Genomic DNA, 227,013 nt, shown 5'->3' with positions numbered 1-227,013 from the left:
TCCAGCAGCGCCACAGCGCCCTCCGGCAGGGCCTGCACGGCGGCCAGGGTCTCGTCACTGTCGGCCGTGCCCGCAATGAACGTCACGGGCTGCCCCAGCACGCCTTCCAGCACGGGCGCGACGGGTTTCAGGGAGTACTTCTCCTCGGGGCCGTTCTTCGGGCGGCCGAAGTGGCTCATCAGGATCACGTTGCGTGCGCCCGCTTCCAGCAGCGCGCGGATGGTCGGCAGGCTGGCCGTGACGCGCGTATCGTCCTGCACCACGCCGCCGCTGACCGGCACGTTGTAATCCACGCGCACCAGCACGCGCTTTCCACTCACATTCAATGATTTCAGGTTCTGCATGGTTCCTCCGAAGGCAGGTAAAAAAGGCAGGCAAAAGGTGATGGTTGATGGTCGACAGTCGGGAAACCATCAACCATCAACCATCACCGGGCGGTGTTCAGCCCTTGGCTTGCACGAGCTGGGTCAGGTCCGCGATGCGGTTGCTGTAGCCCCACTCGTTGTCGTACCAGCTGAAGAACTTCACGAGGCTGCCCATGGCCATGGTCAGGCCGCCGTCGATGATCGCGCTGTGCGGGTCGCCGACGATGTCCTGCAGCACGATGGGATCCTCGGTGTAGCTGATGATGCCCTTGTGGCTGCCTTCGGCGGCCTTGCGGAACACGTCGTTGACTTCCTCGACCGTGACTTCACGGCCCAGGATGACGACCACGTCGCTGATGCTGCCGACCGGGGTGGGCACGCGCAGGCTGGTTCCGTCGAACTTGCCTTTCAGGGCGGGGTACACCTGCGAGACGGCCTTGGCGGCGCCGGTGCTGGTGGGGATGATGTTCACGGCGGCGGCGCGGGCGCGGCGCAGGTCGCTGTGCGGCAGGTCCAGAACGCGCTGGTCGTTCGTGTAGCTGTGCACGGTGGTCATGATGGCCTTCTCGATGCCGAAGGCCTCGTCCAGGAGTTTCATGGGCGCGCCGAGGCTGTTGGTGGTGCAGCTGGCGTTGCTGATGATGTTGTGCTTGGCGGGGTCGTAGTCCTGCTCGTTGACGCCCAGCACGATGCTGATGTCCTCGTTCTTGGCGGGGGCGGTGATGATGACTTTCTTCGCGCCGCCTTCGATGTGCTTGCCTGCGCCTTCACGGGTGGTGAAGATGCCGGTGGATTCGATGACGATGTCCACGCCCATCTCGCCCCATTTGATGGCGGCGGGGTCGCGTTCGGCCAGCGCGTGGATCTTCTTGCCGTTCACGGTGAGGCTGGCGTCGTCGAATTCGACGGTGCCGTCGAAGCGTCCGGCGGTGCTGTCGTACTTCAGGAGGGTGGCGAGCGTCTTGTTGTCGGTGAGGTCGTTGATGGCGACCACTTCAACGCCGCGAGCTTCCAGAACACGGAACACCAGACGACCGATGCGGCCGAAGCCGTTAATCCCTACTTTCATGCTGTGCCTCCAGTCTTGAGGGCCACCCCCCACGTTTGGGGGCAGTCACCTCGCATGTCGCAGTGTAACCCGTCCTGTCAACACCTGACTTCGTGTCCTCTGCACACCAACGGATTGGTGAACCGGGTTCAAAAAGAAGCGGGGCGGAAAGAGGCCGTTCCAGCGCCCGCTTCCGCCCCGTGGCCCCACCGGGCCGCCTGCGCTCAGTTCGCGGCCAGCACGAATGCAACGTCCACGGTGACACTGTCCGTGCCGCCCGGATAACGCACCCCGAACTCCAGCGGATTGAACTTGAACTGCGTGCTCACGTTCACCTTCCCGCCGGTCAGGGTCGCCTTGATGGGCGCCGTGATGGTCTTCGTGGTGCCCTTGACGGTCAGTTTGCCGGTGGCGGTGGTCGCCACGGTCTGCCCCTCGGTCAGTTTCCCGCCGGTCAGCGAGGTCAGTTCGAAGGTGGCGTTCGGGAACTTCGCGGTTCCCAGCGCGTCCGGGCCCTTGGCGTGCGAGTCGCGCAGCGGGATCCCGGTCTTCAGCGTCGAGACTGGTACCGTGACCGTGCCCCTGGTGCCCGCGAGGTTCTGCGGGTCGAGCGTGACGTTGGCCGTGACGCCGGTCATGCTGCCGTTCACCGGCACCAGGGCCACCCGGTAACTGAAGGAGGCGGTGCCGTCCGGGGTGCGGTACGTGGCGGCATCCGCCGCTCCGGACAGGGTGGTGGCGAGCGCAAGCGCGCAGAGCGGGGACAGGTACTTGTTCACACGACTATTCTGACCTGCTGCCGTGAAGAACCGGTGAACGTTTCCTGCGGATTCCCTGATACGGACTCCGATTGAATGGGCTGCAAAGCCCGTTCGATCCGAGCGAAGCGAGTGGGAGCAAAGCGGGTTCCGGACGTGGAGCCGGCAATCCGGTGAAGTTCCGGATTGTTGGCGAAACAAACGGAATCCGTATGACGCTTGCCCACCAGCCCCTCTGCCTCCGGCGCCTCCTGCTCAGACGCCTGTGGGCGCCGTGCGGAGCGGCACGTCATACTCTCAGGCATGAACGAGTCGCTTCTGGTCATGAAATACGGCGGGACCAACATGCAGGATGCCCGCGCCGTCCGCCACAGCGCGTCCCTGGCCGCCCGCTCCATCCGCGAGGGCGTGAAGGTCGTGGTGGTCGTATCCGCCATGGCCGGCGTCACCAACCAGCTGCTGAAACTCGCGGACGCCGCGCAGTCCGGCGACATCGCCAGCGCGAACGACGAGATCGCTGCCATGCGCACCCGGCACTTCACGGCCGCGCAGGAACTCGGCGCCGCGCCCGACAGCGACACCGTCCGCGAGATCCGCGAGATGCACGAGACACTCCGGCAGGCCGTGTACGGCGTGTACCTGCTGCGCGAACTGACGCCCCGCAGCCGCGACCTGATCGTCGCGTTCGGCGAGCGCCTCTCCGCGCCCCTGATGAAACTTGCCCTCGAACAGGACGGCCTGCGCGCCCATCACCTGTCCGGCGGCGAGGCGGGCATCGTGACCGACACGCACTTCGGGAACGCACGCCCGCTGCCCGGCACGTACGAACGCATCAAGGACCGCCTCAGCGGCCTGCTGAGCGCCGGGGTCACGCCGGTCGTGGCGGGCTTCATGGGCGAGACCGAGAAGGGCGCCATCACGACCCTCGGGCGCGGCGGCACCGACTTCAGCGCCACCATCATCGGCAAGGCCCTGAGTGCCACGGAAGTCTGGGGCTGGAAGGACGTGGACGGCGTCATGAGCGCCGACCCGCGCGTCGTCGCGGACGCCCGCAACGTGGACGTCCTGAGTTACGGCGAGGTCATGGAACTCGCGTACTTCGGCGCGAAGGTCCTGCACCCGCTGGCCGTCACGCCCCTCCAGGACAGCGGCATTCCGCTGCGCCTGAAGAACTCCGCCGACCCGGACTTCGCCGGGACGCTGGTACAGGCAGAGCCGCGCGACGAGGCCGGGCACCCCGTCAAGGCCGTGACCGCCATCCGCAACGTCAGCATCATCAACGTGAGCGGCGCGGGCGTGCTGGGCATCCCGGAAGTGATTGCCAGCGTGTTCGACGCCATTGCCCGCGAGAACGTCACGCTGCTGATGGTGTCGCAGTCGTCCAGCATGAGCAACGTGTCGCTGGCCGTGCAGACCGTGGACGCCGAACGGACCCTGAACGCCCTGCGCGCCGGGGTGAGCCTGGAACTGAAGGTCGAGCAGCAGGACCACGTGGCAGTGCTGGCGATCGTGGGGAGCGGCATGCGCGGCCAGAAGGGCGTGTCGGCGCGCCTGTTCACGGCGCTGGCCGCCGCCGACGTGAACATCCTGATGATCTCGCAGGGCAGCAGCGAGTTGAACGTCAGCGTGGCCGTGGAAGCCGAGCATGTGGACGAGGCGACCCGCGCCGTGCACGCCGCGTTCAACCTGGGTAAGTCCGTTATTGCCTGAACCGCACCACCAGGAGGCCTGGAGCAGCCGTAGGGTGCTGTTCCGGGCCTCTTGCTGTGCAGGAAGTGATGACCAGAGAGCAAACAAACTATTCACGAGTGGCTATAATCGTGAATAGTTTCACTTACTACTTCCAACGCCGTCACTTCAGGCCCACACTCTGCCTTACCGAGTGTCGCGCGGGCCAGCCGGAGAGCCCCGCAACTGAGGCCAGCGCCGGGCCATGACCACGTACAGGCCCGCCACCCACGCGACACTGGCCGTGAAGCCCGCCAGCACGTCCGACGGGTAGTGCACCCCGAGGTAATTGCGGCTGGCTCCCACGGCCAGCGCCCACAGCAGACCGAGCACCGCGACCGGCCACCCCGCCCGCGAACGCCAGAACACCAGCGTGAGCGCAAAACCAAACGCGGCATTCGCCATGGCGTGCCCGCTGGGAAAACTGAACCCTGGTTCGTTCAGCACGGCCAGCAACTCATCGGGGCGGGGGCGCTGGAACACCACTTTTGCCGCGACATTCAGCAGGGTCGCGCCCGCCACGCCCGACACGAGAAACCAGCCGTGCGCCCGGCCGCCTGCGCGGGCCAGCAGCCACGCCAGCAGGGCAGTCACGAACGGCAGGACCATCACGCCGCCCAGCGTGGCGAGCGTCTCGGCCGCCCAGGTCAGGGCGGGGGTGCGACGCTGCGCGTACCAGTCGAGCACCCCCTGATCCCACCAGAACCCACCTTCACGGAACACCTCGTACGTCAGGTGCGTGAACAGCCCGAAGGGAATCAGCACGCCCAGCAGCACCAGCAGCAGGGACCGCCAGTGCTGGCGCAGGAACGGCAGGAATTCACGCCGGGAATGAGGAAACATCCTGTCATTACAGGGGTTGCGTGCCCTGCGCGTCAGGCTGCGCACTTGCCCGTTACTTAACGCTCTGGACTTAACGCTCTGGTGTCCGGCAGGGGGGGGCGCTAGGCGCAATGGCGCACCCCACGCTGCGCCAGTCGCCGCATGTGCCCCGGGGGGTGCTGGGCGCACCATGAGGGCGTCAGGGAACGCGCCAGTACGGGCTGCCAGCGGGGCGGCGGCGCACCTGCCCGGAGACACTCATGCAACACGTTCCCACCCATCCCGGCGCAGTCCGCGCCCAGGCCCTCCTGAACGAGGCGGCGCAGGCCCGGCAGGTCCGGCTCGCGCAGGCGGCCGCACGCGCCCAGGCTGACCGGCATCCCGCCCGCCCGCACGGCCTGACCTTCTTCCTGACGGCCCTGCGCCGCCGCCTGCACCTCGCGTGAGCCCAGGCCGCTCGCCCGCCGCATCACACAGCGCCGCCCCCTGAACCGGGAGCGGCGCTTGCGTTGGGTCGCTTCAGCTGGTGATGGGCTGGCTGTTCGCCTCGCGCTGCGCGAGGAAGTCCTTGACGCTCTGCGCGGCGCGAATGGTCATGCCGGGCACGGCGGCGATCTGCTCGATGGGCGCGCTGCCCAGGTCCTCAAGGCTGGTGAAGTGCTCCAGCAGCGCGTCCCGGCGCTTCTGCCCGATGCCCGGCAGGTCGTCGAACACGCTGCGGAGCATGTCCTGGCCGCGCAGTTTGCGGTGGTACGTGACGGCGTAGTTGTGCACCTCGTCGCGCACGCCGATCAGCATCCGCAGGGCCGGGTGCGTGTGCGGCAGCAGCAGTTCGCGGTCCACGCCGACCTCGGTGCCGGTGTCCAGCCACCACTGCGCGCCGTACCGGCCGGGCAGGATCAGGCGTTCCTCGCGCTTGGCGAGGCCCACGACCGGCACGCGCACGTCCGCCTCCTTCAGGGCGTCCAGGGCGGCGTTCACCTGCCCGCGCCCCCCGTCGATCAGCAGCAGGTCCGGCAGCGGCAACTTGTCCGAGAGGCTGCCCGTGAAGCGGCGCACGATGGTCTGTTTCATGCTGGTGTAGTCGTCCGGGTGGTCCAGGCCCCTGACCTTGAACCGGCGGTGTTCGCCCCGGCGGGCGCGGCCGCCCTCGAACACGACCATGCCGGACACGATGTTCGTGCCGAACAGGTTGCTGTTGTCGTACCCCTCGATGCGCCACGGGCGGTCCCCGAGGGCCAGCACTTCCCGCAGGGCGTCCAGGCCCGGGTGGTCGCCGCGCCGTTCCAGCAGCGCCATCTCGGAGTCCAGGCCGTTCTGCGCGTTGCGCTGCGCCATGTCGATCAGGTCGACCTTGTCGCCGCGTTTGGGGGTGCGCATCTCGGTTCGGCGTCCGGCTTTCTCCGACAGGAATTCACTCCAGACCGGCGCGTCGTCGAAGTCGGCGGGCAGCAGGATCAGCGGGGGGACGTGCGTGGCCTGCGTGTAGTAGTCCTGCACGAACGCGGCGACGATCTCGCCGAGCGGGGCGTCCTCGGTGCCGGTCAGGAAGCGTTTGTCGCGGCCCACGACGCGCCCGCCGCGCATGCGGAACAGTTGCACCATGGCGTACTCGCCGGCCTGCGCGGCGCCCAGGAAGTCCAGGTCGGTCTCGTCGCTGACGAAGGCGTGCTGTTCGGTGCCGAACAGTTTCTCGACGGCCTGCACGCGGTCGCGCACGCGGGCGGCCTGCTCGAAGTCCTGGCCCTGCGCGGCGACTTTCATGTCGCCCTTGAGCCGGGCGATGACGGGCGCGGCGCGGCCCTCCAGCAGGCTGGTCACGTCCTCGACGGTGCGGGCGTACTCGCCGGGGTCGGCGCGGTCCACACACGGGCCCAGGCAGCGGCCCATGTGGAAGTTCAGGCAGGGCCGCGCCTTCTTCTGCATGGGCAGACCGCTGTTCTTGCGCAGCGGGAACATGGTGTCGATCAGGTTCTTCACGCGCCGCACCGCCGACGAGTCCGGGTACGGCCCGTAGTACCGGCCGCCGTCCTTGATGACGCGCCGCGTGACGACCAGCATCGGGAACGCCTCGTTGGTGAGTTTCAGGAACGGGTAGTGCTTGTCGTCTTTCAGGGTGACGTTGTAGTGCGGGCGGTGCTGCTTGATGAGGTTCGCCTCGAGGACCAGCGCCTCGACCTCGTTGCGGGCCGTGATGAATTCCAGCGTGTCGGCCAGCGCGGTGAACTTGCCGCTCTTGCCGCCGGCCTTGAAGTGCTGTCCGACCCGGCTGCGCAGGTTCTTGGCCTTCCCGATGTAGATGGGCGTGCCGCCCCTGCGGAAGATGTACACGCCGGGGGTGGTGGGCAGCACGGGCAGGTCGTCTGGATGCACCTGCCCAGCATAGGGGAGAGGCGCGCCGGGTTCCGTGACGGGAGGCGCTGTCTGCCCGTCTGCCGTGGCACGGACGGGCACTTGACACCCGTCACGGCCTGTCAATAGAATCCTTACATGTCGAGAGAAGGGAGGATCGCGTGAACAGCCAGTACGCCGTGGCCGTGCATGTGCTGTCCCTGATCGGTCAGTTCCCGGAGCACAGCAGTTCCGCCGACATGGCCGCCAGCGTCGGAACGAACCCGGTCGTGATCCGCACCGTGGCGGGGCAGTTGCGCCGCGCCGGGCTGATCTGCACGCGGCAGGGCGTGGCGGGCGCGAGCCTGACCCGCCCCGCCGTTCAGATCACCCTGCTGGACGTGTACCGCGCCGTGAACGGTGAGGACAGCGTGTTCCGCCTGCACGAGCGTCCGCACCCGAACTGCCCGGTCGGCGCGAACATCCAGGCGACCCTGGAAGCCCGCTTCGGCCGCGCCCAGGCCGCCATGGAGGCCGAACTGGCCCGCACGACCCTGGCCGACGTGATGTCGGACCTCGTCTCGCGCGCCGGGTAGGGACCGACTGATTTTTTTTCTCCGACATGTCACCAGAACGCCTACAGGTTGCCCGCCCCATTCCCCCCGCTGTTCCACACAGGAGACCCACCATGATCGGAATCACCGCCGCCACCGGCCAGCTCGGCCAGCTCGTCATCCAGGCACTCCTCGACCGGGGCGTGCCCGCCACGCAGATCGCCGCGCTGGTCCGCACCCCCGGGAAGGCCGCCGCACTTGCCGCGCAGGGCGTGCAGGTCCGCCACGCCGACTACCATCAGCCCGACACCCTGAACGCGGCATTACAGGGCATCGAGAAGCTCCTGCTGATCTCCAGCAGCGACTTCAACGACCGGGTCGGCCAGCACCGCAACGTCATCGACGCCGCCCGCACCGCAGGCGTGAAACTGGTCGCGTACACCAGCATCCTGAACGCCGACACCGCCACCTTCGGACTGGCCGCCGACCACCAGGCGACCGAGCAGATCCTGCGTGAATCCGGCCTGCCGTTCATCTTCCTGCGCAACGGCTGGTACACCGAGAACTACACCGGCAGCGCCGCGCAGGCCATCCAGAGCGGCGCGCTGCTCGGCGCGGCCGGAACCGGAACCCTGAACCTCGCCGCGCGCCGCGACTACGCCGAGGCGGCCGCCGCCGTCCTCGCCACCGACGGGCACATCCCGCAGGGGCAGACCGGCCGCGCCTATGAACTCGCCGGGGATGAGAGCGTGACCATGCGGGACCTCGCCGCCCAGTATGCCCGCCAGAGCGGCAAACCCGTCGAGTACCGCGACCTGCCGCAGGCCGAGTACTCCGCGACCCTTCAGAGCTTCGGACTGCCGGAAGGCTTCGCGCATACCCTGGCCGACGTGGACGCCGGGATCGCGCGGGGCGAGCTGTTCAGCGCCAGCCGCGACCTGACCACCCTGATCGGCCGCCCGACCACGCCGGTGGACACCTCGGTCGCCGAGGCCCTGAGCAGCTGAACCCACCCGGAACAGGCCCACGGCAGATCTAGCGGTGGGCCTGTTCTGTGCCCGGTACACTGCCGGACATGACAGGTACGGCGGCAGGCACGCGGGTATGGATCATCCGGCACGGCGAGACCGCCGGGAACGAGGCGGGCATCCTGCGTGGCCCGGTCAGCGCGAACGACGAACTGAACGACACCGGGCACGCCCAGGCCCGCGCGCTGGCCACGCACCTGCTGCGCCAGCTGCCGCGCCCGCAGGCGGTGTATGCCAGCCGTTACCGGCGTGCCCAGCAGACGGCCGCCCCCCTGGCCGGGGCGCTGGGTGTGCCGGTGCAGGTCCTGAACGGCATTCACGAGGTGGACTGCGGCGACTGGGCCGGGCAGCCGTACTCGGCCCTGAACGCCCACCCGGAGAAATTGCGCCTGCCTGACGGCACTCTGGGCTTCGCCGGAGGGGAGACCTTCGGCGAGATCGCTGCCCGCTTCATCTCGGACGTGAACGCCCTGCCGGACGGCACGGACGCCGCGCTGGTCTCGCACGGAGGCATCATCCGGATCGGGCTGGCGGCACTGCTGGGCCTGGACATCGAGGATGTGTGGGCGGGCAGGCAACTGGTGCACGGGAACACCGATTACACGGTGCTAATGCGCGTGGCTGGCGGCTGGCAGGCAGAGCAGGTGGGGCAGAGCGTTCCGGGCTGAGAAACCATCAGAAAGGCACCTCAGGGATAAAGGGCGCCTTTTTTCACGACCCAGATCAATCGTGAATCATTTCACTAACTCACAACTGCTGTGCTCTGCTCACTCCGCTGACGCTGAGTCTCACACCTCCACTGTCCGCCCCGTCAGCCGGGATTCCTCGGCGGCGAAGGCCATGCGGTGCGAGTCGAGCGATTCGGCGAGTGGGGTGGGTGGGGGAGACTGGCCGCGCAGGAACGCCAGCCAGCCCTGAACGAGGCCCTGGTCGCCGCCGCCGTGGTTGCCGGTGGTGTTGACGGTCCAGCGTTCGCTGTGGCCGGTGCGGAAGTCGTGGAGTTCGAGTTCGCCGCGTTCCATGTGGGCGCGGAGTTCGCCGTGCGTACCGAGGAGTTTGAGGGTGCGGGTGTTGTTGTGCGTGAAGGCGCTGACGGTGAGTTGCGCGGTCACGCCGCCCTGGAAGGTGACGGTGGCGGTCTGGTGGTCGGTGACGTTGTTGCGGCCCAGGTACACGCACTCGCCGTACGGGCCGTCTTGCAGTGCTTCTTCGAGGGTCTGGCCGCCGGCGGTGAGGACCGTGACGGGCCACGCGTGCGGGTCGCGGGTGAGGTAGATGCGCCGCGCGTCGGACGGGCAGTCCTGGACGGGGCAGGTGACGCAGCGGTCGGTCGCGCCGGGTGGGGCGTGTTCGGGCCGGAAGTGATGCAGGGCGCCCTCGCTGCTGATGCGCTTCGGGGGGTTGGCGGCCAGGGTGCGGAGCAGGTCGAGGTCGTGGCAGGCCTTGGCGAGCAGGAACGGCGCGGCGGGCGGACTGGCGCGCCAGTTGCCGCGCACGTACGAGTGCGCGTAATGCCAGTGGGCGACATTCTCGGCGTGCTGAACGCCGACCAGTTGCCCGAGGCGGCCGGACGCGGCGACCTGTTGGACGGCCATGAAGAAGGCGGTGGTCCGCAGGACGTGGCAGACGGTGACGGTGCCGGTCGAGGCGGCCTCGGCGGTCAGGAGCAGGTCGAGTTCGTGCGGGTGCAGGCAGACGGGTTTCTCCAGCAGCACGTCGTACCCGATTTGCAGGGCGCGCAGGCAGGGTTGCACGTGGTCATGGTCGGGCGTGGCGATCACGACGGCGTCGGTCACGCGGCCCTGCGCGAGGAAGGCGTCCCAGTGCGTGAACTGCGCCTGCGGAGGGATGCCGTGGCGCGCGGCGACCTCCGCGAGGCGGGCGGGGCGCGGTTCGACCACATGCGTGATCACCGCCCCCTGCGCGGCCAGATACCGGGCGTACACGTCCGCGCCCCGGTTTCCGCAGCCGATGATCGCCACGCGCACGGGATTCATGCGCGCCGCACGCCCCAGCCGCTCTCCTGCGGGCGGGTCAGGTGCCCGGCCTGCCACTCCAGGCCCGTGAACGGATCGTCGGCCAGCAGGAGCGCGCCGTCCAGGTCGGCCCAGTCGCACGCTCCGGCGAGGTGCGCGGCGGCGGCGATGCCGAGGCTGCTCTCGATCATGCAGCCCATCATGACCTGAAGGCCGTGCGCGCGCGCCAGTCTCATGGCCGCGAGCGCCTGGAGGGGGCCGCCCAGCTTGGCGAGTTTCAGGTTCACGCCGTCGAAGGCGCGGGCCAGCGAGGTCACGTCCGAGACGTGGTGCAGGCTCTCGTCCGCGACGATGGGCACGGTGGACACAGCCCGCAGCGCCGCGTGTCCGTCGAGGTCGCCGGCCGCCAGGGGTTGCTCGACGAATTCCACGCGGGCGGCGTCCAGCACGCCCAGCATCCGGCGGGCCTGCGTGCGCGTCCAGGCGGCGTTCGCGTCCACGCGCAGCGCGACGTGCGGCGCCTCCTCGCGCAGCGCCTCAAGGATCGCCTCGTCGCGGTCCGTGCCGAGCTTGACCTTCAGGACACCGTGCCCACGGGCGACCGCGTCCCGCGCCTGTTCCCGCATGGCGGCGGTATCGGCGATGCTGACCGTGTAACTGCTCTCGGGTAGCGGCGCGGGGCTCAGGCCCAGCAACCGCCAGACCGGGACGCCCGCCGCCTGCGCGCACCAATCGACAGCCGCCATCTCCAGCGCGCACTTCACGCTGGGATGGTCGTGCGGCATGCGGGCCGTGAGGCGGGCGTGCAGACCGTCCCAGTCCCACGGGTCGGTCAGGGCGTCTGCGAGGAGCGGCAGGATGGCCTCGACGGTGCCGCGCGTCTCGCCGTAGAAGGCGTTCGGGGCGGCCTCGCCCTGCCCGGTCAGGCCCGCGTGCGTCAGCGTGACGAAGGTTCGCGGGTACGTGCTGTGCGTCCAGCGGGCAATCCCGAACGGTTGCGCCGTGTGCAGGTCCAGCGTCTCCCAGGTCAGTGCGGGGGAGGTCGCGGAAGTCACTGCGCCCACCGTCCGAAACCGCTGACCGTTGCCGCAAGCCGCGTGCCGTACTCGCCCTCGCCGAGCGTCTCGACACTCACACGCATGTGCGTGGCGTTCGCGTGCACCAGTCGCCGGTCATCCAGCATCACGCCCACGTGACCGGGGAAGAACACCAGATCCCCACGCCGCGCCGTCTGCACGGGAGTCAGGGCCGCCTGCTGCTGGTCCGCGTCACGCGGCAACGCACGCCCGAACGCGCCGTACACCACCTGCGTCAGGCCCGAGCAGTCCAGCCCCCACGCGCTACGCCCGCCCCACAGGTACGGCGTCTCCAGGAACCGCAGGGCCAGGGCCGCCGCATCCTCGTCGCGCAGGATGGCCAGCGTGACCTCCTGCACCCACGCGTCCTGCCCGTCCGGCAGGATGACCGGCACCCAGCGGCGGTGCTCCTCCTCGACAACCTCACCGAACGCCCGCGTGAGACGCGCCCCCAGCGCCAGTTCCGCCAGGACCGGCCGACTGATGCGCGGCCCCGCGAAGGCATGCGCCCGCAGCGCCGTCACCATCAACTCGCCGTTTCCGGACGGCCCGCGCGGCAGCAACCCGTCCGCCCGCGCCCAACCCAGGTAGCCGTCATGCACGGTCCGCACGCGCGCCCAGCCGGTCCCGTCCTCCCACAGCAACTCCAGCGGCTCGCCCGGCAGGGCCTCGCTCACCTGCGCCGAATCGGCGTCCGGGGCCGCGCGCAGGCTCAGGCGCGAGCGGCCCGTCACGGCCGCCACCGGCTGCACGAACCGCCACCCGGCCCCCACCAGCTGGCCCCGCAGGGCCTCCTCGGCCACGCGCATGGCCGGATCGAACGCGTGCACACGCGCATCCAGAACGACATCAGTGGAACTCACGCCCCACAGCCTACGGCCCCACCGGACAGAACGGGGCGCAGGTGGTGCAGGCCAGTGGGTGCAGGACTGCACGTCATGTGCGGCCCGCCGCGCCTGAAACGGGTGTTAGGCTCGGCGCATGACGCATTCCCGTGCCCTGTTGACCCTGGCCGCCCTGACCCTCAGTGTTCCGGCGGCCTCCAGCCAGAGTGTCTCGCCGCTGAATGCGACCGAAGTGTCGGCGCTGCTGGGCAACTTTGGGGCCATCACGGTCACCGCACCGGCCGGCACGAAACAGGCGATCATCCGGGTGGTCAGTCAGCTCGGCACAGCAGAAGAGAAAGACGCCGCCAGCTACCAGGGCATGCATTCGCTGTATGTGTACGACTTCCGCAAGCCTGTCCGGTTGATGGTGGGCCTGGCCGGCGATCCGATCGGACGGGGCAAGGGAGCCGCCCCCCTCAGCTTGCCCGGCATTCACCCCTGCGCGCCTGATCAGCAGCTGGCGATTTTCGGGGCCAGCACTGCTTCGGAGACCAACCTGGCCAAGCAGTGCATAGGCCTGGGTGACCGGGCTGATGCGACCGGGGGCAGCCCCGAAGTCATTCAGATGACACCCCCGAAACTGAACGTGTGGACGCCGGTGTACAGCTGGTACTTCATCAAAGGCACTGATGCCTCGGCCGCGGCGTTCGACGCTGCGCGTAAAGATCCTTCGGCCCGGATCGTATGGTGGGTCTATTTCAGCAGCACCACCGACGGAGCCGTGCCCGCCGCGCCGCTCTACACGCCCGAGCCCTGAATCCGCCTGCCCCTGACCATCCTCACTGCCGTTCAGTTCAATACTCAGTTCGTCACCATGTCCCCAGGCAGGTGATCGTGCCGGTTCAGGAACAGCAGCCGGGTGCCGCGCGCACCGAGTTCCAGCTCGCAGGTGGCGGTGTTGTCCAGCACCAGTTTGGCAGGCAGCCGGCTCAGGGGACTGCCCAGCAGCGCGGCCAGCAGGAACTGCGCGAAGTTCTGGTGCGTGATCAGACCCACGCGATCCGTCACGGCGTGGCGGGCCCGCAGGTCGCGCAGGACCGTCAGGGCGCGGTCTGCGTACACCTGCTCGTCGTTCTCCTCGAAGCCACCGTCCCAGGCAGCCCGGCTGTCCAGATGGGCGGGCCAGCGTAACTCAGGGCAGATCCGTTGCAACGTCTGCCGGGTCTGCCCGGCGGTGGGCGTGCGCGGGCCGGTCAGCTGACCCAGGTACAGCCCGCCGATCTCGTGCAGGGCGTCCGTTCCCTGAACAGGCAGCGAGAGGGCCGTCGCCAGTGGGGCCACCGTCTGAACGGCGCGCGTGGTGAGGCTGCTGTAAAGGTGCGTCAGCGACCCGAGGTGCGGAATGCGGTTGGCGGCCTCGCCGAGCAGTCGCGCCTGCTCCAAGCCCAGGTCGCTCAGAGGCGGGTCCGGATGCCGGCCTTCCTTACCGCCCGTCTGTGCGTACAGCCGGTTGTTGAGGGACTGGGCGTGACGGATCAGCACAAGATGCACGCGGCCGAGTGTAGAGCAGGGGCGTCCGTATCGGAGTCCGTCTTACAGGTGCGTGGTGAGCCAGCGTGCCCAGTTCCCCCACGCCACGCTCTGACGGACCCCGGCGGGCAGTTCGTCCAGCACCCGGGGCACGTGCGCGTAGCGGTCGATACCGGCGGGCGTCTTCTCGGCACCGAAGCCTCCGTCGAGGTCGGTGCCGAGGGCCACGCGGTCCCAGCCGATCAGGTCGGCGTAGTGGCGGGCGTGGTCAGCCAGCGCGGCCAGGGGCACGCGGTCCAGGCTACCTTCCGGGAGTGGGCGGATGAAGCGGTTCAGGAGGACCAGTCCGATCACGCCGTCCGCTGCGGCGATGGCACGGGCCATGTCGTCGGTCAGGTGGCGGTTTCCGGGCACCAGGGCGCGGCTGTTGGCGTGCGTGGCGATCAGTCGCGGCCCGATCTGCGCGGCATCCCAGAAGGCGTGATCGTCGAGGTGCGAGGCCTCCAGCGTGACGTTCAGGTCCCGCATGGCGGTTACGAGGTCCACCCCGGCGGGCGTGAGAGGTCCGGGCGCGTCGGTGCCTCCGGCGTAACGGGTGCGGCCCCAGGCCGGGCCGATGACGCGCACGCCCCGCTCGACCCAGAAGGGCAGGTCGGCGGCGTCGCGGATGGGGTCGGCGCCTTCCATCAGCAGGACCACGCCCAGCGGCGCTTCCGGGGAGTCGAGGTGTGCCGTCACTCCGGCGGCCGAGGTGAGCAGGGTCAGGTGCCCGGCGTCCTGCAGGCGGTGGTACTCGTCCAGTTGCGCCAGTGCCTGCGCGCGGGCGCCCGCGTGGTCGGTGTACCCGCCGGGAGTGTCGGGGCTGGCGGGCAGGGCGAACAGCGTCCCGAAGCACACGCGCACGCCCGACAGGCGCAGCTCCGGCAGCGTCACGGTGGCCGTCTGGCCCGGCACGGGGTCAGCGGCGCGCAGGGCGTCCAGGGGGAGGGTCAGGTCCCGGCCGTCCAGGGCGTTCATGGCGAGGTCCAGGTGCCCGTCAATCAGGTGGGTGCCGGGCAGGTGCGTGTCGGTCATCGGGTGTCGGCGGTGGGGGAGGCGACGCCGAGGCGGTCCACCAGTCTGGACACCCCGCCGAGGTCGTGCAGGGCGCCCGGGGTTTCGCCGCTCAGGTCGATCAGCGCGGCGTGCATGCCCAGGGCGAGGGCGGCGTCCACGTTCTCCTGCTTGTCGTCGATGAACAGGACCTCGGGGGCGTCCAGGCCCAGGGCGTTCAGGGCGTGCCGGTACGCGCCGGGTTCGGGTTTGTGAATGCCGACGGTGCAGGTGGCGACGGCCACGTCGATCAGGTCGTTCAGGCCCAGGAATTCCAGGGTGCGGTCGATGCTGGGCAGCGTGTTGCTCAGCACGCCCAGGCGCAGGCCACGGGCGCGCAGTTCGGTCAGGACCGCGCGGGCGTCCGGGACGGGTTTCATGAACGCCTCGTACGGGTAGCGTGCCGACAGTTGCTGCGCCTGGGTGTCCGTGAGGTTCAGGCGGGCGGCCAGTTCGGCGCTGTACTCGTTCCAGAAGGTGTCCTCGTCGGCCTGGGTACGCAGGTGCCACCACGTGAACGCCCGTTCCTGCCACTGGGCCTGCATGCCCGCGCCGACCTCGCGCGGGTCGAGTCCGAAGGTCTGCGCGGCCCACAGGGCGGCCTCGCGGTACACGCCGGGGTCGGTGTAGGCGATGGTGTCGTCCCGGTCGAACAGGACGGCGCGGAGCGGAGGCTGGGTGGTCATGACGGTCATGCTAGACGCTGACCGGTGGCAGAACGTGACGGCTTGCCGCCAGTCCGTGGCCTGCGGTCTTGCCGGACGTGACCGGCCGCCTGAACGGAAATCAAGACTTCCGCCCGCATCGCGCAACAGGAGTGCCTTATCTGGTTATATGAGCAATAATTGACCTGTATAACTTCCCTGAAGGCTGATGAGCGCAACAGGATTGCTAAACTCACACGGCTGCGCTAGGCTGGCCGCATGTTCGAGGACCCCTACACCGAGCACGTCCTGCTGACGCCCGGCCCCACCCCCATCCATCCCCGCGCCCAGCAGGCCCTCATGCGACCCATGCTCGGCCACATGGACCCCGAAATCTTCGCGCTGAACACCGAAATCCAGGCGGACCTGCGCGCCATGTACGGCACGACCGACACCACCTTCACCGCGCTGCTCGCCGGAACCGGCAGCCTCGGCATGGAAGCCGGATTCGCCAACCTAGTCGAGAACGGCGACGAGGTCCTCGTGTGCGCCAACGGCTCGTTCGGGCAGCGCATGGCCGACATGGCCGCCCGCTACGGCGCGAACGTCCGCCTCGTCACCGCCCCACTCGGCGAGGCCATCAACCCCGAGGACGTGGCCGCGCAGATGAACGGCGTGCAGATGGTCGCCGTCGTGCACGGCGAGACCAGCACCGGCGTCCTGAACCCCGTCCCGCAGATCGCGCAGATCGCCCGGCAGCACGGCGCACTCCTGACCGTGGACGCCGTCACGACCGCCGGGATGGAACCCTTCCACATGGCCGAGTGGGGCGTGGACTACGCCTACACCGGCGCGCAGAAATGCCTCAGCGCCCCACCCGGCCTGGCCCCCGTCGCCATCAGCGACCGCGCCATGGCCCGCTACCACGCCCGCCGCACGCCCACCCCGCTGTGGTACTGCGATTTCGAGGGCCTGCGCGACTACTGGGAGCGCCACACCTACCACCACACGGTGCCCGTGAACCTGCACTACGCCCTGCACGCCGCCCTGCGCGCCGCACTGGACGAGGGCATGCTGAACCGCAAGGCCCGCGTGCAGCACGTCGGGCAGGCCATTCAGGCGGCGCTGGCCCCGCTGGGCTTCACGCCCTACGTGCTGCGCCCCGAAGACCGCCTGCCCACCGTCCTCGCGCTGCGCCTCCCGGACGGCTTCGACGACGCAGGCGTCCGCCGCGCGCTGCGCCAGCGGGAGATCAGCGTCACGGGCGGCCTGGGCGCCACCGCCGGCCTGATCTGGCGACTGGGTCTGATGGGTGAAACGGCCCGCCCCGCCCCGTACCGCGCCCTGATGGACGCCCTGGAAGACCTGCTGGGCGTGCAGGGCCTCACCGAACGGTTCAACGACGCGCTGGAACCCGTTCCCGCCTGAACGCACCGGCACATGAAAGGCGGGGAACCCCATGTGAGGTTCCCCGCCTTCCCTTTGTCTGCTTCAGCCCATGCGGCCGGTGCGGATCACGTCCGCGATCACGGGCGGCAGGTTCCACGCCATGATGTCGAACGCACTCGACGCGAAATCGTACGTGACCTTGTGCAGCGACACCTTCGGTTTGCGGCCCACGCAATCCACGATCGCAACGTCCGCGCCCGGCTCGTGGTTCAGGGTCAGGCCCACGCTGCCGGGATCCACGAACGTCGTCTCACCGATCACCCGCACGAACGGCACGTGCGACCCGCCCACCACGACCACCCGCGCGCCCAGCGTCTCGGCCAGCGCCTCCAGCTCACGCTCCTGCGCCATCAGGTCCAGACGCGCCTCCGGGTCGTGCGGACTGCCGTGAAAGTACCGGACCCGCCCGATCGGCGTGGTGATCCGCCCGCCCGGCGGCAGGCGACGCAGGAAATCCACCTGCTCGGGCGCCAGCATCTTCTTCGTCCAGTTCAGCACCTGATCCGCCACGCCCTTGCGGTCCGCGCGGTCCCCGAGTTCCATCGCCACGCGCATGTCACTGGACCCCAGGCCCGTCACCCACCCCTCGCGTTTCACGAAATCGATGACCGGACCCGGACTCGCGCCGTACCCGACAAGGTCGCCCACCACAATCACCTGATTGACGATATGTTCCGACAGAAAACGCTTGACCGCAGTCAAGGCGTGAATGTTCCCATGAAGATCGCTGATGAAGGCCAGTCGCAAGGTCCACCCATCCTAGAGCAAAACGCCACGAGTTTCCTCGCAACCCCCCTATCATAGGTGCGATGCCCGCCCCCGCCATAGCCGCCCTGCTCGGACTGACCCTCGCCGCGTGCGGCCTGCCCCTCCCGTGGAGTTTCCTGAGTGCCCTGCCCCTGGCCGCCCTGCTCGGGTACGCCGCCGCCGCACCGACCCGCCGGGCTGTGACGGCCCGCGTGTTCTGGGGCGGCTTCGGGTACTTCGCGCTGCACCTGTGGTGGCTGGGCGCGTTCCTGCAACAACTCCTCGGGGCCGCGCCGCTGGTGGTCATCCTGTTCGCACTGGAAGCCGCGTTCCTGGCTGTCATGGCCGCCATCGCGGTGACGCTGACCCGCACGCCCACCGGCCGTATCTGGGCCCTCGCGGGCGGGTGGGTGATCCTGGAATGGCTGCGTTTCCTGGGGCCGCTCGCGTTCCCGTGGCCCACCCTGGGGTACACGCTGCTGCCCACGCCCGCCATTCAGATCGCGGACCTGGGCGGCGTGCTGCTCGGCAGTGTGCTGGTCGCGTTCACCGCCGCCAGCCTCGCCCACGCCTGGACAAACAGACACTCACCGAACCGGCAGCAGCAGGGGAGACGCCCCCTCGCCCCGGCCGTCCTGGCGGCCGTCGCCTGGGCCGCCGCGCTCGGGTACGGCGCCACCCGCACGCCCGGCGACGGCCCCGAACAACCCATGCGGGTCCTGCGCGTCACCTTCGACGCGTTCGGCCGCGCCAGCGGACAGCTCACCCCGGAAGAACAGTTTGCCGCGCAGACCGCCGCCAGCGTGAACCGCCCACCCGGCAGCGTCATCGTCTGGAGCGAGGGCGCCATCAGCTCACCCGGCACCCGCCCCGCCCCCGGCCAGACCATCCCCGCGTTCCCCGGCCCCGGCATCAGCGGCGTCGGCGGGTACGAAGCACTCACCCCGTCCGGCCCGGACCCCATCCGGCAACCCGGCACCTCCCGGGAATTCAACACCGTCGCCAGCCTGAGCGCAGGCGGCACCATCCAGAGCATGAGCGCCAAGGCCCGCCTCGTCCCGTTCGGCGAGGAATTCCCGTTCCGTCCCATCCTCGGCCCCGTGTACCGCGTCATCGAAACCTCACTGGGCTTCACGCTGGCCAGCATGACTCCCAACCCCAACCCCACACCACTCACGCTCGGTGGCGTCCTGTACGGCGCGTACATCTGCTACGACAGCGTGTTCCCCTGGGTCGCCCGTGCGCTGGCCAACGGGGGCGCGCAGGTGCTCGTGAACCCCAGCAACGACGGCTGGTACCAGGGTTGGGGCGTGCAGCAGCACTTTGGCATGGGCCGTGTCCGCGCCATCGAAACCCGCCGCTGGGTCGTGCGCAGCGTCAACAACGGCGTCGCCGGAACCGTGAACGATCTCGGGCAACCCGTGCAGACCGTGGACAACGGCCAGGAACTCCAGGCACTCGACGTCCGCCCGAAACTCCTGACCGGCACCACCGTCTACATGCGCCTCGGCGACTGGCCCGCGCTGATGCTGGCGGCGCTGATGGTCGCGTACGGCGTCCGGCAGGACCGCCGCCGGAACGACCGCCTGAATTGAGTACCTGGCTGGAGTGGCTACCGCTGCGACTTTAGAGCTGCGACTTCGGCCCTCCCATCGGCATCCGTTGATAATGCATGTTATCATCGGCGCACATGACCCAGAGTATCCAGGCGTACACCGGCGACCGCCTCGCCCAGGCCCGCGCCCTCGCCGGGCTGACCGACGAAGCCCTGCGCGTCCGCGCCATCACCGCCGCGCGCGACAAGGCCTTCGAGGACCTGTGGGCACTCACGCTCGCGTACCTCAGCAGCGACACCAGCGCGGGCGTGAAACTCAGTCCGCATACGCTGCGCGCCTACCGCAAGGGCGTGGAGGTGCTGGTCGAGCACGCGGGCGCGAACGCCTGGAATCTGCTGCACCCGGGGCGGCGCGAACCGTCGCTGTTCGTGGCGTCCCTGACCGCGTCGGGCCTGAAACCGGCGACGGTGCAGGCGCGGGTGGCGGCGGCGGGCGCGTTGTACCGGGCGTTGCGCTGGGCGGGCGCGACGGACGCCGATCCGTTCGCGGACGTGAAGCGCCCGAAGGACCGGACGAAGGGCGTGGTGAAGAACCCGCCGTACCGGGCGGATTTCGTGCAGGCGATGCTGGCCGAGGCGGACGTGCAGGAGCAGGTACTGCTGCTGCTGCTGACGCACGCGGGGCTGCGGATCGCGGAGGCGCTGGCGGTCGAGTGGGAGCACGTGGACCTGGGGCGGCGGAGGCTACTGGTGGCGCACGGCAAGGGCGACAAGGCGCGGATCGTGCCGCTCAGTGCGCGGCTGCGCGAGGCGCTGGGGGCGTTGCAGGCCGGGCGGGTGGCCGCGCCGGGCTCAGGTGGGCGGGTCCTGTCGTTCCGGGCGTACTCGACGGCGTACGAGCGGTTGCAGCGGCTGGCGCTGCGTTGCGGGATGGTGCAGGAGTTCCGGGGGTTCCATGCGGGGCGCAAGTACGCGGGCACGCAGCTGTACGCGGCCGTCAAGGATTTCACGCGGGTGGCGGGGTTCCTGGGGCATGAGCAGGTGGACACGACCCGCCGGTACGTGGAGTTGCCGGAGGATGACCTGGATGATGTGGTCGAGGGGTTCCGCTAGGCGTTCCGGAGCAGGGGGTTGAACCCCTCGGCGCGCGTTGCTGGCCCCTTCCTGGCCCTCCTGTGGGCTTGGGTGATTTTATGCGTGCTGGACATTGTTTTTCCGACCGTACCAAATGACCGCCAGAGCATCTGCCCTGGCGGTCGTGCGGTGTGCGGGGCGTTCAGGTTTCGACGTCGTCTGCTTTCGCGGCGGTGATGAACCGCACGGCTCCGGGAAGGATGCGGGCGTTGAAGGGGGTGGTTTCGACGTGCAGTTCGCCGTCGTACTGCAGGGGGAACGGGTCGGCGGCGTCCACGGTGATGGTGCGGGCCTCCACGGTTTCGAGGTTGCCGCTGAAGATGGGGTCCCCGAGGTTCAGTTTGGCGCGGACGGAGTCGATCAGGTTGGGGATGAGTCGGACGAGATTCCCGGCTTTCATCAGGATGACCGTGAAGCGGCCGTCGCTGGGGCTGATGTCGCTGGTGATCGGCAGGCGGTAGTTGGCCATGCCGAAGTTGGCGACCATCACGCCGATCCCTTCGAACTCGCGTTTCTCGCCGTCGATGGTCAGGTGGAAGGTGGTTTTCTTCGGGTTGAGTTGTTTCATGGCGCTCATGACGTACGCCATGACGCCGAAGCGTTCCTTGAGTTCCTCGCTGTCCTTGATCATGGTGGCGTCTGCGCCGGCGCCGGCGAGCATGCAGAAGCCGCTGCGTTCTCCCTGCACTTCGATCTCGCCGAGGTCCACGCGCAGGCTGTGGCCGGCCTGCATGATGCGGGCCAGTGCGGGGGCGTCGGTGGGCAGGTCGAGGTTCTGCGCGATCAGGTTCGCGGTTCCGGCCGGGAATGCCAGCAGCGGCACGTTCTTGTACCGGGCGGCGTACGCGACGCTGCTGACCGTGCCGTCTCCCCCGGCGGCGACGAGCGCGTCGAAGCTGCCCAGGTCGCTCAGGTACTCCTCGATGGGCGTGTCTTTTTCCAGCTGCCGTTCCGTGACGTGCGCGCCGCCTTCGCGCAGAAGTTTCAGGAAGGCCGGGAGTTCGCTGTCGCCGCTGCCGCTTTTCGGGTTGAAGATCACCAGGACGCGGCCGGGTGTGGTGTGGGAGGTGGGGGGGGTGTCGCTGGTGGTGCGGGGGTCGGCGGTCATCGAATGCATTAGACTGCCGGGACGGAGGCTTTGGCTATGCTGCGTTTCTTGGTGACTTCTTTACTGTTAACGGGTGTTCTGGCTTCATGCGCTCCGGCCCAGCAGGGTTCGCGCATGGTGACGGTCACTCCCATGTTGATCAAGGTGTCCGGAGCGGCCGTGCGCGGCGGGACCGTGACCATTCAGGGCCGTTACCTGGGCGGCCCGTCGACCGGCCAGGTTCGCCTGGGGGCCAGCGAGGACGGCCAGGGCGGGTACCTGTTCCCCGCGTCGGCGGTGCAGTCCTGGACGGACAGCGAGATCGTGCTGACTGTTCCGGCCGACGCGCCGGTCGGGGCGAGCTGGCTGTTCGTGGAGGTAGCCGGGAAGCAGTCGACCGGGCTGCCGTACAGCGTTCAGCAGTAATCGTGTCTCAGTCATCACGCGTCCGGCACCGGCCGAAAGCGTGAGGGCGTGAAAGTGGGGGGGCGGTCCGTTCCGGCGGGCCGCCCTCTCCCCTGTTGCTGTGCACTCAGGATGGCCCGGCACTCCGCTCTGATCGGTGATTTCTGCTGTGCGGCGCGGCGTTGGGGTGAGGGGTGAATGCTGTAAACTCCTTTGGTTATGGCGATTAGGCGCCCCAAGGGCACAGAAGACCACCTGCCGGCCGGCAGTCCGAAACTCACGCTGGACGTTTCGGCTGCCGCGCACGGGTGGGTCGTGGAGACGGCGCGGCGCGTGCTGGAACGCGCGGGCGCGCAGCGGATCGATACGCCGCTGTTCGAGGAGGCGGACCTCGTCAAGCGTGGCGTGGGCGGCAGTACCGACATTGTCCGTAAGGAGATGTTCACGGTGTATTACTTCGGGGATCACGGCGGGTACATCCTGCGGCCCGAGGGAACCGCGAGTATCGTGCGGGCGTTCCTGCAGAACGGCCTCAAGCAATTGCCGTCCCCGCTGAAACTGTGGACGCACGGCCCGATGTTCCGCGCCGAGCGGCAGCAGCGCGGGCGGCTGCGGCAGTTCCATCAGGTGGATTACGAGGTGCTGGGCGGCTCGGACGCGCTGGTGGACGCCGAGGCGATCGCCCTGATGGTGGGCGTGGTCCGGGAACTGGGCCTGACGGGCGTGCGCGTGAAACTGGGCAGTATCGGCGACCCGGAGGACCGCGAGGCGTACAACGCGTACCTTCGTGAGCTGTTCACGCCGCACCTGGAGCGCCTGAGTGACGATTCCCGCGACCGCCTGACCCGCAACCCCATGCGGATCCTGGACAGCAAGAGCGAGGACGACCAGACCCTGATCGCAGAGCTGAACGTAAAACCCATGCTGGACTTCCTGGGCGAGGACGCCCGCGCGAACTTTGATGCGGTGCAGGGCTACCTGCGCGACTGGGGCGTGGAGTTCGACGTGGACCCCAGCATCGTGCGCGGCCTGGACTACTACCGCCGCACTGCCTGGGAACTGCACCACGAGGGTGTCGGCGCGAAATCCGCGCTGGGCGGCGGGGGCCGCTATGACGGACTGGCCGAGCAGATCGGCGCGCAGGCCGTGCCGGGCATCGGCTGGGCGTTCGGTGTGGAACGCCTGCTGATCGCGCTGGAAGCCGAGGGGCACCCGCTGCCCGCGCTGGCGGGACCAGCCGTGTACGTCGCGGCGCTCGAGGACAGCCTTGTGCCCGCTGCGGCGGCGGCCGCCCTGGCCGCGCGCACGTCGGTGCGGGCCGAGTTCGCGTACCGCGCCCTGAAACCCGGCAACGCCTTCCGTGACGCCGAGCGGCGCGGCGCGCTGTTCGCGGGCCTGATCGGGTCCGAGGAAGCCGCCGCCGGAACCGTGCAACTCAAGAACCTGCGCAGCGCCGAGCAGTTCACGGTCCTTCTCGCCGACCTGCCTTCCTTCCTGGCCGCGCAGGAACAGGCTCTCACCGCCACCCCCACGATTCTGGAGAACGAATGAAACGCACCGCCCTGATCGGCCAACTGAACGACACGCACGCCCACCAGACCGTCACATTGCAGGGCTGGGTGAACCGCCGCCGCGATCTGGGCGGCCTGATCTTCCTGGAACTGCGGGACCGCAGCGGGCTGGTGCAGGTGCAGGTGGAACCCGACTCGGCTGCCTTCGCGGACGCTGACCGCCTGCGCGCCGAGTACGTCGCGGAGATCGAGGGCACGTACCAGCCCCGCCCGGAAGGGCAGCGCAAGGGTGGCGCGGCCGACTACGAGGTCATCGCCACGCGCGTGCGCGTCCTGAACACCGCCAAGACCCCACCGTTCGAGCTGGAGAAGGGTGAGAGCGTCTCCGAGGACATCCGCCTGAAGTTCCGGTACCTGGACCTGCGCCGCCCCGAGATGCAGCGCAACCTGATGCTCCGCAGCCGCGCCGTGGCGGCCGTCACGGCCTTCCTGGACCGCGAGGGGTTCGTGCAGGTCGAGACGCCCATGCTCACCAAGTCCACCCCGGAGGGCGCCCGCGACTTCCTTGTGCCCAGCCGCCAGAACCCCGGCGAGTTCTACGCGCTGCCGCAGAGTCCGCAGCTGTTCAAGCAGATGCTGATGATCGCCGGATACGACCGTTACTACCAGCTGGCCCGCTGCTTCCGCGACGAGGACCTGCGCGCCGACCGCCAGCCGGACTTCACGCAGCTGGACATGGAAATGAGTTTCGTGGAGCAGGACGACATCCTCGAAACGCAGGAGCAGCTGATGGCGCACGTGTTCCGCGAGACGCTGGGCGTGGAGCTGCCGGTGCCCTTCCCGCGCCTCCCGTACTTCGACGCCATGAACGACTACGGCAGCGACAAACCCGACCTGCGCTTCGATCACAAGTTCGTGGACGTGACGGACCTGTTCCAGGGCGGCGAGTTCAAGGCTTTCGCAGACGCGCAGACGGTCAAGGTCATCGCCGCGCCGGAACTGACCCGCAAGCAGATCGACGAACTCGAACGGGTCGCCAAGCAGAACGGCGCGCGCGGCCTCGCGTGGCTCAAACGAGACGGTGACGGCTTCACGGGCGGCGTCAGCAAGTTCGTGACCGCCGTGGCAGCCGAACTGCTGTCCCGCACCGGCGTCGGCCAGGGCGGCACGCTGCTGTTCGCCGCCGGAGACTGGAAGAAAGCCGTGTCCGCGCTGGGTGCCGTGCGCCTCGCGCTGCGCGACCTGTTCGACCTGACCAGTGGCGGCCCGCAGTTCCACGTGTCCTGGGTCACGGACTTCCCGCAACTGGAATTCGACGAGGACAGCGGCACCTGGACGTACATGCACCACCCCTTCACCGCCCCCCACCCGGACGACGTGGCCCTGTTCGGCACGGACCGTCAGGGCGAAATCCGCGCCCAGGCCTACGACCTCGTCCTGAACGGCTTCGAGGTCGGCGGCGGCAGCGTCCGAATTCACGACCCGGCCGTGCAGGCCCGGATGTTCCAGGCGATCGGCTTCACCGAGGCGCAGGCCCGCGAGAAGTTCGGATTCTTCATGGACGCCCTCGAGTACGGCACGCCCCCGCACGGCGGGATCGCCTGGGGCTTCGACCGCCTGATCATGGTCATGAGCGGCGCGAGCAGCATCCGCGAAGTCATCGCCTTCCCGAAGAACAACCGTGGCGCGGACCTGTTGGCGCTTGCCCCCTCCCCCGTCGACGCCGCGCAACTCGCGGAAGTCGGCCTGGAAGTCACGCCGCCCGCCGCAGCGGAGGAGCCAGCGCTCAGCTGACCGCCCCTGTGGGAGGCTGAGGGGGAGTCGCACATGCAGGCGACTCCCCCTCAGGTGTGCTGGATGGGTGACGAGCAGCAACAACAGCGACTAAGCTAGTGAAAGTATTCACGATTTGTCTGGATCGTGAAAATCATGTTCTCCCTCTGAACTCTGAGGATGTGACCTCCCGGTTACATGTTCAGTTCGCGCAGAAACTCCAGCGCAAATGCCGCAACCGCCCTCGGGTGCGTGTCCGTCAGGCCGTGCGGCGCACCCGGAATCTGCCGGATGACCGCACCGGGAATGTCCGCCTGGATGCGCCGGACCGTCCACGAGCGGATCACCGGGTCCGACAGGCCGTCCAGCAGCAGGGTTGGCACCCTCACCTGCCCCAGCAGCGGGCCGGTCATGTGGTCCTCCTGATCGCGGGCCAGGAGGATCATGCGTCGCGCCCCGCAGTGCGCGTACGCTTTCAGGCCCGGCAGCAGCAGGCCCGGACGTTCGCGTGGCAGGTCCCGCAGCAGCCGCAGCAGTTGCATGCGCACGCTGGGGTTCTCGGGAATGCCGGTGGGCGCGCAGGCGATCAGCGGGCCGCTCAGGTGCGGGTAGCGCCCCGCAAGATCGATGATCACCTCCCCTCCCAGCGAGTGCCCCAGCAAGGGCGCGCTGCGCAGGTTCACGCGGGTCATCCAGGCGGCCAGATGATCTGTCAGGTGCGAGATGCACACCGGGTAACCGGCGCGGCCCTCGCTGTACCCGTGGCCCGGCGGGTCGTACACGAACACCTGCCGTTCGCGGGCCAGTTCGCGTGCCAGCCGCGCGTACATCCACGAGGCGCAACCGAGGCCCGGCACGATCACGACCGGTTTCCCGCGCCCGCGCACCCAGGCGTGCGTGCTCAGGCCGTTCACGGGAACGATCAGCGGGTGACCGTCAGTCATGGGGTTCCGGCCGGTTCCCCGCCGGCGTCCATGAAGTCCAGCAGCAGCCGGTTGAAGCGCTGCGGGGCGTCCACCATCACGATGTGCCCGGCCCGTTCGATCACTTCCAGGCGGGAGCCGGGCAGCGCCTCGTGCAGCAGTTGCCCCAGCGCCAGCGGGACCAGCACGTCCCGTTCCCCCCACACGATCAGGGTGCGCGCGCGGATCAGCGGGAGGCTGTCCTGCACCGAGTCGCTCAGCAGGTCCACGGCGTTCCGCCACAGGTTGACCGGCCCGGCCCGCACGGCGTCGGTCAGGACGCGCGCCAGGAACCGCTTGCGGCCGATCAGGGCGGCGCGCGGCAGGTGCAGCGCCGTCAGGTACGCCTGCGAACGCAGCAGGCCACTGGCGCACACCAGCACCAGGTTCCGCACGCGCTGCGGGGCCAGGGCCGCCACGTGCATGCTGATGTGCCCGCCCATGGAGTGCCCGACGAGCGTCACGTCCCGCAGGTTCTCGTCGTCCATCCACGCGGCGACGAGCGCGGCCATGTCCCGCACGGTCAGGGACCGCTGGCGGCGGGCGTGCCCGTACCCGCTGAGTTCCAGCGAGTACACCCGCGAGCGGCCTCGCAGGGCGGGAATGTTGTACCGCCACCAGCCGCGCGAGCCGCTCAGGCCGTGGATCAGGACGACGGGCGGCCCTTCCCCGCTGGCGGTGACGTGCAGGGACCGGCCGTCCTGGTGGAAGGTGCGAGAGCTCACCAGCGCAGCATAGGTGAGGTGGAGGAGGGTGACGTTGCGAGGATCTTACGGTTCATGGTGTAATGGGCTCCATGGTGCGTAAGTGAAAGTATTCACGATTTACCTGGTTCGTGAAAATACTCTTTCCTGTTTGCATGAACCACCCAACTGGAGAGGGGCGGCGCCCACGCAGGACGCCGCCCCTCTGATCGCAACCCGGATCAGGCCGTGGCGACCGGCGCGGCGCACTGCCGGGCGAACAGCGCGTGCAGGCGGGCGTCAGGGGTCAACTCCGGGTGGAAGGCGCTGGCGGTCACGCGGCCCGAACGGACCATCACAGCCCGGTCCCCGTACGACGCCAGGACCTCCACGCCGTCACCCATGCGCGTGAAGGCAGGGGCGCGGATGAACACCGCCGCGAACTCCCCTTCCAGGCCGCGCACGGGCAGGTCCGTGGTGAACGAGTCGATCTGCCGTCCGAAGGCGTTGCGCTGCACGGTCACGTCCAGCAGGTTCAGGCTGTCCTGCCGCCCGAACTGCGGGGGCGCGCCCTGCACCTCACGGGACAGCAGAATCGCGCCCGCGCAGGTGCCCCACAGGTGCCCGCCCGCCGCGTGGAAGGCCCGGACGGGCTCCCACAGGGCGTACTCGGTCATCAGGCGGGCCATGGTGGTGCTCTCCCCTCCCGGCAGGATCAGGCCGGACAGGCCGCGCAGGTCGCTGCTCAGGCGGACTTCCGTGACGGCGGCGCCCAGGCTCTCCAGGCGTTGACGGTGCTCACGGAACGCGCCCTGCAGGGCCAGGACACCGATGCGGGGCGCAGTCACGGCTTACCAGCCCCGGCTGGCCAGGCGCTCGGCCGGGATCAGGTCGTCGATGTTGATGCCGGTCATGGGGGCGCCCAGGTCCTCGCTGATCTCGGCCAGGATGTCGGCGTTCTGGTAGTGCGTGACGGCCTTCACGATGGCCTGCGCGCGGCGTTCCGGGTTGTCGCTCTTGAAGATGCCGCTGCCGACGAACACGCCGTCGAGGCCCAGGTGCATCATCAGGGCGGCGTCGGCGGGCGTGGCCACACCGCCGGCGGCGAAGTTCACGACCGGCAGTTTGCCGTGCTCGTGCACGTACCGGACCAGTTCGTAGGGCGCCTGGAGGTCGCGGGCGACGGTCATGAGTTCCTCGGCGGGGCGGGACTGGATGGCGCGGATCTCGCCCAGGACGGTGCGGGCGTGACGGACGGCCTCGACGACGTTACCGGTGCCGGCCTCGCCCTTGGTGCGGATCATGCTGGCGCCCTCGCCGACGCGGCGCAGGGCCTCGCCGAGGTTCTTGGCGCCGCACACGAACGGGACCTTGAAGTCGTGCTTGAGGATGTGGAACTGGTCGTCGGCGGGGGTCAGGACTTCGGACTCGTCGATGAAGTCCACACCGAGCGCCTGAAGGATCTGCGCTTCAACGATGTGCCCGATGCGGACCTTGGCCATGACGGGGATGGTCACAGCACCGATGATCTCCTTGATCATCTTGGGGTCGCTCATGCGGGCCACGCCGCCGTCCTGGCGGATGTCGGCCGGGACGCGTTCAAGGGCCATCACGGCGGTCGCGCCGGCGGCCTCGGCGATGCGGGCCTGCTCGGCGGTCACGACGTCCATGATGACGCCGCCCTTGAACATTTCTGCGAAGCCCTGCTTCAGGGCGGGAGTGCCGGTGTTCGCTTCGGTCATGCCCAGACCATAGGACGAATCTGACCCCAGGGGAAGGGTCAGATTCAGGGAGTGAATGGGGTCAGTCGGGAGTGGGGGGTGCCGGGTACTCCGCCCGGGGTCCGGGTCAGCCGTACAGTTGCTCCCAGCGCAGCCGCACCCGCTCGATCACCTCGACCAGCTGCGACGGACGGAAAGGCTTGACCAGGTACTCGGACAGCACGCCGTCCCCCAGTTCCGGCATCACGGACGGGCGGGCCAGCCCGGACAGGAACACCACGGGCGGCAACGGCGCGGCCGCCGTGGGGTCCGCCGCGTTGTCCGCCTGACGCTGATCGGCCATGCGGCGCACCGTGTCGAACCCGTCCCAGGGGGTCATCAGGACGTCCATGACGATCACCTCGACCGGCGCGGTCCGCAGCAACCGCAGCGCGGCCGGGCCGCTCGGGGCGGGCGTCACGTGAAAGCCCTGCATGGACAGCGTCAGGTCCAGCAGTTCCAGGATCTGCTCCTCGTCGTCCACGACCAGCAGGTGCAGACGCGGCCCGGAGAGGGTCACGGCAGCATGCCCAGCGGGTCCACGGTACGCCCGCCGATCCGCACCTCGAAGTGCAGGTGCGGGCCGGTGCACACGCCGGTGCAGCCCACGTACCCCAGCAGTTGCCCCTGCGCGACGCGCTGACCGGCCGAGACGGCCGTGCGGCTCATGTGCCCGTAGATCAGGGTGCTGTCCCCGCTCGTGGTGTACACGTTCAGACCGAACGCGCCGTAGCGGCTCTCGGTGACCGTCCCGGCGGACGCCGCGTAGATGGGCGTGCCGTAGGGTGCCGCGAGGTCCACGCCACCGTGGAACACCTGCTGGTGGAAGGCGATGTCACGTTCCGCGTACCGGCTGGTGATGCGGTACGACCGCATCGGCCACGCCAGCCCGGAGCGGGAACCGCTGCTGGCCGCCGCCACGGACCCCTGCCGGGTGGCCTGGGCACTGGCCTGGGCGGCCTGCGCGGCGGCCGTCTCGCGGGCCTTCCTGGCCGCCTGGGCCGCCTCGTACTGCGCCTGCCGTTCGTACGCCTCGATCCTGGCCTGCCGTTCGGGGCTGGATTTCCAGGCGAGGTACTCCTCGTACTTCTTCTGCGCGGCGTACTTGGCTTCCAGACGCTCGCGTTCCTTCTGCTTCTTCTGCGCGAGGTACGCGTCGTAGCGGCGCTGCCGTTCGGCGGCCAGGGCAGCCTGGCGTTCGGCCTCGCGTTTCCTGGCGAGGGTCTGCGCGAAACTCTCGGCGCGGATGCCCGGCAGCAGCAGCAGGTCACCGACCTGCAACTCGGTGGGCAGCACGTCGTTCGCGCGGGCGGTCGCCACGATGTCCGCGCCGTACCCGGCGATCAGGGACAGCGCCGACTGACCGGGCTTGATGCGCACCAGCAGACCCGTCTCGCGGGTGGGGACGTTCAGGACGGCCCCGGCGTTCAGGCGGTCGAGGCTCTTGCGGCTCAGGTTCACGCTCAGCAGGTCCACCAGCGTGATCCCGAACCGGTTCGCCACGCGGGCCATGGTGTCGCCGGGCCGCACGACGTACCGCACGACCGTGGCGGGCCGCTGCGGCTGCCGCGCCGAATCACGGTCCGCGAGGGTCACGCGCACGAAGCGCAGCCCGGCGCGTTTGTCCGTGACGGTCACGGCTCCGGCCGTGACGCCGTAGCGGCGCGCGACCTCGGCCTCGGTCGTCTGACCGTCGGTCACGATGTCCAGGCTGCGGGGCGCGCGGTCCAGGGTCAGGTCGGCCGGGGCCTGCAGGTTCGGTTGCAGCGGCGAGAGCAGCTGCTCGAGGGGCGTGGCCTGCTGGGCGTGGGCGGTCGTGGCGGCCAGTAGCAGCGCGCCGGTCACGGCGGCCCGGAAGGTCAGGCCGCGGGGAAAGGGAAAAGGCAAGTGTGAACTCCAGAGTCGAGAATAGACAACGTCAACCGCCGGCGAGGCCCTGCAGGAATTCGACGTTGTTCCGGGTTTTACCCATGCGGGACAGCAGCATTTCCATGGCGTCCGCCGGGTCCATATCGCTGATGACCTTGCGCAGCAGCCACATCTTCTTCAGTACCTCGGGTTGCAGCAGCAGTTCCTCGCGGCGCGTGCCGGACTTCAGGATGTCCAGCGCCGGGAAGATGCGGCGTTCCTCGAGGCGGCGCGACAGCACGAGTTCCGCGTTGCCGGTGCCCTTGAATTCCTCGAAGATCACGTCGTCCATGCGGCTGCCCGTCTCGACGAGCGCGGTGGCCAGGATGGTCAGGCTGCCGCCCTCGCGGATGTTGCGGGCCGCGCCCAGGAAGCGTTTGGGCCAGTGCAGCGCGTTGCTGTCCAGACCGCCGGACAGGGTGCGGCCGGTGGGCGGGGTGACGAGGTTGTTCGCGCGGGCCAGTCGGGTGATGGAGTCCAGCAGGATCACCACGTGCCCGCCTTCCTCGACGATGCGGCGGGCGCGTTCGTGCACGAACTCCGCGACGCGCACGTGATGCTGCGGCGGCTCGTCGAAGGTACTGGCGATCACCTGCGCACCCTGCACGCTCTCGCGGAAGTCCGTGACTTCCTCCGGGCGTTCGTCGACCAGCAGGACCATCACGGTCACGTCCGGGTAGTTCTTGACGATGGAGTTCGCGATCTTCTTCAGCAGGGTCGTCTTCCCGGCCTTGGGCGGCGCGACGATCAGGGCGCGCTGCCCCCGCCCGATCGGCACCAGCAGGTCCACGACGCGCAGGCTCAGGCCATCGTCCATGCTGGGGTCTTCCATGACCAGTTGCACCTCGGGGAAGGTAGGGGTCAGGTCATCGAAGCGCGGGCGGCGGCGGGCCGTCTCGGGGTCCAGGCCGTTGACGGCCTCCACCTGCACGAGAGAGCCGAAGCGTTCGTTCTCGCGGGGTTTGCGGGCCCGGCCGATGATCTCGTCACCGGTCCGCAGGTGGAACTGCTTGATCAGTCCGGCCGTGATGATCACGGTGCGGCTGTTCGGGTCCAGCAGGTCGGCCTGCAGGAAGCCGTACCCGTCGGCGCTGATTTCCAGGAACCCGCGGGCCAGCAGTTGCCCCTCGGCGTCCGCCTGGTGCTCCATGATGGCGAGCGCCAGGGTGTCTTTCTTCAGTTTGCGGTAGTTCTCGATGCCGTACCCGGCGGCAATCAGGTGCAGTTCGGGCAGGATCTTCTGTTGAAGTTCGTGAAAGGGCAGGCCAGTGCGGGTTGGGTCGGTCACTGCTTGACCTCACCCCCGGCGGCCAGACCCGTGCGGGCGGCGCGTTCGGCGCGGCCCGGTGCGGTGACAGCAGTATTGATAAAGAAATCCATAAACGTTCTCCCTGGCAATGATTGTAAACACCTGCGGCCGCCGGAGGGCCACGCGCAGACCGGATGAAGGAGACAGCGACACGAAACGGCTTTCAGCATACCCTGCCCGGCGCGCGGTTGCGGCGCACGTTGACCGGACCAGCCTGCCGCCCTACCATGAGCGCAGCCCCACACTGGGGTGAGACAATCACGAAGCGACCGTGAGGACAGTAGGGCGCGCAGGGCAGCACGAGCGAGTCAGGGACGGTGAGAGCCTGACGCCAGCCGCGAGCCGCGAAGATCACCTCCCGCGCAGACGGAAGAACCCCCCACTCCGGGGATCAGTAGAACCGTCCGGACGCCCCCCGACAGAGGGACCTGCAACGAGGCTGCCCGGACGGGCAGTGAAGTTGGGTGGTACCACGCACCGCACTCCCCAGGGGGGCGGCGCGTCCCAGCACGAAGTGCGTCCCCGTTCACGGGACACACCGACCGCCGAGACGCGCCGCCCCCCTTCCCAGTGCCCCGGAGGCCACCCGTATGCACCTGACCGACATTCCCTTCGGGGTGACCACCTGGGCCGACGTGCCCGTGACCGAACATCCGGGCGAGCGCGGCGTGGCCCTGTGGCGCACCCGGCAGTTCGGGGCCGGGCCGGGCGGACCCGTGCGCGTGCGGATGGTCGAGTACTCCGCCGGGTATCTGGCAGACCACTGGTGCGAGAAGGGCCATGTCCTGCTCGTGCTGGCCGGGCAGCTGGACACCGAACTGGCCGACGGGCGGACCTTCACCCTGCGCCCCGGCGAGTCTTATCAGGTGGCCGACCACGCCGAACCGCACCGGTCGAGCACGCAGCAGGGGGCCACGCTGTTCATCGTCGACTAGCCCTGACCCCGATGACCCCGCCTTCTCCTCTGCCCCGTCCTGCCCGGCCCGCCGATCCGGGCGCGGGTGACCCCCGCCTCCGGCCCGCACCCGCAGCCCACACCCCCCTTCTGGAGATCACATGACCACCGACAAGAAGACCCTCTTCACGCCCGTGCAGGGCAACCCGAACTTCCCCGCGCTGGAACAGGACACCCTGGCGTGGTGGCAGGACCGCCGCATCTTCGAACGCTCGCTGGAACAGACCAGAGGCGGCTCTGTCTTCACGTTCTTCGAGGGGCCGCCCACCGCGAACGGCCAGCCCGGCGTGCACCACGTGCAGGCCCGCTCGTTCAAGGACCTGTTCCCGCGTTTCCGGACCATGCAGGGCTATCACGTGCCGCGCAAGGCCGGCTGGGACACGCACGGCCTGCCGGTCGAGCTGGGTGTCGAGAAGAAACTCGGCCTGAACAGCAAACGTGAGGTCGAGGCGTACGGCATCGACCGGTTCAACGCGGAGTGCCGCGCCAGCGTGTTCGAGTATGAGGCCGAGTGGCGCCGGTTCACCGAGCGCATGGGCTACTGGGTGGACCTGGACGACGCGTACATGACGCTGCACAGGGACTACATCGAGAGCATCTGGTGGAGCGTCAAGAACCTGAACGACAAGGGGCTGCTGTACAAGGGCTTCCGCGTGGCGCCGTACTGCCCCAAGGACGGCACGACCCTGAGCAACGCCGAGGTCAGCGAGGGCTACAAGGACATCCAGGACCCCAGCGTGTACGTGCCGTTCCGCCTGACCGACCCGGCCAGCCTGGGCCTGGAGGACGGCGCGGCGTTCCTGGTGTGGACGACCACCCCCTGGACGCTGCCCTACAACGTGGGCGTCGCCATCCACCCGGACTTCGAGTACGTGGCCGCGCGCGACAAGGACGGCAACGTGCTGATCCTGGCCGCCAGCCTGAAGAACGAGGTGCTGGGCGAGGACGCCGAGGTCGTCAGGACCTTCAAGGGCAGCGAGCTGGAGCGCGTGGCGTACCAGCCGCTGTTCACCGAGGCCTACGAGGCCGAGGGGGAAGGCAAGCCCGTGTGGATGTCGGGCCTGGACACCTACGTGTCCGACAGCGACGGCACGGGCATCGTGCACACCGCGCCGGCCTTCGGTGAGGACGACATGCGGCTGGCCCGCAACTACGGCTTCCCGGTAATCGTGGGTGTGGACGAGACGGGCAAGCACCGCTTCGGGCCGTGGGCGGGCGTGTTCTTCCGGGACGCGAACAACGAGATCGTCCGCGACCTGCGCGCGCGCGGCCTGATGTGGAAGGAAAAGAACTTCCTGCACGCCTACCCGCACTGCTGGCGCTGCGGCACGCCGCTGATGTACTACGCGACCGAGAGCTGGTACCTGAACAACACCCGCCTGAAAGAACGCCTGATCGAACTGAACGGGACGATCGACTGGCACCCCGCGCACATCCGCAACGGCCGTTACGGCGGGTGGCTGGAGAACCTGATCGACTGGAACCTGTCCCGCAACCGTTACTGGGGCACACCGATGCCCGTGTGGGAGGCCGAGGACGGCGAGTACCGCGTGGTCGGCAGTTACGCCGAACTGGCCGAACTGAGCGGCCGCCCCGAACTGACGGGACCCGACTTCGACCCGCACCGGCCGTTCGTGGACGACATCACCTTCGAGGCAGATGGCAAGACCTTCCGGCGCGTGCCGTACGTGATGGACGTCTGGTACGACAGCGGCAGCATGCCCTTCGCGCAGCACCACTACCCCTTCGAGAACAAAGAAAAGTTCGAGAACGGCGGCTTCCCGGCCGACTTCATCGCGGAGGCCATCGACCAGACGCGCGGCTGGTTCAACAGCCTGCACCAGATCGGCACGATGGTGTTCGACTCCGTGGCGTACAAGAGCGTCATCTGCTCCGGGCACATCCTGGACGAGAAGGGCGCGAAGATGAGCAAGAGCAAGGGGAACGTCGTGAACCCCTGGGACGTGTTCGAACAGTACGGCGCGGACGCCGCCCGCTGGTACATGTACGTCAGCGCGCCGCCCGAACTGAGCCGCCGCTTCGGCATGAACCTCGTCGGCGAGGCGTTCCGCTCGTACTTCCTGACGCTGTGGAACACGTACTCGTTCTTCGTGCTGTACGCGAACCTCGACCGGCCCGACCTGAGTGCCGCGCCCGCCCCCGCCGACCGGCCCGAGGTGGACCGCTGGCTGCTGGCGAAGGTGCAGGCGCTGGTGGAGACCGTGACGGCCGCCCTGGAGAACTACGATCCGACCGGCGCGAGCCGCGCGCTTCAGGACTTCGTGACCGAGGACCTGAGCAACTGGTACGTGCGGCGCAATCGCCGCCGCTTCTGGGCGGGTGACGGCGCGGTGGACACTGCCGCGTACGCCACGCTGCACCACGCGCTGAAGACCGTGACGCTGCTGACCGCGCCGTTCACGCCGTTCCTGGCCGAGACGCTGTACCAGAACCTCGTGCGCAGCGTGGACGACAGCGCGCCCGAGAGCGTGCACCTCGCCGCGTGGCCCGTGGTGGACGGGGCGCTGGCTGCGCCCGTGCTGGTGGGCGAGATGGACGCCGTGCTGCGCGTCGTGAGCCTGGGCCGCGCCGTGCGCGGGAAGACCAGCCTGCGCCAGCGTCAGCCGCTGCCGAAAGTCATGCTGCGCGCCCGCAGCGCCGAGCAGACACAGGCCCTGGGGCGGTTCGCGGAGCAGATCAAGGAGGAACTGAACGTCAAGGAGGTCGAACTGATCGACCAGTACGCCGAACTGGTCAGTTACGTGCTGCGCCCCAACCTGCCACTGCTGGGCAAGAAGTTCGGGAAGGCCGTCCCGCAGGTCCGCGCCGCGCTGGCCGCCGCCGACGCCAGCGAGATCGCCCGGTTCGTCCGGGACGGCAAGCAGTTCGAGGTCGTGGCACCCACCGGCGAACGCTTCGAACTCGGGCCGGACGAGGTCCTCGTGGACGCCCAGTCCCCCGAAGGTTTCGCGGCGCAGGAGGAAGCCGGGTACCTCGTCGCGTTCGACACGACCCTGACGCGCGAACTGGAACTCGAGGGCCTCGCCCGCGACCTGGTGCGCGGCGTGCAGGACGCCCGCAAGAAGGCCGGGTTCGAGGTGCAGGACCGCATCAGCCTGCACCTGGACCTTCAGGGCGACGCCCGCGAGGCCGCCGAAGTCTGGCAGGAGTACCTGATGAGCGAGACGCTCGCCGAGACGCTGGTGTTCGGCGCGGGCGGCGGGTTCGAGGCGGAACTCGAAGGCGGAACGGCCTACCTGGAACGCCTGGAGACGACCAGCCACAACTGATACGGACTCGGATCGAATGGGCTGCAAAGCCCGTTCAATCCGAGCGGATGCGAGCAGGAGTCGAAGCGGGCTGTCGGACATGGAGTTAACAGATCGGTGGTGTTCCGATCTGTTAACGAAACAAACGGCAGTCCGTATGAGCATGGCAGTGCAGAGGGGCCGCGTCCAGTCGTGACGCGGCCCCCCTGCCTGTTCTTCCGGGCGGTTCAGCTTTCGATGGGGATGGCGGTGAATCCGTACGTGCCGGGGCCGACGTGCGCGCCGATGACGGGACCCATGAGTTGCACGCGGCCCTTGTGGACGTTCAGGCCGCTGGTGGTCATGGCGTCGCGCAGGGCGTTGATGCGGGCGGTGTCGCGTCCGGCGTGCATGATGGTGACGCTCAGGGGTTGCGTGCCGAAGCGTTCGCGCAGGGTGGTCAGCATCTCGCCGGTCGCCTGGTCGACCTTGGCGCGGCGCACGGCTTTCAGTTCGCCGTGCTCGAAGTTCAGGATGGGCCGCACGGACATCATGTTGCCCAGGAACGCCTGCGCGCGCCCGATACGGCCGCTGCGGCGCAGGTACTCGAGGCTGGCGACGCTCAGTTCGGAGTGCATGCGGGTGCGGGCGGTGTGGACGGCCTGCGCGGCGGCCTGAAGGTCCGCTCCGGCCCAGATGGCGTCGCGGGCGGCCAGGACGGCCTCGGCGAGGGGACCGCTGGCGAGTTCGCTGTCGACGATCAGGATGCGGTCGGTCATGCCGAGCGTCTCGGCGGCCTGCCGGGCGTGCCGCACCGTTTCCGAGAGTTTGCCTGAGATGTGAATGCTCAGGATGCTGTCGTGCGTCTGTAGCAGGTCGCGGTAGCGGGCGGCGAAGGTGTCGGCGCTGATGGGTGAGGTGGTGGCGTTCCCTCCGGCGCGCATGTGGTCGTACACGGCGTCCGGGTCGACTTCCTGCCAGTCGAGGAGGGTGCGGTCGTTCATCCGCACCTGAAGTGGGATGACCTGAATGCCGAGTTGCCGGGCACTGTCGGGGTGCAGGTCGCAGGTGGAGTCGGTGACGACGGCAATCATATACCTGTGTTGTAGTCGTTACGGGGGCCGGTCACTGTGAGATTTTCGGCTTGCTGCCCGGCGGGTGGTCTTCATACACGGAACTGTCAGGGTTCTGTCTGGCGGGCGGCGCGGCGCGGTGTGGGCTGGATGGCGTTCAGGGCGACGTTTGCGTGGGCTGGGGCCGTCTATACTCCGCAGTCATGAAGCATGAGAAACGCAGTCAGATTCACGGGCGGACGCGGTGAAGGTCGCGGTGTTGTGCCACGCCAGCGCGGGCGGGTCCGGGGTCGTGGCGACCGAACTGGGGTTGCAGGTGGCGCGTGCCGGGCACGAGGTGCACTTCGTGGGGTCGGCGCAACCGTTCCGGCTGGGCGGGCACGGCGGGATGCGCGGCCCGTACTTTCATCAGGTGAGCGGGTACGCGTACGCGCTGTTCGATCAGCCGTACCCGGAACTGGCCGCCGCGAACACCCTGACCGAGGTGATCCTGGAGCACGACCTGGAGTTGTCTCACGCGCACTACGCCATTCCGCATGCCACGGCCGCCATTCACGCGCGGGCCATCTCGGGCCGCACGCGGGTGATGACCACGCTGCACGGCACGGACGTGACGCTGGTGGGCCTGGAACCCGCGTTCCGGCACACGACCCGGCACGCCATTCAGAAGAGTGATCACGTGACGGCCGTGTCGCGTTACCTGGCACAGCACACGCAGGAGGTGTTCGGCCTGGACCGCGAGATCGAGGTGATTCACAACTTCGTGGACAGTGACCGCTTCGTGCGGGTGACGGACCCGGCGGTGCGGGCGCGGTTCGCGCATCCGGACGAGGCGCTGCTGGTGCACGTCAGTAACTTCAGGCCGATCAAGCGGGCCGAGGATGTGGTGCAGGTGTTCGCTCGGGTGGCGAGCGAGATTCCGGCGCGGCTGCTGATGATCGGGGACGGCCCCGAGCGGCCCCGCGTGTTCGAACTGGCGCGGCAGCTGGGCGTGATCGGCCGCACGCATTTCCTGGGGTCATTCCCGGATGTGGAGACGGTGCTGGGCATCAGTGACCTGTTCGTGCTGCCCAGCAGTCAGGAGAGTTTCGGGCTGGCAGCGCTGGAAGCCATGAGTTGCGAGGTGCCGGTGGTCGCGTCGAACGCGGGCGGCATTCCGGAGGTCGTGGAGCAGGGCGTGACCGGGTTCATGGCGGACGTGGGTGACGTGGACACCATGGCGGACGCGGCGCTGAAGATCCTGCGCAACCGCGACCTGTACCTGCAGATGGGCGCGGCGGGCCGTCAGGCTGCGCTGACGAAGTTTCATCAGAGTCAGATCGTGCCGCAGTACATCCGGGCGTACGAGCGGACCATCGCGGGCGCGCTGGCCTGAGTCGGGTGGGGGTGGGGTCTTCCCTGCTCCCGGGCAACTGCACAGAAGCAAGTGAATAGTTTCACGATTAATCCAGTTCGTGAAATATTTGTTGCCTCTATTCAGGATGCCTGCCGGGCTGCCGTCCTCCCTACAACAGCAGTCCGTTTGACCGCTGTCATACGGATTCCGTTTGTTTCGCCAACAATCCGGAACTTCACCGGATTGCCGGCTCCACGTCCGGAACCCGTTTTTCTCCTGCTCGCATCCGCTCGGATTGAACGGGCTTTGCAGCCCATTCAATCGGAGTCCGTATCAGAGGACACAGAAGGCAGGGAGAGGCGATTCACCCCTCCCTCACGCTCTGGCGCTCGCCTGCACTGGCGGCGCGGCGCTTCAGCGGGTCAGACGCACGGTGACGACCGTGGAATCACTGAACGGCTGCACGGCCACCGCCCGGCCCACGTCCACGATCAGGGCGTTCCAGCCGCGTTTCAGGGTCGCGGCGTAGCCCTTGCTGGCCTTCACGGTCACGTCAGTGTTCACCCATGCCACGAACAGGGTGGCGCGGCCCACGCTGGGCAGCACGTCCCGCAGGGGTTCGTTGTCGTCGCGGCGACCGTTGTTGTTCACGTCGCGGTACACGAAGAACTTCAGCTCGGCCACGCGGGCCTGCCCGGACACCTGCACCGGGTCGATCACGCCGGGCCACGTGACGTTCTGCGGCGTCAGGTCCACCTGCGCGCGCGCCGTGGGGGCCGTGGTCGGGATTTCCAGCACGAACCGGCCATTCTCCAGGGGCACGCTGGTCACTTCCTCGACCGCCTGCCCGAACGGCGATACCACGAACCCCGCCACGCGCGTGTCGTCCGGACCGCTGCCCTCCACGCTTCCGCGGATGGTCAGCCCCAGGGCCTGCCCGGCAGACAGGAGAGAAATCGTGATCAGGAGGGATCGCAGGTTCATACCCACAGTCTACGCGCGAGTCTGACCGGCGTGTGACGGCAGGTGGACGCACCGTTCATCCCCGTCACATGAACAGGCCCGGCCCACCACTGGGGTGAGCCGGGCCTGCGTGTCCTCTGGTTTACTTGCTCAGAGCGGCCTTGACCATGTCGATGATCTCGGGCATGGTGTCGGCGACCGGGACGTTCGCAGCGGCGAACGCGGCCAGTTTGCTTTCCGGGGTGCCCACGTCGCCCATGATGATCGCGCCGGCGTGACCCATGCGCTTGCCCTTGGGCGCGCTGCGGCCGCTGATGAAGGCCACGACGGGCTTCTTCATGTGCTGGGCGATGTACTCGGCGGCGGCTTCCTCGTCCGCGCCGCCGATCTCGCCGATCACGACGATGGCGTCGGTGTCGGGGTCGGCCTCGAACAGGGGCAGCACGTCCGCGAAGGTCGTGCCGATCACGGGGTCACCGCCGATGCCGACGGTGGTGCTGGTGCCCATGCCCGCGTCGTTCAGCAGCTTGGCGGCCTCGTAGGTCAGGGTGCCGCTGCGGCTGATCAGGCCGATGCGGCCGGGGTTGGTGTAGATCTTGTTGGGCATGATGCCGACTTTCGCCTGGCCGTTGGTGACCAGACCGGGGCAGTTGCCGCCGATCAGTCGGATGCCCTGGCCGCCCTCGGCGCGGCTCTGCGCGTCGAGCGTCTTGACTTCCTGCACGGCCTTCATCATGTCGACGGTGGGCACGCCCTCGGTGATCAGGACGATCAGGGGCATGCCGGCGTGCGCGGCTTCCAGCACGGCGTCGGCGGCGCCGGCGGGCGGCACGAAGATGATGCTGACGTTGGCGTCGTGCGCGGCTTTCGCCTCGGCGACGCTGTTGTACACGGGCCAGCCTTCGAAGTCGGTGCCGCCCTTGCCGGGCGTGACGCCCGCGACGACCTGCGTGCCGAAGTCTTTCATGGCGCGGCTGTGGCTCGCACCTTCGCGTCCGGTCATGCCCTGCACGATGACGCGGCTGTTGTTGTCAACGAGAATGCCCATTACTTGCCCTCCGCGGCGTTGGCGTCCTTGGCGGCCTCGTCGGCGGCCTCGAACATGGTGGCGTACATCTGGATCAGGGGGCTGCCCACCTCGGCGAGCAGCGCCTTGGCCTCGTCCTCGGCCGTGCCCGCGATGCGCATGCGCACGGGCTTGGTCAGGATGCCGTCGTTCAGGGCCTGGATGACGCCCTTGGCGACCTCGTCGGCGCGGGTGATGCCGCCGAAGATGTTGATGAAGATGGCCTTGACGTCGGTGTCCTTGCTGACCAGTTTGACCGCGTTGTACACGATCTCGGCCTTGGCGCCGCCGCCGATGTCGAGGAAGTTGGCGGGTTTGGCGCCGGCGCGGTTGACCACGTCGAGGCTGGTCATCACGATGCCCGCGCCGTTGCCCAGCACGCCGACGTTGCCGTCGTCGAGTTTCACGTAGGCGAACCCGTACTTGCTGGCCTCGATTTCGAGGGGGTGCTCGGCTTCCAGTTCGCGCCAGTCGGCGAGGTCGGCGTGGCGGTACATGGCGTTGTCGTCGATCTCGAACTTGGTGTCGAGCGCGAGCGGGATGCCGTCGGGGCCGACGAACAGCGGGTTGATCTCGACGAGCACGGCGTCACGCTTCAGCGCGGCCTCGCTCATCTTGACCATCATGTCGGCGATCTTGTTCAGGTTGCCCTTGAAGCCGGCCTTGATGGCCACCTCGCGCGCCTCGTAGGGGCGCAGGCCCGTGACGGGGTCGACGCGGTGCTTGATGATCTTCTCGGGGGTGGCGGCGGCCACTTCCTCGATTTCCATGCCACCCTCGGCGCTGGCCATCAGGGTGAAGCTCTGCACGTTGCGGTCGACGATCATGCCGACGTAGTACTCGACGCCCGCGTCGATGTCGACAGCCTTGGTGACCAGAACCTTGTTGACGGTCAGGCCCTTGATGTCCATGCCGAGGATCTTCTCGCCGTTCTCGAAGGCCTTGTCTTCGGTGGGGCTGAATTTCACGCCGCCGGCCTTGCCGCGTCCGCCCACGTGCACCTGGGCCTTGACAACGACGGGCTGTCCGTACTCGCGGGCGATGGCGCGCACCTCGTCGGGGGTGCGGGCGACCTTGCCGTCCTGAACGTTGACGCCGAACTGGCGCAGAATTTCCTTACCCTGATACTCGTGAAGTTTCACGGTGATCCCTCCTTGGGGGTGTTGTCGGACCTGATGAAAGGCCGTGTCGATTGTCCCGATAAACGAGTATAAGCGCATGGCAGGTGATCCCGCTCACGCTGTCTCCAGTGCGGGGACAGTCGGGGCGGGCCTGAAGGCGGGATTGCCCGTACTGTACAGCATTCCGGCGGCCCGGCCTGACCGGCGCGGGGGCCGGGGGCAGCCGCCGGGCGGGCAGACGGGCCGGGGTGACGCGTGTTACTTTGCCGCTTATGAGTCAACTGGAGCAGTTGCGCGCCGTCATGGGCCGCGCCGGAGTGGACGCCCTGTGGATCAGCGACGCGGCGAACGTGCGGTACCTGAGCGGATTCACGAGCGGCAAGGACGGCAAGGTGCTGGTCACGCCGCAGGGCGAGACGCTGTACACCGACGCGCGGTACACGGTGCAGGCAGGGCAGGAGTCGCGCGTGCCGACGTTCATTGCGCGGCCGCCCGCCACGCTGGAGCACGCCGCGCCGGGCCTCGCGGGCCTGCGCGTGGGCTTCGAGGCCGAGAGCCTGACCGTGGCCGAGCTGGAGCAGTTGCGGGCGTACTGGCCGCAGGCGACGCTGGTGGGCACGGCCGGGCTGCTGTCGGAACTGCGGATGGTCAAGACGCCAGGCGAGGTGCAGGCCGTGCGGGACGCGCAGGCGCTGGCCGACCGGGTGTTCGCGCAGGTGCGGCCCATGATCCGCGCGGGCGTGCGCGAGCTGGACGTGGCGCTGGAGATCGAGTCGCTGCTGCGCCGCGCGGGGGCCGAGAGTGCCTTCGAGATCATCGTGGCGAGCGGGCCGCGCGGGGCGATGCCGCACGGCGTGGCGTCGGACCGCGTGATCGGGGACGGTGAGCTGGTCACGGTGGACATGGGCGCGCGCCTGAACGGGTACAACAGCGACATGACCCGCACGGTCGCGGTGGGCACCCCCAGTCCCGAGATGGCCCGCGTGTACCGCGCGGTGCTGGAGGCCGAGGAGGCGGCGGTGCGGGCGGTGCGGCCCGGCGTGAGCGGCGCGGACCTGGACGCCCTGGCGCGCGGCATCCTGACCGGGCACGGGCTGGGCGAGGCGTTCGCGCACTCGCTGGGGCACGGGGTGGGCCTGATGGTCCATGAGGGACCCAGCCTGCGCGGCAGCAGCGAGGACGTGCTGCGGCCCGGCATGATCGTGACCGTCGAGCCCGGCGCGTACCTGCCGGACGTGGGCGGCGTGCGCATCGAGGATCTGGTGCTGGTCACCGATGACGGCTTCGAGGTCCTGAGCCGCAGCGAGAAGGAGACCGTGTGACCAGCCCCGCCGTGCGGGGGGTGCGGGCGGCGGCGCTGACGGCCGGAATGCTGGCCGCCGTGCTGGGGTCGGCGCAGGCCGGGTCGTACCGCGTGAAGTCCGGCGATACGCTGTGGGGGATCGCGCGGGCGCACGGGGTGAGCGTGCAGGCGCTGCTGGACCTGAACGGCGGGCGCACGCAGCTTCTGCGGCCGGGCGACGTGCTGACCGTGCCGGGAGGCGGCGCGGCGGCGCAGGCGACCGTGCGCGTGGCGGCCATGGCGGCGCCGCAGCAGGGAACGGCGGCGCAGGGGGCCGGGCAGCGGGGACAGGCCGTGTACTACGGGGGCCGCCGGGACGCGCGGACGGTCATGACGGCCGCGCATCTGACCCTGCCGTTCGGGACGTGGGTGCGGGTCACGCATGAACGCACGGGCCGCAGCGTGGACGTGCTGATCAACGACCGTGGGCCGTTCGGGGTGCCGTCCCGGATTATCGACCTGTCCCGCGAGGCGGCGTCGGTGCTGGGCATTCTCGGTGAGGGCGTTGCGCCCGTGCGGGTGGACGTGCTGCGCTAGGCGGCTCTTTCCGGCGGGCCGGGGCGGACCGGCGCGGCCGGAACGCCATCTGCGCGGGGGCGGGCTCGGCAGAGGTGTTAGAATCGTTCGGGTTTCAACCACAGACAGACACTTTCGACTGATGTGCTTCACCCCCGAGGAGGATGGTTTCAATGACGATGGAAACGGCTCTACTGACCCTGGATACCCTTGCGAAGTACCTCAAGGAAAAAGAAGTTCAGCTGGACATGGAAGAGAACAACGGCCAGCGGTTCATCCGCATGGGCTGGCGTTTCGAGATGGGTGACGCGGCCGTGCTGGTCAGCGTCAACGACGGCCCGAACAACACCAGCCGCCTGGAAGTCACCTGCGTGACCCAGAAGCAGTACAACGACCGCCGCAACGAGGTCGTGAACATGCTCAACGACCGCAACCGCGAGCGTGCCTTCGCGCGTTCCATCGACGCGGACGGCAACGTGTGGCTGGAGTACGTGGGCTTCTACCCCACCCTGGCCGAGATGCCCCAGGAGACCTTCGACACGCTGTTCGGCGGCGTGCTGATGCACTTCCAGGATGATTACGCCACCCTGGAAGGCTACGTGGCCCAGAACGGCCCGCAGCTGCAGCAGCCCCAGGCCTGATCGCCTGACGGATGGGGGAAGTGGGGCGACCTGCTTCCCCTTTCCCGGGATACGCTAAGTGAATAGTTTCACGATTAATCCATATTGTGAAACTATTGCCCGATGCGGACTTCACACTGCCTGTGATCAGTCCCGAACAGCGCACCAGCTCACCATCCGGGGGGCGCCGGCGGGGGTGGGGGGTTGACAGTTCCCGAAAGGAACAGTACGGGCGTGACGGTTCTGTCAGAACGCGGCACGTACCCTGAGTTCCATGAGCCGCGCCTCAACCCCCACCCCCTCCCGCCCGTACTGGCGCGGGCCGCAGGGACGTGGGCCACTGGGACGTGGCACGATGCGCGCGCAGTTCACGCTGGTCATCTTCATGCTGGCCTTCCTGCCGAACGTGGTCCTGACCATCACCGCGCAGCCCAGCGTGCCCGCCTCCACCCTGACCATCTGGATGCTGGTCGTCGGTTTCCTGTGCGCGCTGGTCGGGTACGTGCTCAGCGGGACGCTGCTGCGCGCCGTCAGCCGCCTGCAGACCGAGGTCGAACACGGTGACTTCGCGCAGCCGCACCCGGACGACCCCAGCGAGATCCTCGCGCTGCGCGGCGCGTTCACGGGCCTGCTCAGCCGCCTGGGAACCGAACAGGCCCGCCGCAACGCCTTCATGGCCACGCTGGTCCACGACCTGAAGACCCCGCTGATCGCCACCGGGCACCTGACCCACGCCCTGACCACCCTGCCACTGCCCGACGAGGAACGCCGCGCAGTCGGCCAGCAGATCCAGGCGGAAACCACACGCCTGCTGTCCCTGGTGCAGCAGATGGCCGACGCGCACCGCTTCGAGCAGGAGGACGTGCAGGTGCACACCGTCCCCACCGACCTGCGCGCCCTGATCGATCAGGTGGCCGCCCGGCTGGACGCGCAGACCGCCCCGCACCTGACCCTGCACGTGGACGGCCACGGTCACGCCGACGTGGACCCCGGCCTGCTGGACCGCGCCGTGACCAACCTGACCGTGAACGCCCTGCGTTACGCCGCCCGCACCGTGACCCTGAGCGTCACCCCGCAGGGCATCCAGGTGACCGACGACGGTCCGGGCCTGTCCGGCCCGCTGGACGAACTGGCGCAACCGTTCAACTCGCAACCCACCACCATCGCCGGCAAGCAGTACACCGCCGGAACCGCCGGACTGGGCCTGTTCATCGTGCGCCGCATCGCCGAGGCGCACGGCGGGAACCTGCACTACGACCGCGCCCACTCCGGCCGCGCCACCCACACGCACCAGCCCGCCGCGCCACCCGACCCTGACCTTCCCGCGAACGCCCGCCCGACCGACCTGACCCGCTTCACTCTCGCACTGCCGGAGGTAACACCATGAGACTAGTCATCGCCGACGACCACCCGCTGTTCCGCATGGGCCTGAAATACGCGCTGATCCACCAGGGATTCGACGTGGTCGCCGAGGCCAGCGACGGCCTGAGCGCCCTGGAAGCCTGCCGCGCCCTGCAACCCGACGCCGCGCTGCTGGACGTCAAGATGCCCGGCATGACCGGCATCGAGGTCTGCGAGCGCCTGCGGCAGAGCAACCCCCGGCTGGTCAGCGTGCTGATCACCACCTTCGCCGAACCCGCCATCGTGCAGGCCGCGCGGGCCGCCGGGGCGCGCGGGTACGTCAGCAAGGAAACCGACCCGGAAAGCCTGGCGCGGCAACTGCGTGACATCGTGGCGAACCCCGACGTGGACCGCCTGCCGCACGTGGACGTGCCCCGCCTGACCCCCCGCGAATCCGAGGTGCTGCCCCTGCTCGCCCAGGGCTACAGCAACAAGGAAATCGCCAAGAACCTCGGCGTGAGCCCGGATACCGTCAAGGACCACCTGGCGCGCCTGTACGCGAAACTGGACGCCGGGGACCGCACCGAGGCCGTCAGCCGCGCCCGTTCCATCGGCCTGCTGCACTGAACGCCCACCCGGGCGCGGCGGGGGTCACGGCAGCGTGGCTCCCGCCGCCTCATGTGTTGCGCTAGCCGTCCGGGAACGCTGCTAGAGTGGCCGGAGTATGAGAAACCTGAAGATGTCTTTACTGAAAGCCACTCTGGCGACCCTGCTGCCGCTGACCGGCAGCCTCGCGGCGGCGCAGACTGCCCCCACCGACACCCGCGAGCGCCCGGCCGTCTGGACCGGCCTGGGCCTGGAAACCATCCTGCCGGTCGTGCAGGTGTCGGTCTCCGCGCCGGTCGGACAGGCGGGCGGGCTGACCATCGTGCCGCGCGTGGGCGTGGACGCCGGCGTGATCACCATCCTGAGTGCCGACCTGCTGCTCAGCCGCGCGGACACCGGCTGGTATGGCGGGCCGTCCGCCGGGCTGATCGTTACGGGCGACGGTGGCTGGCGGGCCGGAGCGGTCGCCGGGTACCGCAGCCGCACGCGCCCCGATCTGGGCTTCTTCGTCGAGGGAGGCGTGCGCTACACAGTGGTGCGCGGGGTGCTCACCAGCCATGAACCGGTTCCGGCAGGGCAGCCCGCGCGGCCAGCCGAGGACCTCGCGCTGCCCTCCCCCACCCTGCGTCTGGGCCTGACGTACCGCTTCTAAACCTCTCGCCCCTGTCCGTGCGGGCCGCCTGTACCCTGCGGGGCATGAGTGGCCCCTTTCTGCTGTCTGACCGTGCCCTGAGCCTCAAGCCGTCCTCGACGGTCGCCGTGACCAGCCGCGCGCTGGAACTGCGGCGTCAGGGTGTGGACGTGATCAGCATGAGCGTGGGAGAACCGGATTTCGACACGCCGGATCACGTGAAGGCGGCGGCGATTGCCGCCATCGAGAGCGGCAAGACGAAGTACACGGCGGTCAACGGGATTCCGGAACTGCGCGAGGCGATCAGCGCGAAGTTCGCCCGCGAGAACGGCCTGAGCTACGCGCCGGACTGCGTGACGGTCACAAGTGGCGGGAAGCAGGCGCTGTTCAACGCTTTTCTGGCGCTGCTGAATCCGGGGGACGAGGTGCTGATCCCGGCGCCGTACTGGGTGAGTTACCCGGAGATGGTGGCCCTGACGGGCGCGGTCCCGGTGGCGGTGCCGACCACGCCAGAGTCCGGCTTCCTGCTCGACCCGGAGGAACTGGAGGCGCGCGTGACGCCCCGGACCCGCATGATCGTGCTGAACAGCCCGGGCAACCCCACAGGCGCCGTGTTCCCGCCCGAGGTGCTGGAAGCCGTGGCGGGCGTGGCGCAGCGGCACAACCTCGTGATCGTCACGGACGAGATGTACGAGCACCTGGTGTACGACGCCCAGCAGGTCAGCATCGGCCTGTACGCGCCCGAGCACACGCTGACCATCAACGGGGCCAGCAAGGCGTACGCCATGACCGGCTGGCGCATCGGGTACGCGGGCGGCCCGAAGGGCGTGATCGCCGCGATGAACGCCCTGCAATCGCAGAGCACGAGCAACGCGAGCAGCGTGTCGCAGTACGCGACGCTGGCGGCCCTGTCGGATCAGGCGCACACGGCGGCGTTCGTGGACATGGCCCGCGCGGCGTACCGCGAGCGGCGCGACCGGATCGTTTCGGGCCTGAACGCCCTGGGCCTGAGCACCCCCACCCCGCAGGGCGCGTTCTACGTGATGGCCGACACGACGCCCATCCACCCGGACGAGCTGGAGGCCGCGCGGCGCATCCTGGACGCGCGGGTGGCGGTCGTGCCGGGCACGGACTTCGCGGCGCCGGGGCAGGTGCGCCTGAGTTACGCGACGAGCATGGAGAACATCGAGGAGGTGCTGCGCCGCATCGGCCGACTGTTGATCTGACGGGCTGAATCTCCTTCTTCACCCCTTTCGTGAAGCTTCCATGAAGCTCTCCCGTGGGGGTTTTCACATGATGCTCAGAGACGCTGGAGGGGCACAGGGAGGCACACACATGACAGACCGGGCATTCATCGAGGTGCGGGGCGCGCGGGAACACAACCTGAAGAACGTCTCGCTGGACATTCCCAAACGGCAACTGACGGTCTTTACCGGCGTGTCGGGGTCCGGTAAGTCGTCTCTGGTGTTCGACACGCTGGCCGCCGAGGCGCAGCGGCAGCTGAACGAGACCTTCACGGCGTTCGTGCAGGGGTTCCTGCCGCATTACGGACAGCCGGACGTGGACAGCGTGAGTCACCTGAACGCCCCGGTCGTCATCAACCAGAAACGGGTAGGCGGCGGGGCGCGCTCGACGGTGGGTACGTACACCGACATCGCCGCGCCGTTGCGGGTGCTGTTCTCCCGCGCGGGGCAACCGTCGGCGGGCGCGGCGTTCGCGTATTCGTTCAACACGCCGCAGGGCATGTGCCCGGAGTGCGAGGGCATCGGGCGCACCACGCAACTGGACCTGGGGCGCCTGCTCGACCGGAGCCTGTCTCTGAACGGCGGGGCCATTCAGCATCCGGATTTCAAACCCGGCAAGTGGCTGTGGAAAACCTACGCGCTGAGCGGCCTGTTCGACCTGGACCGGCCCGTGCAGGAATACAGCGAACACGACCTGCACCTGCTGCTGCACGGCCGGGACCTGAAGGTGTCGCTGGGCGAGATCAACATGACCTACGAGGGACTGGTGGACCGCTTCGAGCGGTCCCCCGGCCGGACTGCGCGGGGTGGAGCGGTCCGTCACGGCGCGCTACCTCTGATGGATTCCATCTGTTCCTACTCTGTGGGGCAGCTGTAAGAGTCGCATCCGCCGGGATTGAACGGCTCTGCAAGCCATCCAACCGGAATCCGTATGAGCACCCGGAACCCGGGGGCGCGCCGCGTCGTACTGTGGGTTCGTATGACTGACATGCATCCCGGCAGTGACGGCACGTACAGCCTCCGCGACTTCCTGGCGCAGACCGCCGAGCGGGACAATCCCGGCGACGTGTTCGAGCTGGAAAGCAGCAAGATGCTGGAGGTGACGGTGAACGGCCGCATCTGGAGCAAGCTGGGCGCGATGGTCGCGTACAAGGGCAACCTGACCTTCAAGCGCGAGGGCATGCTCGAGGGCGGCCTGATGAAGGCCCTGAAGCGCGCCGTGTCGCAGGAGATGAGTCCGCTGGCGAAGATCGAGGGGCGCGGCGTGGCGTACCTGGCGGATCAGGGCAAGGAAGTGCAGGTGCTGCGGCTGGCGGGCGACAGCCTGAACGTGAACGGGAACGACCTGCTGGCCTTCGAGGACAGCGTGCAGTACGACATCACCATGCAGCGCCGGATTGCGGGCATGGCGGCCGGGGGGCTGTTCAGCGTGAAGGTGCAGGGGCATGGTCTGGTCGCCATCCTGAGTCACGGCAAGCCGCTGACGTTGCGGGTCACGCCGAACGAGCCGATCTTCACGGACCCGAACGCCACCATCGCCTGGAGTGGGAACCTGCAACCGCAGCTGCGGATGGATTCCAGCCTGCGGTCTATGATCGGCCGGGGCGGCGGCGAGACGTACCAGATGGTCTTCCAGGGTGACGGGTTCGTGGTCGTGCAGCCGTACGAGGAGTTCGAGCACGGCATGGGCGGCGACAGCAGCAGCGGCGGCAAGAGCCTGGGCGACCTGTTCGACTGAGCGGGCGGGTGGCCGGGAGCAGGTGGCAGGAACGGATTCAGGGCGGGGGCGGCGGCTCCCGCCCCATGCTGTTACTCTTCCTGCTCTCCACTGCCTGCATCCCACACGCCTCACGGGCTAGACTCGCCCGCAATGAGTCTGGTTGTGATGGCGACAGGTGGCACGGGTGGGCATATCTATCCGGCGGTGGCGACGGCGCGTGAGTTGATGGCGCGGGGGCATGAGACGCTGCTGCTGGGGCAGCGGGGCGGCATGGAGGAGCGCGTGGCGGCCGAGCAGGGCCTCGCGTTTCACGGGGTGGATGCCGGAAAACTGGCGCGCAGCGGGCAGGGCCGCCCGGACCCGCGTGAGCTGCTGCGGGCCGGGCAGGGCGTGGCGCAGGCGCGGTCGTTCCTGGCGCGCACGCGGCCCGGCGCGGTCGTCGGGTACGGGGGGTTCGCGAGTCTGCCGGGCGTGCTGGCCGCGCAGAGCCTGGGCCTGCCGACGGTGCTGCACGAGCAGAATGCGCGGCTGGGCCTGACGCAGCGGCTGGCGGTGCGGGGCGCGCGGGCGGTCGGGACGGCGTACGAGCGGGTGATCGGACTGGACCCGAGGCGGGCGTCGCTGGTGGGCATGCCGGTGCGCGAGACGCGGATGCCGCGTGCCGAGGCGCTGGCGCGGCTGGGGTTGCAGGACGGCCCGCTGACGATTTTCGTGATGGGCGGGTCGCAGGGGTCGCTGTTCCTGAACAATGCCGTGCCGGACACGCTGCGTCACCTGTTCGGCGGGGAGGGCCTGCTGGCCCCGCAGGCGAACGCAGGCCTGAGCGTGGACCTGGATTTCACGGGATCGCGGACCGGGGAGGGCGTGCAGGTGCTGCACTCGACCGGGCCGCGCTGGCTGGCGGACGTGGCGCGCAGCGTGAAGGACCTCGAGTGGTACGAGGCGGCTGGGTTCGTGGACGCGGTCGCGGCGTGGTCGGTGGCGGACCTGGCGATCACGCGGGCCGGGACGAGCACCCTGGCAGAGGCGGCGTTCCACGGAGTACCGCTGATCATGGTGCCGCTGCCCGAATCGGCCGAGAATCACCAGTTCCACAATGCGGTGGCGGTGCAGCAGGCCGGGGCGGGCGTCGTGGTGGAGCAGAAACACGTGTCCGGGGCGCTGGGCCGGGCGGTGTTAGAGTGTGCGGCAGCGGGTCCGCGCGCCTCGATGCGTGAGGCGGCGCTCGGGCGTTCCCAGGTGGGCGCGGCGGGGCGGTTCGCGGACCTGATCGAACGGCACCTGCGTTAGTGGGCCACCCCTGATCCCCCATGACTGACCTATCCCCCCAGCTGACAGCGCCCGGCGAGTCCGTGGCGTCCCAATCCGTTTCTTCCTCCGCGCCGGGTAGCGCGGGGGCCACCCAGCAGTCCGCGCCGCTGCACTATCACCTGATGGGCGTGGGCGGCATCGGCATGAGTGCCTTCGCGCGGCTGCTGGCAGCGGCCGGGCACCGCGTGAGCGGCTGCGACGAGTCCGTGACCGAGTTGACGGCGCAGCTTCAGGCCGAGGGCATTCCGGTCGCGGCCGGGCACGCGGCGGCGCACGTGCTGGACGCGCCGTTCGGGCCGGTGGACGTGCTGGTCGCGTCGGAAGCGGTTCCCAAATCGCACCCGGAACTCGTGGCGGCGCACGCCTCAGGCACGCTGGTACGGCCGCGCATGGCGCTGCTGGGCGACCTGCTGCGCGCCGGCCCCAGCGTGGGCGTGATCGGCACGCACGGCAAGACCACCACGACCAGCATGATCGCCGTGGCGATGCAGGGCGCGGGGCTGGACCCGTCCGCGTTCGTGGGCGGAATCGTGCCCGAGTTCGGCAGTAACGCCCGCGTGGGCACCGGGCCGTTCGTGGCCGAGGTGGACGAATCCGACCGGGCCTTCGCGGACCTGGGCTGCGGGACGGCCGTGTTCACGAACGCCGAGGACGATCACGTGGGCGGCAATCAGGCGACGTACTGGGAGACGGTCGAGGAGCAGCACGCGGGCTTCGCGCGGTTCGTGGCGCAGTCCGGGCGGGTGCTGCTGTGCGCCGACTGGCCGGGCCTGGATGAACTGGTGACGGGCGCCCCCGAACGCCTAAGTTACGGGCAGGCCGAGGGCGCCGATTACCGCGCGGTGAACCTGCGCCCGGACGAGGACGGCACGTCGTTCACGGTGTCGTTCCGGGGCGAGGTGCTGGGCGAGGCGCGCGTGGGGCTGCCCGGCACGCACAACGTGCTGAACGCCCTGGCGGCGCTGGCGGTCACGCACCTGCACGGCGGGGATTTTGCGCGGGCGGCCTCTGCGCTGGGGGCGTTCCGGGGGCCGGGGCGGCGCTGGCAGCGGATCGGGGAACTGAACGGCGCGTTGATCGTGGACGATTACGCGCACAACGCCACGAAGGTCGCGGCGGCCGTGCAGGCGGCCCGGCAGACCGGGCGGCGCGTGCGGATCGTGTTCCAGCCGCACCGCTTCCTGCGGACGCAGCAGTCCTGGCCCCGGCTGGCCGACGCGCTGATGGACGCCGACGAGGTGCTGCTGATGGACATCGCGGCGGCCAGCGAGGCGCCCATCGAGGGCATTCACGCGACCCTGATCTCGGGGCGCATGGTGGCTGGCGGGCACGCGGGCGTCACGTACATGCCGGACCGTCAGGAGATTCTGCGGGTGCTGCGTGCCTCGGCCGCGCCGGGCGACATCATCGTGACGATGGGTGCCGGGGACGTGTGGAAACTGTCGCGCGAACTGGCCGGAGGTCAGGCGTGATCGCCGCGCCGGTCAGCCGTACGGGCGCGCGGGTGGAGCGGTTGCCGCTGGCGCGCTTCACGACGCTGGGTGTGGGCGGCGAATCCGAGGTGTGGTTCGTGTCGGACCACGCGCAACTGGCCGAGGCGATGGAGCAGCCGTACCGCATCCTGGGCGGCGGCAGCAACCTCGTGATCGCCGACGAGGGCGTGCCGGAGCGCGTGATTCGCCTGAGCGGCCCGCTGGCCGAACGGGACCTGGAACCGGACCCGCACCTGAGTACCGCTGACGAGATCGTGACCGGCTGGGTGGGGGGCGGCGTGCCGCTGCCCGGCCTGATCCGTCAGCTTCAGAAGCTGGGCCTGAGTGGCCTGGAAGGCACGGTCGGGATTCCCGCGCAGGTAGGCGGCGCGGTCTGGATGAACGCCGGTACGCGCTACGGCGAGATGTTCGACGGTCTGCACACCATCGAGATCGTGACGCCGCAGGAGACGCGGCAGGTCACGCCGGACGACCTGAACTGGGGCTACCGGGACAGCGGCATTCCGCGGAACCACGTGGTGTCGCGCGTGCGGCTGCGGCTGCGGCGCAGTACCCCGGAAGCGGTGCTGGAGAAGATGGACTTCGCGGACAACGCCCGCAAGGGGCAGCCGAAGATGAAGACGCCGGGCTGCGCGTTCAAGAATCCGGGTGGCGTGAGCGCCGGGCGGCTGATCGACGAGGCGGGCCTGAAGGGCACGCGGGTCGGGAACGCGCTGATCGCGCCGGAGCACGCGAACTTCATCGTGAACCTGGGCGGCGCGACGGCCGCCGACGTGCACGCGCTGCTGAACGTGATCCGCGAGCGGGTGCCGGTGCCGATGGAACTGGAGTACGAACTGTGGCCCGAGGCGCTGCCTGCCGGCACGGCGCGGGACGTCACGGAGCGGGACGGCACGGTCTCGTGAGCGCCGATCCGGACGGGCCACCCCGTAACCGCCGCCTCTCGCCGCAGGAGTACGGCGGGGCTGTTGATCTGTCGTTCGGCCCGCAGGAGTCTGCGGAGGCCCGGGAGGCACCGGCGGAATCTCCGCCGGAGGTCCGGCCTCGCCGGGTCCTGTCGCGCCGTCAGTGGGCGCTGCGGGGCGTGCTGAGCGCCGCGCTGGTCGCCGGGGCGGGCGTGGGCCTGTGGTATGCGCTGCCGGTCAAGACCGTGACGGTCGAGGGCAACCGGCGGCTGCCGGAGGGCCGGGTGGTGGAACTGGCCGGGTTACAGGGGTCGTTCGGCTGGCTGTACTACGGCGCGTGGCGTGCGCGGGGGCTGCTGGACAGTCCGTGGGTGGCGTCGGCGTCGGTCACGCGGGTGTTTCCGGATACGGTGCAGATTCGCGTGACCGAGCGGGTCGCGCGGGTGCGCCTGCAACGTCCGGACGGGTCGGTGGTGGCGGTGTCGGTGGACGGCACGCCGCTGCCGGGGGCCGTGAACACCCAGAAGCTCCCGCTGGTCAGCGGGTGGGGGCCGGACCGGCTGGATGAAGTTCTGCAGGTGCTGGCGGCTCTGTCCCGCTACAATGTGCAGTCGGTCGTGTTCACGCCGACCGGCCTGACGGTGAAATTGCCTTCCGGGTCGGTCTGGAGTGGCGATCCACAGGCGCTCCTGAAGTATGCTGGGAGCATCAGCATGTATCCAGATAAAGACATTTCCATCTACCCCTGGGGGGTGAGCGTCCAGGAATGAAAGACAACACCATCATTGTGGGCCTGGACATCGGCACCACCAAAATCACGACCGTCATCGGCGAGGTCGGCCCGCACGGCACCGTCGACATCATCGGCTCGGGCACCGTCAACAGCGAGGGCATGAAACGCGGCAGCGTCGTGAACCTCGAACGGGCCACGCAGGCCATCAAACAATCCGTCCAGTCCGCCGAACGCGTCAGCGGCGTCAAGGTCGAGAGCGTGTTCGTCAGCGTCGCAGGCAACCACGCCAAGGCCATCACCAGCCACGGACTGGCCGCCATCCGCCGCAACCAGGAAATCGGGCAGAGCGACGTGGACCGCGCCATCGAGAACGCCCGCGCCGTCCCGCTCGACCCGAACCTCGAAATCATTCACACCCTCCCGCAGGAATACGTCGTGGACGGCCAGGAAGGCATCAAGAGCCCGGTCGGCATGCACGGCGTTCGCCTGGAAGTCGACGTACACATCGTCGCCGGAACCGCCGGACCGCTGCTGAACCTGCGCCGCTGCGTGCAGGAAGCGGGCCTGCACGTCGACGGCTTCGCACTGCACGCCCTGGCCAGCGGCCTCGCCACCCTGGAAGCCGCCGAGCAGGGCCAGACCGTGATCGTCGTCGACATGGGCGGCGGCACGACCGACGTGGCCGTATTCAAACGCGGCAACCTGGTGCACTCTGCCTGCATTCCCATCGGCGGCGAGCACGTCACGGCCGACCTCGCGCAGATCCTCAAGATTCCCGGCGAGGAAGCCGAGAACGTCAAACGCCGCTACGGCGCCGCCCTGCCGGACCTGGCCGACAAGGACCTGACGCTGGAGATCACCACCTCCTCGGGCAGCACGCACGCCCTGAGCGCCTTCGAACTGTCCCGCATCATCAAGCCGCGCATGGCCGAGATCTTCGGCCTGATCCGCGACGAGATCGACCAGTCACTCGGACCGGTGGAACTCGTCGCGCAGGGCGTGATCCTGACCGGCGGGGCGTCCATGCTGCGCGGCACGCCCGAACTGGCCCGCGACCGTTTCCGCCTGCCGGTGCGCGTGGGCAGACCGCGCGGGATCGGCGGCCTGACCGACATCGTCGCCGGACCCGGAGACGCCGCCAGCGTCGGACTGGTCCTGTACGGCATCGGCGAGGACGGCCGCGTGCCCGCCGTGGTGTTCACGGGCGCCGACACTGCGGGCGGCCACCGCGAGACGCGCACCGACCACCGCCCGGACACCCGAACCGACCACCGGCCCGCGCCGGATGCCAGCGTCACGGCCCACACCGCCGACGCGGGCGCCGCGCACGTGCCCGCACCGGCCCCCACCGCGCCCACCCAGCCGCCCGCGAAACCCGGCGTGAGCTTCATGGACCGCGTGCGGAACTGGTTCAAGGACTGGATGTAACCCGGCCGGGAACCGCGCCGCGCGCAGGCCAAACAGCGGGGGGAGGGAACGGTGCCGCAGCACCCGGCCCTCCCCCACTCGCTTGAACCGGCACGCGCGGCGCGCCCCTGCGTCAGTCCTGCCGCCGCGCGCCTGATATCGTGCGCTAAACTACACCGCAGAAGAACGGACCGCACGCACGTCGGAGCGGACCGTCACGTAAGGAGAGCATTGATGCAAGCGGCCAGAATTCGCGTGATTGGCTTGGGCGGTGCCGGCAACAACGCCGTCAACCGCATGATTGAATCCGGACTCGAGGGTGTCGAGTTCATCGCCGGAAACACGGACGCTCAGGTGCTGGCCAAAAGCCACGCCGAGATCCGCATTCAACTGGGGGACCGCCTCACCAGAGGGCTGGGCGCCGGAGCGAACCCCGAAGTGGGCGAGAAAGCCGCGCTGGAAGACCGTGAACGCATCAAGGAGTACCTCGAGGGCACCGACATGCTGTTCATCACCGCCGGGATGGGCGGTGGAACCGGTACCGGCAGCGCCCCCGTGGTCGCCGAGATCGCCAACGAGATGGGCATCCTGACGGTCGCCATCGTCACGCGGCCCTTCCGGTTCGAGGGACCCAAACGCCTGCGGGTGGCCGAGGAAGGCATCAGCAAACTCGCGGCCCGCGTGGACGGCATGATCGTCGTGAACAACGAGAAACTGCTGACCGCCGTCGACAAGAAAGTCTCGTTCCGCGAGGCGTTCCTGATCGCCGACCGCGTCCTGTACTACGGCGTGAAAGGCATCAGTGACGTCATCAACGTCGAGGGCATGATCAACCTGGACTTCGCGGACGTCCGCAACCTGCTGGCCGGGAGCGGCACGGTCCTGATGGGCATCGGCGCGGGCCGCGGCGAGAACGTGGCCGAGGAAGCCGCCATGAGCGCCATTCACAGCCCGCTGCTCGAACGCGGCATCGAGGGCGCGCAACGCATCCTGGTGAACGTGACCGGCAGCTTCGACCTGAGCATGACCGACGCCAACGAGATCGTCGAGAAGATCCGCGAGGCGACCGGCTTCGACGAACCCGACATCCTGTTCGGCATCACGCCCGACGAGGCCGCCGGGGACGAGGTACGCGTGACCGTGATCGCCACCGGCTTCAACGAGGTGCCCACCACCATCGCCGGAGGCGGCGGCGTGAGCATCCTCGACACCAGCAGCCACAGCAAGGTCCGCGCCACCTACGACCCCAAGGACTACGACATCCCCGCCTTCCTGCGGAACGTGGAACGCGACTGACACCGACTCCGGTTGAATGGCCTTTACAGCCCATTCAATCCGAGCAGATGCGAGGAGGAGCGAAACGGATTCCGGACGTGGAATTAGCAACCCGGTGCTGTTCCGGGTTGTTAACGAAACAATCGGAGTCCGTATCAGTTCAGTTGGGCGGCGGTCACCTGTTCGCCTCCGTACGCGGCGGTCACGTCCCGCAGCAGGGTGCGGGCCAGGGCCAGCAGTTCGTCCTCGCCGGTCCGTTCCAGCCGGAAGGCGCAGCCCGGCCCGTACTCGCCCTGAAAAGCCCCGTCGGCGCGGCGCACCCGCACCAGCACCTCGCACAGGCCCAGGCGCAGCCACGCGGCATGGTAACTCCCGGCCGGAGCGGGCCGCAGCCGCACGACAGGGTCGGCCGTGAATTCCAGCGTGACGTTGTTCAGCGGCAGGCCAGGGCCGCTGGCCGTGCGTAGCGCGTGGTACAGGGCGTTCAGGAACGCCTCGCAGGCGCGCTGCTCGGCCTGCCGGGCGTCGGCGTGGCGGCGGATCACGGCCTGAAGTTCATCGAATTCGCTCATGCGGACCGGTCACCGTGGCGGGGCGTGGCGTGGCGGGTGAAGGCGGTCATCGCTTCATTCGTACCATACGCGCCGCCACCGGTATTCTGCCCTGCGTGACGATTGCGCAGACCGACTGACGGATCTATGCGAACTCCGACTGAACAGCTTGCAAAGCCATTCAATCGGAGTCCGCATGAGTGGATCAGCGGGGCCTGCGGGTGGAGTTCAGCTCGCGTCGCCCATGTTGCTGCTGGGCGGGTCGCTGGCGTCCATGCTCTGGGCAGATTCGACGTCGTGTTTGTCCATGCCGCGTTCGCGGTACGCGCCGGCCTCGCGGCTTTCGGCGTTGACTTCGGCGTCGATTTCCTCGGCGGTGTCTTCCTTGCCCATGAACTGCAGGTCCACGTTGCGGATGGTCTTCTCGTCGTGGGGGGTGTTGGTGTCGTCGTTGGTCATGGTCTTACGCTACTGCGCTGGCCCGGAAGGCGCCTGAAACGGTCCTTCATGTGCAGCCCACCGTTCGTTGAGGGTGGGGGCGTTCAGTGGGCGAGGGTCAGGACGCTCTGGTTGCCGCGCAGGATCACGACCTGAATGCCCGCTCCGGCCAGCGCGGCGGCGCGGCGTTCGAGGTCGCGGGCGGCGTCGGGCAGGCCACTCCACTGGCGGCGGGGTTGCTCGCCGGGTTCCAGGTAGTAGCCTTCGGGCAGCGTGACGATGGTGACGCGGGCGGCGGTGGCGCGCGCCCTCAGGGCCTGGGTCAGCAGGTCCGGGCCGGGGCTGGCGGTCAGGATGATCAGGTTCCCGCCGCTGCGGGTGGGGGGCAGGTAGGGCGGGGCGGGATCCGGGGCGAGGCGGGCCAGCAGGCGAAGGGCGGCCTGCATGGACAGCGGGTCGCGGCCGCTGGGGCTCAGGGCGGCGCTGGTGGCGGCCGCGACGGGCAGGCCCAGGCTGGCGGCCTCGCGGACGAGGCTGGCGGCGAGGCGGGCGGCGCTGTCCACGAAGACCTCACCGCCACTGCTGGTGTCCACGAAGACCGTGAGGCTGCTCGCGGCGGTGCGTTCGGGTTCGCGGACGGTCAGGGTGCCGGTGCGGGCACTCAGGCGCCAGTGAACCCGGCCGGGCGGGTCTCCGGGCACGTAGTCGCGCACGCCGCGCAGGCTCAGCGGGTCGTCCAGGCCGACGCGGCGGGTCAGGGTGCCTTCCGAGAGCAGGGGGCGCAGCAGGTCCGGCAGGATCAGTCCGTGCGTGCCGGGAAACACGTCCAGGGTGGTGGGCGGTCCGGGCAGCGGCGCGGAGTGCCAGAACAGCCCGAGCGGGTCGGCCCAGCGCAGGGTGCCGCCGGGCCAGTCGTGCGCGCCGCGCCGGTTGAGGGTCAGGGTGGTGGTCAGGTCGTGCTCCGCGTGGCCCAGCAGGCGCACGCTGAGTTCGGGCGTCACGGCCGGGACGACGCCGCGCGGCGTGGGGTCGTCCAGCAGGACGCGCAGGGGGCGGCGGCTGCGCAGCGTGACGCGCACGGTCAGCGGGACGCGGGTGCCCTCGAATCCCGTGGCAGGCAGGAGGCGTTCCACGCTGACACCGGGCGGGCGGCGTGAGCCCCACCACAGGGCGGCCAGGACCGCGCCGACCAGCAGCAGCCAGGGCAGGGCGGTGATCAGGGCAACGGACAGCGTGTTCACCGGGCGGGCGGCGCGCTGAGTTCAGCAGGGACGGGTTCGGCCTTCAGCAGCTCGGTGACGATGGCGTGGTCGGGCACACCCTGGAGCCGCGCCTCGATGCGCAGGCTCAGGCGGTGGGCGAGGACGCCGGGCGCGGCCGCCTGCACGTCGTCCGGGGTGACGAAGGACCGCCCGGCCAGCCACGCGAGGGCCTGCGCGACCCCCTGGAGGGCGAGGCTGGCGCGCGGCCCGGCGCCCAGGGTGACGCTGGGGTGCGTGCGGGTGCGGGCGCTCAGGCGCGCGAGGTACGCCTGCACCTCGGGCGCGACGAACACGGCGCGGACCTGCGCCTGGGCGTCCAGCAGCGCGGCGGGCGTGGTGACGGCCCCCAGCGTGGCAATCGGGTGCTGCGTCTGGAGGCGGGCGAGCATCCGCACCTCCTCCTCGTGGGTGGGGTACCCGACGGACAGGCGCAGCAGGAAACGGTCCAGTTGCGCTTCGGGCAGGCGGTAGGTGCCTTCGTTCTCGATGGGGTTCTGCGTGGCGATCACCACGAACGGCGTGGGCAGCGGGCGGGTCACGCCGGATTCCGTGACCTGCCCCTCCCCCATCGCCTCAAGGAGCGCGGACTGCGTGCGGGGCGTGGCGCGGTTGATCTCGTCGGCCAGCAGCACCCCGGTGAAGACCGGGCCGGGCACGAACTCGAAGGTGCCGGACTGCGGGCGGAACACGCTGACGCCGGTCACGTCGCCCGGCAGCAGGTCCGGCGTGAACTGCACCCGCTGAAAGTCCAGGCCCAGACTGACGGCCAGGGCGCGGGCCAGCATGGTCTTGCCGGTGCCCGGCGCGTCCTCCAGCAGCACGTGCCCGCCGGCCAGGATGCCTGCCAGCGCGAGGCGGGTCACGGCTTCCTTGCCGACCAGGACGCGGGCGACATTCTCCAGGACCGCGCGGGCGAAGTCCGGTGTGGGGGTGGGGGCGGAAGTGATGGGGGTCAGGGTCTGGGTCATGGGGTGTCCTCGGTGGGTGCGGGGGGCAGGGTGGGGAGCGTGCGGGTCAGGAGGTCGGCGGCCTGTTCGGCCTGCGCGGCGTCCTCGTCGGTCAGGCGGCCGCCGTAGCGGACGGGTTCGTACGCGGCGGTCAGGGTGGCGAGCGGCGCGGCCAGTGGAGCGTGCAGCGCGCCCAGGCGGGCAGCGTACGCGGCGGGTGTCTCGGCAGCCACGCGCGGCCACCCGGCGGCGCTCAGGGCGGTCTGCGCGGCGCGGTACGCCTCGCGGACACGGTGCGTGGCGGCGGCCTGGGTGGCGGGCGCGTCAGGAGGCAGATCCGGCGGGTCGCCGGGCAGGGCCGGGTCCGGGGTGCCCTGGCGCCGCAGCCACAGCAACGCCCCGGCCAGCGCGAGCACCAGCGCCAGAGTGACCCAGGTCAGCGTGGGCATCAGCCACGACAGGTCGATCACGCGCGCCGCGTCCACGCTGGCAGGGCCACCCCCGGCTCCCGGCTGGCCCTCCGGTTCCGGCAAGGCTGGCGGGAGCGTGGCCGGGCTGCCCGACCCGCCCATGTACAGCATGACGGCCGCCACCACCCACAGCAGGCCCGTCAGCAACAGGCCCGCCACCATCAGCCACTCGGCCGGGTGGGGAGGCCGCCCACGGGCGCGCCGCAGGGCGGGCACGCTCAGACCCGCGCCCAGCAGCATCAGACCTGCCATCAGCATGAATTCCAGCTGATGGCTCACCTCGCCCAGGTTCAGGCTCTGTGGGGGCCGGAAAGGCTGGAGCAGTGGCGCACCCGTCGCCCCACTGGCCGGGGTGGACCTGCTGTCGGGCGTGGGCACCGGGGCCGGGACAGTCGCCGACGACGACGCCACTGCCGTTTCCCGGCCAACCGGTCCGGCCGGGGTGGCGGGCAGCAGCAGCGCCAGCAGCAGGAGCGGCGCGGCTCCCAGCGCCAGCAAGCCCCACCAGCGGCGGGCCGGTTCCGGGGCGGTCAGCGGGGCGCGGCGGGCGTCCGGTCCGGGACGGGCCAGCGCGCCGCCCAGCAGGGCCAGGGGCACGCCCACCTGCGGGGCCAGCAGCCCCAGGGCCAGCGGGACCAGCAGGGCGCGGCGGCGGCCGTCCTCCAGGGCGTGCGCGGCGGCACTCAGGGCAAAGCCGCCAAGGCTGGCCAGCAGGTACAGCCCGGCCAGACGCAACAGCGCCGCCCCGTCACCCAGACTGCCGGGCAGGCCGGACAGCATCCCCAGCCCGATCAGCAGTTGCGTGCCCAGCACACGCGCCTGCACCCAGGCAGGCCAGCGCACGCCCAGCGCGAACAGAGCGCACAGCGCCGCCACTGACCAGAGCGGCAGCAACCCCGCCAGGCACAGCGGCAGCAGCGCCAGTCCGTACGCCGTCCAGGGAGGCCCGCCCGTGACCCCCAGGGGCGCGGCGTTCAACACGCGGCGCACCACGTGCGGCGACACCAGCAACAGGCGGGCCACCGGCCCGGCACAGAAACAGGAAAGGTCATGACTGACCGAGGATACGCGCCCACCCGCGCCCCGGTTCCCGCAGGTGCGCGCGTCCGTCCGGCATGCGTGGCGGTCACGGGCTGGCCGCAGCAGCAGACCGCCCCGGCCTGGGCAGGCGCGGGGCGATCCGGGTGGGGTGGTCTGGGCGGCTGGTCTTCAGTCCAGGAAGTCGCGGAGTTTGCGGGTGCGGCTCTCGTGGTACTTCAGTTTGCGCAGCGCCTTGTTCTCGATCTGGCGGATGCGTTCGCGGGTCACGCTGAAGCGCTGCCCGACCTCTTCCAGGGTGTGCTCGCGGCCGTCCACGAGGCCCTTGCGGAACTTCAGGACCATCGCCTCGCGCTCGGTGAGTTTCGAGAGCGCCTTTTCCAGTTCCTCGCTCAGGAGGGTCTTGGCGGCGTTCTCGACCGGGCTGTCGAGGTTCTCGTCGGGAATGAAGTCGCCGTAGAAGGAGTCCTTCTCGTCACCGATGGGGGTTTCCAGGGACACGGGTTCCTGGCTGACCTTCTGCACTTCCTCGACCTTGGTGGCGTCCCAGCCAGGGCCCATCGCCTCGGCGATCTCCTCGTACGTCGCCTCGCGTGACAGTTCCTGCTGGAGCTGCCGGGCGGTGCGGGTCAGTTTGTTGATCGTCTCGACCATGTGCACCGGGATGCGGATGGTGCGCGCCTGATCGGCGATGGCGCGGTTGATGGCCTGACGGATCCACCACGTGGCGTACGTTGAAAACTTGTAGCGGCGGCGGTACTCGAACTTCTCGACCGCGCGGATCAGGCCCTGGTTGCCCTCCTGAATCAGGTCCAGGAAGCCCAGGCCGCGCCCGGTGTACTTCTTGGCGATGGACACCACGAGGCGCAGGTTGGCCTCGATCAGGCCCTGGCGGGCGGCGGCGCCGTCTTCCATCTGGCGCATCAGGCGGCGGCGGCCACGGTCGTCGAGTTCCAGGTCCTCGTCGAGAATCTTGCGGGCTTCCTCGCCTTCCTCGATGCGGCGGGCCAGCGCGATCTCCTCTTCGAGGGTCAGCAGGGGCACGCGGCCGATCTCGTGCAGGTACTGCCGCACGGGGTCGTTGCTGACCGCGCGGGGCATGTCGTCGAAGTACTTCTCCTCGTCGTCTTCCTGCTGGCGCGAGGCGGTGGCGGCCGCGACGGGGCTGTCGTCCGTGTCGGCGTCCGCGTCGTCCTCGTCCTCGTCGAGGTCCTGCACCTCGATGTTGATGGACGCCAGGTACAGCTGCATGTCCTCGAAGGCGTCGGGGCTTTCGGGGTCCAGGCCGTTGGCTTCGAGGGCAGAGGCCAGCGCCGTGGCGATGTCCTCACTGGCGAGCACGCCGGCCGCGCGGCCACCTTTCAGGAGTTCCTGAATGCTGGCGTGCGAGTAGTACGGTTTCTCGGCCACGCCGCCCGTGGCAGGCGCGGCGCTCTTCGCGGCGGGTTTCGCGGCGCGCGACGTGACCTTGCCCGGCGTGCGGGCCGGAGAGGCGGGGGCCGCCGCGTCGGTCTTCTTGGGTTTGGCGGCGCGCGGTTTGGCCGGCGCCTTCGCTTTCGGTTCGGCGGCTTTCGGTTCGGCCGGAGCGGCGTCGGCAGCCGGGGTCTTGGCTTTGGCGGTGGCGCGGGCCGGTTTGGCCGGTTTGGCGGCGTCCCCGGAGGCAGCCTCGGGCGCAGTCCTGGCGGCCTTCGCGGCCGGTTTGACCGGCGTTTCCTTGACGGGTTTGGCGGCCTTCACGGGCGCGGCCTGGGCGGGCGCGGTAACGGCCGCGGTTTCAGGGGCGCTGTCCCTGGGGACCGCTCCGGCAGCCACGCGGGCGCGCGGACGCACCGGCTTGGGAGCGGGCGCGGCGCCGTCGGTGGGCGCTTCGACTTTCTTACGGGTGCGGACGGTGGGGGAATCTGCCATGCGGCCTCCTGCGGGCTGGGCACTTATCAGTGTAATCAGTGAAAAGGAACGGGTGAAACGGGACCGGTACGGCGGCTGCGCGGCGGGAAGCAGGGGTGAACACGGAACGGTCGGCGGTGAACCAGACAGGGAGCAACCGGTGGGTGGGGGCCTGTTCCGGCAGCCTGCCGGAAATCTGAACGCGTCAGTCTAGCAAACGCGCCCGGCGCCGCTCCGTGCGGCCTGTGGGCGGGTCCCAGGGCCGAGCGGTTCCGGGGTGAGCGGGGCTGGGCGAACGCAGTTCCGGTCCATCAGGCAGAGTACGCGGACCGCGCCGGAAAAGTTCCCGGTCCGGCGGCCAGTGCCCGATTCCCTGACGCGGAGCCTTTCAGATTTCAGGCGCGCGTGACCGAGAGGACCTTGAATCCGCCCTCGCGCAGCGTCTCGCGGACCGGGCCGATCACGCCCAGGTCCGCCTCGTACGGCAGCGGTTCGTTCGCGACGAGGTGCACGGTGCCGCCCGGACGCAGGCGGCGCGCGGCGGCCGCGATGAACTCGCGGGCCACGTCCAGCACCACGCCCCGACCCACGTGGAAGGGCGGGTTGGTGAGGATCACGTCGAAGGTGCGGTCGCCCAGCGCGGCGTCCACGTCCGAGTGGATGGCCTCGCCGGTCAGGCCGGACGCCGCCAGGGTCGCCTGCGCGCTGCGGACACTCTGCAGATCGCCGTCGACCAGCGTGACGTTCGCGCCGCGCCGCGCCGCCCACGCGCCGATGATGCCGGTCCCGCAACCCAGGTCCAGCACGTCCAGGCTGTCCAGGTTCAGGCTGTCCAGCGCGCCCAGCATCAGGGTGGTGGCCTTGTCGGGCTTGGCGGCGCTGAACACGCCGGGCAGCCCCACGACGCTCACGCCGAACGCCTCGAAGGTCTCGGGATCGGGCTGCGGGGGCGTGGGGCCGGGGCGGCGCACCAGTTTCGCCACGCGCATCCCTCCGTCACGGGCGATGGTCTCGCCAGACCCGAAGGCCTTCCCGGCGGCACGCACGTAGCGGTCGAAGCCCTTGTCGCGGTCCCCGGCGATGTACAGCGTCCCGCCGGGCGGCGTGCAGGCGTGCGCCCAGGCGACCTGCGCCTCGGCGTAGGCGTTGCCACGGTCACCGGCCAGCACGACACACACGGTCCGGGCGCGTTCCGGCCAGCGCCCGGTCAGGGGGTCGCCGGGAATGGCGGGGTGCGCGTCCAGTCCGGCGGCGTGCAGGACCTTCAGGGCGGCGGCGCTGCCCTCCACGGCGCGCAGCTTCACGCTGTCGAGCGCGCCGATCAGGCCGCCCATGGCGCTCAGGTCGAGTACGTCGCCGCGCACCCGGTCGCGGCGCATGGTCTGGGCCAGCAGCGCCTGCGCGGCGTCCACGTCGGGGAAACCGCGCACGCCGGGTTTGGTCAGGACGGTCAGCCGGTCGAGTTTCTCGGGCAGCCGGGCGGGCCGCACGTCCGTGTACGGCGCGGTCTGGGCGGGCGCGGCACCCCTGGCTGCGGCGCTGGAACCCGACGGTGAAGGGGCGGCCCCGGTGGGTCGGTTGAATCTGATCTTCTGCTTGGGCCTGCTCGTCACGCCCTCCAGAGTCGCACATTCCGCGCCGGGCAACTGTTCACGGCGTTCCGGGATGCGCTAGCGTTCCGGGCATGGCAGCCCCCCCGAGCGTGACTCCCGACTGGTCTTTCGAGCGTGAACACTGGCGGCGCGGGCATTTCCGCGTGGCGGGCGTGGACGAGGCCGGGCGGGGCGCGTGGGCCGGGCCGGTCACGGTGGCGGCCGTGATCCTGCCCGGCGCGGCCGCCGAGTACCCGTTCCGGGACAGCAAGCAACTGAGCGCCGCGCAACGCGAGCAGTACGCGCAGGTCGTGCGTGAGGTCGCGCTCGCCTGGGCGGTCGAGCACGCCTGGCCGGACGAGATCGACCGCCTGAACATCCTGGGCGCCACGCACGCCGCCGCGCTGCGCGCCCTTGCGCGGCTGGACCCGGCCCCGCAGGCACTCGTCACGGACTACCTGAAGTTACGTGTGGACGTGCCGCTGTCCGCGCCGCCCAGGGCGGACGCCCTGAGTTACTCGGTCGCGGCGGCCAGCCTGCTCGCCAAGACCGAACGGGACCGCGTGATGCTGGAACTCGACGCCCAGCACCCCGGCTACGGCTTCGCCGGGCACAAGGGGTACGGCGCGCCCGCCCACCGCGCCGCGCTGCACGAACACGGCGTGACCGGCGCGCACCGCCGGAGTTTCGCGCCCATCCGCGCGCTCCTGAGTGAACCGGCGTCCCTGTTCGGCGACCTGCCCTGAGTGCCTTCATACGGACTCCGTTTATTTCGTTGGCAGATCGGAACACCACCGATCTGCCAACTCCACGTCCGGAGGGGCGTTTCTCTCCTACTCGCATCCGCTCGGACCCAGCGGCTTTATAAGCCATTCAATCCGAGTCGGTATCAGGCGTCCGGGGGGCGTTTCTGGAAGGACAGTTGCGTTTCGGTGGGGCGAAACCCCAGGCGTTCATACAGTGCCTGCGCGTGGTAGTCGGGGTCGGCCACGATGACCAGCGTGCGCGTGCCCAGCAGCGCGCGCGCCCACTCGGCCGCCGCGTGGACCAGCATGCCGGCCAGTCCGCGCGCGCGGTACCCGGGGTGCGTCTCGACGCTCTGGTAGCGGGCGACGGCCTCTCCGGCGTCGAAGATACCCAGGGCGCTCAGCGCGGCCCCACCCCGGTCGAAAGCGGCGAGCAGCGCGCCGCGCCCACCTTCCTGCACGGCGCGGTAGGCGGCCAGTTTGCGCCGGACGAACACCTCGTACCCGGCGGCCTCGTGAGGGTGAGGGTCGGCGGCATTCACGGCCAGCCGCAGTTGCGCGGCCGCTTCCCAGTCGGCGTCCGAGAAGGCCGGGCGGATCTGCACGTCGCGCGGCGCGGCCCGGCCCGGTGCGGACGGGACGGTGTGCGCGGCAGTCAGGACGGTGTCGCGCAGCACCTCGTACCCGGCGGCCTGCCACTCGCTGAGGTCCAGCGCGTCGCTGTGCGGGGTGTCGATACCGAACGTGCGGTGCGCGGCGTCCGGGAAGGCGCGGCTGAACGCCTCTTCCCAGCGCGGCAGGTCGCCGGGGCGCGGCGCCCCAGGCATCAGCAGGAAATTACCCCACCAGAACGTGGGATTGTCGGGCGAACAGATCACGGTGTGATGGTCGCCGCGCCGGATCAGACTGCCTTCGTTGCGGCGCAATGCGAGGTCCGTGTGGAACGCGAGCGATCGGTGCACGCCTCCCAGAATACGCGCCGTGAGGAGGCGGGGCGTTATGCGCCGAAGTGATCCGGACTCCGACTGAACGGGCTGCAAAGACCGCTGGGTCCGGGCGGATGCGCGTGGGAGCCGGGCGGGTTCCGGATGGTCAGCGAAACAGACGGAGTCCGTGTCAGTTCGTGCTGGGCAGGTACAGCCAGTCGACCGGCGTGAGCGGGTCGGCCGCGCCGATACTCACGCTGACGCTGCCGCCCTGCACGCGGACGGTGGTTTCCAGGACGTTCCAGCCGGGGCGCAGGGTCTCGTTCGCGTCCAGGGTGCCCTGGAGCGTGCGGTCGCCCTGCCGGAAGGTGCAGGTCTGCGCGGCGGCAATGGTCAGGGCGCGGTCACTGAGCACCAGTTGCCGCGCGCGGATGGACGCGTCCTGCGGGGACAGCGGCGCCTGAAGTCCGATCGCCTGCAACGCCGGGGTCAGGGTCGCCGTGACGCTGCCGCCGATCAGGAACCGGCCGCCGCCGACGGTGACGGTGCGGGCGGCGGCCGGTTGCGTGGTCAGGGGTCCCTGGCAGGTCACGCTCTGGAAGGTGCCGCGCACGCTGTCGCCCAGCAGGTCCGGCGTGGCCTGGGCGGTCAGGGTCAGGTCGGCGGGCAGCGTCAACTGGTACGTGCCGCCCGCCGTGACGCTGGCCTGCGCGACCTCGCGGTCCTGGCCGTTCACGCGGGCGGTGAACACGGCCACCCCGGCGGCCGGGGGGAAGATCACGGTGCCGCTCACCTGCGCCGCCACCGGGGTGGGCTGACCGGCGCAGGCACTCAGGCAGGCACTCAGGAACGCGGCCAGCGTGGCACTCATACGGATTCCGTTTATTTCGTTAACAGATCGGAACACCACCGATCTGTTAACTCCACGTCCGGAACCCGTTTCTCTCCTACTCGCTCCGCTCGGATTGAACGGCTTTATAAGCCATTCAATCGGAGTCCGTATCAGCAGGCAGGAAACGGCGGCCGGTTTCATTGAGAAGAATCTAACAGTTTTTTCACCAGGCGCGCCGGGACGCCCCCCCCATCACGGACACCGCCACGGGCACTGCGACCGGCGCTGTGACGGGTGGCGGGTCTACTGGCAGTCGCGGCCCGTGATGCCGCAGGACTGACGTGGCGTCCAGGGGGCGTCCAGGGCAGCCCGCGCGATCTGCACGCCCAGCGTGGCGGCGTCTGCGGCCAGGGCGGGGTTCAGGGTTGTGTCGGTGGGGCGGTGATAGTGCGGGTCCTCGCCCCGGTGCAGGAAGGCGGTGCGCACGCCCACCAGCTTGAACGGCAGGTAATCGCTGCGGCCCGTGACCGGCGAGGACCGCCCGAACGTCTCGCGGGTGGTGGCCGGTGCGTCCCGGAAGGTCCGCAGGTCCGGCCGGACCCGGCGGGCCAGGGTCAGCAGTTCCGGGTGCGCGTCGATGCTCAGGGATTCGGCGTTCACGCCGACCATGTCGAAGTTCAGCATGGCCCGCGTGTCCCGCAGCGGGTAAGAGTGGGTGTGCACGAAGGCGCGGCTGCCCAGCAGGCCCTGTTCCTCGGCGCCGAACAGCACGAACCACGCGCGGCCCGCCAGGGGAGTACCGGCCGCCTGCCGGGCCGCGTGCAGCACGGCCAGGATGCCGCTGGCGTTGTCGTTCGCGCCGGGGCTGCCGGGTACGCTGTCCAGGTGCGCGCCGAACAGCACGTCCGGCGTGGCCTCCACACGGGCCGCGATCAGGTTCCAGGCGGGGGCGTCCTCGGTGCGGACGGTGGTGGTGAACGTGACCTCGCGGCCCACCCCGGCCAGCAGGGTCCGTCCTGCTTCCGGGGTGACGCTCAGGACCGGCAGGGCCACGTTCCCCAGTGGGCTGTACGCGGGCGGGTGCGGGCAGTCGTTCACGATGACCAGCCCCAGAATTCCCGCGTTCAGGGCGCGGTCGGTCAGGTCCCGCCACGGGCCGTCCGGGCAGGTCGTGACGGCCAGTCTGCCCAGCAGGCCCTCCAGTTGCGCGTCGGTCACGCCGGGTGGCAGGCGTACCAGCGTGCCGGTCTGCCCGGCCGTCTGCGTGCCGATCAGGGCCTCGCCGGTCAGGGTCTGCGGGTCGCCGGGGCCGCCCAGGTGCACGGTTCCCTCCCGCTGCGCGGGCATGGGCACGCGGTCCGGGAGGGCCTGACGGGTCACGCGGTACCCGAGCGCCTCGAACTGCGCCTGCGCCCAGTCCAGCGTGCGGGCGTTCCCGGCACTGCCGGTCTCACGCGGGCCGAGGGTGCGCAGGGTCTCCCAGTCCTGCGCGGCGCTGACGCTCTGCGCTCCGGGCTGCGCGGGCGGGTTGGCCGGGCGGGTCGCGGCGTGCCACGCGCCCCAGCCCACGCCCCCGGCGATCAGGGCGGGCAGCAGCACCTTCCAGGCGGGAACGGGTGGGCGAGTCGGCAGTGGGCGCAGCGGTCTGGGCATCGGTACGGTCACCATACGCAGCGGCCCGGCCGAAGGTTGCCGCAGGTGCGCGCCGGGGTGCGGTTTTCCGTTTCATGGCGCGGGATTTCGGGGACCGTCTGCTGGCCCGAAATGCACTAGACTGTTCTGTGTGAACGTCAGGAACTTCTCCATTATCGCCCATGTGGACCACGGGAAATCGACCCTCGCGGACCGCATCATGGAGCGTCTGGGCGCGATGACCGAACGCGACAAGCGCGACCAGACCCTCGATACGCTCGAACTCGAACGCGAGCGCGGCATCACCATCAAATCCACTCCCGTCCGCCTCCAGTACACCCGTCCCGCGCAGGAGGACGGCTCGGGCGGCGAGACGTACACCTTCAACCTGATCGACACGCCCGGCCACGTGGACTTCAACTACGAGGTCTCCCGGTCCCTGGCGGCGTGCGAGGGCGTGCTGCTGCTCGTGGACGCCTCGCAGGGCGTCGAGGCGCAGACCATCGTGAACGCGTACCTGGCCATCGACAACAACCTGGAGATCGTGCCGGTCATCAACAAGATCGACCTGCCGGCCGCCGACCCGGAAGGCGCGGCGCAGGAACTGGAGGAAGTGATCGGCATTCCCGCCGAGGACGCCGTGTTCGCGTCCGGCAAGTCGGGGATCGGCATCACCGAGATCCTGGAAGCCATCGTGGACCGCATCCCGGCGCCCAGCGGCGACCCCGAGGCGCCGCTGAAGGCGCTGATCTTCGACTCGTTCTTCGACGCGTACCAGGGCGTGATCCTGTTCGTGCGCGTGCTGGAAGGCACCCTGACACCCAAGGATCAGATCCGCCTGATGAACGCCGGGAAGAACTTCGAGGTGGACAAGGTCGGCACCTTCAGCCCCGGACTGGTCGTCGGGGAGTCCCTCCCGGCCGGTTCGGTCGGCTGGGTCGCCGCCGGGATCAAGGACATCCAGGACGCGCAGGTGGGCGACACCCTGACCGGCCGCGAGGTGCAGACGCCCGAGGCGTTCCCCGGCTTCAAGCCCGCGCAACCCGTGGTGTTCTCCGGCCTGTACCCCACCGACACCGAGGACTACCGCAAACTGCGGGACGCGCTGGAGAAACTGAAACTGAACGACGCGGCGTTCTCCTTCGAACCCGAGACCAGTGAAGCGCTGGGCTTCGGCTTCCGCTGCGGGTTCCTGGGCCTGCTGCACGCCGAGATCATCCAGGAACGCCTGGAACGCGAGTACGACCTGGACCTGATCGCCACCGCGCCCGCCGTCGTGTACCGCGTGACCCTCACGAACGGCAGCATCTTCGAGACGCAGAACCCGGCCGAGTTCCCCACCCGCGACCGCATCGAACTGGTCGAGGAACCGTACATCAAGCTCAGCATCATGCTGCCCGAGGAGCACGTCGGGCCGGTCATGCAGCTGCTCCAGGAACGCCGTGGGTCCATGATCACCATGAACTACGTCGGCAAGCGCGTGGAACTGCTGTACGAGGTGCCGTTCGCGGAGATCCTGTACGACTTCCACGACCGCCTCAAGAGCATCAGCCGCGGCTACGCCAGCATGGACTACGAGCAACTCGGGTACCGCGAGGGCGACCTGCGCAAGGTCGACATCATGGTGAACAACGAGGTCATCGACGCGCTCGCCGTGATCGTCCACGAAACCAAGACGTACAGCCTGGGCCGCAAGATCGTGGACAAGATGGCCGAAGTCATCCCCCGCCAGATGTTCCCGGTGCCGGTGCAGGCCGTGATCGGCGCGAAGATCATCGCGCGCGCCACCGTGAAGGCCTTCCGCAAGGACGTGCTCGCCAAGTGCTACGGCGGCGACATCAGCCGCAAGAAGAAACTGCTGAACAAGCAGAAGAAGGGCCGCGCCCGCATGAAGCAGTTCGGGACGGTCGAGGTACCGCAGGAGGCGTTCCTGGCGGTCCTCAGCACCGACGAGTAACCCAGAGAGCCGCACCCACCCCGCCCTGCGTCCAGACGGACGTGCGGCGGGGTGTTCACATGCCCGTATCCTGGTGGTTATGACGGATCCGCATGTCCTGCCCGCCCACCTGCCCGCTCCCGTGGACGACGGCGGCGCGGCCCACCTGACCGGGCAGCCCTGGCCCGCGCTGGCGCTGCCCGCCACGGACGGCACGCAGGTCCGCGTGTCGGGGCTGCCGGGCCGGTCGGTGGTGTACGGCTACCCCATGACGGCCCGCCCGGACCATCCCCTCCCGGACGGCTGGGACGTGATGCCGGGCGCGCGGGGTTGCACACCGCAGGCCTGCGCGTTCCGTGACCATCACGCCCAGCTGGCCGCACTGGGCGCACGGGTGTTCGGGCTGAGTACCCAGAGCACGGCCTACCAGCAGGAGGCGGCCGGGCGGCTGCACCTCCCCTACCCGCTGCTGAGCGACGCCGCGCTGGAGCTGACCGGGGCGCTGCGCCTCCCGACGTTCGACGTGCCCGGCGTGCCAGCCGGTGAACGGCCGACGCTGCTGCGGCGCATCACGCTGATCGTCCGGGACGGGGTGACCGAGCAGGTGTTCTACCCGGTCTTCCCGCCGGACCGGAGTGCCGAGCAGGTGCTGGAGTGGCTGGAGCGACACCCAACCTGATAGGAACGGGAGGGCGCCCCGTTGCCTCCCGGCTCCGTCACTGGCTCTTGAGTTCCGTCCAGATGCGGTCGTACAGGCGTTGCGGGCGGCCGGAGGGCAGTTCGCCGATGAAGTCCAGGCGGCCGTCGGTCAGCCACGCGGCGGGTGGGTTCAGGGCGGGAATGTCCTTCAGGAAGTCGTCGAGGAGGGGTTGCGAGGCGGCGTTGGGCGTGGCGTAGTAGGTGTAGTTGCTGAGTTGCGCGCCGTTGTCGGCGTCGAGGATGAAGTTGATGAAACGGTGGGCCAGTTCGGGGTTGGGGCTGCGCCTGAGGACGACCAGGGTGTCCATGCTGATGGTGGTGCCCTGGCGGGGCAGCAGGACCTGCACGTTCTCGTCTTCCTCGGTGGCGATCAGCAGGTCGCCCACGTAGATCTGCCCGAGGTCGATCTGCCGGGCGAGGAGTTTGTTGCGGGTGCCGGGGCCGCCGTCGAAGCCCTGGAAGCCCTGCTTGGCGACCACGCGGCGCAGCAGGTCGCGCGCCTGTCGCAGCTGGGCGACGTCGGTGGTGTTGGCGCTGAAGCCCAGGTACTTGAGGGCCGCGCCGATCACCTCGCGCGGGTCGTCGAGCAGCACGAAGGTGCGGGTGTCGTCGGGGCCGAAGATCTCGGCCCAGGTGTCCTGCGGGACGTAGCGCTGCGTGTTGTAGGCCAGTCCGGTCGCGGCGTACTGGTACGGCACGGAGTAGCGGTTGCCGGGGTCGTACGCGGCGTTCAGGAAGCCGGGCGCGATGTTCTTCAGGTTCGGCAGGGCGCCTCTGTCCAGGGGTTGCAGCAGGTCGGCGCGAATCATGGTCTGCACGACGTAGTTGCTGGGCACGGCGATGTCGTACTGCGCGCCGCCACCCTGCAACTTGGCGAGCATGGCCTCGTTGCTCTCGAAGGTGTCCAGCACGACGCGCACGCCGTTCTGTTTCTCGAAGGTCTTCACGAGGTCCGGGTCGATGTACTCGGACCAGATGAATACCCGCAGGGTCCTGCCGTCGCCGCGCGTGACGGGGGTCGCCTCGCCCGGCTGAGCCTGAGCGGGCTTCTCGACGCGGTAGCAGCCGCTCAGCAGGACCGGCACGAGCAGGGCGCTCAGGGCGGCGCGTTTCATGGCTGCCTCCGGGGGCGCAGCAGGGCGTTCGCGGCGACGATGGCGACCACCGTGACGAGGACCAGCAGCGCACTCAGGGCGTTGATGTCGGGCGTCACGCCTCGCTTCACGTTCGTGTAGATCAGGACCGGCAGGGTGCTGAAGCCCGACCCGCTCGTGAAGTACGTGACCACGAAATCGTCCAGGGACAGCGTGAACGCCAGCAGTGCGCCCGCCAGCACGCCCGGCAGGGCCAGCGGCAGGACCACGTGCGTGAACGAGCGCAGGCCGGTGGCGCCCAGGTCCCGCGCGGCTTCCTCCAGTTCCGGGCCGTACCCGGCGAGCCGCGAGCGGACGGTCAGGGCCACGTAACTGATCTGGAAGGTCACGTGCGCCAGCAGCACCGTCCAGAAGCCGTTGTCGAACGTCCAGCCCAGGCGTTCCAGGCCCGCGCGCACGAACGAGTAGAACATCAGTAGGCTCACGCCCATCACCACGTCCGGAATCACGATCGGCAGGACCAGCAGCCCGGTCAGGGCCGTGCGGAACCGCAGCGTGTACCGCCACAGGCCCAGGCCCACCAGGGTGCCCAGCACCGTGCTGACCAGCGTGCTGAGCAGGGCGATCTCCAGCGTGTGCGCCAGCGCCTCGCGCACGTCCGCGCGGGCGAACAGCACCCCGTACCACTTGGTAGTAAAGCCCGCCCACGTCGCCCCGAAGCGCGAATCGTTGAACGAGAACACGACCAGCACGATGATCGGCAGGTACAGGAACGCGTACACCAGCCACGCCCACGCGGTCAGGGCCGGATGCGTCCGCCGGATCACAGCGCCCTCCGGGCCGTTGATAGGTGATGGTCGATGGTTGATGGAACCTCTTTCAACCATCGACCATCAACCATCAACAGTGTGCGCAGCGCACTCATACGAGTTCCTCCAGGCCCTTCTGCCCGGCGGTGCGGGCGTAGCCCCACAGGCCCAGCAGCACGACGCCCATCAGCAGGAAGCTCAGGGCGCTGCCGTACGGCCAGTCGCCCGCCTGCCCGAACTGGTTCTGGATGAGGTTCCCCACCAGGGCCGTCTTCGCGCCACCGAGGATGTCGCTGACGACGAAGGTGCCCAGTGCCGGGATGAAGGTCAGCAGGATGCCCGCCACGAGGCCCGGCAGGGTCTGCGGGAACACGGCCGTCATGAAGGCCCGTGCGGGGGGCGCGCCGAGGTCCTGCGCGGCCTCCAGCAGGCGCCAGTCGATCTTCTCGACGCTGGAGTACACGGGCAGCACGAAGAACGGCACGAACGCGTACACCATGCCCAGCAGCGTGGCGGTCAGGCTGGGCACCAGATCGAAGGGCCGCAGGATCAGGATCCAGGCGTACACGCGGATCAGGAAGTTCGTCCAGAACGGGATGATCAGCAGCAGCAGCAGCAGGTTCTTGCGCCGGGCGTCCTGCCGGGCGATGTAGAACGCCAGCGGGTAGCCCATCAGGACGCACAGCGCCGTGCTGAGTCCCGCCACCCACACGCTGCGCCACAGGACGCGCGCGTTGTCGGCCGTCCACTCCTGGAACAGCGCGTCGTACCCGAACACCCGCTGCCAGGATTCCAGCGTCCACGGGCCGCCCACCTGCGCGAGGTCCGTGCGCGTCAGGAACGAGTACCCCAGCATCACCAGCGCCGGCACGATCAGGAACACGGCCAGCCACAGCACGCCCGGCCCCAGCGTGGCGAAGAAGCGCCGGACCGTCAGCACAGGGCACCTTCGGTGCGGTGATGGTTGAAGGTTGAAAGTTGATAGAGCCGTGTTCCATCAACCATCAACTTTCGACTTTCAACCCCCATCATGCTTCTTCCAGCACGACGAGGTTGTCGGGCGGGAGGTACAGGGCGACCTGTTCCTCGTAGTCGAAGTCCTCGTCGGCGCCGATGTCGGCGTTCAGCTGGAACACCACGAGCTGCTGGCCGCTGGCGCGCAGCAGGTACTGGTTCTCGGCTCCGGTGTACACGATGTCGTCCACGGTGGCGCGGATCTCGTTGCCTTCGGTCTCGTCGTCGCGTTCCATCCTCAGTTTCTCGGGCCGGACGGACAGCGTGACGTTCTGGCCGGGGCGCAGGCCCTCGCCGTGCGTGGTGCGCAGCGGGCCGTGCACGGTCTGCACGGTCGCCTCATGGCCGTCCACGCTCAGGACGGTGCCCTCGATCAGGTTGCTGCTGCCCAGGAAGTTCGCCACGAATGCCGTGCGGGGCCGCTCGTACAGTTCCTCGGCGCGGCCCAGTTGCTCCACGCGGCCCCGGTTCATGACGGCAATCCGGTCACTCATGACCAGCGCCTCCTCCTGGTCGTGAGTGACGAATACGAAGGTCATGCCCAGGCTCTCCTGCAGGTTGGCGAGTTCCACCTGGAGTTCCTTGCGCAGTTTCAGGTCCAGTGCCGAGAGGGGTTCGTCGAGCAGCAGCACCTGCGGTTCGTTCACGATGGCGCGGGCCAGCGCCACCCGCTGCCGCTGCCCGCCCGACAGCTGATCCGGGCGGCGCGAGGCGAAATCCGCGATGCGCACCCGCTCCAGCGCCTGCATGACGCGGGTGCGGGCCTGCGCGGCGGGCACACCCTTCATTTTCAGGCCGAACGCCACGTTGTCCTGCACGCTCAGGTGCGGGAACAGCGCGTAACTCTGGAAGACGGTGTTCACGTTCCGCAGGTGCGGCGGCACGCCCGTCATGTCCTGCCCGCCGATGATGACCTGCCCGGCGTCCGGCGCCTCGAACCCCGCCAGGATGCGCAGCAGCGTCGTCTTGCCGCAGCCCGAGGGACCCAGCAGGCTGAAGAACTCGCCCCGGCGGATATCCAGGTCGATATCGTCCAGCACGCGTGTCTCGCCGCCCGACGGGGACGTGAAGCTCTTGAAGACATCCACGACACTCACGGCGGCGTCGGCGGACAGTTCACGCGCGCGCTTGCCCCTGAACGCGACGCCGGTTATGGACGGGACCTCTGAATCTGACTCATACGGGGAATTTTACCCGCGTGGGCGCCGCCCCGGCACGCACTCCGCCTTAAGGGTGACGCGCCGCACGCCGGGGCGGGCGTACCCTGACCGTGTTTCCGCTCCTGGTCCGCCCCCCCGTTTCCAATCGAGGTTCGCTGTGGAAGACATTCTGGTTCCCCTGTTCTTTTTCGGTGCGGTGTTCGGTTTCCCGCTGGCGCGGCGCGCCATGATTCACCGCCACAACCTGGAACTGCTGCGCGCCCGGTCCGGCCCGGCCGGGGGTGTGGCCGCGCCGGGCACCCCGCCTGACGACGCGCCCGCGCTGGCCCTGCGCCTGCCGGAACCGCACCGCCTGTACGCCCTGGCGCTGCTGTGCCGCCTTCAGGACGCGCCCGCCACGCTGGAGCCGCACACGCGGGCGCTGCTGGGCCAGATCCGCCGGGAGTACCTGCCGGACACGCTGCGCAGTTACCTGAACCTGACGCCCGCCGCCCGCGAGCACCTGCGCGCCGGGGGCCGCGACCCCGAGGAACTGCTGCGCGAGCAACTGGAACACCTGAGCCGGGGCGTGGACGGCGCGCTGCGGCAGGATCACGGCAGCGCCAGCCGCCTGCTCACGCAGGGCCACTACCTGCGCGACCGTTTCGAGGCGTCCCCGCTGGACACCGCCCGTCTCGATGCGGCGCCCCGGAACCTGGGCACGGCGCCGCTTCAGAAGTGACCCGACCGGGCCAGCCTGACCGGGCCAGCCCGAGGTGACACGCCGGTCAGATGTTCTTGACGGCCCGTGCCGGAACCAGCAGACTGATCTGGAATGAAAAACTTAACTGTCGGACTTGTACTGACCGTCCTCCTGGCTGCCTGTGCAGGCGTGCAGCAACCGCCCAGCACGGCCTCGCAGGAACAGCCCGTGACCACGCTGGCGCTCAACCCGTTCGAGCGTGGCCCCGCGCCCACCACCGCCAGCCTGGAAGCGACGCGCGGGCCGTACGCGACCAGTTCGACCAGCGTGTCCCGCTTCCGGGTCAGCGGGTTCGGGGGCGGCACCATCTACTATCCGACGACCACCAGCGACGGCACCTTCGGCGCTGTGGCCATGTCGCCCGGGTACACCGCCACGCAGAGCAGCCTCTCGTGGCTGGGGCCGCGCCTCGCCTCGCAGGGCTTCGTGGTGTTCATCATCGACACGAACAGCGTCTACGACCAGCCCGCCTCGCGCGGCACGCAACTCCTGGCGGCGCTGCGGTACCTGACCGGCAGCAGCGACGTGCGCAGCCGCATCGACCCGAACCGGCTGGCCGTCATGGGGCACAGCATGGGCGGCGGCGGCAGCCTGGAAGCCGCCAGGACCAACCCCGCCCTGAAGGCCGCCGTGGCCCTGACCCCCTGGAACACCGACAAGACCTGGCCGGAACTGAGCACACCCACCCTGATCATCGGCGCGCAGTCCGACACGGTCGCGCCGGTCGCCTCTCACTCGGTGCCGTTCTACACCAGCCTGGCGGCCACGCTGCCCCGCACGTACCTGGAACTGCGCGGCGCCAGCCACTTCGCGCCGAACACGTCGAACACGCCCATCGCGCGGGCCAGCGTGGCGTGGCTCAAACGCTTCGTGGACAACGACCTGCGCTACAGCCCGTTCCTGTGCCCAGCCCCGGCGGTCGGCACTACGTACTCGGACGTGCGCAGCAGTTGCCCGTTCAACTGACCGTCGCGGTCGTCCGGGACTGACGCGAACCGGTGGTCAGGGAAGGGCGTCCGGGTCCGGGAGGGTCTCCCCCACCCGGACGCCCAGCAGGTGAGCGAGGTCGGGCAGTTGCGCGGCGTCCACGGTCACGCCCTCCAGTTCGCGGGGCGTGACGCGCAGGCCGCGCAGATCGCTGGAACGCAGGTCGGCCCCGGCCAGTCGCGCGCCGCGCAGGTCCGTGCGGGGCAGGCGGCACGCCCGCAGGATCAGGCCGGGCAGGTCGGCGTCCATGAACATCGCCTCGGTCAGGTCGCAGTCGTCCAGGCGCAGGTGGGCCGCGTCGGCCTTCACCCACACGCTCAGGGGGGCGGCCACGCGGGTCAGGGCCACGTGCCGCAGGCGCGCGCCGCTGGCCTGCACGCCCAGCAGGCGGCAGTCCGTGAACTGCACGCGTTCCAGCGCCGCGTCTTCCAGGCGTGCGCCGCTCAGGTCGCAGCCCTCAAACCGCACGTCGGTGAGGCGCACGCCGCGCCAGTGCACGCCGGTCAGGTTCACCTGCCGGAACACGCAGCCCTGGAAGGTCACGGCGTTCAGGGCCTCCGCGCCGGTCAGGTCGCCTTCCAGCGCCAGACCCCGGTACACGGTCTCGCTTTCCAGCGGGCCGGGCGGCGGGGCGCGCAGGCCCCCGCGCGGGAATTTCGGGGCGTTCGGGCGGGTCGCGTCCATTGACCGTTACAGCGTGAGGATCTCGTAGCCCCTGTCCGTGACGACCAGGGTGTGCTCGAACTGCGCGCTGGGTTGCCCGTCGGCGGTGGTGACGGTCCAGCCGTCGGCCAGCAGGCGCGTCTCGGGGCGGCCCAGGTTGATCATGGGTTCCACCGTGAACACCATGCCCGGCTGGAGTTTCAGGCCGGTGTAACGCGCGCCCCAGTGGTAGATGGTGGGTTCCTCGTGCAGGCGCTTGCCGATGCCGTGCCCGGTGTACTCGCGGACCACGCTGTACCCGCGCGCCTCGGCGAGGGTCTGGATGGCGTGCCCGATGTCGCCGGTGCGGGCGTTCGGGCGGATGACATCCAGCCCTGCTTTCAGGCACTCGCGGGTGGTGTCCACGAGGCCCTGCACGTCGGCACTGACCTGCCCGACGGTGTAGGTGTAGCAGGCGTCGCCGTACACGCCGTTCATCAGCACGCCGATGTCCACGCCGACCACGTCGCCTTCCAGCAGCACGCGCCCGTCGGGAATGCCGTGGCAGATGACCTCGTTCACGCTGGCGCAGATGGTGCCGGGAAAGGGATTGTTCTTCGGGCCGTAGCCCAGGTAGGCGGGCGTGGCCCCGGCGCGGCGGATGTGTTCCTCGGCGAGGGTGTCGAGTTCTTTCAGGGTGACGCCGGGCTTCACGTGCGGCTCCAGCACGCGGAACGTTTCCGCGACGAGCGCCCCGGCGCGGCGCATGGCTTCGATCTCTCGGGCGGATTTCAGGGAAACGCGGCTCATAACGCATGAGGCTAACACGGCCCGGCGCGCCCTTCCCTGCCGCGCGTCACGGTACCCTGACCCCCATGAGTGACCAGCATGGCGGCACAGGGGCGCGCAGCGTCGTGATCAGCGTGGACATGGAAGGCGTGACCGGCGTCTCCAGCTGGGTGCAGGTCAGCCCACCCGAGTTCGGCGGGCTGGTCAGCGGCGCCGAGTACGAGCGGGCGCGAGAACGCATGACGCTGGAAGCCGCCGCCGCCGCGCAGGGCGCGCTGGACGCCGGAGCGACCGACGTACTCGTGAACGACAGTCACGACACCATGCGCAACCTGATCCCGGAACTGCTCCCGGACGGCGTGCGCTTTACCAGCGGGAATGACAAGCCGCTGAGCATGGTGCAGGGCGTGCAGGAGGCCGGGGTGCTGGGCCTGCTGTTCGTGGGCTACCACGCGCGGGCCGGAAGCGTGCGCGGGCCGCTGGCACACACCTGGAACGGCTTCATCCGGGACGTGCGCGTGAACGGCGTGAGCACCGGCGAGTACGGCCTGAACGCCCTGCTCGCCGGGCATTACGGCGTGCCCGTCCTGTTCGCCTGCGGGGACGACGTGGCCATGACGGAAATCACCGCCGAACTGGGAGAAAACGTGATCACGGTACCGGTCAAGGAGGGCCTGAGCAGTTTCGCGGCCACGCACCTGCACCCGCGCGAGGCGCAGCGCCGCATCCGCGACGGCGCGTTCCGGGCCGTGACGCAGGCACTGGGGTCGCCGCCCGAACCGTACAGCACGCGCTTCCCGGCCGCCGCGCAACTGAGTTTCGATCATCAGGCCCGCGCGGACGCCTGCGAGCGCGTGCCCGGCATCACCCGCATCGACGCCGTGACCGTCGGCTGGGAAAGCGAGAACGCCTTCCACCTGTTCCAGACGTTCCGGATGCTGGCCAGCGTGGCCGCCGTCCGCCTGAACGCCTGACCACCTGACCGCCTGCGCGCCGCAGGCAACCGCGCGCACATCCTCACGCAGCGTCCGGTAGCCTGAACGCATGCGCCGCACCCTGACCGCCCTGACCATCCTGAGCCTCACCGCCCTGACCGCCCCCGCCAGCGCCGCCGCCGTGTGGGCCGGCGTGGACGCCACCACGGGCGGGTACGGCGTGCACGCCGGGACCGCCCTGCTGCCCATCCCGTTCATCGGCACGATCGGCCTGGAAGGCAGCGCCGAACGCCCCTGGCAGACGACCGACACCACCTACAACCGCTACGCCGCCGGGGTCACGCTGCGCGACCTGAACCTTCCCCTGACGAAGGTGGACGCCTTCGCCACCGTCGGCGGGCAACTGACCGCCCCCACCACGCAGGGAGGCGAGAACCGCTTTGCTCTGTACGGCGAGACCGGACTGCGCGGCCCCGTGTTCGGCCCCGCCGGATGGCGCGCGTTCGTGCGGGCCAGCAGCGCCGGACAGATCGGCGCGGGCATCGGCCTGGAACTGCGCTTCTGATACGGACTCCGATTGAGGGCGCAGGTGGCCGCCAGTCCTCACCTGCGCCCACCTGCGCGGCCCGCGCCTGAGAAAATGCGCGGGTGACTCCTGAACCCACAGCCGCTTACACCCTGCACACCGCCCTGGACGGCATCACGCCGGGGCAGGTGCAGGGTTTCTTCGTGGACTGGCCCAACCCGCCGGCGCCCGACACGTTCCTGCGCCTGCTGCGCGGGTCGTACCGGGTCGTGCTGGCCGTGCATGACGGGCAGGTGATCGGCTTCGTGCAGGCGGTCAGCGACGGCGTGCTGACCGCGTACATTCCGCTGCTGGAAGTCCTGCCCGAGTGGCAGGGCCGGGGCGTGGGCCGCGCCCTGATGACCCGCATGCAGGACGAACTGCGACACCTGTACGCCGTGGACCTCGGCTGCGAGGATCACCTCGTCCCGTACTACGAGGCGCTGGGCATGCGGCGGGGCAACCTGATGTTCACCCGCAACTACGCGCGGCAGGACGGCTCACTGCCGGACTGACCCTCACCAGTACCGGAACAGCAGGTCACCGCGCGTCCAGCCCAGGTGCCGTGCGCCCTTCGCTGCGCCGGGTGGCAGGCGGTCCAGGTCGGCGCGGTCCGGTGTGCCGTTCAGCCACGCGGCGTCCGGCACGACCCAGCCGCGCGCCTGCCACCACGCGGTCAGGCCGGGCGGGTTGAGGTACGGCGCGAAGGTCGGACCCGGATGCGTGGCGTCCGTGAACGCCAGCAGTGGCCAGTCGGTGTGCGCGTGCAGCTTCACCGCTGCCCCGCCCGCCGCAGGTCGGAGGGTCTGATCCCGCACGCCCGTCAGGGAGTCGTCGTGTAGTCCGCCGATGAGTGCCCAGCCGAGTTCGCGGGCGCAGCGGTGCAGGTCGGCGGTCAGGCGCGCGGGGGCGTGCGCGTCCGCGCGGGTCAGGTCGTCCCGCAGCCAGGGCAGCACGCCCGGTTCCACGTTCAGCTCAGCGCGGCGCGGAGGCGCTGGATGTCCTCGCGCCACGCGTCGGCGTCCTCGCTGTCTTCCCAGAGGTCCGGGAGTTCGCTGCCTGGGCCGAGGACGCGTTCCAGGGCTTCGAGGGCGTGGCCCTGCATGTGGGCCAGTTCGGCGGCGTCCGCGTTCTGCACCCAGGCGCGCAGGGCGGCGTCGGTCAGGGCAGCCGTGTCGCCCGTCAGGACGGCGGCCAGCGTCTCGGCGGCGGCGACGGCGCGGTGGCCTTCCTCGGCTTCCAGGTAGTCGTTGTCGGGGTCCAGCGCCACGTCGAAGGCTTCCGCCAGGGCGTACGCGCCGTCCTGCACGATCTCGGCGGCGTACTCGGCCGCCGCCTCGTTCTGGAAGGGGCCGACTCCCCAGGCGCTCATGCGGGGGCCTCGGTGCGGCCGTAGCGCTGCTCGACGTATTTCTCCATCAGTTCCTGGAAGTCCTCGGCGATGCGGGGGCCGCGCAGGGTGGTCAGGAGTTTGCCGTCCTGGTAGACGGGCGCGCGGGGGTCCTCGCCGGTGCCGGGCAGGCTGATGCCGATGTTGGCGTGTTTACTCTCGCCGGGGCCGTTCACGATGCAGCCCATCACGGCGACCTGCATGTCCTCCACGCCGGGGTATTTCGCTTTCCAGTCGGGCATGGTGTCGCGGATGTAGTCCTGGATCTTCTGCGCGAGTTCCTGGAAGAAGGTGCTGGTGGTGCGGCCGCAGCCGGGGCAGGAGGTGACCTGTGGGAGGAACTGGCGGATGCCGAGGCTCTGGAGGATCTGCTGGGCGACCTCGACTTCCAGTTTGCGGCTCGCGCCGGGTTCCGGGGTGAGGCTGACGCGGATGGTGTCCCCGATGCCGTCAATCAGCAGAGGGGCGAGGGCGGCGCTGCTGGCGACGATGCCTTTCATGCCCATGCCGGCCTCGGTCAGGCCGAGGTGCAGGGGGTAGTCGCACAGCGGGGCCAGCTGGCGGTACACCTGCCACAGTTCCGGGGCGCTGCTGACCTTCACGCTGATGAGGATCCTGTCGTGTGCGAGGCCGAGTTCCTCGGCGTAACGGGCGCTTTCCAGCGCGGAGACGACCATCGCGTCGATCATGACGTCCGTGCCGGTCTTGGGTGAGCCGTTGGCGGTGTTCTCGTCCATCAGGCGGGCGAGGACCTGCTGGTCGAGGCTGCCCCAGTTCACGCCGATGCGGACGGGTTTATCGAATTCTTTGGCGACCTCGATCATGGTGGCGAAGTTCGCGTCGTGGTGCTGTCCGGCGCCGACGTTGCCGGGGTTGATGCGGTACTTGGCCAGCAGGCGGGCGGTTTCGGGGAATTCGCGCAGCAGGATGTGGCCGTTGTAGTGGAAGTCCCCGACGATGGGCACCTCGATCCCGACTTCCTTGAGGCGGGCGACGATGTCGGGTATGGCGGCGGCGGCCTCGCGGGTGTTGACGGTGACGCGCACGATCTCGCTGCCTGCCCGGACGAGCTGCGCGATCTGGATGGCGGTGGCTTCGGCGTTGGCGGTGTCGGTGTTCGTCATGGACTGCACGACGACCGGGTGGGCGCTGCCCACCATGACCCCTCCCACGTTGACGCTGACGGTCTGGCGACGCTTCATGCCGCCCAGTGTACGCGCCGCCATGCGGGATGGTCAGGAAGCAGCGTTACGCCCGCCTGCGACAGTCCGCCCCCGCTCCCACTTGACCGGGGTGGGGCGCGGGCTTCAGACTGCAACGCAAAGTTCACAGGCAACGCTTGCCCGCCGGGCACGACCTTGGCCGCACTGCTGACCGCAGGGTGCGCTGAGACCGTGCCCGGCGGGCGTCTGCTGCCTGCCCCCCCCTTTCGGAGGTTCCATTCATGACCGTGTTTCCGCTGCTGTCCACCCAACATGACCACACGCCCGCCTACACCGAGGTGCTGGGCGCGCCGCAGGGCGGGTCCGTGCGCGTGCGGGTCCGCACGACCCTGAGCGTCACGGCCGTGCACCTGAAGTTCGTGCGGGTCGGTGAGATCGAGTCCGTTCCGGCGCGTGAAGTCACGCCGCTCGGTGACGGGCCGGGCCGCTGGTTCGAGGCGGACCTGCCCCTGCATGGGAGCCGCGTGCGCTACGCGTGGCAGCTGGAATTCCTGAACGATCACCTGCACCTGACGGCGCTGGGCCTGCACCGCACGCGCCGGGGGTTCCGGTCGTGGTTCTCGTACCTGCCGGGGCACACGTCGCCCGAGTGGGCGTGGCAGAGCGTGTTCTACCAGATCTTCCCGGACCGGTTCCGGAACGGCGATCCCGGCAACAGCGTGCAGACCGGCGAGTACGTGTACGGCGAGCGGCAGGTCGAGCAGGTGCCGTGGGGCACGCCCATCGACGCGTGGGGAGACATTCACGGGCACTACGGCGGCGACCTGAACGGAATCACGCAGGCGCTGCCGTACCTGACGGACCTGGGCGTGACGGGGCTGTGGCTCACGCCGATCTTCGTGTCGCCCAGCAACCACCGCTACGACATCACCGATTACCGCCACGTGGACCCGCACCTGGGCGGTGACGAGGCCTGGGACGAACTGGTGCGCGCCTCCGCGCAGGCGGGCGTGCGGATCGTGCTGGACGGCGTGTTCAACCACGTCGGGAACGAGAACGCCCTGTTCCGAGCGGCGCTGGCCGAGGACGCCCCGGAACGCGCCATGTTCACGTGGCGGGACGAGCCGGGCAAACTGCCGTACCACGCGTTCTTCGACGTGCCGACCCTCCCGAAGATCGACTACCGCAACGGCGCGGCGGTCCACGAGTTCTTCAGCGGCGAGGAGAGCGTCGTGCGGCACTGGCTGCGGCGCGGCGCGGCCGGGTGGCGGCTGGACGTGGCGCACATGATCGGCGCGGGCGGCACCGACGAGGACAACCTGCCGCTGCACCGCACCCTCAAGCGGGCGGCGCGGGAGGAACGCCCGGACGCGTACGTGTTCGGCGAGCGCTTCTACGACCCGGAGCACGCGCTGGACGGGCAGGGCGAGGACGGCAGCATGAACTACCACGGGTTCGGCCTGCCGGTCATGCAGTGGCTGGCCCGCGCGAACATGACCTTCGAGCCCAGCCGCCTGGACGGCGAGGAACTCGTGGAGATCCTCTGGGACGCGTACCACGCGCTGCCCCCCCAGGTGGCGCTGAGCATGTTCAACGTGCTGGAATCGCACGACATTCCGCGCGCCCTGTACCGCCTGGGCAACGACCGCACGCGCTTCCTGGCGGGCGTGACGCTGCTGATGGGCTACGTGGGCGTGCCCTGCACGTACTACGGCAGCGAGGTCGGCGTGACCCAGTCCCGTGACGGCGCGATGCCCTGGTGCCGCGAGTCCATGCCGTGGGACGAGTCGCAGTGGGACACGGACCTGCGCGCCCACATGAAGGCCCTGATCGCCGTGCGCCGGGAGTCGCGGGCGTTGCAGCGCGGCGGCCTGCGCTTCCTGCATGCCGAGGAGGACGCCGTGGCGTTCCTGCGCGAGTACACGCACGAGGACGGACGCACCGAGCGGGCCGCCGTGATCACCAGCCGCCGCCCCACGGCGCACGAGGTCACGCTGTCCCTGCCCGGCGGCGAGTGGCGGGACGCCGTGACGGGCGAGGTGCTGCGCGGCGGGCACGTCACGCTGGATGCCTGCGGGGGCCGCGTCCTGCTCGGCTGACAGGGGTGGGCGGGCTGACGGTGCGTGTGCTGACGGCAGGCAGGCTGACGGACGCGGGCGGCGTGGGGTATGCTCGTGTCACATGTCACATGCAGATGATTCGGCGCTGTACACGCAGTGGGTCACGCTTCTGGGCTGGCTGGAAGGCAGCGCGGCGGCCCGCGGCCTGACGTTCGAGAAGGTCGCGGACTTCCCGGACTACATCTACCGCATGGAACGCCCCTACGACCTGCCCACCACCGTCATGAGTGCCAGCGTGGGCGTGGGCGGGCAGCCGCTGCTGATCGCGGCCGTCAGCCCCCGCCACGTGGACCTGAAAGGCGTGTCGCTGCGCCTTATGGGCGGTAGCAAGCACTGGCACCTGCACGCCGGGAGCGGCGGCACGCTCCTGGAAGGCAAACGTCCCTTCACGCGCGAGCGGCTGGACGCACTGCTGGACGGCGCCCTGCGCAGCAACGCCGTGTAACCATCACCTCATACGGACTCGGATTGAATGGACTGCAAAGGCCATTCAATCCGAGCGGATGCGAGAAGGAGAGAAACGCCCCTCCGGACGTGGAGTTGGCAACCCGGTGATGTTCCGGGTTGTCAACGAAATAAACGGAATCCGTATCAGGGACAGAAAAAGGGACGGGCCACGCGGGAGGCCCGTCCCTCTCCTGTTCCCGGCGGCGCTCAGGCGCTCTGGCCTCCGAAGGCGATGAACCCGGCGGCAATGCCGATCAGGGTGCCGACGAGCACTTCGAGGTACGTGTGGCCCATCAGGACGCGCAGGGGCAGCGGCGCGAAGCCCTCGCGGACGACGGCGCGCAGTTCCTCGACGAGGTCGTTCAGCAGCCGGGCCTGCTGGCCGCTGCTGTGGCGCACGCCGGTCGCGTCGTACATGACGATCAGGGCGAACACGGCGCTCGCGGCGAACAGCGGACTGCCGACTCCCTCGGTGATGCCGACGCCGGTGGTCAGGGCGGCGACCATGGCGCTGTGACTGCTGGGCATGCCGCCGGTCTCCATGAACGCGGCGGGCCGCCAGCGGCGTTCGATCAGCAGGATCAGCAGGACCTTCATGACCTGCGCGCCCGTGCTGCTGAGGACCGCGACCCACAGCCAGCGGTTGCCGATCAGGTCAGCGAAGGAGTTCACCGCTCGCTCCGTTCGACTGGTCGGCGTGCCCATGCACTGTCTGGTTCTGGGCAGCCTGGACGGTGTTCATCATCAGTTGCGCGACCGTCATGGGACCGACCCCGCCCGGCACGGGTGTCAGCGCCCCGGCCACGGCGGCCACGTCCGGGTGCACGTCGCCGGTCAGGCGGGCCTTGCCAGTGTCAGTGGGCACGCGGTTGATGCCCACGTCGATGACGGTCGCGCCGGGGCGCACCATGTCGGGTGTGATCAGGTGCGCCTGTCCGGCCGCGACGATCAGCAGGTCGGCGCGGCGGGTCACGTCGCCCAGGTCCGGCGTGGCGCGGTGGGCGACGGTGACGGTCGCGTCGGCGTTCAGCAGCAGGCCCGCCAGGGGCCGCCCGACCAGGGCGCTGCGGCCCACGATCACGGCGTGCTGCCCGGCGACCGGAATGCGGTAGTGGTCCAGCAGGGCCATCACCCCGGCGGGCGTGCAGGGGCGCAGGCCCGGCTGCCCCTGCCACAGCAGCCCGGCGCTGACCGGGTGCAGGCCGTCCACGTCCTTGCGCGGGTCGATGCAGGCCAGGGCCGCGTCGGCGTTCAGGTGGGCGGGCAGCGGCAGTTGCAGCAGCACGCCGTGCACGCCGTGGTCGGCGTTCAGGGTGCCGATCAGGGCGTGCAGGTCCGCCTGGGTGGTGTCGTCCGGCAGGGCGTACACGGCGCTGTGCAGGCCCAGTTCGGCGGCTTTCTTCGCCTTGCCGCGCACGTAACTTTCACTGGCCGGGTCGTCTCCGACGCGGATGAACGCGATGGACGGCGTGACGGGCAGCGTGGCGGCCAGCCGGGTCGCGGCGTCCAGCAGCGCGGCGGCGGCGGGTGGGCCGCCCAGGGTCCGGGCGGCGTCTGTCCGGGCGGCGGCCCGGTCCGTGGTCACTCGGGTTCGCCGGGCGTGCGGGGCGCGGCGGGGTGGGTGGCAGAGGCGTCGGACGCGGGGGCCGTGGTGTCTGCGGGTTGTTCGAACACCTCGCGCTGCGGGGCGGGCGCGGCCGGGGTTTCCGGGCGGGGCAGCGCGCGGCTCAGGCCGGCCAGCACGCCGTTCACGAAACGGCCGGAGTCGTCACCGCCGAACTTGCGGGCGATACGCACGGCGCTCTCGATGATGGGCGGGTGCGGTTCGGTCGTGCCGGTCATCTCGAAGGTCGCCAGTCGCAGGATGTTCAGGTCCGTCTGCGCCATCTGGTCGAAGCTCCAGCCGCGGATGGTGCGGCGCAGGGTCGCGTCGATATCCGGGCGGGCGGCGCTGATGCCGCTCACGAGTTGCTGCGCGAACACCAGCGCCTCCTCGCTGAGGACCGGGAAGGTGTCGTCACCGGCGCGCATGGCGCTCTCGGCGCGGTTGAAGACGCTCTGCATGGGCAGGTCGCCCCGGTCCGCCTCGAACAGCACCCGGAACGCGAATTCGCGGGCGGCGCGGCGGGTGCCGACGGGCGCGGCGGCCTTCTCGCGGCGGCGGGTCATGCGGCGCTGCCTTTGGGCAGGCAGACGTTCTGCACGGTGACGTTCACGGCGCGGACCTTCAGGCCGGTCATCAGTTCGATGTTCTCACGGACAGCCTGCTGGGCCTTCTCGCTGAGCGCCAGCAGGTTCCGGCCGAATTCGACGTTCAGGCCGACTTCGACCGTCACGTCGTTGCCTTCGCGGGTGACGCGCAGCGCGCGGGCCTTGCGGCCGGGGTTCTGGTTGCGCAGCACCTCGCCGACCTTCAGGGTCGCGGCGGCGATCTCGGCACCCTCGATGCCTTCGAGGGTGGTGGCGGCGATGTCGGTCAGGACACTCTTGCTGATTTCGATTTCGGTGTTGGTTGCCATGCTGGTGTTGCCTCCACGCGCGGGCCGCCGCTGTTGCCCGGCCCGCGCCAATACCTGCCAGTTTATACGCAACGGCGGCCCTTCCGGCCATTTCGGGCATGCGTTCAGCTGGCGGAGTCCGTGACGCCCCGTTCGAGCAGCAGGTCGGCCAGTTCGGCCTCGGTCAGGACGCTCACGCCGAGTTCCTGCGCGCGGGTCAGTTTGCTGCCCGCCTCTTCCCCGGCGATCAGGAAGCTGGTCTTGCCGGTGACGCTGCCGGTCACGCGGCCCCCGGCGGCTTCCAGCTGCGCCTTGATGGCGTCGCGCGGGCGGGTCAGGGTGCCGGTGATCACGAAGTTGAGCCCCGCCAGCTGCTCGCCGCGCCGGGTGACCTCCTCGGCGGGGGTGACGCCGTGGGCGCGCAGCCGCTCCAGGACGCCGCGCATGCTGGGGTCGGCCAGGGCCGCCGTGACGCTCTGGGCGATCACGCCGCCCAGGCCGGGCACAGCCTCGATCTGTTCGGGCGTGGCGGCCAGCAGGGCGTCCAGCGTGCCGAAGGCGCGGGCGAGTGCCTGCGCGTTGCGTTCGCCCACGTGGTTCATGCCGAGCGCGTTCACCAGTCGCCACAGCGGTTTCGTGCGGCTGGCGTCGAGTTGCGCGAGGATGTTCTGCGCTTTCTTGTCGCCGCCGCGTTCCAGTCCGGCCAGCTGTTCAGCGTTCAGGGCGTACAGGTCAGAGACGTCCCGGACCAGTCCGGATTCGATGAGTTGCGCGACGAGTTTCTCGCCGATGCCGCGCACGTCCATCGCGCCGCGCGACACGAAGTACCGGATGCGCTCGAAGGCCTGGGCGGGGCAGGCGGGGTTCGGGCAGTAGGTGTTCGCGTCGCCGTCGGCGCGGGTGACCTCGTGGCCGCACTCGGGGCAGTGGGTGGGGAACTCGAACGGCTGGGCGCCGTCGGGGCGTCTGTCGTGCAGGACGCGCATGATCTGCGGGATCACGCCGCCGGACTTGCGGACCACGACCGTATCCCCGATGTACAGTCCGAGGTCACGGATGAAGTCCTCGTTGTGCAGCGTGGCGCGGCTGACGGTGCTGCCCTCGATCAGGCGCGGCGCGAGGTGCGCGAGCGGCGCGAGTTTCCCGGTGCGGCCCACGTTCACGGTGATGGCTTCCAGGGTCGTCTCGACCTCCTCGACCGGGAACTTGTACGCGATCGCCCACCTCGGCGCGCGGCTGGTGAAGCCCGCCTCCTCCTGCAGGCGCAGCGGGTCCAGTTTCAGGACGGTGCCGTCCGCGTCGAACTCGAAGGTCTGGCGCCGGGCGGTCATGCGGGCGTGGTAGTCGGCGGCGGCGCTCAGGCCGCGCAGCGTCTCGCTGTACGCGCTGACCGGGAAGCCCTGCGCGGCCAGCCACGCGAGCACCTCGCCCTGGGTGGTGGCGGGCACGCCGTCGCGCCGGCCCAGCGAGTAGAAGATCGCGCGGAGGTTGCGGGTGCGGGTCACTTCCGGGTCCTTCTGCCGCAGCGCGCCCGCCGCGCCGTTGCGGGGGTTTTTCAGCAGGGGCGTGCCGAGTTCCTCGGCCTGCTCGTTGAACGCCGCGAAGTCCGCGCGGCTCATGTACACCTCGCCGCGCACCTCCAGTTCGCCGCTCAGGCCGGGCAGGCTGGTGGGAATGCCGGGCACGGTGGCGACCTGCGCGGTCACGATCTCGCCGGTCACGCCGTTGCCGCGCGTGGCGGCCCACTGGAGTTCGCCGTTCAGGTAGTACAGGTTGACGCTCAGGCCGTCGATCTTCAGTTCGCCCGTGAAGGTGAAGTCGTCGTGGTCGGCCGGGAGGTTCAGGGCGCGGGCCAGTTTCTCGCGCCAGTCGTCCAGTTCCTCGTCGCTGAAGGCGTTGTCGAGGCTGGTCATGGGCGTGGGGTGGTTGACCGGCACGAAGGCCCCGGCGGGCGCGCCGCCCACCGCCTGCGCGGGGCTCAGGTCGTTGCCGTCGGCCTCGGCGGCGCGGGCGGCCCAGTCGGGGTTCGCGGTTTCCAGGGCGCGCAGGTCGCGGGCCAGCGCGTCGTACTCGCTGTCCGGGATCTCCGGGGCGTCCTGCTCGTGGTACGCGCGGTTGTGGCGGGCGACCTCGGCCCGCAGCGCAAGGTAACGGTCAAACGCAGCCTGATCCATGCCCTCAGCGTATCACCCGCCCCCGGTTCGCCCCACACACGAACGCGGGCCGGGATCGTTACAGCGGGCCGGGGTCAGAGTGGCCGGTAACCGATCTGCTCGGCGGCCTGCGCGGCAGCCGCCTCGCCCCACACGTGCGCCGCCACGTGCAGCGCCGCCTGCAGGGCGGGCAGCCCCGCCGGGGTGGTCATCAGCGGCCCGTCGGTCACGACCTGCCCGGCCTGCACGCCCGCCACGCCGAAGCCCCACAGGGTGTCCTCCAGGTCGGCGGGGCCGCCCACCACGCGCCCGGTCAGGGTGCCCGCCTCGCCGCACAGCAGCGCCCCGCTGCCCGAAGCGCCGGTCGGCAGGGCCGCGTGCCCCGCCAGGAACGCGCGCAGCAGCGGGTCCCGGCTGGCACGCGCCGCGCCGGGACCGCCGGGCAGCAGCAGGCCCGCCGGTTCCGGCAGCGCCGCGTACAGCACGTGCGGCGTGCTGACCAGCCCGCCCGCCGTGACGATACTGGCCCGCGAGCGGTTCACGGTCAGGGCCGCGCCCTCGCCGCCGCACAGGCGGCAGACGGTCATCATGACGCCCAGTTCCAGTTCGCTGACCCCGGCGTACACGGGAATCGCCACGACCGGCCCGCCCGCAGCCTGCCCGGAGGCCTCCTGCCCGGCAGTCGCCGGTGCGGCCGTGGCGGAGGTCATTCGCTCCGCAGGGGCCGCAGTTCCAGCGAGCGGCGCGACAGCGGCGGGTGCACCTCGCCCGCGATCAGCAGCTCGTCGGCCGCCTCCTCGCTCAGGCGTTCCACGCGCAGCAGGTACGCCCGCGCCGACGCGGCCGAATCGAAGCGGCGCGGGTGCGGGTCACCCTCCACCCGCAGGTCGAACCAGTCCAGGGGGGGCGTCATACGGACTCCGATTGAATGGACTGCAAAGGCCATTCAATCCGAGCGGACGCGAGTAGGAGCAGGGCGGGTTCCGGACGTGGAGTTGGCAGATCGGTGGTGTTCCGATCTGTCAGCGAAACAAACGGAATCCGTATCATAGGTCGCGCAGGTCCTCCCACAGTTGCCAGCCAAAACCATCGGGCGTGCCGTCCAGCAGCGGCCCCAGCAGTTGACTGGCTGCAGCAGCGTCGTCGTGCAGGGCGTCGTTGCTGGGCCGCTCGCCGTACACGCGCAGCACCGTGAACTGGTAGAACGCCTGCGAGGCGGTCGGTTCGCCGTTCTCGAAGAACGCGAACGGCGGGGTCACGCCGTCCCACAGGACGTGCGCGGCCTCCTGGTCGTCGGCGGTGCCGGAGGTCAGGTCCAGCTCGTGCGGCAGGTAATGTTCAAGCTCGATGTCGGCGCCCTGCGGATGCCACACATACCCCTGCAACAGGCGGACAGCAGCGCGGCCCCCGGCCTGCGGTTCACTGGTACTCACGCCGCACAGCATACTCACTTCTGACCTCGCCCGCTGCACGGTCAGTCAGGGCCACCCCGCGCAGACCCCCGGCAGCGGCGTTCAGGCCGGGTCGGCGTGATGCAGGCGCAGGGCGTCCGAGACGCGCGTCAACCCCGCCTGGAACGGCACACCCAGGTCGCGCAGCACGGCGGCCGGGTCCGGGTGCGTCGCCTCCAGCGCCTGGGCGGCCTCGCGCCACACGCCGCCCCGGAAGGCCGCGAGGGCCGTGGCGCGCAGTTCCTCGGTCAGCCAGCGCAGGGTGGGCGCGCCCTCCAGGATGCTGGCGCGGGCCTCCAGGGCCAGCAGTTGCGCGTGCAGGCCGGGGTCCGGGGCGTGCGTGCCCCCCAGGCCCGAGTGCACGCGGCGCAGCAGGGCGTGCGCGCGGTTCAGGTCCGCCAGGGCCGCGCCGCCCGGCGCGTCGCCGCGCAGTTGCACCTCGGCGTGCATGGCGCGCGCCTGCGCTTCCTCGTAGGCGTGGGCGGCCATGTCCAGCGCCTGCCCGGTCAGGTGCAGGGCGGCCGCGCGGTCCGGTTCGGCCAGCGCGCGGCTGAGCAGCATGTCGAAATGCAGGATGGATTCCCGGTCGCCGCGCGGCGCCGCGCCGGACCGCGGGTGCGCCGGGTTCAGCAGATCGTCGAGGATCAACCGGGCCTGCGCGAGGTCCGGATGGTCCCGCTCCGGGCCGCGCAGGGGTTGCAGGTACGGGCGGCCCAGCCCGCGCGACAGGTACGCCAGGGCCACGCGGTAGCGGGTGCGGCGCTCGCGGTAACGGACCTCGGCGGGGCGGGCGTCGCTGCGGCGCAGCAGGTCCAGCGCCCGCACCGCCTGGGCCAGGGCGTCGTCGTGGCGGCCCAGGGCCAGCAGGATCGGCACGCCCTCCGAGAGCAGGCGGGCGCGGGGCACGCCGTCCACGTGGCGGCGCTCGTCGGCCGGGACGAGGGCCAGCGCGCCCTGCAGGTGCGTCCAGGCGTCGTCGGCGCGGCCCAGTCGGCGCTGCGCGGTGGCGGTGCGGGCCAGGATGCGCGCGACCTCCTCGGCGCTGCCCCCGGCGGCCTCCATGCGCTGCGCGGCGTCCAGCAGGGCGTCCAGCGCGGCGGCCGGCTGGCCCAGGCGCAGGTGCAGGTCGCCCTGCTGGTAGCGGGCGCGGGCCGACAGCAGCGGACTGGAGTCCGGCACGGCCCGCAGGGCCGCCAGCGCCTCGGGCCAGCGTCCGGCGTCCTTGGCGATCAGGCCGCGCCACAGCAGCGCGCGCGGGCCTCCGTGAGCGGCGCGGGGGTCGCTGGCGGCGCGGGTCGCGGTTTCCAGGTCGCCCTGCCAGCGGGCCAGCGCGGCCTGCACCAGCAGCGCGTCGGCCTGCGCGGCGACCGTCCAGGGGTCCAGCCCTGCCGTGTGCGCGGTCATGCCGGTCACGTCCGGGTGGTCCAGCTGGGTGCGGGCGGCGTCCATGTTCCCGCTCTCCAGGCTGCTCTCGGCGAGCTTCACGCGCGCCCAGGCGCGCACGGGATCACGCGGGGATTCCATCAGGGTGAACAGGGCGTCGCGGGCGCGGGGTTCGTTGTACTCGCCGCGCCCGGCGTGGTGCGTGACGACCGCGCGGGCCAGCGTCTCCCGGTCCGGACCCGTCGGCGCGGCCCGCAGTGCGGCCCACAGCGGCGGCAGGTGCCGGATGTCGTCCGGGTGCGCGGTCACGTGCGCGGCCAGCGCCGTCCAGTCGTTCAGGGCCGCCAGCGCCGCCAACCGGTGCAGGCCGGTCGCGGCGGGCGCGTCGGCCAGCGCCCGCAGGAACGGCGCCTGGGCGGCGCGGGCCACGGCGGGCCACGCAGCACTCAGGACCGGCGCCGGTTGCCAGCCCGCCTCGGCCGAGCCGCGCAGCAGCGCCCGCGCGTGCGGCGGCAGCGCGGCGGGCGGCCCGCCCAGCAGGTCGCCCAGCAGCGCGTCCGGCCAGGCAGGTCGGCCGGGCCACCCGGCGGCACTCAGCGCGGCGGTCGCCTCGGTCACGCGGCGCGAATCCGGGTCGCCCAGCAGGTCGGCCGGGCTCACGCTGTCCCCGCTGAGGCTGGCCAGCAGCGTCAGGCGGTCCAGGTGACGGCCCGTCTCGCGCACCAGCCGCTCGGCCTCGGCGCGCGGGACGCCCAGGCGGGTCATCAGGTACTCGCGGGCCTCGGCGGTCGTGGGGGGCCGCAACTCGATCACCTCGCACGGCGCGTCCGGGGCGTCCCCCTCGACGGCCAGCAGGACCGACACGCCGGCCGGGGCACGTTCCAGCAGGGTCTTCACGGCCCAGGTGGCGGGGTCCACCGGCTGACCGCCGGGCAGGCGGGGCGGCCCGCCATGCAGCGTCAGGTCATGCGTGACACGCACCAGCAGCGTCCCGGTGGCGGGCAACGCCTGCCGCGCCGCGTCCAGTTGCGCCTGCGCCAGCGCCGCGAACGACGACCCAGCCGGCACGGGCGCCTGAAGTGCGCCCGCCGCCTCGCCCGACAGGAACAGTTGCCGCACCGGCACGCCCTGCGCGGCCAGCGTGCGCGCCACGTGCGACAGCAGCACCGTCTTCCCCGCCCCGGCCCGGCCGCACACGATCAGTTTCGGGGCGCGGCCTGCACGCACGCCCGCCAGGAACTGACGGTACGCGCGTTTCTTGCTGCGGCCCAGCAGGTCCAGTTCGTCCGGCACGGGGGGCGGCGCGGCCGGGTCCGGCGAGTCCGGCAGGGGGCGGCCGGTCTCGCGGGCCAGTCCGGTCAGGATTGCCCGCAGCGCCGCGCGGTCGGCCGGCGTGCCGATGTCCCGGTAGATGATGTTCCGCACGCTGCTGGGACTGGCGCCACTGGCCCGCATCTGCCCTTCGAGCCAGCGCAGGCTGCCGCGCGCCTGCCCACCCCCGCCGGGGGGAAGGTGGGCGCGCAGGTCAGCGAGTACAGCCTTCCAGTCCACGTCACCACGCAGCGTAGCGCATCCGCCACCCCCGGATGTACCCGGTCCATGAAAAGACAGGCTTGCCGTTCCTGACGGTCTCGTCAGCATTCCAGCCCGGCGGATGTGTATACTCCGCCACAGCGTTCAACTCAAATCACAGCAGCACCTCACCGGAGGAAGATCATGCGTTCAATCATCGTCACTGCCGCCCTCGCCCTTGCCGTCACCGCGTCCGCACAGTCCGTGCAGGCCGCCACCAGCCTCTTCGACCAGGGCAAATGGCAGGAAGCCGCCACCGCCGCCGCCGCCCTGAACTCCAGCGCCGGCTTCGCCCTGGCCGCCGAGGCCACCACCGCCGGCGCCGCGCTGGTTCCCGACAACCAGAAAAAAGCGCTGTTCGAGAAAGCCCAGGGCTACGCCAAGCAGGCCATCGCCAAGGACAAGAACAACGCCGAGGCGTACTTCGAGATGGCCCGCGCCCAGGGCCGCCTCGCGCAGTTCAGCGGCATCCTCCAGAGCCTCGGTCTGGCCGGCGACATGAAGAAGAACCTCGACATGGCCATCAAGCTCGACCCGAAACTGACCGGCGCGTACGTCGCGCTGGGCCTGTGGAACGCCAACCTCGTCTCCAAGGGCTCCGTTGTCGTGCGGATCACCAGCGCCGACAAGAACCAGATCGTCCCGAACTTCGAGAAAGCCATCAGCCTCGAGCCCGACGTGGCCATCCACCGCATCGAGTACGCCAACGCCCTGATTCTCCAGGGCCGCAAGGCCGAGGCCGCCACGCAACTCCAGAAGGCCGTCAGCATCCCCGCGAACACCTTCTGGGAGAAACGCGACCTCGAAGCCGCAAAGGCGACCCTCGCCAAACTGAAGTAACGCCCGGAGCGGGTTGAAAGTTGACAGGTGATGGGTGATGGAGGCCAGCGCGGCACTCTGTCACCCATCACCCATTCACCATCTCCCTTTTTCAGGCGTTCAGGAGGTGCACGGCGCCGGGCAGGGTTTCGACGTGTAGTTCGGTCACGTGGCCGTGCAGGTCGCCGTCGAGGTGTATTCGGACCGGGGCGTTCCAGTGGACGTGGACGGTGCGGGCGGCGCGGGTGGTGACGCGCGGGTCGCGGAGGTGCGTGCCGCGCAGCACGCTGAGCATCAGGCGGGTGAGTTGCCGGCGGTTCATGTGGCCGCCCGCGATGACGTTGACCTGTCCGTCGCGCACGTCGCTTTCGGGGCTGATGCGGAATCCGCCGCCGTAGCGGGTGCCGTTCATGATGGCCACGATGCCGCTGGGTCCCGCGTAGAGGATCTGATCGTCGGCGGTGATGGTGACGCGCGTGAGGTTCAGTTCGCGGATGGTGGCGACGGCCGACCAGGCGTAACGGGCGAAGCCCCGCAGGTGGCGTGGGGCGCGGGTCATGTTGGCGGTGACGTCCGAGTCGAAGCCCATGCCCAGGCCGTTGAGCAGGACGAATGACTGTCCGGCCTCGTCGCCCTGCACGACGGTGACGCGCAGGGCGTCCACGGCGCGCGGCTGGTAGTGCAGGCGGTCGAGCGCCTCGGCGAACGCGCCGGGCCGCAGGCCCAGCAGGCCCGCGAAGTCGTTCCCGGTGCCCAGCGGCACGATGGCCAGAGGGCGCTGCGTTCCGACCAGGGCGGGCAGCAGCGCGCCCACCGTGCCGTCCCCGCCGACGGCCATGACGGCCGTGCCGGGCGGCAGGGCGCGCAGGCGGGTCAGGGCGGCGTCGCCGCTGTCCTCGCGGATCAGTTCGTGGCTGAGGCCGCGGGCGGTGAGTTCCCGTTGCAGGCGCGGCCAGGACCGCAGGGCCAGTCCGCCTCCGGCGTTTGGGTTGAGAACCACCGCGAGGTGCGGAACGGGAACGGTCGGGCCATCGGGGGTCACAGGACGCCCAGAATAGAGCATCCGCCACAAAGGACGGAAACAGGCACCGTGGCGAAACCCGGTGCCTGCCTGGGGGGCGGCGTTACTGCCAGTCGGCGGGGCGTTCGGTCAGGCCGAAGTGCCACGCGATGGCCTGCGCGATCCGTCCGGCGGCCTGTCCGTCACCGTAGGGGTTGCGGGCCTCGCGCATGCCCTGCAGTTCGGTGTCGTTGCCCAGCAGGCCCTTCAGGACGGTTTCGAGTTGCGCGGGGTCGTTCCCGGCGAGTTTCAGCACGCCGGCCTCGACACCCTCGGGGCGTTCCGTGACGTTGCGCAGCACGGCGACCGGCACGCCCAGCGCGGCGCCTTCCTCCTGCAGGCCGCCGCTGTCGGTGGCGAGCAGGCGCGAGGCGGCCATCAGGGGGGCCATGTCGCTGTAGTCGAGCGGTTCGGTCAGTTCGAAGTTCGGCACGCCTTCCAGCGCGGGCCGCACGGCTTCCTGCACGGCGGGCGACAGGTGCACGGGGTAGATGAAGTGATGGTCCGGGTGCGCCTGTGCCACGCGGGCGAGCGCCTGGGCCATCTCGCGCATCATGGGCTGGTTCTCGCGGCGGTGCATGGTGACGGTCACCAGCGGCTGAGCGGCGTCCACGCGCGCCTGCCACTCCGGGCGCAGCGGAACGCGCCCGGCGACCTCGCGCACGGCGTCCACGGCGGTCTGGCCGGTCACGAAGATGCCGTGGTCGCTCTTGCCCTCGCGGCGCAGGTTGTCGCGGCTGCCGTTCGTGGGCGCGAAGTCCAGGGTGCTCAGCACGCCGGTCAGGCGGCGGTTGGCTTCCTCGGGGAAGGGTTCGCGCAGGTTACCGCTGCGCAGTCCGGCCTCGACGTGCCCGACCGGGATGCCCTCGTAGAAGGCGCTGAGGGCCACGCAGAAGCTGGTGCTGGTGTCGCCGTGCACGAGGACCATGTCGGCGCCCATCTCGCGCAGGGTCCGTCCGGCCTGCGGGACGATCCGGGCGGTCAGGTCCGCCAGGGTCTGCCGGTCGGTCATGACGTTCAGGTCGCGGTCCGGGGTGAGCGAGAACACGCTCAGGGCGGCGTCCAGCATCTGCCGTTGCTGTCCGGTCGAGAGGATCAGGGGCCGCATGCCGGGCGTGGCTTCCAGCGCGCGGTACACCGGGGCCATCTTGGTCGCCTCGGGGCGGGTGCCGAACGCCAGGACGACCGTGAATTCGCGGCCTGCCGGGGCGGTGTCGGTGGGGGCGGTGTCGGTAGAACGGGTCATGTCAGTTACCTTCCTTGGACGTGGAGCGGTCGGCCTGCTCGCGGTGGTCGGCACGCACGCGGCGGTACGCCACGAACATCAGGCAGGCCAGGGCGGCCAGGATCGTCCCGCCGGTCGCGGTGGGCGGCAGGCCCTGCAGGCTCATGCCCAGCGCCCCGCAGGCCAGCGCGACCAGCCACAGGATCACGGCGGTGCGGCGGGCGCTGTCCGTGCGGGCCAGCACCCGGTGGTGAATGTGGGTCTTGTCCGGGTGGCCCAGCGGGTTGCGAATCCCGCGCGCCAGCCGGCCGATCACGACCTGCGTGGTGTCCAGCAGCGGCAGGGCCAGCACGATCAGCGGCACGAGCAGACTGGCCCCGGCGCTGAATTTCAGGGTGCCGAGCAGGCTCACGGCGGCCAGCGTGAACCCGAACAGGGTGCTGCCGGCGTCTCCCATGATGATCCGGCTGGGGTTGAAGTTGTGCCGCAGGTATCCCAGGGCCGCGCCGGACAGTCCGGCGAGCAGGATCACGGCGGCGGCGCGGTCCGTGAACTGCGCAGCGGTGGCCAGCAGCACGAAGCTCGCCACGAACGCCACGCCGCCCACCACGCCGTCCACGCCGTCGAGCAGATTCACGGCGTTCGTGAGGGCCAGCACCCACACGATGGTCATCAGGGTCCCCAGGACCGTGCTGAGCGGTTCGGGCAAGACCGGCAGGAACGGAATGGCGTTGAAGTCGATGCGCAGGTCGTTGACCAGCAGCAGCACGGCCGCCAGGGTCTGCACCAGCAGGCGCGACAGCGGCGTCAGGCCGTACTGATCGTCGATGAACCCCACCAGGACCAGCATGGACGCGCCCAGCAGGATCGCCAGCACCTGGATGTTCACGATGTCCACCGCGATGGGCCGCAGCGCCCACGCCACGATGATGCTCACCAGGAACCCGCCGTAGATGGCCAGCCCCCCGGCGTTCGGGAGCGGCTCCTTGTTCAGGCGGCGTTCGTTGGGCTGATCGGCCCAGCCGACCCGGATGGCGAACTCCCGCAGGCGCGGAATGAACGCCCAGGTGAACAGCCACGCGGTGAAGAACGTGACCAGCACGCTGAGAAAGCCGCGCCCGGCCGGGTTGGCAATACCGAATTGAGAAGCAAACGCCTGCAATGAATCCATAAAGGCCCCGATTGTAAGTCACGGCCGGGCACGGACCGGATGGGTCGCCCCGGAGGAGGAAAGAAGGTGGAACGCAGCCGCTGAACGCGACCTGAAGTGCCCATAACGGGTCTGCCCATAGCGGGTCTGCCGAGAGCGGGTCTGGTGGCCTGCGGGGATGGGCGGACAGGGTCAGCCTGACGGGGACGGGCGGGCCACTCAACCTCCTTTGGGATGAGGTGCGGCCAGCCTCCCCCGGCACGGCGGTTACTTGGTGCCGTAGATGCGGTCGCCCGCGTCACCCAGGCCCGGCACGATGTACCCGTGGTCGTTCAGGTGCGTGTCCACGGCGGCCACGACGATCTCCACGTCCGGGTGCTCGCGTTCGATCACGGCGATGCCCTCGGGCGCGGCCAGGATGCACATCAGTTTGATGCTGGTCGCCCCGGCCTCTTTCAGGCGTTCGATGGCGGCCACGGCGCTGCCGCCCGTGGCGAGCATGGGGTCGGTCAGGAACACGCGGCGCTCGGCGATGTCGGTGGGCAGCTTGTTGTAGTACGCGACGGGTTGCAGTGTCTGCGGGTCGCGGTACAGGCCGATGTGCCCGACCTTGGCGGCCGGGACGAGCTGCACGATCGCGTCGGTCATGATCAGCCCGGCGCGCAGAATGGCGACCAGCGCCAGTTTCTTGCCGCTCAGCATGGGGAACTGGGCCTGCGTGATGGGCGTCTGCACGGTCTCCTGCACGGTTTCCAGGTCGCGCATGGCCTCGTAGGCGAGCAGCAGGCTGAGTTCGCCAGCCAGTTCCCGGAATTCCTTCACGCCGGTCTGGACGTCACGCATGACCGAGAGTTTGTGTTGAACCAGTGGGTGGGTAACGACAGTAACCATGCCGCCCACGATACCGGCTCCGGGCGGCCTGCGGGCACAGGCGGGCCGGAGAGCCGTCAGAGTAGGGCCATCAGGACAGGGCCGTCAGGGCAGGGCGGGCAGGCGGGCCAGGGCGTGCCGGGCGCGCGGGACCTTCTCGGCGCGCTGGCCCTCGAACTCGTACGGTTCGTTCATCAGCAGCCAGTACAGGTCGTGCAGGGCCGTCATGGCCAGGTACGCGCGGTAACGGGTCAGGGTGGCCCCCGCGTGGTCCGGCAGGAATTCCAGCGCCAGGCGCAGGCTCTGATCCGGGGGCAGCAGGTCCAGCGTACCGGTCTTCAGGAGGGCCAGGTCGCGCAGCGGGTCGTCCCAGGCACTCTTGGTCCAGTCGATCACGAGCAGCCGTTCGGGGGCGGGCGGGTCGGTGATCAGGATGTTGTCCTGCCACAGGTCCAGGTGGCAGAACGACGCCGGCTGGTCCAGCAGGCCGCGTTCCAGCGGAATCTCGACCGCGTCGAACAGGTCCTCAAGGGGGTAGGCGGCCAGGGCGCTGCGGAAGCGTTGCAGGCGTTCGCGCACGCGGCGCAGATCCACCCGGCCGCGCTGCTCGCGGTGCAGTTCCCTCAGCACTTCCCGCAGGGCGGGTACGGCGCGCGTCACGTCGGCGGGGCGCAGCGGGTGGCCGGGGAAGCGTTTCATGACCAGCGCCTCGACCCCGTCGGCTTCGAGTGCGTCGATCACCCAGTCGCCCAGTCCGGCGCGGCGCAGGTTGTCGGCCTCGGTGCAGTGGTCACCCTGGTGGTTGCGGTACACCTTCACAATCACGTCGTCCGGCGTGACGTACACGCGGCTCTGCATTCCGGCGTCCATGGGGGTCAGCGGCCCGAAACGGGCCTCCAGGACCGGGAAGCGCGGGGCGGGGCCGTCACCGTGCGGCACGCGGCTCGGCGTCAACGGACGCTCCGGGTGCGGGTGGTCCATGCGCGGCGCCTGAGGACCTGAGCGGCGGCCTGGACACTCACCGGGGCAGTTTCTCCAGCAGGCCCACCAGTCGGGCGTCCAGGGCCTTTCCGGCATGCGGTTTCAGGCGTTCCACGTCGCCCATGCGCACGAAAGCGTTCGCGACGGCCAGGATGCGGGCGTACAGCGGGATGTCCTCGCCGGCCAGCTTGTCGGGTTCGCCCTGACCGTCCCAGCGTTCGTGGTGGTGACGGATGGCCTTCTGCGCCTCCGCGAGGTGCGGCACGCCGTGCAGGAAGTTCGCGCCGACCAGGGCGTGCCCGGCCTCGCCGTGAATCTTGCCCAGGTCGTGCAGGGTCGCGGCGTACCACAGTTCCTCCAGTTCCCGGTCGGCCAGTCCGATCAGGCGGCCCAGTTTCAGGCTGGTGTCCGCCACGGACTGCGCGTGCCCCAGCGAGTCGAACTCGCGGCTCTCGACCGCCTCGACGAGCGCGCCCGTCAGTTGCCGCGCCGCCGCCTTCCATTCCTCGCGGCCCTCCAGGATGCCCAGCAGGGGGGCCACGGCCGCCGCCCACTTGGTGACGGCCTCCTGCGTGCCGGGCGTGACGCCCTCGCTGCCCGTGCGGTCCAGGATCAGCGCGCCCAGGTTCCGGCCCCGGTCACTCAGGGGCACGACCAGCGACAGGGTCACGTCGCGCATGCCGCAACTGTCGAGCAGCGCCGCCGCCTCCGGGCCGTTCTGCTCGTACAGTTCGCGGGTCCCGTCGGCCAGCACGCGCGGCCGCATCCCGGACCACGGGCCGCTCAGGGCGGCGCCCATCAGGTCCTTGGGGTAGCCGAATACGGCGGCCACGCGGTCCTGGCCGCGCCGCACGACCGCGTACCCCTGCGCGTTCCCGCCCAGCAGGGTCGCCGCGTACGACAGCGCGCCCTCCAGGATGCCTTCCAGGGAGGGACGTGAGAGCAGGTCGGCCAGCACGCGGGTCGGGTCGAGCGGCTCACCAGACACCGAGATCCCGGTCTTGCGCGGGTCAGGACTGCCTGTGGCCGGTGGCGGGGTGCGGGGGCGTCGGAACACGTTACGCGTAGTATACCCGCGCTACGCTGCGCGCCATGACGCACGCTACCCCCACCCCCCATTCCAACGTGACCGGCCCGGTCCAGCACGGGTACACCCGGTACGCGCAGCAGGCCACGCGCTGGCTCGGCCGGTACACGCAGCAGGGCGGGCAGGTGTTCTGCGGCGCCGGTTGTTTCGCGTGCTGCAACATGCCCATCCGCGTCAGTCTGGCCGAGGCGCTGATCATGACGGCCGCCCTGACCCCCGAACAGGCCCGCGCGGTCGAGGCGCACGCCCGCGCCGCCGTCGCCAACGCCCGCACCGCCCGCAACGACGAGCAGTACGTGCAGCGCCACCGTGACGAGGTCGGGTACTGCCCGATCCTGAACCGCGAGACCGGCGGGTGCAGTCAGTACGAGGCGCGCCCCACCCGCTGCCGCGACACCTTCAGCGCCTTCCCCGCCACGTACTGCGAGAGCGGCACGCTGGAACGCATGACCCGCCGCGAGCAGGCCGAGTACCGCCGCGAGGTCGCCCGCACGCCCGGCACGGACGGCGAACTGCACTTCATCGCGCCGCTGGAGCACCTGTCCGAGCCGGTGTGGGTCGCGGCGGCCCGCGCCATGCGCCAGGAATGGGGCCTGGAGGTCTGGGGGGATTTCTGGCTGCTGACCACCCTGGGCGCCGACCCGAAATTCATGGCGGCCGTCACGCAGGGCAACCCGCGCGCCGCGTGGCAGATCGCCTCCGGGCGCGGGCTGGCGCACCGCATGCTGCTGGAAATGGAGTGAGCGCGGGGCCCTGAGCGGGCGGGCGGAACAGCGTGCGCGTGGGGCGAAGGCCGCTATCAGGCAGGCGGCCACACACAACAGCGCACGGCCCACTCCCCACTTTCCGAGCGCACTCCCTGACCACAGACAAAAGCAGCGTCCCCGGACTTTTCATCCAGGGACGCTGTGCGTGGTGGGCGGTGAGGGATTTGAACCCCCGACCAATCGCGTGTAAGGCGAGCGCTCTACCGCTGAGCTAACCGCCCGTCGCGGCCTGACATCTTAGTGGGGCTGGGGGCGCCGGCGCAAGGGGGGCGGGCGCGCAGGTGCGGGCCGCATTGTGAGCGGGGGCGCGCGGAAGGCGGGTGTTCGGGTATACTGGGAACGTAATTCCTCGAACGAGGGGTGGGTGGCAACCCACCTTTTTTCGTGGAGGGGGTGGTTTTCAGGCTGTTTCCCAGCCGACACAATATGAATAACAACGGAAGTAACAATCAACTGATGCAGATCGCGCAGACCGCACTGACCCCGCTGGGGTTCGAGGTGCTGGAAGTGCAGGTGCAGAACCTGGGTGGGCAGCCGATCGTGCTGGTCCGCATCGACCGTCTGGACGAGCAGCCCGTGACCGTGGAGGACCTGACGAAGGCCAGCCGCGCCGCGGAAACCGAGTTCGACCGGGTGGACCCCATTGCCGGTGAGTACCGCCTGGAGTTCGAGTCGCCCGGCAGCAAGCGGCCGCTGACGCGCGCCCGGCACTTCGAGCGGATGCTGGGCCTGAAAGCCCGCGTGCGTGGCGAGGGGCAGGCGTTCACGGCGCCGATCGCGGCGGTGGACGGCGAGATGATCTCGTTCGACGTGGCCGGTGAGCGCGTGACCCTGCGCGCCGGTGAATTCCAGGCGAACCTCGCGGAATTCCCGGACCGTCACCGCTGAGGCCGTTGCCCGGGACCCGTGCCGCCGGGCAGTCCGGCCGCGCCCCGTCTCTGAGGCACTCCCATCCGAGAACCTGACCCGACAACCTGACCCGACAACCTGACAAGGAAGAGTGAGATGACCCAGCCAGAATTCAACTTTGCCGACGCCCTGCGTGAAGTGGCGCAGGCCCGCAACATCAACGAGATGCAGCTGATCGAGGCGTTCGAGCAGTCGCTCGCGCAGGCGTACACCCGTAACGTCGAGCCGGACAAGCGCATCGAAGTTCACCTGGACCCGCAGAGCGGCGAGCTGGAAGTGCTCGTGGTGCGCGAGGTCGTGGAGAAAGTCGAGGACGAGCACCTTCAGATCTCGCTGGCCGACGCGCTGGAACTCGATCCCGGCGTGGAAGTCGGCATGGAGATGGAATTCCCCGTCGACCGCGAGAAGTTCAGCCGCATCGCCCTGCAGGCCGCCAAGCAGACCCTGACGCAGAAGATGCGTGAAACGGAACGCAACGTGGTGTTCAACGAGTACAAGGACCGCGAGGGTCAGGTGCTGACCGCGCAGGTGGTCCGCAGCGACAACAAGGGCAACTGGTTCGTGGAACTGGGCGCCGGCGAGGCGATCCTGCCGCCCCGCGAGCAGATTCCGGGCGAGAAACTCACGCCGGGCAACCGCGTGAAGATCTACCTGAAGGAAGTCCGCAAGACGCCCAAGGGCCCGACCATCCTGGCGAGCCGCGCCGACGAGCGCCTGCTGGACTACCTGCTCAAGCAGGAGATTCCCGAGGTCGCCAACGGCATCGTGGAGGTCAAGGCGATCAGCCGCGAGGCCGGTCAGCGCTCCAAGGTCGCGGTGTTCTCGCATAACAGCAACGTGGACCCCATCGGCGCGTGCATCGGGCACCGCGGGAACCGCATTCAGGCCGTCACGGGCGAACTGGGCCGCGAGCGTGTGGACGTGATCCTCTGGGACGCGAACACCCGCGACTTCATCCGTAACGCCCTGAGCCCCGCCAAGGTGGGTCTGATCGAGGTGCTGGCCGATCGCCGCGAGGCGACCGTGACCGTCACGCCCGATCAGCTGTCCCTGGCGATCGGTAAGGGCGGGCAGAACGTGCGCCTGGCCGCCAAACTGACCGGCTTCAAGATCGACCTGCGCGAGACGGCCGCGATCAGCGACCTGGACGCCGCGATGCAGCAGGCGCTGGCCGACGAGCAGGAAGGCCGCGACAGCGGCAGCGCGCAGTCCGCGTTCGACGCGCTGTTCAAGGACAGCAAGTCGGTCGCGACCGCCAGCCCGGACGACGTTCAGGAGTAAGAGTTGACGGTCTCCCCCGCTCCCACCCCCGCACCGGACCGGCACACGCCGGAACGGACCTGCGTGGCGTGCCGCCGCAAGCGGCCCCAGTCGGCGTTGACGCGCCTGACACGGGTGGACGGCGTGTGGAACCTCAGCGTGGGGTACCGGGCCGGGCGCGGCGCGTACGTGTGCAGCGACTCGCCGGACTGCTGGCAGGACCGCAGGTTACGCCGCGCGTTCGGCGCGCAGGCGCCGCAGGTGGCGGCCGCCCTGACAGCCCAGCCTCAACCGCTTCAACAGAATCATCCCCGCACGCTGCCCACCCAGGGCCGTGACGGGTCTCACCGGAGGTGAGCATGTCGAAAGTTCGAATTTACACCCTCGCCAAGGATCTTGGCGTCGAGAATGCCAAGATGCTGGAACTGCTCGACGGTCTGGGCGTCTCGTACAAGAGCGTCAGCAGCACCATCGAGGAAGAAACCGTGGAACTGATCAAGGAAATGCTGGCCGAGGAAGCCGCGCAGGCCGGCGGCGCCAGCCCCGCAGCGCCCCAGGCGGCGCAGCCCGAGCCGCAGGCCACCGAACCCGCCGCCAGCACTCCTGCCAGCGCGCCTGCGCAGGCGGACGCCAGTGAGATTCCGCACCGCGCGCCGGTCGTGACGATCATGGGTCACGTGGACCACGGCAAGACCAGCCTGCTGGACTACATCCGCAAGACCAAGGTCGCCGCCAAGGAAGCCGGGGGCATCACCCAGCACGTCGGGGCGTTCGAGGCGCAGACCAGCAAGGGCAAGATCGTGTTCATCGACACGCCCGGCCACGAGGCCTTCACGACCATCCGCGCGCGCGGCGCGAACGTCGCGGACATCGCGATCATCGTGATCGCCGCCGACGACTCCCTGATGCCCCAGACGCGCGAGGCCATCGCGCACGCGCAGGCCGCGAACGTGCCCATGCTGATCGCCATCAACAAGGTCGATCTGCCGCAGGCCGACCCGGAACGCGTGAAGACCGACCTGACCCAGCTGAACCTCGTGCCCGAAGAGTACGGCGGCGACCTGGTGGTCGTGCCCGTCTCCGCCAAGACCGGCGAGGGCGTCGAGGACCTGCTGGAGTACATCAGCCTGACCGCCGAACTCGAGGACCTGCGCGCCGACCCCAAGGGAACCTTCGGCGGCGTGATCATCGAGGGCAAGGTCGACAAGCAGGCGGGCGTACTGGCGACCGTCATGGTGCAGGAAGGCACGCTGCACGTCAGCGACTTCCTGGTCGTCGGTGAGAACTACGGCAAGATCAAGGCCATGACCGACAGCAACGGCGGGCGCATCAAGGAAGCCGGACCCAGCACGCCCGTGCAGGTCCTGGGCTTCAGCGAGGTGCCCAGCAGCGGCGAGAAAGTCCAGAGCGCCAAGAATGAGCACGCCGCCCGCGAGATCGTCGCGCAGCGCGCCAGTGACCGCCGTGACGCCGAGAACGCCCGCGTGCAGCGCCGCCTGACCCTGGAAGAAATGATGGGGCCGCTCGGCAGTGTGCGCACCGTGAACCTGATCCTGCGCGCCGACACGCAGGGCAGCGTCGAGGCGATCCAGGGCATCCTGGCCCGCAAGGAAAGCGACGACGTCAAGATCAACGTGATGCTCGCCGGGATCGGCGCGCCCACCGAGGGTGACGTGCTGCTGGCCAGCACCGCCGAGGCGACCATCCTGTGCTTCAGCGTGACCGCCTCGGGCGGCGTGAAGAAGGTCGCGGACAGCAAGGACGTGGACATCAAGTCCTTCCGGATCATCTACGAACTCATCGACGAGGTCGACCGCCTGATCAAGGGCAACGTCGAACCCGTGTTCGAGGAGCAGTACCTGGGCCGCGCCGAGGTGCGGATGCTGATCAAGCACCCCAAGAGCGGCACCATTGCCGGTTCTTACGTCACCGACGGTCTCTTCAAGCGCAACGCCAAGGCCAAGGTCACGCGCGGCAAGCAGGTCGTGTACGAGGGCACCGTCGTGGGCCTCAAGCGCTTCAAGGACGATGTCCGCGAGGTCAGGACCGGGTTCGAGTGCGGTATCAACCTCGACTGGAACGACGTGATGGAAGGCGACATCATCGAAGCCAGCGAGATGGTGGAAGTCGAGCAGAACTAAGCTTCACCGTGAAAGCCGGAACCTCCGCGTGGGGTTCCGGCTTTCTTTGTGGTGGTCCTTTGTGGTGGTCACTCTTTCGCGGCGGGCGTGATGAACAGTCGCCAGTGGTCGTCACGCAGGCGGGTGTCGCGGGCGGGCGCGGGTTCCAGGGTGACGGTGAAGGGAGTGCCGTTCTCCTGGCCGGTCAGGGTGAGTTGCGCGCCCTGACGCGCCCAGCGCAGACGTTGCGGGGAGCCGCCTGCTGGGGTCAGGGTGAGGGTCTGCCCGCTGACCTCGTAGCGTCCGGCTCCTGTGGCGCGAGCGTCCGGGCAGTTCATCCACTCGGTGCGGTACAGCGGCGCGAGGCTGGTGCGGTGGGCATCCAGGGCCAGGGTACGCCAGCGGCAGTCGTTCGCGATATCCGGGGTGGGTCGGGAGTCGGCGGTCACGCGGTACACGCCCGCGAGATCATGGGGAACGGGCCGGGGGGACCACTTCTGCACGAAGTCCAGGGTGGTCAGGAGGGGCGCACAGGTGACGTACCCCGCGACTGCCAGCCGCGCGAGCACCCGCAGCGGGCGGGGGCCGGGCAGTCCCGGCGGGGCGGGCAGCGGCCGGGTGGGTTCGTTCCGCACGGCGCGCCAGAGATTCGGCAGGTGCGGCCACAGGATCGCCACGGCCAGCAGCAGCAGGTTCGCGGCCCCGAGTTTCACGAACACGTTGAAACCCAGGTTCAGCAGCAGCACGAAACTCATGACCGGCACGGCCAGCAGCGCCCCGGCCAGCGCCGTGCGGCGGTGCAGCAGCAGGAACGCGGGCAGCACTTCCAGCGCGCCGCCCACGAACTGGAACAGCGGCGAGGCGCCGACCGTGCGCCACAGCAGGCCCATGTGGTTCATCTGCCCGAAGCGGGTCAGGAGGTCGCTGTGGTCCGGCTGGGGCATCTGGAGCAGGAACACCTTCTGCCAGCCGTAGGCGAACAGGACGTACGCGAGGAACAGCCGCGCCGCACGCATGATCCACGGGGCGGCGCGGGCCGTCCAGCCCCGGTCACCCTCGGCGCGGCCCCAGGCGAGGGCGACAATCAGGGCCAGTCCCGCGTTCAGGCCGAACAGGATAAAGGCGCTGGGCGGCTCGCCGGTCAGGGGCGGCCCGGTCTCTCCGGCCAGGGTGCGGGCCAGGGGTGTCAGGGTCACGCCGTACCAACCGAGCAGGGTCAGCAGCAGCCAGCACGCCAGCCAGCGGAGGCCCAGTCCGGGCGGGATGCGGGTGGTCCTGAGAGCAGAGGCAATCACCCTGCCGATTGTGCCTGCCCGCTGACGGCGTGTGCGCCTCACATGACCAACCCCCCGCCACGGGGACGGGGGGCTTCTGGGGGCTCAGGGTTCAGGTGCCGCTGGTGCTGTCGGCGGCGGCGCTGCCCTGGTCGGTGCTGCCCTGGTCCGCACTGCCGGCCGGAGCGCCGGGCTGCTGACCGCGCGGGCCACGCTGACCGTCGCGGGCACCGTTCCCGTCACGGGGTCCGTGGTCGCCACGGCCGCCGGGACCACGTCCGCCGCCGAACGCGAAGGGGTTCTCTGCGAGGCGCGTTTTCATGTCAGCGGCACGCTCGGCGGGGATGTCCCCGGCCTTCACGGCGGCGTCGATGGTGGCCGCGCCCGCCTTGGTGGCGGCGGCCTTGAGCTTCTCGGGGGTGGTGTTCAGCTGCGCGGCGAGGTTCTTGATGAACGCGTCGGCGTAGTTGGTGCCGCTGCGCTGGGGCCGCTCGCCGGGCTGACCCTGCTGAGTCTGACCCTGCTGCGTCTGGCCCTGCCCATTCTGGCCCTGCTGGTTGCGCTGGCCGGGCTGGGCGGGCTGCACGCGCTGCGGGGCCTGGGCGGTGGTGTCGCTGGCCGTGGTGGCGCCGGTGCCCGCGTTGCCCTGCTGGGCGAACACGAGACCCACGGTCAGGGGCAGGGCGGCCAGGGCGATCAGGGGCAGGCGGTTCAGTTGGTTCTTCATGGGTTCACGCTCCGTGGTACTTGAGGGGGGGATGGGTTGGGCGGTGCGCGGCCGGCCGTTCATGACGCGGCGGGACCACACGAGGGTGCTGGCTGGTGCGCGTGGCCTGCTCCGGAGTTCGGCCACGCGTGCAGTCTGCCCGGCGCGTGTTAAGGGGCGGCTAATCCGGGTGGGCGCCGCGCATGGTGTTCAGGAAGGTGGTGTGCAGGTGGGCATGGTGGGCAGGTGGGGGTCACGTGAAGGGCGGGTCTGATATGCTGCGGCGCTTTGAACCGTCTGCTGTCTTCCGTATCCGCGTGGCAGGTGCGCCTGCATGCGTGGCCTGGAGTGCTGACGTTGATGTCGGTGCTGGCGGTGCTGTTGGGCGCGCCGGTGCCCGCGCCGGACGTGGGGGCGCGCGTGTCGGCGGGTCGGTTCACGCCGGCCCTGCCGGAGGCGCGGCCTGCGCCGTCGCCGGTCACGCCGGTGCCGTTCCCGCCCGCACCGGCCCCGGAACCGTACCGGTTGCCCGTGTCGCGGCTGCTGGCGCTGGCGCGGCCGTGGGTGTGGCCCGCGCCGCTGGCCGGGCCGGACCTGAGCGTGCTGGGGCGGCGGCAGTCGGATGGCGGCTGAACCGGCCCCGTCTGCCCTGAACTGGTGTCCGCTGACGGCCGTGAGGTGCCGGCGGGACCAACCGCATCCTTTCCTTTCTTTTTCTGGAGTATTTCCGTGACTTACAGCAACAACCGCAACAAGAACGGGCGGCGTCCGCCGCCGCGCCGCGCCGGACCGTCGTCCGGTCAACCGAACCTGATCACTGGCCTGCTGCTGCTGCTGGTGCTGCTGGCCAGCGTGGCGTACATCTGGCGTCCGTGGGATCACAAGGACAACCTCTGGAGCGTCTGGAACGACAAGTTCCAGTTCATCACGCTGGGCCTGGACCTCAAGGGTGGCCTGCGGATCGAGCTGGCGCCCGAGTCGGGCACGGCCACCAAGGATGAACTGGACCGCGTGAAGACCGTCATCGAGAACCGCGTGAACGCGCTGGGCGTGGCCGAGCCGACCGTGACGGTCGCGGGTGGCAAGCGCGTGGTCGTGGAGATTCCGGGTGCGACGCCGGCCGTGCAGCAGCGCGCCCGCGAGATCATTCAGCAGACGGCGCGACTGGAGTTCCGGATCGTGCAGCAGAACGCGCAGCCGGACCCGGCGCTGGCGCAGAGCAACCCGCGCAGCGGCGGGTACACGCTTGCGCAGCTGGGGCCGGTCGAGGCGACGGGTGAGGTCATCGAGAACGCGCAGAGCGCCACGGACCCCCAGTCCGGGCGCTGGGTGGTGACCTTCCAGAACACCGATAAGGGTGCCGCCACGTTCGGGGAGTTCACGGGCAAGAACGTGAACCGGCTGATGGCGGTCGTGCTGGACGATCAGATTCAGAGCGTGGCGAACATCCAGCAGCGGCTGTTCCGTGACGTGCAGATCACCGGGAACTTCGATGCCGAGGAGGCCAGTCAGCTGGCGCTGGTGCTGAAGTCCGGGGCGCTGCCCATCAAGATCAAGACCGAGGCCGAGAAGGCCATCGGGCCGACGCTGGGTGCCGACGCGATCCGCAGCGGCGCGATTGCGGCCGTGGTGGGGATCGTGGCGGTGTTCGTGATGCTGTTCGCGTACTACGGCCTGTGGTTCGGGCTGGTGGGCGCGCTGGGGCTGCTGTTCTCCAGCATCGTGATTCTGGGCATGCTGGCGGGCTTCGGCGCGACCCTGACCCTGCCGGGCATCGCGGGTCTGGTGCTGACCATCGGCGCGGCCGTGGACGGGAACGTGATTTCCTTCGAGCGCATCAAGGAAGAGCTGTACCGTGGCAAGGGCATCAAGAACTCCATCGGGGCGGGGTACGAGCACTCGACGGCGGCGATTCTGGACGTGAACGCCTCGCACCTGCTGTCGGCGCTGGCGCTGTACAACTACTCGACCGGTCCCGTGAAGGGCTTCGCGGTGACGCTGATGATCGGCGTGATCGCGGCGACGTTCTCGAACTTGGTGTTCGCGAAGTGGTTCATGGAGTGGCTCGCGCAGCGTAAACCGAACATGAGCGCCCCGCAGTGGATCAAGAACACGAAGATCGACTTCATCCGGCCCGCGCCGATCATCACGAGCCTCAGCGTGCTGCTGGCCATCGTGGGCGGCGGTATCCTGGCGACCAAGGGCATGAATTACGGCGTGGACTTCACGTCGGGCACGACCATCGCCATCAAGGCCAGCGGCGACACGACCACCGAGCAGGTGCGTGCGGCGGCGACCGGGGCGGGCGTGGAGAAGGTGAACGGGCAGAGCACCGTGATTCAGCGTGACGTGACGCCCGGCGTGGGTGGCGCGACGTACACCATCAAGGTGCCGGAACTGACGAGCGCCGAGGTGCAGACACTCTCGGCGGCCATCACGAAACTCCCGCAGGGTGAGGTGCAGTCCAGTGAGACGGTCGGCCCGGCGGTCGGGCAGGAGCTGACGCAGAAGACGCTGTACGCCGTGCTGCTGGGCATGGCCCTGATTCTGGTGTACGTGGGCTTCCGTTTCGACTTCATCATGGGGATGGGTAGCATCCTGGCGGTCGTGCACGACGTGGCGATCGTGATGGGTCTGTACTCGCTGCTGGGGCTGGAGTTCTCGATTGCCAGCGTGGCGGCGCTGCTGACGCTGATCGGGTACTCGCTGAACGACTCGATCATCGTGTCCGACCGCATCCGCGAGAACATCAAGGAGATGCGTGGACGTCCGTACCGTGAGATCGTGAATGCCAGCATCAACCAGACGCTGTCGCGCACGATCATGACGTCGATCAGTACGATGCTGCCGCTGCTGAGCCTGCTGATCTTCGGTGGGCCGGTGCTGCGTGATTTCAGTCTGGTGCTGCTGATCGGGATCGTCATCGGGACGTACTCCAGCATCTACATCGTGGCGCCGCTGGTGGTGTACTTCGAGGAGTGGAACCGCCGCCGCAAGGAAGGTTCGCAGCCCGCGAAAGCCTGAGCGTTCCTGTCTGAAGGCCGCCCCTGGGTCACTCCGGGGGCGGTTTTCATTTGATACGCGCATGCCGGGTTACACATGTCACTCGACAGGAAACGGCGGGGCAGGGTATGCTGCGCGGCGATGAGCACGCATGACCAGAAGACGGTCGCCATTGTCGGCGGCAGCGGCTACGCCGGAGGCGAATTCCTGCGCCTCGCCCTGAACCACCCCCACCTGAACGTCACGCAGGTCACCAGCGAACGCAACGCCGGGACCCCCGTCAGCATGGTGCACCCCAACCTGCGCGGCCGCACCAACCTCAAGTTCCGCCGGGCTGCCGAACTCGACGAGGCCGACATCATCGTGCTGGCCCTCCCGCACGGCAGCGCCGCCAAGAAGATCAGCGAGTACGAGGCCAGGGGCAAGATCATCGTGGACCTCTCGGCCGACTTCCGACTGAAAGACCCAGAGGTGTACCGCGCGACCTACGGCGAGGACCACCCCACTCCCGACAAACTGGGTGAGTGGGTGTACGGCAACCCGGAACTGCACCGCGAGGACCTGCGCGGCGCGACCCGCATCGCCTGCGCCGGGTGCTTCGCCACCAGCGTCATCCTGGCGCTGTACCCGCTGCTGAAACTGGGCGTGCTGCTGCCCAAGGACATCATCGCGACCGGACTGGTCGGCAGCAGCGCCGCCGGGGCCAGCGCCAGCGACTCCTCTCACCACCCCGAGCGGGCCGGGAGCCTGCGGGTGTACAAACCCGTCGGGCACCGCCACACCGCCGAGGCGCAGCAGGAGTTGCCGGGACACTTCCCGCTGCACCTGACCGCCATCAGCACCCCGCGCGTGCGCGGCATCCTGACGACCGCGCAGGCCTGGATTCCCGACGGCTACAGCGACCGCGACGTCTGGAGCGCCTACCGCGAGGTGTACGGCGCCGAGCCCTTCATCCGCATCGTGAAGGTCGCCAAGGGCATTCACCGCTACCCGGACCCCATGCTGCTCGACGGCACGAACTACTGCGACATCGGCTTCGAGATGGACCAGGACACCGGGCGCGTCGTCCTGATGTCGGCCATCGACAACCTGGTGAAAGGCACCGCCGGGCACGCCATCCAGAGCCTGAACATCGCCCTGGACTGGCCCGAAACGACCGGACTGGAATTCGCGGGACTGCACCCGGCGTAAGCGCGGAGTGGGCCGGTCGTCTGACCCGCCCCCATTCCCAGGTTTGCAACGGAAGGCCCGCCCCGATATTCCGGGCGGGCCTTCTGCTGCCGGCTGTCAGCTATCCGCTTGCAGGGTGAAGCCCCCCTTTGGGTTCTCGTGCAGGCGGGCGAAAGGCGCGTCCGGGTCGTGGGGGGTGCAGATGGTCGCGTTCTGCTCGAACCACGCGCCCAGGTGGGCCTTGCGGGTCTCCAGGGTGGTGACCGGGTACAGGTCGTAGCCCATGATGTACGGCAGGGGCGCGTGCGCCAGGGTGGGAATCAGGTCCGCGACGTACACCAGCGTCTGGCCCTCGCTGCGCAGCACCACGCCCTGCTGGCCGAGGTTGTGGCCGGGCAGCGGCAGGACGCTCAGGCCGGGGCGCAGTTCGTGCTCGCCGTCCACGACATCGAACAGCCCGGCGTCCCGGATGGGTTCGATGTACGCGGGCACGTAACTGGCGCGGCTGCGCTCATGGGTGTGCAGGGCGTCGTGGAGTTCCTGTTTCTGCACCACGTAGCGGGCGTTCGGGAAGGTCGGGTCGCCCAGCAGGGTGACGTTGCGCCCGGCATGGTCGAAGTGCAGGTGCGTGTTGATGACGAGGTGAATGTCCCCTGGGGTCAGGCCCAGGCGGTCCAGGCCACGGAAGACGGTCTCGTCGCGGTCCAGGGCGTACATGCCCTCGAATTTCTCGCCGCCCTGGTCCCAGAAGCCGGTCTCGATCAGGATGTTCTCGCCGCCCAGCTGGATCAGGAGGGGGTTGATGCGCAGGCGGATGCGGTTGAGGTCGTCGGCGGGCGCGGCGCGTTCCCACAGCACCCTGGGGACGCTGCCGAACATGGCGCCCCCGTCGAGGCGGAACTGCCCGTCGGTGAGGGAATGAACCTGCGCTTGGCCGATCTGGCGGGTGTGATTCCAGGACATGCGCCAGAGCCTAACAGACGTTCGTTAGGTGTGGGCCGGGTGCAGCGTTTACCCGTGCGGGGACAGCCCCGACGACGGCCCGTCCGGGTACAGGTGCGGGTGCAGGAACGGGGCCAGCGTGAGTGCCAGCGCCTGCCGCCACACGTCCGGGCGGGTCACGAGGCCGCCCGTCAGCGCCCCGACCGTGCCCACGCCGCGCTTGAGGTCACGGGTGCCCAGCAGTTCATCCATCAGCGTCCCGAGTTCCCGGCCCGCCAGCACGCCGGGCAGGATGGCAGGCGGGACCGGCAGCTCCGCCGTGCGGCCCACGTTCACGCCCGACGCGTGCGCCACGGCCACCACGCCGAACAGCCAGCCCCTGCCCCCTTCATCCAGGCGCACGCCGCCCTCCAGGCCCACGCCCCACAGCGCGCCGGGCTGTGCCAGCGCAGCGGAGGCGCGGTTGGTCGCGCCCAGCGCCGTTTCCTCCACCCCCAGCGGCTGGTCCGGCACGCCGCTGGGCACGCTCACGCCCTGCACGGACAGCGGTGAGCGCAGGCCCAGGTCGGCCGCCAGGGCCGTGAAGACCTCCTGCACCGGCTGAACCTTGCCGGGGTTCAGCGAGCCCACGAACACGCTCACGCGCCCGCCCCGGCAGGCAGCGTGCCGGTCAGGCGGCGCAGCAGGGCCACCTGCCCCCAGTGGTACGCGCTGTGCACGGCCAGATCGGTCAGCACGTCGCGGGCGCGGCTGCTGGGATCGCGGGCCAGGGCCTGCGCCTCGGGCAGTCCGGCCAGTAGGTCCGCCAGGGCCGCCGTGAAATCAGGTTCGGTCAGTGGCGCCGGGGGCCAGACGTTCAGGTCGTCGGGCCAGCCGTCCGCGCGTCCGGAGGCGATGTTCAGGCTGGCGCGCTGCGTGACGCTCAGGTGCCAGATCACGTCGGCCAGGGTGCGGGGCAGCCCGGCGTGCGGGGCGCTGGCCTCGGCCCAGCTCAGGTCGCCCAGCAACTGCGTGACCTCACGGAACGACGCGCCGCCCAGCAGGGACAGTTGCAGCAGGGTCGGGTGGGGGTCAGTCATGCCCGGAGGCTAGCGCACCCGCACGCACCACCCTACCCACCACAACTGACCAGCAGTACAGTATTGGTCAAGGGAGCATCAAGGCTGCGTGGCGGCTGCGTAAAGTCCAGCTGACGGCAGCGCACACCAGCAACTGTCAGACTTGACCCATACGCGGCGCCGCCCGCCACCCCCACACCCCACGCTCCCAGAGCGACCCGCGCACCCCGCCGTCCCAAGGAACCCGCCATGCCCATAGCCCACAGCCCACACCTCCTCCCGCCGACCCCCATCGAGATCCTGCTGGTCGAGGACAGCGAACCCGACATCGTCCTGACCCGCGAAGCGTTCGCGGAAGCCGGCGTGCTGAACAACCTGCACGTCGCCCGTGACGGCGTGGAAGGCCTGGAACTGCTGCGCGGCACCCTCCCGGCAGACGGCCTGCCCGCCCCCCAGCGCATTCCGCGCCCGGACGTGATCCTGCTGGACATCAACATGCCCCGCATGAACGGCCTGGAATTCCTGCAGGAACTCAAACGCGACCCCGACCTCATGACCATCCCCGTGATCATGCTGACCACCAGTCAGGCCGAGGAGGACATCCTGCGCTCGTACCAGGCGTTCGCGGCCAGCTACGTGGTGAAACCCGTCGAGTTCGGCCGCTTCTACGAGGCGATCCAGGCACTCGGGCAGTACATGCTGACCATCGTGCGCATGCCGCCCCGCCTGGGCTGAGGGCAGCGCCGGGGGGGCCGGGACCATACGGATTCCACTCGCGTCCGCTCGGACCAAACGGGCTTTGCAGCCCATTCAATCCGAGTCCGTATCAGTCGCGCCTGCGGGCGCTGACGGCGATCAGGGCGTCCCAGCTGTCGGGTTGCGCGGGATCGTCGGTCGCGGCGCGGTTGCGGCCCTCGAAGCCGCACTTCTGGCAGCGGTGCGTGATCATCCAGCCTTTCTTGCCGCTCTGATCGACCGCGACGGGTTCCATGATGCCGTGGCAGGTGCAGGCGCGGTCGCCGGGCAGCACGTCCACGTGACGGCTGTGCAGGCACTCGGGGCAGTGGTTGCGTACGCTGCCGTTCCGGAGCGGCTCGACCTGTGCGCCGCAGTGCCCGCAGGTGAACGAGTTGTTCGTGCCGACGACCGTGAACCGCCGCCCGCTCACGCGCGCCCCCGCGCCCGGCTGCGGGCCGCCCAGCGGGTATCCAGGAACGCCCGGATGGACGCCGTGCCCACCAGCGCCGTGCCCAGCAGCAGGTACACCAGTCCCGCCCCGCTGACCAGCCAGCCCTGCCACGCGGCCGCGCCCGCCAGCATGCCCACGATGAACACCAGCAGGCCCGCCACCATCGAGAAACTCACGGTCAGGCGCCACGCCCACACGCTGCCGCGCCACACCATGCCCAGCAGGAACACGGTCAGGCAGGTGTACAGCACGTTGCGGCCCAGGTGCTGCGTCTGACCCTGCAACAGGCCAGCCAGGAACGGCGTGGCGCTGGTCATCAGCAGGGCCATCAGGACCGCCAGGGTCGGCACGCGGCCCGCCTGCGCCAGCGCTGCATCGGGGGCAGGCAACGGGGACGGACCCGGCCGTGCGGGAGGGTCGGTACGGGAGGGGCGGGGCTTCGAACTCACAACCCTTATTCCATCACACCGCCGCGCCGCAGACGAGGGCGAAGGTCACCAGCCCACCAACCGGCCCGGCCCATGCCGTACCCTGCGGGCATGACCACCCAGCCCCCGCCGCCCCGGATGACGCACCTTCAGCACGTGAACGTCGGGCAGGCGGCGCCACTGAAGGTCGGGGCGCGCGCCGCTCGCAGCGGCATCGACAAGCGCCCGGTGGTCGGACCCGTACCGGTGGGCACGCTGGGACTGGACGGCGATCACGTCCTGAACACCCGGCATCACGGCGGGCCGGGGCAGGCGGCGTACCTGTACACCAGCGCCGATTACGACTGGTGGGCCGCGCAGGGACTGGCGGTGAGGCCCGGCCTGTTCGGCGAGAACTTCACGGTGGGCGGGACGGGCAGCGCGGACTTCCGGGTGGGAGACCGCCTGCACCTGGGCGCCGGGCCGGACGACGTGATCCTGGAGGTCACGGCGCCCCGCATTCCCTGCGCCACGCTGGCCGCGCACCTGGGCGACCTGACCTTCGCGCGGCGGTTCGCGCAGGCACGGCGGCCCGGCCTGTACGCGCGCGTGCTTCAGCCCGGAACGGTGCAGGCGGGCGACCCGATCACCCTGGCCCCCGCCACGCTGGACGGCGCGCCCAGCATCGGGGACCTGTTCGACCTGGACCTGCACGGCACCTTCCGGGGGCAGCCGGTCACGCCGGACGACCTGCGCGGCCTGCTGGAGTACCCGCTGGCCGAACGCAGCCGCGCGGACCTGCTGAAACGGCTGTCGAAACTGGAGAAACGCGAGTAGGAAGACAGTCGGAAGTGGGCCGACCGCCATCTGCGGCGAAGGCCACCTGCCCGGAACACACGCACGGCAGGGGCCGCCCCGCCCGGCTGGACAGGGCGGCCCCGGATTCAGTTCAGCCTTTCAGGCGGTCGGCGTAGTAGGTGCGGAGTTTGGCGACCTTCGGGGCGATGACGGCCACGCAGTACGGCTGGCGCGGGTTGTTCGCGTAGTAGTCCTGGTGGTAGTCCTCGGCCACGTGGAACTCGGTGGCGGGCTCGATGGTGGTCACGATGGGCCGGTCGAACGCGGCCTGCGCGGTCAGGTCTGCGATCACCTCGCGCGTCTGGGTGTCCTGTTCGGGCGTCAGGGGGAACACGGCGCTGCGGTACTGCGTGCCGGTGTCGGCGCCCTGCCGGTTGAGGCTGGTGGGGTCGTGCGTGGCGAAGAACAGGCCCAGCAGGTCCCGGAAGTCCACCTGCGCCGGGTCGAAGGTCACGCGGACCGCCTCGGCGTGCCCGGTGGTGCCGCTGCACACGCTGCGGTAGTCGGGGTTGGGGGTGTGCCCGCCGATGTAGCCGCTCTCGATCTTCTGCACGCCGCGCACGTCCTTCAGGACCGCCTCGGTGCACCAGAAGCACCCTCCGGCGAGGATGGCCTGCTGCGTTCCACTGGGATTCGTCATGGGCGTATTCTGCCGCGCCGCGCCGCTGCACACCGGAAGCGCAGGCACGGTTAGGGCAGCAGCGGTGGCAGCGGCGCTGGCGGTGGCGCCATGCCCGACGGGTGTGCCGCCCACCCGGGCCAGGAACTACCGGGCCAGGAACAGACGCGCGGCGACCAGCAGCACGATCACGCCGTACACCCACTTCACGAAGGCGCTGCCGCGCAGCATCGCCATGCGTGCGCCCAGCGCGGCGCCCAGCGCGTTGGCGACACCCATCGGCAGGCCGATCCACCAGACCATCTGCCCGCCGATCAGGAAGAACACGAACGCGCCGAGGTTCGTGGCGAAGTTGATGGTCCGGGCGTTCCCGCTGGCCCGCACGAGGTTGAAGCCCGCCAGGGCGAACAGGAACATCAGGAACGTTCCGGTGCCCGGCCCGAGGAACCCGTCGTACGCGCCGATGATCAGCGCGCCGGGCAGCGTGACGGCCAGCGTGCGGGCGCTCAGGCCTGGGTAGCGGTCCTCCAGGCCGAAGGACTTGTTCGCCAGGACCAGCGCGCCCACGCCCAGGATGACCACGCCGATCAGGGTGCGGAAGGCGTCGGGGTTCACGAACTGCACCAGGAACGCACCCAGCGCGCTGCCGGTCAGGGCCAGCGGGATCAGGCGCAGCACCAGCGGCCGCTCCACGTGCCCCTTGCGCCAGTACTGCACGGTGGCGCTGCCGGACCCGAAGATCGCCAGCAGTTTGTTCGTGGCGACCACCTGCGCGGGACTCAGGCCCATCAGGAACAGGGTGGGCAGCGTGATCGTGCCGCCGCCTCCCGCGACCGCGTCGATGAAGCCCGCCAGGAAGGCGAGCGGCAGGCCGTACAGCAGCACTTCAGGTCCAGGCACCAGCGGAATCTAGCAGGGGGAGGCGTGCGCGTGCGCCGTGAACGGAGCCGGCCCTGCGCGGCCCCTGCACCCCTCACCCGCGCGCCCTGACGTGTTCAGACGCCCCGGCCGGGTGGCGCGCGGGGGCGTGGTAGCCTCGCCGTCATGACGTTCGATCCATCCAGCACGGCTGATTCGCCTTTCATGTTCGGGACGGCGGTGGTGGCGGGCGTGGGCCTGATCGGCGGGAGCGTGGCGCTGGGCCTGCGTCAGCGGCTGCTGGCGCGGCGCGTGATCGGCCTGGACGCCAGCGCCGAGGTGCTGCGCGAGGCGCTGGCGCTGGGCGTGGTCGACGAGATTCAGACCGCGCCGGGCGAGTGGTTGCGCGCGGCGGACCTGGTGGTGCTGGCCGCGCCGATGCGGGCGCTGGCGCCGCTGGCCCGTGACCTCGCGCTGTTCCTGAATCCGCACGCACTCGTGACGGACGTGGGCAGCGTGAAGGGCGGCATCGCGGCCGAGATGGAGCGGCTGGGCGTGCGGTCCTTCGTGGCGGGCCACCCGATGGCCGGCAGCGAGCGGGGCGGCGTGACGCACGCCCGCGCGGCCCTGCTGGAGAACGCCGTGTGGGTGCTGACCCCCACCGATCACACGCCCCTGACCGCCCTGAGCCGCGCGCGCACGCTGGTCGAGGGGCTGGGCGGCGCGCCGGTCGTGATGCCGCCCGACGCGCACGACGCGCTGGTGGCGACCATCAGTCACCTGCCGTACCTGACGAGCCTCGCCATGACGCACATGGTCGCCCGTGACGAACGCCTGAGCCTGCTGGCCGCCGGGGGGTTCCGTGACCTGACGCGCGTGGCGAGCGGCGACCCCCGCATGAGCCGCGACATGGTCGTGGAGAACAAGGCGGCGCTGCGCGAGGCCCTGGGCCGATTCCGGGGGCAACTGGAGCGTCTGGAAGCGGACCTGGACGAACCGGAGGAACTGCTGGCCGCCGCGCTGGAAGGCAAACGCACCCGCGACAGCCTGCCCATCGTGAAGCGCAGCCTGCTGCCGCAACGGCACGATCTGGTGGTGGCCGTCCCGGACCGCCCGAACCAGCTGGGCGCGGTCACGCAGACGCTCGGCGCGCACGGCGTGAACATCAAGGACATCGAGGTGCTCGCCATCCGCGAGGACGGCGGCGCGGTCCGGCTGGGCCTGGAATCCCCCGAGGACGTGCAGCGCGCCGCGGGCATCCTGGCGGACGCGGGCTTCGAGGTGCGCGGACGTTCCTGAACGCCGAGAACACATGTGGTCCGGCGCGGGTGGTCCGGCGGGGGTGTCCGCTGGGGGGGATGCGGTACGGTAGGGGGGTTCATGCCTGAGTCCGTTCCCCCATCCTCCATTCCTGCTGTTCCGGCTCAGTCCGAATCTGCACCGTCCCTGCCCTCCCCCAGCCTTCCGGCGGAGCAGGCCGCGCCGCCGTCCGAGGCGAAGCGGGCCGCGCCGCTCACGAGTATCGACGTGTTCCGGGGCCTCACGATCATCGAGGTGGTGCTGCACCACGCGTCGGGCATGGCGCTGCGGCACCTGACTCCCGGCTCGCAGATGCACGAACTGGTGGCGCTGATCAACCGGACGCTGCACTTCGCGGTTCCGGCGTTCGTGTTCCTGTCGGCGGTCGTGTTGACCCGCAGTCTCCTGAAACGCTTCGCGCCGGGCCGGTACTTCTCGCGGCGCCTGACGCGCGGCGCGTGGCCGTACCTGCTGTGGAGCGGGCTGTACATGCTGTGGTACGTGTGGACCGGGCAGCGTCCAGCCTCCACGCTGACCGACCCGGACAAGGTCACGCTGTACCTGCTGTACGGCAAGGCCAGTTACCACCTGTATTTCCTGCTGGTGGCATTGCAGGTGTACGTGCTGATTCCGCTGCTGCTGCCGCTGGCGCGCCTGAAACCCAGCATCTCGCTGACGCTGCTGGTCGGCGCGGCCGTGCAGATGGGCGCGTACTTCCTGAACCGCAGCGAGTTGCAGCTGCCGTTCCCGGCCAGCACGGTGCTGTGGTACCTGCTGCCGGTCCTGGTGGGCATGGCGGTCGGCGCGCGCCTGGACGAGTTCCCGGCGTGGTGGCGCAGGCGCCGGGTCGTGATCCTGCCGCTGCTGCTGGCCTCTTTTGCGTGGTACCTCCCGGCGGCCATGTCGTTCGTGCGCGGCACGCCCGTCGCGCCGCTGGAGTACAACGCGGCCACGTGGGCCTTCACGACCCTGATGGCCGTGACGCTGCTGGGGCTGGCGCAGTGGCTTCAGGGCAGCCGCCTGCGCCTCCGCAGGGGACTGGCCGTGCTGGGGACCGTCAGCCTGCAGATCTACCTGCTGCACCCGGCGCTGCTGCAATGGCTGGAACGCCGCCACGCGCCCGCCGGCACCAGCCTGGACGTGGCGCTCCTGTCGGCCGCGTACGCCCTGACCGCGCTGCTGCTGCCCGCCCTGCTGGGCCGCCTGCTGCTGAAGGGACCGCTCGGCCGCGTCAGTACCCTGCTGTTCGGCCGCTGACGCCCGGCCGGTTCGTTCAGGCCGGTTCGTTCAGGTCAGCTTCGGGTTCGAGTCAGATTCGGGTGGGTCGGACGCGCTACAGTCACGCTCTGTGAAGGTCTCCGCTCTGTTCCTGTCTCTGCTTTCGTTCGGCCTGACCCCGGTCGCGTCCGCGGCCGCCGCCGCACCTCAGACCGCGCCGCGCGCCGCCACGCAGGTGCTGGGCACCCTGCCACCCGCCCCGAACCGCCCGCCCATCCCGGCCACGCCGCCCCGCACGGCCACCGAAACCATGCCCGGCGCGTGGGTGCGGCCCGGCGAGTGGGTGTCGCTGGGCGGCGCGCGGCCCTCGTATCTGCAGGCCCCGGCGGGCTGCCCGGAACGCGCGTGCCCGCTCGTGGTGGTGTCCCATCCGCGCGCGCAGACGGCCGAGCGGTTGCGGGACAGTCCGCAGGTCGGCACGCTCATAGAGGCACTGCTCCGCGCGAACTACGCGGTACTGCTGTCCAGTGACGGCGGGCCGGTCACGTGGGGCAGCCCCAGCGCCCTGAGTACCGTGGGCGTGGCGCACGCGACCGCCACGCGCCGCTTCCACTGGAACGGCCGCACGTACGCGCTGGGCCTGAGCATGGGCGGCCTGATGGCGCTGCGCAGCGCCCTGCCCGGCTCGCCGTACCAGGTGTCGGGCGTGGCCCTGATCGACGCGTGGGTGGACCTGGACCGCGCCTGGGGGTCGGACCTGGTGCGCCGGAGCGAGATCAACACGGCTTACCGACCGGACGCGCGGCCCATCCCTGACCTGAACCCCATGGTGAAGGTGCTGGCCGCGCCGCCCATGCCCCTGTTCATCGTGAACAGCCTGGACGACACGACCGTGAAGGCCAGCCTGAACACCGACCGGCTGCTGGGGCACGCGCAGCAGGGTGTCAGCGAGTTCATTCCGCTGAGCGGCCCGCACCTGGGCGGGAACCGCTTCTCGCCCGCCGTGGCGCAGCGGCTGGTGAACTTCTTCGACCGGCTGGCCACGCTGCCGCTGCGAGGTGCCGGGCCGGGCGAGACGGCCGAACGACCCTGAGCCATACTCCGCCGACACGGATACGGATTCCGTCTGTTCCCACTCGCTTTGCTCGGATCGAACCGGCTTTGCAGCCCATTCAATCGGATTCCGTATGACTCCTTCTGATACGCCGCCCACCTGGCAGGACGCCCGGAGCCGTGCGGGCCGCGCCGGGCCGGGCAACTGTGTGACGCGGCGCCATACCGGCAGGTGAATGTGAAAGACTTAACGCCAGTGAGCTTCATGCAGGAATTCCAGACCACCCAACCCCTGAGCAACCGCGCCCCGCTGGCCGAGCAGCCCGGCGTGTACAGCGAATCCGCCGAGTGGTGCGGGCAGCCGGTGTTCGTGAAGACCCTGGCAGCCGACGACCCGGACTCGCTGGCCCGCTTTCAGCATGAGGGCCGCGTGGCCGCCAGCCTGCGCCACCCGCTGATCGTGTCGCCGCTGGCGATCACGCCCACGCAACTGATCTTCCCGTTCGTGGAGGGCGGCACGCTACGCGAACGCCTGGAACGCGGCCCGCTGGACGAACAGCAGGCCACCGAGGTCGCCAGCGGCGTGCTGTGCGCCGTGACGTACCTGCACGCGCAGGGCGTCACGCACCACGACCTGAAACCCGAGAACGTGATGCTGCTGGGCGGTCAGCCCCGCTGGAACAACGTGCGCCTGATCGACTTCGGCATGAGCCACTCGCGGGCACTGCCGCTGGACATTCACAGCGGCACCCGCATGGGCACCCCGCACTTCATGGCCCCCGAGCAGTTCCTGGGGGTGCGCGGCGACCCGCGCAGCGACCTGTACTCGGTGGGCGTGCTGCTGTTCGACTGCCTGGCCGGACACCCCCCGTACGAGGACGCGCTGGGCTGGCTGGCAGGCATCCGTGACCGCCGCGCGGAACTGCCCGGCCCGGAGCCCCTGCACCCGCTGATGCGTTCGGCGCTGTCCCGTGACCGCGCCCAGCGCCCGCTGAGTGCCGCCGAGATGCAACATCACCTGACCTCGGCGCGACTGGAACTGAACCTGCCGCCGCTGCCGCTGCCCACACCGGACGCCGCTGCCGCTCCCGCCACGGACACCCCCGCGTGAGCCTGATCGCGTTCACCGGTAACCACTTCCTGGCCGACGAGACCCTGCGTGACACCCTGCGCGCACGCGGCCTGAACGCCCGCGACCTGCCCCGGCTGGCCGGGGACGACGTGACGCCCGACACCCTGAGCCCGCACCTGAGCCCCGGCCTGTTCGGGGACGGCGGCGTGATCGTGGACTTTGCGGGCGTGAAACCCGACAAGGCCCTGCTGGAACTGCTGGCCTCGGCCGCCGTCACGGTCGCCATCCTGGATGAAAGTCCGCCCGCCACGCGCGTCAAGGTGTACGAGGCGCGCGGCGAGATCGTGCCCTCCCCCGCCCCCAGCCGACCCGGCGACGTGACCGGCTGGGTCGTGCAACGCTGCAAGAAACAGAAGCTGAACCTCGACCGGGACGCCAGCGCCTACCTCGCCGAGGTGTTCGGCGCGGACCTCGCAGGCATTGCCGGAGAACTGAACAAACTCGCGCTGCTGGACGGCCCGTTCACCCGCGAGACCGTACAACGCGTCGTGGGCCGCGAACCGCCGGGCGACAGTTTCGCCATGCTGGGCGCCGCCACCGCCGGCCGCCCCGGCGAGGCCGTCACGCAACTGCGCCGCCTGCTGGCCTCCGGCGAGGACCCCTTCAAGATGATGGGCGCCGTCGTCTGGCAGTACAGCCTCGTGGCCCGCTGCGTCGGACTGCAACAGCAGGAAGGCCGCGTGACCGACGCCGTCGCCGCGCAGAAACTCGGCGTGAAACCCTACCCCGCCAAGAAAGCCCTGGAAGTCGCCCGCCGCCTGAACGAAGCCAGGATCCGCACGCACCTGGAACGCATCCTGGCCGCCGACCTCGCCATGAAACGCGGCCTGGACCCCGGAGTGGCCCTCGAACGCCTGATCGTGCAACTGAGCGTCTGAGCAGGTGGGCGTCTGAGGACAGTGGATCGGTGTCTGACCTCTGTCAGCTGCTCAGCGCCGGCAGGACGGGTTCGAGTTCGTTCGGGTGGAAACGCTGATCGGTGGCGTGCGCGAGTTGCCGCGCGAGGCGGCGCAGGGGCAGGCGGCTCAGGTCCACCCGGCTGGCGCCGCTGCGTTCGGCGTTGATGCGGCCGGTCAGGTCGATCAGGGTGTGGTACGGCTGAATCAGGCCAGCGGGCAGGGAACCGCCGGTCAGGACGATCAGGTCGGCGCGTTCCGCGAAGCCCTGACAGGTGGGGTCGCGGCGGCTGAGCGCGAAGGCGCGCAGTCCGGCCGGGAGTTCCCGCACGGCACGTTCGGCTTCCGGAAGGCTCTCGGCAGCCACGCCGATGTCCGTGAAGCCCAGGCGGGCCAGCGGGAGGGCCAGGGCGAGGTCGTGGGCGTCCGTGCCGATCAGCAGGGCGGCGGCGCCGCGCGTGGCGTACCCGCTGGCTTCCAGGGTGTCGGTCAGGGCGTCGCTGAGCGCGAAGGTGCCGTGCGGTTCGCCCGCGAACGAGATGGCGTCCACGCGGCCCACGCGGCGGGCGGTGGTGTCGGGCGTGACGGCGTCCAGCAGGTGAATCTGCTGACTGTCGTGCACCAGCGCGCCCGTGAAGTGCAGGGCGCGGCAGGCGTCCATGACGGCGCGGGGGTCGTCTACGGGGACGTTCACGGCGATCAGGCCGAGGTCACGCAGGGCGCGGGCCGCCGGGGCGGGGTAGCCGATCAGGGCGAGGGGCGTGTCGGACGCAGGCATTGACCCGCAGTCTACCGGCTGCGCGGCCCACAGGTGGCCGGGAAAGCAGTGGGGGCAGGGCCACTTTCCGGCCCCACCCCCCCACCTGTATTCCCTGCCGTGGCCCGCGTTACATCAGGGGTCGGCGGCCGCGCAGGCTCAGCAGTGCCCCCAGGACGACGATCACGGCGGCGACAGCCACTCCCGTGACGACGGTGGCGGCGTCCGGGCGGGCGACGTACACGCCGTAGAAGGCCCACAGCAGCACGGCCGCGAAGGCGTAATCGTGGAAGCGGGTCAGGAAGAACACGCCGATCACGGCGGCAATCACGACCAGCAGGGCACTCCAGACGGGAGCGCTGATGCCCAGCGCGCCGCCCGTCACCCCGGCACTCACCAGGAACGCCGTGATGTTGGCGATGGTCGCGACACTGATCCACGCGAGGTAGATGCTGGACGGCAGTTGCAGCGTCCAGACCTCGGCACCCTGGGGGCGCAGGTCACGGACGGTCAGGTACAGCCACACGAGGCTGCCCAGCAGGGCCAGCATGACCGGCACGCTCAGCGCGAAGTTCAGGCTCTGGAAGGCCAGCAGCCAGGACACGTTCAGCAGGTTGCCCAGCAGGAACGGCCAGAACAGCCGGTCGTACCGCTCGCCGCGCTGGGCGGGCAGCGCCTGGTACACGGCGAACACCAGCAGGCCAAGGAAGATCGGACCCCACACGGCGAACGTCAGTCCGGCGGGCGTGAAGGCGTTGGGGAGGGCGTCACTGACCTCCTTGTTCGAGTTCCCGAACAGGGGCAGCGCGTTGCTGAGGTAATTCATGATGAGGGTCAGGAGGGTGGCGAGCACCAGTGTGACCTGCCGGGCGATTCCTGTCATGCCTTCAGGGTAGGAGGGGACGCGGCGGGCAAGGTGTCAGAACGCTGACGGTTCCGTGAACGCCGCTCCCCGCATGAAGAGCACGTAAACACGGGCCGGACCGCAGGGCGCGGCGGCGGTGACGCCCATACGGACCCGGATTGAACTTACGAGGTCGCTGGGTCCCAGCCGATGCGAGTGGGAGAGAAGCGGGTTCCGGATGGTCAGCGAAACAATCAGGGGGTGCTGCCTGCGCGGCGGGCGGCGACGGTCAGGAGGGCGGCGGCCAGCGGCACCAGTCCCTGCGTGCGGCGCGTCAGCAGTCCGGCCCCCAGGGTGAGGACGGCGGCGTGGCGGGCCAGTTGCACCTCGGCGGCGCGTACGGGCCGCTCGGCGCGGTCGCAGACGCTCGTGACTTTCTCTGGCATGGTCAGGGTGCGGGCCAGCGGCAGGACGGACACGGCCAGCAGCGCCGACCCCCACGAGAACCCGGCGGGGCGGGCCAGGGTGGGGATCAGCGCCCCGGCGGCCGGGAGGGTGCTGTGCGCCTCCGGCGTGAGGAGGGGCGCTGCCCCGACCAGCAGCGCCGCCGCCCGCTCACCCGACGCTCCGGCCAGCAGGCTTTGCAGCAGCAGCCCCGCGTGGTCGGCGCTGGTGGCAGACTCGCCGGTCGTGCCTGCGATCAGGCGCAGGCCGCTCAGGACCGCCAGTCCCGCCAGGGGGTTGCCCGCGCCGCCCAGCAGGGCCACGGCCGCCGCGACTGGCAGCGCCGCATTCGCCGTGACCGGGTGGTCCGGGTCGAGTTCCCGCGCCGTCGCCCACGCCAGGAACGCCGCGCCCCCCACACCTGCCGCCTGCGCCCAGGGCCGCCCGAACGCCAGGGCCAGCAGCGCCGCCCCGGCACTTCCGGCCGCCGCAACCCGGTTGGACGGGTACGAGAAGTCCAGCGGACGCGCCAGCGCCGAGCCACGAACGAGGGGAGCAGCAGAACCTGACATGCCCGCACCCTACGCCGTGCGGCAGACACGGCCGCTTGACGGGTAAGAAACCGTGAACGCCTTCCGTTCAGGTGGTGTAGTCGGCGTTGATGCTGACGTATTCGGCGCTGAGGTCGCAGCCCCAGGCTTCGCCGTGGGCGTCGCCGACGCCGAGGTCGATGGTGAAGATGACCTCGTCGGCTTTCATGCTGGCGCTGACCTGCGCGTCGTCGTACGGGAGCGGTTTGCCGCCGAAGACGGGGTGGCCCTGCACGCTGACGGTCAGGCGTTCGATGTCGGCCTGCGCGCCGCTGCGGCCGACGGCCATGATCACGCGGCCCCAGTTGGGGTCGTTGCCGTGCACGGCGCTTTTCAGCAGGGGACTGACGCAGCAGGTGCGGGCGGCGGCGAGGGCCTCGGCCTCGGTGCGGGCGCCGCTGACCTGCACGGTCAGGAGTTTCGTGGCTCCCTCACCGTCGGCGGCAATCTGGCGGGCGAGGTCGCGCATGACGCCTTCCAGTGCGGTCAGGAACTCGGTCAGGTCGGCGGGTCCGGCCTCGCCGTTGCACAGGACGACGGCCATGTCGTTGGTGCTGGTGTCGCCGTCGACGGTGACGGCGTTGAAGGTGCGGTTCACGATGGCGGGGAACGCCTCGCGCAGCGCCGTCTGGTCGATGGCGGCGTCGGTGAAGGCGAAGGCGAACATGGTGGCCATGTCCGGGTGGATCATGCCGCTGCCCTTGGCGGTCCCGACGATGCGCGCGCCGCTGCTGAGGGTGGCGGTCGCGGTCTTGGGGTGCGTGTCGGTGGTCATGATCGCGGCGGCGAAGGGGTCGGCGGCGCTGCCGAGTTCGTCCGGCAGGTGCTCGATGCCGCTCAGGACCTTGTCCATGGGCAGCAGGTGCCCGATGATGCCGGTGCTGGCGGTCAGGACGGCCCCGGGGTCCACGTTCAGGACACTGCCGAAGGCGTCGGCCATGTCGGCGTTGTCGTTCGCGCCGCGCCGTCCGGTGGCGGCGTTCGCGTTCCCGGCATTGACCAGCAGCGCGCGGATGGGGGCTCCGTGCGCGTACAGCTCGCGGTTTCGGGTGACGCAGGCGGCGGCGGTGGTGCTGCGCGTGCCCGCGAAGGCCCAGGTGCAGTCGGTGCGGCTGGTCACGCCGCTCAGGTCGGTCTTGCCGCTGGGTTTGATACCGGCCGCCATGGCGGCGGCGGTGAAGCCGGTGGGGAACGTCAGGCCACTCATGCAGGGGAGTGTAGCGGGCGGCGGGCCGCGCAGGTCGGGGTCGGGTCTATACTCGGTGCAAATGAAGCTGAATCCTCTGGAGTCGCGCGGGGGCGCGGATGTCGTGATCGTTGGTGCCGGGTCGGGCGGGTGCGTCGCGGCGAGGCGGCTGCTGGACGCGGGGGCGCGGGTGCTGCTGCTGGAGGCGGGCGGGCCGGACACCAACCCGCTGATCCGCGCGCCCGGCGCGTTCCCGAAACTGTTCCGCAGCGCCGTGGACTGGAACCTGACGACCACCCCGCAGGAGCATGCGGGCGGGCGGGCGTTCTACTGGCCGCGCGGGAAGGTGCTGGGCGGCAGCAGCGCCATCAACGCGACCATCTGGATTCGCGGTTCCAGGCGGGATTTCGACAGCTGGGGCGAGGGCTGGACCTGGGAGGACGTGCTGCCGGAGTTCCGGGCGCAGGAGTCGTTCCGGGGTGAGCTGTCGGCGGCGCGCGGCACGGACGGCCCGATGCCGGCGGGCGCGCGGGCCGGGTCGCACGCGCTGAGCGAGGCGTTCGTGCGCTCGGCGGCGCTGGGGCTGGGCGTGCCGCTGGTCGGTTCCTTCAATGACGGGGTGCTGGAGGGCGCGGCGCTGCTGGAAAGCAACCACCTGCGCGGCGAGCGTTACAGCGCGTTCCGGGCGTTCCTGAAGCCGGTGCTGAACCACCCGAACCTGACGGTCCTGACCGGCGCGCACGTCCTGCGCGTGTTGTGGTCGGGCAGCGGGACCACGCGGCGCGCGGTGGGCGTGCGGCTGCGGCATCAGGGGCGCACGCTGGACGCCCCGGCGGGCGCGGTCCTGCTTGCGGCGGGCGCGGTGCAGACTCCACACCTGCTGATGCTCTCGGGCGTCGGGCCACGCACCGAACTGGACCGGCACGGCATCGAGACGCACGTGAACCTGCCCGGCGTGGGCGGCGGCCTTCAGGATCACCTGGCGGTACCGGTCATCACACGCTCGCGCCTGACGTCGCTGGACCGCGTGCCGCAGGCCGAGGCGCTCGCCCGTTACCTCTGGAACCGCAGCGGCCCCCTGAGCAGCAACGTGGCCGAGGCGAGTGCGTTCTCGCACGCCCGGCCCGGCCTGGACCCGCGCACGGACGACCCGGACATCCAGTTTCATTTCGGCCCGGCGTACTTCCGGAATCACGGGGACACGACCGAACCCGGCAATCACTTCTCGGTCGGGCCGGTGCTGGTCGACACGCACAGTCGCGGGCGGATCACGCTGGCGTCCGCCGATCCGCAGGCCGCGCCGGTCATCGACCCGGCGTACCTGTCGGACGAGCGGGACATGCAGAGCCTGATCGCCGGGGTGCGGCAGGCGCGCGAGGTGGCGGCCGCCTCTCCCCTGTCGGGCCTGCGCGGCGCCGAGGTCCTGCCCGGCGAGGGCGTACGCACCGACGCTGGCCTGCGCCGCCACGTGCAGCAGGAGTGCGCCACGCTGTACCACCCGGTCGGGACGGCCGCGCTGGGCGACGGTGACGGGGCGGTGGTCAGCCGGACGCTGGCCGTGCACGGCACGCGGGGCCTGTGGGTCGGGGACGCGAGCGTCATGCCGCGCATCATTCACGCGAACACCAACTCCACGAGCATGATGATCGGCGGCCGCGCCGCCGGGTTCGTGCTGCGCGGGCTGCAACAGGCATGACCGTTCCCGGTCGCCGCCGCGCCCCGGCTGACGGGCAGGTGACGGTCCCCGCACGATCCTCATGTTCAGTTCATGAGGTCCGGCGGGGGACCGCGTAGGGTAACAACGACATGAAGCCCCGCTCCCTGACCCTGACGCTCGCCGCCGGCCTGATCCTGACTGGCGCCGCAGCCGCCGTGCCCGTGAAGCTCGGCAACGTCCCCGTGACCGTCGAACCCAACGCGAAACTGCTGACCCTCAGCGCCGCCGGCATCCGCAGCGCCTTCCCCAGCGCCGCCGGCCGCCCCGACGCCGTGTTCATGACCGAGGACCGCAAGGTCAGTGTCGCCTTCGAGTGGCGCGCCAGCAAACTCGCCGCGAACGAGGTCTCCAAACTCGTCGAGCAGTTCCCCGGCGTGATCCGCGCGCAGGTACCGAACGTCAAGAGCCTCAAGGCGAACCTCGTCACGCTCGGCGGCTCCCCGTGGGCGCAGTTCGTGTTCACCACCCCCAGCCAGGGCGACGAACTGCGCCGCGAACTGATGGTCACCAGCGTCGGCGGCCGCATGCTGGTCATGACCATCGCCGGGAACGTCAAGGACTACAGCCGCAACGAGGCTGTCGTGCGCAACCTCGCCAACAGCGTCCGCGTGAACTGACGCAGGCCTGACAGCAGATGGGCGGCCCCGGTTCTGCACGGGGCCGCCCATCTCAACTGTGTCGGGTGGAATGGTCCTTGAACACCATCCACCCGAGTCCGCTCATACGGATTCCGTCTGTTTCGTTGACAGATCGGAACACCGCCGATCTGCCAACTCCACGCCCGGAACCCGCTTCTCTCCTACTCGCATCCGCTCGGATTGAACGGCTTTTGCAAGCCATTCAATCGGAGTCTGTCTCACATCGCGGCGGGAATCTCGATGCCGATCAGGGCCAGCGTCTCCTCGAAGGCCACGCGCAGGCGGGCCACCAGGGCGAGGCGGGCTTCACGCAGGCCCTCGGGGCTGGCCAGGACGTTCGTGGCGGGTTTGCCCTGCTTGTCTTTGGCGTTGTACCAGGCGTTGAAGGCGGTGGCGAGGTCCAGCGCGTACTGCGCGACGACGTGCGGGGAGTGCGCGCGCACACTCTGCGCGACGACTTCCGGGAGTTTCGCGACCGTCTTGGCGAGCGCGAGGTCGATATCGGGCAGGGCGTCCCAGGCGGCGCCGGTGCCGTCGGTGGCGTACCCGGCCTCGGCACCCTTGCGCAGGATGTTCGCGGCGCGGACGGCGGCGTACTGCACGTAGGGGGCGGTGTCGCCGTTCAGGGCGAGGGCCTGCTCCCAGCGGAAGTCGATCTTGCGGGTGGGTTCGGCCTTCAGCATGGCGAAACGAAGTGCGCCAATGCCAATTCGCCTTGCAACCTCATTTGACTCCTCCACCGATAAGACAGGCCTATCTGTAGCAGCTTCTTTCAAAACAAACATTACCGCAGCCCTTTCAATTGCCTCGTCCATGGCGGCGTCGGCGCTGACCGTCACGCCCTTGCGGCCGCTGATGGTCTGCCCTTCGAGGGTCACGAAGGCGTACGACAGGTGAATGCTGCGGGCTTCCTTCTCGGTCTCGCCCGCCACGCCCAGGGACGCCTTGACGATCTTCTGCGGGTGTTCCTGGCGGGAGTCGATCACGTTGATGACTTCCTGCGCGTGCCCGAAACGGCCTTCGGTGTCGGGCTGGCCGTCGGGGGCGCTGGTCCAGATGGTGTTGCCTTCGGGGTCGGTGGTGAACGGCTTGAATTTCATGCCCTCGAACAGCCCGAACTTCCAGAACTGGTAGCCGACGTCCTTGGCGACGTACATGGCGGTGCCGTCGCTGCGGCGCAGCACGACGTTCGATTCCTCCAGGTTCGGCATGAACGCGGAGACGTCCATCACGAACGCCCCGGCGAACTTGCCCTCGGTGGGGTGGCTGGTGTACGGGCTGCCTTCCAGGATGTTCAGGCCGTGCCCGAGGAAGCCGCTGCCGACCACGTCGGACTCCCAGGCCAGCAGGTCGTAGCGGGCGCCCAGGCGGAAGCAGGTCTGGAGGTGCGCGTGCACGATCTTCTCGACCTCGCCGCGCAGTTCACCGGCTTCCAGGCGGTGCATGATCGCCGTGATGCCGCTTTCCAGTTCGGCCTTGGCGGGGTCGGCGTTCAGGCGCACGTAGCCTTCGCCCATCCAGTGGTCGTACTTCTGGGTGCCGTCCCAGGTCAGGCCGTAGTGCGCGGCGGCGAACAGGCTCTCGGCCGCCTGACGGCCGGTGTCGTCGATGTAGTTCTGCACCTCGACCGTGTGCCCGGCCGCGCGGAAGATGCGGGCCATGGAGTCGCCCAGCACCACGTTGCGCAGGTGCCCCACGTGCAGTTCCTTGTTCGGGTTGACGCTGGTGTGCTCGATCACGACCTTGCCGCCCAGGGCGGGCATCTCGAAGGGACGTTCGACCACGCCACGCACGAACGCGGCCACGTCCACGAAGAAGTTCAGGAACGGCCCGGCGGCCTCCACCCGGCTGATGCCCTGCGGCAGCACGACCGTCTGCGCGAGCTGCTGCGCGACCTGCGCGGGGTTGCCGCCAATCGCCTTGGCGATCTGGAACGCGGCGGGCGTGCCGTAATCGCCGGGTTTAGTGGCCGGGGTTTCCTGAATCGCCACGTCGAGCGGCGCGCCGAGGGCAGCGGCGGCCGTCTCGACCGCCTGTTTGAGTTGAGCCTTGAGGTCCATAACCTGGGAGTTTACCAGCGGGCGGACCCCGTGCGGGCTCCTGCCCCGTGTCATACGGACTGCCGTCTGTTTCGTTGACAACCCGGAACATCACCGGGTGGTCAACTCCACGCCCGGAACCCGCTCCGCTCCCACTCGCTTCGCTCGGACCCAGCGGGCTTTGCAGCCCATTCAATCGGAGGCCTTATCAGAACACGCGCGGGTTGGGTGGGTCGTTCAGGGTCATGCCGTCCGGGGCCTCGTCGGCCCAGACGGTCATGGTGGTCAGGCGGGCGTTCCCGAAGGTGGTGGTGAAGGCCACGTCCGAGGCGTCCCGGCCCTGCGCGATGATGATGCGCCCGGCGCGGGGGCGGTTGTGGCGGGCGTCGAAGGTGCGCCACTGCCCGTCGATGAACGCCTCGAACCACGCGTGGAAGTCCATGGGGACCGGGTCGGGCTTGATGTCGATGTCCGGCAGGTACCCGCAGACGTACCGGGCGGGGATGTTCAGGGCGCGGCAGTACGCGACGCCCATGTGCGCGAAGTCCCGACACACGGCGCGGCCACTGTCGAGCGCCTGGCTGGCGGTGGTGCTGCTGGTGCTGCCCGCCCCGTACCGGCAACTGGCGTACAGGAAGTCGCTGATGGCCTGCACGGTCGCCCAGCCGCCCTGAATGTTCCCGAAGCGGGTCCAGGCGTCGTTGCTGATCAGGTCGCTGTCCACGTAGCGGCTGGGCAGCAGGTACGCGATGGTCTCGTCCGGCAGGGCTTCCACCGGGGTTTTCGGGAGGTCGGGCAGGATGGGGTCGGGGTTGCGGGTGATCTCGGCGATCAGGTCGTGCCCCAGCGTGAACGTCCCGGCGGGGGCCAGGGCGCGCCAGATGGTGTTGCCGTGCTGGTCCGTGAAGGTGTGGATGCCCTGCGCCGCGCCCAGTGCCTGCTGCTGCACGATGCGCTGGCGGGTGCCGGTGGGGTGCAGGCGGTCGGCGGGCTGCACGACGAATAGCATGGGCGTGGGGAACGGCACGTCGAAGGTCAGGCGGAAGCCCGCGCGAATCCGGACGGGGTTCAGGAACTCAGGCTGTGATTCCGGGGGGGTCGCGCGTGTGGGCTCGGACATGCGCTCCAGTGTGGGGCCTGCGCGGGCGCGTGTGGGTGTGAACGCCAGACGGGCGGAAGTTCATGTTGCCCGGTGGGTGAGCGGGGGCCCATGCTCTAGGGTGGGGCGTATGAACCGACTGGCCCAGGAAAGCAGTCCGTACCTCGCGCAGCACGCCGGTAACCCGGTGGACTGGTGGCCGTGGGGCCAGGAGGCGTTCGCGGAGGCGGCGCGGCGCGGCGTGCCGGTGCTGCTGTCCGTGGGGTACTCGACCTGCCACTGGTGTCACGTGATGGCGCACGAGAGTTTCGAGGACGAGGCGACGGCGGCGTTCATGAACCGGCACTTCGTGAACGTGAAGGTGGACCGTGAGGAACGCCCGGACGTGGACGCGGTGTACATGGCGGCCACGCAGGCCATGACCGGGCAGGGCGGCTGGCCCATGACGGTGTTCCTGACCGCGTCGGGCGAACCGTTCTACGCCGGGACGTACTTCCCGCCGCAGGACGGGCACGGCCTGCCGAGTTTCATGCGGGTGATGGGCAGCGTGGAGCGCGCGTGGCGTGAGGAACGCGACAAGCTGCTGGGGAACGCGCAGGCGCTGACCGAGCACGTGCGCGAGGCCGCCCGTCCCCGCCCGTCCGACGGGGCGTTCGGGCCGGAGTTGCTGGAGCGGGGCGTGGAGAACCTGCGCCGCGCGTTCGACGCGGACCGGGGGGGCTTCGGCGGCGCGCCGAAATTCCCCGCGCCGACCACGCTGGATTTCCTGCTGACCCGCCCGGACGGGCGGCTGATGGCGCTGCACACGCTGCGGCGCATGCTCTCGGGCGGCCTGCACGACCAGCTGGGCGGCGGCTTTCACCGCTACAGCGTGGATGACGCGTGGCGGGTGCCGCACTTCGAGAAGATGCTGTACGACAACGCGCAGCTCACGCGGACGCTGCTGCGCGCCTATCAGGTCAGCGGTGACGGGGCGTTCGCGCAGGCGGCGCGCGGCGCGCTGGAGTACCTGCGCCGCGAGATGCTCGACCCGCAGGGCGGGTTCTACAGCGCGCAGGACGCCGACACGCACACCGAGCACGGCGGCGTGGAGGGCCTGACATTCACCTGGACGCCCGCCGAGGTGCAGGCCGCGCTGGCGGCCGGTGGGCCGGGCCACGAGGAGGACGCGGCGCTGATCGCGCGGCATCTGGGCATCACGGACCCCGGAAACTTCGAGGACCCGCACCAGCGCGCGTACGGGCGGCGCTCCGTGCCGTTCGTGGCCGTGCCCGTGCCGGACCTTGCGGCCGGGCTGGGCCAGCCGGAAGCGGACGTGCAGGCCCGCGTGGACGGCCTGAAGGCACGGCTGCTGGCAGTGCGGCAGGCCCGGACGCAGCCCGGCACGGACGACAAGGTGCTGACCTCCTGGAACGGGCTGGCGCTGGCGGCCTTCGCGGACGCGGCGCGCATCCTGCGCGAACCCGCGTACCTGGAGGTCGCGCGCCGCAACGCCGACTTCGTGCGCACGCACCTGCGCCAGCCGGACGGCACGCTGCGCCACACCTGGAGCGGCGCCCAGGCGCGGGTGGAGGGCCTGATGGAAGACCACGCGCTGTACGCGCTGGGACTGGTCGCGCTGTTCCAGGCGGGCGGCGACCCTGCCGACCTGCACTGGGCGCGCGAGCTGTGGCAGGTCACGCAGCGGGACTTCTGGAACGACGGGGCGGGCGTGTTCATGGCGTCTGGCGGACAGGCCGAGGCGCTGCTGACCCGGCAGGCGCAGGGCTTCGACAGCGCCGTGATCAGCGACAACGCCGCCGGGGCGCTGCTGGCCCTGTGGATGGACCGCTACTTCGCGCTGCCCGGCGCTGAGGACACGGCCCGGCGTACCGTGCAGAGCTTCCGGGGCGACATGCTGGCCGCCACCAGCGGCTTCGGGGGGCTGTGGCAGGCCGCCGCGTTCCTGCACGCCCCGCACACCGAGGTCGCCATCATCGGCACACCCGGGGAACGCGCGCCGCTGGAGGTGGTCGCGGCCCGGCACGCGCTGCCGTTCACGGCGCTGGCCTTCACGGAGGCCGGAAGCGACCTGCCCGTACTGGAGGCCCGCCCCGGCGGCGGCCTGGGCTTCGTGTGCGTGAACCGAACCTGCGACCTGCCCACCCGGGACGCGGCCGCGTTCGACGCGCAACTGGCCCGCCTGGGCTGATCCGGGGAGCTGGGGGAGGCGCGGCTCTCCCCTGTTCGCGGCAGGAACGCATGACAGGGAGGGAGGCCCCGACAACTGAAGTCCGGGGCCTCCCTCCTGCGTTACTGCGGGCGGAGTTCCTGCACGCCGTCGGGCGCGGCGACGAACGCCACCTGCGCCATGCCCAGGAACAGGCCGGTGTCGATGACGCCGAGGGTGCCTTTCAGCTGCCGTTCCAGTGCGTGGATGTCGTGCCCTTCGGGGATCTGCGCGTCGAAGATCAGGTTGCCGTTGTCGGTGACGTAGGGTTGCGCGCCGTTCTGGCGCAGGCGGCCCGCGCTCAGCACGGCGCGCAGGCGTTCGATGGTGTTCAGGAAGCCGAAGCGGGCGATCTCGATGGGCAGCGGGGATTTCTCGCCGATGCGGGTTACGAGTTTGGTGTGGTCGGCGATGATCACGAGTTGCCGGGCCTGCACCTCGGTGAGTTTCTCGCGTAGCAGCGCGCCGCCCAGGCCCTTGATCAGGTTCAGGGCCGGGTCGATCTCGTCGGCGCCGTCAATGGCGATGTCCAGCGGGCGCGGGTCGAGCGCCTCGACGGGAATACCGACCTGCCGGGCCAGGGCGTCACTGGCCTCGCTGGTGGCGACGCCGGTGATGCCGCTCAGTTCACCGGCGGCCAGTCGGCGGCCGATTTCCTCGATGGCGTACTTGGCGGTGCTGCCGGTGCCCAGGCCCACGCGCATACCGCTGCCGACCAGGGCGACGGCGCGGATGGCGGCCTCCTTTTTCAGACCTTCCAGGTCGGTGGTCACGCGTTCTCCTGGGCGCGGTGTTTCTCGATGGCGGCGGCCACGTGGTCGGCGTGCCCATCGACCTTCACGGCCAGCCAGGATTTGACCAGGGTGCCGTCCGGGGCGATCAGGAACGTCTGGCGTTTGATGCCCTCGGTGACCTTGCCGTACATGTTCTTGGTGCCGTACGACCCGACGGAGCGCAGGAAGACGGCGCCGTCGTCGCTCAGGAGCGGGAAGGGCAGCGAGTACTTCTCGGCGAAACTGGCGTGGCTACCGGCGTCGTCGGCGCTGACGCCCAGGATGGCGGCCCCGTGCGCTTTCAGGGTGGCGTTGTCGCGGAAATCGCAGGCTTCCTTGGTGCAGCCGGGCGTGTCGTCCTTGGGGTACACGTACAGCACGACGTACTGCCCGGCGTAGTCGCTCAGGGAGTGGGCGCGGCCCTGGGCGTCGGGCAGGGTGAAGGCGGGGAACGGCTGGCCGACCTGCGGCGGGGTGATGGATTCGGTCATGGCCTTCACAGGGTAACGCCAGCAAGCTGCGCGTGGGCCGGGCGGCGGCGGGTGCGGCGCAGGTCCAATCTGCGGATTCAATCTGCGGGTTCAATCTTCTTAGCGTTCACTGCGTATGCTGGGGGGGTGAAGCTTGCGCCGTACATTGACCATACCCTGCTTAAACCCACCGCCACCGCTGGCGATATTCAGAAACTGTGTGCCGAGGCCCGTGAGCATTCGTTCTACGCCGTGTGCATCAACCCGGTGTTCATCCCGCTGGCGAAGGCCGAACTGGAAGGCAGCGGCGTGAAGGTCGCGACCGTGTGCGGCTTCCCGCTGGGGGCCGTCAGCCCGGACCAGAAGGCCGTGGAGGCCCGCCTGAGCGTCGAGGCGGGTGCGGACGAGGTGGACATGGTGATTCATATCGGGGCCGCCCTGGCGAACGACTGGGACGCCGTGCAGGCCGACGTGCGCGCGGTGCGCCGCGCCATTCCGGACTCGGTGCTGAAGGTGATCATCGAGACCTGTTACCTGAACGAGGATCAGAAGCGCGGCGCGACCGAGGCGGCCGTGCTGGGCGGCGCGGACTTCGTGAAGACCAGCACGGGCTTCGGCACGGGCGGCGCGACCCTGGATGACGTTCGCCTGATGGCGCAGGTCATCGCGGGCCGCGCGCAGATCAAGGCGGCGGGCGGCGTGCGCAGCGCCCAGGACGCCCTGGACATGATCGAGGCCGGGGCCACGCGCCTGGGCACGTCGGGCGGCGTGGCGCTCGTGGCAGGCGAGCAGAGCGGCGAGGGGTACTAATGCCGGGCGTTTCAGGCGGCGCGGACCTCACCGCGCCGAGGGTGGTGCTGGCGTCCGGCAGTCCCCGGCGGCGGGAGCTGCTGGGCGGCCTGGGCGTGACCTTCGAGGTGATCGTCAGCGGCGAGGACGAGGACAGCACCCAGACGGACCCGCGCGCGCTGGCGGCGGAACTCGCGCTGCTCAAGGGCCGTTCGGTGGCGCGTGCGCACCCGGACGCCGTGGTGCTCGCGGCGGACACGGTGGTGGCGGTGGGCGCGGACCTGCTGGCCAAGCCCGCCACGGCCGCCGAGAACGAGGCGTTCCTGCGCCAGCTGTCGGGCCGCACGCATGACGTGTACACGGGCGTGGCGGCCCTGCGTGGCGCGGCCGAATCGGTCGAGGTGGCCCGCACCCGCGTGACCTTCCGCGCCCTGAACGACGCGGAAATCGCGCATTACGCCGCGACGGGCGAGGGCCTGGACAAGGCGGGCGGGTACGGCATTCAGGGCCTGGGCATGGCGCTGGTCGAGCGGCTGGACGGCGAGTACTCGAACGTGGTGGGCTTTCCGCTGTCGGTCGTGATCCGGTTGCTGCGCGGTTGCGGCGTGCCGGTCTGGGGCAGCCTGGACAGCGCCGCGCCGCACCCCACCCCGGACAGCGTCACCCCGGAGAGCGCCGGGGCGTGAGCGAGGGCCGCCGACTGCTGCTGGTCACGCTGGGCCTGCTGTTTCTCAGCATGGTCACCACCCGCTTTCAGGTGGTGGCGCCGTCGGCCCTGCGGAGCGGCACGGCGCCCATCACGCGGGCGTCGGTCGTGGTGGCCGACAACATCCGCCGGGCGTACGTGACGCTGGTCGACGAACGGGACCTGTCGCGCGAGGTCGGCACGCTGGGCAGGCAGAACGACGTGCTGCGCCAGCAGAACGAACTGCTGCAACGTGAGGTCGCGCGCCTGCGGCAGGTCATGAACATCACGACCACGCAGGCTCCGAACGCGCTGGGCATCGCGCAGGTGATCGCTGTCGATCCCAGCCCGCTGCTGGCGCGGCTGGACCTGAACATCGGGGCGCTGGACGGCGTGCGGCTGCGCATGCCGGTCACCGTTCCGGCCGGACTGGTCGGGCAGATCACCAGCGTGTCGGATCACCGCTCGACGGTGGTGGCGCTGGTGGACCCGGAAAGCAGCGTGGGCGTCACGCTCCAGGGCAACAAGGGCGGGCGTGGACTGGCGCGCGGCGTGCCGCCGGACCGCATGCGCGCCGACTTCTCGCGCAGCGTGCCCATCAAGGTCGGGGACGTGCTGGTCACGAACAGCCTGGGCGGGGTCTTCCCGGTCGGGATCCGGGTGGGTACGGTCGAGAAGGTCATGCCGCTCGGCCCGAACGACATCAGCCGGACCGTGATCGTGAAACCCAGCGTGGATGTCGGCGTGGTCGAGGACGTCACGCTGCTGGAGGGCCTGTGACACGGATTCCGTTTGTTTCGCTGGCAACCCGCCCCCGCACCGGGTTGCCAACTCCACGTCCGGAACCCGCCCGGCTCCCACTCGCATCCGCTGGGACCCAACGGGCGTTGCAGCCCATTCAATCGGAGTCCGTATGAGAAGCACCTACCCTGTTCCGCGCGGGCCGCTGCGCTGGGTCAAGCTGCTGGTGTACGCCGCGCTGCTGATCGCCGCGCAGGGCGTCCTGTCGCGCCTGTCGGACGCCGCCGGGATTCCCGCGCCGGACCTGTTCCTGCTGACCGGCGCGGCCCTGGTCTGGCGGCTGCCGCCCGCGTGGGCGCTGGTGGCCGCGTACGGCGTCGGCCTGGGCCAGGACGTGCTGGGCAGCGGCGCGCTGGGCCTGCACGCGGCGGGCGTGGCGGGCGGCGCCCTCATGGCGATGCTGGTGCGGCGTTACGTGGCCGACAGCGGCCTGTTCCAGTCGCTGCTGACGGTGCTGCTGGCCGTGACCGGCGAGTGGCTGGCGTTCCTGATCCTGAACTACTGGCTGCGCGCCGACCTGATCACGGTGGACCTGTTGCGCACCACGGTGCCGCTGCTGTTCGTGGGGACGCTGGTGGTCTTCCCGGTCTGGGACCGCCTGCTGTCCTGGACGTTCGGTTCCCGCAGCGGTCCCGAGGAGCAACTCGCGTGAGTCGCGCCGGGGAGGCCATCGACCGCCGCGCCCGCAGTCGCCGGCGCGCGGCGGCCCGGTCACGCACGCGGCGTTCCGCGCACGAGGGGGCCGCGCGGGTCAAGTGGGCGGCGTTCACGTTCAGCCTGGGCCTGCTGGGCCTGGGCGGGCGGCTGTACCAGCTTCAGATCGTGCAGCACGACCAGTTCGCGGTCCGTTCGGCCAGCAACTACCAGCGTGACGAGGTCATTCCCGCGCTGCGCGGCGAGATCCGCACGCGCGACGGGGTGCTGCTCGCCACGAACCGGCTGGCGGTGGACCTGGTGTACACGGGCCGCCGCGACCCGGGCGATCCGGAGCAGGCCATTCCGTCGTGGGACAAGATCGTGTACCTGGCGGGCATCAAGCCCGAGGCGCTCAGTGACGGGCAGCCGCGCGAACCGGACCGTCAACGCGAGGCCGAGACGGTCCTGGCACGCAACATCCCCCAGGAGAAACTGTCGGCGCTGTACGAGTACACGGTGCTGGTCCCCAGCCTGGAACTGCGTGAACGGGTCGAGCGGGTGTACCCGGAAGGCAAGATGGCCGGGCACCTGCTGGGGTACGTGCAGGAAGCCAGTCAGAAGCAGGTCGAGGAGGACGGGTACACGCTGGGTGACCTGGTGGGCCGCAGCGGACTGGAGTACAGCCTCCAGAAGACCCTGCAGGGCAAGAACGGGTTGCGGCGCCGCGAGGTCACGGCGGGCGGCAAACCGCAGACCGAGCGGGTCATCGACCCCGGCCAGAAGGGCAAGGACGTGGCCCTGACCATAGACTCGACCCTGCAACGCGCCGCCGAGGACGCCCTGCGGACCGGGCTGGCCGACGTGAACAAGGGCCGCGCCAAGTACGGCAAACCCGCCGAGCCGTACACGCGCGGCGCGGTGATCGCCATCGACCCGCGCACGAACGAGGTCCTGGCGATGGCCAGCAGTCCGGCGTACGACCCGAACTGGTTCTCGCGCGTGCCCAGCCCGGACCCGGCAGCGAAGAACTGGGCGATCGACCCGAACCGCCCGCTGGCAGAACTGGACGCCGTGACCACCAACCGCGTGGTGCAGGCGTACAACCCGGGCAGCGTGTTCAAGATCGCCACGACCCTGATGTACGTGGAGAAGTGGGGGAACTTCACCATGAACTGCGCGCCCACGTACTACTTCGGGCGGGCCGCGTTCCGTAACTGGGCGGGGTACGGGCTGGGGCCGGTGGACGGCCGCAAGGCCATCGCGTTCTCGTGCAACCCGTGGTACTACGATTCGGCGGCGCGTGCCGGTCCCGAAGACTACTCACGGCAACTCAAGTCCCGCCTGACGGAACTGGGGTACAACGGCGAGACTGGCGTGGAACTGGTCGGCGAGAAGACCGGCCTGCTGCTGGACGCCGACGATTACACCAGTCCCGCCGCGCCGTGGTATCCGGGCTTCGGCCTGAACATGAGTATCGGGCAGGGGGACGTGCTGGTCACACCGGCGCAGGTGGTGTCGGTCATGTCCACCATCGTGAACGGCGGCCAGAAACGTCCGTTGACGGTCATGAAGGCCGTGGACGGCACGCCGGTGCCGCGCAAACCGGCCGTGAACGTGGTCCGCAACGGGAACACCGCAGCCTTCGACCTGGTCAAGGAAGGCATGACCTGGACGACCAGCATCCCCACCGGCACGTCCCGCCACGAGGTCGGCCCGGAACTGTTCCCGGTGCGGACCGGCGGGAAGACCGGAACGGCCGAGAACGGCCTGAGCCGCCGGGGCGGGTACGCGTACACGCACGCGTGGTACGAGGGGTACGGGCCGCTGTCCAGTCCGAACTTCGCGGTCGTGGCGTTCTTCCAGAACGGCGGCGAAGGCTCGGGACCTGCCCTGAAGGCCGTGAAGAAGATGTTCGCCGCGCGCTGGTGCGTCACCCTGAACGACCAGGGCAGCGCCCTGCCCCTGAGCGCCCAGCAGCCCTGCACGGGCGAACTGAGCCAGATGCACGACGTGTACCGGATCAGGGCGCAGCGCGCCGAGAACGCCGCGAAGAAGGCCGGAACGACCCAGCAACCCTGAACGGCCCGGCAAACCCGAACGGCCCGGCAAACCCGAACGGCCCGGCAAACCCGAACGGCCCGGCAGCCCTGGCGCCCGGTCGCGCGGGACAACACAGGGGAGGGAGGCCGGTCACGCGCCTCCCTCCCCTGTGTTGTGTCCGGTCGGTGGCCGGGTGCGGGTTATACGGACTCCGATTGAATGGCCTTTGTAGCCCATTCAATCGGAGTCCGTCATTACTCGACCTGGGTTTCGACCACGATCTCGCTGTTCAGGGTGGCGGCGACCGAGCAGTACTTCTCGTGGCTCAGGTGCGCGGCCTTGCTGAGGGCTTCGGGGGTCACGCCTTCACCGCTGGCGATGTGGCGCACGGTGATGTGCGTGTAGCGTTTCGGGTCGGTGTCGGCCCGTTCGCCCTCGACCTCGATGCGGTAGGAGGCCAGGGGCGTGCGGCGTTTTTTCATGATCTCGACCACGTCGTAGGCGGTGCAGGTGGCCAGGGCGCCCAGCAGGGCTTCCATGGGGGACACGCCGACCTTGGTGGGGCTGTTGTCGATCAGCAGTTGGTGGCCGCTCTCGCTGACGCCCAGGTAGCGTTGTTCTCCGAGCCACGTGACATTCAGGGTCTTTTTCATGCGCGCAGCGTACCGCGCGCCCGGCGGGCGGATTGTCGCTCTGTCCATCCTGCCCGTCCTGTCCGGGCGGGTCTGTTCAGCTGGCCCCAGCGTGGGTCTGTCGGTCCTGGCGCCCTGGCGGGGTCGGGTCAGGGGGTGGGTTCGTCCAGGCCGTCGTCCTCTTCGGGCAGCGGCAGGCGCACGCGGAAGGTCGCGCCGCCGCCGGGCGTGTCGACCACGTCGATGGTGCCGCCGTGCGCGGTCACGACCTGCTGCGCGATGGTCAGGCCCAGTCCGGCGGAACCGGCTTCCTTGCCGCGGTAGAACTTGTCGAAGATGCGGGGTTTCACGGCGTCCGGCACGCCGGGGCCGTGGTCGACCACGCGGACTTCCAGTTCGCCGGGGCGGGGCACGATCTCCAGCGAGACCTTGTCGGGGCTGCCGGTCACGCGGATGGCGTTCGTGACGAGGTTGATGAACACCTGGTTCAGCCGGCCGGGGTCGCCGACGATCTCGTACACGCCGTCCGGGGCGTTCACGCCGTAGTCGCGGCCCACCTGCCGCAGCAGTTGCCCGAGGTTCATGAAGTGCATCTCGATGCTCTGCACGAGTTCCCCGCGTGAGAGTTGCAGCAGGTCGTTCACGAGGCGGGTCATGTTCTCCGCGACGCGCTGCGCGTCGAGCAGGGTCTGGCTGCCGCCGGCCTCGCGTTCGGCGCGGCGCAGGTAGCCGTGCAGGGCGGTCAGGGGGGTGCGGAGTTCGTGGCTGGTTTCGGCCAGGAAGGTCTTCTGGAGGTTCAGGGCCTCCTCGAGTTGCTTGGCCTGGATTTCCAGGCGCTGGCTCTGGCGTTCGGCGGTGTTGCGGAGCCGCTCGACTTCCTCGAGGCGGGCCTGGAGGGAGGCGTTCAGCTGGCGGATCTCGTGTTCGGCGCGTTCGCGGCGGATGCGGCTCTCGACCTCGGCGATGGCGCGGCGGATGCTGGGCGCCAGCCGTTCCAGGCGTTGCTTGAGGATGTAGTCGGTGACGCCCTCGCGCAGGGTGTCCACGGCGGTTTCCTCGCCCATGGCGCCGGTCACGATGATGAACGGCACCTTGGGCAGGCGGGTGTGCGCGGCGCGGTAGGCGCTGAGGCCGTCGTAGCTGGGCAGCGCGAAGTCACTGAGGATCAGGTGGGGTGGCTCGGTGCTCAGGGCGCCGAGGAAGCCGTCCTCGTCTTCCACGCGGGTGATCTCGACCGGCCAGGGCAGGTCGGTGTCGATGTGCATGGTGACCAGTTCGTGGTCCAGTTCGCTGTCCTCGAGGTGCAGGATGCGCAGTGGTTCGCCGCGTTCCGGTACGCCCTGGCCGGGGTCGAAGTGGGTGACTGGCGCGGCTGGGGTCAGGGTGGCGGGGGTGGTGTGGGGGTCGGTCTGGTCGGTGGGGTTCACGCGTCCTCCGGGTGTGTGGGGAGCGTGACGGTGAAGGTCGCGCCCTCGCCTGGAACGGCGTCGGCGCTGACCTGTCCGCCGTGACGGTTGATGATTCTTCGCACGTTGGCGAGGCCTATGCCGATGCCTTCGAACTCATCGGCGCGGTGGAGACGCTGGAACACACCGAACAGTTTATCCACGTATCGCGGGTCGAACCCGACGCCGTTGTCGCGGACGGTGACGGTCACGGCGTCCGGGGTCTGCCCGGCGCTGATCCACACGTGGGCCTCCTCGCGGCCGCGCGAGTACTTCACGGCGTTGCTCAGCAGGTTCGTGAACACCAGTTCCAGCAGGTTCTGGTCGGCGCTGACGCCCGGCAGGTCGTCCGGCAGGTGCAGGGTCACGTTCCGCCCGGCCCGGTCGGGTTCCAGTCCTGCCCAGGCGGAGCCGATCAGGGCGCGCAGGTTCACGGGCACGCGGCGCAGTTCCTGGCGGCCCATGCGGGAGAACGACAGCAGGTCGTCGATCAGCTGGCTCATGCGTCCGGCCGAGTCCATGATGACCTTCAGGTAGCGCTGGCCCTTGGGGCTGAGTGCCTCGCCGGTCTCCTTGTGCAGCAGGTCCCCGAAGCCCACGATGTGCCGCAGTGGCGTGCGCAGGTCGTGGCTGACGCTGTAACTGAACGCTTCGAGTTCGCGGTTGGCGGCCTCGAGTTCCAGGGTGCGGCGCTGCACGCGGTCCTCCAGGGACTGGTTGAGCTGGTGCAGGTCGGCCTGCGCGGCGTTCACGCGTTCCTGTAGCAGGTCGTTGCTCAGGGCGGACGTGAAGCGCTGCGCGAGGTCCTGCGCGAGGTCCTGGTCGCGGTTGGTGAGCGCCTGCCGGTACAGCAGGCCCAGCACGCCCACGAGCGTGCCGTCACGGCCGATCAGCGGGTAGAACAGCGCGCCCGTGGCGTTCACGCGGTGCAGGGCGGGGTCCGCGTCGATGAAGACCGGGTCCTCGGTGTCCAGAATGCGTTCGATGGCCTGCCCGGCCACCACCTGGAAGGCGGCGGCGTGCCAGGTGGCCGATGGGCTGGAGGTGGCCAGCAGCGTGGTCGGGTGGACGCTCCAGAGGGCGGCGCTGTCCGCGAAGCGGCTGGACAGGCGGCCCAGCGCGGCGCGGTACCGGTCGTGGCGCAGCGGGGCGGCGTTCACGCTGCGGGCGTTGAGCTGTTCGGTCACGTCGGCCAGCAGGCGCGCGGCGTTCTCGGCGTACACGGAGTCGTCCACGTCGGTGCTGGTGCCCACCCACTCGATGATGCGGCCGGTGGTGTCACGGACCGGCAGGCCGCGCGTGACGAAGGTGCGGTACTGGCCGTCCTGGCGCAGCAGGCGGTGTTCGGCCTCGAAGGGCCGCGCGGAGCGCAGCGCGTCTGCCCAGCGGCGGGAGTAGTCGGCGCGGTCTTCCGGGTGCAGCAGGCCCAGGAAGCCCGAGCCGCTGCGGGCGGTTCCCACGAACTCGTTCCAGCGGCGGTTGAAGTACACGGGCGTGCCGATGGGATCGGTCAGCCACACGATCTGCGGCATGCCCTCGATCACGCCCCGGTAGCGTTGCTCGTTGCGCTGCGCGAGGCGTTCGGCGGTCACGCGGTCGTGAATGTCGGTGGCGCTGGTCACCCACTCGCTGATCTGGCCGTGTTCGTCCCGGATGGGCACGAGTTTCAGCACGGCCCAGCGCGGCCCGCCCGGCAGGTGCAGTTGCACCTCGCACTGCGCGCCGTCGCCGCTTTCCTCGGCCTCGCGCAGCATCTGGCTGTACGCGGCGCGTCCGGCGGCGTCCAGCTGGGCGTGCAGGCCCTGAGGGCCGAGCTGGGCGCTGAACTGACCGTTCGTGAAGGTCACCTGTCCGTCTGTGCGGCTCACGCGGATCATGTGCGGGATGGCGTCCAGGATCCCGCGTGAGCGGCGTTCGCCGGCCAGCAGGGCGCGTTCGGCCTGCACGCGGTCGGTCACGTCGCGGATGGTTTCGAGCAGGCCCAGCAGCGCGCCGTCGGGGCTGCGGACCTCGCCGCGCTGCGTTTCGCCCTGGAAGCTGCTGCCGTCCAGGCGTTCGAAGGTGGTGGTCAGCGCCTGGAAGGTGGAGCGGTTGTCGAGTCGGCGGTCGCGGTGAATGACGCCCAGCAGCTGGCCGTTCAGGCTGTCCGGCCCGGCGCGGAACTGTTCGGTCAGGGCGCGGTTGACCATGCGGATGCGGCCGCCCTCGTCGGTGAAGGCGGCGGCGTCCTGCATGGACTGGAAGATCGCCTCGAATTCCGCGCGGGCCTGTTCCTGGCGGGTGCGGGCCTGCGCGAGCGACACGTTCAGGTTCTCGGCTCGGGTGCGGGCGTCCACCTGCGCCTTGACCAGCAGGAAGGCCACGCCGGCGGTGCCCAGGCCGACCAGCACGATCAGCAGCGGGATGGTCGAGGCGAAGTCGCGGCCGAAGTCGGCGTCCGCGCCGTGGTTCAGGGTCCACTGCTGCCCGGCGATGCTGAGGGTCGAGGTGTACCGGAACGGCAGCCCCGTCAGGCTGGGCGGTTCGAGTTGCAGTGACTGGCCGTCCAGCAGGGCCTGGGTGCGCAGGGTCGCGCCGCTCTGCAGGGGCGAGAGGTCCTGCAGGAAGGTGTCGGCGCGCACGGCGAGGTACAGGTAGCCGTCCGGGGCGGGGTTGCGCGGGTCGCTGCGGTACGGCAGCATGACCAGGAAGCCGCGCAGGGGCCGTCCGGACGGGTCGAGTTGCGCGAGGTCCAGCAGGTCGGTCGCCTGGGCGAGTTCGCGGGCGCGGGCCGCCAGGAATCCCTGGTGGCGCAGGCGTTCGCTGTTCATGTCGAAGCCCAGCGCGGCGAGGTTCTCGGGGCTGGGCGGGGCGATCAGGGAGATCACGATGCGTTCCGGGTGCGGGTCGCTGCCCTGCGTGACCCGGAAGTCCGGGCTGCCCGCGCGGCGCCGCTCCTGCTCCAGCGCGGCGGTGTCGGCCGCCAGGACGGCCTGCCCGTACCCGACGGCCTGCACGCCGGGGTAGCGGCTGGCCAGGTCGATGCCCTCCACGAAGCGTGAGAACGACGCCTCGTCCTGCGCGGGTCCCTGTGCCTGCCACGAGGCGCGCATGGTGTTCAGCAGCCGCTCGTACACCGACAGCCGGTCCTGGAGGGCCTGGGTGTACACGGCGGCCTCCCGCTCGAAGCGGCTGCGCTGCTGGTCGCGCACGAAGGCGTTCACGACCAGCGCGGCGGCCAGCGTGAGGCCCGCGATCAGGATCAGCACCATGACCGGGGCCCGCTGGCCGAGGGTGCGGCGCATCACGCGCTGCCCGCCGGGGCCGGTCCGGGGTCGGTCAGATCGGTCAGGGCGTTCAGGAACACGCTGACGGGCACGTCCGCGCCGGTCCAGGCTCGGAAGGCCAGCCGGGCCTGGTGGGCCAGCATGCCCAGGCCGTTCTCGGCGTTCAGTCCGGCGGCGCGGGCCTCGCGCATCAGGCGGGTCTCGGCGGGTTTGTACACCATGTCGTACACCAGTGTCCGGGCGGGCAGGCGGGTCAGGAACGTGGCGTCCAGCGGCGTCTGGTCCGGGTCGTTCAGTCCGGCGCTGCTGGCGTTCACGACGAGCGCCGCCGACTCCCACGGGGCCGCGTGGGCGGGCAGGGCCGTCACCTGAAAGTGGGCGTCCGGGGCGTGCCAGTCGGCGGCGATGGCCTGCGCGCGTTCCAGGGTACGGTTCACGACCGTCACGTTCTGCTGGCCGCAGTTCAGGGCGTGTACGGCGGCGCGGGCGGCCCCGCCGGCACCCAGCACGATCACCTCGGCACCCTCTTCCCAGATGTACCCGGCGTCGTACAGGGCGTCACGCAGGCCCGGCGAGTCGGTGTTGTCGCCGTGCAACTGGCCGTCCCGGTGAACGATGGTGTTCACAGCTCCGACCGCCCGCGCCGCGCTGCTCAGGCTGTCGAGCAGCGGCAGGGCGGCCTCCTTGTGAGGCAGGCTCAGGTTCGCGCCCAGCACGCCGGGCCGCCGCAGGGCCTCGACGGCGCCCGGCAGGTCGGCCGGAGCGACCCGCAGGGCGTCGTACGTGCCGTTCAGGCCCGCGTGGGCGAACGCTGCTCGGTGCATGCGGGGCGACAGGGAATGCGCGGCCGGGTCGGCGTACAGGAAGGCGTGAAAGGCAGGGGTTCCGTCCGGCAGACTCACGCGGTCAGTCTAGAGCATCCCCCCCGAGAACCCCGCACCCGGCCACCTGCGCGGGGCCGAACCTGTCCAGTTGGCGGATGCCGCGCGGCCCGGCACCGCCGGAGAATGTGCTGCGGGACACGGCCAGCAGGGGGCCTTCCCGCACAGAATGGGGCATCCCGATGACCCGACGCCTTCCTGCCTCCCCACCCGGTCACGGGGGGAGGGTGCGCCACGCCGCGCGACTGGAGAACACTTGACACACCCCCAACACGAGTCGGGCCAGCCCGTGCCGGCCGCGACGACCGCCCCGACCACCGCCACCATCCAGATCGAGAACCAGCGCGAGGCGTACTCGCTGCTGGGGGCCGGGGACGCGAACCTGCGCCGCATGCGTGAACTCACGAAGGCGAAACTGGTCGCGCGGGGCGAAACCATCACCATCACGGGCGACGAGGCCGACGTGCGCGGCGCCGAACGGATGGTCCGCGACGCGCTGGACGTGGTGCGCGGCGGCGGCGAACTGACGCCCGAGAGCCTGCTGCGCTCCGCACGCCTGAGCGGCGAGGGCCGCAGTCTGGCCGCCGAGACGCAGGTGACGGGCCTGAACCTGCCGCGCGGCCTGAAACCCAAGACGCCTGGGCAGAAACTGTACCTGGACAGCATCGAACGCAGCGACATCACCTTCGGGGTCGGTCCGGCCGGGACCGGCAAGACGTACATGGCGGTCGCCATGGCCGTGCAGGCCCTGAAAGCCAAGAAGGTCAAACGCATCATCCTGACCCGCCCGGCCGTCGAGGCGGGCGAGAAACTGGGCTTCCTGCCCGGCGACCTGCAGGCCAAGATCGACCCGTACCTGCGCCCCCTGTACGACGCGCTGCAGGACATGCTGGACCAGGAGAAGTTCGAGTCGTACCTGACGAGCGGCGTGATCGAGATCGCGCCCCTGGCATTCATGCGCGGCCGCACCCTGAACGACGCGTTCATCATTCTGGACGAGGCGCAGAACACCACGGGCGAGCAGATGAAGATGTTCCTGACCCGCATGGGCTTCTCCAGCAAGGTCGTGATCACGGGCGACGTGACGCAGATCGACCTGCCGCGCCACATCACCAGCGGACTGGCCGTCGCCAAACGCGTCCTGAGTTCCATCGAGGGCATCGCCTGGCACGAGTTCACCGAGGTGGACGTGGTCCGTCACCCGCTGGTGGGCCGCATCATCAAGGCATACGAGACGGCCGAGAACGCCGAACAGGACAAACGCGCCGCCCGTCGCGGCGAGTTCGCCAGCATCCCCGAAGGCGACGGGGACAACACTGTCCACAGTTGAAGGTTGATGGTTGATGCAAGCAGAGGCCCGGCGAGCAGGTAAGCCGGGCCTCTCGCCACCCGCCATCTGCCACCCGCCATCTGCCATCTGCCATCCACTATCCTCTATCAAGTGATTGATCTGATCGTCCGTAAAACCCCGCCCGCCGGTCTGCGCCCCGCGCTGCGGGCCAGTCTGGAGGCGGTGATGGCGCATTTCGAGGTGCCGGACCGCGAGGTGACGGTCGTGCTGGTCGGCGACCGCACCATCCGCACCCTGAAGCGCGAGCACTGGGGCGAGGACGCCGTGACGGACGTCCTGAGCTTTCCCACCTGGGAGCCGGGCGATCCGTTCGTGCCGCCGCACCTGGGGGACATCGTGATCAGCCTGGATACCGCGCAGCGGCAGGCGGACGCGCGCGGGCACTCCCTGACGCGCGAGGTGGCGCTGCTCGCCAGTCACGGCCTGACCCACCTGGTCGGGAACGACCACCCGCACGCGGACGGCCTGGGCTTCGAGGAGGGCGCGCAGGGGCCGGAGTGGGAGGTGTTCCACGCGGCGTGGCGCGCGGCGCAGTCGGCGCTGCCTGCCGAGACGCTGCCCGGAACAGCCGCGCCTGACGCAGCCCTGCCTGACGGCGCATGAGCCCGCCCGCACCCGGCACGCCGCCGGAACCGGGCGCGGCCCGGCGACCCTCGGCACGCAGTCCGCGCCGCTGGTGGCGTTCGGCGCGGTTCGCGTGGGCCGGGGCGGCACACACCTACCACACGCAGGCGAACTTCCGGGTGGAGTGCTGGGCGGCGCTGGTCGCGCTGGGCCTGTGCGTGTGGCTGCGTGCGCCGCTGGCGCCGGTGGCGCTGGCCTGCGCGCTGGTCCTGAGCCTGGAACTGGTGAACACGGCGCTGGAAGCTGTGGTGGACCTCGTGAGCCCCGAGTGGCATCCGCTGGCGAAGGTCGCCAAGGACGCCGCAGCGGGCGCGGTGCTGCTGGGCAGTGCGGGCGCGGTCCTGGTGGGAGTGGGCACGCTGCTGCCGCCCCTGCTGGCCCATCTGGGCACCCGCTGACGGTGTGCGGGGCGGCGCGCGTGGCAGGATACCGGCGTGACCGACCTTCCTGCTGGCCTCTCCCCCACCCGCGTGTCCGGCGCGCCGGGGCTGGACCTGTCGACCCTGAGTATCCGGGGCCGCCGCCCGCGTGACCTGCCTGCCCTGCGCCGCTGGTTCACGGACCCGCACGCGCAGTGGCGTGACTGGGACGCCCCGTACCTGCACGCCGTGCAGACGACCGGATCGCTGGCGGCGTACGTGGAGCAACTGGAACGCACGCCGCCCAACCCGAACGAGCGGGTCGTGTCGCTGGACGGGCAGTGCATCGGCATGGTGAACCGCTCGGAGACACCGCCCGAGGACGGCGGCTGGTGGGACCTGGGAATTATCATTCACGATCCGCAGTTCTGGGGGCGGGGTGTGGGCTCGCGGGCGCTGGCGCTGTGGGTGGACGCCACGCTGAACGAGACGGACGCGCACGTCCTGACCTTCAGCACCTGGGGAGGCAACGAACGCATGATCCGCGCCGCCCACCGCCTGGGCTTCCGCGAGGCGGGCCGCGTGCGCGAGGCGAGACTGGTGCGCGGCGTGCGGCACGACAGCGTGCAACTGGACCTGCTGCGCCGCGAGTGGACGCCACTGCCGTGACACCCCCCAGGTCAGACAGCAAACCCGACACGCCGCAGCAACCAGAAAAGAAGACCGCGCCCGTCAACCCGCCGGGCTTCCTGGCCACCCAGGACCTCAAGGAGCGTGGCTGGACACCCGCCCTGATCACCCGCTTCCTGGGCGAGCACGACGGGACCCGCCCGAACGGCCTGAAGATGGGCCGCCGCCGCCTGCCGCCCGTGAAACTGTACGCCGAGGCGCGCGTGCTGGACGTGGAACGCCAGGATGCCTTCCTGGCCGCGCAGGCCCGCGCCGCCGACGCCCGCGACCGGGCCGCCCGCGCCCGCGAGACCCGCGAGCAGCGCCGCGCCCTGCTGCTGGAGGCCGCCGCCGGGTCGTACCATCCGGTCATTCACCCGGAGCCGCTGCGGCGCGGCGCGGTCCGCAAGGCGCGCGAACCGTACCTGCCCGCCCTGGACGCCGCACTGGACCGCGTCGCGCAGGAAATCGGGCGGGTCACGGACCGTGAACGCAGCCACCTGCACGGGCTGCTGCGCGGGCGGCTGGACCTCGCGCTGGCCTCCGCGTACGACTGGTACCCGGCGCCGGGCAGAGAGACCGGGCAGGGCGACAGGCGGGCCGCACACCCCGCCACCAGCACAGCAGACGCGAAAGCCAGCGACTGGCGCGAATGGGACTGGGACTGACAACGCAGGCCGCCTCCCACGCCCGGGAAGACGGCCTGCGTGCTGCGGTGGGGCTTACTTCTTGAGCAGTTCGACGGCTTTCTTGAGGATGGCGTCGGTCTGGAGGTCCACGACGGCTTCGCCCTGCGCGGCGCTGCGGCTGGGGCGTTTGATCTCGCCGGTGTAGCTGAACTTGCCGTCCTTGTCGGCGGTGACGGTGACGGGTTTCCCTTCGATGGTGAAGGTGAGTTTCGCGCCGGGCGTGACGCCGCTGCCGGTCAGGTTGGGGGGCGTGGTGTAGCGGGTGTCATTGACGATCACGTCGGGCGTGACGCCTTTCTTGTGAATCTGGCGGCCCTTGGGGGTCAGCCACTCGCTGTTCACGATGGCGACCTTGCCGCCGTCGGGCAGGGTTTCGGGGATCTGCGCGACGCCCTTGCCGAAGGTCTGCTCGCCGACGATGGTGGCGCGGCCCACGTCCTGCAGCGCACCGGAGACGACCTCGCTGGCGCTGGCGCTGTTCTTGTTCACCAGGACCATCAGTTTGCCGGTGTAGTCGCTGGCGGCGTTGGTGGCGCGGCCGTACACGGTGGTTTTCTTGTTCCGGTCGCGCAGGCTGACGATCGGGCCGCTCTGCATGAACTGGTCGGCGACGTCCACGCCGGCGCTCAGCAGGCCGCCGCCGTTGTCGCGCAGGTCGAGGATCAGGCTGCTGACCTTCTTCTTTTTCATGTCGGCGACGGCGGCGCGGAACTGCTCGCTGGCCTTCTCGTTGTAGAAGGTGTTCAGGGCGATGTAGCCGATGTTGCCGGGCAGGACGGTCTGTTCGACGCTGACGATGGCGACCGGCTGGCGTTCCATCTTGACGGTGTAGGGTTTGCCGTCGCGGGCGAACGTGACGGTGACGGTGGTGCCTTTCTGGCCGCGTACGAGGCGCACGATGTCGTTCAGTTTGCCGGTCAGGACGTCCTTGTCGCCGATTTTCACGAACACGTCGCCGATCTGCACGCCGGCGTTACTGGCCGCGCCGGTCCGGAAGACGTTGTCGATCTTGCCGCCGGTCCCGTCGGGGTTCGCGGCGACGAGTTGCACGCCGATGCCGTAGAACTCGCCGCTGAGGTTCTCGGCGTCAATGGCGTTGTCTTCGGGCTGGCTGTAGTACGTGAATTCGTCGTCCAGGCTGCCCAGCGCGCCGGTGATGGCGCCGCGCAGCAGTTTGTCCTGATCCACCGGGTACAGGTACAGGGTGTTCAGGTCGTTGATGACCTTCAGGAAAGTCTTGCCGGTGGCGGTGCTGCCGAGGTTCGCCTGGGTGTACCCACCGAACTGCGCGTAGGCGACAGCGGCAGTGGCGGACAGGGCAACCCCGACGGTGGTCAGGCGTTTGGCGTTCACGCCTCGCAGGATAGTGCTGGCAGGTGAAGTGCGTTTGAGGATTTCACCCTGTTTGCTGCGCGGTTCGGGTGACTGGGCGCGCCGCTGTTGCGCAAGGCTTCATGGTGTGGGGGCGGGGGTGGGCTATGCTGTGCCGCGAGCATGACAGGTCCTTTTCTTCCGTCGCTGCGCTACCTGTCCGGGTGGTCGGCGTGATCGATTTCAAGAACGTCTCACTGGAGTACCCCGTGACCCGCACCCTGGCGCTGGACGACGTGTCCCTGCAGATCGGCAAGGGGGAGTTCGTGTACCTGGTCGGGCATTCCGGGGCCGGGAAGAGCAGTTTCATGAGTCTGGTGCTCAAGCGGGCGCTGCCCAGCCGGGGCGAGGTGCGCGTGGCGGGCGAGCCGCTGGCCCGGTACCGGGGTCGCCGGACGGCCCTGCTGCGCCGCCGCATGGGCACGGTGTTTCAGGACAACCTGCTGCTCTCACACCTGAACGCGTACGACAACGTGGCGTTCACGCTGCGCGTGACGGGCGTGCCGCAGCGCGAGTGGCCGCAGCGGGTCACGACGGCGCTGCGCACGGTGGGCCTGGAGCACAAGAAGTACGCGCTGCCGCTGCAACTGTCGCAGGGCGAGCAGCAGCGCGTGGCGATCGCGCGGGCCATCGTGGGTGACCCGCCGCTGCTGCTGGCCGACGAGCCGACCGGGAATCTCGACCCGGACAACAGCCGCGAGGTCCTGAAGGTGCTGCAGAACGTGAACCTGCGCGGCACGACCGTGGTGGTCGCCACGCACGCCCGCGATCTGGTCGAGACGTTCCGGCACCGCACCCTGACGCTGCGCAAGGGCAAACTGGTACGGGACGATCCGTACGGCGGGTACGCGCTGTGAATTACCACTTCCGGGAGGCGCTGCTGGCGATGCGGGGGAACGTCACGGCGACCCTGGCGACCCTGATGACCATGACGCTGACGCTGCTGATGCTGGGATTCGTGCTGCTGCTGACGCTGAACGTGAACCGTACGCTCTCGCAGCTGGAATCGCAGGTGGAGGTCGCGGCGTTCCTGCGGCCCGACGCGCAGGACGAGCAGTTGCTCGCGCAGGTGCAGGCATTGCCGCAGGTGACGCAGGCGACGCTGGTGACCAGCGAGCAGGTGCTGACCGAGATGACGCAGGACTCGCCGTACACGCGGGACGCGGCGGCGCTGGTGGGCAACCCCTTCCCGGACACGCTGCGCATGCGGGTGGCGCGGGTCGAGGATTCCCGCAGCGTGGCGGCGGCCGTGTCGGCCCTGCCCGGCGTGGAGGACGTCGAGTACGGCGCGGGGTACGTGGACCCGACCGTGAAGACCCTGACGGCCGTGCGCGGCGCGGGCTACGCGCTGGTGGGGCTGCTGCTGCTGGGCACGCTGTTCAACATCCTGAACGCGGTGCGCGTGGCGATGTACTCCCGCCGGGACGAGATCAGCGTGATGCGGCTGCTGGGGGCCACGCGGGGCTTTATCCGCATGCCGCACGTGATCGAGGGCCTGCTGGTGGGCACGGCGGCGGCGGCGCTGTCGCTGGGCATCCTGACCCCGGCGTACCTGGGGCTGGCGCGGCGCGTGCAGCAGCTGGCGCCGGTGTTCCCGGTCGTGCAGGACGCCGGGACGCTGCTGCCGCTGCTGGGCGGCGTGGCGCTGCTGGGCATCCTGATCGGGCTGCTGGGCAGCCTGTTCGCCACGCGCCGTTACCTGCGGGAGCTGGAATGATCAGGACTCCGTGCGTGGTGCCCGCAGCCCGCAGGCGTGCCGGGCAGCCTCCCCTTTCGCCGGAGTGCGCGTGAACCGCCGGGGCCGGGCGGCGCTGCTGCTGGGCGCGTCACTGCTGACGGCCGCGCCGGGCGTGTCCCGCTGGCAGGGCGTGGCGGCGCAGCAGGCGGCCACCGGCCCGGCCGCCGACCTGAGTACCAGTGACCGGCTGGAGCAGTTGCAGCGTGACCTGCAACAGCAGCGGCAACTGAGCGCCGCCAAGGCCCGTGAACTGGAGGACCTGCGCCGCAGCATTCAGAACCTCAGCGCGCAGCAGCGCAAGACCCTGGCGCGGCTGGACACCCTGGCCGCCAGCGCCTCGAAACTGGAGAACGAGATCGCGACCGTCACGGCGCGCGTGGCGCTGGCCGAGCGCGCACTGGCCGACACGACCTCGCAACTGGACGTCACGCAAGCACGCGTGACCCGCCTGCAGGACGACGTGCGCGAGATCCTGCAGTTGCAGTACCGGGACCGCAGCGGCCGGTACCTGCAACTGCTGTCCCAGTCGCGCAGCCTGTCGGACCTGCTGATCCGGCTGCGGTACGCGAACATGGCGGGCGAGTACAACACCCGCGTCATTCAGACGCTGGCGGGCGAGATCGAGGTGCTGGACCGGCAGAAAGCGCAGCAGGCGCAGCAGACGAAGGACCTGAAGGCCCTGCAGGCGCAGCGCACGGCGGCCCTGAAGAACCTCACGGCCCGCCGCGCCGAGCAGACGGCGCTGCTGACGCAACTGCGCTCCAGCGAGGCGGGCAAGCGGACCCTGGCCACGCAGCGGCAGGCCGAGCAGGCACTGGCGGCGCAGACCATCGATCAGCTGGTCGGGCAGGTCGTGGCCGAGCGCTCCCGGCTGGAGGCCGAGCGGCAGCGCCGCCTGGAAGAGGAACGCCGCCGCCGGGCGGAGGAAGCCCGCCGGATCGCGGAGGCGCAGGAACGCGCGCGGCAGGAGGCGCTGCGACTGGCCCGCATCCGCGCCGAGCAGGAACGCGTGGCGCGCCAGCGGGCCGCCGACGCCCAGGCAGCCGCGCAGGCGGCCCGGCAACGCGCCGCGCAGCAGGCGGCGCAGGCCCAGCGGGAAGCGCAGGTGCAGCGCGAGCAGGCGGCGTTGCAGCAGCGCAGTCAGCAGGTGCAGCAGGCGCAGGTGCAGGTCGAGCAGCAACTCGCGCCCCTGCCGACCCTGAGCGGACCGCTGGGATTCCCGCTGCCCGGCGGGCGCGTGCAGACGCCGTACGGGGCTGGCGGGTCGCCGTGGGTGGTGCTCAGCGGTGGCCCGCAGGCGGTGGCCGCGCAGGAGGGGAACGTGCTGGCCGTCACGTACTACGCGTCGCTGGGCTGGGTGGTGCTGGTGGATCACGGGTCGAGCGTCACGGCGTACTTCGGGCTGCGTGAGCCGCTGGTCAGCGTCGGGAACCGCGTGGGGCGCGGCACGCCGGTCGGGACGGTCGGCGGGAGTTCCATCATCGGGCCGGACAGCATGGCCTTCCAGGTGCGCCGGGGGGGCGTGCCGGTCCCGCCGGGATTCTGACCGGCCTGCCCCCTTGCCGAGTGGCGGCCGTGCTGATACTCTTGTTCGGTGCGCACCCCGGTTGGCTGCTGACGGGCGCATGAACCCCGTGATCCTAGCGGGAGCTGTACCCTCAATCACCCACCCCCCGAGGTTTCCATCATGGTCAAGATTCGCCTGTCCCGTTTCGGTGCTACCCACAACCCCCACTACCGTATCGTCGTGACCGACGCCCGCCGTCCCCGTGACGGTGGCTACATCGAGAACCTCGGCCACTACGACCCCCGCAAGACCACCGAGAACTACCTGAAGGTCAACGCCGAGCGCGCCGCGTACTGGATTGCCCAGGGCGCGCAGCCCACGCAGACCGCCCGCCGCCTGCTGAAAAGCCAGGGCGTGAAGGTCGCGTAAGCGAACCCCACAGGCACGAAGAACAGGCCCCCACGCGGGGCCTTTTTTCATGCCTTATACGGACTCCGATTGAATGGCTTACAAAGCCGCTGGTTCCGAGCGCAGGCGAGCAGGAGCAGGGCGGGTTCCGGGGCGGCTGGCCGGGCTTTTTAGCGTGCCGCAGCGCGAAAGAGCCGCGCGCGGTGGGGGCGGATGCTGTAGAATGCCCGGATGAACACTGATCCTCTTGATCTGACTCTTTTCCTGGCCCAGAGCGTGGTGGATCAGCCGTCGCAGGTGCGCGTGTCCCGCCGGGGGCCGACCGTGATCGTGCGGGTCGGGCCGGGCGAGGAGGGTCGCCTGATCGGCCGTCAGGGCCGCGTGATTCAGGCGATCCGCACGCTGGTGCGCGCCGCGAGCGACCCGCGCGAACGCCTGAACGTCGACCTGGACGCCCCCCGCAAGGCGTGACCGGCACGATGTCAGAGGCGGAACGCACCCGCCTGGGGTACGTGCTGGGACCGCACGGCGTGAAGGGCGGCGTGAAGGTGTTCGTGCTGGGGGACCAGCGGCAGTTCGCGGGCCTGAAACGCGTGTACGTCGAGAAGCGCGGCTGGTTGCGCGTGCGTCGCGCCGAGATGCTCGCGCCGGGCGTGGTGCTTCACCTCGCGGGTGTCACCACGCCGGAGGGAGCCGGGGACCTGCGGGGCCTGAACGTGTTCGCGGCCGACGATGAACTCCCGGCGCCCGAGGACGGCGTGTACTACTACCACGAGTTGCGTGGCCTGACGCTCAGCAGCGCGGCGGGTGAGGTGCTGGCCGAGGTGACGGACGTGCTCGACAGTGGTCACCAGGACCTGCTGGTGGTGCGCCGCGCGGCCGATCAGGGCGAGGCGTTCGTGCCGCTTCAGGCGCCGTACGTGGTCGTGAACCTGAACGCCAGACGCCGCCCGCTGTCCCTGACCCTGACGGACGACGCGCCGGGCGGCCTGCTGGACCTCGCCGAGGCCGAGGAAGGCGGGCGCACCGAGTGAGTGAGGACCCGCAGACTGTCCCACACCAGGACGCCGCGCCGCTGACCTTCTCGTTCCTGACGCTGTTCCCGGAACTGCTGGCACCGTTCGCGGACGAGGCGATCGTGGGCAAGGCCCGTGAGCGCGGACTGGTGGACGTGAATCTGGTGAACCTGCGGGACTTCGCCGGGAACCGCCACCAGAAGGTGGACGACACCCCGTACGGGGGCGGGGCGGGCATGGTGATCCGCGTGGACGTGGCCGGGCGCGCCCTGGCCAGCCTCCCACAGGCCGACGAGGTCATCCTGTTCAGCCCGGCCGGGGAGCGCTTCACGCAGGCGGTCGCCGAGGACCTCGCCACGCGGCGCCACCTGGTGTTCCTGTGCGGGCGTTACGAGGGGTTCGACGCCCGTACCGAGGGACTGGTCACGCGGGAACTCAGCATCGGGGATTTCGTGATGATGGGCGGCGAGGCCGCCGCCGCCTGCGTGCTGGAAGCCGTGGCGCGGCTGGTGCCGGGCGTGATCGGCGACCCGGAGTCGCATCAGGCGGACAGTTTCAGCTCTGGCCTGCTGGACTACCCGGAATTCACCCGTCCGCCCGAATGGGAAGGTCAGGGCGTGCCGGAGGTGCTGCGCGGCGGGAATCACGGCGCGGTGGCCGCGTGGCGGCGAGAGCAGGCCCTGGCACGCACCCTGGCCCGCCGCCCGGACCTGCTGCGGGGCGCTCCCCTCACGCCCGCCGACACGGTCACCCTGAGCGGCCTGGGCGCCACCCCCGAGCAACTGAGTGACTGGGGCGCGCCCCCGGCCCCGACTCCAAAGCGCTCCAGACGCCGCCGCACCCCGGCTGCGCCCGACGCCAGCGAATCCTGATCCGCTGCGCCTGATCCGGGCGGGGTTCCGCTCCAGGTAGGGTGCACAGGCAGTCCCGTGCGGGTGTGCCCTGCTGGTCGTCCGCGCGCGTAGACCGCGACCTGTGCGTCTTCACACACGGGTTCTGTGGGTTTGACCCATGTTGCCGGGCGCGGTTGGGCGCACGATACGCGGGTATGCGCGTTCCGCTGTTTCCTCTGCCGCAACTGGTGTTGTTCCCGGGTGTGGTCCTTCCGTTGTATGTGTTCGAACCCCGCTACCGTGAACTGCTGGCCGACGTGCAGGCCAGCGGCGAACCGTTCGGGATCGTGCGGATCGTGCAGTCCTCCGAAACGTCCGGTCTTCCGTTTCACGAGCGGGTCTCCAGGGTCGGGACGCTCGCGCACGTCCGGCAGGCCAACCTGCACGAGGACGGCACCAGCACGGTCGCGGTGGTCGGCGGCGAACGCTTCCGGGTGGACGGCTTTCACCTGGACCGCCCCTACCTGTCGGCCGACGTGAGCCTGTGGCCCCTGGAACCCGATCCTCTGCCGCAGGAGGTCGTCTCGGCCACGGCGGCGCAACTGCTGGCCGCGCTGCTGCGCCTGCGCCCAGGCGACGCCGGGACGGTCCGCGAGGCCGCCCCGGAAGATCCGCTGCTGCTGGCCAGTTTCGCCGCCGCGCTGCTGCCCACCACCCCCGAACAGCGCGAGGACGCCCTGCACGCCGCGACGGTGCTCGAACGTCTGGAACTGCTGCTGGGGCTGGTGCCCACCGAAGCCAAACTGCTGAACTGACCGGCCACAGAAACAGCCCAGCCGGAAGATTCGCTCCGGCTGGGCTGTCGTTGTGCTGTCGTTCTTACGGGGCGGGCGTTACAGCACGTCGTCGGCAGTGCCGCGTTTACGGACGTTGTTGCGGGTCTTACGCCAGCGCAGCGCGCGGACGATGGCGGGTGCGGCGGCGTTCAGGTTCAGGTCGTAGGCGGGGTACCAGACGCGCTGCTCGCTGAACTTGAGTTTCATCTTGAACACCCCGTACGAGTGTTTGCTTTCGTCCAGCACGCGCGGAATGCCCCAGAAGTCGAACAGTTCGTAGCCGTGGCGTTTGGCGTCCAGCATGGCGCTCCAGTAGAACGCGTCGGGCGCCTTGGCGTCTTTCAGGGGTTTGCCGTGCTCGTCCACGCGGTCGTCGCGGACGCTGCCGCCGAACAGGTAGTACGTGCCCTTGCCCATGCTGATGAAGAACCCTCCGGCCAGCGCGCGCCCCTGGTAGCGGGACAGCACGATGTACGCCTCGCCGCCGTGCGCGTTGCATTCGCGCAGCATGGTCTCGTAGTACTCGCGCGGGTACGCGCCGAGCTGGGCGCGTTCATTGGTGGCGGTGAAGATCTCCCAGAACGCGTCGAAGTCGTCGTCGCGTCCGGCGATCACGCCGAGTTTCTCGGCGGTGCGGATGTTCCGGCGGGCCATGCTGGACAGCGCCCCGAAGATCTCCTGCTCGCTGCGGCTCAGGTCCGCGATGATGGTGTGCTCGGGCTGCTCGGTCTCGGCCCGCTGGAAGGGACCGTACGCGGCGGGCAGCGCGTCGTACGCCAGGCCCGTTCCCTCGGGGTCGGCGCTGTCACCGGCTGGAAGCGGGACGGGCGGCTCGATCTTCAGCAAGGCGTCGGTGGGCCGCGCGACGCGCCGCACGGCCTCCGCGAAGGCCGGCAGCAGGTCCAGGCTTTCCAGGGCCGGGCCGCGCGGCGCGTACAGGGTACTGAAGCCCGGCACGAGGCGTTTACGCAGCAACTGCACGGCCCCGACAGTCCGGCCGTCCTGCATGATCAGGTAGCGCGTGGGCGTCTGACCCAGCGTCCGGCGCGCCTCACCGTAGCCCCAGCCCTGCAGGGCGCTGGTGATGGGCATGCGGCTCACGGCGTCGTCGTACACGCGCGGATCGGTGGTTTCTACTAGGCTCAGGCGCACGGGGGGGATTGTAGCAGGCACGCTGCGGCGCGGGGCGCGTCACAGGAGACTGTCATGGACAGCGGCGCGGGGCACGCTACAGTATCAGGCGTGAAACAACTGCTCCTGACCGCAGCGCTGCTGAGCGGCGCCGCCTTCCTGACGACCGCCAGCGCCCAGACCGCCCCGGCCACCACCCCGGCCAGCGCGGCCGCGACCACCCCGGCGCCCGCCAAGGACCCCGCCACGCTGGTGGGCCGCGTGGGCAAGGAAGACCTGACCCTGGCCGAATTCGACCGTGCCTTCCGGCTGGCGGCGGCGCGCGTGGTGAACTCGCAGGGCATTCCCTTCGAGGACGCCTACCTGGCCGAGTTCGCCGAGGCCCGCCCGGACTTCCTGAAGCAGTTCGTGCGTGACCGCGCCGTGTACCAGCTGGCCCGCGCCCGCCAGCAGGCCGACCCGGCCGAACTGGACCGGCAGATCGCGGACGCCCGCTCCGGCTTCGAGACGGACGAGGAGTTCGCCGAGGCCCTGAACGCCACCGGGTACACCGACACCGCCGACCTGCGCCGCGAACTGGAACGGCAGCTGATCGTGGGCGCGTACCTGGGCGGCGTGCAGGAACGCTTCACGTTCGGGGACGCACTGGTCGCCGGGTACTACAACCTGCACCGCGCGGACTTCGCCCGTGAACAGGAAGCCTGCGTGAAGCACATCCTGGTGCCCACCCAGGCCGAAGCGCAGGCCATCACGAAGGACCTGGCGGGCGGCGCGGACTTCGCGAAACTCGCCGCCGAGAAGAGCCAGGACCCCGGCAGCGCCGCGCAGGGCGGCGACCTGGGCTGCTTCGGCCCCGGCCAGATGGTCGAGACCTTCGACACCGCCAGCTTCAAGGGTCCCGTGAACGCCGTGCAGACCGTGCAGTCGCAGTTCGGGTGGCACGTGCTGGTCGTCACGAAACGCACCGAGGCCGGCACCGTGCCGCTGGCGGACGCCGCGCCGGTCATCCGTGACCAGCTGGGCAAGGACGCCGCGCAGAAGTACCTGGACGCGCAGGTGGCCCGCCTGAGCACCGAGAGCTTCCCGGACGTCGTGACGGTCGCCGCGCCCGCCCCCGCCGACAAGTAATACGGATTCCGTTCAGCAGGCGCGGCTCCCCTCCAGTGAAAGGGGGGCCGCGCCTGCTGTTGCCGGGGGCCGCGTCAACGTTCCGTTAACCGGGGTGGGGCAGGATGGGTTGACCGGGTATTCATCCATACCGGACACCACCCATCCCACCGGAGGACACCACATGCCGAACGACCCGCACCGCCCGAACCCGACCGCCGCCCCCACCCACGCCCCCGACGAGGACAACGACGACGAGATGATCGGCACGCTCCTGAGCCGCCGCCACGCCCTGCGCCTGCTGGGCCTGGGGACCGGGGCGGCCGCGCTGGGTGCCGGGGGTGTCCTGGCCCAGCGCGGCGCCGGGAACGCCAGCAGCGCCCCGGTCAGCGCCAGCAGCGGCCTGCCCGGCTGCGTGGTGCGGCCCGCCATGACCGAGGGGCCGTACTTCGTGGAGAGCGAACCACGCCGCAGCGACATCCGCCGAGACACCACGACCGGCAAGCTGAGCGCCGGGGTGCCCCTGACCCTGAACTTCGAGGTCAGCCGGGTCGCCGTGGGCGGCTGCACGCCGCGCGGGCAGGTGCTGATCGACGTGTGGCACTGCGACGCGCAGGGCGTGTACTCAGACGTGCAGGGCAACAGCGGGGACTTCCTGCGCGGCTCGCAGGTCACGGACGCGCAGGGCCGCGCGAAATTCACGACCATCTACCCCGGCTGGTACCGTGGGCGGGCCGTGCACATTCACTTCAAACTGCGGCCCCTGGACGCCAGCGGGAAGGCCACGGGGGAATTCACGTCGCAGCTGTTCTTCCCGGAAAGTGTGAACAGCGCCGTGTTCGCCCGCGCGCCGTACAACGCGCACGGCACGAAAGCCGACACGCCCAACGCGCAGGACGGCATCTACCGTAACGGCGGCAGCCAGCTCCTCCTGAACGTCAAGGGCGACCCCACGAAGGGGTACGCGGCCACGTTCGACATCGGCCTGAACATCGGCTGACGGCCGCCCCGGTCAGTCAGGTCGGCCCAGTCAGGTCGGCCCGGTAGTCGGCCCAGCAGTCGGCCCGGTCGTCGGCAGGGAGGCGCGCACCAGGGACATCAGGTCGTCCAGGGTGCGCGCCTCCCTGACCTGCGCGGCACCCAGCCAGGGGTGAACCTGCGCGCCGTCCAGCACGAACGCCGCCGGGAGGGCCACGCCCTGCACGCCGTGCTGCGCGGCCAGTTCGTCGCGGTGCAGGAAGGTCACGCTGGCCGGGAGGGACCGCACGAAGTCCCGCCACTCGCGGCGCATGCCGAGCGGGCCGTACGTGACCGCGCACAACTGGCAGTCGTACGTGGCGGGCGACACCGTCTTGTGCCACAGGTCCTTCAGGGCGTTCAGGGGGCCGCCGTCGGCGTTGTACACGAACAGCAGGTGCGGGCGGGTCATGCCCGGCACGGTAGCGTGCGCGGCGCGCGCCTGTCTGTGCCACTTCGCACCGGCCCGCGCGTGTGGGCGTAGGGTGAGGCATGACCGACACGGCGCAGAAGAAGAAACTGAACTGGAACAGCCACCACATCACGCAGGGTGACGAACGCGCCCCGAACCGCGCGATGCTGCGGGCCGTGGGCTTCGAGGACGGCGACTTCGAGAAACCCATCATCGGGGTGGCGCACGCGCAGAGCAACATCACGCCCTGCAACAACGGCCTGGGCGAACTGGCCGATCACATCACGGGGGCCATCCGCGAGGGCGGCGGCATGCCGCAGATCTACGGCACGATCACCGTGTCGGACGGCATCAGCATGGGTACCGAGGGCATGAAGTGCAGCCTCGTGAGCCGCGAGGTGATCGCGGACTCCATCGAGACCGTGTCGCGCGGGCAGAGCCATGACGGCGTGATCGTCGTGGGCGGCTGCGACAAGAACATGCCGGGCGCCATGATCGGCATCGCCCGCCTGAACATCCCCGCGATCTTCGTGTACGGCGGCACCATCAAACCCGGCCACTACGACGGCAAGGACCTGACCATCGTCAGCGTGTTCGAGGCGGTCGGCGCGTTCGGCGCGGGCAAGATCAGCCGCGAGGACTTCACCGAGATCGAGAAACGCGCCTGCCCCGGCAACGGCTCGTGCGGCGGCATGTACACCGCGAACACCATGAGCAGCGCCTTCGAGGCGATGGGCATGAGCCTGCCGTACTCCAGCACCATGAGCGCCGTGGACGCCGAGAAGGCCGTGTCGAGCGCCGACAGCGCCCGCGCCCTGCTGAACCTCGTCGAGCAGGACATCCGCCCGCTGGACATCCTGACGAAAGAAGCCTTCGAGAACGCCATCACGGTCATCATGGCCGTCGGCGGCAGCACCAACGCCGTCCTGCACCTGATGGCCATCGCGCACGCCTGCGACATCGACCTGACCCTGGCGGACTTCGAACGCATCCGCGAACGCACCCCGGTCTTCTGCGACCTGAAACCCAGCGGGAAGTACGTGGCCACCGACCTGCACGTCGTCGGCGGTATTCCGCGCGTCATGAAGATGCTGCTGAAAGAAGGCCTGCTGCACGGCGACTGCCTGACCGTCACCGGCAAGACCATCGCCGAGAACCTCGCCGACGAACCCGACGCGCCCAGCGAGGGGCAGGACGTCATCCGCGCCTTCAACGACCCGCTGTACACCGAGGGACACCTCGCCATCCTGCGCGGCAACCTCGCCGAGGAAGGTTCGGTCGCCAAGATCAGCGGCCTGAAAAGCATCAAGATCACCGGCCCCGCCCGCGTGTTCGACTCCGAGGAAGAATGCATGGAAGCGATCATGGGTGACCGCATCCGCGCCGGGGACGTGCTCGTCATCCGCTACGAAGGCCCGAAGGGCGGCCCCGGCATGCGCGAGATGCTCTCCCCCACCAGCGCCATCATCGGCAAGGGCCTGGGCGACAGCGTCGGCCTGATCACCGACGGGCGCTTCAGTGGCGGCACCTTCGGGCTGGTCGTCGGTCACGTCGCGCCCGAGGCGTTCGTGGGCGGCACCATCGCCCTGGTGCATGAGGGCGACACCATCGAACTGGACGCCGAAACCCTGAAACTCACCCTGCATGTGGACGACGCCGAACTGGCCCGCCGCCGCGCCAGCTGGGTGCAACCCGAACCCCGCTACAAGCGCGGCGTGCTCGCCAAGTACGCCAAACTGGTCAGCAGCGCATCGGTGGGCGCGTACACGGACTGACCACCGCCGATTGCCACGTATGAACGACAGGGCCGCTGCACCTCCGGGTGGGCGGCCCCCGTTCGGTCGGGGCAGTACGCTACGGACCGTATGCAGGCCCCCATCCTGACCACCCCGCGCCTGCGGCTGCGCCCGCACCGCATGGACGATCTGGACGCCTGCGTGGAACTGTGGCAGGACCCGGTCGTCACGCGGCACACCAGCGGGCGGCCCCTGGCGCGGCAGGACGTGTGGACGCGGCTGCTGCGGCACCCGGGGCACTGGGCGCTGCTGGGCTTCGGATACTGGGTGGTCGAGGAACGGGCGTCCGGGCGCTTTGTGGGCGAGGTGGGGCTGGGGCGGTTCAAGCGGGATCTGCTGGCCGGGCACCCTGAACTGGACGCCCTTCCGGAGGCGGGCTGGGTGACGCTGCCCTGGGCGCACGGGCAGGGGTATGCGGGCGAGGCCGTGGCGGCGACCCTGGACTGGCGGGACGCGAACGTGCCGGGCCGGGAGACGTTCTGCCTCATCAGTCCGGGGAACGCGGCGTCACTGCGGCTGGCGGCGAGGGTGGGCTTCACGGTGACCGGCGAGGCGGGAGGCCCGGACGACCGGGTGCTGCTGCTGACGCGCCAGCGGGGGTAGGTCAGCGGCCCCGCTGCTGGCGTTCCTGCTGGCGCATGGGCATGGTGTCGATCAGGGCGGCGACGGTGTTCAGGGCGGGCGGCGCGGGGTAGCGGGCCTTGATGCCGCGGTCCTTGCCGATCAGGGTGGCGGGGCCGTACTGCGCGCCGATGCGTCCACCGGGGTCGGCGAGCAGCGTGAGCATCAGGGTGCGGGGGCCGTTCAGGCGGGCGTCGTCTGGTGGGAGCAGGGCCACGACGCGCAGGTCACGGACCTGTAACGCCGTGTCCTGTGCGCGGACGGTGTTCAGGTACGCGGCGCTGGGGTTGCGGACAATCAGGATGCGTTCGCGGCCCAGGGCGCTGCTCAGGGACCAGGGGCGGCCCGCGCTGTCGCCCAGGGTGAAGGGACTGGCGGTGGCGGCGAGGGCCAGCAGCAGGGTCGGCATGGTTCAGTGTGGCGCGGCCCGGTGAGTGGGGCGCCCGGGGAGCCTTCAGGCGCGCTTACGTGAGTTCGCCGAACACGGCGCGGCTGATCACGAGTTGCTGGATTTCGCTGGTGCCCTCGTAGATTTCCGTGACCTTGGCGTCGCGGTACAGGCGTTCGACGGGGTACTCGCGGCTGTAGCCGTTGCCGCCGAAGATCTGGATGGCGTCGCGGGCAGCGTCCACGGCGGCCTCGCTGGCCAGGAGTTTGGCGATGCTGGCTTCCTTGCCGTACGGCTGGCCGTGGTCCTTGAGCCACGCGGCTTTCAGGGCGACGAGGCGGGCACTCTCGGTACGGGCGGCCATGCGGGCGATCTTGAAGGACACGCCTTCGAATTCGCGGAGTTTCTTGCCGAACTGCTCGCGTTCGCTGGCGTAGCGGGCGGCGTGTTCCAGCGCGGCGCGGGCGATGCCGAGGGCCTGCATGGCAATGCCGATGCGGCCGGCGTCCAGGCTGGCCAGCGCGATGATCAGGCCCTGGCCTTCCTCGCCGACCATGTTGGCGTGGGGAATCCGGGCGTCTTCGAGGGTGACGGTGGTGGTGTGGCTGGCGTGCAGGCCGAGTTTCTCCTCGGGGCGGCCGCAGCTCAGGCCGGGGGTGCTGGCGGGCACGATGAAGCAACTGACGCCGCGTGCGCCTGGGCCGCCGGTGCGGGCCATGACGAGGTAGGTGTCGGCCTGTCCGCCGCTGGTGATCCAGGCCTTGGTGCCGTTCAGGATCCAGTGGTCGCCGTCGGGGGTGGCCCTGAGGGACAGGCTGGCGGCGTCGCTGCCTGCGCCGCTCTCGGTCAGGCAGAACGCGCCGATGTGTTCGCCTGTGGCGAGGGGACGCAGGTAGGTTTCTTTCTGCGTGTCGGTGCCGTAGCGCAGGATCATCTGTTCGGGCAGGCCGTTCTGCACGCTGACGATCACGGCGACGCTGGCGTCGGCGGCGGCGATCTCTTCGAGGCACAGGGCGTACGTGACCGAGTCGAGGCCCGCGCCGCCCCACTGTTCGGGGATGGTGGCGCCCATCAGGCCCAGTTCGGCCAGGCCGCGCAGTTGCGCGCGCGGGTACTCGCCGCTGCGGTCGAAGGCGGCGGCGTGCGGGGCGATCTCGGCGCGGGCGTACTCGCGGACGTGCTGCACGATCATGCGTTGCTCGTCGGTCAGGCCGAAGCTCATGCCGGTGTCCGCTGCGGTGGGGGCGGTGGTGGTCATGCCTTCAGGCTACCAAACGGTTGTTAGGGTGGCGTGCGTCCGTTCCCCCAGTCCCGCCAATCTTCCCGGTGATCTACCCGGTGACCGTCTGCGCCAGCACTTCCTCGATTCCACGCCCGCGCCAGCCGGTCTCGACGTTCGCAGCCTCTCCCCCGTCCCAGCGCAGGTGCGCGCCGATCACGCTGCCCCCGGCAATGGCCAGGGCGGCGGCACTCAGGGTCTGCGGGGCGTCCGGGCACAGGCGGGCGGCGGCGGCTTGCAGGGCCGGGGCCAGCGGCAGTGGGGGGCGGGTCACGCGAACACGGGCGGGCAGATTCACCCGCGCAGTCTAGCCCAGCACCGGCCAGACCAGCACCGGCCTGCCCCGACGCGGCGCTGGTCTGCCCCGCCGCGGCGCTGGCCTGCCAGGCGGCGCTGTGAAAATCCTCACGGCGTTCTGCGGCAGCGTCACTAGAATGCCCCGAATGACCGCGCCCCACTTCTGCCCGGACCTGCTGTCCGGCCCCGCCCCGACCCGCCCGCGCCTGGAGTGCCCTTGAACGCCCGCCGCCTGTGGGTCGTGCTGGGCTGGGTGCTGTCGCTGGCGCTGTTCGGCGTGACGCTGGCGCTGGCACTGCTGTCCCTGGGGACGTTCGCCTCGCTGGCGGGCACCGGGCCGCTGTGGCTGCGCTCTATCGGCAGCCTGGAAAGCACCCTGAGCGGCGCGCTGAATGTCACGGGACTGGGCAGCATCCAGCAGGCGCTGGCGCTGATGCTGCTCACCAGTGTCTGCGCGGGGCTGGCCGCCTACCTCAAGCCCCGCGCCTGACCGGTCCCCTCACCCGCAGGCAACCGGGCGCGGCGGGGCGCGTGGGTGCCCGTGCGGGGCGGCGCGGGCAGGGTATGAGAAACGCTTTAAGTGCGCCTCATGCACCGTGCTACGATTGGGACGTTTTGACCGGAGGGCGAGTGTGAGGCTGTCAGAAGACATTGGAATTGACCTTGGAACGGCAACGTTCCTTATTTACAGCAAGAGCCGCGGCCTGGTACTCCAGGAACCCAGCGTGATCGCCATGGCGCGCGACAGTAAGAAAGTCAAGGCTGTCGGCGAGGAAGCCTACCGCATGATCGGGCGCACGCCCGGCGGGATCGTCGCCGTGCGGCCCATCAAGGACGGCGTGATCGCCGACGAGGGCCTGACCGAGAAGATGATCACCATGTTCCTGCAGAAGGTGCAGGGCAGCGCGGGTCGCCTGTTCGGCTTCAAACCGCAGCTGATGGTCGGCGTGCCCAGCAACGTCAGCGACGTGGAAAAACGCGCCGTGCTGCGCGCCGCCCTGAACAGCAACGCCAAGCGCGCCTTCCTGATCGAGGAGCCGCTGGCCGCCGCGATCGGCGCGGGCCTGCGCATTGCCGAGCCGATCGGTTCGATGGTCGTGGATATCGGCGGGGGCAGCACGGACGTGGCCGTGATCTCGCTGGGCGGCATTGTCGTCAGCGAGAGCATGCGCGTGGCGGGCAACGAGTTCGACGAGAGCATCATCCGCTACGTGCGCCGCAAGCACAACGTGCTGATCGGTGAACGCACCGCCGAGGAGATCAAGGTGAAGGTCGGGGCGGCCATGCTGCTCGACGACGCCGAGAACCTGACCGCCGAGGTGCGCGGCCGTGACCTCGTGAACGGCCTGCCCAAGACCATCAGCCTGGACAGCACGGACGTGGTCGAGGCGCTCTCGGAACCCGTCACGAAGATCGTGGACGGCGTCAAGCGCGTGCTGGAAATCACCCCGCCGGAACTGGTGAGCGACATCATCGACCGTGGCATCGTGATGACCGGCGGCGGGTCGCTGCTGCGTAACTTCGACGAACTGCTGCGCCAGACGACCGGCATTCCGGTCGCGGTGGCCGAGAACGCCGTCGAGGCCGTCGCGGTCGGCACCGGCATGGCCCTGGAGATGATTCCGGTGCTGGGCGACTCGCTGGTGTCCAGCGACAACTACCTGCGCCGCTGACGGATTCGGAACAGGCCCGGAGCACAGCGCTGTTCCGGGAAGCTGTTGCGGGAAGATGTGGGAGACGGCCCGTCGAGCCTCTCCCGCTTTTCTTGCCGCTCCCGTCCCCCGCACCCCCCTCAAGGAGACCCATCATGGACCCCATCCTGATTCAGGACGTTCTGAAGACCCTGCCGCACCGCTTTCCGTTCGTGATGGTGGACCGCGTGCTGTCCATCGAGGACGGCGCGGTGCACGCCATCAAGAACGTGACCGTCAACGAGCCGTTCTTCCCCGGTCACTTTCCGCAGGAGCCCGTGATGCCCGGCGTGCTGATCACCGAGGCGCTGGCGCAGGCCAGCATGTTCTGCCTGCATGGGCAGCTGGAGCCCGGCACGGTCGGGTACCTCGCCGGGATCGAGGGCGCGCGCTTCAAACGTAAGGTGATTCCCGGCGATCAGCTGCACCTGCACGCGAAACTGGAGTTCCTGCGCCGGGGCCTGGGCAAGACCACCTGCCGCGCCGAGGTGGACGGCGTGGTGGTGGCCGAGGCGACCATCCTGTTCGCGGTCGCGCAGGGGTGAGCGCCGCTTGACGCGCCTGACGCGCTACGTGACGGCGGAACTGCTGCCGCCGCTGCTGGCGGGCACGCTGCTGTTCACGGCGATCCTGAGTTTCGGTTACTTCTTCATCTCCAGTCAGTGGCTCAGCGGGGTGCCGGTGGGGCTGATCGCCCGCTGGATCGGGTACCAGATGCCGGACACGCTGGTGAAGGTCTTCCCGATGGCGGTCGTGCTGATGACGGTCGTGGCGTTCGGCCGCATGAGCACCGAACGGGAACTCGTGGCGGTGCAGGGCGGCGGGATCAGCCTGGGCCGCATCGCACGCCCGGCGGCAGTCGTGGCGCTGCTCGTCACGGCCCTGTCGGTGTGGCTGAGCCTGTGGGTCGCGCCGCGCGCGAACGTGGAGACGCGCGGCCTGTACTGGGACGCCCTGACCGGCGCGGGCCTGTCGCAACTGGTCGGCAAGACCGTGGACCTTGGGAACAACCTGACGCTGTCCATGCAGGGCTACGACGCCGCAAAACGGGAACTGCGGGGCGTGCGCGTGCAGAAGTGGCAACCGGACGGCGAGGCGCGCGGCACGGTCATCCTGGCCGAGCGCGGCACCTTCGAGAACAACCGCCTGAGCCTCAGCGGGTACTCGACGTTCGTGGTGGATTACGGCGCGGTCGCCGCCCTGACCCGCATCCCCGAGAACGACCCGGCCGCCTTCCGCGCGGCCGTGCAGGACGTGTTCCCCAGCGTGATCGTGCCCGAGAAGGCCACCGACACCCTGAACGTGGACACCGGCCTGAGCCGCAAGCAGACGCTCGCGCAGTACGCCGACGCGATCGGCGCGGACGCCCAGGGCTGGCCCGAACTGATCACCAAGCTGACCGCGCCCGGCGTGAGCGCCGCCGACCGCGCCGACGCCCGCGTGAACCTGAACCGCAAACTGGCCCTGCCGTTCGCGAACCTGGTGCTGGTGCTGGCGGCCCTGCCGTTCGCCCTGCGCTTCGGTCGGACGCTGGGCGTCAGCCTGGGCATCGCGCTGATGATCGCCGTGGCGTACTACCTGCTGTTCTTCGTCGGCCTGACCGTGGCGGGCCTGATCCCGGACTTCCCCGAGGCCGGCGTGTGGCTGGCGAACGTGCTGTTCGCCGGGGCGGGCCTGTGGCAGCTGAGGCGCACTTGAACGCACCCCCACCGCCCTCCACCGGGCCGACCGGGCCGGAACTGCGGACACTGATCATGTCCACCGGTTTCGGGCGCGGGCATCATCAGGCGAACCGGGCGCTGGACACGGCGCTGCGGGCGCGCGGCGTGAACCTGCACGCCCGGCACGCGGATTTCCTGACGTACCTGAACCCGGTCGAGCGTACCGTCACGGCCGGCACGTACGACCTGTGGCTGCGGTACGCGCCGGGCATCTACCGCGCGTTCTACAACTGGACGGACCGCGAGAGCGAACCGCGCGCGGTGGTGGGCACCTTTCACCACATGGGGCTGCGCGGCACGGTCCGCGACGTGCGCGAGGTGCGGCCCGAGGTGGTCGTCAGCTCCTACCCCATTCCGGTGGCGGCGGCGGCAGCGGCCCGCACGCGCCTGCGGCTGGACTTCCTGAACGCGCTGATCGTCACGGATTACCGTGTGCATCACCACTGGGCGCGGCCCGAGGCGGACCTGCTGATGGTGGCGACGCCCGAAGCAGCCGGGCAGATGGACGCCTGGAAGATCCCGCCGGAGCGGGTGGTCGTGACCGGCATTCCCATCGCGCCGGTGTTCCGCACCCTGATCGGCGCGGACCGCGCGGCGCTGCGAGAACGCCACGGCCTGCGCTCCGACCAGCCGGTGATCCTGATCTCGGGCGGCGGGACCGGCACGTTCCGGGCGCTGCGCGGCGTGCTGAGCGAACTGTCGAACCTGGGGCGGCCCGTGCAGGTTCTGGTGCTGGCTGGCGCGGACGGGCAGGGCGTGGAGCGGGTGGGGGGCGCGACCGTTCACCGGCTGGGCTTCACGACCGACTTTCCGGAACTGCTGGCCGCCTCGGACCTGGTGGTCGGCAAGGCGGGTGGCCTGACGGTGGCCGAGGCGACCACGCTGGGCGTGCCGATGGTCATTCACGAACCCATTCCGGGGCAGGAGGAGCACAACGCCGACCTGCTGGAGCGCCACGGCGCGGCCCTCTGGGCGCGGCAGCTGCGCGAGGTGCGGCCTGCCGTACTGCGCGCCCTGGACCCCGACACGCACGCCGCCATGAGCGCCGCCGCACGCCGACTGGGCATCCCGGACGCCGCCGACCGCGTGGCGCAGGCGGTGCTGGGCCGCCTGGGACGCGCATGAAGTCCACCCTGAACCGCGCGGCGCTGGGCGTCGCGGCGGCGGGCCTGCTGGTGATCGGCGGGCCGTTCCTGCTGTGGCAGCGCGCGAACCTGGGCCTGCTGCGCGCCGGGCCGCAGACGCGCCGGGTGGTGGCCCTGACCTTCGACGACGGCCCGGACCCCCGCAGCACCCCGGCGGTACTGGACGCCCTGGGCGAGGCAGGCGCGCAGGCCACGTTCTTCGTGCTGGCTGCGCCCGCAGAGGCGCACCCGGACCTGATCGCGCGGATGCTGCGCGAGGGGCACGAGGTGCAGGCGCACGCCGTGCGGCACCGGCACGCGTGGCTGAGAACCCCCCGGGGCGCGTACCGTGATCCGGGCGACGCGGCGGCCCGCATCGGCGCGGTCATCCGGCAGGTGGGCGGCACGCAGCCCGTGACGCTGCACCGCCCGCCGCACGGCGCGTACAGCCTGTTCACGCGGCTGGGCCAGCGCGCCGCCGGGCTGACCGGCGCCCACTGGAGTCTGGAAGGGCAGGACTGGCGGGCCGGGCAGACCCCGGATGGCCTGCGCGCCCACCTGCGTCGCGCGCTGCAACCAGGGGCGGTGATCGTGCTGCACGACGCGGGGCCCGGCGCGCGCGTCACCGTGCCTGCCCTGCCCGGCGTGCTGGCCGACCTGAAGGCGCGTGGGTACGCCGCGACCAGCCTCGCGCGGCTGGAGGACCTGCGCGCGGAACGGCCCGCCGACCTCCCGCCCCGCCTGATGGGCACCCTGGACCGCCTGCTGGACCGCCTCACGCGTACTGAACCCGCCGGGGACCTGAAGGACTCGATCCTGCGGGTCTCCCCCACCCGTTTTCCGGGGCCGGACCTGACGCTGCGCGGCTCTGCACGGGGCGGCTCTGTACCGGGCGGCGGCCTGACCCTGCGCGCGGGCGTCCCGGCCGCCGAGTACCACGCGAACAACGCTCTGATGTCGCAGCTCGGGCCGGTCCGCACGGTACGGGTGGCCCGGCAGGACTTCCGGCGGGTGGCGGCCGACCTTCAACGCCGCCCGGAACTGCGCGGGGCGCAGGCCGTGTACTGCCAGTCGGCGGTCACGCCCATCCTGGAACGCCTGGGCTTCGAGACGCACGACCTGCCGCCCGCCACGGGGCGCCGCCTGCGCGTCTGGGCGAACGTGCTGCGCCGCGCGTACGGCAGCCGCGCGCCCGCACAGGAACCGAAACTCAGTGTCCTGAGCCGCGAGGACTTCCTGCGGCTGTACGGCGAGGCGCCGCAGTAAGAGTGCCGCAGTAGGCACAGGCGCGCTACGCTGGGCGGCGTGAATTACGACGAGTTCGCCGACCTGTACGACCACCAGTACGACGTGTACCGTGACGACCTGCACTTCTACGGCGGCGTGGGGGAACGCGCGGGCGGCCCGGTGCTGGAGGTCGGGGCGGGCACCGGGCGGGTCACGTCGTTCCTGGCTCGGCGCGGCGTGAACGTCACGGGCCTGGAACCCAGCGCCCGCATGATCGAACGCGCCCAGGAACGCGCCGCGAAGGACGGCCTGAACATGCGCTTCGTGCAGGGCGACGTGCGGACCTTCCGCCTGGATGAACGCTTCGAGACGGTCATCGCGCCGTTCAACGCGCTGATGCACCTGTACACCCCGAACGAGCAGTTGCAGGGCCTGGAGAACATTCACGCGCACCTGAAGACCGGAGGCAGCTTCGTGTTCGACCTGTACGTGCCGCGCTTCGGGAAGGCGAACACCGTCCGGCACGAGGGCGAAACCTTCCACGCGCCGGACGGCAGCCGCACCGACGTGTTCCTGGTGCAGCGGCACGACCGGCCCCGCCAGCACATCACGACCGAGTACCACGTGGACACCACGCACGCGGACGGCACCCTGAAACGCCGCCACTACACCCTGACGCAGCGCTACTACACCCGCTACGAGGTCGAGTGGCTGCTGCGCTTCGCGGGATTCGAGAGTCCCCGCGTGACCGGCTCGTTCCAGGGCGGCCCGCTGGAGTCGGGCAGCGACGTGATGGTGTTCAGCACGCGGGCGCTGTAACGGCGCCCTGCGGGGGTGCAGCGCTCAGGGGGTTCCGGTGGCGGTCTGCGCCAGGAACAGGCGGCCCACGCCCTGAATGAACGCGTCGCGCCGCGCGAGTTCCTCCGGGGTGTAGCGTTCCTGAAGCAGGCGGTCCTTGAACGCCGCGACGCTCTGACCATCGGGCACGGCCCAGGTTTCGATGGGCGTGCAGGCAATGGTCTGATCCTGCCCCCACACCCACTGCTCGTTGACGGGCAGTCCGGCCTCGCGGGCCGCCAGGGGCCAGGTGGCGTCCACGGTCATGTCGCCCTGCGGGGCGTGCACGATCAGGTAGTTGTGCACGTCGACGACCGCCTGCCCGCCGGTCAGGGCCAGCAGTTCGGCTGGCGCGTGGGCGGGCGGCCGGATCTCCTGCGTGCAGGCCATGACGGTGCTGCGCAGGCCCGCCTCGGCCAGCAGCGCGGCCAGCAGTTCGTGCTTGGTCGAGCAGGTGCCGCGCCACCCGCCGATGATGTCCTGCGGGTCGTGCGAGGCGGCGCGGGCGTACGGCATGTCGCGCACCAGCGCGAACACCGCCGGAACGTCCAGCAGGTCGCCCTGGTCGCTGCGCAGGCCACGGCTTGCGGCCTCGTGGTGCAGGGCGCGGGTCAGGGGGGCGTCGGCAGGATGGGTCATGCGTTCAGGGTACAGCGGCGCGGCCCGCCGTCCAGTCAGGAACGTGCGGGCCGCGCGGGTAGGGACGGTATCAGCTGGCAGTGGTTTTACGGGTGCGGCGCGCGGGGGCCGGGGCGGGCTCCGCCTCCGCAGCGGCGGCCACGGCAGCGGCGCGGGGGGCCTTTGCGGCCTTCCCGGCCGGTTTCTCCGCCACCTGTTCCGGCACCTGGTCCGGCGCCTGCTCGGGCACCTTCTCTGCGGCCTTCCCGGCACTTGCCTCCGGGCTCTTCTCCGAGTTCTTCTCTGGGTTCTTCTCTGGGGCCTGGCGGGCCGGGGTGGCGGGAGCCGCGCCCTTCCCGCCCAGGTCGGCGGCGGTGATCAGGGTTTCCTGCGCGCCGATACCGGTCGCGGCGAGCGCCCCGGCAGTGTTCGCCGCGCGGGCCGCTTCGGGCATGCTGCACCCGCTGAGGATGGCGTGCGCGAACGCGGCCGTGAAGGTGTCACCGGCGCCGGTGGAGTCCACGACCTTGCCTTCGGGGCGCACAGCGTCGACCAGTTCGGTCTCGGTGGGCGTCCAGGTGATGGAGCCCATCTTGCCGACCTTCACGATGACCTGCTTCGCGCCGGCCTCGCCGAGTTGCGCCAGCGCGGCGCTGATGGAACTGGTGCCGGTCAGGGCCTGCAGTTCGTGCTGGTTGAGCATCAGGTAGTCGGCGCGCAGCACGTCGGCGCGCAGGCTGGTCCCGGCCTTGTTCACGGCCCCGGTGCCCAGGTCGATGAACACCGGCACGCGCGGGGTGGCGGAGCGGGCGGCGTCGATGGCGTTCAGGGCGAACTCGCGTTGCGGGCCCTCGATCATGGCGTAGGCGTTGATGATCAGGGCGTCGGCGGCCTGCACCCCGGCGGCGTTCAGGTGGGCGGGGTCCAGCTGGCGGTTGGCGGCGCCGTCGCTGATCATGGCGCGCTCGCCTCCTGCGGTCTGCATGACGGTGATGGTGCTGGTCAGCAGGTCCGGGTCGCGCTGGATGGCGCTCTCGCTGACGCCGCTTTCGCGGACGTGGCTCAGGGCGTACTCGGCGAACGGGTCCTGGCCGACGCGGGCGGCCAGCGTGACGCTGTGGCCCAGGCGGGCCAGGGTGACGCTGATGGTCCCGCCGGCCCCGCCGGGTTTCATGCTGGCGTGCCGGGGCGTGACTTCCTGGCCGGGTGAGGGCAGGCGGTCCAGGTGGTAGAGGTGGTCAACGGTCACGTCGCCGATAACGTAGAACTTCACGGGAGTACCTCCAGGGCTCAGGTGTGGCCCTTGCAGATCGAAATTGGGGTGGGGCTGAGGCGCGTAGAAACTGGGCTTACCGTATCACGCCGAGTTTCACAGCCATGTCACGCAGATCGTGCAGGGCGACGTCCTCGGCCCGCACGTCTGGACGGATGTTCAGTCCGGCCAGCGCCGCGTCGATGGCCTCGCCGTCGTGGCCGATCATGCGCAGGTTGTTGCGCAGCGTCTTGCGGCGGTGGTGCAGGGCCGCCTCGATGAACTTCAGGAATTCGGGTTCCGGGGCGGGGCGGCTGCGGTCGAAGTCCAGGCGGATGACGCTGCTGGTCACGTCCGGGGCAGGCAGGAACGCGCCCTTGGGCACGTCGCGGACGTGGCGGACGGTGCCGTACAGGGCGGCGATGGCGCTCAGGAAGCCGTAGTTGTCGGTGCCGGGTTTCGCGGCGAGGCGCTGCCCGACCTCCTTCTGGACCAGCACGGTGGCGGACACGATGCCCGGCGCGCGCATGAAGCGTGAGAGCAGCAGGCCCGTGATGTAGTACGGCAGGTTGGCGATCACGCGCGTGCCGTCCGGGAGGCCAGCGTAGTCGAAGTCCAGGGCGTCGCCCCAGATGATCTGCACGTCGGTGTCGCCCAGCGTTTCGCTCAGGACGGCGCGCAGCCGTTCGTCTTTTTCCAGGGTGGTGACCTGCGCGCCGCGCGAGTGGATCTCGCGGGTCAGGACGCCCAGGCCGGGGCCGATTTCCAGGACGGGCACGCCGGGCGCGGCTCCGCCGGCCTCGGCGATGGCGCGCAGGATGTTCCCGTCGATCAGGAAGTTCTGCCCGAGGCTCTTGGTGGGTTTCAGTCCGTGGCGGGTCAGGAGTTCGCGCACGCGGGCCGGTGAGTACAGCGGGGCGGTCGCTCCGCTACTGGTGGGTGGGATCGGGTCGTTCAAGGGGTTCAGCTCCGGTGGGGCCGCCCGCTCCGGGCGGGGGCAGGGTGTCCCGCGTGTGTCTGGGCGGGCAGCTTCATCCGCGCGGCGCGGGGAGACGCGTCAGTATACTCGGCGGGTGAGTGTTCCGTTCCGGCCGAGTGTCCTGTTTCACCTGAGTGTCCGCGTGCGCGCCGCCCGTGTCTGCCCTGTTTCCGGTCCGTGCTGGGGGACGAGGTGAGTGCCGCGCGCCGCCCGGACGCCGGGCAGGCCACGCCGGACGGAGAGCAGGCCACGCCGGAAGGAGAGCACGTCACGCCGGAGCAACTGAACACGGACTCCTCGCAGGCGGCGCCGTCTGAGCGGGTCCTGTCGCTGGCTGACCTGATCGGGCAGCGCGAGTGGCGCCGGGCGCTGGCGACCGCGCGGGCGCAGGGCGCGCCGCTGGATCTGGAGCAGGCGCTGGACACCGTGCTGACCGTGCAGAGTGCCGTGCGGGCGCGGCGGTACCCGGCGGCGCGGCAGGCGGCGGCCGAACTGGCGCCGCTGCTGCCGACCGTGCCGGAACCCGAGGGAAGCGCGCTGCGGGCGCAGGTGGACCCGCAGGAACTGACCGGGGCGCTGCGGGCGCTGGACGCCGGGCAGAAAGTCGCGGACCCGGCCGAACTGGCGGCGCTGCTGGCGGGCGCGCTGGCGCAGCCGCTGACGCGCGCCGAGGCGCTGAACATGCAGGGCATCCTGCACGCCGTGAGCGGCGAGGCCGGGCAGGCGCGGGCCGTGCTGGAGGAAGCCATGCAGGCCGATCCCGGGCACTACCGCGCCCTGACGAACCTGGGCAACCTGGACATGGAGGCCGGGCAGTTCGCGGCGGCCGAGGCGGTGTACCGGCGGGTGCTGACCCTGAATCCCGATTACGACGGCGGGCACCACAACCTGGGCGTGGCGCTGCGCCGCCAGGGGCGTGTGGCCGAGGGCGTGAAGTCCATCCGGCGCGGGCAGCAGCTGAGCATGAAACGCTCGAAGGAAGACACGAACGCCGAGATGAAGGAACAGTTCGCGCAGAATCCGGCCATGAAGAATCTGCGCTGGGTGCTGATCGCCGTGGCCGCGCTGATCGTGTTCCTGGTCGTGCGGGGCGTGGGCGGCTGACGGTGCCGTGGGTCCTGAACGGCGAGGGCGCGCGGGCGGTGGACGCGCGGCTGGACGGGGCGGGGCTGCTGGACCTCGCCATGGAGGAGGCCGGGCGGGCCGTGGCGGACGCCGCGCACGCCGCCTTCCCGCGCGGCGTGGCGCTGCTGCTGGCGGGCGGCGGCGCGAACGGCGGGGACGCGTTCGTGGCGGCCCGGCACCTGCGGGCACTGGGCCGCGAGGTGCTGGTGCTGGCGCTGCCGTCCCGGCACCCGCTGACGCGCCTGAACCGGCGGCGCTGGCGGGCGGTGGGCGGCGTGACACGGCCCCTGAGTGCCAGCGCCGTGTCGCACCGGGCGCCGGGGGCGGGCGTGATCGTGGACGGCCTGCTGGGCACCGGGTTCCGGCCGCCGCTGCGGCCCGCGCTGACCGGGGTGATCGGGGCGCTGGCGGCGGCACGCGCGCACGGCACGCCGGTCGTGGCGATCGACCTGCCCAGCGGACTGGAGGAAGTGTCGGCGCTGGTTCCGGAGGGCCCGGACGGCCTACCGGGCACGGCCGGGGCGGACCTGACCGTGACGTTCATGGGCCTGAAGCCCGCGTTGCTGTTCGGTGCGGCGGCCGGGCACTCGGGACGGGTGCAACTGGTGCCGCTGCGGGTGCCCGGCGAGTGGGTGCAGGCGCAGGCCGTCGCGGAGCAGCCGACCGACGCGCAGGTGGCGGCCCTGCTGCCGGTGCGCCGCGCGGACGCGCACAAGGGCGCGGCGGGCCGCGTGTGGATCGTGGGCGGGCACCCCGGCACGGTGGGCGCGGCGGGTATGGCCGGCGTGGGGGCGCTGCGGGCGGGGGCGGGGCTGGTCACGGTGCACTCGGCGGCGGAGGTGCCGCTGCTGATGCCGGAACTGATGGTTCACCGGCACCCGGACCTGCGCGCAGCGCTGCTGGGCACGCCAGAGTCGGGGCGGCCGGACGCGCTGGCCGTCGGGATGGGCCTGGGACCGGACGCCGCCGAGCTGGCCCGCGCCCTGCTGACCTGGGGCATCCCGACCGTGCTGGATGCCGACGCCCTGCAACCGGAACTGGCGGGGCACGGACATGACCGCTGCATCTGGACGCCTCACCCCGGCGAGGCCGCGAGGCTCCTGGGCACCCGCACGCAGGACGTGACCCGCGATCCCCTGAGCGCCGCCCGCGCCCTGCAACAGCGGCTGGGCGGCGCGGTCGTCCTGAAGGGCGGCCCCAGCGTCGTGGCGCACGCCGGGGGCCTGAGCGTGTCGCGCGGCGGGCATCCGGGCATGGCCAGCGGCGGCATGGGCGACACCCTGTCCGGCGTTCTGGCCGCGCTGCTGGGTCAGGGCCTGAGCGCCCCGGACGCCGCCGTGGCCGGGGTTCGTCTGCACGCCCGCGCCGGGGAACGCGCCGCGCAGCAGCACGGGTACGGCCTGAGCGCATCGGATGTCGCGCAGGAACTCGGGGGGGCGTGGCAGGACCTGCGCGACGCCCTGCCCCGGTCAGGCCCGCCCCGCTGAAGTCCGCTGCGGCTGCCGGGGGCACACCCTGCGGGCGCGTGCCGGACGTGAACTTTCCCTGACCGTCCCCGGCGGGAAAGGTGCTAGTTTGCTGGTATTCATGCAAGGCCTGCTGAGCGACATTCCCCTTCTGGGCGTCCTGGAACTGATTCACGCGACCCGGCAGACCGGCGTGCTGGAAGTGCAGGCCGACGTGCCGTTCACGGTGGCGTTCGTGAACGGCGAGATCGTGTCGGGCGGCATTCTGGACTGGCTGGGCGCCGAGGCGCTGTACGCCAGTCCCATGCTGCCCGAGAGTGGGATGTTCACGTTCCAGCCGCGTCCCGTGACGGGCACGCCGCTGAGCGCGTACGGGCACTTCTCGACCGACTGGGCGCGCATCAGTGACGAGTGGGGGCAGGTGTGCGCCGTGATCGGCAGTCCCAGCCGCGTGTTCCAGGGGCAACTGCCGCTGTTCGACGTGCCGCAGGGCCGTTCGGTGCGGGCGGCGGCGCGAGAGGCGGAAGTACCGCTGTTTCAGGTGGCGCAGGTCGTGTCGCAGGCCGTGCGGGACGGGCGCCTGCACGCCGAGGACCGCTTCGAGTGGTTCCGGCTGCGGCTGATGCCCACCCGGCAGCGGGCCGCGCTGCACCCGGTGGCGCGCGTCCTGGACGGCGAACGCACCCTGGGGGACGCCGTGGCGCAGGGCACGCCGCTGAACGAGGTGCGTGACTACCTGCTGGGCGAACTGCGCCTGGGGCTGCGCTTTCCCGGCAGCGGCTGGGTCCTGCGTGACCTCGTGTGGGAGCAGCAGAACCTGAAGTGATCCGGATTCCACTCGCTCTGCTGCGCGGCTCTACGAGTCCGCTCGGGTTGAACGGTTTGTGCAAACCATTCAACCGGAGTCTGGATGATCCGGTAGTCCGCCTGATCTGACCGGCTGCCTGCCTGGGGAGGCGCCGCTGCCCTAGAATGGTCCACATGTTGTTTCTGTCGGCCCTGCTGTTGCTCGTGGCGTTCCTGGTGGGCAGTGCCCCGGTCGGGCACGCGGTCCTGTCACGCTCGGGCGTGAATGTCCGCGTGACGAACGCCTACAACCTGGGGGTCGAGAACGTGCTGCACCGCGTCGGCCCCGGCCTGGCGTTCGTGACGGCCCTGCTGGACGCCGCCAAGGGCTTCCTGGCGATCCTGATGGCGTCCAGCGTGAACAGCCCGGAACTGTCGGTGCTGGCGGGACTGGCCGCGTACCTGGGGCACCTGAACCCGCCGCGCGCGCTGTACGGGCAGACGCCGCCGCGCGGGCGGGGGAACTTGGTACTGCTGGGCGTCATGGCGGGACTGGCCGTGACGGGCGCCGTGCCGCTGTGGGTGGCGGCGCTGCCAGTCGTGGTGTACGCGGGCGTGGCGGGCTTCTGGGGGTACGTGACGGCCGCGACCCTGGCGGGCGTGCTGGCGTTCACGCTGGCGGTTGCGGCGCTGCCGCTGGGACCGGCGGCGAAACTGGCGGCGCTGGGGCTGCTGGTCGCGGCGGGCTGGCGGTTCAAGGAGAACCTGGGCCGCATGCTGGACGGCACCGAGCCGCGCCTGGGCGAGGCGGTGCCCATGGCGGGCCGCCGCAGTGACGAGGTGGTCGCGGCGTTCATGATTCACCCCATGACGCTGGAGAACTTCTGGAGTGCGCGGCGCTTCGCGTGGCTGCGTCCGCTGGTGGAAAAGGGCCTGATCAGCGAGGCGGGCGTGCGGCAGATGGCCGAGAGCCTGCGGCCCATGAAGGTCGGGGAGTTGCAGGGCATCCGCACGACGGACGGCAAGAGCATCCGCTGTTACCTGCTGTCCAGTCCGCTGCTGCCGGACGTGTTCCGCGACAACCCGGACCTCGCCACGCGCCGCGCCATCGAGGGCGCGAGGCTGGCGCAGGAACTCGGGGCGGAAGTGTTCGGGCTGGGCGCGTTCTGGTCGGTGGTGGGGAACAAGGGCGTGGACGTGCAGGCGGCCGTGCCGGACATCACCATCACGAACGGCGGGGCGTACACGTCCGGGACGATCAAGGCCGCTATTCCGGGCATCCTGGCGCACTTCGCCGCCGAGGGCCGCGACCTGAAGCAGGCGACGGCCGCCGTGGTGGGCGCCAACGGCGTGGTCGCGTTCGGGATCGCGCGGACCATCGCGCCGCAGGTGGGCAAGGTCATCATGATCGGCCGTGACCTCGAACGCCTGGAGCGCAGCGCCGCCACGTTGCGCCGCGCCGCGAAGGACACGGAGATCGTCACGACCACCAGTTACGACACCCTGAAGGAAGCGGACCTGATCTTCACGGCGACCAGCGACCCGAACCCCGTGATCTTCCCGCAGCACGTGAAAAGTGGCGCGTGGATCTTCGACGAGGGCCGCCCGGCCGACGTGGACGAGAGCGTGCAGGCCATTCCCGGCGTGCGGGTCATTCCGGGGGGAGTGGTGCGCCCGCCGGGCGGCATGACCAGTCACATCGACCTGCAGTTCGGGGAGGGGCAGGTGCCCGCCTGCCTCGCGGAGACGCTGATCATCGCCGCGACCGGCGAGCACGGCCGCAAGAGCCTGGGGCCGCAGACGCTGACCGAGAACATCAATTTCTTCGTGGAGCAGGCCGCGAAACTGGGCTTCGAAGTGGTGGACTGACCCGCACGCGGCGTGCGGGCACGGTCTGCGCGGCAGGCGGGTATTACACTGTCGGGCATGAGGTCCGCTTTGCTTCTGTCCTGTTCCGTTCGGGTGATCGCGCGTGGTTGAGCGTGTTCACCTTGCCAAGCCGCGCGGGTTCTGCGCGGGGGTCGTCATGGCGATCCAGGCGGTCGAGAAGGCCGCGCAGACCGAGTCGAAACCGGTGACGGTGTACCACTCCATCGTGCATAACCACACGGTCGTGGACCGCCTTCAGGCCGGGTACGGCGTGCATTTCGTGGAGGACCTCGACGGCGTGGACGCCCTGCCGCAGGGCGGCGAGACAGTCGTGTTCAGCGCGCACGGCATCAGCCCGGCGGTGCGCGAGCGGGCGCGGGCGCTGGGCCTGGCGACCATCGACGCGACCTGCCCGCTGGTCACCAAGGTGCACACCGAGGCCAAAAAGTACGCCCGTGAGGGCTACACCATCCTGCTGATCGGGGACAGCGCCCGGCATCAGGAGGTCATCGGGACGCAGGGCGAGGCGCCCGAGAACACCATTCTGGTGGGCGTGCTCGGCAAGACCGGCGAGGGCCTGCACGACCCGCACACGGTGCAGGTGCCGGACCCGCAGAAGCTGGTGGTGCTGACCCAGACGACCCTCAGCGTGGACGACACGCGCCGCACGGTGGACATCCTGCGCGCCCGTTTCCCGGCGTTGGTGGTGCCGCCCAGCGAGGACCTGTGCTACGCCACCAAGAACCGCCAGGACGCCGTGAAATCAATCGCGCCGCAGGTGGACCTGTTCCTGGTGCTGACCAGCACGCACTCCAGTAACGGCATGCGCCTGCTGGAACTCGCGGAGGCCGAGTGCGGGCGGTCCGTGCGCCTTGAGACGGCGGCGGACCTCGCGGGCGTGGATTTTGCGGGCGTGCGCTCGGTGGGGATCACGAGTGCGGCCAGCACGCCGGACGATCTGGTGCAGGCGGTCGTGGCGCACTTCCGGACGCTGAACCCGGCGCTGGAGGTCATCGAGGAGGGCGAGTGGGAGAACATCGAGTTCCGCGAGCCGAAGAAGATCCTGCCGACGCAGGCGCTGCCCCGCACCCAGCAGTGATCCGGGCGCCGTCTGGTGCGTTCGCTCCCCGGACGGCCCGCCGGAACGGGCGCGGTCCGTGATCTCCCCCACCTCGTTCGGCACGCTGCTGGACTTCCTGTTCCGGTTGTTCGTGGCGTGGCAGGTCGTGTGGGGGCTGGTGGCGTTCGTGGCGGTGTGGCGTGACAAGCAACTGGCGCAGTCCCGTGAGGGTCGCCTGCCGGAGGCGACGCTGCACCGCTTCGAGCGGCTGGGCGGCTGGGCCGGGTCGTGGGCGGCGCAGCGGCTCTTCCGGCACAAGACGCGCAAGGTGGCGTACCAGCGGGTCTTCCGGCGTGTCTGTCTGTGGTGGGCCGCAGCGTGGGCGACGCTGCTGGCGCTGGTCGTCTGGATCTGACCCGCCCCCATTCCCTGTCAATTGAAAACCATTTGACCTCCATTCCTGTCATGCGTTAGGATGCCCGGCATGATAGTAGTGAAGGTCGGCGGAAGCGCCGGAATCGATTACGACGCCGTCTGCGCGGACCTCGCCCGGCGCTGGAAAGCCGGAGAGAAACTGATCCTCGTGCACGGCGGCAGCGGCGAAACCAACCGCGTCGCGGAAGCCCTGGGCCACCCCCCCCGCTTCGTCACCAGTCCCAGCGGGTACACCAGCCGCTTCACGGACCGCCAGACCCTCGAAATCTTCGAGATGGTGTACTGCGGCAAGATGAACAAGGGCATCGTGGAACGCCTGCAACGCCTCGGCGTGAACGCCGTCGGCCTGTCCGGCCTGGACGGCCGCATCTTCGAGGGCCGCCACAAGGACTCCGTGCGGATCGTCGAGAACGGCAAGACGAAGGTCCTGCGCGGCGACCACACCGGCACCGTCGAGAAGGTGAACACCGGCCTGATCGACCTGCTGCTCGGCGCGGGCTACCTGCCGGTCCTCACGCCACCCGCCAGTTCCTACGAGGGTGTCGCCATCAACGTGGACGGCGACCGCGCCGCCGCCGCACTGGCCGTCGCCCTGAACGCCGACGCGCTGCTGCTGCTCTCGAACGTGCCGGGCCTGCTGCGCGCCTACCCCGACGAGAGCAGCCTGATCCGCGAGATTCCCGCCACCGACGTGGAAGCCTACCTGGAATTCGCGCAGGACCGCATGAAGAAGAAAGTCCTGGGCGCCGCCGAGGCCGTGCAGGGCGGCGTGAAACGCGTGATCTTCGGCGACGCCCGCGCCGGGGAACCCATCAGCGCCGCGCTCGGCGGGGCCGGCACCGTCGTCTCGTAAACCGGCTTTCCCCCATGGCACCCTCTCCCGCCTGAGCGGACGGGGGTGCTATGCTTCCCAGCCGATGTTGACCCCCGCCGAACTCCTGGAATTCCTGAACGTGAGGGGCGGCCGCGAGCACCGCGTGACCGCCCTGCTGCGCGCCGGGCACGGCAAGAAAGCCAGCGTCCGCGAACTCGGCGAGTACCGCCTGACCGCGCGCGGCGAACAGGTGCAGGCCACCGGACCCAGCGGCCAGACCCGCGACCTGACCCACGACGAATTCCACGCGGTGTTCGGGTCGTACGTGTTCACGCCCGCCCAGGCGACCGGCGTGATGACCGACCTCGGCCCGCTGTTCGGCTGACTCATACTCATACGGACTCCGATTGAATGGGCTGCAAAGGCCACTGGGTCCGAGCGGATGCGATTGGGAGCAGGGCACCCTTCCGGACGTGGGGCTGGCAACCCGTCGCGGCCCACCCCCATGGCAGGAGTGGGCCGCGCCCCGGTCCACGCGCCGCTTACTGGTTGCTGGTGGGGAAGCTGAAGGCGCTGAGGGTCACGTCGACGGTGCGGGTCTTCCCGGCGCGCTGTACGGTGAGTTTCACGCGGTCGCCGATGCGTTTGCCGATGATGGCGCGGCGCAGGTCGTCGCCCTCGCTGATGGGCTGGCCGTCCACGGCGGTGATGATGTCCCCGTCGGTGCTCAGGGCGTCCGCGCTGCCCTGCGTGCCGGACGGGGCGTTCAGTTGCAGCCCTGAGGTCGTGCCGCCCTGGAGTCCGGCGGCGGCGGCGGGGCTGTTCGGCGCGACTTCCTGAATCAGGGCGCCCTGGGCGGGGAGGTTCGCCTGCCCACGCTGCTGTTCGCTCAGGACGCTGAGGTCCGTGAACTGCACGCCCAGGGTGGGGGTCTGGATCACGCCGCCCTTGCCAGCCTGGAGTTGCGGCAGGAGTTTCTTGACGGTGTTCACGGGAATCGCGAAGCCCACGCCGGCGCTCTGGCCGCTGCCGCCGGTCAGGATCTGGGTGTTCACGCCGATGACCTGCCCGGCGCTGTCCAGCAGCGGGCCGCCGCTGTTGCCGGGGTTGATGGCGGCGTCTGTCTGGATGACGCTCTGCTCGACGCCCTTGGTGCCGACCGGTACGCGGCGTTCCAGGCTGCTGATGATTCCCTCGGACACGCTGAAGTCCAGGCCGAAGGGGGCGCCCATCGCGACGGCTTTCAGGCCCACGTCCAGCTGGTCGCTGTCGCCCAGCGGGATGGGCCGGGCGGCCCCGGCGGGCAGGCCCTCGGCGCGGATCAGGGCCAGGTCGAAGTCGGGGGCGCGGGCCACGACTTTCGCCCGGTACTCGGTCTTGTCGCCGTGCAGGCGGACCGTGATCTCGCTGGCGCCCTCCACGACGTGGTTGTTGGTGATGATGTCGCCGCTGCTGGTCACGAAGAAGCCGCTGCCGGTGCCCGTCTGCGCCTGACCGCTGCCGTCGTCGGGGAGGCTGAACGGCAACTGCTGTTGCAGGCGCTGCCGGAGTTGCGCCTGGGCGCTGCCGGCGCTGCTTTCCTTGACGCTCACGTACACCAGTCCGTCCTGGCGGTCCTTGACGACCTGCACAGTGTTCGCCTCGGATTCCGTGCGGGCGCGGCCTCCGTCGTAGGTGCTGGCGGCGGGCACCATCTGCCCCTGTGTGCGGCTGTCGGCGCTGAGGTTCGTGTCCGGCGCGGTCTGCGTGACCGCCGTGGCGGGGGTGGTGCGGGCGTTGAGTTCGTAACCGACCAGCCCACCGACAGCGAGGGTTCCGGTCAGGGCCAGGATGGACAGCGAGCGTTTCATGCGCGCATTGTGCAGGGCGCTGGTTACAGGCCGGTTAAAAAACAGTCTGCTCTGCCCGGGGAGGTCTCGGCGGGGCATGCAGAAGGCCGCCTCCGGTCCTGGGGAACTGGGGCGGCCACTGCGGTTCTTCCGGCGCGGGGCCGGGGGTGCGGGGTTACTTCTTGCGTTTGCCTGCGGGTTTCTTGCCACCACCTGCGGTGGTGCGTTCCTTGGCGTCACGCATGAAGGAACGGAGCTTGGCCTCGAACTGAGGGCTCTGCCGTCCGATGGCGCGGGGGCGGGGCACCTCCTCGGGCTCCTCGAGCAGTTCCTTGATCGAAAGGTCGAGTCGGCCCCGCTCGTCGCGGCCCAGGACTTTCACTTCCACGTTCTCGCCTTCGCGGACGTGGTCGTGAATGTTGCGCACGAACGAGTGAGCGATCTGCGAGATGTGCACGAGACCCGTCTCGCCGTTCTCGAACTGGATGAACGCGCCGAAGTCGGTCACGCGCGTTACGCGGCCCTCCACGACCGCGCCGGAATCAAGCTGCACCAAAGGTGTTCTCCTTGAAAAGCATGAGGCTCATGGTACACCATCCCCCGCACCCGTGCGCGGCAGGTCCGCACACGTTCCGTGCGAGCGTGAACGCCACCTGAGCCGACCTCTCAGAAAGGCCCTCCGGCACGGGCACTCCCACCTCACCCTGGACCGGGTCCAGCGCGGCCCGCACCGCCGCCCGCGCGGGCCGGTCGGGGGGCGCGGATGCTCTAGATTGGCCTCATGAAGTTGCGCGGCACGCTTGGCGGCATGAACCTCCTGCTGGAACCCACGGACACGGCCGGGTCGGTCGCCGAGGCACTCGGCGTGCGCGCCGCGCTGCTGACCGGGCAGATCACGCTGGAACTCCAGTCGGACGTGGACCCGGCCGCACTGGAAGAAGCCCTGCTGCACATCCGCGCCGCCGGGGGCACGCCGGGCCGGGTCCGCGCCGCCCGCCAGCCCGCCCCGCCCGCCCCGACTGCCAGCGCCGCCATACCCGCGCCCACCCCCCCCACCCTGCCGGCAGCCGCACCGGCCGCGCCCGCACCGGCGGCCGGTCTGCCCGGCGGGCGCACCGTGATCGTGCCGCACACCCTGCGCGCCGGATTCCGGGGCGAGTACCCCGGCAGCGTGATCGTGCTGGGCGACGTGAACCCCGGCGCGGAAGTCATGGCCGGAGGGGACGTGATCGTCATCGGCGCGCTGCGTGGCCTCGCGCACGCCGGGCAGGGCGGCCACAGCGACGCCATCGTGTGGGCCAGACCCATCGCCAGCCCGCAACTGCGCATCGGAAACGCCGTCGCCCGCGCCCCCGAAGGCAGCAGCCTCAGCAACATGCGCCACCGCGAGGACCAACCCACTGCCGAAGTCGCCCGCCTGCACGCCGGAACCATCCAGATCGACACGCAGAAGTAGGTTGATGGCTGATGGCTGATGGCTGATGGCTGATGGCTGATGGCTGATGGCTGATGGTCAACAGCGTGTGCGCGGCCCGGCCGGCCACGTCAAGGCCAGTTACGTCAAGGCCGGCCATGTCAGGGCCAGCCACTCCCCACTTCCCTCCTACATGGCCGGGAAGCGCACGCCGCCCAGTTCGCGGTTCAGGTGGGCAGCCAGGGACAGCAGGCGGCCGTCCTGTCCGGCGGGGGCGACCAGCAGGACGCCGCTGGGGGGCGCGCCGGTGTCGGTGCCGGGAGGGGTGACGGGCAGCGCGAGGCTGGGGTAACCGGCCTTGGCGGCCAGGGCGCAGCCGTGAATGCCGGGAAAGACCAGCAGATCGAGGCCCTCGGCGAACAGTTGATCGAAACCCCGGGTGCGGGTCAGGCGCAGGTCGCGGGCGCGGGCGCGGCGGTAGTTGGTTTCGCTGGTGTCGCCGCGGGTGCCCTGCGCGGCGTGCAGCAGGGTCTGCCCGTAGCGCAGCAGGCGTTCGGGGTCGCGGTCGCCCGCGTCGATGACCTCGCGGAGGCTGCGGGGGCCGTCGGTGACGCCCGCGAGGTAGGCGTTCAGGTCACTGGCGAATTCGTATTCGAGGACTTCCATGTTCCAGCCGGTCCCGTCGAGTTCGGCGCGGGTGGGGAACGTCTGGTCGTGGGTGGTGGCGTTCAGGTCGGTCAGGAGCGCGGCGATGTGGTCGAACGCGGCCTGCTCGGCCGGACTGACGTGCGGTTCGTCCCGGATGAGGCCGACGTGCGCGCCGTTGAGGGCCGTCTCGCGGATCTGGAGGTCCGGGACGGGCAGGAGGCGGCTGGACTCGTCGTGCGGGTCGGGTCCGGCGATCACGGTCAGGATCAGGGCGGCGTCGCGGGCGCTGCGGGTGATGGGTCCGGCGGTGTCCTGGCTGTGGCTGATGGGAACGATACCGGTGCGGGGCACGAGGCCCAGGGTGGGTTTCAGGCCGATCATGCCGTTCTGGTGGGCGGGACTGACGATGCTGCCGCTGGTTTCGGTGCCGATGGCGGCGGCGCACAGGCGCGCGGCGACGGCCACGCCACTGCCGCTGCTGCTGCCGCCGGTGTCCCGGTCTGCCTGCCAGGGGTTGACGGTCTGCCCGCCCATGCTGGAGTACCCGTTGCGCATGCCGACGGTCATGAAGTTCGCCCATTCGGTCATGTTGGCCTTGCCGAGAATCACGGCCCCGGCGGCCCGCAGGCGCGCGACGAGCGGCGCGTCGTGCGTGGGGACGTGCGCGCGCAGCAGCAGGCTTCCGGCGGTGGTGGGCAGGCCGGCCACGTCGATGTTGTCCTTGATCAGGATGGGCACGCCGTGCAGCGGGCCGCGCCGGTCGGCGCTCAGGGTGTCCAGGGTGTCGGCGTCGGCCTGCGCGGCGGGGTTGACGGTGATCACGGCGCGCAGGGCGGGGTTCAGGGCGTTCAGGCGGCTCAGGTAGGTGCGGACGGCCTCGCTGGCGGTCAGGTCGCCGCGGCGGGTGGCGGCGGCCAGCGAGCAGGCGTCCAGATCCAGGATCGGGTCGGGCATGGTCAGGGTCACGCTGCTCACTGTACGCACGTCTAAGCGCCGGTGCCGTGTGATGGAACGCGGTGCGCTAGCCTCGGGCGCATGAGCACAAGCGCCTCCCGCCTGACGATCGCCTTTCAGGGCAACCCCGGTTCCTACGGCGAGATTGCCGCGCTGAGTGCGCTGGGCGAGGGCCGGGACGTGGATACGCGCGGCTACCCGACCTTTCATGAGGTCGCGCGGGCCGTGGAGGCAGGCGAGGCGGATTTCGGGGTGCTGCCGGTCGAGAACAGCCTGATGGGCGCCATTCATCAGGCGATCGACGTGCTGACCGACACGGACCTGCACGTGTCCGGTGAGGTCGTGGTGCGGGTGTCGCACTGCCTGATGGCGCTGCCCGGCGTGGCGCTGGAGGACATCCGGCGCGTGGCGAGTCAGCAGCCGGCGCTGGATCAGTGCACCGTCCTGATCCGCAAGCACGGGTGGCAGCCGGTCGCGGCGCACGACACGGCCGGAAGTGCCAAGAACCTCGCGCAGAGCGGCGAGCGGGACCTCGCGGCGATCGCCAGCAGCCGCGCGGCGGAACTGTACGGCCTGAACGTCCTGCAACGCGAGATCGAGGACGAGCCGTACAACTTCACGCGGTTCATGGTGCTGTCGCGTACGGAGCCCGCGCCGAGCGACGCGCCGCACAAGACGAGTCTGGTGTTCGCGGTGCGGCACACGCCGGGCTTCCTGGTCGAGACGCTGAACGAGCTGCGCGGCCTGAACCTGAGCCGCATCGAGAGCCGTCCGCGCCGGGACCGCGCCTGGAGTTACCTGATGTACGTGGATATCGAGGGGGACGCCCGTGATCCGCGCGTGGCGCAGGCGCTGGCGGGGGTGCTGCGTAAGGCCAGTTACGCGAAGATCATCGGGTCGTACCCGGCGGCGCAGGGCACGGTCGGGTAGGGGCGCCTGTCCACTCCACCCCCCTTTTGCTGGGGTGGGGGTGCGCTATGCTGCCCGTATCGTGCCCGCCGGGCGCGGTCATCCAGAATCGCCGGAGGGGATTTTCTGCCCTGTGATGGCGAGGCAACCGGCCCTCATTGCGGCAACGGTGCTTTCAGAAGAGACCCGCGTGGGTGCGCTGACGATGGCGCGAGCGGGGACGATGGCCCAGAAGCGGCGCAGCACTCGCGCAAGGACTTTCCATGGCCGCCACCGGGCGGCCTTCTGCAGTACAGGGGTGGACCATGAGCACGGACATTCGCGCCGAGGCGCGCAAGAGAATCCTGATTCTGGACGGAGCGTGGGGCACGCAACTCCAGCAGGCCGGACTGACCGAGGCCGACTTCCGCTGGGACGGGGCCGATCCCATGCGGATGTACCGGGGGAACTTCGACCTGCTGCAACTGACGAAGCCGGACGTGATCCGCGCCGTGCACCGGGCGTACTTCGAGGCGGGCGCGGATATCGCCAGCACGAACACCTTCAATTCCACGACGATCAGTCAGGCGGATTACGGCACAGAGGCGCTGGCGCGCGAGATGAACGTGCAGGGCACGCGGCTGGCGCGCGAGGTGGCCGACGAGTTCACGGCCCGTGATGGCAGGCCGCGCTGGGTGGCGGGGAGCATCGGCCCGACGAACCGCACCGCGACCCTCTCGCCGGACGTGGAACGCCCGGAGTTCCGCAACGTCACCTACGACGATCTGGTGGCTGCGTATACCGAGGCCGCCGAGGGCCTGATCGAGGGCGGCGCGGACCTGCTGCTGCTCGAAACCGTGTTCGACACCCTGAACGCCAAGGCGGCACTGTTCGCCTGCGAGGAGGCCTTCGCGCGCACCGGAAAGACCCTGCCGGTCATGCTGTCGGGCACGATCACAGACGCATCCGGGCGTACGCTGAGCGGGCAGACGCCGGAAGCATTCGCGATCAGCACCGGGCACGCGAACCTGTTCAGCCTGGGTCTGAACTGCGCGCTGGGCGCTGATCTGCTGCGCCCCCACCTGCGCGAGATCGCCGCGAACACGGACGCGCTGGTCTCCGTCCACCCGAACGCGGGCCTGCCGAACGCCTTCGGCGAGTACGACGAGACGCCCGAGCAGACGGCCGCCGTGCTGGGCGAGTTCGCCCGCTCGGGGCTGGTGAACATCGTGGGTGGGTGCTGCGGCACCACGCCCGAGCACATCCGCGCGATTGCCGAAGCGGTGCAGGGCGTGCCGCCGCGCACCGCCCCCGAGCAGCCCGCCGTGCTGCGCCTGAGCGGCCTGGAACCCCTGAACGTCACGCCGGAACTGAACTTCGTGAACGTCGGCGAGCGCACCAACGTGACCGGCAGCCCCAAATTTGCCAAGGCCATCCTGGCCGGGGATTACGACGCGGGCCTGAAGATCGCGCGGCAGCAGGTCGAGAACGGCGCGCAGATCGTGGACGTGAACTTCGACGAGGGCATGCTGGACGGCGAGGCGGCCATGGTGAAGTTCCTGAACCTGCTGGCCGGGGAGCCGGACATCAGCCGCGTGCCGCTGATGCTGGATTCCAGCAAGTGGGAGATTCTGGAGGCGGGCCTCAAGCGCGTGCAGGGCAAGGCGGTCGTGAACTCGATCAGCCTGAAGGACGGCGAGGAGAAGTTCCTGGAACGCGCCCGCCTGCTGCGCCGCTACGGGGCGGCGGCGGTCGTCATGGCCTTCGACGAGCAGGGACAGGCGGACAACCTGGAACGGCGCATCGAGATCACCTCCCGCGCCTACCGCCTGCTGACCGAGGAGGTGGGCTTCCCGGCGCAGGACATCATCTTCGACCCGAACGTCCTGACCGTCGCGACCGGCATCGAGGAGCACGACCGCTACGCCATCGACTTCATCGAGGCGACCCGCTGGATCAAGGCGAACCTGCCGGGTGCCCTCGTGTCGGGCGGGATCAGCAACGTGTCGTTCAGTTTCCGGGGGAACAACCACGTGCGCGAGGCGATGCACGCCGTGTTCCTGTACCACGCGATCCGCGCGGGGCTGGACATGGGTATCGTGAACGCCGGGATGCTCGCCGTGTACGAGGACATCGAACCCGAGCTGCGCGACGCGGTGGAGGACGTGATCCTGGCCCGCCGCCCTGATGCAACCGAACGGCTGCTGGAACTCGCCGACCGCTACAAGGGCATCAAGCGCGAGGTCGGCGCGGGCAGCCCCTGGCGTGACCTGCCGGTGCAGGAGCGGCTGAAGCACGCGCTGGTACAGGGCATCGCGGACTTCGTGGACGCGGACGCCGAGGAGGCGTATCAGGAACTCGGCTCGCCGCTGAAGGTCATCGAGGGACCGCTGATGGACGGCATGAACGTCGTGGGCGACCTGTTCGGGGCCGGGAAGATGTTCCTCCCACAGGTCGTGAAGTCCGCCCGCGTGATGAAACGCGCCGTGGCGTACCTCACGCCGTACATGGAGGCGGAAAAGCAGGAGGCGGGCGGCAAGGGCAGGGTGCTCATGGCGACCGTGAAGGGCGACGTGCACGACATCGGCAAGAACATCGTCGGCGTGGTGCTGGCCTGCAACGGCTATCAGGTCACCGACCTGGGCGTGATGGTGCCCACCGACAGGATTCTCGACGAGGCCGAGCGGATCGGCGCGGACGTGATCGGCCTGAGCGGCCTGATCACCCCCAGCCTGGACGAGATGGTCACCGTGGCCCGCGAGATGACGCGGCGCGGCATGACGCAGCCCCTCCTGATCGGCGGGGCGACCACCAGCCGCGCGCACACCGCCGTGAAGATCGACCCCGCCTACCCCGGCCCGGTCGTGCACGTGCTGGACGCCAGCCGCGCCGTGACGACCACCGCCGACCTGCTGGCCGACCCGCGCGGCGTGCAGGAGCGCGTGCGCGAGGAGTACGACGCCCTGCGTGAACGGCACGGCGAACGCACCATCCGCCTGATCCCCATCGAGGCCGCCCGCGAGCGCGCCCCGATCCTCTCCCCCACCGTGCCCCCCGCGCCGCGCGAACCGGGCCGCCAGATCATCGAGCAGCCCATCGCGGAGCTGCTGGACTTCATCGACTGGACGCCCTTTTTCATCGCCTGGGAGATGAAGGGCATCTACCCGAACATCCTGACCGACCCCCTGCGCGGCGAGGAAGCTCGCAAGTTGTTCGCCGACGCCCAGGCGCTATTGCAGCGCGCCATCGACGAGAAGCTCCTGACCGCGCGCGGCGTGATCGGCCTGTGGCCCGCCACGCGCGACGGCGACGACATCGTGGTCGGAGCAGATGGCAGATGGCCTCAGGCAGATGGGCAGCCATCCGCGATCAGCCATCCGCCTGCCGTCCGCCTCCACACCCTGCGTCAGCAGCGCGAGCAGAACACCCCGAACGTCGCGCTGGCGGACTTCGTCGCGCCGCACGGTGACCACATCGGGGCGTTCGCGGTCGCCATTCACGGCGCGGACGAACTGGCCCGCGCGTTCGAGGCCGAGCACGACGACTACAACTCCATTCTGGTGAAGGCAGTCGCCGACCGGCTGGCCGAGGCCTTCGCGGAGAAACTGCACCGCGACGTCCGCACGCGCCACTGGGGCTACGCGCCGGACGAGACGCTGGGCAACGACGACCTGATCCGCGAACGGTACGACGGCATCCGCCCCGCGCCCGGCTACCCCGCGCAGCCCGACCACACCGAGAAACGCACCCTGTTCCGCCTGCTGAACGCCGCCGAGATCGGCCTGGAACTGACCGAGTCGTGCGCCATGTGGCCCGCCGCCGCCGTGTCCGGCTTCTACTTCGCGCACCCGGACTCCCGGTACTTCGCAGTCGGCCGGATCGGCCGCGATCAGGTGCAGGACTACGCCCGGCGCAAGGGCATGCCGCTGGACGAGGTGGAACGCTGGCTGGGACCGATCCTCGCGTATGACGCGGGGGTGGCGGATGGCGAAAGGCAGATAGCTGATGGCAGGGCCGCGCCTTCGACCATCGACCTTCAGCCTTCTGCGGCGGCCGGAGGCCGCCCATGACCCGCGTGTCCGTGGAGCTCGTGCCCCGCTCGCGCAGCGGCCTGCGGGCCGAGATCGCGCAGGTGGCGGCGGCGCTGCCGGGCGTGGATACGGTGAACATTCCTGACCTGACGCGTTACTCGCTGCGGTCGTGGCTGGGCTGCGCGTTCGCCCGGCCCGGTCACCGGACGGTGCCGCACCTGCGGGCCGTGGATTTCAATCCGCGTGAGCCGCTGCCGTTCCTGGGCACGCTGGACGAGCACGGCATCACCGAGGTGCTGGTCGTGACGGGCGACGCTCCGGCCGACATGAGCGCGCGGGTGTACGACCAGGACGCCGTGGACCTGATCCGCCGCCTGCACCGCGACGCGCCGCACCTGACCGTGTACGCCGGACTGGACCCGTACCGGCAGTCGTTCGCGCGGGAACGCGATTACCTGGAACGCAAACTGGATGCGGGCGCGGCCGGGTTCTTCACGCAACCGTTCTTCGATCTGCGGGTCATGGACGCCTACAGCGACCTGATCCCGGACGGCGCGCAGATGTGGTGGGGTGCGACCAGCATCCTGACGGAAAGCAGCCTGAACTACTGGCGGGCACGGAATCACGCCGTGTTCCCCCGCTCCTTCGCGCCCACCCTGGAGTGCAACCGTGCCTTCGCCGCCGACCTGCTCGCCTTCGCGCGGGAGCGCGGTCAGCACGCGTACTTCATGCCGGTGAAGGTGGACGTGCAGGCGTACCTGGAAGGGATTCTCTGAGCGACAGGCTTTACACGACCCCGGCCCCCGGCTGAAGCCAGAAAAGTAGATCAGCACCCCGGACCGTCCCACCGATCACCTGACCGCCGACTGCCACCGGCCGTCGTGCGCGAAGCGCGCGGGCCTGCAAGGGGGGCGGAAGGATGGCGTCGAGGCCGGACCCGTCACCGACCAACACAAACACGCCGCGCCGAAAGAAACTCTTGCCCAGTGCAACGCTGCTCCCCCGTCCCCCCTGGGGATGGGGGTTGGGGGGTGGGGCCACCAACGAAAAGAGCCTCCCCCATCATCCGGGAAGGCTCCTATCGGGAAGCTTCAGCTGTTGTCGATGACCACCGTGAAGGTCCGGCTGATCTTGCCGTTGGCGGGGACGTCCACGCGCAGGTTCGCGGTTCCCTGGTTCTTGACGGGGGCGCTGGTGTCGATGATGATGACGCGCCCGCCGATGCGTTCGGTGACCTCGGCGCGGACGGTGCGGTCCTTGCTGCTCTCGAAGGCGTAGGTGACCTTGTAGGTGGTTTTGGTGACGTTGCCCTTGGCGTCCTTGACCTGGGCGGTCTGGGCGGCGGTGCGGGTGTACTCGATGTCGGGGTCTTCGCCCAGGGAGAAGTCGATGGTGCCGCCCTTGCGGGTGTCGGGGAGGGTGGTCTGGCCGACGAGGCGGCCGTCTTCGCGGACGGTGAGGGGTCCGGCGGGGAGGCGCTGGTCGGCTTCCAGGCGGTAGGAGCGGTTGAGGGTGCCGGTGCGGGTGTCGGTGCCGAAGTAGGTGTCGAGTCCGGCGTAGCGTTCGAATCGGCTGAGTTTGGGTGTCAGGAACGGCAGGGTGATGACGGAGTTGGCGGGCAGCGTGAAGGGGGTGGTGAGGTCGTAGCGGGTCAGGCCGCGCAGTTCGCCCTGGCTCTGGATCTTGGGGGCGGGGGCGGCGGCGGTGGGGACGGCGCGCATGACCATGTCGGCAGCGAATCCGGCCGCTTCGGCCTGGGGGTTGGCCTGCACGGTGACGTCTCCGGCGTACAGTTCGGTGTTCTGCACGTCGTAGGCGAGGTCGGTGGTGTTGCGCAGGTCGGCCAGGGCGGTCAGGTTCGCGCCGGCGCTGCTGGCGTTCAGGGTGTAGCGGGGGCTCCAGGTGACGGCGCGGGTCAGGTAGGTCAGGGTGCCGGTTCCGGCGCGGGGCAGGGTGTAGGTCAGGGTCTGGCTGGGGCTCTGGGGGTTCAGGGGGGGCGCGGCGCTGAAGGACAGGTCCTCGAAGCGCACGTTGAAGAACCGGCCCTGGGCGTCCCTGACGAGCAGGTCGCGGGCGCGCACGAGCGTGACGGGTTCGGTGGTGTCGCCGCGGCGCAGGAACACGGTCTGGCCTTCGAGGCCGCTCAGCCAGTTGCTCTGGAGGGTCTGGGCGGCGCTGCTGAACGGCAGGCCTTCGAGGTCGAGGCTGCCGGGCAGCACGCTTTCCCAGGCGGACTGCGGCAGGGTGACGTTCAGGCTGGTGCCGGTGGCGGTGACGGACTGGCGGACTTCGGTGAAGCTGGGGTAGATGCGCAGATCGGCGGCGCTGGCACTTCCGAGGGCGAGGGCGGTGGCGACGGCAGCGGCGACGGACAGGCTGTTTTTCATGTCCGCATGGTGACCCGGCCCTCATTATGAGATGTGAGAGGTCCGGTCAGAATAGGAACAGAAAAACCCGCCTTCCCAGTCGGGTCGGCGGGCTGTCCAAACTCTGTGGACGTTTACAGGATGTCGTCGCGGATGCAGGCCTTGAAGTGGCCGGGGCTGACTTCACGCAGTTCCGGGACGATGTTCGCGCAGTCGGCGATCGCGTAGCGGCAACGGGTGCGGAACACGCAACCCGACGGCGGGTTGATCGGGCTGGGAATGTCGCCTTCCAGGATGATGCGCTGGCGTTTGATGGTCGGGTCCGGCACGGGCGCCGCCGAGAGGAGCGCCTCGGTGTAGGGGTGCTTGGGGCTGGTGTTCAGCTGGCGGCTGGGCGCGATCTCCATGACGCGGCCCAGGTACATCACGATGATGCGGTCGCAGATGTACTCGACGACCGCGAGGTCGTGCGCGATGAACAGCACGGTCAGGCCCAGTTCTTCCTGCAGGTCCTGGAGGAGGTTCACGACCTGCGCCTGGATGGACACGTCGAGCGCGGAGACGGGCTCGTCGGCGACGATGAACGCGGGGTCCACGGCGAGGGCGCGGGCGATCCCGATGCGCTGGCGCTGGCCGCCGCTGAACTCGTGCGGGTAGCGGCGCATGTGCTCGGGGCGCAGGCCGACCTTCTGCAGCAGTTCGGCGATGCGGTCGATGCGGCCCTTGCCGGGGTGCAGGTTGTGGATCTGCATGGCCTCGCCGATGATGTCGCTGACCGTCATGCGGGGGTTCAGGCTGGCGAAGGGATCCTGGAAGATGATCTGCATCTCGCGGCGGTAGTCACGCATCTGCCCCTTGGACAGTTTGGTGATGTCGGTGCCGTTGAACAGCACCTGCCCGCCGGTCGGTTCGATCAGGCGCAGGATGGCGCGTCCGGCGGTGGTCTTGCCGGAACCGGATTCGCCCACCAGTCCGACGACCTCGCCGCGTCCGATGCGGAAGGTGATGTCGTTGACGGCCTTGACGTTCCCGACCACGCGTGACAGCAGGCCGCCGCGAATGGGGAAGTACTTTTCGAGGTTGTTGACTTCCAGCAGCGTGTCGCCCGTGGCGGGCATGGCGCGGCGGTTCTGGACGGTGGTGGCGGTCATGCGGTTACCTCGGCCTGCACCTGTTCGAATTCGCGCCAGCGGATGCAGCGGGACATGTGGCCGTGGCCGGTGTCTTCAAGGGCCGGAACGGCCTTGGAGCAGTCGGGCACGGCGAACTTGCAGCGCGGCTCGAAGGCGCAGCCGCTGGGCAGGTTCAGGGGGTTGGGAACGTTGCCGGGAATGGCTTCCAGGCGGCCCTTGGGCTGGCCGGGTTCGTGCGCCTCGCCGGGGCGGGGAATGGAGTTCAGCAGGCCCATGGTGTACGGGTGGCGGGGTGCCTTGAAGATCTCGACGACGTCGCCTTCCTCGACCACGCGGCCGCCGTACATGACCACCACGCGGTCGGCCATCTCGGCGACCACGCCGAGGTTGTGCGTGATGAACAGGATGCTCATGCCCACGTCGGACTGCAACTTGCGCATCAGGTCCAGAATCTGCGCCTGGATGGTCACGTCGAGCGCGGTGGTGGGCTCGTCGGCGATCAGCAGGGCCGGTTTGCACGACAGGGCCATGGCGATCATGACGCGCTGACGCATCCCACCGGACATCTGGTGCGGGTACTCGTTCACGCGTTTCTCGGGGGCGGGGATGCCCACGAAGCGCAGCATGTCGGTCGCGACGTCCATGGCCTCTTTCTTGTTCTTGCCCTGGTGCAGCATGACGGCCTCGGCGATCTGGTCACCGACGGTGTAGACCGGGTTGAGGCTGGTCATGGGTTCCTGGAAGATCATGCTGATGTCGTTGCCGCGAATCTTGCGCATCTCGGCTTCGCTCAGGTTCACGATGTCCTTCTGCACGCCGTCCTTGCCGGTGAACAGAATCTCGCCTTCCACGATCTTGCCGGGCGGCATGGGAATCAGGCGCATGACGGACAGGCTGGTCACGCTCTTGCCGGAGCCGGATTCGCCCACGACGGCGAGCGTCTCGCCTTTCTTGATGTGGAAGGTCACGCCGTCCACGCTCTTGACGACGCCGTCGTCGGTATTGAAGTACGTCTTGAGACCGTTCACGGCCAGCAGGACTTCACCCTGATGGGTCATGGTTCCTCCGATTTAAACACGAGTAGCATGATACTACGTCGCCTAGGTGAGTTAGCGGCGGCGGCGGGGGTCGAAGGCGTCGCGCAGTCCGTCACCCACGAACTGCCAGCCCAGGACGGCCAGGACGATGAACAGGCCCGGGATCATCACCCAGGGGCGGGAATCGAGGGTCTCGAAACCCCCGGCCTGCGCCAGTGACAGCAGACTGCCCCACGACGCGAAGGGTTCGACAATGCCGATCCCGATGAAGCTCAGGCCGCTTTCCGTGAGGATGTATCCGGGAATGGCCAGTGACATGGCGATGATGATAAACGTGGCACTGTTTGGGATCAGGTGCTGCCCGATGATACGGGCGTCCGAGGCGCCCAGCGCGGTGGCGGCCTGCACGTAGTCCTGCTCGCGTCCGGACAGGATCTGGCCGCGCACGACGCGGGCAATGCCGCCCCAGCTGACGAATGCCAGCAGCGCCACCACGATATAGAACACCAGGATGGGGTTGGCGTTCAGGGGGAACATGGCGCGCAGCAGGATCAGCAGGAACAGTTCGGGAATGGCGGACAGCACCTCGACCATACGCATGATCAGGGTGTCGGCCAGCCCCCGGAAGTACCCGGCGACGCCGCCCAGGACCAGCCCCAGCAGGAGCGAGAAGACCGACGCGATGATGCCGATGGTCATGGAGATCTGCGAACCGTACATGACGCGGGAGAACTGGTCACGACCGTAGTTGTCGCTGCCCCACAGGTACAGTTTGCACTGGTCGCTGACGCCGAAGAGTTTCAGGCTGCTGGGGATGAAGCCCAGGAACCGGTAGCTGCGTCCTTCAATGTCCGGGTTACGCACGAAGAAGTTCACGGGGCACACGACGGCCGGGTCCTCCACGTACTTGTCACGGAAGGTTTCCATGTCGATCTCGCGTTTCAGGCCGTTCACGTACGGCGCGAACTTCCCGTCCGCGTCACGCCAGTGGATGGGGGTGGGCGGCGCCCACGAGATGCGGTCGGTGGTGGAGTACTCGGCCAGTCCGTACGGCGCGAGAAAACCGGCGAACAGGGTGATCAGGTACAGGAACGCCAGGATCACCATGCCGGCGCGTGCCAGCGGGTTGCGCAGGAACTGCGTGCGGACGATGCTCCACTGACTCTGGGATTTCTTGGGGGCCGTTTTGGCCGGGAGGGTGGTGGTCAAGGGAGAGCCTTCCTTTACGAGTACCGGATGCGGGGGTCGACAGAGGCCAGCAGCAGGTCGGCCAGCAGGTTACCGGCCATGTACAGCAACGTGCCGAGCGCCGTGACGGCCATCAGGATGTACAGGTCCTGGTTGTTCAGGGCGTTGAGTTGCAGCGGCGTCAGGCCGGGCCAGTTGAACACGATCTCCAGGAATCCGGCGCCGCCGATCAGGGCTGGCAGCAGGCCGCCCAGTCCGGCGATGGTGGGCACGATGGCCAGGCGGAAGGCGTGCTTGTACACCACCACGCGTTCCGTGAGTCCCTTGGCGCGTGCGGTGCGGATGAAGTCCTGGTTCAGCACCTCGAGCATCTGCCCGCGAATGAAGCGGCTGTCGCTGCTGATGCCGCGCAACACCAGGATGACGCTGGGAATCAGGGCGTGCAGGAAGACGTCCCAGAAGCGGCGTAGGCCGTCCACGTCCGGGGGCAGGACCGTGCTGGCCTTACCGCCCAGCGGCATGTCCCAGCCAAAGTTCTGCTTGAGTTTCAGCATGCCGTAGATGACCAGCAGACCGAAGAAGAATGACGGGACGCCCAGACCGATGTACGCCAGGACCGTGAAGAAACGGTCGCCCAGGCTGTAGGGTTTCATGGCGCTGTACACGCCGATGGGGATGGACACGGCGAAGTGCAGGACCGTGCTGATACCCACCAGGATCAGGCTGTTCAGGAACGGCCCGGCGATCAGTTCGGCCACGGGACGGCGGTACTGGAAGGAGTCGCCCAGGTCGCCCATCAGCAGGTTCTTGAACCAGTACACGTACTGAAGCAGGACCGGCTGGTCCAGGCCGAACTGGGTGCGCAGCCGCTCGATGGTCTCGGGCCGCACCGTGGGGTTTTCCTTAAGGGCGGACAGGAAGTCACCGGGGGCGGCCTGGGTGATCAGGAACGCCACCAGGGTGGCCAGGATGAATGTGGGAATGAAATGCAGCACGCGCCGCGCGATGTACTGAAGCACTGTGACCTCATGGAATGACTGGGCAGTAACTGGGCTCGGCGAGGAAAATTCAGTGGGTGGGGCCCGAGACGTGAATCCCGCAAAAGGAGGCGCGGAAGGCCGTGTAATCCGGCTCCGCGCCCCTGGTGGTGGTGGGTTCGTTCCGCGCCCCTGCCCGCCTCTCTGTTCAAGTATGCACGGCGACGCACCTGAACTGTAGGGGCAGACGCGGGGTGGTCAGGGGACCCGGCGTGCGCTCAGCGCTTGATCCAGGTCAGGTCCAGGACGCGCGGCCCGAACAGGGCGCTGGCGTTCAGGGAGTTGATGGAGGCGCGGGGCAGTTCGCCCTGCACGCGGTTGGTCCAGGCGTAGTGGACGGTCTGCGCGGCCAGCTGAATGTACGGCTGGTTGTCGGACTCGATCTTCTGGATCTGCGCGGCGATGGCCTTGCGGGCAGCGAGGTTGAACTCGGCGCGGCCCTTCCAGTACAGGTTGATGGTCTGCGTTTCGAAGGGGAAGCGGCACTTGCTGCTCTGGTTGAACATGTGCAGGTTGCCGCCGTCGGGCAGGTCCTTGCACTCGATGACGCTGGGGCCGGACACCGGGAAGACCTTCCCGCCGCCGACGAGTCCGATGATGATCGCGTCGAAGTTGCGGCGGCCGAAGCCCTCCTTGGCGTCGAGCAGGCTGGTCATCTGGTTGAAGGCGATGAAGCTGGTGTTGACCTTCACGCCGACCTTCTTGGCCTCGTCCTGGATGATCTTGGCGTAGCCCTGGCGACGGGTGTTCTCGGCGTTGGTGATCAGGGTGAACTCGGCCTTGTTACCGGCCTTGTCGACCAGGATGCCGTCGGCGCCCTTCTTGGTGAAGCCGATCTCGGCCAGCAGTTTGGCGGCGGCGGCGGGGTTGTACTTGAAGCGGTCCATGCCACTGGGAATCCAGTCCTTGTACACGGGGTACACGCCGGTGTAGGTGGGCTGGCCCAGACCGCCGAGGGTCAGGTCGACCATGGCGTCGCGGTTCACGAGCATGCTCATGGCCTGACGGAACTTGACGTTGCTGAACAGTTTGCCCTTGGCGCTGCTGCTGTCGTCCATGTTGAAGACCATGAAGTCGCTGCTGGCGCGGGCGCTGGCGTTGGCGATCAGGCTCGCGCTGAGCTTCTTGCCGTCGATGGCTGCCTTGACCTGCGCGAGGCGGTCGCGGTTGTCCGGGGCGTACACGTCGGCGTTGCCGCCCAGGAATTGGGCCAGCTGGGCGTTCTGGTCAGCGACGATGTTGATCTGCACGCCGTCCATGTAGGGCAGGCTCTTGCCCGCGCTGTCCTTGTTCCACTCGCCGTAGTAAGGGTTCTTTTTCAGGACGGCGCGTTCGCCCGGCAGGTAACGGTCAAGCGTGAAAGGGCCGCTGGTGACGATGCTGTCGGGATTGGTGCCGATGCTCCACATGGCCTTGACGCCGTCGGCACCCTTGGCCTTGAAGACGGGCATGAACACGTGGGTAGGTTCGGGTTCCAGGCCGGTCAGGAATTCCAGGGCGGTGACGTCGGGTTTGGGGAACACGACCTTGATGGTGTCGGCGTCGACCTTGGTGACCTTGATGGGCTGGTCGTTGATGAAGTAGGAGTCGTAGCTGTTGCTGCCGATGTCCTTGTTGCTGTGCAGGGTGGCGCTGGTGATGAAGTCGTCGGCGGTGATGGCCTTGCCGTCACTCCACTTCATGCCCTTGCGGATGTCGAAGGTGAATGTGCGCTTGTCGGCCGACTGAGTGTATTTCTCGGCCATGTAGGGCAGGAAATCGTCGGTGATGGGGTCCTGAATCAGCAGGCTGCCGGCGTTCAGGGTGCCGGACGGGCCAATCAGGCTGGGGCTCTCGGAGGTGACGAAGGGGTTCAGGGTCTTGAAGTCCTGAAGGTTGACAGCGCGCAGCGTGCCGCCGGTCTGCACTTCGCTGGGCTTGTTGCTGCTCCAGCTGGCGGGCGCGACGAAGGGGGCGGCGGCGGCGGAGCTGATCGCCATCGCGGTCATTACGAACAGAAGTTTATTCATGGTGCCTCCGGGTGGTTCTGGAAAACGGCAACGATCCGGCAGGGGCCGTGGTCGTCGCGTTTGGTTGAATGGGTTTCCAGCCCGGTCAATATATGGACTGGCTTAGTTCAGGTCAAGGAAAGAACAAACTGACGGGTGCGCTTCTCATGAATTCGGTGCGTTTTGCTTAATTGTGTTTACAGTCGCCGTCAGTTTGCCATTCTTTCCTGGCGTATGCCAGATCGAATTGTGACCTTTATCTGGTGGCCTGACACACGCCTGAATTCCTCATGCCAGGTCGTCATGACTGGTATAAAAACCAGACGTATAAAGATGCACCCAGAGACACGGGCACCCCGGTCATGATTCCAGCTGCCCCTTTCATGCTTCAGCCCTTCCAGTCCCCGTCCAGACGGCATGGACGGCGAGCGGCAGCACACGGCCACCTGCCCCCCCACCTGCGGCGCCCGGCAGACCCTGCATACGGACCATGCACACAGACCACCCACGACAGGACCGGGATACCCCCACGGGCATCCCGGTCAGATCGGCCACGCACCCACGGCGCGAGGCCCGCAGAACCTCAGCGCGAGACGAAGCCGATCAGCAGCGCCAGCAGCATGAAAAAGCCGCCCAGCACACTGGTGATCCGCACCAGGCCACCCTCGACCCCACGGCCGCCCAGCAGTGAACCGCCGGAGGCCATGCTGGCCGACAGACCGGCCTGCTTGGGCACCTGAAGCAGCACGAAGAACACCAGCGCCACGCACACCAGCGCGAACAGAACAAGGAACAGGTTCAGAATCATGACAGACCTCCTGGAAACAAACGGACAGCGCAGCCCAGACGCGAGCAGACGAAGCCGGATCAAACAATGAAAAGAGACTGGAGCGGGCGCGAGCAATCCGGACGGGCCGGGCAGGAACCGGGCGTGCCCTCCCCTGTCCCGGCAGTGTAGCAAAGGGGGTCACGCGCGCGCAGGGGCGGGGTGACACAGCACCTCGTCCGGACCTCAGCGCCTGCGGCCCCGCCCCCCGCGCGCGCGACCCGGCTTGCCGCTCAGAGTGCGGCCCAGCCCCGACTGCCCCAGTTTGCGGTACCCGCGCCGCAGCCCATGGTCCGGGCGTACCCCGTCGGCAATCAGGTGCAGCCACTGACTCAGGTAGTACCCCAGCGCGAACGGCGCGAGCACCGCCGCGTCCAGCGGTTCAGGCAGCGCCGGGAACCGCAGGGACGGCACCACGTAACTCAGCAGGCCCACCACCAGCGCCACCATGACCGCCAGGTACGCCAGCCGCGTCAGGGGACCCAGAATCCAGGTGTGGGACAGGCCACGGTGGCTGAACATCATGCCGTACGGTACCCACAGCACGCCCAGGATGCCCCAGTGGCGTTTGCTGTCCACGCGGCCCTCGGCGAGGTCCAGGTCCGGTGAGAGCAGGAACGTTCCGGCCGCGTACGCCAGCGTGAAATTCAGGGCCTGCACGGAGGTGACGCTCACGAGTTCCTGACGGGACGCGACCAGCGTGCCTGCCGCCAGGACGCTGTACGCCGCGATGTTGATGAGGTTATGAACACGTCCGCTGGGCACGCGCGTCATTGTGCCACCCGCCGGGCGCGGCGCCCGTGCCAAAGTTCACCCTGGAGGGCCGCGCGCCCGCCGGGGTTCATGCAACGTCAGGTGCGGTGCGTCATGCTGTACGGCACATGTCCCGCCACCCCGCCTCTGCCCTGCTGGGCCTGCTGGGCCTGACCCTGCTCAGCGCCTGCGACGTCACGTTCACGCCCGACATGAACCCGCCGGATACCGGGACCACGCCGGTTCCCACCACCCCCACCACCCTGGCCGACCGGACGGTACCGCTGGCGCAGGCCGCCAGTGCCACCCTGAACGTTCCCTTCAGCGGCACGTGGTCGGCCGTGAGCATACCCGCGTGGCTGCGCCTGAGCCAGCAGGCGGGCAGCGGGAACGTGGCCTTCACGGTCACGGCCGACCGGTCGCTGGTCACGCCCCTGGCAGCGGATCAGCAGACGCTCAGCGCGCCCCTGACGCTGTCCTGGAGTTCCGGGACCGGCAGCGCCGCCCGCAGCGGCACCGTCACCTGGACCGTCACCGCCGCGCAGTACAGCGTGACCGGCCGGGTCACGGCCCCCGCCCAGGCGCAGGGGAACGACATCGGCACGGCCGCCCCGCCCGCCCGCACCGACACGGCGCCGGAGGCGCGAGGCGTGATCGTGCGCTACCGGGCCACCCCGGACACCCTGGGCATCCAGGGCACGCCGGACACCCGGCAGGCGCAGCAGACCCAGCAGGCGCAGTGGCAGACCGTGACCCGGCAGGTCGCCCGCACCCTGAGCAGCGCCGGTCTGACCGGGCAGGCCATCCGCCCGCTGAGCAGCCGCAGCGTGGCCGTGCAGGTCAGTGACGTGCCCGCCGCGCTGGCCGCCCTGCGCGCCGACCCCAGCGTGGAATCCGTCACGCCGGACGTGATCCTGCGCGCCCAGGCGACCGCCGCGCCCGTCACGCCCACCGACCAGTACGCGCCCCTGCAATGGGCGTACCCGCTCACCGGGTACGGCGCCGTGTGGCGCGACATGGAAAGCGGCACGTACAGCAAAGCCGTGACCGTCGCCGTGATCGACACCGGCGTGCGTTTCGACCACCCGGACCTGAAAGGGCAACTGTGGCAGCCGGGCGAGGGCGCCATGGACCTGATCACCAGCACCGGCAACGGCGACGGCGACGGCCCCGACACCGACCCCACCGACCCGGCCGTTCCCGGCCGCAGCACCGGCAGTCACGGCACGCACGTGACCGGCATCATCGCCGCCCGCTGGGGCCTGAACGACGCCAGTTGCGCCGCGTGCAGCCTGACCGGCGTGGTCGGCGCGACCCGCACCGCCAACGTGAAGGTCCTGCCCGTACGCGTGATCGACGCGACCGGCAACGCCACCGAATCCGACGTGGCGCTCGCCATCCGCTACGCCGCCGGGCTGCCCGTCAGCGTGAACGGCGTCATGACCCGCACCCCGCACGCCGCGCAGGTCATCAACCTCAGCCTCGGCGGGGCCACCAGCGCCGCCAACGCCCAGGAAATGTGCGACGCCGTGCAGGACGCCACGGCCGCCGGGAGTCTCGTGGTGGCCGCCGCCGGGAACGGCTACGGCACCCTCCCCTACTACCCCGCCGCCTGCCCCGGCGCGGTCGCCGTGGCCAGCGTCACCCTCTCCGGCGGCAGCGCCCCGGTCCGCTCGACGTTCAGTAACGCCTACCCGCAGGTGCAGCTCGCCGCGCCCGGCGGGGCCGACCCATACACGCAGGGCACCTTCAACGGCGCCGCCCTGAACGGCAAACCCATGCCCGACATGATCCTCTCGACCAGCTGGGACTACCAGAAGAACGAACCCAACTACGAACTGGAAGTCGGGACCAGTCAGGCCAGCCCGCAGGTCGCCGCGCTGGCCGCGCTGCTGCTCTCCAAGGGCGTCACCAGCGACGCCGCCGGCACCCTGGCCCGCCTGAACGCCACCGCCACGGACCTCGGCGCCGCCGGACGCGACGACCAGTTCGGGTACGGCCTGATCAACGCCGCCGCCGCCCTGAACGCCCCCGCCGTCAGCAGCGGCCATGGCCTGCGCCTGCAGGACGCGCGCGGCCGCACCTACCAGCCCGCCCTGGACACCCTGGGCCGCTTCCAGGCGTGGCTGGGCGACGGCATCTACCGCGCCGTGGCGGGCGAGGACCTGAACGGCAACGGCATCTACGGCGAAACCGGCGAACGCCGCGACGAACGCAGCTTCACGCTCTCGGACACGCAGCCGGGCGTGGACCTGGGGGACATGCAGGCACGCTGACCGTTGATGGTTGATGGTTGATGGTTGATGGTTGATGGTTGATGGTTGATGGTTGATGGTTGATGGTTGATGGTTGATGGTTGATGGGCGGCCCCACCTGCGCGGGGCCGCCCATCCTGCGTCAGCGCCGTGGCTCAGCCGTTCACGTCGATGACGGTCCGGCCGCGCACCTGTCCGGCGAGGATCTGCCCGGCCAGGGCAGGCAGGTCACTCAGGGGGCGGGTGTGGGTGACGGCGGCCAGCGCGCCGGGTTGCAGGTCGCGGGCCAGGCGTGCCCAGGCGGCCTCGCGGCGGGCGGCGGGGCAGGTGACGCTGTCGATGCCCAGCAGGTTCACGCCGCGCAGGATCAGCGGGAACACGCTGGCGTTCAGTTCGCTGCCGCCCGCCAGTCCGCACACGGCCAGCGACCCGTGGGCGCGGGTGGAGGCGTACGCGCCGGCCAGGGTCGCGCCGCCCACGCTGTCCACCACGCCTGCCCAGCGTTCCTTCTCCAGCGGGCGTTTCAGGGCCGGGAGTTCCTCGCGGCCGATGACGCGACTGGCGCCCAGGCCCAGCAGGTACGCTTCCTCCTGCGCGCGGCCCGTGCTGGCGACCACGGTGTGCCCGGCGGCGGCCAGCAGGGCCACGGCGGTGCTGCCCACGCCGCCCGCCGCGCCGGTCACGAGGACCTCGCCGTCGCCGGGGGTCACGCCGTGCTCCTCGAGGGCCATGACGGCCAGCATGGCGGTGAATCCGGCCGTGCCGACACTCATGGCCCAGTGGGCGTCCGTTCCTTCGGGCTGCGCGACCAGCCAGTCGGCCTTCACGCGGGCCAGGGTGGCGTACCCGCCGTCCTGGCGCTCGCCGATGCCCCAGCCGGTCAGGATCACGTCCTGCCCGGTCTGCCAGCGGCCCGTGCTGTCGGTCAGGACCGTACCGGCAAGGTCGATGCCGGGCGTCATGGGGTACGAGCGCAGCACGCCGGGCTGCCCGGAGACGGCAAGGCCGTCTTTGTAGTTCAGGCTGGAGTGCGTGACCTGCACGACGACCTCACCGTCGGGCAGCGCGGTGGCCGGGAGGGTCTGGAGGCTGGCGTGGGTGCCGCTCTCGGTCTTCTCGACGCGCAGGGCGCGGTACGTGTCGGGCAGGCTGGCAGGAACGTGCTGGGTCATGATGGAAACCTCCGGCGAAGGGTGGGAACGGGGCGAGGCGCGCACGCCGCGCCGCTGAAGAGACTGTGATTCGCCTCAGCGTAGCGCGCCCGCGCTTTTTGCAGGGGCGTTACCGCGCGGCGGACACTGCCGGTGAGGGGCAGGCGGGTGTGTTACACTCCGCTCTGCTATGGAGCCTCCCAGTTCTGGCTCTTCCGACACGCCCGGTGAATTCCGCCTCAGGGCGGCTTTTTGCTGTGGCGACACCACCACCGGACACCGACGCACCACCCCCAGCGGGCGTGGGCGGGCAGCACGTGCCTCGCGGATGACCGGGACGCGAAACTTGGAGCGCGTCCATTCATGAATGACCTTCTCGGTATTCTCGCCCTGTTCTTCCTCGTGCTGATGAACGGCTTTTTCGTCGCGGCCGAGTTCGCGCTGGTCAGCGTGCGCCGCACCCGCATCGACCAGCTGGCCGACGAGGGCAACGCCACGGCCAAGGCCACGCAGCGCGCCCTGCAGAACCTCGACCTGTACATCGCCGCGACGCAGCTGGGCATCACCATGGCCAGCCTCGCCATCGGCTTCGTGGCCGAGCCCGCCATCGAGCACCTGCTGCACCCCCTGTTCCCGGAAGGGCAGTTCACGGAGGCGCAGATCACGGCCATCTCGTTCGGGGTGGCGTTCGCGATCAGCACCATCCTGCACATCGTGTTCGGGGAACTCGCGCCGAAAAGCTGGGCCTTGCAGCGCAGCGAGCAGGTCAGCCTGATCGTCATCCGGCCGCTGCTGATCTTCACGGCCGTCTTCCAGTACGCTATCAAGGGCCTGAACGCCATGGGCAACGGCGTGGTGCGCCTGTTCGGGCTGCGCGGCGTGGCCGGGCATCACACGGCGTATTCGGAAGAGGAAATCCGCATGATCGTGGGCGCCTCCAGCCAGGAAGGCGTGCTGGAAGACAGCGAGAAGGAACTCGTGTACAACGTGTTCGACCTGTCCGACACCACCACCCGCGAGGTCATGACGCCCCGCATGGACATGATCGTGGTGGACGGCGCCTCGCCGCTGCGCCGCCTGCTGGAAGTGAACACCGAACACGGCTACTCGCGCGTGCCGGTCTACCAGGACAACGCGGACAACATCGTGGGTATCGCGCACACCGGCGACATGCTCCGGCACCTCGACGAGCTGGACCACACCGTCATCGCGGACATCATGCGCCCCGTGTACTTCGTGCCCGAAGGCATGAAGATCAAGGACCTGCTCGCCAAGATGCGCGACAAGAAAAGCCACATGAGCATCGTCGTAGACGAGTTCGGCGGCACGACCGGCCTCGTCACGCTGGAAGACGCGCTCGAGGAGATCGTCGGTGAAATCTACGACGAGACCGACGAGGACGAACTCCCGCTGATCGAGGTCATCAGCGAGGGCGTGTACCTGATGGACGCCAGCCTGACCGTCGGCGAGGTCGAGGAGTACCTGAGCAGCAACCTCGAAGACGAGGAAGGCGAATTCGACACGCTCAGCGGCTTCATGACCAACCACTTCGGCGACATTCCCGAAACCGGCCAGAGCTTCGTGCATGAAGGCTGGGCGTTCACCGTCGAGGACGCCGACCAGCGCCGAGTCACCCGCGTCCGCGTGGAACGCGCCCCCCACCACGACCCCCTGGACCCCGAGGAAGAACCCCATGAGTGACCCCCACCAGATGCCCACCAACAGCAACGCCCTGAACCTCACCCCCGACCCGCAACTGCTGGAAGGCGCGAAAGTCGCGTTCAGGCAGGCGTACGCGCCGTACAGCCGCTTTCACGTGGGCGCCGCCCTGCGCACCACAGGCGGACAGGTGTACTTCGGCGCGAACGTCGAGAACGCCAGCTACGGCCTGGGCCGCTGCGCCGAGCAGAGCGCCGTGCAGGCCATGGCGACCGCCGGAGAACGCGACTTCGCCGACATCGTCGTGTACTCGGAAGCCACGCCGCCCGCCAGTCCCTGCGGCGCGTGCCGCCAGGTGCTGTTCGAGTTCGCGCCGGACGCCCGCGTGGTGTGCGTGAACCAGCACGGCGACATCATCAGCGGCTACGTCCGGGACTTCCTGCCGCACGGTTTCCGACTGGAGCAACGCGACGACGGACACGCCGTCGGGACCGAGTAACCCGCTGCACCCGGCAGGGGCCTCGCCGCACCACGCGGGCGAGGCCCCCGCTGCTGCTGGCATCCTTCCGGGAGCAGTGTCGTTTGAACGGTCGCTTGAACGGCTGCGGGCAGCCCCCTACACTGCGGGCGTTCCAATCACAATTGAAGGCATTGAGGGTGAAGTCGCTGTTTTCAGGCGTTCCGGTTCGCCGGGATGTTCGCGTGCAGGTGCGTGACCTGCGGGGGGAAGCCATGAAGAAAGGACTGACGGGACTGTTACTGGTGGGTGTGCTTGGCATGGGCATGGGTGGGCTGTCGGCGGGCGCAGCCGGATCGGGCGGCGCCGTGCTGGGCGGCACTGTGACCCCCATGACCGACAGTTTCTGGACGGAGTGGCACATCATCGCCACGAACCGCTCGTGGGAGGGTCGCCTGTCGTGCCGCTGGCAGCGGGAGTACGTGCAGTTCAGCCCGCAGACCGGGGATTACTCGGTGGTGCGGACATCGACGACGATCACGCGCGGCGAGCCCTGCCCGTCGCCCTGAGCGGCGCCGTGATCTGACGGGAACGCCTGAGGGGGAGAAACCGGAAATCCGGCTCTCCCCCTGCTGGGCGGTCATGGCGCAGCGCGCACGCTGCGGTGGATGGTCAGGCGTTCATACGGATTCCGTTTGTTTCGTTAACAGATCGGAACATCACCGATCTGTCAACTCCACGTCCGGAACCCGATTCGGCTCCTACTCGCTCCGCTCGGATTGAACGGCTTTATAAGCCATTCAATCGGAGTCCGTATCAGTCGTGCGCTCCGGCGAGTTCCTTGCCGAACTGCTGCGCTTCGGTGCTGCCGGCCAGGGCGGTGGTGCTGCTCTGCCCGCCCCCGGCGGCCTGGGCGACCTGGTCGAAGTACCCGGTGCCGACCTCGCGCTGGTGCTTGACGGCGGTGAAGCCTCGTTCCTGGGCGGCGAATTCGCGTTCCTGGAGTTCCACGAAGGCGGTCATCTGGTTGCGGGCGTAGCCGTAGGCGAGGTCGAACATGCTCATGTTCAGGCTGTGGAACCCGGCCAGGGTGATGAACTGGAACTTGTAGCCCATCTTGCCCAGTTCGACCTGGTACTTGGCGATGGTTTCGTCGTCGAGGTTCTTCTTCCAGTTGAAGCTGGGCGAGCAGTTGTAGGCCAGCAGCTTGCCGGGGAACTTCTCGTGGACGGCCTCGGCGAACCGGCGGGCGTCTTCGAGGTTGGGGACGCTGGTCTCGCACCAGATGACGTCGGCGTAGGGGGCGTAGGCCAGGGCGCGGCTGATGGCCTGCTCGATGCCGGGCTTGACGTAGTAGAAGCCTTCGGGGGTGCGTTCGCCCGTGCAGAAGGGGCGGTCGTTGTCGTCGATGTCGCTGGTGAGCAGGTTGGCGGCGTCGGCGTCGGTGCGGGCGATCAGGACGGTGGGCACGCCGCTGACGTCGGCGGCGAGGCGCGCGGCGTTCAGGGTGCGGATGAACTGGCTGGTGGGCACGAGGACCTTGCCGCCCAGGTGACCGCATTTCTTCTCGCTGGCCAGCTGGTCCTCGAAGTGCACCCCGGCGGCGCCCGCCTCGATCATGGCCTTCATGAGTTCGAAGGCGTTCAGGGGGCCGCCGAATCCGGCCTCGGCGTCCGCGACGATGGGCGCGAAGTAGTCGATGTCGTTCTTGCCTTCGCTGGTCTGGATCTGGTCGGCGCGGCGCAGGGTGTTGTTGATGCGCTTGACGACGTCGGGCACGCTGGAGGCGGGGTACAGGCTCTGGTCGGGGTACATCTGCCCGGCGTTGTTGGCGTCACCGGCGACCTGCCAGCCGCTCAGGTAGATGGCTTTCAGGCCGGCCTTGACCTGCTGCATGGCCTGGTTGCCGGTCAGGGCGCCGAGCGCGTTGACGAAGGGTTCGTCTTTCATCAGGCGCCAGAGTTTGTTCGCGCCGTGCTTGGCGAGGGTGTGCTCGATGGGCAGGCTGCCGCGCAGCCGCACGACTTCCTCGGCGCCGTAGTTGCGTTTGATGCCCTGCCAGCGTTCCTCGGTCTGCCAGGTTTTTTCCAGGATCTCGGCGGGCGTGCGGGGGGTGGTGGTCATGGTGTTCCTCCTGGGGGTGTGTTGCGGGATCCGCCCGGTGGGTTGGGCGGTGTGCGGGGAGTGCGTGTGGGTGGGCGGTGCGGGTGGTTCCGCGTGGTTTGTGTAGGGGCATTGTGCGCTGGCCGAACCGGCGCGGGGGGTGGTTTACTTCTGGCGCGGCGGTGTAAACCACCCCGTCAGGTAAACCACCAGGGGCAGCGGCGCCACAGGAAAACCCCCACCGGGTCGCGCGAACCGGGCGGGGGCAGACGGGGGCAGCGGCAGCCGATGGTTCAGCCGTTCAACCACGCCTCAAGGGCCTGCTCGAAGGCCGCATGCGCCTCGTGGCTGTACAGGATGCCGTGGAACCCGGCGGCATTGGCGGCGTCGATGTTCTCCTGCACGTCGTCCACGAACGCCACCTGCGCGGCGGGCACGCCCATGGCCTGCTCCAGCGCCGCGAAGGATTCCGGCGAGGGTTTCTTGTGGCCCAGTTCGTTACTGAACACCGGCTGGTGAAAACGCCCGAACCGGGGGTCGCGGCGCAGGTGATCGCTGACGACCGGGTAGTTGTTGCTCAGCAGGCCCACCCGCACGCCCTGCGGCAGCGCGGCCAGCGTGGCGTACATGGGCGGGTTGTCCACGATGCTGCCCAGGTACAGTTCCTCGAAATCCTCGTACGGCATGGGAATCCCTGCCTCCTCCTGCATGACTGTCCAGAACTGCGCCAACGTCCAGGCGCCGACCTCCAGCTGCCGCACGTGCCGGAAGTAACTGTCACGCACCCGCTCGACCGGCACGCCGCTGCGGTCCGCGACGTTCTGGGTGCTGCGGCCGTCGAAGGTGCCGACCGTGAACACGCCGCCCCAGTCGAACGCGACGTGCCGTCCGGCAAGGTCAGGTTGAGCGTGAGACTGCGTGGACTGCGGGTGGGAGGCTGAATCGGTCATGCTGCCGATTGTGCCGCACTGGAACGGCGCGCACGCCGCCTCTGTTCAGACCTGGGCTCAGACCTGGGCCGGGGCCCGCCCGGATCAGTGGCCTGCACGGCCGGCCGCTCAGCTGCCGGTACGGGCTCTCGGCGTGCCGTCGGTGGCGGGCTGGGTGGGGTCGTCGGTCAGCAGGCCGCGCCGCACCCAGGCGCTCAGGTTCAGTGCGTGGGACGCCTGCCAGGGACGCGCCCAGTCGGCCTCCGCGCCCAGTTTCTGCCCGCGCCCGTGCCGCAGCACGTAGGCGCGGTGCAGGGCCAGCAGTTCGGCGGGGCTGGTGTCCGGGTGGTGGTGCTGGTCGATCTCCTCGCTGAGCGCCGGGGACGACAGGGTGGGCGAGGAGGTCGTCAGGACGCACGCCACGCCGCTGGCGCGGTCCCGCAGCCAGGTCATGAGTTGCAGGTACGCGCGGGCCGTGCGGGCGGATTCCGGCGTTTCGCTCCAGCGCAGCGCGGCGGTCGTGTCGGGTTCCAGGGTGTAGGCGCGCAGGTGCCGGACCTCGCTGATGACCGGCAGGTAGAACGTGCCGTGAAACTCGGCGTTCAGGGCCAGCAGCGCCGCGTGCGCGGCGGCCAGTGCGCGCGACTGTTCGGGCGTGCTGCCCCAGGCGCGTTCCTCCAGGCGGTCGAAGGTCAGGGTGTCGTGCACCTCGGGGCCGGGCACGGCGCGGCCTTCCATGCGGGCGCGGCTGATGTCGGCCAGCAGGCCCACGGCGCGGTCCTCACCGACCAGGAGTTGAAGCTCCTCGTTGGTCAGGGCGGCCAGGTTCAGACGGCGGGGCACGCGCAGCAGCATACTGTGCCCGCGTCACGTTGTCAGCGGGGGGGCCGGGGGGGGGTGTCCGGCCGTGAGGATCAGCGCGCGGGGGCGCAGGGGTCGGGCCGACCGCGTTCCGGGCAGAGGCGCAGGGGACCGGCAGGGTACAGTGAGCGGCGATGACCGCGCAGAACACCGCCAGCCCCGAGTACCACGCCGACCTGAAACGGGTCGCCCGCACCCTGCTGGACCACACCGGCCCGTTCGTGATCCTCTCGCACGAGAACCCGGACGGCGACGCCCTGGGCAGCGTGCTGGGCCTCACGCGGGCGCTGCGCAGCCTGGGCCGCGACGTGACCGCCCCCATGACCGTGCCCCGCTACCTGACGTTCCTGCCGGAACCCGGCGAACTCAGCGGGCCGCTGAGCGCCGTGCCGGACGGCGCGCTGGTCGTGGTACTGGACGTGGACAACAACGACCCGGCCCGCGTGGCCGGACTGGACCTGACCGGGCATACGGGACCGGTCGTGAACGTCGACCATCACGGCACGAACGCCCGGCGCGCCACGGCGCTGCTGGTGGACCCCTCGCGGCCCGCCACGGCCCTGATCGTCACGGACCTGCTGGACGAACTGGGCGTCACCTGGACCGAGGCGATGGCCACCCCGCTGATGCTGGGCCTGAACACCGACACCGGCAGTTTCCGCTTCGACAGCGTCACGCCCGAGACGTTCATGGTCGCCGCGCGCCTGCGTGCCCACGGAGCGCGGCTGGGCTGGCTGAACGACCAGCTGGGCCAGAACCCCCGCACGTACTACCTGCTGCTGCGCGAGGTGCTGAACACCATGCAGTTCCTGCACGCCGGGCGGGTCGTGCTGGCCCGCGTGGATCAGGACATGCTGGACCGCGCCGGGGCCAGCTGGGAGGACGTGGAATCCTACGTGGGCCTGATGCGCAGCGCCGAGGGCACGCAACTGGCCGTGATGGTCAAGGACTACGGGGACCGCGTGAAACTCTCGATGCGTTCCCGCCGGGGCGTGAGCGCCCAGAACGTCGCCGTGGCCCTGGGCGGGGGCGGGCACGTCCCGGCCGCCGGGGCCAGCGTGGCCGCGCCGTTCCCGGAGGTCATGGAACGCCTGAATGCCGCCATCACCACCGAACTGGCCCGCGCCGACGCCGACAGCAACACCACGACCTGATACGGATTCCGTCTGCGTGCCCCTGGCGACCGCTGAACGTCAGGGGGGCGTGGGTCCAGCCTCCGGCGGCCGTTCCGGGGCGTCCAGCACGGCCTGAATACCCGCGTTGATCCACGCGAAGGCGCGGCGGGTGTTCGGCATGGTGTACGTCTGCGCGGCGTCACGCTGCATGAAGGCGTACACCAGGTGCCGCCCGTCGGTGGTTTCCACGTACCCGCTGTACGTCAGGAGCCGCCAGCCGTTCCCGCCCTTCCCGCCGAAGTAGGCCACGCCGCCCCGGTGCGTGAGCGTCAGCGCGGACTTCCCGTACCCGAGGGCCATGACCTGCCGCTGCCACCGCTGCGACGCGCCGGACAGACCGCCGCGCAGGAACTCGGCGGCCAGCAGCGTCCCGAACTCGTAGGGCGTGCTGACGTTGTGGGTGATCAGGTCCAGCGCCGGGTCGTAGTGGTGGTCGAAGTACCCGTCCAGGCGGCGTTGCAGGTAATCGGCGCGGTACGCGCGGGCGTCCGTGTCGATCAGCTGCGCCAGCCGCTCGCGTTCCGCGCCGGTCGCGGTGGCCCAGCGTCCCGTGCCGCTGAACGTCCGGGACAGTCCGGCCTGCATGACCCACCAGTCGCGGGTGGGCATGATCAGGCGCGTGCGGCACAGACCCAGCTCGTCCGCGACGTCCTGCACGGCCTGCAACCCCACGCGGCGGTGCAGGATGTCGGTGGCGGTGTTGTCGCTGTTGCGGATCATGCGCTCGGCCAGGGTACGCACGCTGGACCCGTCGAAGGGGTAACTGCCGAGGCTCTGGTTGTCGCGCGTCACGTCGAAGCGCTCGGAGGGTCTGAGCGTCCCGGCGTCCACGGCCCGCAGGACCGCCCACAGCACCGCCTGCTTGTACGTGCTGGCCAGCGGGAACAGACTGTCCGGGTTGGTCCCGACGGCCCGCAGGGGTTGCAGGGTCGCGGGGTCCACCTCGGCCACCCACAGGCCCAGCGTGCCCGTCAGCGGCAGCGGTGGCGGCGGGGCCTTCGGGACGGGCGGGGCACCCAGCAGGCACCCGTCCGCGCCGCGCGCCGCGAGGTCCGCGCTCACCTGCGGCTGCGGGGGGCTCACCTCGCGCCGCAGGGTGATCACGTCACCGGACTGCACGGCCGTGTCCTGCGCGTCCCGCTGGCAGGCCGTGAGTGGCCCCGCCAGCGCCAGCAGGGTCAGAATGACGGCGCGGCGCACCGTCAGGCGTGCAGGGGTTCCAGGGTGACGCCCACCGTGCCGGGACCGGCGTGCGTGGCGACCACGGCGCCGATCATGTGGTCGCCCATGTCCTCGAACGTCACGCCGCTCAGGCCCGCGCGGACCTCCTTGACGAACTCCTCGCCGCCGGGCGTGCACATGACCGCCACGCGCGCCCCGCCGTGCTGCGCGGCGTACTTCTTCACGTAGTCCACGATGTCCGCCATGGCTTTCTTGTGCCCGCGCACGCGCCCGCCGGAATCCACGCGGCCGTCCTTGACGACCAGGATGGGCTTGATGTTCAGCAGGCTGCCCAGCAGCGCCTGCCCGCCGCCGATGCGCCCGTTGATGCGCAGGAAGTCCAGGGTGTCCACCGTGAAGCGGATGTCCGCGACCTTCTGAAGCGCCTCGAGTTTCTCCACGATCTGCGGCACGCTCAGGCCCTGGTGGGCCAGCTCGGCGGCCCGCAGGACACGCAGGCCCAGGCCCATGCTGACCGAGCGGCTGTCCACGACCGTGACCTTCCCGCTGAATTCCTGCGCGGCGAGGCGGGCGCTGCCGACAGTGCCGGACATCTGCCCGCTGATGTGAATGCTCAGCACCTCGTCCGCCGTCTTCAGCGCCTCGGTGTACGCCGCCGCGAACTCGGCCGGGCTGGGCTGGCTGGTACTGGGCGTCTTCTTCCCGGCCTTCAGGCCCGCGAACAGGTCACCGGGCGTGATTTCCAGCCCGTCCTTGTGCATCTTGCCGTCGAACAGCACGTACAGCGGCACGCTGGTCACACCCACCTGCGCGCACAGGGCGGCGCTCAGGTCACTCGTTGAATCCGTGACGATTGCAATGGTCATTCCCTGATACTAGCGTGACACACAATCGTTGCGACCCACATCCGGGGTGCGCCCCGCATCCACGCCCTGACCCCCCACCCGGCAGAGCACGAACGTCAATCGCCGGACAGAATGAGGGGCGCGCCGGAATTCCATGTCCCGGCGCGCCCCTCATGCAGGCTGCGTCTGTTCAGCCTGTGGTGCCTGCTTCAGGCCCTACGGCCTGTTCAGCTCTTCTTCCTGGGCTGCCACTTCTTGCGGCCCCCGGCGCCCGGCTCACTGGTCGCCCCCTGTCCCTCTTCGAGCAGGTTCTCGCCGACCTGTTCGAGATGCACGTGCTCGGTGATGAGCTCGGTGACAGGTTGGGGGCCCGGTTCGGGGGCGGGCGCGGCGGCAACAGGCACTTCGGGTGCGGGGGCCGGAGCCGCCGCGGCTTTCGGTGCCCACTTCTTCCGCTCGCCAGTCGGGGCGGGCGCAGCGGGCGCGGCTTCAGACGTCACAGCGGGCGCGGGCGAGGCCTCGGTAGTTGCGGGCTGGGTAGTCGCGGGCTGGGTGGTCGCGGGCTGGGTGGTCGGTTCAGCCGCTTCGGTCACGGGCGCGGCACTGACCGGCTGACCTTTCGGCGCCCACTTCTTCCGTTCACCGGCAGCAGGCGCGGCAGCGGGGGCCACCTCGCTCGGCGCGGCAGGCGCGGTGGTTGCCGGAGCAGGCGCCGCCTCCGCTTTCGCCCTGGGCGCCCAGGCCTTGCGGGCGGGGGCGTCCGTGCCGGGTGCGGCCGGAGCAGGCTCGGCCGGAGCGACGGGGGCGGGGTTCACATCATCTGCCTTGGCTTTGGGTGCCCAGGCCTTGCGGGCCGGGGCGTCAGCAGCCGGGGCAGTGGGGGCTGGGGCGGTGGGCGCCGTCGCAGCCTCCGGTGCGGGCGTGACGGGCGCCGCACTCACGTCGTCGCCGCCCTTGGGCTTCCAGCTCTTGCGGGCCGGGGCGTCGGTGGATGCGGGGGTCGCCGGGGCAGTGGGCGTCACGTCGTCGGCACCCGTCGCTTTGGGTTTCCAGCTCTTGCGAGCGGTCGCCTCGGGGTGCGCGGCCTGCGCTTCGGGCTGGGTGCCCTGGGTCGCGTCGGGGCTGCCGGGCTGCGCGTTGATCACGGCGGCGCTCGTCTCGCCGACCACGGCGCTGGGGGCGCCTGCGCCGGGCTGGTCGCCCGTGCGGTCCATGGGCGTCTGCGCGTTGGGGGCGCTGACGACCTCGGGCTGTTCCAGCGGGGTGGCGTCTGCCACGGGGCCGGTGGGGGCCGCCTGCTGCCAGGTGCCGTCGGCGCGCTGCACGCTTTCGAGCATGAGTTCCGCGACGTCCTTGACGATGATGTCGTCGCGTTTCTGCTTCTCGGGCGTGGAGTTCATCATGGCCTTGCAGAACGGGCAGCCGACGGCGACGACCTTGCCGGTCTGCTCGAACTCGTCGCTGGCCACTTTCGCGTCGTCCAGGCGGGCCTGGAGTTCACGGAAGCGGTTGTCGCTGATGCGCTCTGCGCCCTCTTCCTCTTCCTTCCAGAACTGCGCGCCGCCCGCCCCGCAGCAGAAGGAGTTCTCGCGGCTGCGTTCCAGGTCCAGCACCTCGCCCGCCATCTGCGTGATGAGGCTGCGGGGCGCGTCGTACACGCCGTTGTGGCGGCCCAGGTAGCAGGGGTCGTGGTACGTGACGTTGTCCGCGAGTTGCGCCAGCGGCAGTTTCCCGGCGGCCACCAGGGTTTCGAGGTACTCGGTGTGGTGGATGGTGCGGTAGTCGCCGCCCAGCTGCCGGTACTCGTTGCCGATGGCGTTCATGCAGTGCGGGCAGGTCGCGACGATCAGTTTCGGGGCGACCTGGTTCAGGGTCTCGACGTTCTCCTGGGCGAGGGTCTGGTACAGGAACTCGTTCCCGGCGCGGCGTGCGCTGTCGCCGGTGCAGGCTTCCTTCTTGCCCAGCACGGCGTAGTTCACGCCGGCCTTGTCGAGCAGCTGCACGAAGGAGCGGGCGACCTTCTGCGCGCCGGGGTCGTAGCTGGCAGCGCAGCCGACCCAGTAGATGACGTCGGGTTCCGGGTTCTCGTCGATGGTGGGGACTTTCAGGCCCTCGGCCCATTCGAGGCGTTTGTCGCGGCTGATGCCCCAGGGGTTGCTGGCGCGTTCCATGCCACGGAAGGCCGTCTGGAGCTGCGGGGGGAACTCGCCAGCCACCATGACCTGATGGCGGCGGATGTCGATGATGTCGAGCATCTGCTCGTCCTGCACCGGGCAGACCTGCATGCAGGCGCCGCAGGTGGTGCAGGCCCAGACCGATTCCTCGTTGATGGCGAATTCCAGCAGCGGGTGCGCCGTGCTCGCGCCGCCCTCGAAGGGGGCGGGTTTCAGCGTGAAGGGGCTGGGGTGAGCCGCAATCACGTTCAGTTCCATGCGCTTGTTGATTTCCAGCGCGGCGGGGCTCAGGGCCTTGCCGGTCGCGTTGGCTGGGCAGACGTCCTGGCAGCGGTTGCACTGGATGCAGGAGTACGCGTCGAGCAGGCGCGGCCACTCTAGGTCCTCGAGTTTCTCGACGCCCAGTCTGGGTTCGTCGGCCTCCATGGCCTCCTCCAGGCCCTTCATGGGGGGCAGGACGCCGCTGCCGACCGGGCGCTTCAGGGCGTAGTTCAGGGGGGCCATGAAGATGTGGATGTGCTTCGTGAACGGGAAGTACGCGAGGAACGCCAGGACGCTGCCCAGGGCGCCCCAGTACCCGAAGACGCGCCAGCCCTCGATGGCCTGCTCGCTGGCGCCGTTGAAGAGGAGGCGACCCAGGGCGCTGCTGAACGGCTGGAAGGCGTCGTAGTCGCCCAGCTTGCGGGCCTCTTCGGTCATCTTGGCGGCGTTGCCGAGCACGCGGCTGCCGACGTGGAAGGTGATGAACGAGGACACGATCAGGCTGTCACGCAGGATGTAGTTCGCTTTCAGCAGCGGGTGCAGCAGCGTCTTGTCCGTGAAGCGGAAGTCGCGCTTGCTGGGCAGGAACAGGCGGCGGATCAGCAGGCTGATGACGCCGACCAGCACCAGCATGCTGAGCAGGTCCGCCAGGAAGTTGTACCCGGCGAGCAGCGGGCTGTCCTTGGAGTAGATGTGGAACGGCAGGTAGCCTTCCAGGCCGTCCACGACGTTCACCAGCAGGTAGTACACGAAGCCGTAGAAGATGAACGAGTGCAGCACGCTGATGGCGGTGCGGCGGCGGAAGGTGCGCTCCTGGGTGAGGGAAACGCGCAGGGCGTACAGCACCCTCTGGACGGGGTTCCCGGCGCGGTCCTCGCTGGCGGGGGCGCCGCGCGCCACGCGGCGGTACAGACGGTAGAAGCCCCACAGGCCGAAACCGCCGGCGATCAGGGCGAAGACGAAGAACAGCACTTGGTGGATCAGGGGCAGCAAGGGGCAACTCCTTCAGGCAGGAAACGAGACGGGCGAAAACTTGTACCGAGTCAAAGTATGCGGAAAGTATAAGGGATGCCGGGCAACGGGGAATCGCCCCCACCATACCCCCCCTCCCCGCCCCATCCGGCGATACCACCGACCCCACCCCGAACATTCAAGGCCCGCACGGCACCCCTCCCACCGTTCCGGGCCGTGCCGTGCGGTAGCGTGAACCCGTGAGCCTCACTGCGAACGAACTTCAGACGTACCTCAGCGCCCTCGTGACCGGCGACCTGAAACTCTCCACCATGATCTGGGGCCCCCCAGGCGTCGGCAAAAGCAGCGTCGTGGCGCAGGTCGCGGCCCGGCACGGCCTGGACTTCGTGGACGTCCGGCTCTCGCAGCTGGCCCCCACCGACCTGCGCGGCCTGCCCGTCCCCGAGGCCGACGGGCAGGGCGGCGGCGTGTCCCGCTGGTACCCGCCGGAATTCCTGCCGCGCGGCGGGCAGGGCGTGCTGTTCCTCGACGAGGTGAACATGGCCCCCCCCACCATGCAGGGCATGGCGCAGCAACTGATCCTCGACCGCCGCGTGGGCAGCTACGAACTCCCGGACGGCTGGTTCGTGTGGGCCGCCGGGAACCGCAAGGAGGACCGCGCCAGCGTGTTCGACATGCCCGCCCCCCTCGCCAACCGCTTCCTGCACCTGACCGTCCGCCCGGACTTCGACTCGTGGCGCGCGTACGCCCTGGCACACGGCCTGCACGAGCACGTCATCGCGTTCCTGACCTTCCGGCCCGAACTGCTGTGGCGCCTGGACCCGCAGCAGCCCGCGTGGCCCAGCCCGCGCGCCTGGGAGATGGCCGCCCGCCTGCACCGCGCCGGACTGGACGCCACGCCCGCCATCGGAGACGCCGCCGGAGCGGAATTCAGCGCCTTCGTGCGCCTGTACGAGCAACTGCCGGACCTCGGCACCGTCCTTGAGGGACGCGGCGCCGGGCTGAGGTTACCGGACGAACCCAGCGTCCGCTACGCCGCCGTCGTGGGCCTCGCCGCCCGCGCGAAGAGCGCCGACGAGGCCCACCACGCCTTCACGTGGCTGGCCGACAACGCCGGACCCGAATGGCTGCAACTGTACGTCGCCACGCTCGTCAGCAAATTCCAGGCCATCGGACAACTCGCGGACCTCGCCGAACTCGTCGGCCGCGACGAACGCCTCGCGACGCTCGTGCAGGGAACGCTGGAGCTCACGGAGGGAATGTGAAGGTAAATGGCAGAAGGCTGATGGCTGATAGCAGAAGGCCAGAGGCGCCCTTTGCCATCGGCCATCTGCCATCTGCGGCGGTCACCCCATGACCCCGCCCCTCCCGGTCACCCCTGAGTTCCAGCGTTTGATTTCCGGCTCTCGGTTGCGGCTGCGGGGCAAGTCGGCGTTCTTCGCGACGTTGCTGCTGCATGCGGAGTTCGTGCCGTCGCGGGAGGTCGCGGCGGCGGGCACGGACGGCGAGCGGGTGTACGTGAACCCGGAGGTGGCGGCCGGGCTGGCACCGGACGTGCTGGACGGCCTGCTGCTGCACGAGGTGCTGCACGCGGCGCTGTCGCACGTGCAGCGGCGCGGGCCGCGTGAGAAGAAACGCTGGAACAAGGCCGCGGACCTGATCGTGAACGGCATGGTGTCGGCGGCGGGGCTGCCCACGCCGCCGCAGTCGCGGCGGGACGAGCACCTGGAACGCCTGAGCGTCGAGGAGGTGTACACGTCCATCGAGGCGGAAGCCGAGGGGGACGGCAACGACGAGGGGGACGACCTGCTGGACGGGCCGCCCAGTGACGCGCCGCCGCGCGGGCAGAAGCCGGGGCAGGCGGGGCAGACGCAGCGGCAGTGGCAGCAGGCGCTGGCGCAGGCGCGCAGCGTGGAGGCCATGAGTGGCAAGGGGGACGATCCGCTGGGCCTGCACCGCGAACTGATGCGGCTGGCCCCGGCGCGGCTGGACTGGCGCGCGCAGCTGTGGCGGTTCCTGGCGCGCACCCCGGTGGATTTCGGCGGCTTCGACCGGCGGTTCGTGGGGCGCGGCCTGTACCTGGAGGCGCTGGACGACGAGTCCCTGAACGCCCTGATCGCCGTGGATACCTCCGGCAGCGTGGACGACGACGCGGTGCGCGCCCTGGTGGGCGAGGTGCAGGGCGTGCTGGGCGCGTACCCGCACGTGCGGGCCACGCTGTACTACGCGGACACCGAGGCGTACGGACCGCACGACCTGTCCCCCGGCGGCGAGATCCCCCCACCGCAGGGGGGCGGCGGCACGGACTTCCGCCCGATCTTCACGCTGCTGGACGCGCACGAACCGGACGTCCTGATCTACCTGACCGACGGGTACGGCGACTTCCCCGAGCAGGCCCCGCGCGTGCCGACGCTGTGGGTGGTGCCGCCCGGCGGTCTGGAGGACGGGGGCTTCCCGTTCGGGGACGTGCTGCGACTGGAGGAACACGGGTGAACGCCACCAGCCTCCCGGACGGCTTCCAGCGCGACCCGCACGCCGCGCCCGGCCCGGACAGCGTGTGGTTCGTGTTCGACGGACACCGCCTGATCCTGACCGAGCAGCAGGCGGTGCCGACCGGCCTCGCCGCGCCGCTGCCCGTGACCGACACGAGCGGCCTGGGCAGCCTGGACGGCCGGACCATGTTCACGGCGGCGCTGGACGGCGACCTGCCCGGCGGGTTCGTGAGTGTCCCGGTCCGCTCGGCGTTCGGGACGCTGGGCGACACGCTGATGGGCGTGGCCGGATACGCCTCGCAGATCCTGGAATTTCACCGCACGCACCGCTACTGCGGACGCTGCGCGACGCCGATGCAGGACAGCGCGCACGAACGCTCCCGCGTGTGCCCGAACTGCGGCCTGAGCGCCTACCCGAGGGTCGCGCCGGTCGCGATGGTCCTCATCACGCGCGGGAGCGGCCCGGACACCGAGGTGCTGCTGGCGCGCGGCCCGAACTTCCCGCCCGGCATGTACTCCGCCATTGCCGGATTCGCGGAACCCAGCGAGACCCTGGAAGCCGCCGCGCACCGCGAAGTGGCCGAGGAAGTCGGCGTGACCGTCACGGACCTGCGCTACGCATTCAGTCAGCCGTGGCCGTTCCCGCACTCCCTGATGATCGGCTTCACCGCCCGCTACCAGGAGGGCCAGATCACCCCGCAACCCGGCGAGATCGAGGACGCCCGCTTCTTCCCGGTCACGGCGCTGCCCAAACTTCCGCCCCGGGTCAGCATCGCCCGCGCCCTGATCGACCAGGCCGTGCAGGCGGCGCTGGCTGCCGGTTGAGCTGGCTGCTGGTTGAGCTGGCTGCTGGTTGATGGGTGGCCGCACCACCAGAGCCCGCCCCACTAGCCCGCCCCACTCCCCACGGCCCACACCTGCCTCCCCACTCCCGTGGCATGATCGGGCGCATGACGTTCTCCGACCTTGATCCGCGCACCCTGACGATCCTGGGGGTGGAGGGCGCGCTGGAAGCAGCGGCCAGTCCGCGCGCCACGGCCGACACCCTGTCCGGCCTGTCCGCACACCCGGATTCACGGGTGCGGGCACTCGTGGCGCGGCACCCGAACACCCCCACCGAGATCCTGGGCGCGCTGGCCGCCGCGTACCCGGCAGACGTGCTGGCCAACCCCGGCCTGCCCCTGATGCGACTGGCCCGGCCCAACCTGCTCTCCTCGTTCCCGGCCGACAGCGTGATCGCGCTGCTGAACGCAGAGGGGTCACCCGCCTGGGTGCTGGACGCCGCCCTGCGCCACGACGATTACGCAGTGCGCACGGCACTGGCGGGCCGCCCGGACCTCAGCGAGGCGCGCGTGGCGGCGCTCGCCGCAGACGCCGGATGGCAGATCCGCGAGGCCGTCGCCCGGCGCGAAACACTGCCCGAACCGCTGGTCCGGCAACTGGCCACCGACGACGACTACGACGTGCGCAAGGCCGTCGCGGCGCGCCCCGACCTGCCCGGCGACGCGCTGCGGGAACTGGTCACCGACTCGCACGGACTGGTGCGGGCGGGCGTGGCCCGCAGGCTGGACCTGCCGCTGGACTGCGCACTGACGCTCGGCACGGACAGCGACCCGGACGTGCTGGCCACCCTGGCCCGCCGCGTGGACCTGCCCCGCAGCGTCCGCGAATGGCTGGCCACCAGCGAACACCCCGCCGTGCGCGCCGCCGCCCTGCAAGGCTGGACGGTCCCCGCCGCGTGGCTGGAACGCGCCGAACTGGACGCCGACCCGGACGTACGCGCCGCCCTGGCCCGCCGACCCGACACGCCCCCCGCCACGCTGATCCGACTGGCCGCCGACGAGACCGAAACGGTGCGCCGCGCCGTGCTGGAACGCAACGACCTGCCCGACGAGGCCGTCCTGACGCTGGCCCGCGCGCCCGAACAGGACATCCGCCTGCACGTCGCCAGCGCCGAACACCTCAGCCCCGCCGTGCTGGACGCCCTGACCGGCGACCCGGACCCCAACGTGCGCACCGTGCTCGCCGTGCGGCCCGACCTGAGCGGCGACCTGCTGACCCGACTGGCCGCCGACCCGAACCCCGAGGTGCGCCGCGCCGTCGCGTACGCCCCCGCCACCAATGCGGACATCCTGACCCGGCTGGCCGCCGACCCGAACGCCGGAGTGCGCCGCGCCGCCGCGCACCACCCGAACCTCCCGGAAGGCACGCACGACAAGCTGGCCGCCGACCCGGACGACGGCGTGCGACTCGCCCTCGCCGGACGCACCGACCTCTCCCCCACCCTGCGCGACCGCCTGCTCGCCGACCCGGACCCCAGCGTGCGCGCCGAAGCCAGCGCATGACCAAGACGGATTCCGTCTGTTTCGTTAACACCCCGGAAGGGGCACCGGGTTGCCAACTCCACGCCCGGAATCCGTCTCCCTCCTACTCGCTTCGCTCGGATTGAATGGTTATGCAACCATCCAATCGGAGACCGTTTGATATCCGCCTCCCCCTGGGTAACGTGAAGTTCAGCGTGCGGGTCGCCGTCCTCTGCACGCGCGGCGACCGGCTCCTCACGAACACCGAGCCCAGCATCGGCTTTCACTACCTGCCCGGCGGGGCCGTCACCACCGGCGAGGACTCCGCCACCGCCGCCGCCCGCGAATGGACGGAAGAAACAGGCCTGCCCCCCGGCCCACTGCGACTGGTCGGCGTGGTCGAGAACTTCTTCGGCCCCCCCGACCGCCGCCAGCACGAGATCGGCTTCTACTACCACACACCCGCCCCACTGGAACTGCCGGACAGCCCGTTCACCGTGCAGGACAACCCCGGCGTGACCTGCCACTGGCTCCCACTGAACGCCACAGAATCCACCCCGGTCTACCCGCTGGTCATCCGCGACCTGCTGAGCGTTCCACCCGGCGAAATCCGCCACATCGTCAACCGGGAAGGGTAACAGCGCGAACCTGCGCCAGCGCCGCCCAGGCCGAAGCCCGCACCCGACTTCACGAACTCCGCCCCGGCCCGCACCACCGCCGCCGTCGCCTCCCGCTTCTGCTCATCCGTCAGGAAGCACGTCAGGGTGGGCACCTTCAACACCGCATCCCAGCCGTTCTATAGCGCTGTGGCGGTTCCTGAAGGACCCGGACATTCCACCGACGAACAACGCAGCGGAACGGAGCCTGCGGACGGTGGTGATGCGAGGAAGGTCTCGCAGTGCAGCAAGAATGCAGTGCGCGCGCAGACGTACATGCGGAT

At 69.9% G+C, this 227,013-nt stretch carries 216 protein-coding genes, 1 tRNA gene and 1 pseudogene (2 of these 218 cut by a window edge); 111 read left to right on the top strand and 107 right to left on the bottom strand.

What is annotated here, in order from left to right; translation table 11 throughout:
• The 3 genes from IEY70_RS01595 to IEY70_RS01585 all read right to left on the bottom strand — a co-directional run.
• Positions 1-344, bottom strand: the 5' portion of a protein-coding gene (locus IEY70_RS01595) for a phosphoglycerate kinase (protein WP_189063208.1). Its footprint begins 829 nt before the window's first position; the window shows 344 of its 1,173 coding nt (coding positions 1-344); the start codon lies at positions 342-344; its stop codon lies off the left edge, out of view.
• Positions 345-441: 97 nt separating this feature from the next.
• On the bottom strand, positions 442-1,434 hold the full coding sequence (gene gap, locus IEY70_RS01590; protein ID WP_189063207.1) for a type I glyceraldehyde-3-phosphate dehydrogenase: 993 nt from the start codon (positions 1,432-1,434) through the stop codon (positions 442-444).
• Positions 1,435-1,637: 203 nt separating this feature from the next.
• Complete coding sequence (locus IEY70_RS01585; RefSeq protein WP_229777541.1) at positions 1,638-2,192, bottom strand: YceI family protein; 555 nt, start codon at positions 2,190-2,192, stop codon at positions 1,638-1,640.
• Positions 2,193-2,474: 282 nt separating this feature from the next.
• On the opposite strand from IEY70_RS01585, the gene IEY70_RS01580 reads away from it, so the two are divergent.
• Complete coding sequence (locus IEY70_RS01580) at positions 2,475-3,881, top strand: aspartate kinase (RefSeq protein WP_189063206.1); 1,407 nt, start codon at positions 2,475-2,477, stop codon at positions 3,879-3,881.
• Positions 3,882-4,046: 165 nt separating this feature from the next.
• Here IEY70_RS01580 and IEY70_RS01575 read toward each other — a convergent pair whose 3' ends face one another.
• A complete protein-coding gene (locus tag IEY70_RS01575; protein WP_189063205.1) occupies positions 4,047-4,742 on the bottom strand; it encodes a phosphatase PAP2 family protein in 696 nt (231 codons plus the stop codon).
• 239 nt (positions 4,743-4,981) lie between these two features.
• Between IEY70_RS01575 and IEY70_RS01570 the strand changes: the two genes are divergently transcribed.
• A complete protein-coding gene (locus IEY70_RS01570; protein ID WP_189063204.1) occupies positions 4,982-5,167 on the top strand; it encodes a hypothetical protein in 186 nt (61 codons plus the stop codon).
• Positions 5,168-5,240: 73 nt separating this feature from the next.
• Here IEY70_RS01570 and uvrC read toward each other — a convergent pair whose 3' ends face one another.
• Positions 5,241-7,094 carry an excinuclease ABC subunit UvrC gene (gene uvrC, locus IEY70_RS01565; RefSeq protein ID WP_189063203.1) on the bottom strand — a complete coding sequence of 618 codons (1,854 nt, stop codon included), beginning with the start codon at positions 7,092-7,094 and terminating at the stop codon, positions 5,241-5,243.
• A gap of 140 nt (positions 7,095-7,234) precedes the next feature.
• Between uvrC and IEY70_RS01560 the strand changes: the two genes are divergently transcribed.
• From IEY70_RS01560 to IEY70_RS01550, 3 genes are all read left to right on the top strand, one after another.
• Entirely contained in the window at positions 7,235-7,648 is a 414-nt protein-coding gene (locus tag IEY70_RS01560) for an Rrf2 family transcriptional regulator (protein ID WP_189063202.1), read from the top strand.
• 92 nt (positions 7,649-7,740) lie between these two features.
• A complete protein-coding gene (locus IEY70_RS01555; protein ID WP_189063201.1) occupies positions 7,741-8,613 on the top strand; it encodes an SDR family oxidoreductase in 873 nt (290 codons plus the stop codon).
• A gap of 68 nt (positions 8,614-8,681) precedes the next feature.
• Positions 8,682-9,302, top strand: coding sequence for a histidine phosphatase family protein (locus tag IEY70_RS01550; protein WP_189063200.1), 621 nt, complete (start codon positions 8,682-8,684; stop codon positions 9,300-9,302).
• Positions 9,303-9,422: 120 nt separating this feature from the next.
• Here the strand turns inward: IEY70_RS01550 and IEY70_RS01545 are convergent, their stop codons facing one another.
• Genes IEY70_RS01545 through IEY70_RS01535 form a run of 3 tightly spaced genes read right to left on the bottom strand, consistent with a single transcriptional unit; the run spans position 9,423 to position 12,549 of the window.
• Positions 9,423-10,631: a Gfo/Idh/MocA family protein gene (locus tag IEY70_RS01545; protein ID WP_189063199.1), complete on the bottom strand. Its 1,209-nt coding sequence runs from the start codon at positions 10,629-10,631 to the stop codon at positions 9,423-9,425.
• Positions 10,628-11,665: a dipeptide epimerase gene (locus IEY70_RS01540; protein WP_189063198.1), complete on the bottom strand. Its 1,038-nt coding sequence runs from the start codon at positions 11,663-11,665 to the stop codon at positions 10,628-10,630. The genes IEY70_RS01545 and IEY70_RS01540 overlap by 4 nt, the downstream gene beginning before the upstream one ends.
• Positions 11,662-12,549 carry an NlpC/P60 family protein gene (locus IEY70_RS01535; protein ID WP_308425501.1) on the bottom strand — a complete coding sequence of 296 codons (888 nt, stop codon included), beginning with the start codon at positions 12,547-12,549 and terminating at the stop codon, positions 11,662-11,664. Before IEY70_RS01535 ends, IEY70_RS01540 begins: the two co-directional genes overlap by 4 nt.
• Before the next feature lie 118 nt (positions 12,550-12,667).
• Here IEY70_RS01535 and IEY70_RS01530 point away from each other — a divergent pair, with 118 nt between their 5' ends.
• Positions 12,668-13,330: a hypothetical protein gene (locus IEY70_RS01530; RefSeq protein ID WP_189063197.1), complete on the top strand. Its 663-nt coding sequence runs from the start codon at positions 12,668-12,670 to the stop codon at positions 13,328-13,330.
• A 44-nt stretch (positions 13,331-13,374) separates the two neighbouring features.
• On the opposite strand, the gene IEY70_RS01525 is transcribed toward IEY70_RS01530, so the two are convergent.
• Genes IEY70_RS01525 through IEY70_RS01515 form a run of 3 tightly spaced genes read right to left on the bottom strand, consistent with a single transcriptional unit; the run spans position 13,375 to position 15,821 of the window.
• On the bottom strand, positions 13,375-14,064 hold the full coding sequence (locus tag IEY70_RS01525) for a histidine phosphatase family protein (protein WP_189063196.1): 690 nt from the start codon (positions 14,062-14,064) through the stop codon (positions 13,375-13,377).
• 42 nt (positions 14,065-14,106) lie between these two features.
• Positions 14,107-15,117, bottom strand: a complete 1,011-nt coding sequence (locus IEY70_RS01520; protein WP_189063195.1) for a dipeptidase — start codon at positions 15,115-15,117, stop codon at positions 14,107-14,109.
• Positions 15,114-15,821, bottom strand: coding sequence for an HAD family hydrolase (locus IEY70_RS01515; RefSeq protein WP_189063194.1), 708 nt, complete (start codon positions 15,819-15,821; stop codon positions 15,114-15,116). Before IEY70_RS01515 ends, IEY70_RS01520 begins: the two co-directional genes overlap by 4 nt.
• Before the next feature lie 237 nt (positions 15,822-16,058).
• Between IEY70_RS01515 and IEY70_RS01510 the strand changes: the two genes are divergently transcribed.
• On the top strand, positions 16,059-17,207 hold the full coding sequence (locus IEY70_RS01510; protein WP_189063193.1) for an alanine--glyoxylate aminotransferase family protein: 1,149 nt from the start codon (positions 16,059-16,061) through the stop codon (positions 17,205-17,207).
• 63 nt (positions 17,208-17,270) lie between these two features.
• On the opposite strand, the gene IEY70_RS01505 is transcribed toward IEY70_RS01510, so the two are convergent.
• Positions 17,271-17,975, bottom strand: a complete 705-nt coding sequence (locus tag IEY70_RS01505; protein WP_189063192.1) for a metallophosphoesterase family protein — start codon at positions 17,973-17,975, stop codon at positions 17,271-17,273.
• A 62-nt stretch (positions 17,976-18,037) separates the two neighbouring features.
• Between IEY70_RS01505 and lnt the strand changes: the two genes are divergently transcribed.
• Positions 18,038-19,570 (top strand): apolipoprotein N-acyltransferase, encoded by a 1,533-nt coding sequence (gene lnt / locus IEY70_RS01500; RefSeq protein WP_189063191.1) that lies wholly within the window; start codon positions 18,038-18,040, stop codon positions 19,568-19,570.
• 95 nt (positions 19,571-19,665) lie between these two features.
• Positions 19,666-20,643 (top strand): tyrosine-type recombinase/integrase, encoded by a 978-nt coding sequence (locus tag IEY70_RS01495; protein ID WP_189063190.1) that lies wholly within the window; start codon positions 19,666-19,668, stop codon positions 20,641-20,643.
• 163 nt (positions 20,644-20,806) lie between these two features.
• On the opposite strand, the gene IEY70_RS01490 is transcribed toward IEY70_RS01495, so the two are convergent.
• Positions 20,807-21,772: a diacylglycerol/lipid kinase family protein gene (locus IEY70_RS01490; protein WP_189063189.1), complete on the bottom strand. Its 966-nt coding sequence runs from the start codon at positions 21,770-21,772 to the stop codon at positions 20,807-20,809.
• Positions 21,773-21,904: 132 nt separating this feature from the next.
• Here IEY70_RS01490 and IEY70_RS01485 point away from each other — a divergent pair, with 132 nt between their 5' ends.
• The 3 genes from IEY70_RS01485 to aspS all read left to right on the top strand — a co-directional run bounded on the left by IEY70_RS01485 (position 21,905) and on the right by aspS (position 25,461).
• On the top strand, positions 21,905-22,177 hold the full coding sequence (locus tag IEY70_RS01485; protein ID WP_308425499.1) for an IPT/TIG domain-containing protein: 273 nt from the start codon (positions 21,905-21,907) through the stop codon (positions 22,175-22,177).
• Between the two features lie 198 nt (positions 22,178-22,375).
• Positions 22,376-23,707: a histidine--tRNA ligase gene (hisS, locus tag IEY70_RS01480; RefSeq protein WP_189063187.1), complete on the top strand. Its 1,332-nt coding sequence runs from the start codon at positions 22,376-22,378 to the stop codon at positions 23,705-23,707.
• On the top strand, positions 23,704-25,461 hold the full coding sequence (gene aspS, locus IEY70_RS01475; protein ID WP_189063186.1) for an aspartate--tRNA ligase: 1,758 nt from the start codon (positions 23,704-23,706) through the stop codon (positions 25,459-25,461). The genes hisS and aspS overlap by 4 nt, the downstream gene beginning before the upstream one ends.
• Positions 25,462-25,634: 173 nt before the next feature.
• Here aspS and IEY70_RS01470 read toward each other — a convergent pair whose 3' ends face one another.
• From IEY70_RS01470 to rho, 7 genes are all read right to left on the bottom strand, one after another.
• Positions 25,635-26,384, bottom strand: coding sequence for an alpha/beta fold hydrolase (locus IEY70_RS01470; RefSeq protein ID WP_189063185.1), 750 nt, complete (start codon positions 26,382-26,384; stop codon positions 25,635-25,637).
• Complete coding sequence (locus IEY70_RS01465; protein ID WP_189063184.1) at positions 26,381-27,127, bottom strand: alpha/beta fold hydrolase; 747 nt, start codon at positions 27,125-27,127, stop codon at positions 26,381-26,383. Before IEY70_RS01465 ends, IEY70_RS01470 begins: the two co-directional genes overlap by 4 nt.
• A 200-nt stretch (positions 27,128-27,327) precedes the next feature.
• The gene (gene pdxT, locus IEY70_RS01460) at positions 27,328-27,933 is read right to left on the bottom strand and encodes a pyridoxal 5'-phosphate synthase glutaminase subunit PdxT (protein ID WP_189063183.1); all 606 of its coding nucleotides are present in this window, start codon (positions 27,931-27,933) and stop codon (positions 27,328-27,330) included.
• Between the two features lie 3 nt (positions 27,934-27,936).
• Positions 27,937-28,827 carry a pyridoxal 5'-phosphate synthase lyase subunit PdxS gene (gene pdxS, locus IEY70_RS01455; protein WP_189063182.1) on the bottom strand — a complete coding sequence of 297 codons (891 nt, stop codon included), beginning with the start codon at positions 28,825-28,827 and terminating at the stop codon, positions 27,937-27,939.
• Between the two features lie 106 nt (positions 28,828-28,933).
• Positions 28,934-29,365: a response regulator gene (locus IEY70_RS01450; RefSeq protein WP_189063181.1), complete on the bottom strand. Its 432-nt coding sequence runs from the start codon at positions 29,363-29,365 to the stop codon at positions 28,934-28,936.
• A complete protein-coding gene (locus IEY70_RS01445) occupies positions 29,362-30,732 on the bottom strand; it encodes a M23 family metallopeptidase (RefSeq protein WP_189063180.1) in 1,371 nt (456 codons plus the stop codon). Before IEY70_RS01445 ends, IEY70_RS01450 begins: the two co-directional genes overlap by 4 nt.
• Before the next feature lie 31 nt (positions 30,733-30,763).
• Complete coding sequence (gene rho / locus IEY70_RS01440) at positions 30,764-32,041, bottom strand: transcription termination factor Rho (protein WP_189063179.1); 1,278 nt, start codon at positions 32,039-32,041, stop codon at positions 30,764-30,766.
• Positions 32,042-32,652: 611 nt separating this feature from the next.
• Between rho and IEY70_RS01435 the strand changes: the two genes are divergently transcribed.
• Together IEY70_RS01435 and ileS are read left to right on the top strand one after the other, a co-directional pair.
• Positions 32,653-32,997 (top strand): DHCW motif cupin fold protein, encoded by a 345-nt coding sequence (locus tag IEY70_RS01435; RefSeq protein ID WP_189063178.1) that lies wholly within the window; start codon positions 32,653-32,655, stop codon positions 32,995-32,997.
• Between the two features lie 121 nt (positions 32,998-33,118).
• Positions 33,119-36,307: an isoleucine--tRNA ligase gene (ileS, locus tag IEY70_RS01430; protein ID WP_189063177.1), complete on the top strand. Its 3,189-nt coding sequence runs from the start codon at positions 33,119-33,121 to the stop codon at positions 36,305-36,307.
• Positions 36,308-36,513: 206 nt separating this feature from the next.
• On the opposite strand, the gene IEY70_RS01425 is transcribed toward ileS, so the two are convergent.
• A complete protein-coding gene (locus IEY70_RS01425) occupies positions 36,514-37,359 on the bottom strand; it encodes a DegV family protein (RefSeq protein ID WP_189063176.1) in 846 nt (281 codons plus the stop codon).
• Between the two features lie 223 nt (positions 37,360-37,582).
• Between IEY70_RS01425 and bshA the strand changes: the two genes are divergently transcribed.
• Positions 37,583-38,713, top strand: a complete 1,131-nt coding sequence (gene bshA / locus IEY70_RS01420; protein ID WP_189063175.1) for an N-acetyl-alpha-D-glucosaminyl L-malate synthase BshA — start codon at positions 37,583-37,585, stop codon at positions 38,711-38,713.
• A 375-nt stretch (positions 38,714-39,088) separates the two neighbouring features.
• On the opposite strand, the gene IEY70_RS01415 is transcribed toward bshA, so the two are convergent.
• The 3 genes from IEY70_RS01415 to sucC all read right to left on the bottom strand — a co-directional run bounded on the left by IEY70_RS01415 (position 39,089) and on the right by sucC (position 41,845).
• Positions 39,089-39,658 (bottom strand): hypothetical protein, encoded by a 570-nt coding sequence (locus IEY70_RS01415; protein ID WP_189063174.1) that lies wholly within the window; start codon positions 39,656-39,658, stop codon positions 39,089-39,091.
• 121 nt (positions 39,659-39,779) lie between these two features.
• Entirely contained in the window at positions 39,780-40,685 is a 906-nt protein-coding gene (sucD, locus tag IEY70_RS01410; RefSeq protein WP_189063173.1) for a succinate--CoA ligase subunit alpha, read from the bottom strand.
• A complete protein-coding gene (gene sucC, locus IEY70_RS01405; protein WP_189063172.1) occupies positions 40,685-41,845 on the bottom strand; it encodes an ADP-forming succinate--CoA ligase subunit beta in 1,161 nt (386 codons plus the stop codon). Before sucC ends, sucD begins: the two co-directional genes overlap by 1 nt.
• 251 nt (positions 41,846-42,096) lie before the next feature.
• Between sucC and IEY70_RS01400 the strand changes: the two genes are divergently transcribed.
• The 15 genes from IEY70_RS01400 to ftsZ all read left to right on the top strand — a co-directional run bounded on the left by IEY70_RS01400 (position 42,097) and on the right by ftsZ (position 56,989).
• Positions 42,097-43,146 carry a M24 family metallopeptidase gene (locus IEY70_RS01400; protein WP_189063171.1) on the top strand — a complete coding sequence of 350 codons (1,050 nt, stop codon included), beginning with the start codon at positions 42,097-42,099 and terminating at the stop codon, positions 43,144-43,146.
• Positions 43,143-43,703, top strand: a complete 561-nt coding sequence (locus IEY70_RS01395) for an RlpA-like double-psi beta-barrel domain-containing protein (protein ID WP_229777540.1) — start codon at positions 43,143-43,145, stop codon at positions 43,701-43,703. Before IEY70_RS01400 ends, IEY70_RS01395 begins: the two co-directional genes overlap by 4 nt.
• A gap of 152 nt (positions 43,704-43,855) precedes the next feature.
• Positions 43,856-44,323, top strand: coding sequence for a YbjN domain-containing protein (locus tag IEY70_RS01390; RefSeq protein ID WP_055363090.1), 468 nt, complete (start codon positions 43,856-43,858; stop codon positions 44,321-44,323).
• A gap of 253 nt (positions 44,324-44,576) precedes the next feature.
• Positions 44,577-45,689 carry a sensor histidine kinase gene (locus tag IEY70_RS01385; RefSeq protein WP_189063170.1) on the top strand — a complete coding sequence of 371 codons (1,113 nt, stop codon included), beginning with the start codon at positions 44,577-44,579 and terminating at the stop codon, positions 45,687-45,689.
• Entirely contained in the window at positions 45,686-46,270 is a 585-nt protein-coding gene (locus IEY70_RS01380) for a response regulator transcription factor (protein ID WP_189063169.1), read from the top strand. The genes IEY70_RS01385 and IEY70_RS01380 overlap by 4 nt, the downstream gene beginning before the upstream one ends.
• 97 nt (positions 46,271-46,367) lie before the next feature.
• The gene (locus IEY70_RS01375) at positions 46,368-46,901 is read left to right on the top strand and encodes a hypothetical protein (protein WP_189063168.1); all 534 of its coding nucleotides are present in this window, start codon (positions 46,368-46,370) and stop codon (positions 46,899-46,901) included.
• Between the two features lie 44 nt (positions 46,902-46,945).
• Positions 46,946-48,106 carry a pyridoxal phosphate-dependent aminotransferase gene (locus tag IEY70_RS01370; protein WP_189063167.1) on the top strand — a complete coding sequence of 387 codons (1,161 nt, stop codon included), beginning with the start codon at positions 46,946-46,948 and terminating at the stop codon, positions 48,104-48,106.
• 109 nt (positions 48,107-48,215) lie between these two features.
• Positions 48,216-49,001 carry an excinuclease ABC subunit UvrA gene (locus tag IEY70_RS01365; protein ID WP_189063166.1) on the top strand — a complete coding sequence of 262 codons (786 nt, stop codon included), beginning with the start codon at positions 48,216-48,218 and terminating at the stop codon, positions 48,999-49,001.
• 102 nt (positions 49,002-49,103) lie between these two features.
• Positions 49,104-49,862 (top strand): AIM24 family protein, encoded by a 759-nt coding sequence (locus IEY70_RS01360; RefSeq protein WP_189063165.1) that lies wholly within the window; start codon positions 49,104-49,106, stop codon positions 49,860-49,862.
• 132 nt (positions 49,863-49,994) lie between these two features.
• Positions 49,995-51,134 carry an undecaprenyldiphospho-muramoylpentapeptide beta-N-acetylglucosaminyltransferase gene (murG, locus tag IEY70_RS01355; protein ID WP_189063164.1) on the top strand — a complete coding sequence of 380 codons (1,140 nt, stop codon included), beginning with the start codon at positions 49,995-49,997 and terminating at the stop codon, positions 51,132-51,134.
• Between the two features lie 143 nt (positions 51,135-51,277).
• Entirely contained in the window at positions 51,278-52,627 is a 1,350-nt protein-coding gene (murC, locus tag IEY70_RS01350) for a UDP-N-acetylmuramate--L-alanine ligase (RefSeq protein WP_189063285.1), read from the top strand.
• Positions 52,624-53,553, top strand: a complete 930-nt coding sequence (locus IEY70_RS01345; RefSeq protein ID WP_189063163.1) for a UDP-N-acetylmuramate dehydrogenase — start codon at positions 52,624-52,626, stop codon at positions 53,551-53,553. Before murC ends, IEY70_RS01345 begins: the two co-directional genes overlap by 4 nt.
• Positions 53,550-54,323, top strand: a complete 774-nt coding sequence (locus tag IEY70_RS01340; protein WP_229777539.1) for a cell division protein FtsQ/DivIB — start codon at positions 53,550-53,552, stop codon at positions 54,321-54,323. Before IEY70_RS01345 ends, IEY70_RS01340 begins: the two co-directional genes overlap by 4 nt.
• Complete coding sequence (gene ftsA / locus IEY70_RS01335; protein ID WP_189063162.1) at positions 54,320-55,714, top strand: cell division protein FtsA; 1,395 nt, start codon at positions 54,320-54,322, stop codon at positions 55,712-55,714. Before IEY70_RS01340 ends, ftsA begins: the two co-directional genes overlap by 4 nt.
• A gap of 213 nt (positions 55,715-55,927) precedes the next feature.
• On the top strand, positions 55,928-56,989 hold the full coding sequence (ftsZ, locus tag IEY70_RS01330; RefSeq protein ID WP_189063161.1) for a cell division protein FtsZ: 1,062 nt from the start codon (positions 55,928-55,930) through the stop codon (positions 56,987-56,989).
• 134 nt (positions 56,990-57,123) lie between these two features.
• Here ftsZ and IEY70_RS01325 read toward each other — a convergent pair whose 3' ends face one another.
• The 7 genes from IEY70_RS01325 to IEY70_RS01295 form a co-directional block, all read right to left on the bottom strand.
• Positions 57,124-57,540 carry a hypothetical protein gene (locus IEY70_RS01325; protein ID WP_189063160.1) on the bottom strand — a complete coding sequence of 139 codons (417 nt, stop codon included), beginning with the start codon at positions 57,538-57,540 and terminating at the stop codon, positions 57,124-57,126.
• Between the two features lie 207 nt (positions 57,541-57,747).
• On the bottom strand, positions 57,748-57,978 hold the full coding sequence (locus IEY70_RS01320) for an M-like protein (RefSeq protein WP_189063159.1): 231 nt from the start codon (positions 57,976-57,978) through the stop codon (positions 57,748-57,750).
• A gap of 83 nt (positions 57,979-58,061) precedes the next feature.
• Positions 58,062-59,198, bottom strand: coding sequence for a DUF58 domain-containing protein (locus tag IEY70_RS01315; RefSeq protein WP_229777538.1), 1,137 nt, complete (start codon positions 59,196-59,198; stop codon positions 58,062-58,064).
• Positions 59,195-60,187 carry an AAA family ATPase gene (locus tag IEY70_RS01310; RefSeq protein WP_189063158.1) on the bottom strand — a complete coding sequence of 331 codons (993 nt, stop codon included), beginning with the start codon at positions 60,185-60,187 and terminating at the stop codon, positions 59,195-59,197. The genes IEY70_RS01315 and IEY70_RS01310 overlap by 4 nt, the downstream gene beginning before the upstream one ends.
• Positions 60,184-61,659: a DUF4129 domain-containing protein gene (locus tag IEY70_RS01305; protein WP_189063157.1), complete on the bottom strand. Its 1,476-nt coding sequence runs from the start codon at positions 61,657-61,659 to the stop codon at positions 60,184-60,186. The genes IEY70_RS01310 and IEY70_RS01305 overlap by 4 nt, the downstream gene beginning before the upstream one ends.
• Positions 61,660-61,845: 186 nt before the next feature.
• The gene (rpoD, locus tag IEY70_RS01300) at positions 61,846-63,582 is read right to left on the bottom strand and encodes an RNA polymerase sigma factor RpoD (RefSeq protein ID WP_189063156.1); all 1,737 of its coding nucleotides are present in this window, start codon (positions 63,580-63,582) and stop codon (positions 61,846-61,848) included.
• 374 nt (positions 63,583-63,956) lie between these two features.
• Positions 63,957-65,174 carry a class I SAM-dependent methyltransferase gene (locus IEY70_RS01295; protein WP_189063155.1) on the bottom strand — a complete coding sequence of 406 codons (1,218 nt, stop codon included), beginning with the start codon at positions 65,172-65,174 and terminating at the stop codon, positions 63,957-63,959.
• Positions 65,175-65,245: 71 nt separating this feature from the next.
• Between IEY70_RS01295 and rnhB the strand changes: the two genes are divergently transcribed.
• Positions 65,246-65,899, top strand: coding sequence for a ribonuclease HII (rnhB, locus tag IEY70_RS01290; protein ID WP_189063154.1), 654 nt, complete (start codon positions 65,246-65,248; stop codon positions 65,897-65,899).
• A 143-nt stretch (positions 65,900-66,042) separates the two neighbouring features.
• Here rnhB and IEY70_RS01285 read toward each other — a convergent pair whose 3' ends face one another.
• The 3 genes from IEY70_RS01285 to IEY70_RS01275 all read right to left on the bottom strand — a co-directional run bounded on the left by IEY70_RS01285 (position 66,043) and on the right by IEY70_RS01275 (position 69,310).
• Positions 66,043-66,861 (bottom strand): GNAT family N-acetyltransferase, encoded by an 819-nt coding sequence (locus tag IEY70_RS01285; protein WP_189063153.1) that lies wholly within the window; start codon positions 66,859-66,861, stop codon positions 66,043-66,045.
• A 154-nt stretch (positions 66,862-67,015) separates the two neighbouring features.
• The gene (locus IEY70_RS01280) at positions 67,016-67,696 is read right to left on the bottom strand and encodes a hypothetical protein (RefSeq protein ID WP_189063152.1); all 681 of its coding nucleotides are present in this window, start codon (positions 67,694-67,696) and stop codon (positions 67,016-67,018) included.
• 264 nt (positions 67,697-67,960) lie between these two features.
• Positions 67,961-69,310, bottom strand: coding sequence for a M28 family metallopeptidase (locus IEY70_RS01275; RefSeq protein WP_189063151.1), 1,350 nt, complete (start codon positions 69,308-69,310; stop codon positions 67,961-67,963).
• A 130-nt stretch (positions 69,311-69,440) separates the two neighbouring features.
• Between IEY70_RS01275 and lepA the strand changes: the two genes are divergently transcribed.
• Both lepA and IEY70_RS01265 read left to right on the top strand, forming a co-directional pair.
• Positions 69,441-71,246 carry a translation elongation factor 4 gene (gene lepA / locus IEY70_RS01270; RefSeq protein WP_189063150.1) on the top strand — a complete coding sequence of 602 codons (1,806 nt, stop codon included), beginning with the start codon at positions 69,441-69,443 and terminating at the stop codon, positions 71,244-71,246.
• 79 nt (positions 71,247-71,325) lie between these two features.
• Positions 71,326-71,904, top strand: coding sequence for a peroxiredoxin (locus IEY70_RS01265; protein WP_189063149.1), 579 nt, complete (start codon positions 71,326-71,328; stop codon positions 71,902-71,904).
• Between the two features lie 37 nt (positions 71,905-71,941).
• On the opposite strand, the gene IEY70_RS01260 is transcribed toward IEY70_RS01265, so the two are convergent.
• From IEY70_RS01260 to IEY70_RS01245, 4 genes are all read right to left on the bottom strand, one after another.
• On the bottom strand, positions 71,942-73,039 hold the full coding sequence (locus IEY70_RS01260; protein ID WP_189063148.1) for a polyamine ABC transporter substrate-binding protein: 1,098 nt from the start codon (positions 73,037-73,039) through the stop codon (positions 71,942-71,944).
• Positions 73,036-73,845, bottom strand: coding sequence for an ABC transporter permease (locus tag IEY70_RS01255; RefSeq protein ID WP_229777537.1), 810 nt, complete (start codon positions 73,843-73,845; stop codon positions 73,036-73,038). Before IEY70_RS01255 ends, IEY70_RS01260 begins: the two co-directional genes overlap by 4 nt.
• A gap of 94 nt (positions 73,846-73,939) precedes the next feature.
• On the bottom strand, positions 73,940-74,767 hold the full coding sequence (locus tag IEY70_RS01250) for an ABC transporter permease (RefSeq protein WP_229777536.1): 828 nt from the start codon (positions 74,765-74,767) through the stop codon (positions 73,940-73,942).
• A gap of 88 nt (positions 74,768-74,855) precedes the next feature.
• A complete protein-coding gene (locus IEY70_RS01245) occupies positions 74,856-75,938 on the bottom strand; it encodes an ABC transporter ATP-binding protein (RefSeq protein ID WP_189063146.1) in 1,083 nt (360 codons plus the stop codon).
• 220 nt (positions 75,939-76,158) lie between these two features.
• On the opposite strand from IEY70_RS01245, the gene IEY70_RS01240 reads away from it, so the two are divergent.
• Together IEY70_RS01240 and IEY70_RS01235 are read left to right on the top strand one after the other, a co-directional pair.
• Positions 76,159-76,722 (top strand): hypothetical protein, encoded by a 564-nt coding sequence (locus IEY70_RS01240; protein ID WP_189063145.1) that lies wholly within the window; start codon positions 76,159-76,161, stop codon positions 76,720-76,722.
• 150 nt (positions 76,723-76,872) lie between these two features.
• The gene (locus IEY70_RS01235; RefSeq protein WP_229777535.1) at positions 76,873-77,709 is read left to right on the top strand and encodes a poly(ethylene terephthalate) hydrolase family protein; all 837 of its coding nucleotides are present in this window, start codon (positions 76,873-76,875) and stop codon (positions 77,707-77,709) included.
• A gap of 36 nt (positions 77,710-77,745) precedes the next feature.
• On the opposite strand, the gene IEY70_RS01230 is transcribed toward IEY70_RS01235, so the two are convergent.
• A complete protein-coding gene (locus IEY70_RS01230; protein WP_189063143.1) occupies positions 77,746-78,414 on the bottom strand; it encodes a pentapeptide repeat-containing protein in 669 nt (222 codons plus the stop codon).
• Positions 78,415-78,420: 6 nt separating this feature from the next.
• Entirely contained in the window at positions 78,421-79,182 is a 762-nt protein-coding gene (map, locus tag IEY70_RS01225) for a type I methionyl aminopeptidase (protein ID WP_189063142.1), read from the bottom strand.
• A gap of 65 nt (positions 79,183-79,247) precedes the next feature.
• On the opposite strand from map, the gene IEY70_RS01220 reads away from it, so the two are divergent.
• The 3 genes from IEY70_RS01220 (at position 79,248) to IEY70_RS01210 (ending at position 81,176) form a co-directional block, all read left to right on the top strand.
• Complete coding sequence (locus tag IEY70_RS01220; RefSeq protein ID WP_189063141.1) at positions 79,248-80,135, top strand: M55 family metallopeptidase; 888 nt, start codon at positions 79,248-79,250, stop codon at positions 80,133-80,135.
• Between the two features lie 70 nt (positions 80,136-80,205).
• Entirely contained in the window at positions 80,206-80,661 is a 456-nt protein-coding gene (locus IEY70_RS01215) for a hypothetical protein (RefSeq protein WP_189063140.1), read from the top strand.
• 83 nt (positions 80,662-80,744) lie between these two features.
• Positions 80,745-81,176: a GNAT family N-acetyltransferase gene (locus IEY70_RS01210; protein ID WP_229777534.1), complete on the top strand. Its 432-nt coding sequence runs from the start codon at positions 80,745-80,747 to the stop codon at positions 81,174-81,176.
• A 3-nt stretch (positions 81,177-81,179) separates the two neighbouring features.
• Here the strand turns inward: IEY70_RS01210 and IEY70_RS01205 are convergent, their stop codons facing one another.
• From IEY70_RS01205 to ispG, 3 genes are read right to left on the bottom strand one after another with little or no spacing between them, the layout of a single operon-like run.
• Entirely contained in the window at positions 81,180-81,629 is a 450-nt protein-coding gene (locus IEY70_RS01205) for a hypothetical protein (protein ID WP_189063139.1), read from the bottom strand.
• A gap of 2 nt (positions 81,630-81,631) precedes the next feature.
• Entirely contained in the window at positions 81,632-82,033 is a 402-nt protein-coding gene (locus IEY70_RS01200; protein ID WP_189063138.1) for a DUF4259 domain-containing protein, read from the bottom strand.
• The gene (gene ispG / locus IEY70_RS01195; protein ID WP_189063137.1) at positions 82,030-83,253 is read right to left on the bottom strand and encodes a flavodoxin-dependent (E)-4-hydroxy-3-methylbut-2-enyl-diphosphate synthase; all 1,224 of its coding nucleotides are present in this window, start codon (positions 83,251-83,253) and stop codon (positions 82,030-82,032) included. The genes IEY70_RS01200 and ispG overlap by 4 nt, the downstream gene beginning before the upstream one ends.
• Positions 83,254-83,495: 242 nt before the next feature.
• On the opposite strand from ispG, the gene IEY70_RS01190 reads away from it, so the two are divergent.
• Positions 83,496-85,313: an alpha-amylase family glycosyl hydrolase gene (locus IEY70_RS01190; RefSeq protein WP_189063136.1), complete on the top strand. Its 1,818-nt coding sequence runs from the start codon at positions 83,496-83,498 to the stop codon at positions 85,311-85,313.
• Positions 85,314-85,395: 82 nt separating this feature from the next.
• Positions 85,396-85,779, top strand: a complete 384-nt coding sequence (locus IEY70_RS01185) for an NADH-quinone oxidoreductase subunit 15 (RefSeq protein ID WP_189063135.1) — start codon at positions 85,396-85,398, stop codon at positions 85,777-85,779.
• A gap of 209 nt (positions 85,780-85,988) precedes the next feature.
• Here IEY70_RS01185 and IEY70_RS01180 read toward each other — a convergent pair whose 3' ends face one another.
• The 9 genes from IEY70_RS01180 to IEY70_RS01140 form a co-directional block, all read right to left on the bottom strand.
• The gene (locus IEY70_RS01180) at positions 85,989-86,453 is read right to left on the bottom strand and encodes a divergent PAP2 family protein (RefSeq protein WP_189063134.1); all 465 of its coding nucleotides are present in this window, start codon (positions 86,451-86,453) and stop codon (positions 85,989-85,991) included.
• Positions 86,437-87,366, bottom strand: coding sequence for a bifunctional 5,10-methylenetetrahydrofolate dehydrogenase/5,10-methenyltetrahydrofolate cyclohydrolase (locus IEY70_RS01175; RefSeq protein ID WP_189063133.1), 930 nt, complete (start codon positions 87,364-87,366; stop codon positions 86,437-86,439). The genes IEY70_RS01180 and IEY70_RS01175 overlap by 17 nt, the downstream gene beginning before the upstream one ends.
• A complete protein-coding gene (gene nusB / locus IEY70_RS01170; protein ID WP_189063132.1) occupies positions 87,363-87,950 on the bottom strand; it encodes a transcription antitermination factor NusB in 588 nt (195 codons plus the stop codon). Before nusB ends, IEY70_RS01175 begins: the two co-directional genes overlap by 4 nt.
• Positions 87,947-88,300, bottom strand: coding sequence for an Asp23/Gls24 family envelope stress response protein (locus tag IEY70_RS01165; protein ID WP_189063131.1), 354 nt, complete (start codon positions 88,298-88,300; stop codon positions 87,947-87,949). The genes nusB and IEY70_RS01165 overlap by 4 nt, the downstream gene beginning before the upstream one ends.
• A gap of 104 nt (positions 88,301-88,404) precedes the next feature.
• Positions 88,405-90,453: an NAD-dependent DNA ligase LigA gene (gene ligA, locus IEY70_RS01160; protein WP_189063130.1), complete on the bottom strand. Its 2,049-nt coding sequence runs from the start codon at positions 90,451-90,453 to the stop codon at positions 88,405-88,407.
• A 74-nt stretch (positions 90,454-90,527) separates the two neighbouring features.
• Positions 90,528-91,142 (bottom strand): type 1 glutamine amidotransferase family protein, encoded by a 615-nt coding sequence (locus tag IEY70_RS01155; protein ID WP_229777533.1) that lies wholly within the window; start codon positions 91,140-91,142, stop codon positions 90,528-90,530.
• A complete protein-coding gene (locus IEY70_RS01150) occupies positions 91,139-91,345 on the bottom strand; it encodes a hypothetical protein (RefSeq protein WP_189063129.1) in 207 nt (68 codons plus the stop codon). Before IEY70_RS01150 ends, IEY70_RS01155 begins: the two co-directional genes overlap by 4 nt.
• A gap of 133 nt (positions 91,346-91,478) precedes the next feature.
• On the bottom strand, positions 91,479-91,877 hold the full coding sequence (locus IEY70_RS01145; RefSeq protein ID WP_189063279.1) for a DUF3208 domain-containing protein: 399 nt from the start codon (positions 91,875-91,877) through the stop codon (positions 91,479-91,481).
• Positions 91,878-91,946: 69 nt separating this feature from the next.
• Positions 91,947-94,817, bottom strand: coding sequence for a hypothetical protein (locus IEY70_RS01140; RefSeq protein ID WP_189063128.1), 2,871 nt, complete (start codon positions 94,815-94,817; stop codon positions 91,947-91,949).
• A 165-nt stretch (positions 94,818-94,982) separates the two neighbouring features.
• Between IEY70_RS01140 and IEY70_RS01135 the strand changes: the two genes are divergently transcribed.
• Positions 94,983-95,678: a hypothetical protein gene (locus IEY70_RS01135; protein ID WP_189063127.1), complete on the top strand. Its 696-nt coding sequence runs from the start codon at positions 94,983-94,985 to the stop codon at positions 95,676-95,678.
• A gap of 91 nt (positions 95,679-95,769) precedes the next feature.
• Here IEY70_RS01135 and IEY70_RS01130 read toward each other — a convergent pair whose 3' ends face one another.
• The 6 genes from IEY70_RS01130 to IEY70_RS01105 form a co-directional block, all read right to left on the bottom strand.
• Positions 95,770-96,699 (bottom strand): diacylglycerol/lipid kinase family protein, encoded by a 930-nt coding sequence (locus tag IEY70_RS01130; protein ID WP_308425496.1) that lies wholly within the window; start codon positions 96,697-96,699, stop codon positions 95,770-95,772.
• 82 nt (positions 96,700-96,781) lie between these two features.
• Positions 96,782-97,963 carry a non-hydrolyzing UDP-N-acetylglucosamine 2-epimerase gene (wecB, locus tag IEY70_RS01125; RefSeq protein WP_189063125.1) on the bottom strand — a complete coding sequence of 394 codons (1,182 nt, stop codon included), beginning with the start codon at positions 97,961-97,963 and terminating at the stop codon, positions 96,782-96,784.
• Position 97,964: 1 nt separating this feature from the next.
• Positions 97,965-99,113, bottom strand: coding sequence for an MraY family glycosyltransferase (locus IEY70_RS01120; protein ID WP_189063124.1), 1,149 nt, complete (start codon positions 99,111-99,113; stop codon positions 97,965-97,967).
• A 246-nt stretch (positions 99,114-99,359) separates the two neighbouring features.
• On the bottom strand, positions 99,360-99,983 hold the full coding sequence (gene upp / locus IEY70_RS01115; protein WP_189063123.1) for a uracil phosphoribosyltransferase: 624 nt from the start codon (positions 99,981-99,983) through the stop codon (positions 99,360-99,362).
• A gap of 84 nt (positions 99,984-100,067) precedes the next feature.
• Positions 100,068-100,943 carry a phosphotransferase family protein gene (locus tag IEY70_RS01110; RefSeq protein WP_189063122.1) on the bottom strand — a complete coding sequence of 292 codons (876 nt, stop codon included), beginning with the start codon at positions 100,941-100,943 and terminating at the stop codon, positions 100,068-100,070.
• 37 nt (positions 100,944-100,980) lie between these two features.
• Positions 100,981-102,000 (bottom strand): HD-GYP domain-containing protein, encoded by a 1,020-nt coding sequence (locus IEY70_RS01105; protein ID WP_189063121.1) that lies wholly within the window; start codon positions 101,998-102,000, stop codon positions 100,981-100,983.
• Positions 102,001-102,035: 35 nt separating this feature from the next.
• On the opposite strand from IEY70_RS01105, the gene IEY70_RS01100 reads away from it, so the two are divergent.
• Positions 102,036-102,773: a YkgJ family cysteine cluster protein gene (locus IEY70_RS01100; RefSeq protein WP_189063120.1), complete on the top strand. Its 738-nt coding sequence runs from the start codon at positions 102,036-102,038 to the stop codon at positions 102,771-102,773.
• Positions 102,774-102,943: 170 nt separating this feature from the next.
• Here IEY70_RS01100 and IEY70_RS01095 read toward each other — a convergent pair.
• Positions 102,944-103,018, bottom strand: a tRNA-Val gene (locus tag IEY70_RS01095).
• 205 nt (positions 103,019-103,223) lie between these two features.
• Between IEY70_RS01095 and rimP the strand changes: the two genes are divergently transcribed.
• From rimP to infB, 4 genes are all read left to right on the top strand, one after another.
• Complete coding sequence (rimP, locus tag IEY70_RS01090) at positions 103,224-103,685, top strand: ribosome maturation factor RimP (RefSeq protein ID WP_189063119.1); 462 nt, start codon at positions 103,224-103,226, stop codon at positions 103,683-103,685.
• Positions 103,686-103,802: 117 nt separating this feature from the next.
• Positions 103,803-104,987: a transcription termination factor NusA gene (nusA, locus tag IEY70_RS01085; protein WP_189063118.1), complete on the top strand. Its 1,185-nt coding sequence runs from the start codon at positions 103,803-103,805 to the stop codon at positions 104,985-104,987.
• Positions 104,988-104,990: 3 nt separating this feature from the next.
• Complete coding sequence (locus IEY70_RS01080) at positions 104,991-105,323, top strand: YlxR family protein (protein WP_189063117.1); 333 nt, start codon at positions 104,991-104,993, stop codon at positions 105,321-105,323.
• 2 nt (positions 105,324-105,325) lie between these two features.
• Positions 105,326-107,107, top strand: coding sequence for a translation initiation factor IF-2 (gene infB, locus IEY70_RS01075; protein WP_189063116.1), 1,782 nt, complete (start codon positions 105,326-105,328; stop codon positions 107,105-107,107).
• Positions 107,108-107,175: 68 nt separating this feature from the next.
• On the opposite strand, the gene IEY70_RS01070 is transcribed toward infB, so the two are convergent.
• Positions 107,176-108,381 carry a DoxX family protein gene (locus tag IEY70_RS01070; RefSeq protein WP_189063115.1) on the bottom strand — a complete coding sequence of 402 codons (1,206 nt, stop codon included), beginning with the start codon at positions 108,379-108,381 and terminating at the stop codon, positions 107,176-107,178.
• A 91-nt stretch (positions 108,382-108,472) separates the two neighbouring features.
• Positions 108,473-109,087 carry a hypothetical protein gene (locus tag IEY70_RS01065; RefSeq protein WP_189063114.1) on the bottom strand — a complete coding sequence of 205 codons (615 nt, stop codon included), beginning with the start codon at positions 109,085-109,087 and terminating at the stop codon, positions 108,473-108,475.
• 267 nt (positions 109,088-109,354) lie between these two features.
• Between IEY70_RS01065 and IEY70_RS01060 the strand changes: the two genes are divergently transcribed.
• The 3 genes from IEY70_RS01060 to argC all read left to right on the top strand — a co-directional run bounded on the left by IEY70_RS01060 (position 109,355) and on the right by argC (position 113,260).
• The gene (locus IEY70_RS01060; protein WP_229777531.1) at positions 109,355-109,699 is read left to right on the top strand and encodes a hypothetical protein; all 345 of its coding nucleotides are present in this window, start codon (positions 109,355-109,357) and stop codon (positions 109,697-109,699) included.
• A gap of 96 nt (positions 109,700-109,795) precedes the next feature.
• Complete coding sequence (gene secD / locus IEY70_RS01055) at positions 109,796-112,090, top strand: protein translocase subunit SecD (RefSeq protein ID WP_189063113.1); 2,295 nt, start codon at positions 109,796-109,798, stop codon at positions 112,088-112,090.
• Positions 112,091-112,210: 120 nt separating this feature from the next.
• Positions 112,211-113,260, top strand: a complete 1,050-nt coding sequence (gene argC / locus IEY70_RS01050) for an N-acetyl-gamma-glutamyl-phosphate reductase (protein ID WP_189063112.1) — start codon at positions 112,211-112,213, stop codon at positions 113,258-113,260.
• A gap of 96 nt (positions 113,261-113,356) precedes the next feature.
• Here the strand turns inward: argC and IEY70_RS01045 are convergent, their stop codons facing one another.
• Genes IEY70_RS01045 through IEY70_RS01035 form a run of 3 tightly spaced genes read right to left on the bottom strand, consistent with a single transcriptional unit; the run spans position 113,357 to position 115,260 of the window.
• A complete protein-coding gene (locus IEY70_RS01045; RefSeq protein ID WP_189063111.1) occupies positions 113,357-114,202 on the bottom strand; it encodes an MBL fold metallo-hydrolase in 846 nt (281 codons plus the stop codon).
• Between the two features lie 48 nt (positions 114,203-114,250).
• Entirely contained in the window at positions 114,251-114,823 is a 573-nt protein-coding gene (gene yjjX / locus IEY70_RS01040) for an inosine/xanthosine triphosphatase (protein ID WP_189063110.1), read from the bottom strand.
• Entirely contained in the window at positions 114,820-115,260 is a 441-nt protein-coding gene (locus IEY70_RS01035; RefSeq protein ID WP_189063109.1) for a damage-inducible protein DinB, read from the bottom strand. The genes yjjX and IEY70_RS01035 overlap by 4 nt, the downstream gene beginning before the upstream one ends.
• Positions 115,261-115,488: 228 nt before the next feature.
• Here IEY70_RS01035 and IEY70_RS01030 point away from each other — a divergent pair, with 228 nt between their 5' ends.
• Entirely contained in the window at positions 115,489-115,974 is a 486-nt protein-coding gene (locus IEY70_RS01030) for a response regulator (protein WP_189063108.1), read from the top strand.
• A 91-nt stretch (positions 115,975-116,065) separates the two neighbouring features.
• Here IEY70_RS01030 and IEY70_RS01025 read toward each other — a convergent pair whose 3' ends face one another.
• Together IEY70_RS01025 and IEY70_RS01020 are read right to left on the bottom strand one after the other, a co-directional pair.
• Complete coding sequence (locus tag IEY70_RS01025) at positions 116,066-116,407, bottom strand: RNHCP domain-containing protein (protein WP_189063107.1); 342 nt, start codon at positions 116,405-116,407, stop codon at positions 116,066-116,068.
• The gene (locus IEY70_RS01020) at positions 116,404-116,817 is read right to left on the bottom strand and encodes a hypothetical protein (protein WP_229777530.1); all 414 of its coding nucleotides are present in this window, start codon (positions 116,815-116,817) and stop codon (positions 116,404-116,406) included. Before IEY70_RS01020 ends, IEY70_RS01025 begins: the two co-directional genes overlap by 4 nt.
• A gap of 150 nt (positions 116,818-116,967) precedes the next feature.
• On the opposite strand from IEY70_RS01020, the gene IEY70_RS01015 reads away from it, so the two are divergent.
• Entirely contained in the window at positions 116,968-117,672 is a 705-nt protein-coding gene (locus IEY70_RS01015; protein ID WP_229777529.1) for an MOSC domain-containing protein, read from the top strand.
• 112 nt (positions 117,673-117,784) lie between these two features.
• On the opposite strand, the gene msrA is transcribed toward IEY70_RS01015, so the two are convergent.
• A complete protein-coding gene (gene msrA, locus IEY70_RS01010; protein WP_189063106.1) occupies positions 117,785-118,333 on the bottom strand; it encodes a peptide-methionine (S)-S-oxide reductase MsrA in 549 nt (182 codons plus the stop codon).
• A 126-nt stretch (positions 118,334-118,459) separates the two neighbouring features.
• Positions 118,460-119,212 carry a TSUP family transporter gene (locus tag IEY70_RS01005; protein WP_189063105.1) on the bottom strand — a complete coding sequence of 251 codons (753 nt, stop codon included), beginning with the start codon at positions 119,210-119,212 and terminating at the stop codon, positions 118,460-118,462.
• 144 nt (positions 119,213-119,356) lie between these two features.
• On the opposite strand from IEY70_RS01005, the gene IEY70_RS01000 reads away from it, so the two are divergent.
• The 5 genes from IEY70_RS01000 (at position 119,357) to holA (ending at position 124,750) form a co-directional block, all read left to right on the top strand.
• Positions 119,357-120,469: a prephenate dehydrogenase gene (locus IEY70_RS01000; RefSeq protein WP_189063104.1), complete on the top strand. Its 1,113-nt coding sequence runs from the start codon at positions 119,357-119,359 to the stop codon at positions 120,467-120,469.
• Between the two features lie 81 nt (positions 120,470-120,550).
• Positions 120,551-121,726, top strand: coding sequence for an acyltransferase (locus IEY70_RS00995; protein ID WP_189063103.1), 1,176 nt, complete (start codon positions 120,551-120,553; stop codon positions 121,724-121,726).
• Between the two features lie 91 nt (positions 121,727-121,817).
• Positions 121,818-122,780 (top strand): alpha/beta hydrolase family protein, encoded by a 963-nt coding sequence (locus tag IEY70_RS00990; protein ID WP_189063102.1) that lies wholly within the window; start codon positions 121,818-121,820, stop codon positions 122,778-122,780.
• Positions 122,781-122,978: 198 nt separating this feature from the next.
• Positions 122,979-123,851 carry a serine/threonine-protein kinase gene (locus IEY70_RS00985; RefSeq protein ID WP_229777528.1) on the top strand — a complete coding sequence of 291 codons (873 nt, stop codon included), beginning with the start codon at positions 122,979-122,981 and terminating at the stop codon, positions 123,849-123,851.
• Entirely contained in the window at positions 123,848-124,750 is a 903-nt protein-coding gene (gene holA, locus IEY70_RS00980) for a DNA polymerase III subunit delta (RefSeq protein WP_189063101.1), read from the top strand. Before IEY70_RS00985 ends, holA begins: the two co-directional genes overlap by 4 nt.
• A gap of 43 nt (positions 124,751-124,793) precedes the next feature.
• On the opposite strand, the gene IEY70_RS00975 is transcribed toward holA, so the two are convergent.
• The 4 genes from IEY70_RS00975 to argJ form a co-directional block, all read right to left on the bottom strand.
• Positions 124,794-125,546, bottom strand: a complete 753-nt coding sequence (locus IEY70_RS00975) for a shikimate dehydrogenase (protein ID WP_189063100.1) — start codon at positions 125,544-125,546, stop codon at positions 124,794-124,796.
• 109 nt (positions 125,547-125,655) lie between these two features.
• A complete protein-coding gene (locus IEY70_RS00970; protein ID WP_189063099.1) occupies positions 125,656-126,408 on the bottom strand; it encodes a TspO-related membrane protein in 753 nt (250 codons plus the stop codon).
• A 215-nt stretch (positions 126,409-126,623) separates the two neighbouring features.
• Positions 126,624-127,385, bottom strand: coding sequence for a hypothetical protein (locus IEY70_RS00965; protein WP_189063098.1), 762 nt, complete (start codon positions 127,383-127,385; stop codon positions 126,624-126,626).
• 67 nt (positions 127,386-127,452) lie between these two features.
• On the bottom strand, positions 127,453-128,610 hold the full coding sequence (gene argJ / locus IEY70_RS00960; RefSeq protein ID WP_189063097.1) for a bifunctional glutamate N-acetyltransferase/amino-acid acetyltransferase ArgJ: 1,158 nt from the start codon (positions 128,608-128,610) through the stop codon (positions 127,453-127,455).
• Between the two features lie 61 nt (positions 128,611-128,671).
• On the opposite strand from argJ, the gene IEY70_RS00955 reads away from it, so the two are divergent.
• Both IEY70_RS00955 and IEY70_RS00950 read left to right on the top strand, forming a co-directional pair.
• Positions 128,672-130,285: a GMC family oxidoreductase gene (locus IEY70_RS00955; protein WP_189063096.1), complete on the top strand. Its 1,614-nt coding sequence runs from the start codon at positions 128,672-128,674 to the stop codon at positions 130,283-130,285.
• Positions 130,286-130,395: 110 nt separating this feature from the next.
• Entirely contained in the window at positions 130,396-130,923 is a 528-nt protein-coding gene (locus tag IEY70_RS00950) for a hypothetical protein (RefSeq protein WP_189063095.1), read from the top strand.
• A gap of 239 nt (positions 130,924-131,162) precedes the next feature.
• Here IEY70_RS00950 and IEY70_RS00945 read toward each other — a convergent pair whose 3' ends face one another.
• Together IEY70_RS00945 and IEY70_RS00940 are read right to left on the bottom strand one after the other, a co-directional pair.
• Entirely contained in the window at positions 131,163-133,004 is a 1,842-nt protein-coding gene (locus tag IEY70_RS00945; protein WP_189063094.1) for an arginine--tRNA ligase, read from the bottom strand.
• A 187-nt stretch (positions 133,005-133,191) separates the two neighbouring features.
• On the bottom strand, positions 133,192-134,103 hold the full coding sequence (locus tag IEY70_RS00940) for a transglutaminase-like domain-containing protein (protein ID WP_189063093.1): 912 nt from the start codon (positions 134,101-134,103) through the stop codon (positions 133,192-133,194).
• A 109-nt stretch (positions 134,104-134,212) separates the two neighbouring features.
• Here IEY70_RS00940 and IEY70_RS00935 point away from each other — a divergent pair, with 109 nt between their 5' ends.
• Positions 134,213-136,273 (top strand): thioredoxin domain-containing protein, encoded by a 2,061-nt coding sequence (locus tag IEY70_RS00935; protein ID WP_189063092.1) that lies wholly within the window; start codon positions 134,213-134,215, stop codon positions 136,271-136,273.
• A gap of 101 nt (positions 136,274-136,374) precedes the next feature.
• Here IEY70_RS00935 and rpiA read toward each other — a convergent pair whose 3' ends face one another.
• Complete coding sequence (gene rpiA, locus IEY70_RS00930; RefSeq protein ID WP_189063091.1) at positions 136,375-137,064, bottom strand: ribose 5-phosphate isomerase A; 690 nt, start codon at positions 137,062-137,064, stop codon at positions 136,375-136,377.
• On the bottom strand, positions 137,061-137,555 hold the full coding sequence (gene prxQ, locus IEY70_RS00925; RefSeq protein ID WP_189063090.1) for a thioredoxin-dependent peroxiredoxin PrxQ: 495 nt from the start codon (positions 137,553-137,555) through the stop codon (positions 137,061-137,063). The genes rpiA and prxQ overlap by 4 nt, the downstream gene beginning before the upstream one ends.
• 126 nt (positions 137,556-137,681) lie before the next feature.
• Between prxQ and deoC the strand changes: the two genes are divergently transcribed.
• The 5 genes from deoC (at position 137,682) to IEY70_RS00900 (ending at position 142,524) form a co-directional block, all read left to right on the top strand.
• Positions 137,682-138,344 (top strand): deoxyribose-phosphate aldolase, encoded by a 663-nt coding sequence (deoC, locus tag IEY70_RS00920; RefSeq protein WP_189063089.1) that lies wholly within the window; start codon positions 137,682-137,684, stop codon positions 138,342-138,344.
• A complete protein-coding gene (locus IEY70_RS00915; RefSeq protein ID WP_189063088.1) occupies positions 138,344-139,009 on the top strand; it encodes a Maf family nucleotide pyrophosphatase in 666 nt (221 codons plus the stop codon). Before deoC ends, IEY70_RS00915 begins: the two co-directional genes overlap by 1 nt.
• A complete protein-coding gene (locus tag IEY70_RS00910) occupies positions 139,006-139,788 on the top strand; it encodes a rod shape-determining protein MreC (RefSeq protein WP_189063087.1) in 783 nt (260 codons plus the stop codon). Before IEY70_RS00915 ends, IEY70_RS00910 begins: the two co-directional genes overlap by 4 nt.
• Before the next feature lie 133 nt (positions 139,789-139,921).
• The gene (locus IEY70_RS00905; protein ID WP_189063086.1) at positions 139,922-140,461 is read left to right on the top strand and encodes a Rod shape-determining protein MreD; all 540 of its coding nucleotides are present in this window, start codon (positions 139,922-139,924) and stop codon (positions 140,459-140,461) included.
• Entirely contained in the window at positions 140,458-142,524 is a 2,067-nt protein-coding gene (locus tag IEY70_RS00900) for a penicillin-binding transpeptidase domain-containing protein (RefSeq protein WP_229777527.1), read from the top strand. The genes IEY70_RS00905 and IEY70_RS00900 overlap by 4 nt, the downstream gene beginning before the upstream one ends.
• A gap of 215 nt (positions 142,525-142,739) precedes the next feature.
• Here IEY70_RS00900 and IEY70_RS00895 read toward each other — a convergent pair whose 3' ends face one another.
• The 4 genes from IEY70_RS00895 to IEY70_RS00880 form a co-directional block, all read right to left on the bottom strand.
• Positions 142,740-143,138, bottom strand: a complete 399-nt coding sequence (locus tag IEY70_RS00895) for an OsmC family protein (RefSeq protein WP_189063085.1) — start codon at positions 143,136-143,138, stop codon at positions 142,740-142,742.
• 128 nt (positions 143,139-143,266) lie between these two features.
• On the bottom strand, positions 143,267-144,433 hold the full coding sequence (locus IEY70_RS00890) for a sensor histidine kinase (RefSeq protein ID WP_229777549.1): 1,167 nt from the start codon (positions 144,431-144,433) through the stop codon (positions 143,267-143,269).
• Positions 144,434-144,540: 107 nt separating this feature from the next.
• A complete protein-coding gene (locus IEY70_RS00885; protein WP_189063084.1) occupies positions 144,541-147,846 on the bottom strand; it encodes a PAS domain S-box protein in 3,306 nt (1,101 codons plus the stop codon).
• On the bottom strand, positions 147,846-148,652 hold the full coding sequence (locus IEY70_RS00880) for a shikimate dehydrogenase family protein (RefSeq protein WP_189063272.1): 807 nt from the start codon (positions 148,650-148,652) through the stop codon (positions 147,846-147,848). Before IEY70_RS00880 ends, IEY70_RS00885 begins: the two co-directional genes overlap by 1 nt.
• 346 nt (positions 148,653-148,998) lie before the next feature.
• Here IEY70_RS00880 and IEY70_RS00875 point away from each other — a divergent pair, with 346 nt between their 5' ends.
• The 5 genes from IEY70_RS00875 to IEY70_RS00855 all read left to right on the top strand — a co-directional run bounded on the left by IEY70_RS00875 (position 148,999) and on the right by IEY70_RS00855 (position 152,380).
• Entirely contained in the window at positions 148,999-150,039 is a 1,041-nt protein-coding gene (locus IEY70_RS00875; protein WP_373290733.1) for a PhoH family protein, read from the top strand.
• A 111-nt stretch (positions 150,040-150,150) separates the two neighbouring features.
• Positions 150,151-150,663 (top strand): rRNA maturation RNase YbeY, encoded by a 513-nt coding sequence (gene ybeY, locus IEY70_RS00870; protein WP_189063082.1) that lies wholly within the window; start codon positions 150,151-150,153, stop codon positions 150,661-150,663.
• Positions 150,660-151,082, top strand: a complete 423-nt coding sequence (locus tag IEY70_RS00865) for a diacylglycerol kinase family protein (RefSeq protein ID WP_189063081.1) — start codon at positions 150,660-150,662, stop codon at positions 151,080-151,082. Before ybeY ends, IEY70_RS00865 begins: the two co-directional genes overlap by 4 nt.
• Before the next feature lie 105 nt (positions 151,083-151,187).
• Entirely contained in the window at positions 151,188-151,712 is a 525-nt protein-coding gene (locus IEY70_RS00860; RefSeq protein ID WP_189063271.1) for a GNAT family N-acetyltransferase, read from the top strand.
• Entirely contained in the window at positions 151,694-152,380 is a 687-nt protein-coding gene (locus tag IEY70_RS00855) for a hypothetical protein (RefSeq protein WP_373290725.1), read from the top strand. The genes IEY70_RS00860 and IEY70_RS00855 overlap by 19 nt, the downstream gene beginning before the upstream one ends.
• Before the next feature lie 54 nt (positions 152,381-152,434).
• Here IEY70_RS00855 and IEY70_RS00850 read toward each other — a convergent pair whose 3' ends face one another.
• On the bottom strand, positions 152,435-153,754 hold the full coding sequence (locus IEY70_RS00850; RefSeq protein WP_189063080.1) for a S41 family peptidase: 1,320 nt from the start codon (positions 153,752-153,754) through the stop codon (positions 152,435-152,437).
• Positions 153,755-153,945: 191 nt separating this feature from the next.
• Between IEY70_RS00850 and ftsE the strand changes: the two genes are divergently transcribed.
• The 8 genes from ftsE to IEY70_RS00810 all read left to right on the top strand — a co-directional run bounded on the left by ftsE (position 153,946) and on the right by IEY70_RS00810 (position 160,089).
• Entirely contained in the window at positions 153,946-154,629 is a 684-nt protein-coding gene (ftsE, locus tag IEY70_RS00845; RefSeq protein WP_189063079.1) for a cell division ATP-binding protein FtsE, read from the top strand.
• Positions 154,626-155,489 (top strand): cell division protein FtsX, encoded by an 864-nt coding sequence (locus IEY70_RS00840; RefSeq protein WP_229777524.1) that lies wholly within the window; start codon positions 154,626-154,628, stop codon positions 155,487-155,489. The genes ftsE and IEY70_RS00840 overlap by 4 nt, the downstream gene beginning before the upstream one ends.
• Positions 155,490-155,559: 70 nt before the next feature.
• The gene (locus IEY70_RS00835; RefSeq protein WP_229777523.1) at positions 155,560-157,056 is read left to right on the top strand and encodes a murein hydrolase activator EnvC family protein; all 1,497 of its coding nucleotides are present in this window, start codon (positions 155,560-155,562) and stop codon (positions 157,054-157,056) included.
• Positions 157,057-157,197: 141 nt separating this feature from the next.
• Entirely contained in the window at positions 157,198-157,446 is a 249-nt protein-coding gene (gene rpsP, locus IEY70_RS00830) for a 30S ribosomal protein S16 (RefSeq protein ID WP_189063078.1), read from the top strand.
• 210 nt (positions 157,447-157,656) lie between these two features.
• Positions 157,657-157,896 (top strand): KH domain-containing protein, encoded by a 240-nt coding sequence (locus IEY70_RS00825; RefSeq protein ID WP_189063077.1) that lies wholly within the window; start codon positions 157,657-157,659, stop codon positions 157,894-157,896.
• Positions 157,897-157,904: 8 nt separating this feature from the next.
• Positions 157,905-158,459 (top strand): ribosome maturation factor RimM, encoded by a 555-nt coding sequence (rimM, locus tag IEY70_RS00820; RefSeq protein WP_189063267.1) that lies wholly within the window; start codon positions 157,905-157,907, stop codon positions 158,457-158,459.
• On the top strand, positions 158,456-159,313 hold the full coding sequence (gene trmD / locus IEY70_RS00815; protein WP_229777522.1) for a tRNA (guanosine(37)-N1)-methyltransferase TrmD: 858 nt from the start codon (positions 158,456-158,458) through the stop codon (positions 159,311-159,313). Before rimM ends, trmD begins: the two co-directional genes overlap by 4 nt.
• Positions 159,314-159,489: 176 nt before the next feature.
• The gene (locus IEY70_RS00810; RefSeq protein WP_189063076.1) at positions 159,490-160,089 is read left to right on the top strand and encodes an LON peptidase substrate-binding domain-containing protein; all 600 of its coding nucleotides are present in this window, start codon (positions 159,490-159,492) and stop codon (positions 160,087-160,089) included.
• Positions 160,090-160,167: 78 nt separating this feature from the next.
• Here the strand turns inward: IEY70_RS00810 and IEY70_RS00805 are convergent, their stop codons facing one another.
• On the bottom strand, positions 160,168-161,262 hold the full coding sequence (locus IEY70_RS00805) for a lipid II:glycine glycyltransferase FemX (RefSeq protein WP_189063075.1): 1,095 nt from the start codon (positions 161,260-161,262) through the stop codon (positions 160,168-160,170).
• Positions 161,263-161,352: 90 nt separating this feature from the next.
• Here IEY70_RS00805 and IEY70_RS00800 point away from each other — a divergent pair, with 90 nt between their 5' ends.
• The gene (locus tag IEY70_RS00800) at positions 161,353-162,369 is read left to right on the top strand and encodes a peptidylprolyl isomerase (RefSeq protein WP_229777521.1); all 1,017 of its coding nucleotides are present in this window, start codon (positions 161,353-161,355) and stop codon (positions 162,367-162,369) included.
• Positions 162,370-162,532: 163 nt separating this feature from the next.
• Positions 162,533-163,348, top strand: coding sequence for an intradiol ring-cleavage dioxygenase (locus IEY70_RS00795; protein ID WP_189063073.1), 816 nt, complete (start codon positions 162,533-162,535; stop codon positions 163,346-163,348).
• A gap of 30 nt (positions 163,349-163,378) precedes the next feature.
• Here the strand turns inward: IEY70_RS00795 and IEY70_RS00790 are convergent, their stop codons facing one another.
• Positions 163,379-163,777 (bottom strand): hypothetical protein, encoded by a 399-nt coding sequence (locus tag IEY70_RS00790; RefSeq protein WP_189063072.1) that lies wholly within the window; start codon positions 163,775-163,777, stop codon positions 163,379-163,381.
• A gap of 80 nt (positions 163,778-163,857) precedes the next feature.
• Here IEY70_RS00790 and ilvD point away from each other — a divergent pair, with 80 nt between their 5' ends.
• Together ilvD and IEY70_RS00780 are read left to right on the top strand one after the other, a co-directional pair.
• Positions 163,858-165,552, top strand: coding sequence for a dihydroxy-acid dehydratase (ilvD, locus tag IEY70_RS00785; protein ID WP_189063071.1), 1,695 nt, complete (start codon positions 163,858-163,860; stop codon positions 165,550-165,552).
• A 90-nt stretch (positions 165,553-165,642) separates the two neighbouring features.
• The gene (locus IEY70_RS00780; RefSeq protein ID WP_189063070.1) at positions 165,643-166,176 is read left to right on the top strand and encodes a GNAT family N-acetyltransferase; all 534 of its coding nucleotides are present in this window, start codon (positions 165,643-165,645) and stop codon (positions 166,174-166,176) included.
• Position 166,177: 1 nt separating this feature from the next.
• Here IEY70_RS00780 and IEY70_RS00775 read toward each other — a convergent pair whose 3' ends face one another.
• The 3 genes from IEY70_RS00775 to IEY70_RS00765 form a co-directional block, all read right to left on the bottom strand.
• Positions 166,178-166,603, bottom strand: a complete 426-nt coding sequence (locus tag IEY70_RS00775) for a DUF4174 domain-containing protein (protein ID WP_189063069.1) — start codon at positions 166,601-166,603, stop codon at positions 166,178-166,180.
• A 55-nt stretch (positions 166,604-166,658) separates the two neighbouring features.
• A complete protein-coding gene (locus IEY70_RS00770; RefSeq protein ID WP_308425494.1) occupies positions 166,659-167,840 on the bottom strand; it encodes an acyl-CoA dehydrogenase in 1,182 nt (393 codons plus the stop codon).
• 73 nt (positions 167,841-167,913) lie between these two features.
• On the bottom strand, positions 167,914-168,159 hold the full coding sequence (locus IEY70_RS00765) for a hypothetical protein (protein WP_189063068.1): 246 nt from the start codon (positions 168,157-168,159) through the stop codon (positions 167,914-167,916).
• 216 nt (positions 168,160-168,375) lie between these two features.
• Between IEY70_RS00765 and IEY70_RS00760 the strand changes: the two genes are divergently transcribed.
• The 7 genes from IEY70_RS00760 (at position 168,376) to IEY70_RS00730 (ending at position 174,740) form a co-directional block, all read left to right on the top strand.
• Complete coding sequence (locus IEY70_RS00760) at positions 168,376-168,648, top strand: hypothetical protein (protein WP_229777520.1); 273 nt, start codon at positions 168,376-168,378, stop codon at positions 168,646-168,648.
• 106 nt (positions 168,649-168,754) lie between these two features.
• The gene (locus IEY70_RS00755; protein WP_444542423.1) at positions 168,755-169,831 is read left to right on the top strand and encodes a rod shape-determining protein; all 1,077 of its coding nucleotides are present in this window, start codon (positions 168,755-168,757) and stop codon (positions 169,829-169,831) included.
• Between the two features lie 134 nt (positions 169,832-169,965).
• A complete protein-coding gene (gene fabZ / locus IEY70_RS00750; RefSeq protein WP_189063065.1) occupies positions 169,966-170,394 on the top strand; it encodes a 3-hydroxyacyl-ACP dehydratase FabZ in 429 nt (142 codons plus the stop codon).
• Between the two features lie 7 nt (positions 170,395-170,401).
• A complete protein-coding gene (locus IEY70_RS00745) occupies positions 170,402-171,547 on the top strand; it encodes an LptF/LptG family permease (protein ID WP_189063064.1) in 1,146 nt (381 codons plus the stop codon).
• Complete coding sequence (locus tag IEY70_RS00740) at positions 171,544-172,695, top strand: MGDG synthase family glycosyltransferase (RefSeq protein WP_308425493.1); 1,152 nt, start codon at positions 171,544-171,546, stop codon at positions 172,693-172,695. The genes IEY70_RS00745 and IEY70_RS00740 overlap by 4 nt, the downstream gene beginning before the upstream one ends.
• Positions 172,692-173,960 (top strand): polysaccharide deacetylase family protein, encoded by a 1,269-nt coding sequence (locus IEY70_RS00735; RefSeq protein WP_189063063.1) that lies wholly within the window; start codon positions 172,692-172,694, stop codon positions 173,958-173,960. Before IEY70_RS00740 ends, IEY70_RS00735 begins: the two co-directional genes overlap by 4 nt.
• Before the next feature lie 39 nt (positions 173,961-173,999).
• The gene (locus IEY70_RS00730; RefSeq protein WP_189063062.1) at positions 174,000-174,740 is read left to right on the top strand and encodes a class I SAM-dependent methyltransferase; all 741 of its coding nucleotides are present in this window, start codon (positions 174,000-174,002) and stop codon (positions 174,738-174,740) included.
• 24 nt (positions 174,741-174,764) lie between these two features.
• On the opposite strand, the gene IEY70_RS00725 is transcribed toward IEY70_RS00730, so the two are convergent.
• The 3 genes and pseudogenes from IEY70_RS00725 to rsmA all read right to left on the bottom strand — a co-directional run bounded on the left by IEY70_RS00725 (position 174,765) and on the right by rsmA (position 177,586).
• Entirely contained in the window at positions 174,765-175,397 is a 633-nt protein-coding gene (locus tag IEY70_RS00725; protein WP_189063061.1) for a hypothetical protein, read from the bottom strand.
• A 340-nt stretch (positions 175,398-175,737) separates the two neighbouring features.
• Positions 175,738-176,649, bottom strand: a pseudogene (locus tag IEY70_RS00720) (carbohydrate kinase family protein); the annotation flags it as partial.
• A gap of 76 nt (positions 176,650-176,725) precedes the next feature.
• Positions 176,726-177,586 (bottom strand): 16S rRNA (adenine(1518)-N(6)/adenine(1519)-N(6))-dimethyltransferase RsmA, encoded by an 861-nt coding sequence (rsmA, locus tag IEY70_RS00715; protein WP_229777519.1) that lies wholly within the window; start codon positions 177,584-177,586, stop codon positions 176,726-176,728.
• A gap of 213 nt (positions 177,587-177,799) precedes the next feature.
• Here rsmA and IEY70_RS00710 point away from each other — a divergent pair, with 213 nt between their 5' ends.
• The 8 genes from IEY70_RS00710 to IEY70_RS00675 all read left to right on the top strand — a co-directional run bounded on the left by IEY70_RS00710 (position 177,800) and on the right by IEY70_RS00675 (position 185,547).
• Entirely contained in the window at positions 177,800-178,711 is a 912-nt protein-coding gene (locus IEY70_RS00710; protein WP_189063059.1) for a tetratricopeptide repeat protein, read from the top strand.
• An 80-nt stretch (positions 178,712-178,791) separates the two neighbouring features.
• Positions 178,792-180,219 carry an NAD(P)H-hydrate dehydratase gene (locus IEY70_RS00705; RefSeq protein ID WP_189063262.1) on the top strand — a complete coding sequence of 476 codons (1,428 nt, stop codon included), beginning with the start codon at positions 178,792-178,794 and terminating at the stop codon, positions 180,217-180,219.
• A 100-nt stretch (positions 180,220-180,319) separates the two neighbouring features.
• Positions 180,320-181,024 (top strand): DUF4388 domain-containing protein, encoded by a 705-nt coding sequence (locus tag IEY70_RS00700; RefSeq protein WP_189063058.1) that lies wholly within the window; start codon positions 180,320-180,322, stop codon positions 181,022-181,024.
• 155 nt (positions 181,025-181,179) lie between these two features.
• Entirely contained in the window at positions 181,180-182,853 is a 1,674-nt protein-coding gene (locus IEY70_RS00695) for a glycerol-3-phosphate acyltransferase (protein WP_189063057.1), read from the top strand.
• Between the two features lie 103 nt (positions 182,854-182,956).
• The gene (gene ispH, locus IEY70_RS00690) at positions 182,957-183,952 is read left to right on the top strand and encodes a 4-hydroxy-3-methylbut-2-enyl diphosphate reductase (RefSeq protein ID WP_189063056.1); all 996 of its coding nucleotides are present in this window, start codon (positions 182,957-182,959) and stop codon (positions 183,950-183,952) included.
• Positions 183,953-184,010: 58 nt separating this feature from the next.
• Positions 184,011-184,328 (top strand): DUF1294 domain-containing protein, encoded by a 318-nt coding sequence (locus IEY70_RS00685; protein ID WP_189063055.1) that lies wholly within the window; start codon positions 184,011-184,013, stop codon positions 184,326-184,328.
• Positions 184,329-184,397: 69 nt separating this feature from the next.
• On the top strand, positions 184,398-185,201 hold the full coding sequence (locus IEY70_RS00680; protein WP_189063054.1) for a [LysW]-aminoadipate kinase: 804 nt from the start codon (positions 184,398-184,400) through the stop codon (positions 185,199-185,201).
• 64 nt (positions 185,202-185,265) lie between these two features.
• Complete coding sequence (locus tag IEY70_RS00675; protein ID WP_189063053.1) at positions 185,266-185,547, top strand: hypothetical protein; 282 nt, start codon at positions 185,266-185,268, stop codon at positions 185,545-185,547.
• 157 nt (positions 185,548-185,704) lie between these two features.
• Here the strand turns inward: IEY70_RS00675 and IEY70_RS00670 are convergent, their stop codons facing one another.
• Both IEY70_RS00670 and IEY70_RS00665 read right to left on the bottom strand, forming a co-directional pair.
• On the bottom strand, positions 185,705-187,012 hold the full coding sequence (locus IEY70_RS00670) for a S1C family serine protease (RefSeq protein WP_189063052.1): 1,308 nt from the start codon (positions 187,010-187,012) through the stop codon (positions 185,705-185,707).
• A 154-nt stretch (positions 187,013-187,166) separates the two neighbouring features.
• Positions 187,167-187,547, bottom strand: coding sequence for a S1 RNA-binding domain-containing protein (locus IEY70_RS00665; RefSeq protein WP_055362658.1), 381 nt, complete (start codon positions 187,545-187,547; stop codon positions 187,167-187,169).
• A 225-nt stretch (positions 187,548-187,772) separates the two neighbouring features.
• On the opposite strand from IEY70_RS00665, the gene IEY70_RS00660 reads away from it, so the two are divergent.
• Entirely contained in the window at positions 187,773-188,447 is a 675-nt protein-coding gene (locus IEY70_RS00660) for a septum site-determining protein MinC (protein WP_189063051.1), read from the top strand.
• Between the two features lie 147 nt (positions 188,448-188,594).
• Here IEY70_RS00660 and IEY70_RS00655 read toward each other — a convergent pair whose 3' ends face one another.
• The gene (locus IEY70_RS00655) at positions 188,595-190,019 is read right to left on the bottom strand and encodes an amidase family protein (protein WP_229777518.1); all 1,425 of its coding nucleotides are present in this window, start codon (positions 190,017-190,019) and stop codon (positions 188,595-188,597) included.
• Between the two features lie 69 nt (positions 190,020-190,088).
• Here IEY70_RS00655 and IEY70_RS00650 point away from each other — a divergent pair, with 69 nt between their 5' ends.
• The 3 genes from IEY70_RS00650 (at position 190,089) to IEY70_RS00640 (ending at position 195,702) form a co-directional block, all read left to right on the top strand.
• On the top strand, positions 190,089-190,937 hold the full coding sequence (locus IEY70_RS00650; RefSeq protein ID WP_189063050.1) for a prephenate dehydratase: 849 nt from the start codon (positions 190,089-190,091) through the stop codon (positions 190,935-190,937).
• 284 nt (positions 190,938-191,221) lie between these two features.
• Positions 191,222-194,965: a methionine synthase gene (metH, locus tag IEY70_RS00645; RefSeq protein WP_189063049.1), complete on the top strand. Its 3,744-nt coding sequence runs from the start codon at positions 191,222-191,224 to the stop codon at positions 194,963-194,965.
• Complete coding sequence (locus tag IEY70_RS00640) at positions 194,962-195,702, top strand: methylenetetrahydrofolate reductase (RefSeq protein WP_189063048.1); 741 nt, start codon at positions 194,962-194,964, stop codon at positions 195,700-195,702. The genes metH and IEY70_RS00640 overlap by 4 nt, the downstream gene beginning before the upstream one ends.
• A 315-nt stretch (positions 195,703-196,017) precedes the next feature.
• Here IEY70_RS00640 and IEY70_RS00635 read toward each other — a convergent pair whose 3' ends face one another.
• From IEY70_RS00635 to IEY70_RS00600, 8 genes are all read right to left on the bottom strand, one after another.
• Positions 196,018-197,313, bottom strand: coding sequence for a DUF4139 domain-containing protein (locus tag IEY70_RS00635; RefSeq protein WP_189063047.1), 1,296 nt, complete (start codon positions 197,311-197,313; stop codon positions 196,018-196,020).
• 113 nt (positions 197,314-197,426) lie between these two features.
• Positions 197,427-198,443, bottom strand: coding sequence for an ABC transporter ATP-binding protein (locus tag IEY70_RS00630; RefSeq protein ID WP_189063046.1), 1,017 nt, complete (start codon positions 198,441-198,443; stop codon positions 197,427-197,429).
• A complete protein-coding gene (locus IEY70_RS00625; RefSeq protein ID WP_189063045.1) occupies positions 198,440-199,483 on the bottom strand; it encodes an ABC transporter ATP-binding protein in 1,044 nt (347 codons plus the stop codon). Before IEY70_RS00625 ends, IEY70_RS00630 begins: the two co-directional genes overlap by 4 nt.
• Positions 199,484-199,534: 51 nt before the next feature.
• On the bottom strand, positions 199,535-200,671 hold the full coding sequence (locus IEY70_RS00620; protein ID WP_189063044.1) for an ABC transporter permease: 1,137 nt from the start codon (positions 200,669-200,671) through the stop codon (positions 199,535-199,537).
• 14 nt (positions 200,672-200,685) lie between these two features.
• Positions 200,686-201,669, bottom strand: coding sequence for an ABC transporter permease (locus tag IEY70_RS00615; RefSeq protein WP_189063043.1), 984 nt, complete (start codon positions 201,667-201,669; stop codon positions 200,686-200,688).
• Between the two features lie 236 nt (positions 201,670-201,905).
• Positions 201,906-203,696, bottom strand: a complete 1,791-nt coding sequence (locus tag IEY70_RS00610; protein ID WP_189063042.1) for an ABC transporter substrate-binding protein — start codon at positions 203,694-203,696, stop codon at positions 201,906-201,908.
• A 562-nt stretch (positions 203,697-204,258) separates the two neighbouring features.
• Positions 204,259-204,483 (bottom strand): preprotein translocase subunit SecG, encoded by a 225-nt coding sequence (gene secG / locus IEY70_RS00605; RefSeq protein WP_189063041.1) that lies wholly within the window; start codon positions 204,481-204,483, stop codon positions 204,259-204,261.
• Between the two features lie 204 nt (positions 204,484-204,687).
• Entirely contained in the window at positions 204,688-205,266 is a 579-nt protein-coding gene (locus IEY70_RS00600) for a metal-binding protein (protein ID WP_189063040.1), read from the bottom strand.
• A 116-nt stretch (positions 205,267-205,382) separates the two neighbouring features.
• Here IEY70_RS00600 and IEY70_RS00595 point away from each other — a divergent pair, with 116 nt between their 5' ends.
• Positions 205,383-207,530, top strand: a complete 2,148-nt coding sequence (locus IEY70_RS00595; protein WP_189063039.1) for a S8 family serine peptidase — start codon at positions 205,383-205,385, stop codon at positions 207,528-207,530.
• A gap of 134 nt (positions 207,531-207,664) precedes the next feature.
• Here IEY70_RS00595 and IEY70_RS00590 read toward each other — a convergent pair whose 3' ends face one another.
• Complete coding sequence (locus IEY70_RS00590) at positions 207,665-208,681, bottom strand: MDR family oxidoreductase (protein ID WP_189063038.1); 1,017 nt, start codon at positions 208,679-208,681, stop codon at positions 207,665-207,667.
• 342 nt (positions 208,682-209,023) lie between these two features.
• On the opposite strand from IEY70_RS00590, the gene IEY70_RS00585 reads away from it, so the two are divergent.
• From IEY70_RS00585 to IEY70_RS00575, 3 genes are all read left to right on the top strand, one after another.
• Positions 209,024-210,361, top strand: coding sequence for a hemolysin family protein (locus IEY70_RS00585; RefSeq protein ID WP_189063037.1), 1,338 nt, complete (start codon positions 209,024-209,026; stop codon positions 210,359-210,361).
• Positions 210,354-210,818 carry a cytidine deaminase gene (gene cdd / locus IEY70_RS00580; RefSeq protein WP_229777517.1) on the top strand — a complete coding sequence of 155 codons (465 nt, stop codon included), beginning with the start codon at positions 210,354-210,356 and terminating at the stop codon, positions 210,816-210,818. The genes IEY70_RS00585 and cdd overlap by 8 nt, the downstream gene beginning before the upstream one ends.
• Before the next feature lie 233 nt (positions 210,819-211,051).
• Positions 211,052-211,345, top strand: a complete 294-nt coding sequence (locus tag IEY70_RS00575; protein WP_189063036.1) for a hypothetical protein — start codon at positions 211,052-211,054, stop codon at positions 211,343-211,345.
• Between the two features lie 247 nt (positions 211,346-211,592).
• On the opposite strand, the gene aceA is transcribed toward IEY70_RS00575, so the two are convergent.
• The 3 genes from aceA to IEY70_RS00560 all read right to left on the bottom strand — a co-directional run bounded on the left by aceA (position 211,593) and on the right by IEY70_RS00560 (position 214,651).
• Positions 211,593-212,900: an isocitrate lyase gene (aceA, locus tag IEY70_RS00570; protein WP_189063035.1), complete on the bottom strand. Its 1,308-nt coding sequence runs from the start codon at positions 212,898-212,900 to the stop codon at positions 211,593-211,595.
• 272 nt (positions 212,901-213,172) lie between these two features.
• Positions 213,173-213,829: an HAD family hydrolase gene (locus tag IEY70_RS00565; RefSeq protein ID WP_189063034.1), complete on the bottom strand. Its 657-nt coding sequence runs from the start codon at positions 213,827-213,829 to the stop codon at positions 213,173-213,175.
• 108 nt (positions 213,830-213,937) lie between these two features.
• Complete coding sequence (locus IEY70_RS00560) at positions 213,938-214,651, bottom strand: hypothetical protein (protein WP_229777516.1); 714 nt, start codon at positions 214,649-214,651, stop codon at positions 213,938-213,940.
• A gap of 152 nt (positions 214,652-214,803) precedes the next feature.
• Here IEY70_RS00560 and IEY70_RS00555 point away from each other — a divergent pair, with 152 nt between their 5' ends.
• Positions 214,804-215,823 (top strand): DHH family phosphoesterase, encoded by a 1,020-nt coding sequence (locus IEY70_RS00555; RefSeq protein WP_189063032.1) that lies wholly within the window; start codon positions 214,804-214,806, stop codon positions 215,821-215,823.
• Between the two features lie 39 nt (positions 215,824-215,862).
• Here IEY70_RS00555 and IEY70_RS00550 read toward each other — a convergent pair whose 3' ends face one another.
• The 3 genes from IEY70_RS00550 to IEY70_RS00540 all read right to left on the bottom strand — a co-directional run bounded on the left by IEY70_RS00550 (position 215,863) and on the right by IEY70_RS00540 (position 221,299).
• Positions 215,863-217,044: a serine hydrolase gene (locus IEY70_RS00550; RefSeq protein ID WP_229777515.1), complete on the bottom strand. Its 1,182-nt coding sequence runs from the start codon at positions 217,042-217,044 to the stop codon at positions 215,863-215,865.
• A gap of 2 nt (positions 217,045-217,046) precedes the next feature.
• Positions 217,047-217,892, bottom strand: a complete 846-nt coding sequence (locus IEY70_RS00545; RefSeq protein ID WP_189063031.1) for a DegV family protein — start codon at positions 217,890-217,892, stop codon at positions 217,047-217,049.
• A 206-nt stretch (positions 217,893-218,098) separates the two neighbouring features.
• The gene (locus IEY70_RS00540; RefSeq protein WP_189063030.1) at positions 218,099-221,299 is read right to left on the bottom strand and encodes a heterodisulfide reductase-related iron-sulfur binding cluster; all 3,201 of its coding nucleotides are present in this window, start codon (positions 221,297-221,299) and stop codon (positions 218,099-218,101) included.
• Positions 221,300-221,517: 218 nt separating this feature from the next.
• Here IEY70_RS00540 and IEY70_RS00535 point away from each other — a divergent pair, with 218 nt between their 5' ends.
• The 6 genes from IEY70_RS00535 to IEY70_RS21395 all read left to right on the top strand — a co-directional run.
• Positions 221,518-222,543, top strand: a complete 1,026-nt coding sequence (locus tag IEY70_RS00535; protein WP_189063029.1) for an ATP-binding protein — start codon at positions 221,518-221,520, stop codon at positions 222,541-222,543.
• 88 nt (positions 222,544-222,631) lie between these two features.
• Positions 222,632-223,771 carry a vWA domain-containing protein gene (locus IEY70_RS00530; RefSeq protein WP_189063028.1) on the top strand — a complete coding sequence of 380 codons (1,140 nt, stop codon included), beginning with the start codon at positions 222,632-222,634 and terminating at the stop codon, positions 223,769-223,771.
• A complete protein-coding gene (gene nudC / locus IEY70_RS00525) occupies positions 223,768-224,595 on the top strand; it encodes an NAD(+) diphosphatase (protein ID WP_189063027.1) in 828 nt (275 codons plus the stop codon). Before IEY70_RS00530 ends, nudC begins: the two co-directional genes overlap by 4 nt.
• A 125-nt stretch (positions 224,596-224,720) precedes the next feature.
• Positions 224,721-226,115 (top strand): hypothetical protein, encoded by a 1,395-nt coding sequence (locus IEY70_RS00520; protein ID WP_189063026.1) that lies wholly within the window; start codon positions 224,721-224,723, stop codon positions 226,113-226,115.
• A gap of 161 nt (positions 226,116-226,276) precedes the next feature.
• Positions 226,277-226,711, top strand: coding sequence for an NUDIX hydrolase (locus IEY70_RS00515; RefSeq protein WP_229777514.1), 435 nt, complete (start codon positions 226,277-226,279; stop codon positions 226,709-226,711).
• A gap of 10 nt (positions 226,712-226,721) precedes the next feature.
• Positions 226,722-227,013, top strand: partial view of an IS66 family transposase gene (locus tag IEY70_RS21395; RefSeq protein ID WP_373290731.1) — the 5' portion only. It continues 56 nt past the right edge of the window; 292 of the gene's 348 nt are visible here — the first part of the coding sequence; it begins with the start codon at positions 226,722-226,724; its stop codon lies beyond the right edge, outside the window.

Source organism: Deinococcus seoulensis, assembly GCF_014648115.1.
In the GTDB taxonomy this organism is placed as follows: Bacteria; Deinococcota; Deinococci; order Deinococcales; family Deinococcaceae; genus Deinococcus; species Deinococcus seoulensis.
The sequence above is the reverse complement of the archived record's forward strand: the minus strand, read 5'-3'. Positions and strand labels throughout refer to the sequence as shown.

What these genes read in the sequence shown, in the direction of transcription:
- gap (WP_189063207.1), bottom strand. Translation starts at nt 1,434, where the DNA reads ATGAAAGTAGGGATTAACGGCTTCGGCCGCATCGGTCGTCTGGTGTTC.
- IEY70_RS01580 (WP_189063206.1), top strand. Translation starts at nt 2,475, where the DNA reads ATGAACGAGTCGCTTCTGGTCATGAAATACGGCGGGACCAACATGCAG.
- IEY70_RS01575 (WP_189063205.1), bottom strand. Translation starts at nt 4,742, where the DNA reads ATGTTTCCTCATTCCCGGCGTGAATTCCTGCCGTTCCTGCGCCAGCAC.
- IEY70_RS01570 (WP_189063204.1), top strand. Translation starts at nt 4,982, where the DNA reads ATGCAACACGTTCCCACCCATCCCGGCGCAGTCCGCGCCCAGGCCCTC.
- IEY70_RS01555 (WP_189063201.1), top strand. Translation starts at nt 7,741, where the DNA reads ATGATCGGAATCACCGCCGCCACCGGCCAGCTCGGCCAGCTCGTCATC.
- IEY70_RS01550 (WP_189063200.1), top strand. Translation starts at nt 8,682, where the DNA reads ATGACAGGTACGGCGGCAGGCACGCGGGTATGGATCATCCGGCACGGC.
- IEY70_RS01545 (WP_189063199.1), bottom strand. Translation starts at nt 10,631, where the DNA reads ATGAATCCCGTGCGCGTGGCGATCATCGGCTGCGGAAACCGGGGCGCG.
- IEY70_RS01530 (WP_189063197.1), top strand. Translation starts at nt 12,668, where the DNA reads ATGACGCATTCCCGTGCCCTGTTGACCCTGGCCGCCCTGACCCTCAGT.
- IEY70_RS01520 (WP_189063195.1), bottom strand. Translation starts at nt 15,117, where the DNA reads ATGACCGACACGCACCTGCCCGGCACCCACCTGATTGACGGGCACCTG.
- IEY70_RS01515 (WP_189063194.1), bottom strand. Translation starts at nt 15,821, where the DNA reads ATGACCACCCAGCCTCCGCTCCGCGCCGTCCTGTTCGACCGGGACGAC.
- IEY70_RS01510 (WP_189063193.1), top strand. Translation starts at nt 16,059, where the DNA reads ATGTTCGAGGACCCCTACACCGAGCACGTCCTGCTGACGCCCGGCCCC.
- lnt (WP_189063191.1), top strand. Translation starts at nt 18,038, where the DNA reads ATGCCCGCCCCCGCCATAGCCGCCCTGCTCGGACTGACCCTCGCCGCG.
- IEY70_RS01495 (WP_189063190.1), top strand. Translation starts at nt 19,666, where the DNA reads ATGACCCAGAGTATCCAGGCGTACACCGGCGACCGCCTCGCCCAGGCC.
- IEY70_RS01490 (WP_189063189.1), bottom strand. Translation starts at nt 21,772, where the DNA reads ATGACCGCCGACCCCCGCACCACCAGCGACACCCCCCCCACCTCCCAC.
- IEY70_RS01485 (WP_308425499.1), top strand. Translation starts at nt 21,905, where the DNA reads ATGTTGATCAAGGTGTCCGGAGCGGCCGTGCGCGGCGGGACCGTGACC.
- hisS (WP_189063187.1), top strand. Translation starts at nt 22,376, where the DNA reads ATGGCGATTAGGCGCCCCAAGGGCACAGAAGACCACCTGCCGGCCGGC.
- aspS (WP_189063186.1), top strand. Translation starts at nt 23,704, where the DNA reads ATGAAACGCACCGCCCTGATCGGCCAACTGAACGACACGCACGCCCAC.
- IEY70_RS01470 (WP_189063185.1), bottom strand. Translation starts at nt 26,384, where the DNA reads ATGACTGACGGTCACCCGCTGATCGTTCCCGTGAACGGCCTGAGCACG.
- pdxS (WP_189063182.1), bottom strand. Translation starts at nt 28,827, where the DNA reads ATGACCGAAGCGAACACCGGCACTCCCGCCCTGAAGCAGGGCTTCGCA.
- IEY70_RS01435 (WP_189063178.1), top strand. Translation starts at nt 32,653, where the DNA reads ATGCACCTGACCGACATTCCCTTCGGGGTGACCACCTGGGCCGACGTG.
- ileS (WP_189063177.1), top strand. Translation starts at nt 33,119, where the DNA reads ATGACCACCGACAAGAAGACCCTCTTCACGCCCGTGCAGGGCAACCCG.
- IEY70_RS01425 (WP_189063176.1), bottom strand. Translation starts at nt 37,359, where the DNA reads ATGATTGCCGTCGTCACCGACTCCACCTGCGACCTGCACCCCGACAGT.
- IEY70_RS01415 (WP_189063174.1), bottom strand. Translation starts at nt 39,658, where the DNA reads ATGAACCTGCGATCCCTCCTGATCACGATTTCTCTCCTGTCTGCCGGG.
- sucD (WP_189063173.1), bottom strand. Translation starts at nt 40,685, where the DNA reads ATGGGCATTCTCGTTGACAACAACAGCCGCGTCATCGTGCAGGGCATG.
- IEY70_RS01400 (WP_189063171.1), top strand. Translation starts at nt 42,097, where the DNA reads ATGAGTCAACTGGAGCAGTTGCGCGCCGTCATGGGCCGCGCCGGAGTG.
- IEY70_RS01390 (WP_055363090.1), top strand. Translation starts at nt 43,856, where the DNA reads ATGACGATGGAAACGGCTCTACTGACCCTGGATACCCTTGCGAAGTAC.
- IEY70_RS01385 (WP_189063170.1), top strand. Translation starts at nt 44,577, where the DNA reads ATGAGCCGCGCCTCAACCCCCACCCCCTCCCGCCCGTACTGGCGCGGG.
- IEY70_RS01380 (WP_189063169.1), top strand. Translation starts at nt 45,686, where the DNA reads ATGAGACTAGTCATCGCCGACGACCACCCGCTGTTCCGCATGGGCCTG.
- IEY70_RS01375 (WP_189063168.1), top strand. Translation starts at nt 46,368, where the DNA reads ATGAGAAACCTGAAGATGTCTTTACTGAAAGCCACTCTGGCGACCCTG.
- IEY70_RS01370 (WP_189063167.1), top strand. Translation starts at nt 46,946, where the DNA reads ATGAGTGGCCCCTTTCTGCTGTCTGACCGTGCCCTGAGCCTCAAGCCG.
- IEY70_RS01365 (WP_189063166.1), top strand. Translation starts at nt 48,216, where the DNA reads ATGACAGACCGGGCATTCATCGAGGTGCGGGGCGCGCGGGAACACAAC.
- IEY70_RS01360 (WP_189063165.1), top strand. Translation starts at nt 49,104, where the DNA reads ATGACTGACATGCATCCCGGCAGTGACGGCACGTACAGCCTCCGCGAC.
- murG (WP_189063164.1), top strand. Translation starts at nt 49,995, where the DNA reads ATGAGTCTGGTTGTGATGGCGACAGGTGGCACGGGTGGGCATATCTAT.
- murC (WP_189063285.1), top strand. Translation starts at nt 51,278, where the DNA reads ATGGGCGTGGGCGGCATCGGCATGAGTGCCTTCGCGCGGCTGCTGGCA.
- ftsA (WP_189063162.1), top strand. Translation starts at nt 54,320, where the DNA reads ATGAAAGACAACACCATCATTGTGGGCCTGGACATCGGCACCACCAAA.
- ftsZ (WP_189063161.1), top strand. Translation starts at nt 55,928, where the DNA reads ATGCAAGCGGCCAGAATTCGCGTGATTGGCTTGGGCGGTGCCGGCAAC.
- IEY70_RS01325 (WP_189063160.1), bottom strand. Translation starts at nt 57,540, where the DNA reads ATGAGCGAATTCGATGAACTTCAGGCCGTGATCCGCCGCCACGCCGAC.
- IEY70_RS01320 (WP_189063159.1), bottom strand. Translation starts at nt 57,978, where the DNA reads ATGACCAACGACGACACCAACACCCCCCACGACGAGAAGACCATCCGC.
- IEY70_RS01310 (WP_189063158.1), bottom strand. Translation starts at nt 60,187, where the DNA reads ATGACCCAGACCCTGACCCCCATCACTTCCGCCCCCACCCCCACACCG.
- rpoD (WP_189063156.1), bottom strand. Translation starts at nt 63,582, where the DNA reads ATGGCAGATTCCCCCACCGTCCGCACCCGTAAGAAAGTCGAAGCGCCC.
- rnhB (WP_189063154.1), top strand. Translation starts at nt 65,246, where the DNA reads ATGGCAGCCCCCCCGAGCGTGACTCCCGACTGGTCTTTCGAGCGTGAA.
- IEY70_RS01280 (WP_189063152.1), bottom strand. Translation starts at nt 67,696, where the DNA reads ATGAGTGCCACGCTGGCCGCGTTCCTGAGTGCCTGCCTGAGTGCCTGC.
- IEY70_RS01275 (WP_189063151.1), bottom strand. Translation starts at nt 69,310, where the DNA reads ATGCCCAGACCGCTGCGCCCACTGCCGACTCGCCCACCCGTTCCCGCC.
- IEY70_RS01265 (WP_189063149.1), top strand. Translation starts at nt 71,326, where the DNA reads ATGACGGATCCGCATGTCCTGCCCGCCCACCTGCCCGCTCCCGTGGAC.
- IEY70_RS01260 (WP_189063148.1), bottom strand. Translation starts at nt 73,039, where the DNA reads ATGAAACGCGCCGCCCTGAGCGCCCTGCTCGTGCCGGTCCTGCTGAGC.
- IEY70_RS01230 (WP_189063143.1), bottom strand. Translation starts at nt 78,414, where the DNA reads ATGGACGCGACCCGCCCGAACGCCCCGAAATTCCCGCGCGGGGGCCTG.
- map (WP_189063142.1), bottom strand. Translation starts at nt 79,182, where the DNA reads ATGAGCCGCGTTTCCCTGAAATCCGCCCGAGAGATCGAAGCCATGCGC.
- IEY70_RS01220 (WP_189063141.1), top strand. Translation starts at nt 79,248, where the DNA reads ATGAGTGACCAGCATGGCGGCACAGGGGCGCGCAGCGTCGTGATCAGC.
- IEY70_RS01215 (WP_189063140.1), top strand. Translation starts at nt 80,206, where the DNA reads ATGCGCCGCACCCTGACCGCCCTGACCATCCTGAGCCTCACCGCCCTG.
- IEY70_RS01200 (WP_189063138.1), bottom strand. Translation starts at nt 82,033, where the DNA reads ATGAGCGCCTGGGGAGTCGGCCCCTTCCAGAACGAGGCGGCGGCCGAG.
- ispG (WP_189063137.1), bottom strand. Translation starts at nt 83,253, where the DNA reads ATGAAGCGTCGCCAGACCGTCAGCGTCAACGTGGGAGGGGTCATGGTG.
- IEY70_RS01190 (WP_189063136.1), top strand. Translation starts at nt 83,496, where the DNA reads ATGACCGTGTTTCCGCTGCTGTCCACCCAACATGACCACACGCCCGCC.
- IEY70_RS01185 (WP_189063135.1), top strand. Translation starts at nt 85,396, where the DNA reads ATGTCACATGCAGATGATTCGGCGCTGTACACGCAGTGGGTCACGCTT.
- nusB (WP_189063132.1), bottom strand. Translation starts at nt 87,950, where the DNA reads ATGACCCGCCGCCGCGAGAAGGCCGCCGCGCCCGTCGGCACCCGCCGC.
- IEY70_RS01165 (WP_189063131.1), bottom strand. Translation starts at nt 88,300, where the DNA reads ATGGCAACCAACACCGAAATCGAAATCAGCAAGAGTGTCCTGACCGAC.
- ligA (WP_189063130.1), bottom strand. Translation starts at nt 90,453, where the DNA reads ATGGATCAGGCTGCGTTTGACCGTTACCTTGCGCTGCGGGCCGAGGTC.
- IEY70_RS01155 (WP_229777533.1), bottom strand. Translation starts at nt 91,142, where the DNA reads ATGACCTCCGCCACGGCCGCACCGGCGACTGCCGGGCAGGAGGCCTCC.
- IEY70_RS01150 (WP_189063129.1), bottom strand. Translation starts at nt 91,345, where the DNA reads ATGACGCCCCCCCTGGACTGGTTCGACCTGCGGGTGGAGGGTGACCCG.
- IEY70_RS01145 (WP_189063279.1), bottom strand. Translation starts at nt 91,877, where the DNA reads ATGCTGTGCGGCGTGAGTACCAGTGAACCGCAGGCCGGGGGCCGCGCT.
- IEY70_RS01135 (WP_189063127.1), top strand. Translation starts at nt 94,983, where the DNA reads ATGCGTTCAATCATCGTCACTGCCGCCCTCGCCCTTGCCGTCACCGCG.
- wecB (WP_189063125.1), bottom strand. Translation starts at nt 97,963, where the DNA reads ATGACCCGTTCTACCGACACCGCCCCCACCGACACCGCCCCGGCAGGC.
- IEY70_RS01120 (WP_189063124.1), bottom strand. Translation starts at nt 99,113, where the DNA reads ATGGATTCATTGCAGGCGTTTGCTTCTCAATTCGGTATTGCCAACCCG.
- upp (WP_189063123.1), bottom strand. Translation starts at nt 99,983, where the DNA reads ATGGTTACTGTCGTTACCCACCCACTGGTTCAACACAAACTCTCGGTC.
- IEY70_RS01110 (WP_189063122.1), bottom strand. Translation starts at nt 100,943, where the DNA reads ATGGACCACCCGCACCCGGAGCGTCCGTTGACGCCGAGCCGCGTGCCG.
- IEY70_RS01100 (WP_189063120.1), top strand. Translation starts at nt 102,036, where the DNA reads ATGACGCACGCTACCCCCACCCCCCATTCCAACGTGACCGGCCCGGTC.
- rimP (WP_189063119.1), top strand. Translation starts at nt 103,224, where the DNA reads ATGAATAACAACGGAAGTAACAATCAACTGATGCAGATCGCGCAGACC.
- nusA (WP_189063118.1), top strand. Translation starts at nt 103,803, where the DNA reads ATGACCCAGCCAGAATTCAACTTTGCCGACGCCCTGCGTGAAGTGGCG.
- infB (WP_189063116.1), top strand. Translation starts at nt 105,326, where the DNA reads ATGTCGAAAGTTCGAATTTACACCCTCGCCAAGGATCTTGGCGTCGAG.
- IEY70_RS01065 (WP_189063114.1), bottom strand. Translation starts at nt 109,087, where the DNA reads ATGAAGAACCAACTGAACCGCCTGCCCCTGATCGCCCTGGCCGCCCTG.
- argC (WP_189063112.1), top strand. Translation starts at nt 112,211, where the DNA reads ATGAGCACGCATGACCAGAAGACGGTCGCCATTGTCGGCGGCAGCGGC.
- IEY70_RS01045 (WP_189063111.1), bottom strand. Translation starts at nt 114,202, where the DNA reads ATGTCCTGGAATCACACCCGCCAGATCGGCCAAGCGCAGGTTCATTCC.
- IEY70_RS01035 (WP_189063109.1), bottom strand. Translation starts at nt 115,260, where the DNA reads ATGACTGACCCCCACCCGACCCTGCTGCAACTGTCCCTGCTGGGCGGC.
- IEY70_RS01030 (WP_189063108.1), top strand. Translation starts at nt 115,489, where the DNA reads ATGCCCATAGCCCACAGCCCACACCTCCTCCCGCCGACCCCCATCGAG.
- IEY70_RS01015 (WP_229777529.1), top strand. Translation starts at nt 116,968, where the DNA reads ATGACCACCCAGCCCCCGCCGCCCCGGATGACGCACCTTCAGCACGTG.
- msrA (WP_189063106.1), bottom strand. Translation starts at nt 118,333, where the DNA reads ATGACGAATCCCAGTGGAACGCAGCAGGCCATCCTCGCCGGAGGGTGC.
- IEY70_RS01000 (WP_189063104.1), top strand. Translation starts at nt 119,357, where the DNA reads ATGACGTTCGATCCATCCAGCACGGCTGATTCGCCTTTCATGTTCGGG.
- IEY70_RS00995 (WP_189063103.1), top strand. Translation starts at nt 120,551, where the DNA reads ATGCCTGAGTCCGTTCCCCCATCCTCCATTCCTGCTGTTCCGGCTCAG.
- IEY70_RS00975 (WP_189063100.1), bottom strand. Translation starts at nt 125,546, where the DNA reads ATGCCTGCGTCCGACACGCCCCTCGCCCTGATCGGCTACCCCGCCCCG.
- IEY70_RS00970 (WP_189063099.1), bottom strand. Translation starts at nt 126,408, where the DNA reads ATGACAGGAATCGCCCGGCAGGTCACACTGGTGCTCGCCACCCTCCTG.
- IEY70_RS00965 (WP_189063098.1), bottom strand. Translation starts at nt 127,385, where the DNA reads ATGTCAGGTTCTGCTGCTCCCCTCGTTCGTGGCTCGGCGCTGGCGCGT.
- argJ (WP_189063097.1), bottom strand. Translation starts at nt 128,610, where the DNA reads ATGAGTGGCCTGACGTTCCCCACCGGCTTCACCGCCGCCGCCATGGCG.
- IEY70_RS00955 (WP_189063096.1), top strand. Translation starts at nt 128,672, where the DNA reads ATGAAGCTGAATCCTCTGGAGTCGCGCGGGGGCGCGGATGTCGTGATC.
- IEY70_RS00950 (WP_189063095.1), top strand. Translation starts at nt 130,396, where the DNA reads ATGAAGCCCCGCTCCCTGACCCTGACGCTCGCCGCCGGCCTGATCCTG.
- IEY70_RS00945 (WP_189063094.1), bottom strand. Translation starts at nt 133,004, where the DNA reads ATGGACCTCAAGGCTCAACTCAAACAGGCGGTCGAGACGGCCGCCGCT.
- IEY70_RS00940 (WP_189063093.1), bottom strand. Translation starts at nt 134,103, where the DNA reads ATGTCCGAGCCCACACGCGCGACCCCCCCGGAATCACAGCCTGAGTTC.
- IEY70_RS00935 (WP_189063092.1), top strand. Translation starts at nt 134,213, where the DNA reads ATGAACCGACTGGCCCAGGAAAGCAGTCCGTACCTCGCGCAGCACGCC.
- prxQ (WP_189063090.1), bottom strand. Translation starts at nt 137,555, where the DNA reads ATGACCGAATCCATCACCCCGCCGCAGGTCGGCCAGCCGTTCCCCGCC.
- IEY70_RS00915 (WP_189063088.1), top strand. Translation starts at nt 138,344, where the DNA reads ATGCCGGGCGTTTCAGGCGGCGCGGACCTCACCGCGCCGAGGGTGGTG.
- IEY70_RS00905 (WP_189063086.1), top strand. Translation starts at nt 139,922, where the DNA reads ATGAGAAGCACCTACCCTGTTCCGCGCGGGCCGCTGCGCTGGGTCAAG.
- IEY70_RS00895 (WP_189063085.1), bottom strand. Translation starts at nt 143,138, where the DNA reads ATGAAAAAGACCCTGAATGTCACGTGGCTCGGAGAACAACGCTACCTG.
- IEY70_RS00885 (WP_189063084.1), bottom strand. Translation starts at nt 147,846, where the DNA reads ATGCGCCGCACCCTCGGCCAGCGGGCCCCGGTCATGGTGCTGATCCTG.
- IEY70_RS00880 (WP_189063272.1), bottom strand. Translation starts at nt 148,652, where the DNA reads ATGCACCGAGCAGCGTTCGCCCACGCGGGCCTGAACGGCACGTACGAC.
- IEY70_RS00865 (WP_189063081.1), top strand. Translation starts at nt 150,660, where the DNA reads ATGAGCCCGCCCGCACCCGGCACGCCGCCGGAACCGGGCGCGGCCCGG.
- rpsP (WP_189063078.1), top strand. Translation starts at nt 157,198, where the DNA reads ATGGTCAAGATTCGCCTGTCCCGTTTCGGTGCTACCCACAACCCCCAC.
- IEY70_RS00825 (WP_189063077.1), top strand. Translation starts at nt 157,657, where the DNA reads ATGAACACTGATCCTCTTGATCTGACTCTTTTCCTGGCCCAGAGCGTG.
- rimM (WP_189063267.1), top strand. Translation starts at nt 157,905, where the DNA reads ATGTCAGAGGCGGAACGCACCCGCCTGGGGTACGTGCTGGGACCGCAC.
- IEY70_RS00810 (WP_189063076.1), top strand. Translation starts at nt 159,490, where the DNA reads ATGCGCGTTCCGCTGTTTCCTCTGCCGCAACTGGTGTTGTTCCCGGGT.
- IEY70_RS00795 (WP_189063073.1), top strand. Translation starts at nt 162,533, where the DNA reads ATGCCGAACGACCCGCACCGCCCGAACCCGACCGCCGCCCCCACCCAC.
- IEY70_RS00790 (WP_189063072.1), bottom strand. Translation starts at nt 163,777, where the DNA reads ATGACCCGCCCGCACCTGCTGTTCGTGTACAACGCCGACGGCGGCCCC.
- ilvD (WP_189063071.1), top strand. Translation starts at nt 163,858, where the DNA reads ATGACCGACACGGCGCAGAAGAAGAAACTGAACTGGAACAGCCACCAC.
- IEY70_RS00780 (WP_189063070.1), top strand. Translation starts at nt 165,643, where the DNA reads ATGCAGGCCCCCATCCTGACCACCCCGCGCCTGCGGCTGCGCCCGCAC.
- IEY70_RS00775 (WP_189063069.1), bottom strand. Translation starts at nt 166,603, where the DNA reads ATGCCGACCCTGCTGCTGGCCCTCGCCGCCACCGCCAGTCCCTTCACC.
- IEY70_RS00770 (WP_308425494.1), bottom strand. Translation starts at nt 167,840, where the DNA reads ATGACCACCACCGCCCCCACCGCAGCGGACACCGGCATGAGCTTCGGC.
- fabZ (WP_189063065.1), top strand. Translation starts at nt 169,966, where the DNA reads ATGGACCCCATCCTGATTCAGGACGTTCTGAAGACCCTGCCGCACCGC.
- IEY70_RS00735 (WP_189063063.1), top strand. Translation starts at nt 172,692, where the DNA reads ATGAAGTCCACCCTGAACCGCGCGGCGCTGGGCGTCGCGGCGGCGGGC.
- IEY70_RS00725 (WP_189063061.1), bottom strand. Translation starts at nt 175,397, where the DNA reads ATGACCCATCCTGCCGACGCCCCCCTGACCCGCGCCCTGCACCACGAG.
- IEY70_RS00705 (WP_189063262.1), top strand. Translation starts at nt 178,792, where the DNA reads ATGGAGGAGGCCGGGCGGGCCGTGGCGGACGCCGCGCACGCCGCCTTC.
- IEY70_RS00700 (WP_189063058.1), top strand. Translation starts at nt 180,320, where the DNA reads ATGCAAGGCCTGCTGAGCGACATTCCCCTTCTGGGCGTCCTGGAACTG.
- IEY70_RS00695 (WP_189063057.1), top strand. Translation starts at nt 181,180, where the DNA reads ATGTTGTTTCTGTCGGCCCTGCTGTTGCTCGTGGCGTTCCTGGTGGGC.
- IEY70_RS00680 (WP_189063054.1), top strand. Translation starts at nt 184,398, where the DNA reads ATGATAGTAGTGAAGGTCGGCGGAAGCGCCGGAATCGATTACGACGCC.
- IEY70_RS00675 (WP_189063053.1), top strand. Translation starts at nt 185,266, where the DNA reads ATGTTGACCCCCGCCGAACTCCTGGAATTCCTGAACGTGAGGGGCGGC.
- IEY70_RS00670 (WP_189063052.1), bottom strand. Translation starts at nt 187,012, where the DNA reads ATGAAACGCTCGCTGTCCATCCTGGCCCTGACCGGAACCCTCGCTGTC.
- IEY70_RS00660 (WP_189063051.1), top strand. Translation starts at nt 187,773, where the DNA reads ATGAAGTTGCGCGGCACGCTTGGCGGCATGAACCTCCTGCTGGAACCC.
- IEY70_RS00650 (WP_189063050.1), top strand. Translation starts at nt 190,089, where the DNA reads ATGAGCACAAGCGCCTCCCGCCTGACGATCGCCTTTCAGGGCAACCCC.
- metH (WP_189063049.1), top strand. Translation starts at nt 191,222, where the DNA reads ATGAGCACGGACATTCGCGCCGAGGCGCGCAAGAGAATCCTGATTCTG.
- IEY70_RS00640 (WP_189063048.1), top strand. Translation starts at nt 194,962, where the DNA reads ATGACCCGCGTGTCCGTGGAGCTCGTGCCCCGCTCGCGCAGCGGCCTG.
- IEY70_RS00635 (WP_189063047.1), bottom strand. Translation starts at nt 197,313, where the DNA reads ATGAAAAACAGCCTGTCCGTCGCCGCTGCCGTCGCCACCGCCCTCGCC.
- IEY70_RS00630 (WP_189063046.1), bottom strand. Translation starts at nt 198,443, where the DNA reads ATGACCGCCACCACCGTCCAGAACCGCCGCGCCATGCCCGCCACGGGC.
- IEY70_RS00625 (WP_189063045.1), bottom strand. Translation starts at nt 199,483, where the DNA reads ATGACCCATCAGGGTGAAGTCCTGCTGGCCGTGAACGGTCTCAAGACG.
- IEY70_RS00610 (WP_189063042.1), bottom strand. Translation starts at nt 203,696, where the DNA reads ATGAATAAACTTCTGTTCGTAATGACCGCGATGGCGATCAGCTCCGCC.
- secG (WP_189063041.1), bottom strand. Translation starts at nt 204,483, where the DNA reads ATGATTCTGAACCTGTTCCTTGTTCTGTTCGCGCTGGTGTGCGTGGCG.
- IEY70_RS00595 (WP_189063039.1), top strand. Translation starts at nt 205,383, where the DNA reads ATGTCCCGCCACCCCGCCTCTGCCCTGCTGGGCCTGCTGGGCCTGACC.
- IEY70_RS00590 (WP_189063038.1), bottom strand. Translation starts at nt 208,681, where the DNA reads ATGACCCAGCACGTTCCTGCCAGCCTGCCCGACACGTACCGCGCCCTG.
- IEY70_RS00585 (WP_189063037.1), top strand. Translation starts at nt 209,024, where the DNA reads ATGAATGACCTTCTCGGTATTCTCGCCCTGTTCTTCCTCGTGCTGATG.
- cdd (WP_229777517.1), top strand. Translation starts at nt 210,354, where the DNA reads ATGAGTGACCCCCACCAGATGCCCACCAACAGCAACGCCCTGAACCTC.
- IEY70_RS00575 (WP_189063036.1), top strand. Translation starts at nt 211,052, where the DNA reads ATGAAGAAAGGACTGACGGGACTGTTACTGGTGGGTGTGCTTGGCATG.
- aceA (WP_189063035.1), bottom strand. Translation starts at nt 212,900, where the DNA reads ATGACCACCACCCCCCGCACGCCCGCCGAGATCCTGGAAAAAACCTGG.
- IEY70_RS00565 (WP_189063034.1), bottom strand. Translation starts at nt 213,829, where the DNA reads ATGACCGATTCAGCCTCCCACCCGCAGTCCACGCAGTCTCACGCTCAA.
- IEY70_RS00555 (WP_189063032.1), top strand. Translation starts at nt 214,804, where the DNA reads ATGACCGCGCAGAACACCGCCAGCCCCGAGTACCACGCCGACCTGAAA.
- IEY70_RS00545 (WP_189063031.1), bottom strand. Translation starts at nt 217,892, where the DNA reads ATGACCATTGCAATCGTCACGGATTCAACGAGTGACCTGAGCGCCGCC.
- IEY70_RS00530 (WP_189063028.1), top strand. Translation starts at nt 222,632, where the DNA reads ATGACCCCGCCCCTCCCGGTCACCCCTGAGTTCCAGCGTTTGATTTCC.
- IEY70_RS00520 (WP_189063026.1), top strand. Translation starts at nt 224,721, where the DNA reads ATGACGTTCTCCGACCTTGATCCGCGCACCCTGACGATCCTGGGGGTG.